This window comes from Dictyobacter aurantiacus, from assembly GCF_003967515.1.
GTDB lineage: Bacteria > Chloroflexota > Ktedonobacteria > Ktedonobacterales > Ktedonobacteraceae > Dictyobacter > Dictyobacter aurantiacus.
In genome coordinates this window covers 749728-980413 of record NZ_BIFQ01000002.1, presented here as the reverse complement: position 1 = coordinate 980413, position 230686 = coordinate 749728, and the positions used below count along the sequence as shown (strand labels likewise).

The window sequence follows — 230686 nt, the reverse complement described above, 5'->3', positions numbered from 1 at the left end:
GCCCTGTCTATGTGGAGTGGCATGTATCTGTCGGTCTTTCTGCTCGTCTTAATTGATCACAATTTTGTCTGGAATTTCTATATGGTCTTTGGCCTGTGCTTTGGCCTGTTTAGTTCTCGCCGCTTGCTCTTGATGGTGAGCCTGATTGCCCTTACCATCTTTGCGTTTCAAGGATTATTGACATGGCCTGTAAATGCGGTCGGTTTTTTCAATATCATCAGTCAGACACTGGCTATTTATAGTCTTACCTGTATGAGTATGTTGTTCCAGAAACTGATCGCGGAACGTTTTACCCGTGAAAGACTCTTTCAAGAGCTTCAACATGCCAATACCCGGCTAGAGGAGGCCAACCGGCGCCTGGAACAATCGGTGGTGCAGGAGCAAGAACTGGCGGTTTTGCGTGAGCGAACGAGGTTGGCGCGCGAGATGCATGATACGCTGGGCCACGCGCTGGTGTTAATCTCTGTTAAGCTGGAGGCGGCGCAGCGCCTGCGTGCGCGTGATCCTGAGCGCTGTGATCAGGAGTTGGAATCTACCAAAGCTATTGCGCGTGAGAGTATGGCGGGCCTGCGCGCCAGTATTGCTGATCTGCGCTCACCGGTGTTGGAGCGCGAACGCTTTCAGCAGGCCCTTGAGCGTTCAGTGAGCGAATTGAGGCGGCGTGCCGGTCTGCACGTTACTTACACCTTGCAAGTAGATATGACCAGTTTGTCCGCGCCGCTGGAAGAGGTATTGTGGAAGGTGAGCCAGGAGGCACTGACAAATATTGAGAAGCATGCCCATGCTACCCACGTCGATCTGCGTATCGGTCAGCGAGCCGATCAACTGACGCTGCTGATTCGGGATGATGGGATTGGCCTGCCGGGCGCTTACTACACATATCATGAGGATGGTCACCTCGTCTGCCTGAGTGCGGAGGGGCATTATGGGTTACGGGGTATGCTGGAGCGCGTTGAGCACGCTGGTGGGCGGTTCGCTGTGCGTTCGGCACCGGGTGAGGGCACGACCATAGAGGCCACATTGCCGCTCAGAGCTATAGAGAAGCAAGTTGACGACAAAAAAGCACAGGAGGCGCAGCTATAAGCTGGTCATGTGCTTTTTTATGATTGTCTTGTATCCATATTCTATGAGAGGTGTAGTAGTTCCTTCTGCGTTTGTGCATTGATGGCTATATTGGTGTGATGGCTTGAGCAATGTACGCAATAGGAATGGAGCACCGAACTGTGATTGCGTTTGATTGAGCAGGCGTGACGGCTGCAGATAACCTTGCCACAATCCATACAGGACTGGCTATTCCACCATTTTAATGGCGCATTGCAAAGGGCGCATGTATGTCCACTACGTAATTGCTTCATCGTTCTCTTCTCCCTCGAACGAGCGCTGTCAACTTATACTTTTAAGTATAGCGATGTGTAAAAGCGTTCTTCTATCTATCAGAATATCGAGTGATTATTATTGCTGTTGCCTGTTGGCCACTTTGTGAAAAATGTTAGCACATGCTAATATCCGATGGATCTACTAAGATATTAGCATGTGCTAACACCGAAGTCAATATTAATTGTAACGAAAAGTTGCTATAACCTGCAATGATATTGTCTCAATTGGTGAGATCTTTATTGAAGCGCAGATAGGTATGGCCATCTCTTACCGCGTTGCCCGCCGCCGCGAAGCCTGCTCGCGTAACTACTCCGATGGATTGAGCGTTGTCTGGTGCCACCATGGCGTATAGTCGTCGAAAGCCGGCGCTCCTGGCGCTCTCGCAGAGCGCTATCACCGCGTTGGTCATGATGCCACGGCTCTTGCTGCTGGCCCAGTAACCTATCTCTGCTTCATCGGCATTGTTGGATTTAATATCGATGGCGGCGGCGACATGGTCCAGGGGATCAAGGATGAGGAAGACGAACCAGCCATGGTTGCGCCAGCCGTCCCTGGCCCAGCTGAGGAAGTAGCGGGCGTTCTCTATGCTGTATGGCTGCCCTTGCAGCCGTTCGCGAAAGAGCCGGTTATAGAGTAATGGCTCGTTGCAGATGGCGATGATCTCCTGTTGAAGCTCGGGAGTTTCGAGCAAGCTGTCATCGATGGAGCGCAGGCCATAGGGCTGGTTATCTGGAAAATGTAAGACGATGCGTCTGAATGGGGCAAAAAAGTTTGCGGTTGTCATCGAACGGTCCCTTCTCATTGTGGTTGAGTATCTGACTATTCTACTCTTCCGTACCACATATGAAAAGTCTTTTTATCCTGGAGTGCCGTTCGATGAAAAAATCTAAACAACTGGAACAATATACACCTTTAGTTGGTGAAGATATCCTGAATGTTATTTACGAGAAAGCATCAAAGCTGCGTGGATTGCATATACTGCATATCAATACCACTGCGAAGGGTGGCGGCGTGGCGGAGATCCTGGAAGGTTTGGACCCGATCGCGCACGAGTTTGAATTGACCCAGAGCAGAAAAGTTATTCAGCTGGATGAGAGCATCAGCCATTTTACCTCCCACCTGGTGGATATGCTGCAGGGCAATGAGCCAGGAGAGATTTCAGCCGGGGAGCGTGAGCGGTTTTTAGATTGGCTCGGTCAGTCAAGGCTGTCCGAACACGACGATCACGCCGATATCTACGTAGTACACGACTACCAGCTGGTTCCGCTGGCCCAGATCTATTCGTGGCTACGACCAGCTATCTGGTTCTGCCATGTTGATACCGCCCAACCCAATCCACACGCGAAAAGCTACCTACAGGACTTTTTGGACGCCTATGAGCTCTGCGTTTTTAATAGCGAGCCATCGGTTTTTCCTGAGATCCGGCCAGAGCTGGCCCACGTGATGACGCTCGGGATCGATCCATTCCGACGCAAGAATGCTCCCCTGGATCAGAACCGTGGATTACAGCTCTTACAAAAATGCGGTATCGATGTTCGGCGTCCACTGATTACTCAGGTGGCGCGCTACGATCGCTGGAAAGATCCCTGGCAGGCGGTTGATGTGTATCGTCCTGTGAAACAGCAGATGCCAGAGGTCCAGCTCGCCTTTGTGGGCGCGATGGAGGCGACCGATGATAAGGGGGCGGTCAAGGTGCTGCATGACCTGCAGCGCTATGTGGGCGATGATAAAGATGTTCACCTGTTATCCGACCCTGCCGTTATCGGCGATGATGAGGTCAATGCCTTCCAGCGCTATTCCAGTGTGATTCTGCAGCGCTCAACTCGCGAGGGCTTTGGCCTGACGGCAACGGAGGCGATGTGGAAAAATCAGCCAGTCATAGGTACATCGGCTACTGGCCTGAGGATTCAACTGGTCGATGGCGAGAATGGCTATATCGTGGATGATACGCAGTCCTGCGCTGAACGTACGCTGGAACTTCTGCGGGACCGTGATCGCTGGCAGCAGTTGGGACGCAATGCGCACGAGCATGTACGCAAACACTATCTTCTCCCTATGATGGTGCTTAGCTATCTGGATGCCCTGGAAAAAGTGCATCTGCGCTCACTTCAACCATCAGGTAGCCAGCAGTCTTCCAGGTCGGATGGCAGTACGGCCGCTGATTAGCTATTACCTCTGCCGGGGCCGTTTTGCAGCAGAGAACAATATTTTGCCGGAAACCCTCGCATCGAGGCTGTTTCCGGCAATAATAGTGGATATGGATAGCTGCTCTAATAGCGGCGATCTCGGGAATCACATTCACAGTAGGTGAATGTATTGGAACAGGATGGGCAGTAGTACTGCAGGTTGCCGTCGTCATCCGTCTCGGGTATCACCTCTTCAAGGTCAGTGAGTAAGATGCCTTCTTCTTGATCATAGGGACATGTCTGATACTTAATGCGCTCTAGATTCATGACGTTCTCCCTTGTTGATGTTGCTTGCCTCGCCACAATGTAAGCTTCCGCGAGGTGATATTCTTCAACCACTCCAGCGTGAAATCCTGTTTCATCGCTTTCAATGGTGACTTTATATGATGTTTTTCATATCCTCAATTTTTGGTACCCATTTGTCCACGAAGTACTATTTTCTATTCGCGAAATCATAAATACGGAAAATTGTATCTCTTATTGGCTGAACTTCCGTATCCCCTATTAGAATGTGGAATAAGTGTTCTATATAGAAATGTATCTGACACTATCATGGTTGACATAAAGAATTGACCACTGTAGCCCAGTTTTATATTTGAAACCATATAGTGTGTTTTTGTTTAGAGAAAGTGGAACATGGTGAACCGGCCTATATCGGCCCCTAAATAGTACATTCTACTCATAAATGAGTAGTAAAAGATAAAAAAGTCCGCAAAAATGTTAGAGTAATATTAATGAAATGATAATAAGTGGCCCGTATTGCCTCCTGATGTATAGCTGCTTTCGTATTACTCTCTACATAGTAGTGATGTTTGATATGTAGAAAGACGCAATATTGGTTTATCGGGTTTGGGATATGAAATATTGGTAGGGCTGTTCCGCGAGTACATGTTGAACGGACGTGGTCCTGATGGTGAATATGCTGAACAATTACATGGGGAATGCAGATGATGCGTGTATTGATGGGTCGGCTGTTGTTGCTTAGCAGGAAAGAGGTGGGACGATGACAAAGCATTTACAGAATCCGGTGCCGCTGAAGATGGTTAGTGCCTGCCTGGCGGGCGTGCAGTGTCGTTATAATGGTCAGGCGAAAACGGTTCCGCTGCTGAAAGATATGGTGCAGCGGGGTGATGCCATCACCCTGTGTCCTGAACGGCTGGCCGGGCTGGCTACTCCACGGCGGCCAGCCGAAATAGTGGGCGGAGATGGCTATGCGGTTCTGGATGGCAAGGCACGTGTGTACAACGATTGCGGCGAGGATCTAACTGGCGCCTTCATTATAGCCGCGTATAAAACTTTACATATATTACAGGCGGCTGGTATCGGCGAGGTGGTGTTGAAGGAGGGGAGCCCTTCCTGTGGTAGCCGGGAAATTTATGATGGGACCTTTTCAGGCACCAAAAGAGATGGCGTCGGCGTCACGGCCGCGCTCCTGCTGCGCTCGGGTATCCGGGTCTACTCTGAACAGACGCTACTGGGCGATTCTCAACCTGAGCCGGTTTTAAGCAAGATGTAGCTCTTGACCTGTTTGACAATCAGCGGCAATAGCAGCGATGCATAGATGCGGTCATCCGGCCTGCTCTCGCTCTTTGCCGCTGGCGCTCTCCTCAATGTCCTGACGAGCCCCCCATTGATAGAATGGGTGTTACTCCCGTCACTCTGAGGCGCGTGAGTCCCCTCGCACGCGCATCCGCTGCGCGTCCGCATTGTTATGGTGTGTTGGTAGAATGGGCCTTACTCTCACGATCATCACTCTGAGCACGCTTGAGTTTTCGCACCTGCGGTGCTCAGGAGTCCTTTGTATGGTTGGTGCAACAGGGGCGCATCCGCGCCCCTGTTGCACCAACCATACAAAACTAGCGCGTCTGCTGGCGGAGGCGCGTGTGGGGGGCTCACATACGGGAGTAAGACAGCTCTTATATTCCAGGTGTGATGGAATCGTGACGCCCACATAGGTACGCGCTATGATATTTGTGTTATAAAGGAATGTATCTGGGGCCAGAAACATGTGGCTTCAAGGCGGCCCCTGGTAAGTAGCTGTCTGTAAGGGGACTGATTTTGATTGTCCTTTTAGATATTTGGAGGCTGGTTGTATCTATGGCTCAAACAAAAGTATATGCGTTAGCTACGGAAACGAAAGAGGACGAGGTCAGGCATCTGACTGAAAAACTGGGGACGCTGGTAAATCTGCACGCCATTGGTGGTACGCTCGACGAGGTACCTCAGGAGGACCTGCGCGATGTAGAGGTTCTGCTGCCTTTTATCCATTCCAAAGTTGGTCCGACCGAGCTCGATGCGATGCCCGGTTTGAAGATCATTGCTACGCGATCGACGGGTTTTGATCATATCGATTTGAATGCAACCGAGGAGCGTGGCATCACGGTTTGTAATGTGCCAGGTTATGGCGAGACCGCGGTGGCCGAGTATACGTTTGCCCTCCTGCTAAATATTTCACGTAAGGTTCACCTGGCCGATTCGCGTACCAAGCGTGGCGACTATACCCTTGAGGGGTTGCGAGGCTTTGATCTCTATGGGCGCACGATTGGTGTAATCGGTGCGGGCGCCATTGGACTGCGCGTAATCCGTATCGCGACCGGTTTTGGGATGCGTGTGCTGGTCTATGACGAAGTTCAGCGTAAGCGCAATCGCCTGCTGGCCGAGGTGCTGGGCTTTAATTTTGTGCAACTGGATGAACTGCTGAGGGAGGCTGACGTGGTGACCTTGCATGCGCCGAGCTTGCCCAATACGTATCACATGATTAATCGTGAGACTCTATCGAAGATGAAGCGTGGCTCGTACCTGGTCAATACTGCCCGTGGCACGCTGGTGGATACCCACGCGGTCGCCTGGGCCCTGGATACAGGTATTCTGGCGGGCGTAGGCCTGGATACCTTTGAGGGCGAGGAATTTCTGCAGCGCGAGGAAGAACTGCTGGGAGAGAGCGGTGCTGAGGAGAAGTTGCGCATGCTGGTACAAAATAATATGCTGCAGCGCCGTCCTAACGTTATTATCACCCCCCATATGGCCTTTAACTCCAATGAGGCGTTGTTACGCATTCTAGATACCACCATTGAAAACGTGCAGGCCTTTCTGGCCGGTGATCCGCAGAACGTGGTTCGGCCTCGCGGATAAATAACAATTTAGCAGATGGTATAACGTAGTGAGCAGGTGCATCCACACCTGCTCACTACGTTATACCATCTGCTAAATTATGTGTAGCCCATAAGTACATGGAGAAATGATTTTCTGCAACTTTCTCCGTTTATCAGGCTATAAAGATAATGAGAATAAATAGGGTGAACAGGATGGGATTATATTGCATCTCGTGTTTTTTTGAATACTCGCTCTGTCTGGTTATTCTTTCCCTGCTGAAAGGAGCAAAGGATTGCTCAAAATGTATTTATTACTACGGCGATTAAAACGATTGCCCCTTGATGTAGCGTGGCGTCTATGTGCTTTGAGCTCTTTATTATGCCTGATTGTTTTGATGTCGGGCCTGTTAGTGCCATTTCATCAAATCGTAATATCTTTACTGCTTATTTCTGTGGCGTCTCTGGCCTGGCGCTTTCAGCTTCTTTTTCCTTATCTCTGTGTTGGTGGCGTTATCTGTGCACTGTTCTTATTTCTGATCTGGATGCTGACCCTGTTCTGGCCCCGGCTACTACCACTAAACATGCTGCTTGAAGTCACATCGCTTTTTACGGCAGCGTTTGTGGTGAGCTGCATCCGTACTGCTTTCAACGCAGTCCAACTCGCGCACCACAAAACCGAGCTGGCGGAACAGCAACTGGCATTGGTGGCTGCCCGCCAACAGCATCTTAACGATCTCAAAGATCAATTTTTGCTGAATGTAAGCCACGAGTTGCGCACCCCACTTACAGAAGTCAAGGGTTACCTGGAGCTTTTGCGCGAAAACTATGTGCAGCTCGATGCTGATAGTGCCGCCAACTTTCTGGATCATGCGTGCCATGGATGCGGCGAGCTAGAGTCACTGATCGATAATATCCTTGAAGCTACGCAACTGGACATCAGCATATCTTCTACTGATATAGCCATTGTTCCACTGGCCGAAATTGTTCAAGGGATGATTAATCGGCTGGATAGTCAGCAGCATGAGATACAACTGGACATTCCTGAGGACCTGGCCGCGCGTGCCAGCCGACAACAATTGGAGCGCGTACTACATAACTTGCTATCGAATGCGATCAAATATTCTCCGGCCGATACCAGGATAACGGTGAGTGCTACCTTGATCTCTAACCGGCTATCTGCCTGCCCTGATATCTGTATCCGGGTACAGGACATGGGGGAGGGGGTCCCGGCGGCCGATATGCCGATGCTTTTTCAGAAAGTAATGCGCTTGAGGCGTGATATGACCGGTTCGGTCCGTGGTACCGGCCTGGGCCTGTTCATCTGCAAACACCTGGTAGAAACAATGGGTGGGCGCATATGGGTAGAAAGTACTGGTATACCGGGACAGGGTAGCTGCTTCTGCTTCACCCTTCCGGGTGTCCCCATCACCCTCCTCCCCCTAACCCTGAACTGACCACCCGGTGAGCCTCAAGCTGGGGCAATCCCAGGTTGAGGATGCCCTGGCATCCTCGCCTACAATTCTCGTCTCCAGTGTCACTAGCTTGAATGTATTGGGGGCAAGCCAACAGTGGCCAAGCACCAAACCTCCAATTTGTTGATGGATCGGGGCGCATCCGTGCGGGGACAGGCACCAAACCACCAATTCGTTGATGGATCGGGGCGCATCCGTGCGGGGACAGGCACCAAACCTCCAATTTGTTGATGGATCGGGGGCGCATCTGCGCCCCCGATCCATCAACCCCAAAATAGCGCGGCCGCGTAGGCGGCCGCCCGTGCGGGGGCGCCCAAGCTCCCACCAACATAAGTGTTCCACAAAAAACCAGAAGGCAGGCCCCTCAAAGAGGGAACCTGCCTTCTATAGCATAGCGTCATAAAATGAAGAACTGATATGTACTTATTTTAGACACCATTCATATGTATTGAGAAGTTCCTAGAGCTGTCTAGTAGCCCCACTTCCAGCCTCGCATGGTATCCTCGGCGACTGTTCTCCACCCACGGGCGGACGCCTCGGACTTGAGGCCGGCCTGTTCGGCTAACTCGGCATCACTGATATTTGGGTTCTTCTTCAGAATTTGAATAATCTTGTCTGTAACTTTGTGCGTTGATGTTGATTTTTGTTCGGATGTGTTCACTACCAAACCTCCCTTACAATGCGGAATACCTTAAGAATAACAACGCTCTACAGGGATGTAACCGTACCACGTACGCTTTCTTTCCTTCCTGTCCGATGGCGGCTGGTGCGTATATTTAAAAGCACCTATGTAATCTTGCATAGGGGCATGTAATTTTTTCGTGGTACCCTTATTGTACAACTTTTGATGGCTGCTAGCTACTCTTTTCTCGCTTTTATAAAATTGGTTGAAAAATTGGTATGCTGGCGCGACTCAACGACCTGGGGCGGCCGCGCAGCGGCCGCCCCAGGTTGTTAAGGTGAGGGATCGGGGGCGCGGATGCGCCCCCGATCCCTCACCTTAACAACAAGCCTTGAAACACCTACGGTGCACACAAGTCTTTTGTGAGTGAATGCAAACAGGGGCGCATTTGTGCCCCTGATCCCCCATCCTGACAACAAGCCTTGAAGCCCCTACGATGCACACAAGTCTTTTGTGAGTGAATGCAAACATGGCGTATCCGCGCGCCTGATCCCCTATCCTAATAACAAGCCTTGAAGCCCCTACGGTGCGCACAAGTCTTTTGTGGGTGGGTGCAACAGGGGCGCATTTGTGCCCCTGATCCCCCATCCTGACAACAAGCCTTGAAACACCTACGGTGCACACAAGTCTTTTGTGAGTGAATGCAAACATGGCGTATCCGCGCCCCTGATCCCCCCATCCTAATAACAAGCCTTGAAGCCCCTACGGTGCACACAAGTCTTTTGTGGGTGGGTGCAAACAGGGGCGCATCCGCGCCCCTGTTTGCACCCACTCACAAAACCAGCGCGTCCGCGTAGCGGACGCCTGTGCGAGGGCGCTCACATTCGCCAATGCGATAGAAGTAAGACCCATTCTAAAAAAATGTGTCTTTTAGTGACCAGAGACGATGGTAGTTCGTCCAAATATATGGGATAGATGATATGGAAGATCTATCCTGCTTGTTTTGAAGCTATGCCCTCGTTTTATCCACGTAGAATTGGGCCGGAATGAGCCGGCAAGGAAGTGGGGAAGCATCAATATATGGTTATAAAAAATATTCTGGTTCGCCAAGGTAATAGATCAACGTAGTTCTTGCAGCAGTGTGGTTACTTGGTGTGCCCTTTTTGAAAAAAGAAGGAATCATCATGAACCTGTTCGGATTTTGGAAACGTCAATCTTTCGGAGCACCCGTAGAAGTTATTCAAGCCGCTTGTGATTTTTATGGCACCTCACCGGAACGTGTCCCGGCTGTAAAAGCTGAAAAGCTGAAGGCCCTTTCTGATAACGTCTGGGTAGTAAAATTGAACGATAAGGCAAGTGCCGTAGTTGCTTATACACCCAGGGAAAAAGAGCATACCATCACCGCTCCCTGGTATGGTGAGTAAGTAATCAAGGTACTTCGTAAAATAAAGCGACTCTCGCCTGGTCATTGGAACGATCCGATGGTCCAGGTTTTTTAATATGGGTTAAAGGATGGTGGTCAGATTGCGCGATCGCGCAATCTGACCACCATCCTTTAACCCATATTGGCTTTTTTCCGCTCTGTTTAAGACGATATGTATTGTAATAGCAGGCTCAATATATAGACATCTGCGTGCCGATAGGGGGAAGCTGGTATGGCAAAGGGTTTTAAGCAGGGTTTCTTTATTTTATGTCTCCTTTTTGTGCTAACTGCATGCCGGGGTCCGGCTTTTTTGCCCGGATCTGGTACTAATAGCGATGGCAGGATTACGATGACGCTCTGGTACTGGAATCGGGCTCTCGATGATCGGCTGCTGGCCCAGGTGGAGCGGCGCTTCCCTCATGTACGCTTTCAGGTGCTGAAGATCGGCGGCGGCTATGACGCGAAGCTGCGCACGTCTCTGGCCGGCCATGCGAATATACCCGATATCGTGGCCATTAACGCCAATATCGCTACCTATTTCCCCGATGCAGATCAATTCGCTGACCTGCGTTTGTTGGGCGCGGGCCGGATCAGTCAGGCGTACCTGGATTGGAAGTGGCAGCAGGGGATCGCCCCCGGCGGACGCGTGATCGCGCTGCCGATGGATACAGGACCGACCGCTCTGTTCTATCGCGCCGATCTTTTCAAACGGGCCGGCCTACCGTCCGATCCCGTTGCTGTGGCCGCGCGGCTGAAGACATGGGATGACTATCTCCAGGCGGGTGTGCGGATGCGGCAAGCTACCGGTGGCAGGGTGCATATGTTTGATAATATCAACAACGTCTTCACACAGATCATGGGTCAGAGCAGGCAGCAGTACTTTGACGCGGCCAATCATTATATAGGCGATCGGGCGGAGGTCAGGCGGGCGTGGAATTACGCGGCCAGGGTTCACCAGCTGGATCTGAGCGCGAAGGCGACTTCATATTCGACTGATTGGAGCGCCGCTATCAGTACTAGCTCGATTGCATCCTTCGTGGGCGCGGTCTGGATGAAGCATCGCCTGAAGGATGCCGGCCCTGAGACGGCCGGTCTGTGGCGCGTTGTCCCGGCCCCCGGTGGACCCGGCAGTGCTGGCGGTTCATTCCTGGCCGTGACGGCGGCCTCACCACATCCACAACTGGCCTTTGCTATCGCCAGCTGGTTGATGTCGGCCCACAATCAACTCACGGCCTATCTGGATACCGGACTCTATCCCTCCACGCGGGCCAGTCTGGATAGCCCTCAACTGCAGCGCCCTGAAGCATTTTTCGGGGGACAGGTGACTACGAAGATCTTTAGCCAGGTCGCGGCCAACATTCAACCGGTGCCGAATAGTCCCGATGCCGATGTGGTGCAAAACGTGCTGCAGCGTGAGCTGACCCTGATTGAGATGCAGAATATGAATGCGCAGACGGCCTGGAGCGTGGCCCAGCAGCAGATACAGCGAGAGCTCTCTCATTAGTCTTGTGAGCAGAAGGGAGTGCCTGTTTATGAGTGTGATGAGTCGTCCACCAGTTATGGCGTCGCCTCCGGTGCCCATTCCCGTGTCCACCTCGCGCTGGAAGAGCAAGCTGAGTCGTAGCTTGCCTCTGTACCTGTCGGTGGCACCGTTCTTTGTGCTGTTCGCCATCTTTGGCCTGTTTCCGCTGGCCTTCTCCCTCTATCTCTCCTTCCAGAAATGGGATGGTATCGGGCCGATGCGCTTCGTGGGCTGGAATCAGTTCGCCTACCTGCTGACGGATAGCTATTTCTGGCAGGCGATCATCAATACGCTGGAGATCTGGCTGCTGGCGACCATTCCCATGATCTGCGTCTCGGTGGTGCTGGCCTTTTTGCTGGCCTCGCCGCTCGTCAAGGCCAGGGGCTTGTACCAGATCGCTTTTTTTCTGCCCCACATTACCTCGATCGTGGCCATCGCGCTCGTCTTTGGCTCATTGTTCAGCAATCAGTTTGGCCTGCTCAACGCGTTGCTGACCGCGTTGGGACTGGGACGCGTGGCCTGGTTGAGCCAGCCATGGGGCATGAAGTGCGCGATCGCCGCGATGATCCTGTGGCGCACGCTTGGCTATCACACGCTGATCTTTCTGGCCGGCATCCAGAGCATTCCCACCACCCTGTATGAGGCAGCCCGCATCGATGGCGCAGGTTCACGACAGATCTTCTCGCGCATCACGCTCCCGCTGCTGCGCCCCGTGATGCTGTTTACCGTGATCACCTCGACCATCAGCGGCATGCAGGTCTTCACCGAGCCCCAGGTGCTGCTGGGCAACGATGGTGGACCCGGCCGCGAAGGCATGACAATCGTACTCTACCTCTACCAGCAGGCCTTCGGCAGTTATCATTTCGGCTATGGAGCCGCTATCGGCTGGGGACTCTTCGTCCTGATCGCCCTGTTCTCCCTCCTCAACTGGCTCCTCCTCCAGAGATCCTGGATAGTAAATTGATGTATCGTCTGTAGGTGCTGGGCTTGCCTCAGCTTTTACTGGGCTTACCCCAGCTTACCCCTTCGGGAGAAAGGAATGCAAAACAGCATGCTTGGATCATGGGTCAAACACAAATACATTCTTAAAAGAAGAGCACCGCGCACGCGGACAAAGCAGCTCTCGCTGCATCTCGTATTGCTGCTGGTCACAGCCATCTCATTCTTCCCATTTTACTGGCTGCTGGCTATGGCCACCAACAAGACCAGCGACATCTTCGCCTACCCGCCCAGGCTAGCCTTTGGCTCGCACCTGTTCGAGAATATCAGCAATGTGCTCAAGAGCATCGATTTCTTCGGGGCCTTCGCCAATACCGTGTTCGTGGCCGGTGTAGAGACCATGCTGGTCCTCTTCTTCTGCTCCCTGGCTGGCTTCACCTTCGCCAAATTTAGCTTTCGCGGTCGTAAGCTGCTATTCGTGCTATTGCTGGGTACCATGATGATCCCTTCGCAGCTCTCGGCGGTGCCGTCGTTCGTGCTGATGGCGAGGCTGGGCTGGGTTGGCAGCTTTAAGGCGTTGATTGTGCCGGGCATGGTGAGCGCGTTCGGCGTGTTCTGGATGCGGCAGTACGCGGAATCAGCGGTGCCGGGCGAGCTGGTGGATGCTGCCCGTATTGATGGCTGCGGCCACCCGCGTCTCTACTGGCACGTGGCGCTGCCGATCTTGCGGCCCGCCCTGGCCTTTTTGGGCATCTTCACCTTTATTCGCGTCTGGAACGATTATATGTGGCCCCTGATCATCCTCAATGATCCGGCCAGATATACCCTGCAGGTTGCGCTCTCGCAGCTTGACAACGTCTATGGCTCCGATTATGGTATGGTCATGGCCGGAACGCTGATGGCGACGGTACCGCTGCTGGTGGTTTTCTTAATTGGCAGCCGCCACTTCATCGCTAATATCGCCGTCGGCGCCTTGAAAGAGTAACGCAATCAGCTATTGTCAGGAGGAATCTTCACAGCATGGAAGCATCTTTACTGGTCAGGCTGGCGCGGCCCGAGGAAGTCTCGTATATCGTTGATCTGATCGATCGTGTGCAGCAGAAGCTTATCGACATGGGTAGCTTGCAGGTGATCGGCCCTATTGCGCAAGAGCGCGTCTCTGCATACGTCGCTACGCAAACGGCCTTTGTGCTCGAAGAAACTGGTAGCGGCAAACTGCTGGGCAGCGTGTTTGTCAGCCCCGTAACGGTCGAGGATTGTCCCTGGCTGGTGAAGTGGCAACTGGCGGATACATTAGAGCAGCCCTGGTTTTTGCGCACGCTGGCGCTGGAACCAGAGCTGCAGGGACGGGGACTCGGTCTGCAATTCCTGGCTGGCCTGAAGAGCCTGCTTGCCCTGTCGAATCCCCAGGCCATGATCTTCCTGGATTGCTGGGCGGGCAATGCCACTCTGCGCGCATTCTATACCCGCGTCGGCTTCAATCTCCACGGCGTCTTCCCCGAGCGCGACTATAGCGTGGCTGTCTTTACCTCTTCCGTTGTATGAGCAAGGTTATCACAATGTTGTCCTCGTTTGTTGTTGGTGTGCTCGACAACCGCGTTGCATTGGCAGCGAAATATTTAGCATCATAGTATTTTTGCCGCTACATTTTATATCACAGGTGAGTTATTCGTCTTTAAGAATAGAGTTCGATGGCATGTATTGTGTTCGATAGCATTTGATGGTATTCGATGGTGTTTGTCAATGATGTGGGACATTTATGATAGCACCAGATAGTATGTATAGAACAAAAGTTCCAGTAGCGGTTTTGTGTGTGTGGCACAGAAATGAGGACAACTAATGAATGCGTACCCTCCAAAAGAGCATCAATGTAAACATGGCCATGGTAAGGGAGTATTACTGGTAGATATCGAAACCGAGACCAGGCCGGCTCTCGACACCCATGGTCACTGGCAATATTATTGTCTGCATGGGCATCATGTGTTCGCGGTACGGCCGGCCATGGCCGAGAGTTCAGAAGAGGAAAAGCAAAAAGTCATCAGCATGGCTTAACCGATACCTCCTTCCTTCTACTTCGTCAACCCCATAACGTGACTATAGGGCGCTTTGATCCTATAGTTTACATACCTCGTTATGCCTACGATCTACCTTTTTTATTGGCGCATCCAGATATATTGTGATATGCGTATCATATATGAATATATAAAGTATGTGTCTTAAAACCTCATTTTTCGCGCCTGCGGCGCTCAAGTTATTTGTGAAGAGTTGGTGCAACATCAGGGCGGCTACAGCCGCCCTGATGTTGCACCAACTCTTCACAAATAACTTGTTGTGTAGGGATGCACATGTGCCTTGCGCCAATAAAAAACGTATGGGGACTGGAGTTTTAAGCTCGTCAGAAAGATGGAGTAAGACATATTCTCATCTCTAACGTGGAGGTCACAATGCTCAAGCAGGACCCGAATATCTGGCGTTTACGAGTCGAATCAGTCGTATACTTATTGCTTTCTGGTTCTTTTTTATGGAATGTCTTCAATAATCTATATCATGAGCAAAATTTTGCAAATACTACGCTAATTGTTGGCCTCCTCTATTCTGGAGCCCTTTTATATGCGCTTTACTCTGTATTTGTGCGCCGTGAGCGTTATTGGAAACGCCTGAATTGGGTGCGAGAGGATGCGGCCGATCACAAAGAGTCCTATCTGGCGGCAAAGCAACCGGATACTGACGCTTCCTCGTTAGACTTGCCCGCGACAATTACTATACGTCCGGGTAAGCTTTTGTGGGTTCTTTTGAGTGTGCTGGGTATCGGCCCCGCCATCGCGGTGCTGGTCATCGCGATAATCACTATTGTTCAGGGTCAATTGGACGTTGTCTGGTTTATAGCTGGAGTCGTCTGTGTTCTAGCTCTGGCCGTAGGGTGGATACTATTTTATGAACCCTCAAATAACTACTGCCCGAAATTTGTCATCAATGATGAAGGGATAACGGCGCACTATTTGTTGCGCCGGGCTTCGCTGCGCTGGAGTGAGGCCCGGCTCTTTGCCAGTTATTCTACTTACGGCAGAGCTCTTTTTACTTCGTATATTTCCATCAATGAGCTCTCCGGTGAGCCCGCCTTTATTAGCTGGTCATGGAGCGTGCTGAACAACCCCTGGTGGACGGTGCGCGTTAATGGACGGCCCGTTGATGCTGGCTATAGCAAGCTGTTTGTTAAACAGTTCAATCGAACCATAGTTGAACATAGCAAGTTGCCGTTATGTGAGCTTGTTGTTGCCGGTATGAAGAAAACGGGAAGTAACCCGGTGCATTCGTAGGTGCCGGGCTCGCTCCGGCTTTGCCGCAAAGCGGCCCGTTCCCGGGCGCTCACGTTCCCAAACACGTGACCGTTCCCAAAGCATGCTGAACCAATGGATGGGATGCTTTTCGGTTGAAAATATTGGTTCTTGAGCGCCCTCGACAGCTAATCGAACAGACGCGTTAACGATCAATGGGAAAGCCATGGCTGTCGGCCGGGCGCACCAGCAGGACGGGGCAGGGAGCGTGATCGAGAACAAAGCGGGCGATATGCCCGACCGATTTGGGACCGATGGCGGGTGCCAGATGCTGGAAAGAGCGGGTCCCGATCACGATCAGGTCGGCGTTCCAGGCGGCGGCCGTATTGACGATCTCCAACTCTGGCCGCCCCTGCCGCTGTATGGTCTCGGCTTGCGGCAGGTTGAGCTTGCCCTCGTAGAAAATATCCTGGGCCGCCGCCAGTTCCGCCGCCTCAATGCGCTCTGCCTGTGGCATGGGCGATCGTAATGGCCTCAGCAACTGCGAGCGCTTGCGCCCGATCTCGTCGCGTGGGCGTGTATCTATGACATAGATCAACCCGATCACGGCCTCATTGCTATTGACCAATCTGTTAATGGCCTGCTGTATCTGTTCGCTATTTGTTCCATCCAGACAACCGAGAATACGCATCTTATCCCCCTTTGCATTGTTGGATATTACCGCGCTGTATGTATCTGTGTACGGCGTTGTTATTTTGAATACGAATAACCAGCGGATATCGTGCTGTTGCCAACCCTGTTCAGAGCAAGAGCCAGATGGCCAGAGCACCTACGATGAGCAGAAGCGGTGTTGTAATAATGCCGACTTTAAAGTAATCCCAGCTGGAAACGTCCAGGTTGCGCTGACGCAGGATGAGCAGCCAGAGGACGGTGGCCAGCGAGCCCACCGTCGTCAGGTTGGGTCCCAGATCGCAGCCGAAGATGGTGGCGGCCACGAAGCCATGCTGGACAGCTAGCGAGGAGTGCTGCACGCTCTGCAGTGATGACGTGAGTACGACGGCCATCGGCACGTTGTTGATCAGGTTGGTGCCCAGCGCCGATCCCAGCGTTCCCACCATTACCGCTCCAAAGGGCGTGTTGCCCGACAGGTGAAGCAGGAGTTGCCCAAACTGCGTCGTCAGACCGGTGTTTTCCAGCGCCTGTACAACTATGAACATGCCAGCGATAAATCCAAAGATGCTCCAGGAGAGCTGTTGGCCCAGCTTCGGAATGGTGATCTGTTTCCAGCCGAGCGCACCAATGAGCAGCAGCAGGGCTCCACCCAGCGTGACGAGCGAGAGGGGGAACTGGATGGCGGATGCCACGATATAGGCGACGCCAACGCAGATCAGGACCCCGCAGGTATAGCGGAAGTAGGTTTTGTGTCCGATGGTCTCTTCTAAATCAGGGAGACGCTTGAGATCGAAGTGCCCGCTTAGCTGCCTGCGATAGAGGACGAAGAAGATGCCGATGTTGAGGCCGATCACCAGCAGCGATGGCAGCAAGAGCAGACGCAGAAAGGTCCACAGGTCCAGCGGGAAGCGGGATGTGACGATGATGTTGATCGGATTGCTGACCGGTAAGAGGAAGGATGCGGTGTCGGCAATGAATGTGCAGGCAAAGAGAAAGGGCAGGATCGGTAGCCTGAGCCGGGTTACCAGCGTGTAGACGATCGGTGTCAGGATCAGGGCGGTGGCGTCGTTTGAGAGAAACATCGAGATCAGGCTGCCCAGTAAGAAGGTATTAAAGAAGAGGCGCCGGGCGCTGTTGTGCGAGAGCCGGGCCGCCTGGAAGGCCAGCCAGTCGAATAAACCCGCCACCTCGGCCAGCGCGGAAAGGCTCATCATGCCGAGAAAGAAAAAGAAGGTATTCCAGTCACCGACCAGCGTGACCAGCGCCCTTTGTGGCGTAATCAATCCCAGTAGCAATAAAAGAGTGGCCCCCAGCAGGGCCACCTGCGCTTCATTCATTTTCCAGGGCCGTAACATAATGCCGAGCAAGGTCACGATTGTAATGATGGCGATAAGTATCGTACGTACCTGGTTCGACAGATGAAAGAGAAGTGCCATGTTTTATTTTCCTTACAGCACAGATTATAGGTTGCGTTTATAACACGTCAAGCTGAGAAAAAAAGTTGGAGTGCCTGACTATTGGAGTTGAGCTTAAGCTGATTCCGGGTACTTTGCCTATCTCATCAATGCTTTTTCGTATCCATAGAGTGTATCTGACTCTCGTCACCCTGGGGGACGTGCGCCCTTGCTGTACCAGCACACCAAAGACTCGTGAGCACCGCCGTCGCGAAAAATCAGCCGGGCTGCAGGCGATGATCATGAGATATAGATAGCGTTTGATTCTCATAAATATCGCCGACAATCTGTATGAGCTTTCGCATTTGCCATGCTCAGAAGTTCGTTGTATGTTGGTGCACGCAGGGCGCATTCGCGCCCTGCGTGCACCAACATACAAAACCGGTGCGGCCGCGTAGGCGGCTGCGCGTGCGGGAGCGCTCATGTGCCCCACAATGGTGAGAATCAAACACCGCCATAGTGCTTACCAGGGGGTGATTTTTCGTGTTTGATAACACAGCTGTTTGAGCGTTGATATAAATAGTGATGAGCTTTGTTTGCTCGGTAATCAATAAGCGCTATTCTCATGAATGGCACTTAAATTAATCATTTTTGCTGCATGTTGTGTCCACACATTTACTGTAGCATTTATTCAGAAAAGCAGAAAGTGCGTCTGAGGCAACAGGAGGTTATGTATGACTGGCATCCGTAACGTGATTTCAACTTTGACTGAAAATGGTGAGGAAATGATGGGGCCAGATATTCTCCTCTGGCACTATCCCCACAATGGGATCATGAATGGCTCGCTGCTGACCGTCGAGAGCAACCACTTTTGCGTCCTCAAGTCACGTGGAGCGATTCTTAATGTCTACGAAACAGGACAATATACCGTCCAGACGCCTGATCGCCCCCTGTTCGGTTCGATGCAACAGGCCTTCTATGGCGGTCAGAGTCCGTGGCAGTATGAGGCGCTCTACATTAACCGTGCCAAGCTTGTGTTAAAAACCGGAGGCATGGCGCTCTCGCGCGAAATGGCCGAGATGGTGTACAGCGTCGACTACTATATTCACGTTGAGACGCGCGAGGCCGCGGTACAGCTTGTCCAGCATATGCCCTACCGGGGGCACGCGTTGACGACGCAAGAGATTAACGCGTACGCTGGACCCGTTATCGAGCAGGCCGTTAACCAGGTCGTGCAGATCACTCCTCTTGAATCTGTCAATGAGAAGATTCACGATCTGTCACAGATTGTATTTCAACACCTGCAACAGTTTCTGTCCATTTATGGGATTGCGCTGAACACGGTGAAGGTCCTGGTGTTCCCCCGAGATGAGCGCATGAAGGCACTTATCTCGTTGAAAGCGTTCGGCTTGAGCGAGATAGATGCGGTACGTTACTATACCGCGATGTTGATGGCGGAGAAGGGGATTGTTTCAGCTCCTAATATGGCGATCGGCCAGCCCTTCAATGTCAGCGGTGTGCAGCCTACTACGAACGCCGATCACTACGTCTCACCCAATTCTGTAAGGGCCCCCGCATCCGCACAGGTATCCGCGCCCAATCCTCCGCGCTAAATCAATCATCGTGATCACAGACAATGGGCAAGTAGTGTGTAGGACACGCTTGCCCATGTATCAGGAGAAAGTAAGATGAGTTCACAGCCATCCGACAACGCGCTCATACAACAGCTCCAATTGTTACTCACCGGATATGGGTATAACTTTTATAATCAGACCAACCAGGCACGCGCGGATGATCTACTGGTGCGTGAGCGTGCCTCATATTTTCTTGCGCAGGCGGTATCTACGCTCGCACAGTTGCGCAGCGACTACCATACCCGCTTTGTCCCTCCTCTGACGCGGGCCAATCCCGATCCACCTCAAGAAGCTATGGCGCAGCTGCGCGCCATCGAGGCTGCCCAGCAGGCGCTGGCGAAAGTCGAATCTGGTATTCGCGGCATGGCGGTCCCTTCTCAGGATCGTATCTGGTGGCGTTTCCGCCAGGAGCAATCCCTCCTGATGCGGCTGCTCAATTTTGATCTGACCCTTGTGCGTGCTAGCGAACAGATCTATCAATACGTCTCGCGTATGACCCCCGAGGACTGGTCTCAGCAGAGCGGCGCGTTACAGCAGATGACGCGGCAACTAGCCCAGACGGTGACTGAGCGTGAGCGCTTCTTACTGTTGCCGCTTTGATCGCGCGGTTTGCTCTGGCTCACGGCCTAAAACCGATTGTATCTGAATCCTCCCCCCATCCGTAATCAAACATAAGATGACCTCACTTATAAGACATCCTTAGCGTAAAAGCCTGGAAGATTAGAATTTTCTCAGGTTCCGTTAAGGATGTTTTTAATTTCCTAAGTTTATGCTTAGACTCCCTTATAGAAGAGCTTATAACCCCCAAAAATGCTTGCATTATGCTCATAAAAAATCTATGCTATGGGGGACGAAAGAAAGTGAGGTTGATGAAATGCAAGTTCGGGAACACACAAAAAATAATATGCAAAATACAGAATATTCTGATGGTACTCTGGTAAAACAAACTCTTGCAGGCGATCAGGCCGCGTTTGAAATGTTAGTCCGTCGCTATAATACACCTATCTTTAACTTTATCTGCCATTTGCTCAATGATTATGATCAGGCATGTGATGTTTCTCAGCAGGTGTTTACACAGCTGTATATTTCGATGCCCACTCTGCGAACAGGTGAGCCTCTGAAAGCCTGGCTGTTCCAGGTAGCCCGCAATCGTTGCCTGGATGAACTGCGTCGCAAACGCGCCATCCACTTTTCCGAGTTAGAGTCCGCGCATGACGACGAGGAACTCTCTCCGTTGGCTATCATTCCTGATGGTGGTCCGTTACCCGATGAACTGGCTGAGCGCAGCGATTTAAAATCTAAATTGCGCGAGGCGATTGATGTACTCCCCCCCAAATTTCGCATGGTGGTGTTGCTGCGCTACACTTCTCAGTTAAGCTTTGCTGAGATTGGCAAGACGCTAAGCATGCCCGAGGCGACCGCGAAGACATACTTCCAGCGTGCTCGTCCATTGCTGCGTGCTTCAATGTCCCAGCACTGGCAGCCCAGGACCGCGCACTCAGCATCTTAATTTTCTCCGACATTTTTAAGTTTTCTAATCTTAAGCTTGGAAATCTGAAACTTCCTTCTTATCTTTATCGTATTAAAACCAGACGATTACAACGATGAGCATAAGAGGGAAGGTTAGTATGAACGACGTTTCTTTAGATTTCTTAAATACCGATGTAGAGTTAAACGACGCCGAGTTAGATGAACTGTTTATCAATGGCTTGCAAGCCAATCCACCTGAAGATATGGTTGCGCGTATTATGAATGCAGTATCTGCCTTGCCGCAGCCCAAACCTTTATCCCAGTGGCAAGGTTTTGACTTCTTCTTCTCGGACGATACCTACGATCAGCTTTCTTAAAAACACAGGTAAACACACCTGTGTTTTTTTATTGCCGTTGATCGTCGGTCCTACCTTAAACCATTTCACCCTGGTATAAAATGAGCTCACCTGATGGGTTGTCATCTCGGATACTTTACGGAAGCACCGCGTGTCGTTCATATAGTTCTTATCTTCCGCTATACCCCTCAAAGCTAATAGTCTTCTATACATGCTAATTTGAGAGAGTTGGTGCCCTGTCACGCGTGACAGGGCACCAACTCTCTCAAATTAGCATGTTTGTCTTCTATCAGTCTTTTTATAAGAGGACCTTAGAGCTATATCTTTGCGTGCTTTCCCGAAACAATATATAAATTTATGGACGTATGGCGTTCTTGTTTTTGAGAGTGCGGTATTTCTCCATATCTGGTTTTGATAGCTTTTTCAGAAACTTTCTGATCACCATAATTAATGAAGAAGAGAAGGATTTAAAATATGAAGGCGCAAATCATTACTGATCGCCAGCAATGGAATGACTTTGTGGCGGCGTCGGAGTTATGTAATCTTACCCAGACGTATGAGTGGGGTGAGCTGATGAGTAAGCGCCATGCCGATTCGTTGCATGTCGGGGTGGTGAATGAAGATGGTTCGCTCTGCGCTGCTATGCTGGTGCTTGTATCTACCGTTCCCGGTCTGCATGTCCCTTATTTTTACGCTCCCCGTGGTCCCATTATCGACAATCCCGCGTCGCCAGCTATGACGATTCTGCTTAATTTTGTCAAGGCGGAGGCGCATAAGCGGGGCGCCTGTATGCTGAAGATAGAGCCGGGTGTGCCCGATGGGGATAAGACCTGGCTGAACGCGTTGCGCCACTACGGTTTCCGCTCCATCCCCTATGCCCATCATTTGCGCCACGAGTGGGTGACCGATATCCGTGGTGATGAGCAGGAATTGATGTCCAAAATGCATAAGAAGACGCGCCAGTATATCCGTACATCGGCACGTACCAGTACGGTTATTCGCGAGAGTCATGAGCAGTCCGCCATCGATGCCTTTTACCGTATCTATTGTGAGACCGGCGAGCGCAGCGAATTTATGGTGCTCAACAAAGAATATTATGAGAATTTCTTGCGCCTGTACAAAGACAACGCCGCTCTGCTGATCGCGGAATACGACAACCGCATCATCGCCGCCGCCATCGTGGTACGCCTGGGACGTTGGAGCTGGAATATGTACGAGGCGGCCTCCGATGAATCCCGCGAAATGCGTGTCAACTACTTGCTGCAGTGGCAGCGTATCCTCTGGGCTAAATCTCATGGTTGCTGGTATTTCAATTCACGCGGTATCCCCGATGTATTGGAAGAAGGCAACGAGCTCTATGGGGTCTATAACTTCAAACGCGGCTTCGGTGGCTACGCCATGCGCTCCCTGGAGACGCAAGATCTCGTCTACCGTCCTCTTGTCTATCAAGCCTATCGCAAGTTGCTGGACGGCAAGCACTGGTACGATAGCCAGCAGGCCGCGAAGAGAAAAGCCAAAGAATTGAAGGAGGCCGAGGAGAAAAAAGCCGCTCGCGAAGCCGCCCAGAAAACCGCTGCCGCATCCTCTCCTGTTGCTGGTACGGAGGTTGCCCCTGAGGCACCTAAAACACCGACGAAATCAGCCAAAGCCACGAAGACGGCCCCCGCAGTACCTAAAACACCAGCCATCGGTGCCGACTTTGCCGCCGAGGTACCCAAAACACCAGCTATCGGCGCCGACTTTGCCACCGGTGTCCCCAAAACGCCGCCCATTGGCGCGGACCTTGATGTCGATGCCCCCACAGCACCACTCCCGGCAATCAAAAAGTCCAAAAAACAGAAAAAGGTGGCTGAGCAACCCGAAATATAACTCCTCGCAGAGGGGTATCGCGTATCTCCCGCGATACCCCTCTGCTTTTTTGGTTCCAGACCTGGACAACGCTTTTAGTGGGCCAGCGCATGCTCTTGATACATGTGGCGGATGCGTTCAGGATTCGTGACATCCGCCAGGCTAACGGGATGCAGGGCCTGGAAACCGGTCCGAGGTAGGATGAAGAGCCAGGCGCTCAGTACGAAGGGGGCCGTCAATGCGGGCATGCCAAGCGGCGAGAGCAGGACGCTGATCGCGGCCATCGCAATCGTTGAGATCAAGGCACATAACAGGGCATAAATCGCTGATTGCCAGGTCAGAACATAGAAGACGCCACCGATGGCGATCGCGCTTAGAACTGCGTTAAAACCATACAAACCATGATAGATCCAGTGTCCGTTGCCACCCAGCAGGAAGAGCGCAGTCAGCATTCCCACCAGCGAGCCTAGCGCGGCAAAGAGTGCTGAGATGCGTGAGTTGATGAGGATGGCGACCAGAAATATGATGCCTGTAAGGAGATTGTCCTGAAAGAAGACCTCACCGATGCCGCGGAAAAAGGCCTCCACGAGATTGAGCGGTGTCAGTCCCGCGCCTATCAGTGACCCCGGCAGCGGCCGGAGGTCGGTCTGTACCGCTGCGCTGGGCTTGAGCAAGGCGGGTTGTATCGCCTGCGTCGGCTGCAGGTGGTTAAATAGAAAGACGGCGAACAGGAAGATCCAGGTTGTAAGCACGAAGGGGGCGGTCAGCGCTGGCACATCGCGTGGCCCCAGCATATTGACCAGCGCCATCATTACGATACTGCTGAGGATGCTGGCCAGAATGATATACACCGGCAAGGTGAGATTCCACTTGAGGAAGAAGGCGAGCCCGATGCCCGTCAGGATACCATTGTAGCCAAAGAGGCCCGCGCGAACGGCACCACGGTCCGCATTGAGCACCACCGCCGTTAAGGTACTCACCACCACCCCGATGATCCCGGCCAGTCCCAGCAGCGCTGAATTAACAAAGATTCCAACCAAAAATAAGAGGCCGGTGAGAGGATTGTTCTGGAACATCACCTGTCCGCAACCACGCAGGAGCGAATCTATAAAGCGGAGTAGCCAGTTCTCATTCGTCATTCGCTCCCAGGGAGTGGTCAGGCGCTCCATGGATATTGCGCGTTCCATCTTTATTACCTCTATATGGCCCGGATGCTGCTACCGACAGCATCCGGGCTGGAGAAAAGCATGACCACAGGGCATCTCGTGTTTAGCTGGTGACTGCAACCTGCCTTTTCTGGGAGACCGAGTGCTTCATTGGCTCAACATCGCGCTCGAAAATCTCGGTTGGTAGGTAGAGCGAGCAGCAGGCATTCGGAATATCCACAATGCCGCTGATGCGACCCTCGATTGGCGCGGCGCCCAGGATGATGTAGGCCTGTTCGCCGGTATAGCCACATTTTTCGAGGTAGCCAATCGCGTTCAGACATGCATTCCGATAGGCGATATGGGCATCCATGTAATGCTGTTTGCCTGCCTCATCAACCGATATACCCTCGAAGACCAGGAAATTGGAGTAGCGGGGTTCCAGTGGACTACTCCTGAAAATGGGGCTCAGCATGTTGTAGGTGTTGACGCCGTTTTTAATCAGGCCCACCTGCAAATCGATATAGCCGGCCATCTCGATCGCTCCGCAGAAAGTGATCTCACCGTCTCCCTGCGAGAAGTGGAGATCACCCAGCGACAGATTGGCACCTTTGATATAGACCGGGAAGTAGACGCGCGAGCCACGGGTCAGGTTTTTTATGTCGCAGTTGCCGCCATGTTCGCGTGGCGGCACGGTGCGCGCCGCTTCGCGTGCCGCATTCTGCATGTCGCTTCCCTTAAGCGAGCCCATCACCGCGTTCTTTTCCTCCGGTGGGAGGGCCAGTGGCGGGACGCGATTGGGATCGGTCGCGATCAGATCAGCCTCGCGCCTGTTCCAGGCGTTGAGGAGGTCGTGAGATGGGGCACAGCCGATCAGACCGGGATGCGGAATGCCTACAAAACGCACATCAGGAACGTGCCGTGAGGTGGCTACCACCCCATTGAGATCCCAGATAGCTTTGTGTGCATCGGGAAAATGGTCCGTCAGGAAGCCACCACCATTTTCATGGGAGAAGATGCCGGTGAAGCCCCAGGAAGTCGCTTTACCCGGGAATGGAGCTACGTCGAGAATGTCGACGACAAGCACGTCTCCAGGCTCCGCGCCCTCAACAGCGACCGGGCCACTAAGCACGTGGGGGATTGAAAGATCAATATCGCGTACATCGTTCGCACTATCGTTGTTCTTAATCTGTCCATCCGTCCAGTCCTTACATTCCATCCTGAAGATGGTTCCTGGCTTTACCGAAGCTATCGCGGGAATGTCTGGATGCCAGCGGTTATGGCCAACTATCTGTTGCTGACTCATGGGTTTATCCAGATCTACGCCAAATAGCACTTCGGGTCTCATCGTTGTGGTCGTCATCATGATCGCCTTCCTTTACATATGCGATTGAATAACGCAGAAAGGTGTATCGATCTAAAGCTTGACGTACTCTATACGATTGAACTATTACGTGACACTATCACCCTATGTGTAGTTATACCGAACGAGGAAACTGACCAGGCGGGTACCTGAGCATAGATGACGCCTATGTTTACACTGCCTTTATCCTTCATGTACGCTAATACGGTAGTCTAAAAAAATCTCTATGTCAAGCTAAAGTAAGTGGGATTTAACCTTAAGTAGAATAAGGCTTTGCAAATGATCAATGAATTTAATATATTACCTTTATATGTCTGGCTGATGTAGCTAAGAAGAGTATGCAGCGTGGAGAATGAGTATGCCAAGATATGAATTTCGCTGTGAGCAATGTGGTTCATTCGAGTGCTGGCGTTCACTGACCGATGCAGCCACCCCCATGTACTGTCCTGTCTGCCAGCGGGAGGTCAAGCGGATATACACCGCTCCTGGACTGGTGCGTACGCCGCCAGCCATGGCCCGGGCACGTTATCGTGCCGAGAAGAGCGCTTTCGAGCCAGAAGTTGTGCGCAAAGAGGCAGCAAAGCAGCGTGAGCTATCCGCTCCTCCCATCATTCACCGCTCGCATGGACGTCCCTGGATGCTTGAGTAACTATGCGCCTGGGGAACGCCTTGCTGATCCTGGTACAAGTACACCCAAAAACAGAGCTGCCCTCTATGCTACATGTAGCATGGAGGGCAGCTCTGTTTTTGGGTAGGTTAAAAGCGAAGTTGTCTATAACTGAATTAAAAACAACAAATTATTCAATTCTATCCCAGTGCGCTATGCTATTGGCACGTCCATTCACGCCAGCTATAGCCGTCACGCACGAATATCTCGTGGGCGGCAATGATGTTAGCCCGGGCGTTATATGGAGAGGCACCAGCCTGTGAGGTGGTGTACCATGTGCTTGGGTACAGGATCTGGAAGAGACCCGCGGCGTGACTTCCACCAACCGAATAGGAATTGGTGGCGCCGGGATTCATGCCTGACTCACACATGGCAATGTGTTTGGCACCCGCAGCATAGGGCCCAAATATTTCATCAATCATGCCATTGATGTCGCCGCTCTGCGTAGTCACGGGAGCTGGCGCGACGGGCGCGGGCGCAGGTGCGACGGGAGCTGGCGCGGGCGCCTGCTGTACCGGTGCGGGAGCTGGCGTTGGGGCCGGAGCCTGCTGTACTGGTGCGGGAGCTGGCGCGGGCGCACTCTGAGGAGCGGCCGGAGCGCTCTTCGCTACCTTACTGACCGCCGTATGGTCAATACAAATTCTTTGATCTACAAAAATGAGATTTGGATTGGCAAGGCTATTGACGGCCGCCAGGGCTAACCAGCTGACCGAGTAACGTTGACCAATCTGACTCAATGTGTCACCAGCTACCACTGTATAGACGTTGGAGCAGGCAGGAACTGCCTGGGTCGTGCTAACTGTAGCTGTGTGTGCTGTACTTGTTGCCGCGTGTGCCACATTAGGAGCTACTGCATTTACTCCCAGGGTAGCACCGAGCAAACCTGCTGTTCCCATAACCGCAATAAAATGACTTTTTTTCGACTGCTTTGACTTTTCCGAACGTAAGAAATTCCTAAGGGTCTGATATACCTGCAATGTTTCCTCATTTCAAGTAGACAACTTCCACTACCGCTCGCTTACGCGGTGTTCCTCATCCACATAACCAATGGATATAACCAGTAGCCTGTTGTTCAGGCGTTGTGGGAACATTGCTAGAATACCATGAAATGCCGTGGTACACATAGAAATACAATGTAAAATAGCCTTAATTACCTAGTTAGGTAGTTAATAATCTGTAAAAGGACTGTAAATAGCATTTTCGATAAGCGCCTTACTGGCGTCCGCGTACGCGGATACACCGGTTTTGTGTGTGATAGTGCCACAGGAGCGAAGATGCGCTCCTGTGGCACTATCACACTATAGATTGTTGCGCACCGTAGGTGCGTAGCTACCATCATAAAAGGTGAAATATTACCCTGGCGTACTGTTAACAAATTAGCTCTTCAATCGATAGTGGTATTGGATGCATCTTATAAAAAATTTTTTGTTATTAGACGGGAGCCTGTGCATGGAACGCCGTGTTTTCTCCATTGTTATAGTGGTTATTCTTTTGCTCTTTGGATCTACCTGCTATATCTTTACATTTACGCCTGTGAATGGCCAGATTATGGATGCGTTGGGTGCTTTAAATCCGACGCCGACGCCAACCCCAACGCCAACCCCGGAGCCAACTCCGACGCCGGAACCAACCCCGACGCCTATCCCCACTCCAACCCCGACTCCTCGCGGTATGATGCCCCAACCTCAGGCCGATGCTGTCTATATGGTGGATGGCAATACGAATACTGTGCTGTCCAACGTAAACGGAACCAAAATGATGCCGATAGCCAGCACGACCAAGATCATGACCGCCATTCTGACTATTGAGAGCGTGAATTTAGATACCAAAATTACCGTTTCGCAAGATGCCGTTGATCGTACCGCCGACGGCACCGCCAGTACCGCGCAGCTCCACCTGGGTGATGTTATCAAGGTCAGGGATCTCTTATATGGCGCCTTGCTGCCCTCCGGTGCTGATGCTGCGACCGCCTTGGCCGATTATGTTGGTGGTTCAACGCCGAATTTTGTGGCGATGATGAACAATAAGGCGGCCAACCTGGGGTTGACACAAACGCATTTTGTGGATCCCGATGGCCTGACGATTGATGGCGCTGTCAGTATGAGTAGCGCGGCTGATCTGACAAAACTGGCTGAATATGCCATGACGAATCAGACCTTTGCCAGCATTGTTGCGCAGCCGTCTTATAGTCTGGCGCCGACGATGTATCATCGTAAATATGACTGGACGAACACCAATGGCCTGCTTTCGACGTATCCCGGCATGCTGGGCGTGAAAACCGGCCACTCCAGTATCGCTGGCTATTGCCTGGCCTTTGCCGCCGCACGCGATGGACACTACATTGTCGGTGCCATCTTAAATAGCCCTGATGAGGCGGGACGCAATACCTATGTCTCAAATCTCCTGGACTGGGGATTCTTGAAACTGGAGGGCAAACTGTAGCCGGGCTGATGGTACCACCGGATAAGGTGGAAGATAGAAAAAAGTAGCGTGATAGCTGACAATATATCCCAATGTTTCTTCTCGGACAGGTTTAGATACTATATAGCTGCCGTTGATGCTATTCGTATGGACCACAAATTGCGCTGTGGCTGATTGTGGTTTATTATGATATATGTATTGATCGGTTGTGTTCGCATGTCAAAGTATGCGCATTTTGTGTGTTCTGCTGAGTATTATGGGGGTATATTTTCAATCAAATCTCTCTCCTGCCTCTTGTCTCAGCGCCTGGTTCTCTCTATCTACGTTGCGAAAAGCGAGGTTTTAAGCTATGCCTGTCCGTATCCTGGTTATTAATGATGACGAATCGATCCTTGACTTATTTCGTATGTTACTTGAAGGCGAAGGATACGAGGTTGTGGCCTCTGTGGAAACGATGGAGAATATTGGAGACGTTGAGCGTATCAAACCTGATCTCGTTATTCTCGATTTAAAAATGGGGGTACAGCAGGAAGGCTGGACCATGATGCAGAAGCTGCGCATGTATCCTCCCACCAAGGCGATCCCTATCATTCTGTGTACCGCTGCCCTCAATGAGGTGCGCGAACAGGAATCTGTGTTGGAAGATAAAGGTATTCCGGTGGTCTACAAGCCCTTCGATGTTGATGAGATTCTTCATGCGATTCACAGCGTACTGCCCGACTCTGACAAAAAAGCATCTTCAAAGAAGAAAGCATAGGTGTTTGCATACATAAAATGGGAGATTGCGTGGATGTGCCATCCACGCAATCTCCCATTTTATGTATGCAAACACTCCTAAAATTTCAGGGCGCCGGCCGAGATGTTGGCGATGAATTGGCGCGCACCGATGAAGAAGATGATGATCAGGGGGACCGTTGACATAAGGGTGCCAGCCATGACCATGCTGTAGTCCGTGCTATAGACGCCATTTAATTGCGCCAGAGCGATCTGCAGCGTATATGTCTTGGGATCGTTGAGCACGATGAGGGGCCAGAGATAGTCGTTCCAGGCGTTGATGAAGGTGATAACACCCAGGAAGCCCAAAGCGGGTCTGAGGGTTGGCAGGGCCACGTTCCAGTAGAGGCGCAGATGACTGCAGCCATCGAGGCGGCCCGCGTCGATCAGATCGCTCTGGATCGCTGAGAGCGAGTATTGGCGCATCCAGAAGATGCCGAAGGCGGTCACCATGCTGGGAATGATCAGGGGCAGGAAGGTGCCAATCCAGCCCAGGTCGGCCATGATGACAAACGAGGCCACCAGTGATCCGGCCGAGGGGATGATCATGGTGACCAGCAGGATGACGAATAGCACCTTTTTGCCGGGAAACTCGAACTTGGCGAATGTAAAGCCCGCCAGTGAGCAGAAGAAGAGGACCAGCACCGTGACGCTGACCGCGATCAGCAGGGTATTGCCAAAGTTGGTGATGAAGTTAATATTCTGCAGCACATGCGAAATGTTGATCCATAGTTGATCACCAAAGATGACTTTCGGTGGGATGCGGTAGATGTCGCTGGTTGTGTTGGTCGACATCACGATCATCCAGTAAAATGGGAAGATGGACGCGACCAGGAATACTAACAGGATGATATGGGTGATGATACGTTGGGTACGTGTGCCATAATCTTTCATTGCATCGACTCCTCTGTCTGCTTAGTTATCGCCGCGCTGCACGATCTTCCAGTTGATAAAGGTAAAGGCCAGCAAGATGAAGAACATGATCCAGCTGACGGCCGCGCCATATCCATAATGGTAGGTGGAGAAGGACTGCCAGTACTGATACAGCGACATGGTCAGGCCCTGGTTGCCGACGCCTCCGTTATCCCCGTAAAGAATCTTTGGCTCGGTAAAGAGGGTCAGACCTCCCAGGGTGGAAGAGATGACGGTAAAGAGAATGACCGGTCTGAGCAGCGGAACCGTGATGCGGGTGAAGATGTTGATAGTATTGGCTCCATCCATGCGGGCGGCCTCGTAGAAGTCGCTGGGAATGCTTTGCAGGCCGGCCATGTAGACCAGGGCGTTATAGCCGACCCAGCGCCAGATGACGAGGATGGCGATGGCCCACTTCATGGCCCAGAAGTCGCTGAGCCACTGTACTGCTGGCAGGTGCAGGGCGGTCAGGACCGTGTTGAAGAGTCCGAACTGGGCCCCAAAGAACGAGTTGAAGATCAGCGTAATCGCCACGATCGAGGTGATGTTGGGCAGAAAGTAGGCGATCTGATAGGCGAACTTGGAACGGGTCCGCTGATTGAGCAGGAAGGCCATAATCAATGCCAGGAAGAGCATGGGGATGGTTGACATGAACCAGATCTCAAAGGTATTGAGGATAGCAATGCCGAACTTGGGATCGTTGAAGGCAAAGGTAAAGTTGTTGAAGCCGATAAAGGTCATCTGCCCGATGCCGTCCCATTTCTGGAAGGCCAGGTATAGCGAGAAGATAGTGGGTATGATGCTGAATGCCAGGAAGATGATAAAGTATGGCGCGATCGATAGGTACATGGGCAGGTATTTACGAAATGTGCTTTTCGGTTTCACCACAGTATCTGGCCGGGCCTGACGTTGAGGGATCGCGATAGGGCTGACACTACTCATGTGTCTCTTCTCCTTCTTTCTCTGGATAACAGGGATAACAGCAGATATTCTCGCTATCGTAACAGTTGCCTCTGAATTTCTGTCTGGGCGTCGTTCCAGGCCTGGTCTGATTTCTTGCCTTGCAGCGCGATCAGGCTAAGCTGGTCGCTGTAGGCTCCGCCAACGATATCGCTATATTCATTGAAGTAGAAGCGGGGAATGTCTTTGGCGGCTACCGAAAAGATCTGGTTGGTGTCCTGTCCGCCGTAAAAGTCTTCTTTCGCGCTCATTCCGGGTTGATCGAGCGTGCTGATGGTCGAGGGGAAGAGCTGGAGTGACTTGTACGCGGTCAGCTGGTTAGCGGGATTTTCAAGCCATTTGACCACCTCAAAGGCCTCTTTGGGATGGGCGCTGGCTTTGGTGACGGCCAGGAAAGATCCGCCGGAGTTTCCGTCTCCACCAGGATTGCGGGCGATGCGCCACTTGCCTTTGGTGTTGGGGGCGGCATCCTGCAATACCTGCTTCATCCATACGGCCCCCACAAATGAGGCGATGGTGCCGTTGCTGACGCCCGCGTTCCATTCAGTGGTCCAGTTACTGATGTTGGCGCTGATGCCAGCCTGATTTACCTTATTGGCCAGCGTCCACGCTTGCTTAACGCTATCCTGGGTACCGATGTATTTGTTGGAACGGTCAAAATATTGTAGCGCGTGTTGACCAACCGCCTGGCTGAAGACGTTGTTGATGTTGTCAAACATAAACACTTTGCCGTTGGTGGCCTGCTTCATTTTTACGCCCGCCTGGATATAGTCATCCCAGGTTTTAAGCTGGTCGGTGACCTGCTGAGGATCGGTTGGCAGTCCGGCTTTGGCGAAGAGATCCTCGCGATAGAAGAGGGCGGTCGGCCCCGTGTCCATCGGCAGAGCAATTAGCTTGCCGCCGGGCGCCACGCCCAGATTCCATTTCCAGTCCAGGTATTGTGATTTGATGGAATCGGCACCCAGGGTGCGCAGATCGACAAACTGGTCCTCATCGGGAAAATAGGTGGAGATATTGGAGTTGATGCCCAGGATGTCAGGGACTCCATGATGTCCCGCCATGGACGTTCTGACTTTGCTATCGTAATCGGTGATCTTTTCAGCTTGCAGATCGATATTGGGAAATACCTTGCCTACCTGCTGGATGAGCGAGTCATCGATTGAGCGGTTCCAATACCATAGGGTGAGCTGGATCTTTGGATTGGAGCCTGGACCAGCGCAGGCACTTAGCATGACCGCAAAGAGTGATAATAAGCATACGATGCTTGCTGTCGAGATCGCGACCTTGCGCGGAGAACGATTCATAGTGTGCTTCATGCAGAACCTCACTTTCGTGAAACTTGAACCCGTTTATTCTTGATAACGGCAGAAAGCGCTTTCTCCTGGCCTATGTTTCCTCCTTTCACAAAAGTCATTTCAAAAGGCATTTATAGAAGATGTGGACCCGTTGAGGCGCCTTCAAGGAGCGTGGCGGGTAACACGATCGACTGCGAGGATGAGGGGTGATCGATGTGGTGCAGCAAAAGGTTGATTGCCTCCGTCGCCAGCATCTCTATATCAATTTTGATAGTGGTGAGTGGTGGGGTCGTGTAGCGCCCAATAGAGATGCTGTCAAAGCCAATGACTGACAGGTCGCGCGGAATCTGAATATTCAGCTCCCAGGCGGCCGCCATCAGACCGATAGCCATCATGTCGTTGGTGGCGAAGACGGCGCTTGGACGGTCGGGCTGTGTCAGGAGTTCATAGCCCGCGCTCTTGCCTGCCTCTACATCGGATCGTCCGTTTTTGATCAGGCGACTATCAAGCGTCAAATTGTAAGCTGCCAGCGCCGCCTGCAATCCTTTGACACGAGCTATGTGGCAGTATTGTCCTTGATCACCAATGTCGGTCAGCAGACCAATATGCCGATGTCCTGATGATAGAAGGTGCTCTCCAGCTAATTTGCCACCCTGGAAGAAGTCATAGAAAAGAGTTGGAAATGGACAGGGCTGCATCTCTTCTTCCAGACAATAGATGATGGGTAGATGCGGCAAGGATAGTGACTGAATAATTTCGAGGGAGATGGCGGCCGAGAAGATAATCACGCCGTCTACACGTCGTAAGGCCAGATCTTTAAGCATCTTCTGCCCGGTCTGGTCGCCATTAGAGAACGTCGAGACAAAAATACGGAAGCCAGCCTGGTATGCCAGCCGCTCCATCGCCGCTGTGATTTCCGCGTAGAAAGGGTTATCGATCGATGGGAATACCAGTCCCAGTACTCCTGTTCTTCCTTTGATCAGGCTGCGCGCAACCAGATTCGGACTGTACTTCAGTTCTTCCGCGCATTGCATCACCCTTGCCCGCGTGGCCGAACTGACCGAACCTTTGCCCGACAATACATTGGAAACGGTTGTCGCCGTTACACCTGCGGCCCGGGCAATATCATAAATAGTTGTCATGGAGCTCCTTCATCCTTGTAGAAGCCAAACGCAAGTTAATCGATAAACGTAATGTTAAATTGTAATTAACATATTTTTTCTGCCAAGTCAATACTTAACCCCTCCGGAATCATTTGAGGAGAGGCACAAGAGGTGCGCATCCGCGCACCTCTTGTGCCTCTCCTCAAAAAAGAGAATGGGGACGCCGGCGTTCCCCACGTCCACACGCATAGACAAATCCATCATTGTTGGGTACAATTGTTAACTGAAGTTTACATTCATAATATCGCCTTAATATGTTTTGCCCCTGCGATTCATGCATATAAAAGCTATATGTTAAACAGGATTTTAAAGGAGTTATAATGTTACGCATGCCTGCCCTGATTTCACGCATAGAAGATCTGCCGCGCGCCCAGGTCTACCTGGTTGCCGGGCCAGCCGCTTCAGGTAAGACCACCTTTTCGACACAACTGGCACAGTACTTTGATGCCGCGGTACTTTCAATGGATCACTATTTCGTGGATGAGGCCGATATTACGATTGAGCATGATGAGATCTATGGGGCCGCTCCCCAGTGGGAGAGTCCGGAAGCCTACGACATGCGCACATTGGGACGTAACATTAAAGAGCTCTTGCAGCAGGGGCAGACATTGATTCCTCAGTATAGCTTTGTAGCGAACCGCCGTGTCGGCTATCAGCCGATGCACCTGCGACCACAGCAAAAGCTGGTCATCGAGGGACTGTATACGATTCGCAGCGAACAGTTTTTTCGCGATTACGCGCACTCCATCGTCAAGATTTTTGTGGTGGCCGACCTGGAGATCCGACGCGCCCGGGCGCGCGTACGCGATGTGGAAGAGCGTGGCAAGCCGATCGAAGTCTTTGATGCCCGCCGCCACTTTGTAGAGCTCGGCGAGCGTCGCTGGATCCTCCAGCAGGAGCGCGACGCCGATTTCATGCTCGAAATCCACGATACCTTCTCCTACGATACCTTCTTCAATCGCGACGCATAATACCTTATGCTCCAATCCCTCCATACCTTTCAAACATAAATCATCGTATAATATAACAATAAACACGAACCTACGACGAATACCTTCTTTTGATATTTGAACCCTTTTTGTGCGTAATTTTACGATAGAAAGACGGTTTATGAATATCTCTACACGGAAGCGTATCCACATTTTTCAAGCCTTAAGGTCGCGCCGCTTTTTGTTTTTCTGGCTTGGTCAGACGATTTCCGCGATGGGCAATGATGCGTTTGCGATCGCTCTGGCCTGGGAAGTGTTGATCATTACCGGTTCGGCGGAGCAGATGGCCCTGGTGCGCATCATTGAGGAACTGCCACGCATCATCTTTTTGTTGCTGGGTGGGGTGGCTGCTGATCGACTGCCGAAGCAGCGCGTGATTCTGTTATCGGATTGCGGTCGAGGATTGCTGGTGGTGCTGATCACGGTGCTGGCCTGGCTTCATCTGCTGCTGCTCTGGCACGTTGTCGTGGTTGCCCTGATTTTCGGCATGGTGCGCGGCTTCTTTGGTCCCGCCTATCGCTCGCTTTTGCCGCAGCTGGTTGAATCTAAGGAGCTCTTGCCCTCCGTGAATGCCATGAATGGCCTGAGCAAGCAGGGGAGTCAGTTGATCGGACCCAGCCTGGGAGCTACATTGTTTGCAGCCTTTGGACCCATCAGTGCCTTTTTGTTTGATGCCCTGACATTTATTTTTTCGGCTATCTGCACCCTCATCATGGGACCTGCTCGTCCGCGTCAGCCGATGGAGAAAGAGCGCCCGCTCGATACGCCGACCCCCAAAAAGCCCCTTTTCCAGCATGTCGGGTCAGAAATCATTGATGGGCTACGCTATGTGTGCAGCGTCCCCTGGATCTGGTTATCGATCGTGCTGGTGAGCCTGGCCGGTGCTAGCCTGGCGGGACTGGATCAGGTGGCGCTTCCTAAATTGTTGCAGGAAAGCCAGCTGCACCTGAATGGTATCCTGATCTTTGGGGGTGTCGGCTCGGCTATGGCCCTCGGAGCGCTGCTCTCTACCCTGGTGATTGGCCAGTTTCCTTTTCGTCGGCGCGGTATCGTCGCTTATAGCGGCTTGATCCTGGTTGGTCTGGCCTTTTTGCTCTTTGCGTTACCCCTGTTTTCCCTGTGGACCGCTTTCATTTTCCTTGGGGCGGGCGTACTGGTTGGCCTGGGTGAAGGCTTGTTCGAGATTATGTGGGATATGCAGCTTCAGACGCATGTGGCTGAAGAAAAGCTCGGGCGCGTCTATAGCGTTTATCTGCTGGGTATTAACGGTCTGGTCCCATTGGGTCTATGGCAGGCCGGCTTCATCAGTGACCATTTCGGAGCGGCCTGGGCCTTTATCGGTGGCGGCATCCTGAGCATCATACTGGCCCTGATCGGTCTCTCTCAACGTTCTATTCGCTATTCATGATCATGTTTTTCAACATAAAAGAACACGATATCTTATTTCAACATAAAAGAGGATCCGTAGGTGCTGGGCTTGCCCCAGTTTGGAGCGTCGCGCCCCCGTACCCGGGCGACTATGTTTCTGGAGAAATGGCATTTTTTGGGAAACATGACCGCCCGGGTACGGGGGCGCGACGCTCCAAAGTCGGGGCAAGCCCGACACCTACGTTGAGCTTCTTTGCAGGGTTGGCAATTGTCCTGCGGGCACCTCTTTGTAGTCTGGCGCCGTCTCCAGGACTCGTTCGGCTCCGGCTGGATTATACAGGGCGATCAGGCGCAATGGCTCCCAGCCTGTGTTCAGGGTGGAGTGATAGACGCCGAGGGAGACATAGATGGTGTCACCAGCCTTAATCGGGAACGGCTCTTCATCGTTTATCATCTGCTCTCCCTCGCCCGAGAGCACATACAGGATCTCCTCTGACTCGGGATGATTATGGCGGGCGTGGCCCTTGCCTGGCAGCAGGATGACCTCACCAAAGGTCAGGCCTGTGCCCAGAGTATATTCAGGCTTGACCAACCATTTAATAATCCCCCAGTCGAATGTCTGTGTGGGGACGCTGTGGGGATCGATAGGCTTTTCCATGCTGTTCTATTCTCCTCTCTGAATGGCTTTAAAGCGGCGGGTGTTCTCGGTGATGGCTATCTCTGTGGGGAGGCGCTCCATACTGGATGCGCCGAAGAAGCCGGCAACGCCGCTGGTACGCTGAAGGACATATGCGGCATCCTCCGGTTCGGCGATGGGACCTCCATGGCAGAGGACCAGCACCTCGGGATTGACTTTCTTGGCCGCGTCATGCATAGCCTGGATGCGCGTGACTGCGTCGTCAAGCGTAACGGCGGTCTGCGCGCCGATCGAGCCTTTGGTGGTCAGTCCCATGTGGGGCACCAGGATATCGGCGCCCGCCTCGGCCATGGCGCGTGCCTCATCGGGATTAAAGACATAGGGGGCGGTCAGCAGATCCAGTTCGTGCGCGGCATGGATCATATCGACCTCCAGCCCAAAGCCCATACCGGTCTCTTCCAGATTCTGGCGGAACGTACCATCAAACAGCCCTACGGTGGGAAAGTTCTGCACGCCGGCGAAGCCCATCTCTTTCAGCTGGCGCAAGAAATAGGGTATCATGCGAAAAGGATCGGTGCCGCAGACGCCAGCCAGTACGGGAGTGTTTTTGACGATGGGCAAGACCTCGTTGGCCATCTCGACCACGATGGCATTGGCGTCCCCGTAGGGCAGTAATCCCGCCAGAGAGCCGCGACCGGCCATGCGGTAGCGGCCCGAATTATAAATGATGATCAGATCGACTCCCCCCGCCTCCACACACCTGGCGGAGAGCCCGGTTCCAGCTCCTGCTCCCACAATCACGCCACCCTGCTTGATTGTCTGTTGAAGTCGCCTCAGTGCCTCTGCTCTCTGCACAATTCTTCTCTTTCTTTTATCACTCTGCCCATCATGATGCGCTGCTCACATGTCCGGGCTGCTTGAGCCGGGTCTGGACATATTCATCCAGGCGGCTGGCCATGGCGCGGGCAAAGCGCGGATCGTTGATGTCCATATCAAGCTTATGCACCTCTATCTCCGGCTTGAGATTGGTGGTGAGGTTTTCGATCAGTGCCTGGTCCGCCTGTGGATCATGGAAGGGGCCGCCCTCAACGTCGATCAGCGAGACGCCGCGCAGGGGAATAAAGACCACGACCGGTCCGCTGGCTTGATTGAGTTTGCGCGCTATGATGCCTCCCAGTTCGGCATTCTCTTCAACCGTGGTGCGCATCAGCGTGACGGTTTCATTATGCTTGTAGAGGTTGCGCTGCTTGAACTTTTCGGGCACGCTATCCATCGGTCCAAAGTTGACCATGTCCAGCGCGCCGAGGGAGACAACCTGGGGTATACCCTGGGCGCCGGCGGCCTCCAGACGATGTGGGCCGGCGCTCAGGACGCCGCCGACCAGTTCATCGGCCAACTCGGTAGTGGTGCAATCCAGCACGCCCGCCAGGAAGCCATCTTTGACCAGTGTCTCCATCGATTGGCCTCCGGTACCCGTGGCGTGAAAGACCAGCACTTCGTAGCCGCGTGCCTCCAGGTACTTGCGTGCCTCATCCACACATGGCGTGGTGACCCCGAACATGGTGGCACCGATCAACGGCTTGCCGCTACTGGCTGCCTTAAAGCTCTCATAGGCATGGGCCATGCCACTGATGCCGGCGGCCGCGTTGGTCAGGATGCGCTCCGAGATGCGATTGATGCCCGCGATATCCACCACCGAATACATCATCGTGATATCGGCCGACCCCACATAGGGACGTGTATCGCCGGCGGCCATCGTTGAGACGACCAGCTTGGGTACGCCGATCGGCAGCGCGCGCATCACCTGTGACACGATAGCGGAGCCGCCGGAGCCACCCAGACCAAATATGCCATGCACCCGACCCTGCTTGAACAGATCCAGCACAATCTGCGTCGCGCCACGCGCCATCGCTGCCACCGCCGCGCCCCGATCACCCTGCGCCGCCAGCTGCGCCACATCAACCCCCGCCGCCTGCGCTACCTGCTCATGTGGGATATCGGGCTGCACCTGGGGTGACCCCTTGACGCCCGCATCGATCAAAATAACTTCACAGCCCAGCTGCTGCACACGCTGGCGCAGGTAATCATATTCCACACCTTTAGTATCCAACGTTCCCAGAAGTATAACAGTAGCCATGATACCCATCCTTTAATCTTGCTACAAGCAAACACATCTTTGTATCGGGAATATCATGCCCATAGTATAACGTATAAACATGAGCAATGAACCCACCACCATAGGTGCCGGGCTCGCCCCGGCTTGTCGCCAAAGGCGACCCGTACCCGATCCACCACGTTCCACCACTGGCGCACCTGTGAGAGGAAGACGGGATCGTTGGTGCGACGTGCGCACCTGGGGACGGGGCCGCTTCGCAGCCAAGCCGGGGCGGGCCCGGCACCCTACTTACCCTTTTTGTTTGTGGACGTCGTCTTATCTGATTGGACACAAACTGGTATACTTGCTATACCTTTCCAATGAGATATCTGACGAGGCATATGGGCCATGGAGCAAACTACATCACAACCCTTTCCACACATCGATCCACCAGATAAGCATATACATTTTCCGCTTGAGACACCACCGGATGATGCGCATCTTGTGGCCGACAACCTGGTTGAGCAGCAGGCTACCATGGTAAGTGAGCTTGAAACCGTGCTGGAAGCGATTCCAGATGCTATTTTTCAACTGGACCTGCAGGGTGCTATCGAGTCCTACAATATGGCGGCGCAGTCTTTTTGCGCACACATCCTGCCGGCGTTCCCACGGCATTTCTCCGAGGTGATGGATGTTTGTCGTCAGGATGAGGATGGAGGGTCGGGGGAACTCTTTGCGTCCGATAGTATGCCGCTGGCACGTTTGCTGCGGGGTGAGACTCTGCTGGGCTCGGTTGCTCCCACGATGCGTGCACAGGGTCTGGATGGACAGGAGATGTATTTGCAGATCAGTGGTAAGCCGTTGCAGGATGAGCAGGGGAGATTGAGCAGCATCCTGGCCGTGGTACGCGATGTGACGGCTCCTCATCAACTGCGGCGCGACCTTGAACAGACGCTGGAGCGGCGTTTGCTGGAGCAGCGCCACATGCAGGAGCGCCAGCAGCGGGTGCTACATCTTTCCAGCTCCCTGGCCGAGTATGCCTATGTGTGTCAGATCGCCCCCGATGGCCAGTTGCGCCGCGAGTGGGTCTCAGATACCTTGTTGAACCTGCTTGAATACAGCGGGGAAGAGCTGGATGCCATGGGATGGAATATCGTTCAATTATGCCATCCCGATGATCTGTCGAAGGCCGCCGCGCGCATCGCCGCCATGCATGCGGGCCTGGCTGATGAGCAGGAGTGGCGCATTATCTCTAAATCTGGTGGCATGTACTGGTTGCATGATATCTGTTACTGCGTGAAGGACGAGGCGGCCGGCTTTACCATGGTCTACGCGGTAGCGAACAATATTACCGAGCGTAAAGAGGCGGAACAGCAGGTGTGGCAGCTACGCCAGCAGCTCGATATCACCTTTGAGGCAATCGCGGATGGCATTATCGTCATGGGCTCCGCGGGCGAAATTATACGCATCAATTCGGCGGCCCGCGAACTGATATACCTGGTTTCGCGGGATGTTGATTTTTTTAGCTATCCTCTTGAGAAGCGCCTGTCAATATTGCGCATGCGGGATGCGCATGGGCAGCCTTTATCTCCGGAACAGACGCCGCATTATCGTGTCTTTCATGGTGAAGTGTTGGAAAAAGAGGGTACTGAAGATATACATATGACGACTCTGGATGGGCATGATCTGACCGTCAATATTGGTGGCTCACCTATTTATGCCGCCGATGGCCAGCTCCTTGGCGCGGTCCTGATCTTGCGCGACGTTTCTTTCCGTTATCAGCAGGCGCGCCGCAAGCGCGAAGCATTGCTCACCCTGTTACACATGGCCGAGTCCCTGGCCCGCTTTCCCGATCAAGGTGATTTTGCCGGGGACGAGAGGAGTTATAGCGATAGCCGCGAAATAGCCATCGAGATGTTGACATTGACTCGCGATCTCTTTGAGAGCCAGCTTGGTTGCATCGTGACGATTGACGCGCATAGTGGACGCTTCCAGCCGCAGGCGGTCAGTGGGAGGAGCGCGATTGAGCGCGTGAATATGTACGAGCGCCTCTCCGACTATCACCTGGCTACGTTTTTCGAGTCCGAGCAACTGGCAGGTTTACAGGCGGGTGAGGCTATGGCATTAGAGGTTGAGCGGTCTCCGGCCCTGACCGCCATTCTGGCGTCCTGTAGCGTCAAAACAGTTATGGTCGCCCCGCTGTATGTCAGTGGAGGCTATCCCGGCCTGATCTGTATCGATGGGAGCAACATCGAGGAGATGTATCCTCTGCATGAGGCCCTGGCGCTGTTAAAGGCGGTCGGCAAGCTGATTGCTTTGTTGATTGAGCGCGAGCGGCTCATGCGCGAACGAACGGCGGCCGAGGCCCGTGCCGTGGCTGAGGACGAGGTGAGCCGGCAGCAAGATGAATTTATTAGCCTGGCCAGACATGAATTGCGATCTCCACTGGCGACCATCAAGGCCAGCATCCAGATCACGCGACGCCGCATCAAGCGCCTCAAAGAGGCGGTATCGATCAAAGATAACGAGCAGGCCATACTGCTGATGGGCCAGGTTATTGATATGCTGGAGCGTGGTGAGCGGCAGGTGACGCTGGAGCATCGCCTCATCGACGATATTCTGGATGCATCCTATATTCAGGGGCAGTGCCTGGATCTGCATCCCGCGCTCTTTAATCTAATCGATCTTGTCAAACGTATACTAACTTTAGTGGCGGCTGAAGATGATGCACACCCCATCATTCTGCACTCGTCCAGCAGCGAACGGCCGCTTTTTGTTGTCGCCGATGAAAAGCGGATCGAGCAGGTTCTATTGAACTATATCAATAACGCCAGTAAATACAGTCCCGCAGATGCGCCGATTGGAATACACGTCTGTGTCACGGAGGACCTGGTACAGATAGCGGTGCAGGACCAGGGACCTGGCGTGCCGCTGCAAGAGCAGACTCGCATCTGGGAACGCTTTTACCAGATACCCAGGCGGATTATCTATCATGGCTCACCCGGTATGGGACTGGGGCTCTATATCTGCCGCGGCATCATCTTGCAACACCACGGCCAGGTCGGGGTGGATAGCACCCCACCATCAGGGTCAACATTCTGGTTCACGCTACCATTAGCGCACAAACCATAGGCAGGCTTCTGTGAGTTGGTGCGGTCGCGCAGGCGGACGCCTGTGTGGGGGCGCTAACATGCCCCTATACGACGAGAGTCCGCACTCTCGCAGACACTCTCAGAGAGATAAAAATGATACAATGATTAAAAAACTAGAAAAGAGCATTTTATGAATATAGGCTCCGAAGCCCCTATCTTGCTGGTGGAAGATAGCGATGAAGACGTGGAATTAATCAAATGGGCCTTCAGAAAACTGGATATTCTCGTACCTATGATACGTTGCGCCGATGGCAATGAGGCATTAGATTATCTCTATCACCGTGAAGAATTTAGCGACCCCCGCTCTTTTCCACTCCCTTCCCTCATTTTGTTGGACCTGGACCTGGTCTCTGTGGATGGCTTTGAGGTTCTGCAAGAGATTAAGAAGAGCGAGGATCTCTGTACGATCCCGATCGTGATCTGGACTACGTTCGCCAATGCCCAGTATGTCAATGAAACTATGTTGCAGGGAGCCAGTAGCTACATTTTGAAGCCCATGAATATTAATCGTCTGCTGGTTGTGGTTCAGTTGTTGAAGCGTTACTGGTTTGATTGTGGTATCCTGCCCAAAACGCTGCCCGGTTACCTGTGACATCACATCCATTTTTATGTTATACTACTATATGGAACTATGAGTTAACATCGTTTTGCCTCATATGCCAGTGCTACGCTGTCCTTTGGTAGCATCCGCGTTTCCAGAGCATTTATTTTTCAGCGCCGAAAACTCCTGCTGCTTTTATCCATCAATGTCCTGATGCCTCTTCCACTGCACGGTATGCATTGCCTTTGTGTATGCAATGCTTTTTTATGCGCACAATTTTATTATTATTTGGCCTGGGGAAATAAATGAAGTATTCTCTTTGTAAGAAGTTATCTAACGCATTGCTTACGTATATTACAACGAACTTACGCCTTGACCGTCCGGCTGTCATTAGTGGCATACGTGTTACCGCGATTACTGTTATCCCGCTTCTACTGGGAATGGTGCTGCATAAAGCCGAGTTGGGGATGATGTGCTTCTTGAGCGGACTGTATGTGGTGCTGGCCGATGTGGGTGGGCTCTATCGGACGCGCGCGTTTGCGATGGGGGCGGCCACCCTGGGTGTGACTTTGGCCGCCTTTGTGGCGACGCTATCTGGTGGCATCTTCTGGCTGGCCGTTCCCCTGATGTTTCTCTGCGCCTTTGGCTTTAGCATGCTGGGCATCTTCGGCAATATGGGCTCGAAGGTCGGCTTTGTCGTGATCGGTATCTTTATCCTTCTGCTGGGGCAGCCGGGCTCGCTGGCGGCGGCCGGTGAACGATTGCTGGCGTTCCTGGGTGGTGGCCTGTGGGCTATGCTTCTGACCCTGTGTTTGTGGCCCCTGCAACCCCATCAGCCGGTCAGGCAGGCTATCTTTAACTACTACCAGGCCCTGAGTACCTTCCTGACCGGGGCCTGTGTGCTGCCGGATGAGCAGGAGCAGGCAACGTTCGCACGTTGGAACCAGCGCGTCGCGCGTGAGCGGGGGCTGGTGCTGGCCGCGCACGATGTCGCGCACTCAACCATTATCACATTCCGCGCGGCGCGCCAGGGATCCAGTCCGATTGGCCAGCGCTTCTTCTTGTTGATCCTGACCGCTGACCGCTTATTTAACGCATCGATCGCACTGGCCGAGGGGATCGAGATCGCCAACAATCAGACGCGTGTTGCCCAGGTGCGAATGGCCCTGGATGAGTGTAGCCGCTATGTAGCCGCGATGCTGGCCCGGTTTGCCGTTATGATCAGGGCAGGCCACTCTCTGGATGCCGCCGATCTGCAGCACGATCTGCAGTGGCTGGAGGAACGTGAAGCCCTGCTGCGCGATACCCTGCCACGTTTCATCGATGACTATGCCGCCCTGGTAAGCGTGCGCAACGTGTTACGTCTGCTGCAGGCCGTGATCGAAGAGGTTCGCGTCGCGGGTGGCCATCTGTGCCAGTTAAATGACGGACGCTTGAGCGATGCCATCGGTGAGGATACCTCTCCGACATTCAGTGTGCGGATACAGAGGATGCTGGTCGCGACCAGGAGCTCATGGGAACTGCTGAAAGACAATCTGACAGCGCAATCGCTGGTCTACCGGCACGCGCTACGCCTGGCCCTCTCCAGCGCGCTGGCCGTGGCCATCTATATGCTGTTCAATATCCCCCATGGCTTCTGGATACCCCTGACCATCCTGTTTATCCTCAAGCCAGACTTTGGCGGGACACGTAAGCGCGCCCACCAGCGCGTCTTTGGTACGGTCTTTGGGGGCATGGTGGCGATCCTGCTGGCGGCCGCGATCCAGAACGAACTACTTCTCGTTGTTCTTCTGATATTGATGGGTTTTTATGCCTTCGCGCTCCTGAACGGTAACTATGGGGCCTTCGTCGCTTTCCTGACCCTGTTTGTGGTGTTGCTGCTGGACCTGTCGATGCCGGGAAACTGGCAGATCGCCTGCATACGTATCTTGAATACCATTCTAGGCGGCTTGATCGCGCTCGCGGCTGGCTATCTGATCACTCCCCTGTGGGAACGTGAGCGCCTCCCGGTGCAACTGGCCCGCACGATCGCGGCCAACCGCGTCTACTTCCAGCATGTGCTGGCCGCTTACCTGGGCCAGGCTGGGATGGATGAGCAGATCCGCCAGGCCAGCAAAAAAGCGCACCTGGAAAACGCGAATGCGGCAGCGGCCTTCCAGCGCATGCTGGGCGAGCCCAAAACCAAGCAGGGCGATGTCGAACGCTTCTACGCCCTGGTCACCTACAACCAGCATTTCAGTGATCGCATTACCACGCTGGCCACCTATCTTCACTCCCTGAGCGGCAAGCATCGTTTGCCAGGACTCGATAACTTCACCCGGCAGACCGAGCAGGCGCTACAAGCCATCGAGGAAGCGGTCCTCTCCGGTCACCATCTCAGCCAGTTCGACTCACTGGAAGAGAGCCTGAAGACGGTGCAGGCATCCCTGCAAACCCTGTTACAGCAGCGCAGCCGTGAACTGGCCGAGCAGAAGATCGACACACCCAACCGCGAAGCCGTACGCGACTTTATCCTGGTCGGCTCACAACTCGATCGCCTGACCAACGACATCTCCGCCATGTCCCGCTTGTAAAACAAAGAATCAGAGCAACTAGAAACGGTAGACGTGGGCGGGCCTATACAAGCCCGCCCACGTCTACCGTTTCTAGTTGCTCAAAAAACCTTCTTATTGGAAAATAATGGGGATTAACTCTTTGAGGATCAGCGCGTTATCCACATCGGCCGTAAGCGCCTCGAACCAGGGATGATCATGATCCTCTTTGCTATAGACGCGTGTATAGGTTTCGCCTACCTCGATCGATTCCACCTCGTCCCACGGAAGCTGTTCTTCTTCGTCGCTGTTGGGGCGCACATGGCTGATCTCTTCCCGATTGAGGATCAGATCACCAAACTCCAGATCCTCACCCAGGCGATAGAGCTCAAGCATTCCTGGATAGCGATAATCGGTGTAGGCGCGCTCAATCGTATCGCAGAGTTCGGAGCGCTGCTGTACCTTTGGCTCCAGGAGTAGCTGGACATCCTTATCGGTGATGAACGAGAGGGTATCGCTGATGACGTGACTGGGATGTTTGGGATCGAGGGCACCGCGCATGAGGCTTTCGATGTCGTCCCAGCGTAACACATGGCTCTGCTGCCGCCCCTGCAGGAAGACAAAGCCATCCTCAAATATATGCACCTGCTCACGGTGGCGATAGCGATACTCGCGCAGGTTGCGCCATCCCTGCAAAAAGCAGCCAAGGATGAGAATCAGACTGATTACCCCGATGGCGCCGATGGAGCGCAGGGTAGGGGGATCGGCCAGTGTCTGGCTGAGCGTGATCTTGCGCACAGCATCGATCAGAAAGAAGAGACCAATGACACTGATGACGAACCAGACAATGGCGTTAATGAGTAAGCGCGCGCCATTAATTGTGGATTGAGTGTAGGATGAACGCCTCTCTCCCAACGCATAGGCGGTTGCCAGTCGTTGTACCTCGGCGTAGTATGGTGATGATAACTCATTATCAATATTTTGTGTATCTTGTTGTGACTTCACGCTTTTGTCTGGCCTCCGTTCAATGTCCTTTGCTTTTCGTATTATACATTATATATCCCACCTCTGAGTATGCATATACATGCGCTGGGTGGCGTCCATATGTGTGTGCGCCAGATACAATCGGATTTTTCAAACACAGAAAGAATTAGTACTGTGGGGTTCTCAGGGGTGGCCAGCCCCTGAGAACCCCACAGTACTAATTCTTTCTGTTCCCTTTTAGCTATTGCCTGGTCGTCTGACTTACCTTGCCTGGATTGGTGGCGAACTGATAGCCGATGCCGATCTTGGTCAGGATATAGTTGGGATGGCTGGGGTCAGGCTCAATCTTGCGGCGCAGGCGGTTGACGTTGACCTGTAGCATATGGCTCTCACCGATGTATTCATTGCCCCAGACGTGCTCAAGGAGCAGGTCCTGTGTGATTACGCGCCCGGCGTTCTGTGTCAGATAGGCCAGAATGCGGTATTCGGTCGGAGTCAGGATGATCTCTTTTTCACCCATCATTACTTTTCGTTGCGCGTAATCGATGCTCATCTCGCCAATCTGGGTGATCGTGCGGACAGCGTGGGTCTGCTCTTGCGACATAAACTGTGTACGCCGCAGGACAGCGCGGACCCGGGCCAGCAGTTCCTCGATACTAAATGGTTTGGTCAGATAATCGTCGGCCCCCAGATCGAGCCCTTTTACTTTATCATTGTCCTGTCCGCGCGCCGTAACGATGATGATCGGCACCGCTGAAAACTCACGCACATGCTGGCAGACGGTCAAACCATCCATGCGCGGCATCATCACATCGAGCAGAATCAGATCGGGATGATGCGCCTCGATTAGCTCCAGTGCTTCCTGTCCGTCACGGGCGGTGATCACCTCGTAGCCATCAAACTCCAGGTTGCGCGAGACGAGTCGAAGTAACTGTGGATCATCGTCGGCCGTCAGGATTCTGGTCTTTTTTGAAGTCATAGGGTCCAATCCTTTTAATGAATACTGTGTGCATGTATAGGGAATAAAGGCTTTACGCTATTGAACTGCTCGTGGGCAAAAGAATATGCATGGTGGTTCCAAACCCTACCTTGCTTTCCGCCCAGATACTACCCTGGTGAAGCTCGATCAGATGCTTGCTGATCGTTAATCCCAGGCCCAACCCATTGACCTGACGTGTCAGCCCCAGGTCAACGCGCTGGAAGCGGCCAAAGATCTGCTCGAGCTTATCTGCCGGGATGCCCATGCCGTAATCGCGTATAATAACGGCGATCATCTGGCTGGCATCCACACCCTTGTACGCTGTAAGGTGTTCTTTTTCCTCATCTGTACATACAGGCGAAAGCGTAACCTCTACCACGCTATCCGAATATTTGAGCGCGTTATCAAGAATGTTTTCGAAGGCGATCAATAGACGAGAGTGATCCGCCTGAAGTAGTATATCATGTTCGAAGGGTGAAAAGTCACAAGAAATTTGCGAGAAGCGAAATTGACGCCCTGGAACAGTACGTTCAAATTTTGTGATGGCTGTACGGAGAAGATGAGGCAGGCTGATAGTCGTGGGGTGAAGCGCGATGGCGTCGCTTTCCATCTGCGCCAGTTCCATTAACTGATCGATACTAGTGGCCAGGCGATCGCTCCCCTCGTCGATGGCTTTGAGGAAATCAGTGCGTTCAGCCGGGTCAAGCATGTGATCGTAGCGTAAAAGCGTAGTGACATAGCCTTTAATAATAGCCAGCGGACCGCGTAATTCATGGCTCAGTGTCGCAAGTACTTCCGCCTGTAAGAATTGTTCCGGATAATGCTGGTCTAAATAGATCTCAGACTGTTTATTTCCTATGTGCTCATCGGTCATAAAGACTAAATTCCTTGCCGCTTTTGCTATCAAATCCAGATCTTTACCTGGCATGAAGCCTCTATTATTTCCACCCTTATGTATTGACTGCCTTAGTCCGTTTTGTGGTGGTGTATGGGGTGGGGTGCGCATCCGCGCACCCCACCCCATACACCACCACAACAAAACCAGTGAAGCCGCGCAGCGGACGCCCGTGTGGGGGCTTAAGCATATACCCAGCATGCTCGCCTACACCCTGGCAGGGTTCTCCCTGCATCCCTTAAGTTGGTGTGAATGGGGGGCGCGGATGCGCCCCCCATTCACACCAACTTAAAACCCAGTGCGGCCGCGTAGCGGACGCCCGTGTGGAGGCTATCATGTGCCCCACGGCGACGAGAGTCACCCACATTCCCCCCAAAACCCTTGTCAGTAGTAAGCCTGTGCTTTACTATAGATTATAGATTGGAATGCTCTAAAGCGAAAGAGTAGGATGCCCACTGGCATCACAATGAAGTCACAATGTACGTGGCCGGTGCGTGATAATATATATGTTCATGTGGAAAAGGGCGATGTCATGGAACAATTTCAGAAGAAGGTCCTCTCTGAAGTAGAGCGTTTTGATGCTCTCAGTCGGGTAAGTGTAGCCCTGATGAGTGAAAAGAACGAGTCACGCCTTCTTCACCTTATTGCCCAGACGGCGACTGATCTGACCGGGGCAGCCTATGCGGCCTTTACGCTGCGTCCTGTGAATGAGCAGGGTGTGGCGTTGGTACCTTCTGAGGGGAATCTTTTCTACCTGGCGGCCGTAATCGGGGTGAGCAAAGAGCAAGAAGAGTTTTTTCGCAAGATTCATCTGGGTGGTGAAGGATTGCTGGCCCCCATTTTTCGCTATGGGGTGCCCGTGCGCGTAGGCGATGCGATGAAGATGGCGTCCGCGCATACTGATCGTCCTACCTACTCGCATGAAGAGGCGCGCGAGGCGGCTTTACGCTTCGCTCATGGCAATATGCCCGTCGATGAACTGCGCCAGGTAGGTGTGCCATCGATGCATCCTGTGATCTGCAGCTTCCTTGGCGTGCCTCTACTCGATAGCAATAACGAGGTACGCGGTGGCCTGCTGCTGGGACATCCAGAGCCCGATCGCTTTAGCGCGGACGACGAGCGGCTCCTGCAGGGTCTGGCCGCCCAGGCGGCGGTCGCCCTGGAGAATGCGCGCCTCTACCAGGCCATGCAGATGCGCGCCCGTGAGATGGACGCGCTCTTTCAGAGCATCGCCGATGGGGTGATCCTGCTTGATCAGCAAGGCAACATTATACGTGAGAATGAGCGTGCCCGCGATCTGCGCCAGCAGTTGCTGCAATTGCCCGATGGAAAACGGATCATGGAGCAGATGCTCTATCAGCCGGCGGCCACTGTCCTGAGCAGACAGGTTAAGGAACAGACTACGGTTACCATGATCGATGGGTTCCATGAGCAGCACGATTACGTGATCAATGCGGCACCTCTCTCCTTGAGTGAGCTGTATAAAAATTCCGCCCCGCTGGGCGATGCCAATCATGGCGCGAAACAGGATGCCCATTCCGAGGCGGTCGTGGTCTGGCATGATGCGACCGAGGCGCAGCGATTACTGCGTGAGCGCCAGGTCCATGCCGATACCGAGGCCAGGCGTTCCCTGCTGCAGATGATTCTGGATGAACTGCCCACCAGCGTCTACCTGGTACGCGGCAAAGATGCCCGGCTTGTGATGTCTAATTATGCCTCGCGCACAGTCTTTGGTGCGGAATGGAAGCCGGGGCAGTCGATGCTCGAATTTCTGGGTGAGCACCAGATCCGCATCTTTATGAACGATGGCCGCATCCTACCCAATGAGCAACTGGCCACCCTGCGCGCCGTTCAGAAGGGCGAGACGGTTTACCAGCACCAGGAGGTTATCCGCCACGCTGATGGCACCACGCTGCCCGTGCTGGTCAACGCGATCGCGCTCCCACCGAATAAGTTTCGGGTTCCGTCGCTGGTCGCCTCAGGAGTACAGGAGCCAGAGCTATCCGCGATCGTGGTTCACCAGGATGTGACCGCGCTCAAAGAGGCGGAATATCTAAAGGATGAGTTTATCGGGATCGCGGCTCATGAACTGCGCACCCCCCTGGCCGTTCTACATGGCTGCGCGCAGACGTTAATTGTGCAGACCGCGCGCGGCAATGGCTCGACCCTTGCGGATTGGCAGATGGAATCTATCCAGGATATCGATCAGGCCACCAGGCGCCTGGTAGAACTGACGGAAGACCTGCTGGATGTGTCGCGCCTGCATGCCGGTCACCTGGAACTACAGATTGAGGCCATCGACATGGTCGCCCTGGCACGGCGCGTCATCAAACGCACGCAACTGACGACGGAGCAGCATCAGTTGAAGGCAACGTACGGAGCCGAATACCTCGTCGTGAATGCCGATAGCCGGCGCCTGGAGCAGGTCCTGACCAATGTACTCAATAACGCCATCAAATATTCTCCCGCCGGTGGTGCCATTGAAATCACCCTGGCAAAATCCCCCGATCAGCAACACTGTTTGCTTGCCGTCAAAGATTTGGGCATAGGTATTCCCGTTCAGCAGCAGGCCCGCATCTTTGGCCGCTTTATGCGCGCCGATAACGTGCGCGGCATCAGTGGCACTGGACTTGGCCTCTATCTCTGCCGAGAGCTGGTTGAGCGCCACAATGGTCGCATCTGGTTCGAGTCCATCGAAAATGTCGGCACCACATTTTATATATCATTGCCCCTTGTCGATGATATACATATGGCGTAGGTTTGGCCCTCGCGACCGATTTTGCCTGGCCCATCTTCCAGGCCGGTAGCACGACTATAAATCAACGATCAGCTTGACTGGAAATCGCTTATAGGGTACTAATTAAGCTGTAATCATAAATCTTTAGTGCAAGAGCTTTAGAGGGATAGCGTTTTTGTATGGGTGTAATCCTGCAGCAAGTTGAATAAGGGCACGGGAGCAATTTCTATGTGCGCATGTTGAGCGGGGTGGATCTGGCACGGTGCATAGATAATCTGGCTTCTGTGTTTTTGTCATATGACTGCTCTCAATGTGGCGGGGTAATCAACAAACCTATGATGCAACAGAAAAAACGACCTCTTTTCCGGGAGCATGCGTTACAGCATTATATGCGCAGGCGCGAAGAAGATATTTTACCGCGCATCGTCTCACCACCGATCTTCCTCTTTGTCTGGGTGTTGTTTCTGCTAGTACTGGGAAGTGGGATTATTGCCTGGATGGAACGTATCCCTGTCTATGTCAATGGCGCGGGCATTGTCCAGCAAAACTCGCATAGCATCAATGCGCAGCAAAGCGAGGTTGATGTCCTGGTCTTTGTGCCCGTCTATTCCAGCGACCATGTTCGTCCTGGTATTAACGGGCAGGCACAGTTCGCCTCGGGGGCGCGCTATTATGATAGCCGGGTAACCAGCCTGGAGCCCCTGGTGCTTACTCCAGAGGCGATCCAGACGCACTATCAACTCAGTTGTAGTGCCGCGCAGATCGTCACGGCCCCTTCGGTGGCGGTACATATGAAGGTAATAGTGCCGGCGCAGTACCACGTCTTTAGTGGCACACTGTTGCAGGCGCGTATCCAGACCGGTACGCAACGGGTACTGTCGCTCATGCCTGGTTTTGATAGGCTGATGGGAGGTTCCTAAATGCAACGGACACAAAATGATGTTCAGCCAGATCCTCAATCACAACCCGAACGCCCTTTCATACCTCCTCCAGCCCCGTGGGCGCCGCCAACCTTTCTACCGCTCTGGCTGCAGCATGTCCTGCTTTTTCTGTATGGTATGCGGCGGAAAAAGGTGCCCGTTATCCTCCAGATGAACGCTGTAGAGTGTGGCGCCGCCTGCCTTGCCATGCTCCTGACGTACTACGGACGCAAAACGAATGTGGCCGACATCCGGAATCTTTATAATATCGGACGCGACGGTCTCTCGGCGCGCAGCATCGTGCAGGCGGCACGCAACTATGGGCTGCGCGTGCGTGCGATCTCGATGCAGAGCACCGATTTTCGCTTTGTGAGCTTGCCCGCCATCGTACACTGGGAATTTAACCACTTTATCGTGGTTGAGCGCTGGACGCCGCAGCATGTCGACGTGGTTGATCCGTCGATTGGCCGCAAACGCCTCACCGCCGCCCAGTTCAACGACGGCTTTACCGGCATCGTGCTGATGATGGAGCCCAGCCCCACGTTCTCGCGCGCATCCGAGCCGCGCGTGCTGACGCTGAGAAGCTATGCACGCCAGTACCTGAAGCGCGCGCCGATGGTCTTCTTTCAGATCCTGCTGGCCTCAATCGTGCTGCAGGTCTTTGGACTGATTGTTCCGTTGCTCACCAAAGTCATTATCGACCAGATCCTGCCCCTGCGCCTGACCAGCGTCATGCCCATCATCGGCATCGGTATGCTGGTGTTAATTCTCACTGAAAGCCTGATCACGTTGCTGCGCTCTTTTCTGCTGGTCTATCTGCAGAACCGCATCGACACCAAGGTCTTTCCCGATTTCTTCGAGCATATGCTACACCTGCCATTGAGCTTTTTCCAGCAGCGTTCCAGCGGCGATATTATGACGCGTATCTCAAGTAACGCTGTGGTGCGTCAGACCGTTAGCTCGCAACTGGTCTCTAGCTTGCTGGATGGCGGCCTGGTCATCGTCTATATGTTCATCCTCTTCGGACTCTCCTGGGCCTTTGGCGTGCTGGTGCTGGTCATTGGTGGCCTGGAGATACTCATTATGCTGGCCTCTAACAAGACCAATATGCAGTTCACCACCCAGGAACTGGAGGCAACCGCTAAGTCTCAGGGCTACGTTACAGAACTGCTGACCAGTATGGAGACCGTTAAATCGGCTGGCTACGAAATGCAGGCTTTCCACCAATGGCTCAACTACTTCTATAATCAGTTGAATATCTCCAATCGGCACAACATCTATACGTCCATCATCAGTAGCTTCGTATCTCTACTGGAGATCGCGGCGCCTCTCTTCTTACTCTGGTTAGGTACCGTGCAGGTGCTGAACGGACAGCTGGAGCTGGGCACCATGCTGGCCCTGAATTCGCTGGCCGCCACCTTCCTGTCCCCCCTGACCTCGCTGGTGAGCAGCGCCATGCAATTGCAGGTGGTGCGCTCGCATATTAACCGTATCAGCGACGTCTATAGCGCGGGCGTTGAGCAAAATGTCTACGAGGTTGAGCCCCCACCGGTCCTGACGGGACATATTGTGGTGGACAACGTGAGCTTCCGCTATGATCCCCAGCTACCAGATGTGCTCACAGACATCTCCCTCACCATCGAGCCGGGGCAGAGGATTGCCCTGGTGGGTCAGACAGGTTCGGGCAAGAGTACGCTGGGCAAGCTGATGCTCGGCCTGTATCCTCCGACCAGTGGTGACATCCTCTACGATGGTATCTCGTTGCAGACGATGAATTATCAGGCCGTGCGTGAACAGCTTGGCGTTGTTATTCAGGAGTCGGGCGTCTTCAGCGGCTCAATTCGTCAGAACATCTCCTTCGCCCATCCGGATGTCGATATGGAGCAGATCATTGATGCCTCAAAGAAGGCCTGCCTGCACGAAGAGATCTCGATGATGCCGATGCGCTACGAGACCTATGTGGCCGAAGGCGGCAACGCCCTGTCGGGTGGACAACGGCAACGCCTGGCCCTGGCGCGTGCCCTGGTGCATCAACCGCGTATCCTGCTGCTGGACGAAGCCACCAGTTCGCTGGACGTGGTCACCGAGCGCGAGGTCGAAAAAAATCTGTCTGAACTTGCCTGCACCCAGATCATCATCGCCCACCGCCTGAGCACGATCCGTAACGCGGACATCATCATCGTACTCGACGCCGGACATATCGTAGAGCGCGGCACCCACGAGGACCTGCTCAAACTGAACGGCTACTACGCCCATCTGGTACACAACCAGATCGAAGAAGAGTTGTCCTTCTAAGCCCGCCCTGACACCACGCGCCAGCCTGTACAGCGCATGGTACAATCTACTACAAAACCCCATAAGTTCGGACCTCGCGTCCGATTAAAATGCATCGGCGAGAACCATCTCCCGATGATAACAAAGTCGGACCTGGCGTCCGATTATATCAGGAAAGGGACAAGGATGATCTCCTTTTATAGCGTGCGAGAGGAGCCATATGGCTGCTTCTCCAATTTTTCCGGGCATGGCTTCAAGATTGATGGTGTCTGGTGGTCGACCAGCGAACACTACTTTCAGGCCCAGAAGTTCGCGGGCACCCCGCATGAAGAGGCGGTGCGCCGGGCCCATAGTCCCAAGCTGGCGGCCGAAATGGGACGCGATCGCAAGCGTCCCCTGCGTTCCGATTGGGAGAGCGTGAAGGATGACATCATGCGGCGTGCCGTGCTGCATAAGTTTGAGGCCCATGCTGAACTGCGGGACCTGCTATTGTCTACCGGCAATGAAGAGATCGTTGAGAATGCCCCCGGCGACTACTACTGGGGTATCGGGCGCGATGGCAGTGGCCGCAACATGCTCGGCCAGATCTTGATGGAGGTACGCTCGATATTACGGGAGCGCGCCCAATAACGTAGGTTCGACCCTCGCGGTCGATTACCTCATCACGCACGAAACGGCACAATCCGTAGGTTCGATTTACCTCGTGAAAATAAGGAAGACCACATTGGTTGAAATGACCAATGTGGCCTGCCTTATTGTTGTTACGTTTAAACCGCGGGTACGGGTTCTTCGGCTGTGGCTTGTTCTTCGATCGTTTGCGTGGGTGTGGCTCCTCCGGAGCGGCCACGAATGCTCTCGACGATGACGTACAGCGTTGGGACCAGTAGCAGGGTGAGGATGGTGGAGGTGGTCAGTCCTCCGATGACGACGATGGCCAGTGGCTGCGAGATGAAGCCGCCGGAACCACCAAAGCCGAGCGCCATCGGCAGCAGGGCCAGGATGGTGGCGATGGCTGTCATTAGGATGGGGCGCAGGCGATGACGTCCACCCTCGACGACCGCCGATTGCGCGTCCATGCCTTGCGTGCGGTACTGCCGCACCAGGTCAAGCAGGACGATGGCGTTGGTGACGACAATACCAACCAGCATCAGGAAGCCGATCAGGGCGGCCGCGCCCAGTGGGGTCCTGGTGAGCAGCAGCAGGATGAACGATCCGGTCGCCGCGAACGGGATCGAGATCAGCAGGATGACCGGCTGCAGCAGGCTGCGGAAGGTGGCCACCATGATACAGTAGACCAGCATGATGGCGACGGCCATAGCCAGCAACAGGTTTCTGAAGGTGTCGGACTGCTGCGAGGTGACGCCGCCCAGCGAGTAGGTGGCACCGTTCGGCAGGCTCAGTTTGGACAGGTGCTGCTGCACCGTGCTACTGACGGCGCCCACGTTGGGATCGGTGATGGTGGCGGTAACCGAAGCGGTACGATTGCCGTCGATATGGGTGATCTGCGTGGGACCATTGGCGCTCTGCACGGTTGCCAGGTCGCCGACTTTGGCGCTGCCCAGCGTGGTCGGGATGGTCAGATTGCGGATCTGATCGACCGTGTTGACCGGGGTACCGTAGTAGAGGTTGACGTCGAGTTGGGTACCATTGATCGCCAGTTTGGTCACGCCAGGAGTACCACTATAGATCGCGCGCAGATTCTGGGCCACCTGGGCGGCCGTCATGCCGTATTTCAGCGCCTTCTGCGGATCAACGTTAATTTCGATCTGCGGTACGGCGTCGGACAGATTGCTGGAGACATCGGTGAGACCCGAGACCTTTGCTACCTCATCTTTAACCTGCTGTGAAGCCGCGCGCAGGGTAGCGTCGTCGGATGCCTTGACATCGACCTCCAGATTGGAGCCGTTGAAGCCGCCACCACCCCCCGACGAGACCGTCAGGGCGCCAACATTTTTGATGCCATTGATGCGATTGCGCAGATCCTTCTCAAACGCCGCCTGGTCCGCGTTCTCGTCGGTGGACAGCGCGAAGGTCGCTGTGTTGGTGCCACCGCCACCAAAGAAGCTGGAGAGACCACCATTCGAGCCAACCACGGTCTGCCGGGTCACGACGTGTGGCAGTCCCTGCAGGGTCTGCTCCACCTGCTTCGCCGCTTCATCGGTCTTCTGCAGGCTGGTAGCTGGAGGCATGGTCAGGGTAACCGAATAGGTGTTCTGCCCGGACGAGCCGAACAGGTTGGTCTGCAGGCGACCGATCAGGCTAAAGGTGCCGACCAGAATGGCCAGGGCCAGGATCAGTGTGAGCGCACGCTGCCAGGCGCGACCCGTGACCCAGCGTACCAGGGCGGTATAGCCCCGCTCCAGCCACGAAACCTTTTCTGCTTTGTGCTCCTTGCCCGGTTTGGGTGATTTGAGGAACCAGTAGGCCAGCACCGGGATAATGGTCAGGGCCACGAACAGCGAGGCCAGCAGGGCGATGGTGACCGCGACCGAGAATGAGCGGAACAACTCTCCCACGATGCCGCCGGTAAAGGCGATGGGTAGGAAGACAGCCACCGTGGTCAGCGTTGAAGCGGTTACGGCACCAGCCACCTCGCGAACCGCCGCGGGAATGGCCACGTCTTTCTTCTCCCCCTGTTGCAGGTGGCGATAGATGTTTTCAAGGACCACAATCGAGTCATCGACCACGCGACCGATGGCGATGGTCAGGCCGCCCAGCGTTAAGATGTTCAGCGTATAGTTGCCAACGTAGATACCGATCAATGCGATCACGATTGACAGCGGGATAGAGATCGCCGTTACCAGGGTCGAGCGGACCGACAGCAGGAAGATCAGGATAACAATGATGGCGAAGACGGCGCCGATCAGACCCTCGCGCGTCAGATCCTGGATGGATTTGCTGATCGACGGCGCCTGATCAGAGACGATCGAGATGCTGGCATTGTGCCCCAGATTGTTCTGCAGCGTCTTGATCTGGTCGCGGACCGCGTTGGAGATGGAGACGGTATTGCCATTGGGTGATTTGACGATGGAGAGTCCCAGGCTGGGTTTGCCATTGGTGCGCGTCAATGAGGTCGAAGGAGCAAGCACCTCTTCGACGGTCGCGACATCTTTCAACTTGACCAGCGTAACCCGGGGAACGGCCGCCCCTGCGGTTGGCGTAGCAGCGCCAAAGCCCGTGCTGCCAGCACCCTGATAGCTGCTGCTCCCACCGGCACCGCCGGCGCCACCAGCACCAGGAAAGCTCCCACTGGCACCGCCAGCGCCACCGGCGCCACCGGCGCCAGGAAAACTACCGCCAGCACCGGGATAGCCGCTGATTCCACCGGCGCCAGGGGTACCAGTGACACCTGTGGTATGCGTGCCCACGACCAGATTTTTCAGATCATCCAGCGAATTGAGCGTATTGCCGACTTTGATGGGGACCGTTTTGTCATTGGCGGTCACATCACCGGCCGGGATGCTCAGGTTGTTGGCCTGCAGCGCCCCCGAAACCTGGGTGGAACTGATGCCATTTGCCTTCATTTTGGCGGGATCAAGCGTAATGCTGACGATCTGGTTGCGCACACCGGTTACATTGACGGTTCCAACACCATCGATGCGCTCCAGGCCGGGCACCACGTTCTGCTTTAACTGCGTCGCCAGGGTCTGGGCGTCAGCATCGGAGGTCACGGCCAGCTGCATAATGGGCAGGTCGGCGATGCTAAACGACTGCACCTGGGGCGTTGTGTTGCTGGGTAGACTCGACTGCGCCTGCGAGATACGCTGTGAGAGCGTCTGGCGCGCCTTATCGATATCGGTTCCATAATCGAATGAAACGGAGATAATCGATGTCCCCTCGTTTGAGTACGAGGTTATCGTCTGCACGCCCGCGATCCCTTGAAAGTTCTGTTCAAGCGGATTGGTGACATCGTGCTCAACGATCGACGGCGTGGCACCTTGGTAGACGGTGACCACCGAGACCGTGGGAAATGAAATGGACGGGAATAGCTCTTGCTTAATTGAAGGGATGGTTAAGCCACCAAAGATCAAGATCGCAATGGTGACCAGCGCGACTATACTTTTATTGGCAAGGCTAATCCTTGATAAAAAGGACATTACCGTTGCTCCTTTCGGATGATCTGGTTATCGCTGAATAGCTGTGCTTATTAAACGTTTATTAAGTTCGCATTATAATAGACGGGTTTATCGGGTTAGCAGGGTATATAGCTAACGATCAGTTTATCAATCTGATTTTTTGCTGATACCATCCAGGAGACAGTTGACCACCATTTCCGCCATGAAGGGAACATCAACTGGTGACTCATCCTCATGATCGACGTTAAAGTGCCGTTTGAATTGTATACCCATCATAATGCCTTCGAACATAGAGATATATGTCTTGGCTGGCACATCGGCTCTCAGTTCTCCACTATCGATTCCCTGCTGGAAGATATCCTGGAGGTACTGGCGGTCCTGACGATTTTTTCTGAATAGCTCTCTTTTCCCTGGGTTATCCCCACAAAACTCTTCAACATCTCTGATGAGCGCGAAAAAGTTGCTGAATTGACGCGAGAAAAAGGCTTCCGCTACCCTGGTAAGTTTGGCGCGCGTGCCTTCAACATGAGAAACAGCCTCAAAGGTCTGCCGGGTCCAGTTATTGATCCATTGCTGAACCATACTGATGAATAGTTCCTGTTTGCCGCCGGGAAAGTAATAGTAGAGCGCGGCGGCCGTGACCTGGACTTCATCGGCGATGTCTTTCATCGATACGCCCTTAAAGCCCTTGGCGAGGAAGAGTCGTTCGGCGACTGCCAGAATGCGGCGCTGCGTTTCCGGGTCTCGCTCCGTATGGCGTTTGTCCCCATTGGCGCTTCTTCGATCAAAAATCATGCGTATTTACCAATAGCTGAGTCACTTAATGAACATTAAATAAGTGCTACACAGAATATACCTGCGGCAGAGAAAAAATGTCAAGGGGGATAATGATAGGTTCTAAATTTCCTATTCCGTATCTATTTTGAAACAAAACCGCCAGCTTCTTTATCTCAAGAGTGATGTCTTTTTACGAATATACATCTGAGTGTTTAGATATGCTGTTGTAAGAAATAGCAGTTACTAAATCAGATGTTATAAAAAAACATCAGTTGATTCGACACATGATATTGATTTCAATATCACAAGTTTATTATGCATTTTGTGTATTAAGGAAGCCGTGAATGAAGAAGACTGCATTGCTCACCTTACCTGGCAATGACACCGCTCTAGAACAGTATACCTCTGAAACCTCTAACCGTGACTTTGCTGAGTTAAAGCGCATCGTGAAAAGACGCGGTCTGTTAGCTAAGCAGCCAGTTTACTATACGTATCGCGTATTGTTGCTGATCGGCTTACTGGCACTCAGTATTGTCTTTCTCCTTGTTGTTCATTCTTTCTGGCTACAACTCGTCAACGCCATTTTTATGGCCTTTGTCTTCGCTCAAATCGGTTTACTCAGCCACGAGGCTGGTCATCGTCAGATGTTTCAGCGCTCCTGGAAGCATGATCTGATCGGGCTGATCGGCGGAAATTTATGTATCGGCATGAGTTATGCCTGGTGGCTTGATAAGCACAACAGTCACCATAGCCATCCTAATCAGGTTGATATGGACCCGGATATCGAAATTCCTTTTCTTGAATTTACCGGGAAAGAGGATCTGGCACAGGTTGGCAAATTCAGGCAATTTCTGGTGAAGCACCAGGCTTTTATATTTTTGCCAGCATTAATGACAGTGTCGGTGGGCTTGCAACGTAGCAGTGTCGTCTTTCTGCTGCGCAACAAGACCAGGTTTTATACTTTTGAATGGGCCACGATGCTTGCTCATTTTATTTTATATTTCGCAGCTGTCTTTTATAGCATGAATGTCTGGCAGGCAATCATCTTTATTGTTTTGAACCAGGCAGTTGCTGGTTTTTATCTTGGTTCCATCTTCGCGCCCAATCATAAGGGCATGCCAGTTTTGGATAAAGAGAGCCAGATGGGTTTTCTGCATCGCCAGGTGTTGACCTCGCGCAACATCTATGGCAATCCCGTGATCGATTTTATTTATGGCGGCTTAAATTACCAGATCGAGCATCATCTCTTCCCCAGTATGCCCCGCAACAAGTTAAAAGAGGCGCGTAGTGTGGTGAAGCTCTTCTGTGAAGAGCGCGAGATCCCCTATCACGAAACCCATGTCTTGCAGTCCCTTAAAGAGATTCTTCAGCACCTGCATCAGATAGGCGCGCCTCTGCGCCGCATCTCTTAGAGAGTGTGGGCATCCGTCATTGTGGTGACACGTGAGCGCGTCCGCACTGATTTTGTCTGGTGGTACAACCGGGGCGCATTTGCGCCCCGGTTGTACCACCAGGCTATGGGAGATTGGGCACTGCAGGTGCTCATGTGCCAGTTTTGTGTTGGCACATCGGTGCGCGAATGCGCCCCGGTTGCACCACCAGGCTATGGGAGATTGGGCACTGCAGGTGCTCATGTGCCAGTTTTGTGTTGGCGCATCGGTGCGCGAATGCGCCCCGGTTGTACCACCAGGCTATGGGAGATTGGGCATTGCAGATGCTCATGCGCCAACACAAAAAACGCGTGCGGGGGCGCCCCCGTCCCCCAGGGGTGATGGACGCATGCACCATAGACAACTACAGGTCGGTATGATCTATCTCTTGCAGAGCTTGCTGAACGAAATCATACCTATCTTTCAAAATACTGTTGAGTTCCTGCAATTTTTCCAGGGTGTGGCTATCAAATGTGTCGCTGATCCACTGTTCTACCTGGTTAAGCTGGCTCTGCTGCTCAAGAATCCAGAAACGGATGCGCTGTAAGACAAAGGGGAGATCGCTATTGTGGGTCGGGATATAGCCGATAAATAGTTCATCTGCAGCATTGTGTTCAAGCGAGATCTGCAGCATTTCTAGAGGCGGCTGCTCCGCTGGCATCTTCACCTCACGCACATGGAATTTCCCATATTGCTTGATAGTAACACCCGTTTTGGGTAAAGTTTGCATAAAACCCTCCCTGACTGATCCCGATCTTCTATTTCCATTATATCTGTAGCCTTAAATGCTATTTTGAGATGCTTATATATGCCTTATCTTGCCGCGAACACCAACAGTAAGAGCGTGTCTGACTCTCATGATGATGGCCTGCGGCCTGCATGGGGTTTCGCACCTGCGGCGCTCAGAATTCCATTGTGTGTTCGTGCATGGGGTGCGCTAATGCGCACCCCATGCACGAACACACAAAAACAGTGTGGCCGCGTAGCGGACGCCCCCAACATGACGGAAGTCAGACACGCTCTCGAGCGTGCCTGATTCCCATGATCATCGCTTGCAGCACGTCTGAGCTTTCGCACCTACGGGGCTCACAAGTCCATGGTGTGTTGGTGCAGCAGGGGCGCATCCGCGCCCCTGCTGCACCAACACACAAAAACAATGCGTCTGCGTAGCGGACGCGCGTGCGGGGGCGGCCACGCGCCCCCCGGGTGACGGAAGTCAGACACTCTTTTCAGTAGTTTCAGTCATCTTTTGGGAAGATAGAGCGTCAATAATAGAGAAGGGATAAAACGTTTCCTTTTTTGGCGCTTGTTAGCAGTTAGTAGTTTAGATGTTACTTAAAATGGTGTTCTAGCGTATGAATAAATATCTCCCTGCTTTCTGTCTCGCTGGTTTTTCTATGCTCGGGAGCTGAAACCGGGAGCTGAAACGAGAATGCTATACATACCTGATTGCATACAAAACCTGTTCATCATAAATACGTTTATGCTTGAGGAATAATATATGATGCAACCTTCGGAACAAACTTCTTTTTCCCATACTAACGCCTTGCCTTCTGATTTGACCTCTCAATATCAGGTTGAGGATGATGATATTTTTGTGGGGGCGGACAAGCATGAGAAGACGTTGACATTTATTAAGTATGCTCTGCAATTGGAAGCCATTGATGAAGGCTGGTTGTATGAGCAGCAGGGCTGGATGTTTAATCAGCTCCAGCGCTACCGCGAAGCGTTGGAGGCTTTTGACCGGGCGCGCCACCTGGGCTATGGCAACGATGGCTGGCTCTACAAGCAGAAATCCTATGCCCTGACCCGCCTGGACCGGGCGGAGGAGGCGTTGGAGGCCGGAGAACGGGCGCGCAAATTAGGTTATCTGAACGAGGAGTAGTTCGCCTGTCCCACATACTTGATCGCATGTTTGAGGTGGCAGGCATTTTTGCGCCTTCTGGCTAAGCGATACGTTTTTGCCGACGTAAGTACTGGTTCGAGCCCGAAATGACCGACAATGGCTGCGCAAGTTTTATACTAAAGGGCGGTATGTTCTCAATTTTGTGTGATAGGGTGAGCTGAGCTATGAATTCTGCGTGGGCGGTAATAGAGTTTCTGGTAGCGAACCATTTGACCTTGCTACCTGGTGGCGTTGCGGCATTTATATTAACCTATGTAGCGACGTATGCTGTGCTGGCACTGTGCCGTAAGATGAACTGGTTTGAGCCGGTGGTAGCCCATAAGATACATAAGAAGGCACTTCCGCGCCTGGGGGGACTGGCTATTTTCGCGGCTTTTCTGCTGGCTTCCTGGCTTTTCTATCTGCCTACGCTGGCGGTGCAACCGGGTGCATCCGAAACGATCTTTGGTCACCTGGTCTCAAAAGAACTGGTCATCTATAGTCTGTTCCTGGTGTCATCGCTGTTGATCGTGCTGGTACATGCCTATGACGATGTCAAAGGTATGAAGCCGTTGCCGAAGATGCTGGCGCAGACGGTGGCCGTATTGATCTTGATGGGTCCTGGTCTGCATAGCTTCCATGGTGTCCTCTTCTTTGGCTTCCACAATCCCTTTGTCCACCAGCCGCCCGTGGCGGGCGCGGCTGCCCCCTGGTACCAGCAGAACGAGCTGACGTTATTTATTCACGAGCCCGTTGTATCCTGGCTGGCCATACCGGCGATTCTATTCACCTGGTTCTGGTTCGTTGGGATGATGAATGCCGTCAACTTTATGGATGGTCTGGATGGGCTGGCGGCCGGCATTGTTGCTATCGCGGGCCTGTTTATTACAGTTATCAGCCTGCAGCTCTCCCAATATACCATCGCCACCCTGGCCGCTATCTTTACCGGTGCTGTCGCCGGCTTTCTGCCGCATAACTGGCATCCCTCGCGCATCATTATGGGTGATAGCGGCTCCCAGTTTTTAGGGATCACGCTGGCTATGTTATCGATTATGGGTGGCGCCAAGTTTGCCCTGATTCTGATGATCCTGGGCATCCCCATCCTGGATATTGCCTGGGTCGCGGTGAATCGCCTGCGTCGTGGACAGAATCCGATGCAGCGCGATCTGTTGCCGCAGTATGCCCATAAGACCCACCTCCACTACCGCTTGGCATTTGGGGGGCTCAGTGCCCGCCAGATCTGCTACGTTTTTTATGGGATTACCGCCCTCTTTGGTCTAAGCGCGCTCTTTTTGACCGGCATCTTTAAACTCCTTGGCTTCGGACTGGTTGGCATGATCGTATGTGTGCTGTTCTGGATTAGCATCTACCTGCAATACAAGACGGCGCGCGCCAGGCAGCATCAGGCCTGATTATTGGTGCTCCTGGTTGATATGACTTTTGTGTGCGCAAAATGATATAGCTTGACAAACAAATGAATGCTTACTACACTTTGAACTAACTAGAAATTATTTAACCGGTAATTAGACAGTCTGATTATTGATTTTAATAGGGGTGCTCGTTGGAGGATCGACAAGAAAATTCTCGTGTACGCGAATCTCGTGCACTCATATGGGACGTAGCCCGCAAATCGGGTGTTTCTATCTCAACGGTATCAAGGGTATTGAATGGTCGCCCGGATGTATCGGTGGCGACTCGCGATAAGGTGCTGGCGCATGTCCGGGACCTGGGATATAACTCTCATCGCCATACCCATACCATTGTGCGCGCCCCTCTGCAACGGGTCGGGGTCAGTATTCCTAACGAAGAGCATTTTATGGGCATGCTCCACGGCATTACCGATGCCCTCAACAAGCAAAAAGCTCAGTTGTCGTTTTGCTCACGCTCATCTTGCGGGCCCGAGCGGACCTTGCTGGAGCGGTTGCAGGCCGATGGTGCGGATGCCGCCTTGCTGGTCTTGCCAAAAGAATCGGATGAAGAGTTGCTGGAACTATGCCATGCCGGATTCCCTTTTGTCGTCATTGATCCTCGCACCCCTTTGAGCGATGATATTCCTACGGTTACGGCGGCCAATATTGGGGGGGCCCGCGCGGCCACCAAACACCTGCTGTCACTGGGACACCGCCGTATCGGTCTGCTGGTCGGAGATGCGCGCTGGTGCATGAGCATCGATCGGCTGGCCGGTTATCAGGCCGTCATGTTTGCCACCGGACTACCCCATGATCCAGCGTTGATCCGCGAGAGCGATTTTACCCTGGAAGGTGGTTACCAGGCCGCAATGGAACTGCTCAGCCTGCCCGAGCGGCCGACCGCCATCTTTGCCTTTAGCGATGATATGGCTGTGGGCGTGCTGCACGCCGCGCTTGAACTGGGCCTGTCGGTTCCACGTGATCTCTCGGTGGTTGGTTTCGACGATGCGCGCTTTGCCTCATTTGTCACCCCCGCTCTCACCACCGTCCATCAGCCGCGCTACGAGCTTGGCTATACCGGCGTCGATGTTCTCTTCCGCAACCGCGCCGAAGCGCGCCTGGATGCGATCCACACCTCCCTCTCCACCCGCCTCGTCGTACGCCACTCCACCGGTCCCTGTCCCGAATCTTTTTAAATTCCTGTGCCGGGAACTTGTAACAACCCTGTGACGTCTACTCCTGTAGAGTAAGTGTGGTGTATGTTCAGCACATGTAATAGCGAACAGTACTATTAAAGATACTTGATGATTGTTTTGCTTACCCCGAACAATACATATCCTCTATAAGGAGCAGGTCTATGCTGCGCATATGGGTATCTCATCAAAAATTGTGGTTGTCAGGTTGTGCACTGTTACTGACTATCTGGCTGGTCGCTTGCAGCTCAGGTGTCGCAAGTAATAGCACTTCCGCGTCGACTCCAGCTCGAAATCCTTCTGTTCACCAGGCGCCCGATACTACCGGAGGCAATGGTGCTAGCAATTCTGGCTCTTCTCCTGCGACGGCTCCCAATCAAAAGAACACGGCGGGAAGCTCTACGCCTTCTAGTGTGGATGCGGGTCCTCAATATCTGATTAAGACGTTGAACGTGACCATGCAGGTAAAGGATACACGCAAAGTCGCCAGCGATATCCAGGCCTGGATCACGGCTACCGATCCGCGTTCCAGCTCAGCTGGCGCCGATTATACCCAGGTTAGCGACAAATACTATAATGTCTCACTCACCTTTTCGGTCCAGGCTACCATGTATCCACAGATCTATAACTATCTGCGCGACTATAATGTGCAGGGATCAACCGGAGGGAAGCTGGTTGGCTTTAAAGAGACGGTGCAGGATGTATCAAATGACTATGTCGATACGCAGTCGCGCATCAAGAACTACAAGGGAGAACAGACGCGCCTGCTGACCCTGTTAAGTCACGCCCAGGCGGTTGGCGATATTGTGACCATCGATCAAAAGTTGACCGAGGTGGAGAGCAATATCGAGACGTCCGAGGCGCACCTGAAATTGCTCTCCAGCCAGGTGACCTTCTATACCGTTAACCTTTACCTGCAGCCGATCATCCCCGATGTGCCTGTCCCGGCTCCACAGACCGATACTGGCTGGTCGTTTAGCAGCGCTTTCGGCGCGGCATTCTCGGCTTCTCTCAACTTCGGGCGCGCCCTGCTGACGTTCCTGATCTGGTTGCTGGCGTTCAGCATCTATGTGGTTCCGGTCGTGATCATCGCCTGGTTGATCAGGAGGTATCGCGTAACGATCGGGCGTTTGGTCTCGCCGCTGCTGGCTACTTCCAGACCCACGCCGCCCCCCCAGTCACATTCATAAGCGATTCTATTGCTGCAACAGGGGCGCATTCGCGCCCCGATCAGTTACTCATCATCGGAGCAGCGGAGCACCGCGGCAAGCTGGTCTGGTGTGATGCTTTCGTAATCTGGATGAAGCTTGAACGTGATCGCGTGGATATTTTTTGTGCGCCGGGAATATTCGGTACCCGATAGGCGCGAAAGGGATGCCAGTAACTGGTCGATATGTTCGGGCGTTCCCTGATTCTGCTGATCCAGCAGGATGACAGCCCGTGGATCGATGTTAGTATCTTTAATCAGCAGACTGAGCGTGATATTGTGCCGCAAGCGGGCTTCCCTGAATGTCGTATGTATTTGATTCATCTGTATCATTCTCCCTTACCATCTTTCCTTATTGCGAGAAGAGCGGTACGTTCCATATAGTTTTATGCGCATCCGCCTTCATTTATTTAGACGATTTGAACGCCTGAATAAACGCTAAGCCAGCAAGAATGAACCAAAAATACTTTACGAGCGTAGCTGATAGGCTGTGGGGACCAGGCGGCCTCCGCAGCTGCCGCAGAAGGTGTCGCTTAAGTGGAGTGGACCATGGCAGGTGGGACAGAGGTAGTCGGGATCATCGATGGTGTTGTAGCTGTCTGTATTATATCTGACCGGCGGCGATGCTAGCATGGGAACGTGAACGACTGGTGGTCTGCTGATAGGTGGCCGGCTGGCGGCAGGCCATGTGGCGGGTGGTCGATAGGCGGTGGACGTTGAAGGCAGCGCCTGTCGCATGCTGGTCGCTGGTGGACCACTGTAGGCGGTCGGCGGAGCGGGCGTCAAAGTTGCGTGGGTCGCGGTTCCGCAATAGTGGCAGTAATTATCGCTGCGACGCAAGCGTTTTAAACAGACAGAACACTGCTTGCTCCCGATCCATTGGAATATGATCAGCGTGAGCAGAAAAACTACCAGCCCGCACAGGAACAGGGCGATATAGATAAGGCTGATTGATACCAGCGTAATGGTTGCTTCTGTCAGATAAGGCGCTTGAGCCAACTTGTACCTCCAGATCAGGCCAGCCTGTAGAGCCAGGGGCTCGCGTATATGCTTTTTACCGCTGCTCATACGAGTGATAGGCACTTTATGCTGTTGATGAATATATTACATGCAAAATGCCTGCTGGTCAATACGACAGACGTATAATGTGAACTTCTTCACAATTTAGCCCGAGAAGGCAGAGATGGCTACTATCAGTTCTAAAGCCAGTTTAGTGCAATACAACGTGTATATGAGGAAAAAATAAATTCTCCTCAGGATTGGGGTGTAGATGCCTTGTTTTGAGTTTGATCACAGTAAGCCTGTAGAATCTGGGCATTCTGTAAAAAGTTCTCTCGCTTGGTGGGCTTGATCATATAGCTATTCGCACCCTGCTGGAAGCAGTCGCTGATCCTGTCGTCATTGCCAGAAGATGTCCAGATAATGACGGGGATATGTTTCAAATGCTCATCAGACTTGACCGCGTGCAGGATCTCCTGTCCGTCCATATCTTGTAGTGTCAGATCAAGCAGGATAACGGCTGGCGTCTCAAACTGTTCTGGCTGGCTGCTAATGGAATGTAGAAAGTCCAGAGCCTGTGTACCATTCTTGAAGTGTTGCAGGGGTGTTTGATTGCCCGATTTAGTGAATGCCCACTGCAAAATTTCAAAGTCGTATGTATTATCTTCAATGACCATGACGGCAGCCTTGTTTGCGCTGTGCATCTGTGTTTCCTTTCCGGCTACTGAAGCAAGAAAAGCTCTTTTCATTTTCACACCGATACCGTGGTGTGTGCTTTATGCTGTTACTGATCGAGAAGTCGATCAACAGTATCCAATAACTCGTCGAGATCGAATGGTTTGGCGACCCCGGTCACCTTGAGATGTGCAAACGCGCCGTGCGGCAGATTCGCACTCATCAGTATAATGGGGGTCTCGCAGAAATCCTGTTGCATGCGTAGTTCATGACAGAGCTGCAAGCCATCCATTTCAGGAAGTTGATAGTCCAGGATGAACAGATCCGGCTTGACGGATTCAATGACCTTCAGCGCCCGTTCGGCTGTGGGGACGAGAATTGATCGATAAGGCGTCTCCTCCGAAAAGGCCAGGGTCAGGAATAAGCCAATCGAATTATCATCCTCGACAATGACTATCGTTGTTTGCGTATGTTTTGTGTCTTCGGTTTTCTGTAACTCAAGATGAGGCACAAATCTCCTCCCGGATGCGCTTCAGTTCATAAATTAAAAAAGCTCCTGCTTCGCCGGCAATGTATAAGGGTACCGGGAAAGGGGTCTGCTGGGTTTGTGGCTCAGGACGTCCTGATAGGGGAGATCGTGAGCAACTTTTTTACCACCCTTAAGAGATCCTCGACATCGAATGGTTTGAAAACGATATCGATGGTAGGCGTTTTTAGCGCGTCAATCTTATCTCTCAATTCATGTTCCGCCGCCGTGCATAGCAGGAGCGGAATGGAGGCGGTCCGGGCGTCTTTTTGCAGTGATTCTAAGAATTCCCATCCTTCTTGCTTGAACCCGATCATTAAATCTAGCATAATTAAGTGCGGTTGAATATGTTCTACTTCAGTAAGATCTTTATAGATGGTGTCGGTTGCATATAGTTCATACCCTTCGCCCTCAAGGAGTAAGCGGTAGAGCTCTAAAATATCTGGTTCGTCTTCGATGATAAGAATGCGTGCGGTCACGTTTATACCTCATTATTTGAATGCGTACAATGTTATCATAAATAAGCTCATTGTGCACAGTGAAAAGGCTAAGAGCGTGTCAGACTCCTGTCACTCTGGGGGCATGTGAGCGCCCCCGCACGGGCGGCCGCAACGGTTTTGTGTGTTGGTACATCGGGTGCGCATCCGCGCACCCGATGCACCAACACACAATGGACTCCTGAGCACCGAAAGTGCGAAAACCCATGCAGGCTGCAGGCCATCATCATGAGAGTCAGAAACATTCTAAGATAACTTATTATAATATCAGGAGGTAGTGCAATACAACGGGGGCATGTATGCTTCGTTGTGTGGTACTACCTCCTGATAGGTATAAAATTGGCATCTTCTATGTACATAGCAGAGTATTTATGTTATGGTTGTGACGTCCGGTACCTTTTTTGCATAAAGCGGTTACCTCTGTAATACTTTATCGTATTAGAGAAGTGTAGCGTTTATGCAACCTGAATTGCGAGCATCTGAAAATGCAGACATATTGAGTGTAGAATAATTTATGAGTAAAACAATAGAAACAGGGCGATCAACACCTGATCAGTTCGCGGATCAAAAAAATGCTCGGCCATGGCTTATAATTTTTTGTGTTCTGGCTTTCGTCGTGTGCATTTTGTTAACCACCACGCCTATCGCTCGCCTGAAGAATGTCGGTTATACTGGTTTAACTGAGGATATCGCGACTCCGCGTAATTTTATGCCGCCCGCGATGCCGTTTTTGACCGGGTGGGGCCGTTGGCTGCCGATGCATTTTTCTCACGCGGATAATGTGGCGATCTACCTGACGGGCAACCTTGAGGTATTGGTGTTGCTGGGGCTGGCCTTTGCCATTTATACGCTGGCTGCTTATTTTATTGCCCGACGCTTCAGTGAAGGGCAGATGCGGACCGTGCGCCGCTGGATGTGGATCGGCACGATTATCGCGGGCGTGATTTTTGTGCTGACGCCGGGTATGGCTTCTAAAGATCTTTTTGTGTATGCCGACTACGGCAATCTGGTGGGGGCGCATGGAGCTAATCCTTATTTTTCTACCCCCAGGCAGGTTGCCTACAACGATCTGCTGACGCATATCGACGGCTGGAGTAATGCTCCATCGGCTTATGGGCCCGTGTGGGTCTATCTTGCTGGCCTGCTCTCGCTTATCTTTGGTGATAATCCCCTGCCGTACTTTTATATTTATCGCGGCCTGGGACTGGTCTGCCATGTGCTGAATGTGTTGCTGATCGGGCGTATCCTGCGGATGAATGGCCGTTCGGAGCGTACCGTGACGCTGGGCATGTTCCTCTATGCTTTAAATCCTTTGATGCTGTTCGAGGGTCCGCTGGGGGCCCATAACGATGTTTTTATGAGTACGCTGCTGCTGTATGGCTTCTCCCTTTGCTTTCGCGCCAATCAGCTCGGCTTTACGCGCCTGAAGAACTATTGGCCGGCACTGGTGATGTTGACGCTGGCGGTGCTGGTCAAGTTTACCTCAATCCCGGCGATCATCTTTTTCCTGTTCGTGCTGGCGGCGCAGACATTGGGCGCGCCACGCAAGCTAACGCGGGATTTGCCCTGGGGGGCCGCCCTCAAAAATGTCGCCATCGCGGGGGGACTCTTCGTGGCGATTACGCTGGTGGCATATTTACCGTTCTGGATCGGTCATGGACCGGGTGAGATCGTGCGTAGCTTTGGTACGCCACCGTCCTCCAGTGGCGCGCAAAACTCTTTAATGCGCGTGGCGATGAACTGGCTGTATGTCCACCCGCATACCTCGATTCCGGTGGTGACCTTTGTCGCTCACGCGCTGGCTAACCGTGGTTTCTGGAGTAAAGTTGATATCCTGGCGATGGGCCTGGCTGTACTGGTGGGGGCCTGGTATACCTGGCGTTCACCCTCGATGCGCACGCTGGTGGTCGGTAGCCTGACAACTATGACCGTTATCCTGGTGGTTACTCCCTGGTTCTATTCGTGGTACGTGGTCTGGTTGGTCGCGCTAGCTCCCATCATGCTGGCCTTTTCAACGGGCCGCTTTACGCGCGCGCTGGTGGCTTTCTGCCTGGTTTTCTCGGCCAGTGCTGTTTTCACGTATATGAACCTGGCCTTCTTCCACATCGTTGGCTACCAGCTGGCGATCCGCTATGTGTTGATGATGGCGCCGCCAATTATCGCCGCGCTGATCGTTTACTTTTATGTCCGGGCGCGTCAGAAGCAGGCCCCTCAGGCGGAAGAGCTTTCCTCGCCCGCGGGATCTGAAGACGCCAGCGTCATGCCCAGATAAATATCCACATTCACGCACAAAACAAGCGGCATTGCCTCCAATGCCGCTTGTTTTGTGCGCGTAAATCCGTAGGTGCCGGACTTGCCCTGGCTTGTTTTGCGCGCGTACATCGGTCCCGAGAGGTTTTCTTTATCGTTATTGGCATGATAGACTCTTGATGGTGAACAAAAATATTATGTAAAGGTTACCTGTAGTTATGAAAATCTGTACCTGTGGAAATTGTGAAGAATGTCATGTGCGCGCGGCCCTGCTGGAATTTGCACGTCAGCGTGAGTATGCTCCCTTTGAATGGTTGCCCAGTTCGACTATCGTGGGCGGTGAAAAGGGATGGCATGCGTTCGCGCGTACGCATACGGTACGCGAGCTGTTCTGGGTCCTGCACGTCGCTAAGGAGTCCGAAGGCTATATCGCCGCGCTCGAGTTCACAGCCCAATAAACGAATACCCCTATATCGCCGCACGTAGCTGACCGCATATCTGGAAAGGATTATCCGTGATGTCCGTATTCTATCAATCTACTCCGCGCGTGCCTGTGACGTATGAAAATTACCTCCATCTGCGCTATCCCTCCGATCCTGTGATCTCTCCCGATGGGAAGCAGGCGGCTTTTGTGGTGATGATGCGCGAGCCCGACTCCACCAAATGGCGCCGCCGTATCTGGCTGACGAGTACGTCAGATGGGGAGCCGTGTCAGTGGACGCGTGAGGAGCGCAATGAGCGGGAGCCGCGCTGGTCGCCTGATGGGACGCAGCTGGCTTTTGTGGGGGAGGAGAATGGGAAGTTCCAGCTGTTTGTTCGTTCGCTGGATAGTGAACACTCCAGGCGCGTCTGTACGTTGCCTGGCGGCGTGAGCGATATCTCGTGGTCGCCCGATGGGAAGCGGCTGGCCTTTATCTCTCCCGATCAGCAGGAGAAGACCAGCGATCCGATCGTACTGGGTCCTGGACCTGTGCGCCGCCTGTGGACGGTTCAGGTGGAGAGCGACCAGCCCGCTCCGGTCACGCCCGATGGTGTTAGCGTGTGGGAATATCGCTGGTCGCCCGCGGGCCAGTCGTTCGCGCTGTATTTTTCGTATGGCTCGGATGAGACCGATTGGTATAATGGCCAGGTCGGTATTGTGTCGACGCTGGGCGGCATGGTCGGGCAGATTACGCAGTTGACGCGGCAGGCGAGCTCGCTTGCCTGGTCGCCCGATAGCCAGCAGATCGCCTATATCTCTGGCGAATGGAGCGATCCCGATCAGGGCGGTGGCGATATCTATGTGGTGCCTGCCGTGGGTGGTGAGCCGCGCAACCTCACGCCGGGCATCGATGCCAGCCCCAACTGGTGTCGCTGGCTGCCCGATGGCGAGCGCCTGCTCTTCCTGGCCATCCATGGCGTGACCTGTCAGCTAGGGATTGTGCATACACTTGACGGAACAGTTGACATACTGGATCAGGATTTTACGGTCGATGTCTATAGTGCCCGACTCGCGGTCTCGGACGATCTGCGTCAGTGTGTGACGGTGCACTCGACCTCTCAGCAGCCGCCAGATGTGTGGCATGGTGAACTGATAAACGGCGAGGCCCATAACAAGGAGATCCGCTGGCGGCGGCTCTCCCGCTTAAATACGCTGGCGGAAGAGACGTTCGCGCTTTCACCCAATCGGCGCCTGCGCTATCCCGGCGCGGATGCCTGGCTGATCGATGCCCTGTTTACACCTCCTCTCAATTATCAGGGTGAAGGTCTGCCTCCTCTGTATGTCGATGTGCATGGCGGACCCTCGGGCGCCTCGCTGGATAGCTGGTATCCTTCGGCCCAGATTCTTGCCTCAGCTGGTTACGCGGTGCTGCGGCCGAATATGCGTGGTAGCTGGGGCCATGGCGTCGCTTTTGCCGACGCGGTGTTAGGGGACATGGGGGGCAAAGATTTCCAGGATATTATCCATGGTATCGATTTCCTGATCGAACAGGGCCTGGTGGATGCCGGCAGGATCGCCATTGGAGGATGGAGCAATGGCGGCTTCCTGTCCGCCTGGGCCATCACCCAGACGGGACGCTTTAAGGCCGCTATGGTTGGAGCGGGTATCACCGACTGGCACAATATGCACGCGCAGACCAACATCGCCAACGCCGACGTGCGCCTGCTCAAGGCCAATCCACTGGAGAATCCTGACGCTTATCGGCGTTGCTCGCCCCTGACCTACGCTGGCAATGTGACGACTCCCACCCTGATTGTGCATGGTGAGAACGATCCTGCCGTACCTGTTGCCCAGGCCTACGCGTTCTATCGCGCCTTGCGTGAGGTCGAGGTCCCGGTTGAGTGCGTCATCTATCCCCGCGAAGGCCACGGCCTGAGCGAGCCCGAGCATAATCGCGACTACTATAAACGCCTGCTGGCGTGGCTCGACCGGTACGTATAACGGGAGAGAGAAATCGGACGCGAGGTCCGAACCTATGCGCGCCATGACCTTCCATAGGTTCGGACCTCGCGTCCGATTTACATCTGGGGGCGGAGGGTGAGCTGTTCGGCGGGGGAGAAGATGGTTGTGCGCAGCAGCAGCCCGCAGAGGAGTCCTGTGAGGGTGCTGGCGGCAAAGAGCATGGCGATGGCGGCGAACTGGTATTCGGCGGCATAGATCGGGTTGGCGCCCGCCAGGAGCATGCCGCTGGCCAGTCCAGGGATGAAGACGATGCCCAGCGAGCGCATGGTGTCGACCGCCGGGATGATGCTAGCATAGACGGTGTTGTTCATGTAGCTCTCGATGACTATGTTCGGCGGCGCGCCCAGGGAGAGTCCCGCTTCGATCTGGCCGGTGTGCGCCTCGATCTCGGCGCGAAAGCGGTTGAGGGCCAGCGAGTTGGTGCGCATCGAGCTGGAGATGATCATACTGCCAACGGGGATGAGGGTGGCAATCCTGGGTTCGATCACCCCTACCAGCGCCATGATCACGACGGTAATGCCGGAGCCTATGCCGATGGAGAGCAGCGAGATCTTGAACGCGCCCGGCAGACCTTTGGCGCGTCGCTGTGAGAGGACGGCAGCGAAGACGATCATCATGGCCAGCACCAGGTAGCCGAAGATGATCGATGCGTTAATGATCAGGACCAGGATGATGCCGACGATCAGAATCTGGATGAGACCGCGCACCATCGAGGTGATGGTCTCTGTGGCGAGCTTGACCTTATTAAACTGGGCTATTACTACCACCACCAGGACCAGCACGGTGGCGGCGGCTATCTGGAGCAAGCCGTTGATGACCTGGGGCGTGGTCAGCGATGTGAGCATGTTATGCAATAGGTTCATTGAGCACCTCTTCTACCGTCCCGATGCGTTTGAGTTGGGCCGCCTGGATGACGGCGATGCGATCGGCCATGCGCGTGGCCTGGGCCATATCATGGGTTACGATGATGTTGGTCAGGCCCTGGCTGTGCATGATCGTGTTGATGAGCTCTTCGACTCCCGCGCGCGTGGTCTCGTCCAGGGCTGAGGTCGGCTCGTCCAGCAGCAGCACCTGGGGATCGTTGACCAGCGTGCGCGCCAGCGAGACGCGCTGCGCCTCACCGCCGGAGAGTCCGCTGATGTCGCGCTGCTGATAGCCCGCCAGCTGCACATGTTCAAGCAACTCTTCGATCCGTTCGCTGGAGACCTGCTCCCCGCGCGAGCGTGGTCCGAAGCTGATATTTTCGGCCACCGTGCCCGGGAATAGGTAGGCCGACTGCATGACCATCCCGACCTGGCGGCGCAGGGTGCGAGGGGGGATGGTGGTGTAGTCAACTCCATTCAGCAAAACGGTGCCGCTGGTCGGTTCGTCCAGCCTGTTGAGCAGGCGCAGGAACGACGATTTGCCCGATCCGGATGGTCCGACGATCGCCAGTGTCTCACCCTTGCGTACCGCCAGTGAGATATCGTTGACGATAACCTTATCCTTATCCACCACGCGCCTTAAATTTCTGGTCTCCAGTACAATTCCTGCTTGATCCAAGGATGTAGCTTTATTCATACAAGTGACAATCCCTGTTCTGTGTGAATTTGAATGTCGGGTCAGCTATCTTATTACGCAAATCAGGCGATCATTCCCTTGTTTTTCAGGGAATCCATCACTATCTGTAACACGTTTGAGCAGCGATTCCGCTCCTGATAGCTTAGCCAGGTTACCTCCTCGATCTCGTTAGCGGCCTGTAACTGACCCGTGTAGTCAGCCTGGTAGCAGGTAGAGATGACGACCGTCCCGGCGGCTTTCCCATGGGCCTGTGCTGTGAAGGTATCAAAGTAGCTGACGGTCTCAGGCTCTAATGCCACGCTCAATTCCTCCTGTACCTCACGCACCAGCGCTGCCCGATCGGTTTCTCCTGGCTCGCGCTTGCCACCTGGCAAATAGAACAGGTCCTTCCCCCTCGAACGTGTCGCCAGCAGACGCTTATCGGTAATTTGTATCCAGGCCAATTTATCAATGGTATTTGTCATAAAATTGTATCTATCCTATCCGTGCTTATATTATCTGTTCGTAAGCATACAGCTATCTATTGTATCCATCTGATATCATATGGTCAAATCGAACTCATCACCGAGCAAACAAGAATGTGGGCGTGACACGATTTCGTTCGCCCATACGGGAATGTGGGCGTGACACGATTTCGTCTCTGTAGGCGGCATAGGCCTGCGGCCTGTATGATACGCCCGCCTATGAGCAAGCAGCAGGCCAGCCTTGTGCATGCCGCCCTCTCGGCGTACGATCCGTTCGCTAATCACGTCAAACGCCGACATCGGTGAAAACCGATACTCCATGCCGAGCATTTCGTACGTGAACAGGGCGGCATGCACAAGGCCGGCCTGCTGCTTGTTCGTTAATTAAGCATGTTTAATGGGCCGCAGGCCTATGCCGCCTACAGGGATACGCGATCGTGTGGGGGAAACGTGTCGCATACCTATGAAGAGCGTTGATCTTTAATTGCTTTAATCACGTCACGCACCCCCTGCACAATCGATACCAGTGCGCTATCTTGATCTCTCCAGGCTGAGACCGGCTTGTGATTGGCGGGCAATTCCGCAAGTTTTCCGAATAACTCGTCATTTTGCCATTCGGCCGTTTCCCTGACCAGGACCGGGATGACCCATGTCAGCCCTTGTTGGCGTCTATGTATAGCGGGTGTGAGCTCATTATTATACAGGCTGTCTGAAGCCAGAAAATCGGGACTGATTAAAAGTAAAACGATATCAGCTGCATTGAGATATTCAACCAGTTTATCCTCGCTGACCTCACCTCTTAACGTGCTCTTTACTGTTGTGATGGTAATCGTTTTATTCCTTCTCAGCACACTGAACTGCTTCTCTAATTCTTGCCTGAACTTATCATCCTCTGGCGCATAAGAGATAAATATCGATATTGGTCTATCTTTTCTGTTTGAAAAAAGCAATTCTCTCCATGTGGTGGTACTGGCATTAACTCCCGGGCGGGTAAAAAGATGAGGAATATATTCAGCGGGGATGTCCTTTATTTGGAGTTGGGTAAGGCCCTGTTCAAATGAATTTTGGATGGAATTGCCAAAGCCTAATGCTTGATAGAAGGCCGAAATAAAACTTATAGCTGCTTTGTCTCCAATCGGAGCGTCCATACCAATGACGAAATCTATTTCTTTGGCGATCATTTCCGCCTGTATAGATGAGTTACAGGCATTTAATATGACGAGCCTGACATCATCTTTGAACCTTTGCATGAGAGATTGTAATGCTTCACCTGGCACTGGCCTGATTGAGCGATTCTCCCCTTCCAGTATGAACTCTCCTGTGCTGGTGCCATGACCACTAAAATGCACAATATTAGGATGATGATAATTCATAAAATAAAGCAGGTTATCATCTTCGACCGCCCACTCGTTCTCTATCTTAAAATTCTCGCGGTACGTAGAGCGGTGAATAAATTCTTTGATGGTTCGATTCTCAAGGTCTAATTGTAATCGTTTTGTTTCTTTTGGGGAGGCAGCCAGGAAGAGTATTTTAACAATGTCATTGTTGCCCACAAGCATTTTCCTCTCAAAGACTATGATGCTGAATTTGCAGCATTATTGTAGGTCACGGAGAATATGAAGTCAAGAATTGGAATGTATCAATTTAATGGTGTGTAATCCAGAGGAGCAAGGTTAGAGGTGGAAAAGCTACTTTTTCATAGATGACTACACTATTACGCATGAATATAAAAAGAGTGATAGAAAAAGCTCTAACACTCTTCCGTTTATGATTCGAGAAGCGCGCGTTCTTTAACGGGTTTTGACAACCACTGTGTGAGCAACTTTGTCACCCAGGCGCTGTTTCTGTGAAGAGGTCGCGATGATGATGGCGCCTACGATATAGGCAAAAGGCAACGCGTCGATAATGCGCAGCAAGTTGCGAATGATCGACTCGGTCCAGCTGATAGGCGCTCCATCTTCGCGCACTACCTTCAAACCAAGCGCTTTCTTTCCAAGCGTGGAGCCGCTGGTGGCTTCCATAATGATGTAGTAGAGGAAGAAGATCAGTCCTCCAAAGCTACTACTAAGTACGGGCTGTCCTCTAAAAATAAAATTGAGAATGCCTGTAATAATGCCGATAATGATCCCATCAATAATGACGGCGACCAGGCGCAATCCAATGCCAACGCGCTCCTGAGAGATAGCCTGGGGTGCATATGGTGCTTGCATCGAAGACCTCCAATGTTTTCCTGTTGAAAAACTGAAAAGGATAAAAAAGCTCTTCTTTTAGAATACATTAATATAACTATAATTGTCAATAATATTAGTTGCGTCATGTTATGTCATTAATGTTTTGTATGCATTAATATTTAGTTAAGGTAAATTTTATTTAGAGTGTGTCTTAAACTGATTGGTTCGTCGATAGAATAAAAGAAAGGAGCTCAACACGCAGCAAGAAAGGATCGAAGCCGATGTCTCGCTCATTGCACCGTAAACGCTATGCAACCGATCTGACAGATGATCAATGGGAATTGTTAGCCCCCTTGATCCCAGCAGTGTCGCCAAAGGCGACGTTCGAGGTCATTCCCCGGCGCGAAATCGTCAATGGGATTCTCTACGTCGTGCGCACCGGATGTTCCTGGCGATTGGTGCCCCACGATTTGCCCAACGGAAAAACCCTGTACCATTATTTCCGTCAATGGAAGCTCAATGGGGTCTGGGAACAAGCCATGACGACTTTACGCCGGCAGGTACGAACGTCCATTGACCGTGACCCGGAACCCAGTGCCGTCATCATTGACAGCCAATCCATCAAAACCAGTGCAGTCCGAGGCATCGAGCGTGGCTACGATGGCGGAAAAAAAAATATGGGGTCGCAAACGTCATCTGCTCGTTGATACCCAAGGTTTTCTGATCGCCGTCATCGTTCATTCTGCTGGCCTGGTTGATCGCACAGCTGCACCGTTGTTGCTGCAACGGGTGACTGGCCGGCTTCCACGAGTCCGTCACCTGTTTGCCGACCATGGCTACACGGGACCATTGAAGGACTGGGTCAAAGAACACCTGGGGTGGAGCACCGAAATTGTGCCTCATGAGCACAACACCTCGCATATCACCTGGGTGCTTGAAAAAGACGTTCCCGTCAAAGTCGTCAAACCAAAAGGAGGCTTTCAGGTGCAACGCAAACGCTGGGTCGTTGAACGTACCTTCGCGTGGTTGACGCGATACCGTCGCTTGGCTCGCGACTATGAAGGGTTGCCTTCTAGCAGTGAGGCCTTCATCCAGATTGCTTCGATCCGTCTCTTTTTGACGCGTTTGGCTCCTTTCTAGCTCTCATGGCTCACTTTACGACACACTCTTATAGGCAAGCTGTTTTGGCTGAAAATATATGTAATGATTTTTACACATAGTTATTATAAATGCTCTAGACTCGATTTTTATACTTGAGAAAGCATAGAGGTAATGGTTGAGATTGTGGTAGTGGGCTACTACATATATGCGGGCTGATTCGTGTAAGATAACATAGCGCCCCATGAATATGGGATGACTATCTTCTATGTAGAAATAGTATTTCAAGCGAAGGAGTGCGAGCTATGCAGATTAAGCGTCTTGGTGGTACGGGTCTGAAGGTGAGCGAGGTTTGCCTGGGTACGATGACATTTGGCAACCAGGCAGACGAGGCGACGGCGTTTGAGATTATGGATACGGCAGAGCAGGGTGGTATCAATTTCTTTGATACGGCCGATGTCTATCCCGGTGGCGAGAAGGCGTTGACGGGCGTGACCGAGGAGATCGTGGGAAACTGGCTGCGTGAGCGCAACGCGCGCGATCGCATCGTGCTGGCGACCAAGTGTTTTGGTAAGATGGGGTCGAATCCCAATGATCAGGGGTTGAGCCGCCGCCATATTATCGCGGCCTGCGAGGCCAGCTTGAAGCGACTGAAGACCGACTATATCGATCTCTATCAGATGCACCAGTTCGACGCGCAGACGCCGATCGAGGAGTCTCTGCGCGCCATGGACGACCTGGTGCGCGCCGGTAAGGTGCGTTACGTGGGCTGCTCCAATTTCCCCGCCTGGCGCCTGGCTGACGCTCTATGGACCAGCAAGGTCAATGGACTTGAGCGCATCGTCTGCGTGCAGCCGCGCTACAATATAGCCTTCCGCATGATCGAGGATGAACTGCTGCCGCTGTGTCAGGAGCACGGCGTGGGCGTCATCGTCTACAATCCTCTGGCCGCCGGAGTCCTGACCGGTCGCTATGTGGAAAAACCAGAGGCGGAGTCGGGGACACGCTTCAAATCCCAGAATCCTAACGACCTGTATCGCCGCCGCTACTGGAACGAGACGCTGCACGACCAGGTGCGGCAGCTCGCCGAATTCATGAAGGGACGCAACAAGCCGCTGACCCACGTGGCCGTGGCCTGGGTACTGTCCCAGCCAGCCGTCACCTCCGCCATCCTCGGTGCCAGTCGTCCTGATCAGCTCAAAGACAGTCTGGGCGGAGTTGGTCTGACCCTGGATGAAGATGAGCTGCGCGCCTGCGACGACGTCTGGTATAACCTGCCGCGCATCCGCGACAAAGAGATCGCCCGGCGCTAACCCCAGATTGTGTCTGACTCTCGTCATGGTGGTGGCCCTTGCGCGCCCCCGCACTCGCGTCCGCTACGCGGTCGCATTGTTTTTGTGTGTTGGTGCAACAGGGGCGCATTTGCGCCCCTGTTGCACCAACACACCATGGACTCGTGTGCACCGCAGGCTCGAAATTCCACACGCGCGTCCGCTGCGCACCCGAAGCACCAACACATGGACTGACATATGTTATAGCCGGCCTGGAGATCGACGTTCTAGAGAGAATTTCAGGGATACCTCATCTAATGTATCCAAACTTCTCTGTGGAACGTCTTATTTATGGGTTCCACATGGTGTATGCGGGCTATTTCGAGAGAAAGCGCCGCGAAAGGAAGATCAGCCAGTATGAATATTCATAGCTGTGTTATCAGTCCGCGCCTTAAGAGTGCATTGTCACCCCATGCTCAATCGGTTGAAGGTACCCAGAGTAAATATGGCCGTTTGTTCCCTCATCTTTCACCTTTGACTATAGATGAGGCCCTATTACTGAAGTTGGGACGAGCTGGTTCTACCATGGATCTCGCTGCCCACCCATCTGACGATCGCGATACACTGACCGATAATCCTCGCATCCCGGCCGGTTTTACGTTTCTTGGTCAATTTATTGCCCACGATATTACCGCTGATCGTAGCCTGTTGCTGCATCATGCCCGTTTGAATGAATTGCGCAATTTCCGTCAACCAAGATTGGACCTGGAATGTGTCTATGGCGCTGGTCCATCGGGTGATCCCTTTCTCTATGATCTGGAAGATCCCGATAAATTCTTGTTGGGCATCAACGACGCTGGCAATCCCGATGATGTCCCACGTAACCACCAGGGGCGCGCATTGGTGGCGGATCCGCGCAATGACGTACATCTGTTTATTTCACAACTGCACCTGGCTTTACTCAAGTTCCATAATCGTGTCGTGGATCATCTGCGTCAGCAGGGAACGCCAGCGGCCTCTGTGTTTGAGGAGGCCAGGCGCCTGGTGCGCTGGCACTATCAGTGGCTGATTGTACATGAATTTCTTCCCCTGACGGTTGGCGAAGAACTGGTTGAAGAGATACTGCAGGAGGGGCCGCGTTTCTTCGCTGCTGAAGAGCAGCAGCAGGTTTACATCCCTGTCGAGTTCGCGGATGCGGCCTATCGTTTTGGGCATAGCCAGATTCGTCCTCGTTACGTGCTTAATAGCCGGGGAGCGAGCGGACAGGTCTTCCCTGACTGTGCCGGTACCTGCCCGGTTGAAGCTGCGCGCACCCTTGAGTGGTCCTACTACTTTGCTATTCCTGGCTGCTCCGCTCCACAGGCCAGTAAGCGTATCGATAGCTGGATGGCGCATCCTTTGCTGGATCTGCCGGTGCGCGTAGTGGGCGAGACGGATATCCCTGAGCAGAAGTCGCTGGCTTATCGCGACCTTGAACGTGGCGAGGCCCTGGAACTGCCATCAGGTGAGGCGGTCGCCAGATTGATGAATGTACGCCCATTGACACCCAAGGAAGCAGGATTGAGTGAACTGGGTTGGCAGGGCGAGACCCCACTCTGGTATTATCTGCTGAAAGAGGCAGAAGTGTATCGTCAAGGTCAGTATATGGGCCCGGTTGGAGGACGTATCATCGCCGAAGTTCTGCTAGGCCTGCTGCTCTACGATCCTACATCGTATTGGCAGGCTCCCGACGAATGGACCCCAACCCTGCCGTCCGCCGAACCACAACAATTTACTATGGCCGACCTGTTGCTTTTTGCTGGTGTCGCATAGCACTTTTTGAGAGGTAACCATATCATGAAATGGATGATTGATATCACTTTTAAAGAGGGCTCGCAGGCTGAATTGGGACAGCTAGTGCAGCAGGAGCGCCAGCATGTAGCTGAAGGCAAAGCGCAGGGGCTGATAGATGGCCTCTACATCAGCGCGCCCGATGTCGCACGTCCCCAGGTCTGGATAATTGTCAACGGCGACACAGAAGAACAGGTGAGGCAATACCTGTCCACCTTTCCGATGTTCCCGTACATGACGCCAACCATCATAAAATTGGTGTAATCACAACACGTTGGTGTCGTGACCTCTTTATTTACGACAACGACCAAAAGCAATGTGTGGCTCATGTGGCGCTAGCGCCACATGAGCCACACATTGCTTTTGGTCGTTGTGTTTTTAATCCTTCAGGCCACCGGCAAGACCGGCGACGATCTGGCGTTGGAAGATGACGAAGACGATGACGGCGGGCAGGCCACCCAGGATGGCGGAGGCCATGATCTGGGCGTAGCGAATGCCATAGGAGGTCTGGACGGTGGCCAGGCCAACGGGCACGGTCATCATGTCAGTTCCGGTGACGACCAGGAAGGGCCAGATGAAGTTGTTCCAGGCGGCCACAAAGGTTGAGATGGCGATGGTGGCGATGGCCGGACGCGCCAGCGGCATCCAGATCTGCCAGTAGATGCGCCAGGGACTGGCACCGTCCATGCGCGCCGCCTCCTCGTATTCGTGCGGGATACCATCAAAGAATTGTTTGAAGATAAAGACCGCGAACGGTGAGAAGATCTGCGGCAGGATAATGCCCCAGTAGGTGTCGATCATCTGGAACGACTGCATGAGCGAGAACAGCGGGACCAGCAGGACCTGTCCCGGAATCATCAGGCCGCAGAGGATGAGCCAGAAGACAACCGAGCGTCCCTTGAAGGGGATGCGCGAGATGGAGAAGGAGGCCATGCTGGCCAGCAGCACGACGGCCGCCGAGATGATGACCGAGGTAAAGACGCTATTGAAATACCAGCGCGGCAGATCGCTGGACGAGAGCACGCTGATATAGGCCTGGATGTTGAAGGCTGACGAGAGCCATGTCAGCGGTAGAATTGTTGTCTCACCCTCCGGCTTGAACGAGGTGTCCAGTACCCAGGCGATCGGCAGTAGCCAGATAACCGCGAAGATGAGCAGGATGGCAAAGGCGCCCCATTTGCCGACCTGGCGCGGCAGATTCAGCGGGCGCCTGGTCGTTGTCACGTTGGTGTTTTGGATGCTCTGTGTGGCCATTATGCCCTCCTCTGTGGACGCTGGAAAAAGACGAACTGCATGATGGTGATGATCAGCATCAGGAAAAAGAGAATATAGGATGCCGCCGAGGCGAAGCCCATGCGGAAGGATGAGAATCCGGTCTCATACATGTACTCCACCACTGAGCGTGTGGCGAAGTTGGGTCCGCCACCGGTGAGCAGGTACATCTGACCGAAGACCTGCAGGGAGGCGATGACCTGTAAAATCACCACCAGCATGGTGATGCGGCTCAACTGTGGCAGGGTAATCGAGATGGTTTTAGCCCATGAGCCGGCGCCATCGATGGCGGCCGCTTCATAGAGCTCGGCCGGCACCTGTTGCAGACCCGCCAGGTAGAGCAGGAAATTGCTACCCACCGTCCACCAGACGGTCATAATGACGATCGAGATCATGGCGACATGGGCGTCGTTAAGCCAGTCCACCGGCCCCAGGCCAATGCCGGCCAGCATGTTATTGATCAGGCCAAAGCCAGGCTGATAGAGCCAGTTCCAGATGATTGCGGTTACCGCGATCGGCAAGGCCACCGGGATAAAGAATGCTGTGCGGAAAATCCAGCGGCCCGGCATCTGCCGATTGGCCAGCAATGCCAGAAAGAAGGCCAGAATCACCAGGATCGGCGTGCTCAGAACTGTAAAATAGATGGTGTGCCAGAGCGAGTTCCAGAAATCGGCATCGCCCATCAATTCCTGGTAGTTGCCCAATCCCAGAAAACGCGCCACGCCGTTGAGGCTCCAGTTGTAGAAGCTCATACGGAAGCCGAGGATGACCGGCCAGAGCGTGAAGATAGCATAGCCAATCAGGAAGGGGAGCACAAAGCTCCAGCCCGTCAACTGGGTGCGCCAGTTGACGTTCCCCTGCGGGACGGTACGAACTTGCCTGGCAGATTGAGCCGCCTCTTGTTGAATAAGCATTTCAGACATAAATATGCCTTTCTTTGAGTAAAGAAACTTGCTTGCGCATCAGATTGGCGATGGTGTATCAATGAGCTTTTGGATGGCCTTCTTGAATTGCTGGACGCCCTGCTGTGGTGTCAGTTGGCCCAGCAGCACTGTCTGGAAGGCTCCATCAGCCTGGGTTTCAAAGTCGGAGCCCGCGCCACTAAACCAGGCTGCCGGATCGGCCACGACATCAGCAGCTGCGTTGGCATAGTTCGATTGTGGCTTGAGCTGCTTGTATGCCTCGCTGGTAGCGACTGGTAGATAAGCGGGGATATGCCCGCCTTCAGCCCAGATCTGACCTTCTTTGAGCATGCTGGCCATAAATTCATAGGTGGCGCGCTGGCGACCTTTGTCGGGATAAGCCTGGTGGGGCAAGATAAAGGAGTGCGAGTCACCCCAGACTTTTGTATTGCCGAAGACATTGGGGAAGGGGATCATGTTAAAGGGTGTCTTCTGGGTGATAAAGGTGGTGACCTCCCATTCACCGTTCCACAGGAAGCCTGATTTGCCGCTGCCGAAGACGGCCACCGAGTCGATGTTGGCCGGCATCACCTTCGCTTTCTGCGTCAGGTTGGCCATGAAGTCCAGTGCCTGCTCGGCCTTGGCGTCGTCCAGCACGATCTCTTTGGCATCCGGCGACAGGATCTTGCCTCCCAGCTGGCCATACAGTGAATCAAAGAGGCGCCAGGCATCCAGGAAGGCGATGCCGGTAAAGCCGGTGACCTTCTGCGCCGCCTGAAAGGCGCTGATCAGCTGATCGGGTCCCTGTAGTGGTTTCAGGTTGCCATTGTCATCCAGCAGGTCAGCTTTTTTGCAGACGTCGGTATTGTAGTACATCACGTAAGGATGCGTATCCAGGGGCAGGGCGTAGAGCTTGCCATTGTAGGTCGCGCGCTGCCAGACCTCTGGCAGGAAGTTGTCCTGGGTGATGCCTACCTGCGATAGCAGATCAAGGTCGAATGGGTCCAGAAACTTCATGGCGGCGAATGTAGAGAGTCGTGAGAGGTGGCAGATGCCCACATCCGGTGCCCGACCTCCGGCCGCCGACATGGCGACTTTGGTGTAGTAGGGTTGCCCCCACGATAGGGTTACAGCCTTTAATGGGATGTCGGGATGGTTCTTGGTGAACAGATCTTGCATCTGAATCATGCGCGCGCCATCGCCGCCACCAAAGAGGTTCCAATAGGTCACACCGGATGCGGCACTGGCCGAGGTGCCGCAGGCGCTCAACAGTGAGAGCGCGGCGCTACCACCAACGCCGAGCGCCAGAGATTTTTCGAGGAAGGCGCGCCGATTTAGGCGCCCCCCGGATCTTCCCTCTGACTCCGTACCTGGCTCATACGTCATTGTCGATTCCTTTCCTGAGGTAAATGAGCGTCTACGATTGTTGATTAAGACCACAGATTTATATACAACCTCATCATGTTGACTGTTCGTCCGATAAACATTACACCCCTAACAGATAGCATCGCTTAAAGGTGCAAACTGGTAAGCATTAACGTTTATCGCAGGCAACACGAAAGCTTGTCAGCAATAGAAAAGAAGTGGATAAGGAACAACTATATGGAGGAGAGGCCTGGGTGCGTATCCATATGGTAGATGTCATCATCGACGTGTAGGATACCTGGCTCAAAGTTTGCAAATTTTGCATATGACACCCCTTAAGACGACTGTGACCATTGCAAGAATGGCACTATGATTGGCTGAAATTTCATTGCTTCTCTTTACACACTCAGGGATAAAGAGAAGCCACCCAGCATTCATGAGTGTTTACCGCCGCTCCCGAGCGGAGTTATCCACAGGTAAACATTTCTTTATGTTTATATCCATCAGGAGCGCTTTCGTCTGTCGAGCTAATTGTAACATAATTATTTAAAAATTTCGATACAACGTTGTATTTATTTTTGGATTGCTCCAAACATTGCAAATATTCATAAATATTCCCGAGGGGTGGGGAACGCAGGCGTCCCCATCCTCTTGTTTTAGTTTTGTTGCAACAGATGAGTATTCGCTCATCTGTTGCAACAAAACTAAAACGCACTTCTGAAAAGAAGAAAATTGCGTGAATAAGAATATAGGTATGTTATATTGATAAATACTAAGGCTAAAACGTTGTCATATAGAGCTAGTCAGGAGCTGTCGCGTGCAATCACAGAACATTGTCTTCACGGGAAAAAATCAGGTTGAGGTGTATGATGAAGATGTGCCTGAGTTGGGGCCGGATGAATTTTTGCTGCAGGCTACAAAGTCTTTGATCAGTACGGGGACTGAGGGTATCTGTCTGGGACGGCTGTTCGATCCCGGTACGCACTGGGATCAGTGGGTGAAGTATCCATTTCATACCGGTTATAGTCTGGTGGGGCGGGTGGCCGCGGTGGGCAGGGATGTGCGGCGGGTGCGTGAGGGTGATCGCGTCGCTATCAGACAGAGCCATAGCCAGTATAAGGTGGTGCCAGCGCGCGAACCGGTGTATCGTATTCCCGATGCCGTGTCCGACGAGGATGCTACCTGGTTTCACCTGGCGACGATTGTGCAGAATGGTGTGCGCCGGGCGCAGCATCAATTAGGTGACACGGTGGCGGTGATTGGTCTGGGTCTGTTGGGACAACTGGTTGTGCAGTATACGCGGCTGCTGGGTGCGCAGCAGGTGCTCGCCATCGACGTGGCCGAGATGCGGCTGGAGATGGCTCGTAGCCACGGCGCGACCACTATTTTGAAGATGGGGGCGGACGAGGCGCGTGAGCATGTGCTGGGACTGACTGAGGGACAGGGCGTCAACGTGGTCTACGATGTTACGGGCGCGGCGCCTGTATTTCCGCTGGCCCTGGGCCTGGCGCGTCCCCTGGGTCGAGTGGTGTTGCTGGGCGATACCGGCACGCCGGCGGCTCAGCAACTTACCGGTGATGTGATCAGGAAGGGGCTGACCATCGTGGGCGCTCACGATAACAATCCTCCTTCCACTTCGACCGATCATGCCTACTGGTCGCATCTGCGCATGGGTGAGTTATTTTTTGACTATGTCGAACGTGGTGATATGCGTGTCAATGATTTAGTGACCCATCGCTACGCTCCCACCGATGCCGTTGAGGCGTATCGCATGTTACGCGAGGAACGAGCGACCGCGATGGGCGTCATCTTTGACTGGACCCGTTTGTAGTAATTCAAGCGACGCGCGGGCCGGCCAGTTTTTATGGGACGGCCCGCATGAGGAGTTGATGATGATTACCCGTATCGCCGTTGCGCAGCTGGCTTCACAGGCTGATCCCGAGCAGAATCTGGCCCGGGCCAGCGTGGCCATCAGGCAGGCAGCTGATGCTGGTGCGCAGCTGATCATTTTGCCAGAAATATTTATGGCCCTGCTGGCGAAAGAGAATTTCAATGCCGTCTATGCGCGCGGCGTCTCGCAGCCGTTGGATGGTTCCTATGTCTCTGGTCTGCGCCAGGCGGCCGCGCAGGCAAACATCTGGGTGGTCAGTGGGATGCTGGAAACGGCGCACAGGGTCGCCAATCGCACCTATAATACCACTGTCGTTATTGATAGTTCTGGTAGCCTGCTCGCTTTTTATCGCAAGACGCATCTCTACGATGCGTTTGGCTTTCGCGAGTCGGAGGTGTTCGCGGCCGGTGAGCAGCTCTTTACGCCGCTGGAAACACCATTCGGACGTATGGGACTGTTTGTGTGCTATGAGCTGCGCTTCCCCGAGATCGCGCGCTACCAGGCCGAGCAGGGGGTGGACTTTTTTGTGATGCCCTCGGCCTGGGTGGTGGGCACCTTGAAGGAGATGCACTGGCAGCACCTGGTAAAGGCGCGGGCCATCGAAAATACCGCCTATATGTTCGCCTGCGACCAGGTTGGACATAACTACCTGGGCCGCTCCCTGCTAATCGATCCTCTTGGCGTGGTGCTGGCGGAAGGCACCGAGGACGAATGCATGCTCTATGCCGATCTTGATCCACGGCGCCTGGATATCGCTCGTCAGACGTTGCCCGCGCTTACGCATCGGCGGCCGGATCTGTTTGCGCGTTCGTGATTTTTCGATCATTTTCGTGCGTGAAGAGGAAATCGGATGCGAGGCCCGAACGTATGGCGGTGAGGGTGAAGGTTTTGGGGATGCCGATGTCGTCGATTTTGGTGTTGGGTTCTTCGTCGAGGCGCTGAATGACCAGGCCGCTGGTCGCGAAGGCGGTGACGATCTCTCCTAAATTCCAGTAGCGCTGGTAGACGCGTCCGGTTTCGGTCGTTGCGTCTTTTTCGGCCAGGTGTTTGCTGAAGGCTACGTCGGTGACGTGCAGGCTCTTATCGAAATAGTTGCCGCTCACCCGGTGCTTCTTGCCTTTTGAGCTGATCAGCTTGGTCGAGACGGGATGGAAGTCCTGCAGGATCAGCAGACCGCCGGGACGCAGGAGCTGCCGCACGATGCGAGCCAGGGGCGCGAGGTCTACAAAGTAGTGCAGGATACCCATCTCCATAAAGACGAGGTCATAGCTGCCATCCAGTTCCTGGGGAGATAGCTGGAGGACGTCTGTGACGAGGTAGCGTAGCGGGACCCCCACGGCGGCGGCGACTTCACGCGCGTAGTGCGCGTTTTCCTGCGATATGTCAACGATAGTGACCCGCGCTCCCAGCAGGGCCAGCGCGATCGCTTTGCTGCCATGCGACCCGAGTAGATTCATGACTTTCGCGCCTTCGACGGGCGGTAGATATTTGTTAAGCGAGGCCAGCCGCGCCCGTGGATCTTGTTGGATGCGTGCCGCGTGCGTCGCGGGTTCTCCATGGCGCTGCACCCAGGCACCGTAAGCCGCCTGATTCCATGCTCGCTGATTGAGCTCGCTGTTGTGCTGCTGCAGCCGCTGAAAATAGCTCTGTACGGCGCGGGTCACCGCATGTTCCCGCGGATAGGCGTGCAGATAATAATCCAGCGCTTTAACCCAGACTGCTCTGCCCATGTGTTCTATCCGCAGGCGATCTGGATCGGTTACCACTACCGTATTGAAATAAATATAGAATGTGAGCTTGAGTCCCTGATAGGAAAGATCGAGACGTTCATTGCTGTGGTGCCGTCCTGGCGTCTCGCGCACTCCGAATGTGTCGGCGACCCGCTGCGCCAGGTCCCATTGAATCGAAAGCTCCAGGTGGTCGGGGGCCTCGTTTAGCGCCTGTTCCGACTCAGTTCCCGCTACAACTCCCTGCGCGAACAGGGCTGAAGATTCCACCAGTGTATAGTCGACATCGATGTCCTCCAGGGTCGAGAGTGTAGAAAAAAGGGTTGCCCACCAGGTCTCAGTAGATACCAAAACATTCACCTCACTATGTAATGGCTACCATTTTATCCCATCTCATCAGGAATAGAAAGGTGAGAATTATTAGCGTTAACAACGTTTAGTCTATTGTAATAAGATGCAATGACTATGTGTACTATGACTCGTAATGTGCTTGTATTCATTGCTACATTCAGTTATACTACGATTTGATTGAAACATGGCAATGTATAGTTGCGCCATTCAATGGTCATGTTGCTTTGTTATTATTGGAGAGGATTATAACCTTCTTATGAACCAGAATCCCGAGCAGCCGCAGCAGCAGAATAACTATACTCAGTATCCATATGATCCAACGCAAGCTGCGCCACCCCCATATGATCCCACTCAGTTGGCCTCACCGCCATATCAGGGAAATCAGGGATATTCTTCGCCGTCTTATCCGACTCCTTCGACGGCGGGGAATAGCGCACCTGATTATTTACAGCAGTCACCGTATGCTCCCCAGTCACCCTATCCCACGCCGAATGCACAGCCAAATCAGGGAGGGTATCCCGCACCGGGTAATTTCGCGCCTCCTCCAGGTGCGCCGCAGTATCCCGGTTATTCGCCCGCTCCCAAGAAGAATCGCACCTGGCTGTGGGTTACCCTGGGTATCGTTGGTGTCCTGCTGGTAGCTCTGATCGCATCCTGCGCGATCTTCTCGAATACGATCAGCCATATCGCTCAATCGACGGCTACCACGACCTCCACGGCCTCTACGCCAACGACGACTACGGATGCCACGCCTACCACCACGGATTCCAATAATGGCGGTTCTACTTCTGTAAGTGGTGGGGATTCCGGCAAGACGCTTACTTTACAGGGCGTGAATTGCACGATGTCGCAGGTGCGTATCATTCCGGGCGACGATTATGCGCAGCCCAAGGCTGGCAACCAGTTCGTGCAGCTGCATGTCAAAATTGTCAATAACACCAATGCGAAGCAGCACTATAATCCCCTTGACTTCAAGGTATTGACCTCGGATGGCCGGTCGCTGACCCACTCATATATCGTGCCAACGGATTACGATAACCAGTTGAGCTTTGGCGATCTCGCCGCTGGCAAATCTGTGGAGGGCAACCTGATTTTTGAGTTACCAACCAATGATCATCACCTGGTCCTCAGCTGGGATCCCACGTTTAACATGTTTGCCGACAATCCCGGTGAAGCCAAGTGGAATCTGGGCTTGTAACTCCGCGTTGATAGATATAGAGTTGATAAAAAAAGGACCGGCAGGAGCCACAGCACCCGCCGATCCTTTTTGCGTTGGATGCTATGGTTAGGCGTGGATCGACATGCGCGTCAGGGCGTTTTCGAAGGAGACGTCGATGTTGTCGTCCCCGGTGACGTAGCGCCAGAGTTTGGCGCGCTGCATATGTTCGAGCCGCGCCTCGTTGCCCTGCCATGCCTGGGAGCCTTTTCTGATGATCTGCTCTACATCGGGACTGGTATAGTTGTCGGTGTTGAACAGTCCACGCTGCACCTGTCCTGGCCGTAGGCGTAGCTTGAAGACATAACGGGTCTGGTCGGTGTGGTTGGGCTGCGCGCAGTGCCAGATGCCATGGTGCATAAAGACGATGGTGCCGCCCTTCGCTTCGAGCTGGCGCTGCCCGATGATGTTTTTGTAGCGATCGATGCTGGCCGTGTTGGTTTTGCGCAGGTGCGAGCCCGGCAGGACCAGTGTGGGCCCCATCTCGGCGGGCGCGTCGTGGGCGAAGTAGAAGGCCTGCACATCAAACGCGTATGGGCGCACATCGATGATTGAGTCCGCGTGCCACCCCTGGGCCTTGAGGTGGTGCGCCTTCACGATATGCAGGAATGAATGGTCATAGACCGGGTTGACGCCTACAAAGCTCTGGATGGCTCCCTTGACCTGCGGCTCCTCAAAGACCTGGCGCAGCACCTCGGTCTGATGCCAGAAATTATACCCTGGCCCATCCCAGCTTCGCTCGGCTTCCAGGACTGCCGCGTTCAGATCCTGGGGAACGATATTCTCAACGATGAGAAAGCCGTCGGTTACAAAGCGGGCCATTTGTTCCGCTGTCAGTAGATGATGTCGTTCTACGTTACCCATTGATGGCCACCTTTCGTTCCAGAACGTATTCGTACGGGAGATAGCTGCTTTCATGTTCATGGTCGGGGATGATCTGTGGTAGCGTGGCTAGCTGGATTACGTTCCAGCCCGCGCGCATCGCGGCCACGACCGAGTTATAGGGCGGCTCCTTCTCATCACCGGATTGCATGGGTAGCGCGTCTTCCGCGCTGGCTCCGTCATAGAGCGCCCAGGCAACGGTCCTGGATGCCAGGTCGGACGATGCCAGATGGAGTATGAGTATCTGTTGTCGCAACTCACTCATCTTCGAGATCTCCTCATCATATTGACTTTTACTCTGCTAATCTGTATCAAATACCGCGCGGCTTCATCTGCTTTTAAGATACCTGTTCCTGCCGCGAAATCCTATCCTGAGATCCGAACTTTTTGTGTCTCATCCCGACTTTCTGTGTTTTCGGCCCGCTTGACCCCCTATTTGCCTGTATACTTTTAATGATACCTATCAATTATTCAGGAGGGGGCGTAGATCGCGAGATGGCTGATACGATTCATATTCGTTTACTTAATTACCAGGTGTTGATGTTGAAACCGGCCCGATGGCGGTTGCCACGTGTGCAGAGCCACTTCTGGCGCTTTTACATGAATGATCGCGATGGTGCGCAGCTCGATTTTCAGGGGACGCCCTATCCTCTGTTGGGTGAGCAGTTGTATGTGATACCGGCGGAGGTGCGCTTTAGCACCCAGCTGGCCCATACGCTCAGGCATTTCTTTGTCCACTTCGACGTGCTGGGCCTCTCGCCGATCATCTATCGTGAAATTTTTGCCACCCCGATCTGCCTGCCCGCTTCTCTGCCGTTAAAGCAGATGGTACATAGCTGTATCGAGGAGATGAGGACGGGGCAGCCGGAAGAATTGGTGCTGGAGTTCCGTTTGAAGGCGATCCTCTATACCGGGCTGACGCAATATCTGCAGCAGATAGAGCCGGCGACCTTGCGGCGCTATTTCCAGCTGACCAGCGCCCTGGAGCCGGTGCGGCCCGCCATTGAATACGTTGATGCGCACCTATCTGAGCCGCTATTGTGCAAAGACCTGGCCTCGCTCTGCCACATGAATGTGGATTATTTCAGTCGCCGCTTTCGCGAATGCGTGGGTCAGACACCAAATGCCTATATTCAGTTGCAGCGCATCAAGCGGGCGGAGCAGCAGCTCCTGCTAACCGATGATAGCATCGAGCAGATCGCGGCTCACCAGGGCTTTGGGAGCCGGCATTATTTTTCCCGCATCTTCGCCCGCCACACCGGCGTCTCCCCCGCCGCCTACCGCAAAGGATTGTTGGGGAGTTAAAAAAGGAGAATAAAAACGCATAGGGAGCGTTTTTATTCTCCTTTTTTAACTTGCGTTTGAATTGTGGGAGATTCGCGCCTTCGGCCCCTGAGTCTACGCGCCTACGGCGCTCAGATGGTTTTTTTAACATGAGACATCCCGAATTTTAAGGTCGGGCTTGTAAAAAGACACCTCCTGAGCGAGACTGAAGAAAGCAACCAACCATCATTCAGTCAATCCAGGAGGTGTTGTTCATGTCATCCCAGTATCTCACACGGCTTGAGGAGCCACAAGTTCCACCATATCCCCCTGCCGAGATGGCTCAGGGATTGTACACCGCTCTCGCTCGGTTTCTAGCTCCGTTGCTCATGGAAGCTGATACCCGCATGGACAAACGACTGGTGCGCACGATGTTGCACACGGTCGCAGTGATCTTGACCTTTCGTGATCGCGTCAATGGCTTGCTCCTCTCGGAAATGGGCGGCTATCTCGAAACGCCTGACAAAGCCCCGGCAGGCACCAAGCGCCTGTCTCGGCTGCTGCATTGTCGCAAATGGTCCGCTGAGCTGATCCGCTCGTATCTGTGGCATCGAGCCAGCCAGCGCCTCACAAGGTGGAAACAGATGGGAAGGGATGTGCTGGCGCTGTGGGATGAGAGCGCCTGGGAGAAACCAGAAAGTATCGCCTCCGATGATCTTGCCCCGGTGCGCTCAAGTAAAGCGGCGCGACTCACCCATATCAAAAAGGGCTACTACACCCCACCGCGTGGCCCCATTTTTGTGCCGGGCCTCCATTGGCTGGCCGTGGTCCTGGTCGGTAGCGAGCAGCAAGACGACCCGCCTGAACTAGCCAGCATGCGGTGGTGGACCAGCCGTGGGGCGCGCGCCTCCTTCAAACGCGATGAGCAAGCCAAACTGTTGCTGCAAGGCGTTCTGCTCTGGGGACGCGAGGTGATGCATGTCTTTGATCAAGGCTTCGCCAGCAGTTTCTGGCTGGGTCTGTTGCTGGCGTTCTCGTTGCGCTTTGTGCTGCGCTGGAACAAAGACTATCAGCTCGTGGATGCCCAGGGTCAGCGACGTGCAGCCTGGAAAATCACCCGCGGCAAACGAGGATGGCAAGAACGCTGGGTGTGGGATTGCCGTCGTCACCAGTGGGTCATGGGCAGCATTCTTGCCTTTCCGGTGACGCACCCCGACCATCCTGAGCAGCCCTTGTGGTTGGTCGTAGCTCGGCGCAAAGGTGGCTTGCCCTGGTATCTGCTCACCGCCGAGTCCATCACCACCGCGGAAGATGCCTGGCGGATCATGTTTGCCTATGCGCGTCGCTGGCAGATCGAACTGACCTGGAAAGAAAACAAGAGCGAATTGGGCTTCCAAAGCCCGCGGCTCTGGGAGTGGGAGCCGCGAGAAAAACTGCTGCTGTTGGCGGCGCTGGCCTACGCCTTTCTGCTGAGCCTGCTGGCGCCGTTTTACGAACTCTTACGCCGCTGGCTGTTGCGGCACTACTGTCATCGCACAGGCCGTCATGCCCGGCAAGCACACCAGCCGTTTGCACGGCTGCGCCTGGCCTTGAGTCGGTTGTGGCAACGGATCCCTGCGCGCTGGGAGGAGGTAGCTGGCCGGCCCCGGCCCCAGCCTCGCGTCCAGATCATCATGCTCTGAGGTGGTGTGGAGGTTCCCCACGTGACGAGAGACGCTCTGGTCGGCATCGGCTGACCATGTGGGCGTGTGTCCGGTGTTCATCGGGTACAACGCGTCTTGCCAACAGAGGATGCGAATGCGTGCGAAAAGAGCATACCCCTAGGCCCTGTGGAAGCCGCTGGGATGCTTTGGGAGTGGAAAGTCGATTGACCAGCTCCTTTCTCTTTTTCCGTTTTTTGGCACAGTGGTGCTTTTCAGCGAGCCAAACGGGGAAAGCACGTTGTTCTGCAAGAGAAGAGAAGCGAGCAGTTCTCCTTCAAAAATGGAGAACTGCTCGCTTCTTTCACAAGTTCATCCCTAAAATTTGGGATGTCTCATGTTAAAAAGATGAAGGAGTTGAGGCTTGCTTTAATCAAGAATTGGTTCAACATAAGGGTGGATACATCCGCACCCACTCATGACATTGCCCCGGCTCTTAAAAAGATGAAGGAGTTGAGGCTTGCTTTAAAATCAGAGTTGGTGCAATCCGCTGGCGGCATTCGCCGCCAGCGGATTGCACCAACTCTGATTAACTCTTCTTCTTTGCTGGGTGTGCAGAGTGGGGGGAGATATAGTATACTTCAGGCGTTGTAGGGGGCGGGCTTTGGGCCGCCAGGTTGTATCGATAGATTTGAGAGGAATGTATTTGTATGATGCGTGTCCGATCCTCACGCTTATCTCTGGAACCTTTGACCGCGTCGCTGATCAGGAGTTTTTTTCGTGATCGTCGAGAGATGGCTGCGGCCCTGAATGCGAGAGTTCCCGCCGATTGGCCGGAGTCCGATTTTGAGGCGGTGCTGCCATTGTTGCTTGATGGTTTTGAGCGCGAACCCGATCATGACTCCTGGGATGGTGTCATCATATTGGAAGGTGAGGAGCGCGTGGTGATTGGCGCTATGGGGCTGAAGGGCGGTCCCGATGAAGAGGGGACGGTAGATATCGGCTATAATATCCTGCCCGCTTACCAGAATCAGGGCTACGCGAGCGAGATGGCGCGCGCCCTGGTGGCCTGGGCCTTTGAGCGCGGCGATGTACAGAAGGTGATCGCTGATTGCCTTTACTATAATCAGGGCTCGATTCGCGTGCTGGAAAAAGTGGGGATGAAGCGCCTGTACCAGGACGGTGATATGCTACGGTGGAGCCTTACCCGCGAGGAATGGCAGGCTGTTCAGCACCAGTCGTGACGCCGCTTCCGGCTTTTTTCCTATTCCTGGAAATGACCCCCTTTCTCTGTGCTAGAATCTGTATATTGCAATATATGCATTATGCAGTAATGTGTATATCGGTATGTGCATGTGTACCAGCAGAAGTCTTTTTAATGTAAGGAATATATATGGCTAAACAGAAACAGTCCTCGTCAGCCTCTAAACGTCGTGAGCAGATGCGCCAGCAGCGGACATCGCAATCTCGCTCGGCCCAGCAGTTGCGCGGCCGCAATCAGCAGAAATCGAATCGATCAAGCTGGTGGCTGGTTGGCGGCATCATCGCCATGGTAGTTGTGATCGTGGGTGCCTTTATCTTTATCGCCAACTATGAGGCGCAGCAATCAAAAGTGGGTAGCGATACGGCTTTGAAGACTATTTCCAGTATCAAGCCAGATGTTTTCGCGCGTGTGGATAAGGGAACCTTTAATGGTCAGATGAATGCGGTCAAGAATACACCTGTGTTGAAGGGACCCGGCGGCAAGCCCGAGGTTTTTTATGTGGGCGGCGAATATTGTCCTTATTGCGCGGCTCAACGCTGGGCGATTATTTCATCACTCAGCCGCTTTGGCTCGTTTAGCCCGCTGACACCGATCCTATCGGCGGAAGGTCAGGTTCCAACCTTTTCTTTCTATAAGTCAACCTACCATAGTGACTACATCGATTTTGTCTCAAAAGAGACCGCGGATAACAACTCTCCTAATCCGGGTCCGTTGGAGTCGTTAACACCAGCCGAACAGCAGATAGTCAACCAGTATGAGAGGCCTCCCTATGCACAGCAGCAGGGTATTCCATTTATGTCGATTGGAAATCAATATGTTTCAGTCGGGCCATACTATTCGAACAATGTTCTGACCGGCAAATCATACGAGGATATCGCCAGATCGGTCACCGACCCCAACAGCGACATCTCGCGTGGCATCGTGGGCGCGGCCAACATGCTCACGGCGGCCGTCTGTAAGACGACCAATAACCAGCCCGCCAATGTATGTACCGCGGACCCTATTCCGTCGCTGCAGACGTCGTTGCCCAAACCCACCGCGTCGACAGCCAGTCCGACCCAACTAGCTCAGGCCTGGCAGATGCCTGAGTGGGATGTGCGGCGGCGTAACTAATCTTAAGGCGTTAGTGCTGTGTGGTGGCGGGGTGCGCGTTCGCACACCCCGCCACCACACAGCAAACCAGTACGGCCGCGCAGCGGCCGCCCGTGCAGGGACGCTCACATATCACTGCAATGACGAGAGTATCAATGCCAAAATTACGCTTTCAAACCATCATCCAGCGCCAACCTGATGCTATTTACCAGGTGTTGCTGGATCTGCCAGGCTATCGATCCTGGCTGCCTTCCTCGGATCTGTACGCGGAAACCACGCTGACGTCTGATATTCCTGTCCGCATGGGCAGCACCTACGTTGATCGCGGCCGCTCCAGCGTGATGCAGGGCGAAGTGCTTGAACTGGAACCTGCCAGGAGCCTCGTGTTTCGCCAGCTTACCAATCCTCGGCGTGGCGGCGGACTGGAGATCACCATTCGCTATACCCTGCAGCCGGTCGAGCAGGGGACACGCGTCACGCGTGAGCTTATCCTGCGTGCCCGCGGCCTCTTTTTTGTGCTGCAACCAATCCTGCTCCGTCTGATTCGTTCCGAGAACGAGCGCATCCTGGCCGCCCTCAAAAATTATATGGATGCCCGCGTGGCATGAAATCGGACGCGAGGTCCAAATCGGACGCGAGGTCCGAACCTATGGTTCGATGGGGGATGCGGATTGTTCGGTGTTTTCGGGTATGATGGTGGCGGGCTGCGCGTTTTCCATGATTTTTTTGAGTCGCGAGACCATGATGTAATCTACAATGGCGTAGATGACGGCGAGCAGCCAGCCACTGGAGAGAAGCATGAGCAGCGCTACCCAGGCCCAGGTGACGATGTTGCCCTGGCGCGCGAAGATCACGGCCAGCAGGCTGGTGATGATGGGATAGATCAACAAACCGGTGCCGAGACCGATCAGAATTCCTCTGGGGCGCGTTGGTTTACGTGGACTCAGGATGGCGAATAACCAGAGAAATGTATGGAGCATGGTGGCGATGATGGCTCCCGCAAAGGTGCTGACATTGATCAGAAGACTGTGGAAACTGCGGTTGGAAACATACAGCGCGATCAGGGTTGTGACAATCGCCAGGATAACCAGGATCAGTGAATAGAGTGCTCCGCTCAGGTTGGCCCGTACTTTTGTTGACATCTGTAAAATGACCTTCCTTTAGTATTTGCTCAATTATATCAATTATTATCTATATATTGAAAAAATGGAAGGTTTTGAATTGGCTGTTGTTGATATCACGGTTTGGCTGTTGTATCGTGGTGTAGCGTTCTCTATAGTTGATGTGTAAGCTTTTTTTATATTGATGCAACCCCGCTATCAAAGAATGTGTCATATTCTCATGATCATCGGCTGCTGCACGCCTGAGCTTTCGCACCTCTGGTGCTCACGAGTCCGCTGTATGTTGGTGCAGTGCGTGCGCAGATGCGCACGCACTGCACCAACATACAAAAACAATGTGGCCGCGTAGCGGACGCGCGTGCGGGGGCGCGCACGTGCCCCCATGATGGCGGGAATCAAACACATTCAAAAAGGATGTTTGTTCATGTATAGGTTTTCCTGGCGGACAGTTTTTTGCTGGCAGTATCTGGTGCGCTTCGTGGTGCTGGTAGTTGGCCTGTTTTTTTATTCGACCGGTATTGTGTTTCTGTACCGCTCCGACTTTGGCCTGGATCCCTGGGATGTGTTTCACCAGGGCATTAGCTTTCACGCGCCCATTTCCTTTGGGACGGCCAGTATTGTGGTTGGAGCCGCTATTATCATCCTGGGACTGTGTCTGAAGGTAATCCCTGGCGTCGGTACAGTGCTTAATATGCTCTTGATCGGTGCATTTGTGGATTTGAATATCTGGCTTGGCTGGCTGCCGGACCTGGGGCATGCGTCCTGGATGGTACGGGTTGCGGCGAATGTGCTGGGGGTGGCTATCATTGGTATGGGGACCGCGCTCTATATCGCTCCTCGCATGGGGGCCGGTCCACGCGATGGATTGATGTTGCGCTTGCAGGTCCTGACGAAGCTACGCGTCTCTATTGTGCGTACCGCCATCGAATGTACCGTGTTGCTGATCGGCTTTTTATTGGGCGGCACCGTGGGTCTGGGAACATTGATCTTCGCTCTGGGCATCGGCCCCGCCTTTGAGATGAGCCAGACGTTGCTCAAGAGGTTACATATTAGCGCCTGGTTGGAAAAACTGGCAGCCATCCCTACAACCACCGAGACGTTGCGTCCAGCTGACGACAGCTTGTTGCAGCCCATGCCGGAAAATGTTAAATAGTTCAAAAAATACGTAAATATAGGTATACGCTGTTTATGAATTTGCTTTATAGTTATCTGCATGGGGCGACACCGTATCCATTAGCTGCTCTGCTGAACCAGGTATCGTGTTGCTGCATTCCCTCAAGTTCTGCCAGTCCGTTCAAAGAAGAAACTGGCAGAACTGGTTTTGTTCTCCACTTTTTTTGATTTTTCTCGGAGGGGTTGACAGAAGGGCTTTTTTTATGTCATTCTATGTGTACACGTGTACATGTACACGTGTACACGGTCTGGGGAGTAGGGAAAATGGTTACAAGTGAGCAGGTTGCCCGGCTGGCTGGAGTATCGCGGGCCACGGTTTCGCGGGCGCTCAACGGGTCGCCACGTGTGAGTGCGGAAGCGCGCAAGCGTATTGAGGAGGCGATTGTTTCGCTCGGCTATGAGCCCGATGTGGTGGCTCAGAGCCTGGTGCGACAGCGTTCGCGGACGATCGCGTTAGGTTTGTTTTATGGCGATCAGAAGTCAACGGTGCTCTCCAGCATCAGCAAGACGCAGCACTATTTCTATCTGGATCTGCTGCGTGATGTCGAACAGGAGATAGCCGCTGCTCAATATGATCTGCTGCTCCCTTCTATATCTTATGCCCAGAAAAACTATATCCGTAGTTTGCAGATGCGCCACGTGGCTGGTACCCTGGCTATCGCCATGCATCCCGCCGACGAGCGCGTGAGAGCGCTGCTGGAGGCAGAGATCCCGACCGTGTTTATCGATAGCCTCAACCAGGGGAAGAGCTCAACCTATGTGACCTCTGACAACCAGGACGGGGCAAGGCAGGCGACCGAGCACCTGATACAACTTGGACATCGGCGCATTGTGACGTTGATGTCTGGAACAGCGGGCCGCATTGGACCTTTACGCCAGGCCGGTTATCGCCAGGCTTTGCAGCGGGTGGGCCTGCCGATTGATGAGGACCTGATGTATACCTCGGGTTGGAATACCGAGGAGGCGTACCAGGCGACGTTGCTCCTGCTGCAAGAGCGGCGGCCACGGGACTTCACCGCGATCGTGGTGGGTAGCGACTTGATGGCCATCGGTGTGTTGCGTGCTTTACACCAGCATGGATTACACGTACCCGGCGACGTGTCTGTGGTTGGCTTCGACGATGTGGACCTGTGCCGCTACACTGAGCCACCCCTGACAACCATACGCCAGGATCGTTCCGCGATGGTGCAGGGAGCCGTTCAACGGCTTATTCGCATGATCGAATCCGATGGCGAGTACGACGAATCCATGCTAGCACCAATTATCATCCCTACCCGGCTGATCACGCGCGCGTCCACCGGACCCGTACCAGAGTCCAGCTAACGCTGATCACCGGAGGGCAGGGGGTGCAGGAGGACAGCAGTCCCTTACAGGTATAAGTTGTTTCCAGGCAAGCAGGGATGCAAGGGGCGGCTAGCCCCTTGACTGGGGGATTGGGGGCTGTGCCCCCAACGCCTCTCCCTCCCCTCGCCGTCCGTAGGGCGGCAAAAAGGGAAATTAGTGATCTTAGCTCCGAGGGGAGCAAGGAGTTTTTCAACGATGACAAAAATTACTTTTATGGGGGCGGGCAGCACAGTCTTCGCACGCCAGTTGATGACCGATATTTTATGCATCGACGGCCTGCAGGAAGGGACGTTTGCCCTGGTAGATATCGATGCTGAACGCCTGGAACTGGCGCATAAGATCGCGGAGAAGCTGGTTGCCCATAGCGGCCTCAACTGGAAGGTTGAATCTTCGACGCAGCGGCGCGAGGTACTGCCCGGCACAGACTTCCTCATCAACACGATCGAGGTCGCGGGCATGGCTAATGTGCGCCACGACTTCGATATTCCCATGAAGTACGGTGTTGACCAGTGTATCGGCGATACCATTGGACCAGGTGGTATCTTCAAGGCGTTACGCACCGGTCCCGCGTGGTTGGAGATCCTGCATGATGCCGAGGAGCTGTGCCCCAAAGCCCTGGTGCTGAACTACACCAATCCCATGTCGATCCTGACCTATGCTGCCCTCACCGGCACCACCATGAAGACTGTCGGCCTGTGTCATAGCGTGCAGGGAACCTCCAAGCAACTGGCTACCTACCTGGATGTGCCATACGAGGAGCTGGAATGGCGCTGCGCGGGCATCAACCACAACGCCTGGTTCACCGTTTTGCGCCACAATGGCGAAGATATGTATCCCCGCCTGCGCGAGCGCATGAACGATCCCGAGGTCTACGAAAAAGATCCTGTGCGCCTGGAGATTATGAAGTACCTGGGCGCCTTCGTGACCGAGAGTAGCGGCCACTTTTCGGAGTATGTGCCCTATTTCCGCAAGCGCCCCGAGCTGATCGAGAAGTATTGCCGCCCTGGCTACCTGGGTGAGACCGGCTTCTATGCCAACAACTGGCCCACCTGGCGCGCCAAAAACGAGCAGTACATCAAAGATCTGCTCGATGGCACCAAGGAGTTGCCTTTCAAGCGCAGCCACGAATATGGATCGGACATCATCGAGGCGGTAACCCAGCATCGTACCAAGGTCATTTATGGCAACGTGCGCAACGAAGGCCTGATCGATAACCTGCCCGATGGCTGTGTCGAAGTTGCCTGCCTGGTCGATCGCAACGGCATCCAGCCCACCCACTTTGGCAAGCTGCCCGAGCAACTGGCAGCCCTGAATAAGGCCCACATGAGTGTTCATTCGCTGGTCACCGAAGCCCTATTCACCCACGACAAAGAGGCGGCTCGTTACGCCCTGATGATCGATCCCCTGACGGCGGCCGTTTGTTCGCCCGCCGAGATCAGCTCCCTCTTCGATGAGCTCTGGGAGGCGCAGCGCGAATACCTGCAGCCATTCGCCTAGCCTCAACAATTCTCTTGCTAAAGAAAAAGCAGTAGGTGGGGTTAGCGTATCCAAAGATGAAAACTGTACGCCAACGTTTGGATACGTGGACCCCTACTACCAGCAGAGAAAGAAAAAAACTTCTTCTATCTTGCACACATCCTCTATATCAGTAAGTTTCCACCATCGACGGTGAGGTAGGCGCCAGTAACAAAGGTAGCCTGGTTGGAGGCAAGGTATGCGATAGCGGCGGCAACATCTTCAGGTTTGCCGTTTCGCCGCATGGGCGTTGCCTGCGCCATCTGTTCGCGTACCTCCTGGGGTGTACCCGCGTTGAGATCGGTGACGATATGCCCTGCGCCCACCGCATTGACGCGAATGCCATAAGGGCCTAACTCTTGCGCCATGCTCTTGACCATGCTTTCGACGCTGGCTTTGCCAATCGCGATTGTCATGCCGCCTCCGCCGGGTACAGGTCGCCGGGCTGTCGTGGCGCTGACGAAGACGATGCTGCCTCTCTGCTGCTTGATCATGCCTGGTACGACAGCGTGGCTGGGATAGAACGCGGAGCGCAATTGTCCCTGCACAAAGGATTCCAGAACCTCCCACTTGCTTCCTGTGAAGGGAGCGAGTACAGCCTGAAGCTGTTCGCTTGCCGAAAGTCTGGTGCTAGCGGAGGAACTGCTAAAGGCTGGCGCATTGAGGATCAGGGTATCAATGGGGCCAAGTGCCTTTTCAATTGAAGCGACCATAGTTGTGACCTGCTCCTCGTTGGCAACGTCGGCCTGGACCGCGATGGCTTTTCCTCCGGCTTGCTCAATGGCGGAAATAACCCTCTGGGCCGCCGTCTCATTCTGGCGATAGTTGACGGCTACGCTGGCTCCATACTCTCCCAATAGCAGCGCGGTGGCGGCCCCGATGCCCCGGCTTCCCCCGGTTACTAAGGCGACGCGGCCCTTAAGGGGGTGATGGATATCCGCGCTGGTTGGCATTCCTGCGATCATGTGGTGATGTTCTCCTCTTCTGTGTTTCATTTGCGGTATATGGTTTATCTGGTCGCATTGTCGCAGGAATGCGTGCTGTGGTCATGGAGCGATTGACCAGTATTCCCCTGTCCCAATGGACAGAAGAGGAGAAAGCAGCGGAGGTCGCGCCTGGAGAGTAGTACCAGGGTTCGGTGAGGGTGTAGGCACGCCTGGGACCCCTTTAGCGAGAAAAGAGTTTTTTGAAGATGAAGTTGAGGCTGCCTAGGACGATGGCTCCGATGACAAAGACTTTGAACAGGGTGCCTTTAAAGAGGACCGCGATGAGCAGGACCAGCAGGATCAGCAGCAGGGGATTGCGGTACCAGAGCTGGGAGGCGCGCCTGGTCATAAAATAGAGTCCGACCAGCAGGGCCAGGTAGAGTGGAAGCAGAAATACAATGGGGATGTGGAAGAGCACTACCGGGCTGACGAAGACGACGGCCAATGGGAGAAGATTCCAGGCGTTGCTGTGCCATGGCGCGCTCCCTCTTTTGTTGTAAGCGATCCAGCAGGCGCCGATGAAGCCAGCCAGCAAGGCGACGGCGGAAACGATCAGGCGCGCCGATCCATCCCAGAGGGCCGTCTGGCTGGTAGCGGCTGATAGGATGAGCAGACCTGTAGTGTTATACATAGAGTTTTCCTTTGAAGCGCATGTATTCTGTTGCTATACTATACAGGCTCTTCAAAGGAAAAAGCAAGACCCCTGGAAAACTCAACGTGTGCCCGTATCCAGGGTACGGAAATGCTTGATCACCTCTACAATTGGTGGCGTGCCCTGCTCGATCTCTTCTTCCTGTAGTTCAAACATCAAGGTAGTGCTCTGTCCTGCTACGCCCAGGGTTATCCTGCATTCGAAGGTGGCCGTATCCCAGTCCTGTTTGCGCGGCTGCTCGATGAGCTGTGGTACGGTCGCGCTGGTCAGCGTAAAGAGCACATGGCACATATCAGGCTCGATTTTCTGCAGTGTGACGTGGCGCGCCAGTTGTTGACGCCGATCCTCGCGCTCAAGCCTGGCGTAACCATCGCCGGAGAGCGCATACTTTTCATCGACCCATTTCTCTGGATTGCCACCACGAAAGAGCTGGATGCCCAGTTCGAGCATGCCATCCATCTGGACCGCCTCGATCCGCTGGCGAAAGCGTGTTATCACGAATGTTCGTCGGCGCTGGGCCGCGTTGGCGCCCGCCTCAAAGGCGGCATGCGCCTCCTCAAAGCGATCCAGGTCGCGCAGCACATTGTTGCGCATATAATAGGGATCTGGCTCGTCTGGATCGAGTTGGATGGCCTGCTCAAATGCTTCCAGAGCCTCGCTCTCACGATACAGTTCCGCCAGACTGAGCCCTTTATAATAATGCGCCCTGGCATCTTCTGAATCATGCTGAATGGCCTGCTCGGCGGCGGCCAGCGCCTCTGGATGCAGCTTGAGCTGCCAGAGCGCGTGGCTCTTGTCCCTCCATGTATTGGCGCTGTCCGGCTGCAGCTGTAGCGCCATCTCAAATGCCGCTAATGCCCCGACCGGATTATCAAAATGCCGGGCCAGCAGATCCCCTTTCATCTGATAGAGTTGAGCATTGTCCGGTTCTAGCTGTAATGCTTGCTTACAGGCCGCCAGGGCCTCTTCATAATGCTTCTGCTGGATCAATGTGGATAAAAAGGCGAGGTTTTCTGGAAGTGTTGATCGATCATTGGCATATCTATCATCTGTCATTGTCTAGCCTCTCCTGGAATACAAGAGCAGAGACGTCATCAAAGACGCTAAATAGATCATAGCACCCGTCTACAAAGTCATCAATATTTATATACATGATATAATGATTTATCCCCCCACGTAGGTTCGACCCTTGCGGTCGATTTCCCTCGCCCCACGATTCCGTTCCCCCTATTCAACATCACGCGATGGTTTGGATGTACGTTTTCGTGCGTGAAGAGGAAATCGACCGCAAGGGTCGAACCTACGAAATGTACGTTTTCGTGAGCGAGGATAAATCGACCGCGAGGGCCGAAATTACGTTTCGGGTTGGCCAGCGTGGGGCTCCTCGCTTGTTTGTTGTGGATTGTGGATCACGCGATAGAAGTGGACCGGTGGCTTGCGCCGGATGAAGCGCGTGATCTGGTTGCTCTTTTGAATGGTTACGGTGGTGCCGTCCTGTACGGCGCAGTTCCATTGGCCGTCGGCGGAGAAGACGCCGTCCTGGTTATTGGTTGAGATCTGGAAGCGGATGGTTGACTGCAGCGGGATGACCAGGGCGCGATTGGATGAGAGGTGGGGCGCGATGGGATTGAGGATGCAGGCCTCGATTTTGGGATACATAATCGGGCCTCCGACGGATAGATTGTAGGCCGTGGAGCCGGTGGCCGTTGAGAGGATAATTCCATCGCCATAGAAGGTATCAAGGAATTGATCGTCGATCCAGGTCTTGACATAGACGCCACGGGGCCAGGTGCCACGCGCAATCATCATGTCGTTGAGCGCAATAAACTCCTGCTGTTCCTCTCCTTGCTGGAGGGTAGCTTGCAGCATGGTGCGTTCGTCTATCCAGATCGATTTGTCGCCATTGAGATAATACGGCAGCTCGTGCGCCAGTTCATCGGGTTCCAGTTCGGTCAGATAGCCGACGCGACCAAAGTTGACGCCCAGGATCGGCGTATGCTGCGCGGAGCAGAGGTGGGCGGTGTGCAGGATCGAGCCATCACCACCCAGTACGATCAGCATCTGGCAGTTCTGCAACGCGGGATCGGAACATTCCAGCCCTTCCTGATTGAGATTGACGATCTCGGTTTCATAGTTATGCTTTTGCAGGATCGCTGTCAACTCGGGTATAAACTGCAGCGTCTCGGGCTGGGACTCTTCATAAAGCAGGGCAATCTTCTTCATCGGGATTTCCTTTGCACTCTCAAGTTTTTATCTACTGGTAAGTATAATCCTTTCCCCCAATGTTTCCCAGGGACGTGCTTCTAATACGGGTTGGTGCAGCCTACCAGCTTCGGTCATCAACCACTGACTATACAGCCATTTGGCTTCGGCCTCCGTTTGAAGTTCTTCAGGAGAAATGTGTGCCGTTCCTCGTGCGCGCGCCTCGATATTGGTTCGCAGCCTGTCCGCGTCGCTTTCTCTCAGAAAGACCGTGCGCAACTGCCCACGCTCCACATAGGGCCGCAGCCGCGAGCGCTCTATGAGTTCGGGGAGGATGTTATCGCCCTCTATAATCAGTGGCGCGTCAGTATCGATGTGGTTGGCGATTATAATCTCAAGCGCGGGCAGCAGCGCCCGGCTGCTGGCGATCAATCCAGCGCGCAACGCCTCCGCGCCCTGACGCCAGACGTGGGTGGTCTCGGCGAAGAAGTACAGATCGCGCGTCGCCTGTGGATCCGGCAGCGCCACCTGACTATGCTGGAACGCCAGCCGTAGATCATCGACCTGCAGCCATGGCATGCCCAGGCGCAATCCCACCGCGCGCGCCACCTCGGTCTTGCCCGAGCCAGAAGCGCCGCCGATCAACAATACCTTCCAGTTCATTATCTCGTTCAAATCAGCGACAGGCCGCCGAAGAGGCGGGCGTGCTCGACTTTGATACATCTATTCTCTACGTGACGACTCCCCACGGCTAAAGCCGGGGGCTTCTCAGAGGCGCGTCCTCTGATGGCTCCGTCCGAGCCTGGGTTTTCTTCTTTGTTGTTTTAGGTGTTGGACGTAGGTTGAGGCCATTCCACACAGCAAGAATGTTCATGGCGGCGTTGATATCTCTATCCAACACCAAACCACAGTTCTCACAGGTATGGACTCGCTCACTGAGATCTTTGTGCGGCCCTTCATGCAAACATCCACTGCATACCTGACTGGTTTTATAGGGATCTACTTTTTTCACCTGGACAACACCGGCACATGCTGCCTTGTATTCACACAGGTTCATAAACGTAGACCAACCCGCATCCAAGATCGACGTATTCAAACCAGCTTTTTTGCTGGCACCATTCGGGAGAGAGGCCCCAGTTTCTTTTTCTTGTTTGGGTTTGGGTGCCTTGCTCATCTTTGATGGTGCCAGATCTTCAAACACAATCGTCTCATAGGTATTGACCAAACAACGTGACCACTGATGGAGAAAGTCCTGTCGCTGGTTACGCACCTTGCGATAGGCTTTACTCAATCGCTTGACCGTCTTCTTCCGACGTTTGGATCCGCGTTTCTTGCGTGCGAGTTCCTGCTGCATGCCTGTAATCTTCTTTTCAGCCTGACGGAAGAAGCGCGGATTTTCTATGATGTCACCTGTTGAGAGAGCTACAAAGTGACAGAGTCCCAGATCGATACCAACGGCTTCATCTGTGTAGGGTGTGTGCTTTTCTTGGCTCGCTTCGATTTCACCAGAGAAACACACATACCAACAATCACCTTCTCGCTTGATCGTACACGTTTTGATGGTCCCTTGCACTGGACGGTGCACCTTGATCTTGAGATGCCCAATCTTCGAGAGAACCAACCGATTCCCTTCAAGTGAGAAACCAGATTGTGGATAGCAGAACGAATGATACCGATCTCGTCCCTGATACCTGGGATACCCTGCCTTCTCTCCATTCTGCACACGTCGGAAGAAGGCTTTGTACGCTTTATCAACCCGCTTCAAGGTCTCCTGCAACACCTGAGAATAGATATCGTTGTACTCGTCCCTGACCTCCTTCACTTCCGGGAGTTGGTTGATTTGACCGTAGCAACTCCTACCATGATCCTTTATGGCTTGTTTGCGCCACTCCTCATCATAGAAGTTCGGGTGGTGCTTGATGATTGCCCAGGTATCACGGCGCTCTTGGAGCGCTGCGTTGTACAGTTCACGGGTCCGATCGAGCGTCCATTGCAACGTCTCTTGCTGTTTGCGAGTCGGATAGAGTCGGTATTTGTAGGTACGCATCCTGCTATTTCCCTTTCTGACTCTCAACATAGCGTTTGACGACTTCCAAGGTGACACCGCCGGTTGTTCCCACGTAATAGCTGTTATTCCACAGCGAGGGGAGCTTTTTCTTGAGATCAGGAAACTCCTGCCTTAATTGATGACTGGTGAACCCTTTGATCAACCGAATGAGCTTATGAATGCCAAATTGGGGATCACATCCCACCAGCAAATGCACATGATCGGGCATGACCTCCACTTCGACACATTCCTGTTTCCATTTCTGGATCGTTTCGATGATGAGCTCTTTCAGACGCACATCAATTGGATTGAGCAGGACTTTCCGTCGATATTTCGGGACCCAGACCACGTGATAGTGGCAATTATAAACCACATTTGAGTTCCTTTTAATTTCTGTATCCATGCTCAAATTATAGCAAAAAAGAGTAATTATGCCACTATCTAGTTACTCTTTGGTGATATGTGCGACTCATATGCCCATACATGCATGGGGGAGTTATGCTGCTTTTGGCTCCCCATCTCGCCCCATAAGGACTCGCTTATATCCCCATAGCTAAAGCAAGGGGTTTTACGCTCGATATGATAAAGGAGCCCGGCGGCCTGTGCGCGCCGCTTTGTCTCCTCGTTGGCGATGCCCAACTGGAGCCAGAGTGCCTTTGCTCCTACACCGGCGGCCTCATCGGCAAAAGGAGGGGTCTGCTCGGGACGGCGAAAGACGTTGACAATCTCGATCTGTTCTCCTGCGGCGGCCGCATCCGCCAGCGTCGCGTAGACGCGCTGACCCAGAATCTGCTGCCCCGCGTAGAGCGGATTGATCGGGATAATATCGTAGCCCGCCTCCTGCATATATGCCGACACGTCGCGGCTGGGCCGGTGCGGCTTCGCCGATAGACCGACTACCGCGATATGACGATAGTCTCCCAGAATCTTGATCAGCACATCTGGCGTCATATCTTTGCCCTCGTTAAACATAATCCCTCCTCACTAACATCTGCAAGCTTTGCATAATCTTCAAAGCTTGCGCGAAAGAATCACTCCGGTGTTCAGTCCGATGGTGTGCAGACCACCAAAGAAACGGGCATGCTCCATCTTGACACAGCGGTCCTGAACAAAGATCAGCCCCGCCTCGCGGGCCAGCCCGCTGGTCTCGTCGTTGCGCACGCCCAGCTGGAGCCAGAGCACTTTCGCGCCGATCTCAACGGCCTCCGCCACAAACTGTGGCGTATCCTCGGCCTTGCGGAAGATATCGACGATCTCGATCTGCTCGCCAGCCGCTCTGGCCTCTTTGAGAGAGGCATAGACACGCTTGCCCAGAATGGTCTTTCCGGCGTAGCGTGGGTTGATGGGGATGATGTCGTAGCCTTCGGCCTGCAGGTAGATGGCTACAAAATGGCTGGGTCGATAGGGATCGGCGGAGAGCCCCACGATGGCGACGTGCCGATACTGCTTGAGTAGCTTTAATCGCTCGTACATGTCGGGCGTGGCTGAATACGCTGTGCTGCCGGCCATTATTCTGCCCCTTTCTCTGTTGCTTGCGTCCCTGCCTGTACGCTGGCCGTTGCTTTAGCCAGCGCCTGGTCCAGGTCCCAGAGGATGTCTTCGATGTTCTCCAGGCCGATTGAGAGGCGGATCAGGTCGGGCGTCACGCCGCCAGCGAGGAGATGTTCTTCTGAAAGCTGTTGATGCGTGGTGCTGGCTGGATGGATGATCAGGCTACGCGCATCTCCAACGTTGGCCAGGTGGGCGAAGAGCCGGACGTTGTTGATGACGGCCTTGCCCGCCTCGTAGCCACCTTTGACGCCAAAGGTAAAGATGGCGCCGCCGCCACGGGGCAGGTAGCGTTGCGCCAGTTCATGCGAGCGGTCCTCGGGAAGACCCGAATAGCGCACCCAGCTGACGGCTGGATGCTCCTGCAGGAATCTAGCTACCTGCAGTGCATTCTGACAGTGCCGATCCATGCGCAGCGAAAGCGTCTCCAGGCCCTGCAGCAGGAGGAACGAATTGAACGGGCTCAGACTGGGACCGGTATCGCGCACCGTCTCCACGCGCGCCTTCATCACGAAGCAGAAGTCCCCGAAGGTTTCGTAGAAGCGCACACCGTGATAGCCCGGCGAGGGATCGACGATATGGGCGAACTTCCCGTTGTCCCAGGGGAACTTGCCGTTTTCGATCAGGACGCCGCCGATAGAGGTGCCATGACCGCCGATGAACTTGGTGGCGGAATGCACCACGATATCCGCGCCATGCTCAAAGGGACGGCACAGGTACGGCGTGGCGAAGGTATTATCTATGATTAGAGGCACGCCCGCTTCGTGCGCAATATCGGCCACGGCCCGCATATCCAGCACATCCCCGCCGGGATTGCCGATGGTCTCGCCGTAGAAGGCGCGTGTCTTCGGCGTGAGCGCGCGCCGGAAGTTCTCGGGATCGGTGCTATCGACAAAAATAGTGTTGATGCCCCACGTGCGCAGTGTAAGATCGAACTGCGTATGGGTGCCGCCATAGAGATTGCTGGCCGCTACCAGTTCATCGCCCGGCCGCAGTAGCGTCATCATTACAGCCATCTGGGCCGCCATGCCGGAGGCCGTGGCGACTGCGCCCGTACCGCCTTCGAGGGCGGCGATGCGCTCCTCAAACGCGGCCGTGGTCGGATTCATAATGCGCGTATAAATATTGCCAAAGCGCTGCAGCGCGAAGAGGTGAGCCGCGTGATCGGTATCGTCAAAGATATACGAGGTTGTCTGGTAGATAGGGACCGCCTGAGCCCCGGTCGTTGGATCGGGCCGCTGGCCCGCATGCAGGGCCAGCGTATCAAACCCAAATACGTGATCGCCATCGATTTCTGGCATCGTTTTATGTTCTCCTGCCGAATGTATAGATATCTTCTCTTCATAGCATATGAGTTCTGGCAGTTAAATAGCAAGTCTGCTCCAGGCCGCCATTTGATAGGTGTGTCATAATGCATCGATCAATTGCTGCTCGCAGGTGATGATCACGAGTATCAGACACATCCGAAGTACTTCCACCTCTTACCACGCCATCATAACATAAAAAAATCTAATTTTTCAATACTTTAAATGTTTAAATACAGTATTAAAGCAAATAAAATTATTGAGAATATTTGAAAATTTTTGGGGCAAAAAATCTCCCTCCTTCCTGTGAAAGGAAGGAGGGAGACGTATACCTGAAATTAGAAGTCGCGCTTGCCGCTCTGGGCTTTGTCAGCTGAGCCAGAATTGAGAACTTTGCAGACCTCGCTGGAGGAATTGTACTGCTGCTGTGCATTCAGCTGGCGCAGCGCACTGCAAACCTGCTCGTCGGCGCCCTGCTGGCGGACATGAGCGATGATTTCGTCGCGCCTGGCCGGCCAATGCATATTCTTCAAATGCTTCTCAATATTGAGTGATTCTGCTGTAGCCATGTAATTTCTCCTTAAAACGTTCGTAAAGATACGAACACAACTTACGAAATACACCAAACTTGTAATGCTACAAATTTGGATAACTTCTGTTATTAGACTACCCCCACCTAGAAGCTACACATGTTCATCTGTAGATATTTTTACGATCTTGTCTATGACAATGATATATTCCCGAAGGCGCGTGCGAACACCCGCTCTCAGGCGTCCGCATGCGCGGCCGCACTGGTTTTTTTCTGGTGGTGCAGCAGAGGCGCGGATCCGCGCCTCTGCTGCACCACCAGAAAAAAGACTCTGAGCACCGCGGGTGCGAAAGCTCAGGCATGTGGTGGTGATGATCTTGTGAAGCAGAGTTATGGTTTAAAAAACACGAACGATGGAAGGCAGACCAGGGAAGGAGTGGGATGATGTGACACTTTTGACATCCATGTCATGTCTCTTTGGGCGGAGGTTAACTCGAATTCGAGTTCGAGTATCTACTTTAAGATAAATTTTAAAATAAATATATAACTCGAATTCGAAATTCGAGTCGCGAGGCAAAAAAATATTCATTGCCATTCATGTCATTTTCATGTCACAAATGCCATTTCTGAGCTTAACCGTATTGCTGCGATGCTATCGCATGAATTTATTGTAACTATACTGTAATGAGATTGTAATTTTTGGTCATGTCAGGCATATATTCTGGACATATCCGTCATGTCGGTCGCGACATTTCTGTGTCATCTCTGACATCCATGCCAGCGTTGCCATAACAGGCTTTCTGCCGTTTCTGACAGCTTTATCCTTTGTACTATAGACCCATACACGAGCTTTGGTGGCGACCAGCGCGATATCGCCGTTTCTCTTCTATGCTTTTATGCATGCTGCATAGAAAATTTTCTTTTCATCATAGCGGACTCCAACTGATGCGACAAGCCCCGAACTAAGTATTTGTGCTCGAATTTATACGTACAAATGTGTATTGTGAAGTGTTCTGTTTGCTTGTATAGTATGCTCGAAGAGCCAGGGAAACGCATATTTATTATGTCGAAGGCTTCCAGGAGTATAACTGGCCTCTTGTAGCGGGAGCATTTATGCGGTGCTTCCCCTCCTCCAGGTAATTGCATATTCCATTTTGTACCTGCCGGATGGCGAGGACAGGTTTGTCAGGGAAAGATGTTTTGTAGACAGATGTGTCGTGGCAGAGTTGAATACTATAGGACGGTTGTGTCAGACAGCGATGTCATGAAGATGATTGTGATAGAGGTGGCAGGACATGATTGTCTGATTATCAGATCTGCCCAATTGTGGATTATGACACGGATGTCCGTGGCGAGAATAAAATGTGGGACTGCGTTGTTGTGATAGATAGATATAAGGAGGAGGAAGAAATGAAAGTAGAGATCTGGTCCGATGTGGCCTGTCCCTGGTGTTATATAGGTAAACGTCGTTTTGAGGCGGCCCTGGCCGACTTTAAGCATAAAGACCAGGTCGAGGTGATCTGGCGCAGCTATCAGCTTGATCCATCGGCGCCACGTACGTCTGAGACAAAAATGACCGAGGTGCTGGCACAGAAATATGGCGTGAGCCCGCAGCAGGCCGAGGCCATGAATGAGCGCGTGAGCAAGCTGGCCGCCGAAGTAGGACTCGACTATCACATGGGTGATATCCGTCATAGCAACACCTTTGATGCCCACCGTCTGATTCACCTGGCGGCGCACCATAATCTGCAGGATGCCGCCAAAGAGCGTCTATTGAAGGCCTATTTTACCGAAGGCGCTTCAGTCGGCGACACAGAGACGCTGGTGAGATTGGCGTCCGAAGTGGGCATCGACGCCGAAGAGGCACGTTCGATGCTGGCCGGCAACGCATATACTGACGAGGTAAGGGCCGACATCGAGCGCGCCCGCATGTTCGGCATCGAAGGTGTCCCCTTCTTCGCCATCGACGAAAAGTACGGCATCTCCGGCGCCCAGCCCACCGAAGTCTTCAAGCAGGTCCTCGACCAGGCCTGGGCCGAATCCCACCCCCTCATCAAGATTGGCGCCGACAACACCGACAGCGGCTACTGCGAAGGCGACAACTGCATCATCCCCCAGCAATAAAAAAAATTTTCATACAGCAATCGGGTAAATAGGGGGGAGGTGCAGGAGGGGCGTCAAGCCCCTCCTGCCGGGGTTTGGGCGAGCATGCTGGGGGCATGATCAAGTCCCCAATTTCCCCCTTAATACAGCAATCGGGTAAACAGGGAGGAAGACCAGCGCTCAGCGCTGGTCTTCCTCCCTGTTTACCCGATTGCTGTATTTTTCTTATCCTTTGACGCCTGTGAGGGTGATGCCCTGGATAAAGGTTTTCTGTGCGAAGAAGAAAAGAATGATCACAGGGATCAACATGACGGTACTGGCCGCCATCAAGGCGCCGAACTCGGTGCTATACTGTCCCTGGAAGAACGAGAGGCCCAGGGAGACGGTGTAGCGCTGCGAGTCGCTGAGATAGATCAGGGGTCCCAGGAAGTCGCTCCACGATCCCAGGAACTGGAAGAGCGCCACAGTGGCGAGGGCCGGTTTGGCGAGCGGCAGGATCACCCGCCAGTAGATGGCCAGTTCGTTGGCCCCATCGATGCGCGCCGCTTCGGACAATTCTTTGGGAATAGTCATGAAGAACTGGCGTAGCAGGAAGATGTAGATGGGGACGCCACAGTACGTCGGGATGATCAACGGCAGATAGGTGTTGACCCAGCCCCAGGTTTTAAAGAGCGTAAAGAGGGGCACCATCGTGACATAAAAGGGGATCATGGTGGTGGCCAGGATAATGATAAACAGCGGTGTACGCAGCGGCCAGTCGATGCGTGCCAGTCCATAAGCCACGAACGAGCAGGAGAAGACCGCTCCGATGACGGCGAACAGGCAGATCGTCAGCGTATTTAGCACATACAGCCCAAAGGGGACCGCCTGCAGCCCATAGATATAGTGCTCCAGCGTAATGGGGTCAGGGAACCAGACGATCGGGAAGGCGCTTAACTGTGTATTGATCTTGAGTGACCCGGTGACCATCCAGAAAAACGGGATGATAAAAAGGATGCTCAATACGACCAGAGCGATATGCGCCAGGACCTGGGTGCGCGGTTTGGCCGTGATGTTCGTTTCATCGCGTTGCGTGGTGCCCGGTCGGATGATTTCCAGGTCTTGAGGGTAAAGGTTTTCTTGAATGGCCATGATTTATGCTCCTCCATAATAAACGCGCCTGGCAACTATGCGGAAGGTAAGTGCGGTACACAGTAAGATGATGATGAAGAGGACCCAGGCCATCGCGTTGGCGTAGCCGACCTTGAAGTAGCGGAAGGCGTTCTGATAGAGGTACAGCGCCGCGATGAGGGTGGAGCCCGCCGGGTCACCATTGCCGTTGGTGAGCACGAAGACCGGGGAGAAGTATTGGAATCCGGCGATCAGACCGGTGATCAACGCGAAGAACAGATGCGGACTCAGGAAGGGTAGCGTGACATGGCGGAAGCGATTCCACGCGGTGGCACCGTCAACCTGGGCGGCATCCTGCAGGTCGCGTGGCACGTCTTGCAATCCTGCCAGCAGGATGATCATCAGGTTTCCCACACCCCACAGACTGAGAATGATCAGAGTCGGCTTCGCCCAGTCAGGACTGGACAGCCAGCCGGGTCCCGTAATGCCGAAGATCTGCAGGATGTTGTTGAGGATCCCATACTGTGGATTAAAGACATAGCCGAACACGACGGCCGAGGCCACGATCGGCACGATGCTTGGCAGGTAAAAAATGGTGCGGTAAACGGCGATGCCTTTCGTTTTGACATTCAGCAGCAGCGCCAGCATCAGCGCAACAATGATGCCCAGTGGCACCGAAAAAATGAGGATGTACACGGTGTTGTAGAGCGAACTCCACCAGTTGTCATCTCCAAATAGATCGATATAGTTGGTCAGGCCGATAAACTTGAAGGGCCCGAACATCGAATACGAGGTGAAGCTATAGTAGAAGGACATGATTAACGGGTACGCGGTAAATAAGAGGAGGCCGATAATGGCCGGTGAGGTGAAGAAGAGGCCCCACAGAAAATTGCGGCGCTGCAGGGAGCTCCATTTTCGTTTGTGGACACTTTGCACTCGTATTGTAGACACCAGAACCTCCTTGTTGTGCTATAGCGGTGCATTGTCAGGAGTTACAGGCCATGCTCACGATTGAAATCATCCCACTCTTTGGTTGTGCGTCTTTTAACCTCTTTGAGGGCTTCCAGGGGAGTCATCTTGCCGTAGACGGCTGACCCGACCAGGTCATTCAAGATTCCGGCGTAGAACGAGCCGACCGGAATCGAGGGCCGCGAATGTTTGGCGTTGATCAGTGTGGTATAGAATGGGGCCATCACTGGATCATTTTTAATCTTTTGCAGTACGGGGGCTTTGCTATAGCCAGGTGGGAAACCGACCGTGTCCCACTGGGCCTGCGTGCCCTCATCGCTGATGCTGACCCACTTGATGAATTCCCAGGCCGCATCAGGATTTTTCGCGCCCGTGGGGATAAAGAGGCTCCAGCCGCCCAGCCAGCCTCCCGCGCCTGGCTGCGTGGCTCCGGGTCCCTGCGAGGGCAGCAGCCCGGCTCCGATCTTCATCTTTGGCAGGGCCGTCACGATATCGCGATAGTTGGTAGCTACCAGGGGAGCCATCCCCACGTTGCCGGTTGAAAATACATGCAATTGCAGATTAGGGGGCGTGACGGCCACGCGGTCCGCGCCACCGACACTTTTGGCATATTGCACGATCCATTCCAACGCCTTCACAACGTACTCGTTGTCGGGCGTCACCACCTGCTTCTCGCGATCGTAGAACTCGCCACCAAAGGCCCAGCCCCAGGTAAAGATGGAATTACTGGCTCCATAGGTGTCCCAGGGGATCATGCCGATGCGCGAAACATTGCCATTGGTGGTCTTGTTGATCTTCTTTGAGAACTCATTGACCTCATCAATGGTCTGCGGACCCTTGTTGGGATCGAGCCCCACATCTTCAAAGACCTGTTTGTTCCAGAAGAAAGGAAAGTTAGCGTCGGCATCCCACTGCACCTGCCAGACCTTCCCGTTCCAGTTCATATCGTTCCAGACGGCGGGCCAGAAGTCATCTCCCGTTACTCCTGACGCCTTGATATAAGGGGTCAGGTCGGTCATGATGCCCTGCGCGGCCCATTGGGGGGTACTGAACGGAGTAATTTGTGCCAGGTCGGGTGGATTGCCGCCGGCGATAGCGGTCAGCAACTTGGGATTATCACCACCGCCACCGCCACCGGCGGGCGCGTAGGTAATCTTGATGCCGATCTCGGATTGAGATTCTTCGAACTTGCGGGCCAGGTTGACCCAGTGGTCATTATCCGCGCCACCGAACACATTATAGAGCTCGATGACGGTCTTGCGTCCCTGCGCAGCCTCTTTACCTTGCGCAGATAGCGTGGGCGAGGGCGAGCCCATAATGACGCCACAGCCGGAAAGGCCAAGCGCCGTTGTCCCTAACCCTATGGTTTTTAAGGCCGTTCGGCGACTGAGCCGACGTGCCACAGTGCGCTGAAGATTGTTGGTCAATGCCTTCTCCTTTGAGGTGATAGACAAACTCTCTTAGCCAGGCAACCGGGTTACATATATATGACGATCATGAGCGTATGCTTTTAACATATTTCTTAACCAATTTCTTTATCTTTAATAAAATTTCATTTTACAGTTGTTTGTATTTTACTTACCTCTGCAAATGTAATATAAAAATAATCATTGAAAATCATACGAAACCATGTGGAACAGAGAAGGGATTGGCATGGCCCCTTGACAGGGAAACTGGTTATCATATATGTTATGCCTGTGGCGTGAAAAGTTATCTGAAAGTTTCCTGTACAGCTTTTTTCTTTTTTGTCGCTGATGAGATAACCATGATAAATGGGAGGTTTCAGGACCATGTCAGAGCAAGAGCGCCCTCAAGACGTGAATGCACAGCCGCAGAATCCCGAGCAGTTTCAGGCTGCTCGTGAAGCGGCCGAGCAAAAGATACGCCAGGCGATCGAGCAGTATGCTTCTAAGATTCCCGGTGGGGAACAGTTTGCCAGCCAGGCTAAAGATGCCGCGACAAACGTGCTGAATACGCTGGAGAAGGAGGCGGGGAATCGGTTGGGTGGCATTGTGAGTGGCGCGGGAGGTATCCTCGAAGGGTTGTTTGGGAAGCGCAAGAAGGAGGATGAGCCTCCGCCCAGTTAGTTGCAGGCACTGTACTGTGCGAACTGTCGTCGTGCGCAGTGGCATTCCGGTGGTCGGGCACCTCGTATGTGCTCGCTACTGGAATGCCAGTTTTTTAGGCCTGCCTTCACCTCTGTCAGGATTCCAGGCTGGCCAGGACCAGCAGGAGTTGTCTGACGGCCTCTGCGTTTTCGCTGGCCCGTTGATCTCCAGTGCCAATGCCAAATTCGCCACAGGCCTCGCTGAGATCGTGTAGCTTATATTCCCGCTCCGAGATCTTTTCACCGGCATAGAGCGCGTATTTGGTCATCATACAATGCGAGACGATGGCCGGCAGCGCCAGTTGATAGCGGGCCGCTTCCTGGCGCAGGCTACGCAGATAGAAGGCTGCGTTGTAGATGATTAATTCATTCTGGATCAGCAATGGATAGATCTGCGGCCAGATCTCTGGAAAGCTCGGAGCCTGTGCCAGCTGATTGGTGGGGATCCCCTGTAGGTCCCCCTCGGTTACTGTGAGAGGTTGATCTGGCCTGATAAGGGAATTAAAGACGATTTGCCCATAGATGTCGACGATGGCCAGCTCAATGATCTCTTCGTTGCCCGCGATGGTAAGCGTCTTGCTAGCGAGGATCAAAGGGCGGCGCCTGACGATCTGTTGGGCCCAGCGGAGTACGGCCAGCCGTTCGGTGGTGAGATTAACGGACTGCGCGGGAGGAGGCGTCACAGGTAGCTGCGCTTTCCGATTGTGGATTGCCTGCATGGCCTTTTCTGGCGTGGTCGTTTTCCCCTGTGGATCCTTTAAGATCCACTGACTATTCTCCTTGGCCCAACGATAGCCATGGCGTTTGAGCGTCGCATTCTGTTGGGCTCTCTCCTCATTATCCAGCGCCATCTTACTCGCTCTCCTCTCAAGCAATCGAAGATCTAGGTGCAATATACCATACTCTTCTTTTGAGGGCAATAAACAGAGGAATTTTATGAAAACGCTATTTGTTCTCATCAAGCGCTTTATCTATGCGTGTGCAACACGTCTATTATCAATTAAGAATGTATCTATCTAGCGTTGTTATGCAACAGTAGATAGAGCATAGCTGCAATGCCGCCGCGCCCAAAGACTCCTGGCCTTTTTGAGAGGCATTTACAATCTACTTGGTACTAGGACTAATGGTTCATTCAAGTGTTGATCTGGCCTCTCTATAAGTTGTTATATGTAGATGGGGCAGTGCTTGTATCTTTGCTCATATATAGCATACCCCTGCTTCGAGCTTATTTTGAACGCTATTATATATTTCTTATAGAAAGGTTTTATCCACATATGAAATCAACCAAGCTGATGTTGATGGGCATTTTATTGATGTTGCTGGCCGTATGCCTGGCTACCAGCATCTCGCAGGCGCTCTTTAACATGTCCGCCAGTAATCCTCCCTTTATCCTGAAGCTATTTCCCGGTATCGAGGCCTTTCTGGTCGTGATTGGCTTTGTGATGGGGGTGGTGGGATATTTCCAAAGAGAGAACAAGCCCTTGTAGGTGCCAGGCTTGCCCTGGCTTGCCGCGCAGCGGCCCCGTACCCGGACGCTTAAGTTCCACCAAGGATGATCTCTTTCTCAGCGTTCTCTGGGAATGATCACGTTGTGATGGAACATGTGCGCCCGAGTACGGGGCCGCTGCGCGGCAAGCGCTCGCACAGGGCGTTGAGGATGCTCCCAGCATCCTCGCCTACGATATATGTGTGCCGCTTAATATGGGACCACGGGCATCTCGGTCTGTTGCAAGGCGTCGAGGGCCAGACCCATGGCTTCGGTTGTGAAGTAGTTCTCCTGCTGCGGCTGCCCACTGGCATCGTTTGAGACGTAGATCTGAAAATCTGGCGTTACCCGGTAGAAGTAGCCGTGATATATCGGCTCATAAAATCTGGTGGCCAGCAACGAGATCAACTGCTGCTGCTTGTCCAGAAACACCTGCGGCCTGCCGATGGCGCGCATCACCTGGTTAAAGCGGTAGAGGCCGATCAGGGCATGTGCCTGCGCCCGCGTCTCCTTATATTTTTGTTCCAGCCTGCCGCTATTCAAGTCCAGGGCGAAGTAGAGCCCCCCATTGCTTTGATCCCACAGCCCACTGTTGACCAGCAGGCTCTGCAATACCTGGCTGGCGACGTTCAGATACTGTTGATCGCGGGTTAGCATATAAGCCTCCATGAGGGCCTCGACGACGCTCCCCTGGGTACTGGCCTTCGCCTGGTCGTTGGTGACAACCTCGGTCCCGTTGCTGTTCACCATCATATTGTTATAAAAAAGGTGCGACTGTAGGTTGTACGAAGCCGCCAGTACGGTCGCCAGGGTGGACCTGCCCGCCTGGACCCAGGCCGGCTGGTGCCAGCGCGTGCCGGCGTCTATCAACGCGGCTCCGGCGGTAATGGAATGCTCAACGCTGTAGACGCCGGGCGTATGCGACTTGTTATAGAGTAGGTTCAGTTTTGGATCGAACCAGTGGGTGTAGTAGTTGCTGGCCGCCATGCTGGCTTCCTGGGTCAGCACCGGATCGTTCAGGAAAAAGCCATCACGCAACAGATAGAAATAAACCCATCCCTTTGGCAGATTATAGTTGAAGAACTCATAGTGGACGATGGGGGTCATCTTCTGGATATCCAGGTCGTAGCGTGTATCCCCGTGGTGAAGAAATTTGTATTCCGCCAGCGCGTTGAGATAGAAGAGATCCGTCTGTATGTCATGACTGGTAGGCGGATCGTCGTTGGTATTGGGATTAACCTTGTTGACCTGGGTAGGATTGTTCATCATCCAGTTGACGTAGAGCCCACCGGTTGTAAGCGATTTGGTCTTCGCGTTTGGATTAAAGCCGTTGACACTGATATTGAGCAGGACCTGCCGGGTCACCTGATCGATGACCTGGTTCAGCCCACCGCTTTTGAGCTTGCCATGGGCCGCTCGGGCCTGCATCCCGGTCAGCAGCATACTACTTACGCTATATAACAGCACAAATAGAACAACCAGAGATACTTTATACCTTTTCTGCATCAGCCACCTCCCACTTCTCTATCTATGGTTTTGATACCTACTTGTATTGTAAGGGATGCCATGAAATCTATGAACAACCATAGGTTTCATGGCATCCCGTTATCATTAATTTAAAAGGGGAGTAGGAGATACACCTATCCCTTGCCGATAATAATTCTCGTAGGTGCCGGGCTTGCCCTGGCTTTCTGCCTCCAATGCTTTCAACATAACACGTGTTGGTGCATCGGGTGCGCATCAGCGCCTCCAATGCACCAACACAAAAAATGAGTGCGTCTGCGTAGCGGACGCGCGTGTGGGGACGCTCACCCTGAGGAGGGGTGACGCGAGTAAGACCCGCGCTCAAAGATATAAAGAAGAAGAAAAGGACAATGTTTATGACTCACGTTCAGCGGTCTTTTGCGCCTCCGTCAACTCAGCCTTCGCTGATTGAGCCGTTATTGTTCGAAGTAAAGCGTTTGATTGTGGGACAGGATCATCTTTTGGAGCGTCTGCTGGTGGCGCTGCTGGCACGCGGCCATGTGCTGCTGGAGGGGGTGCCAGGACTGGCAAAGACGGCGACCATTAAGGCGCTGGCCCAGGTTGTGGGTGGCAGCTTTGGGCGTGTGCAGTTTACCCCCGACCTGGTGCCGGCTGACCTGGTGGGAACGCGTATCTATAACGCCAGAAGCGCCGAATTTGTGACTGAACTGGGTCCTATTTTTGTCAACCTTCTGCTGGCCGATGAGATCAACCGCGCGCCAGCTAAAGTTCAATCGGCCCTGCTCGAAGTAATGCAGGAGCGCCAGGTCACAATCGGCAAGCAGACCCACTTTGTACCCGATCCATTTTTAGTGCTGGCCACTCAAAATCCAATCGAATCGGATGGCACCTATCCTCTTCCTGAGGCGCAGCTGGATCGCTTTATGTTTAAGGTGCTGGTCAACTATCCCTCCTATGAGGATGAAATTGTGATTGTCGAGCGTGTGACGGGTACGAATATCACGCTCAAGACCCTGTTGACCCCGGAGCATCTGCGGGCCTTTCAGCAGCAGGTGGATCAGATCTATGTAGATCCGCATGTGGTGTTTTACGCGGCAACTCTGGTGCACGCGACGCGCGAGCCGGCGCAGCATGGGTTACACCACCTGCAACAGATGCTGCTCTATGGCGCGAGTCCCCGCGCCTCTATTAACCTGGTCGCGGGCGCGCGGGCGTTGGCCTTTATGCGCGGTCGGCCGTATGCGCTGCCCAGGGATGTCGCGGACCTGGCGCTGGATGTGCTGCGCCACCGTCTCGTGCTGAGCTATGAGGCGGTGGCCGATGGGGTCTCGCCCGACACCATTGTGGGTGACCTGTTGCGGCGTTTCCCCCCTCCACATATTGATCTGGGAGACCGCTATGTGGCCTGACCATTTCCTCATTAAGCTCTGCAAGTCCTTGCGAGCTCGCGAAGAGCCGGAGGTCCGGCCACCACAGAGCCGGTCCGCGCCGCCTGCCCACGTGTTGCGGCGTCTGGACTGGCATCTGATGCGTCCACTGGCCAGCTCGCTAGGTGGTAGCGAGCGCTCGCCGTTCCTGGGGCCGGGCGTTGAGTTTTCAGAGATCCGCGCTTACCAGCCGGGCGACGATATTCGCTTTATCGATTGGAACATCTCGGCGCGTTCCGAGCAGCCGATGCTGCGCGAGGCCTACGTTGAGCGCGCGGCCGATGTCTGGTTTTTGCTGGACCTGAGCGCCTCAACCCGCTGGGGAACGGCCGATTGCCTCAAGCTGGACCGCGCCCTTGAGTTTGTGACCCTGGCCGGTCAGCTCTTGAATCGAGCGGGCAATCGCCTGGGGGCACTGTTATTTGCCGCGCGACCGCTGGCCGTCATTCCACCCTCTGTGGGACAGCTGCACCTGCAGCAGCTGTTGGTTCGTGCGCGCCAGGTACAGTCAGGCGAGGACGCGGGACCCACCGATCTGTCGGCGGCCCTCACAAAGGTTCAGGCGGTAATGCGTCGGCGCGCCCTGGTGATCATTGTTTCCGATTTTCTGGTGATGGCCGGATGGCAGGGTGCGCTCAGCAAATTAGCACGACGCCACGAGGTGATCGCCGTGCGTCTGTCGGACCCACGCGAAGGCCATCTTCCGGATATAGGACTGGTGACGCTAGAGGATCCAGAAACGGGCCGGCAGTTGTTTGTAGATACGGCTGATGCCCGCGTGCGTGAGCGTTTTACACAGGTGGCTCAACAGCAGAGCGAACAGCTGCGGGCCGACCTGCTGAAGTGTGGAGCCGAACTCCTTCAGATCAGTACCGATGAAGATGCCTTGAGCAGCCTGGTGCGCTTTTTACGCACCAGGCGTGCGCGTAGCCTGCATAAACCTCGGACACAGGCGGCGCTGGCCGCGACTCGTGGGAAAGGGGATGTGTGATATGACTTTTCAATGGCCCCTCTGTCTTATAGCCTTGATAATCGTGCCGGTGCTCACCTGGTTCTATGTGGCCGCACAGAAGCGGCGCCGTACCTATGCTGTTCGTTTTACCAATCTATCCCTGCTTGAGCGCGTGGTCGGGAAGGGACCTGGTATGCGACGCCATATCCCACCCATCATTTTCGCACTGGCCCTGATCGCCCTGATAGCAGGGATGGCGCGTCCGATGGCCGTGATCGCGTTGCCGCGCGATCGCGCCAATGTGATGCTGGTGTTCGATGTGTCCGGTTCTATGGGCTCGACGGATATGACGCCCAGCCGCATCATGGCGGCGCGGCAGGCGGCCCATCTGTTCGTCAATGCTCTGCCGGCCAGCGTGCAGGTTGGCGTGATCAGCTTTAATAATGTGGCCGTGGTGCGGGCTCCGCTCACCGCTGACCACAGCCTGATTCAGCGCTCAATCGATACCCTGTTACCCGGTGGAGGGACCGCCATTGGCGATGGTCTGAATGCGGCCCTGGACCAGTTGCGACAGCAGGCGAAAGATAATAACGGTAATACGATTCCATCCACCATTGTGCTGCTCTCCGATGGCGCTAGCAATTCAGGCTCCGATCCGATGGAGGCTGCCCGGCGTGCCCATCAGCAACATATCAAAGTCAACACGGTTGGCGTGGGAGCGCGCAACTCGGTGTCGGTTGGGGAGGGTCATCTGTCGTCTGGCCTGGATGAGGCGGCCCTGAAAGCGATCGCCGACCAGACCGGTGGCCGCTACTTCTACGCCGGCGCCACGAAGACCCTGCGCCAGGTCTATACCGATCTCAGTACGCAGATTAGCTGGGTGACCGAGACCACCGAGATTTCGGCCCTGCTCAGTGCCCTCGGCGTCGTTCTTTTTCTGCTCGCCGGTTGCCTTAGCCTGCGCTGGTTTCAGCATTTCCCCTAGTCCTATTCCTGGTATAGTAGAAAACGTATTCTTTTCTACTACTTCTATGGCTTTCTTGATGCCTGTAAATGTATAATAGAACATATGCCGCTATTGTTTGTGTAGCTGGCAACCATCATCGTATAGTGTCTTGTAACTTCGACTCATAGCAGAGAGAAAGCAGGCAAACAGAAGATGGCCAACCTGATGCAACATTCAACCTTCCAGACCACCGGTAGTGTGGGGCTACGCCATGATACCCTCCCGATGCGCCTCTACCATAAAGCCAAGAAGCTAGGTACCTGGGATCCGCGCAGCCTCGATTTCACACAGGATGTCCTGGACTGGCAGCGCTGCAGTCCCGAGGAGCAGGAGACGCTGCTGACGTTGACCTCCCTCTTTCAGGCGGGCGAAGAGAGCGTAACACTAGACCTGCTGCCCCTGATTACCGCCGTGGCCCAGCAGGGGCAGTTAGAAGAGGAGATGTTCCTGACCACATTCCTGTTTGAAGAGGCCAAGCACACAGAATTCTTCCGGCGCTTTCTGGATGATGTGGCAGGCGTCAAAAAAGACCTGCATATGTATCATTCCGCCAGCTATCGCAAAATATTTTACGAGGAACTTCCTCAGACGATGTCAGCCTTGCTGACCGATACCTCTCCAGCCGCCCAGGTGCGCGCCTCCGTGACCTACAACATGATCGTTGAGGGAGTGCTGGCCGAGACAGGTTACCAGGCTTATTTTGATATGCTGGAGCGCAACCAGATCATGCCTGGACTCAAACAGGGCCTCACCTATGTCAAGCGCGACGAGTCCCGCCACATCGCCTATGGCATCTTCCTGATCTCACGCCTGGTCCTGCAGCAGCCGGACCTATGGGATATGATCGAGGTGCGCATGAATGAGCTGCTACCCTACGCCCTGGGTGTCATCCAGGAAGCAGACTCCTCTTTGCCCGCCGGTGAAGAGAATCGTTTCGGCCTTCGATTGACCGACTACGTCGGCTTTGCTATGGACCAGTTCAATAAGCGCATGAACAAGATCGCGAAGGCGCGCCAGCAGACCTTCGATCAGCTCTTCCATGAGCAGGACGATCTCTCCTAGCCGTCTCCTAATACCTCGCATCCCGGCACCTCATGCATGATACCCGCGTTCCCCCCGTAGGTGCCGGGCTCACCACGGCTTATAGTACTTTCGCCCCTTGTTTCTTATAGTGAAGAAGCAGCAGCAGCCCTTCATGGTAAAATGATAGTGCTCATGTAACTTGTAAGGATAAGAGGAGACGGCGCGATGGCCTACGATGTCAGTAAGAAGCTTGGGAATTATCGGTTGCTGGAGGTGCTCGGGCAGGGCGGCTTCGCCGATGTATACCTGGGTGAACATGTATATTTGAAGACATCGGCGGCCATTAAAGTGTTGCGTTTGCAGTTGAGCCAGGATGCGCTGGCGCGCTTTCTGGGTGAAGCGCGAACGATCGCGCGCCTGGGCCACCCACACATCGTGCCGGTGCACGATTTCGGTATCGAGAATGATGTCCCCTTCCTGGTGATGGGCTATGCTCCATATGGTTCCCTGCGCCGCCTGCATCCCATCAATAGTATTGTGCCCCTGTCGACGGTGGTTGGATATGTGAATCAGATGGCCCAGGCCCTGCAATATGCGCACGAGCGCAAGATTATTCATCGCGACGTGAAGCCGGAAAATATGTTGCTGGGCGAGCAACAGCGGCTGATGTTGAGCGATTTTGGGATCGCCGTGACCACGCAGAGCATGCCCAGTAATCCAATGCTGCCAAAGGCGGATCATGGTCAGGCCATCGGCACGACCACTTATATGGCTCCGGAACTATTTACCTCCGAGGCCGTGTTCGCCAGCGATCAATACTCGCTGGGCGTGGCGATCTACGAGTGGCTGTGCGGCGCGCCACCCTTCAGCGGTTCTGATATGGAGATCGCCCTGCAGCACGTCCATATTACTCCGCCCGCGTTGATCGATAAGGTAGCTATCCCGGCCGAGGTTGAGCAGGTAGTTATGAAGGCATTGGCCAAGCGGCCTGAAGATCGGTATCCATCAATGCTGGATTTCGCGGGCGCCTTTGAACAGGCCGCGATGGGTTCTGCTCCCCAGGCCTCCCCCGCGATTGTCTCTTCGGTCCTGTTGTCATCTGTCGTCGAGCAGACCCCTCCTGCCGCATCTCCTCCATTGACACCACCGATAGAACCTTATAAGGGATCTGAGGAGGGGGTGAGGTCACCGGATGAAATACCTGTGGAGGCGCCGCCCGCTCCGTCTGTTGGTCCTACAAAAAAGACCGAGATAGTGCGGCCATCGCTGGCCCTGCCGCATTCCGCCAGGCCAAAGGCTCTGCAGTTGCCAGCCAAAGAGGCCAGCCCGGCGACACCGGCAAAAAAACTTCCGCTGGTCTCTTTAAAGTTGCCGGCACATAGTTCGGGTGTATCCAGACGGCTTACCGATTATAGCGCCTCTCCCCAGGAACCCGTTACCGATGGTACCTCTGACGAGCGACCATTGCGCCTCTCGTCCTTTGCCCCGGCCGGAGAGCGTTCGGCCGACGATGCGACAGTTGTTGATGCCTCGGCGTCTTCTGCTGATCATGATCAATCGGTGCTCGCCTCTTTAATGCAGCGCTGGCCTGAGCAGGCGGCTCCGGCGCTCAAGCATCTATGGATGGAGAAGATGGTGCCGGCGGCGCGCTCCTTCTGGTCGGATAAGGCGGCGCCCGCGGCTAAGAAGGTGCTTGCTATTCCGTTGGTATCTCCTGATCCACAGCCAGAGGCTTTGCCGCCACCTTATGCGCGCGTTAATAGTCAGCGTTTGCCACTGCCTCCAACGACCCGGTCGGTTCCGGCGATACATAAAAAGGTGCAGACGCAGCCGGTGCCTGCGATTCCCTCTTCTATGCAGCGGCCTCCACGGGGAGTCTCACGTCGTGTGGTGCTTGGCACTCTGGGTGGGGTAGTGGTAGCCAGTGTCGCGGGCGGCGTGGCTATGATCAGCTGGCAGCAGGCTTTTCAGGGGAAGCATACTTCATCCTCAGCGCCACTGCCCGTCCATCATTCCACCCCAACTGTACAGTCCGCACCCACTCAGCAGGTGCCTTCACCGACGGCGCCGCCGCAGAACGCTGTGGTACTGGGATCAACGCGACCGGCCATCGTATCCTGGGGTCCCAACCAGCTGGACCTGTTTGTACGCGGGACCGATAATGGCTTGTGGCAGCGCCACTACGATGGCATCTGGCATGATTGGACGCGCGTGCTCGATGGCCTGGCCTTTGATCCTACTGTAGCCGCGTGGAGTCCCGGTCGCTTCGATGTTTTTGCCCGTGGTCTTGACGGTACCTTGCAGCATGCGTGGTACGATGGCAGCTGGCATCCATGGGAATCGCTTGGCGGCTCGCTCACCTCGGACCCATCTGCTGTCTCGTGGGGACCCAATCGGCTGGATGTGTTTGCGCGCAGTGTCGATAACGCCCTCTGGCATAAAGGGTTTGATGGCAGCTGGCATGATTGGGACCGCCTCGACGGCGTTCTGCTCGCCAGTCCTTCGGCGACCACCTGGGGCCCCAATCGGCTGGACGTTTTTGCGCGCGGCGCTGATAGCGCGCTCTGGCATCGTGGCTATGATGGTAACTGGCACGACTGGGAAGCACTTGGCGGTTCCTTTGAGTCAGATCCGGCCGCCGTCTCGATCGCTCCCAATCACCTGGATGTCTTTGTGCGCGGAGCCGGAAACGTCCTGCAGCAGCGCAGCTTCGATGGTGCCTGGCACGACTGGCAGACCCTGACCGGTGTGTTGACCACCAGCCCCTCCACCACTACCTGGGGCAATGGTCGCATCGACGTCTTTTCCCGTACCGCCAACAACGTCCTGCAGGAGACCTGGTATCAAAACGGCGCCTGGCAACCCTGGATCTCCTTGAGCTAAGATTGGGCTTGTTCTGCAGTAGATGAACGCTTTGGATATTTGTGGGTCAGGGCAGTATAAGTACACCCTCGGGGGTAGAGAGCCCGACGCGATGGATGCCCGGTTCCCCATCAACAATGTGCAATGGTACCTCAGCTGCGCCCAGCCACTTTTTTAGCTTCAACGGGTCGCCGGGCGTGATCTCAAGCCAGGCGATACCCTGTGGTGCAGCGGCATGGTGAACCCGGATGTTGCCGGGATAGTAGGTGGGATCATCCCACTGCATAAAGAAAGGCAGCCAGCCATCTAGCAACGAGAGGGATAGGCCGGCGGCCTTCCATGTCAGCAGTGTGTTGTCGGGACGTCGCCTTGAGCGACTCTCAGGTGCGAGTCCCCGTTCTCTGGCTACCTCCTCAATGGTATCTGTGCGCAGGGACCAGCGTACCAGCCGGTCCCCTTGTCGTATCTTCTGGAACAGCGCCATTCCATACGGGTTGCTCAGAGCCTTTTGCTGATCAACGATGCCCAGGATCTCAAAGTAGGCGTCTCCCAATGGGACGATGCGATTGGCCGTTCCCAGGCCGGGATGATGTCCACCATCGACTACGGTAAGCCCTCGCGACTCTATGCGCCGTGTGGCCACCTCCAGGTCCCGCACTCCATAAATTACCTGCGAAAGGGCTAACATAATGACTCTTGCTGTTGTGAGCTGTCTCCATTTTGGATGATTATGCTCCCGATTATAAATGGAAGGAGGTGTATTTGCCTATACATTTTAATTGGGGTTGCTGGAGAAAAAAGGAGGCCAGGCTCCGCACCATAGGAATAGGAGCGGAGACGCTGGCCTGAAGTGGGCAGAGATGTTTTATGCCTGATAATGGTAGATCTGATTGATGTCGTTGGCTGGTATCGGGTGCGTGGGTATCTGAATGATGACGGGTTGGTTGAATTGATTGCAGTTGAAGGTCAGCGTCTGCTGCATAGTCACCGTCGGCATGGCGTCTTTCTCGGTTGTCTTATAGACAACGGTGCTACTGGCGCGATAGACGTAGTCGGTGGCGGGATCGATCCAGAAGTCGCTGCTGCCGCTGGTATTCTGCGTCTGGATCGAGGCGAAGAACGAACTATAGTTCTCTACATCGATGGCGCGCAGGGCCGTGCGGTCTTCCTCAGCGAAGGTAGCGTGGATGTGGCGTAGCAGACTGCCGTTCATTTTCTCCAATCCCTTATTGCTCACCTTTCCTGCCTGCATGGTCAGTTGAAGCAGGGCTTTGACCTGTGACATACCCGAGAGCGCGTAGATCTGCGTGGCGGGCTGTTCAACCAGCGTTCGCGTACTAATCATATACCACTTCTGGTTGACGATTGGTTCTCCGAGCAGGTAGGTGTTATCATTGCCCTGTTGATGCTGATCCATGGTGAAAGTATAGCCAGAGTGGGGCTGGAACAGGGGCGGATCTGTTTGCTCCTTCAGGTGTATCTGCGAGCCATTGGTGCCTGCATCATCACCGGACCCCTCTTTCCAGTTATTATATGCAGCCGCACCGGGCAGCGGCTGCAGGGTCTGCAAAGTCTGTAGGATGTTGCCAGATGGATTGGGTGTTGTGCTGTCCGGTGTGATGTTCTGACGTTTGGCATCTAGCGTAAAGTGCACTCCCGTCAGACTATTCATCGCATTACTGCTTTTCTGTAGGATCTGCAGTGGAGTGAGCGCCTCTGGCGTCGGCTTCTTCTTTTGCTGATCCAGCGTCCGAGTCTGCGCCTGTACATTATGAGTAGTTGTGGGGGACATGACATTGCTGCAGGCGCTCACCAGTAAGAGGAGCAGCAGCGCGACACAGCAGCTGAGACCGATACGCATACCTTTTCGCATATGTTTTTGTTCCTTCTTCATCCATTCATTTTTTTAGATTATCAACATAGAGAAGTGTTATCGTGTCTTTAGTATGGGCTGCTGCGGCCTCTCATTCCACCTCATCTTCACCTCATCTGCTTATCGTTTCCTCATCATCTATCTTTGGCGGATAAAGAAAAGAGCTGCTTCTCTGTCAATGGCAGGGAAGCGGCTCTTTTGATATTGCTAATGGAAGGATGCGCGTTTTTCAGGCGGCGATCTCTTCAGAGCTGAGCATGGCCAGGGCTTTGACCCACTGGTAGTTGCCCGGCAGGGTCTCACCCTCCAGCATGCTTGTGGCCAGGTAGAGCCAGCAGAGGGCGTTCGGAATGGTCAGGTAGTCGCGGTTGGCCAGAGCCGCGGCGGCCGAGCTCATGCTGGTATAGAGCATGTCATCTGTCAGCAGGTTGTAGAGATGCTGCGCAACCTGGTTGGTGTCGCCGGTCTCTACCAGGTAGCCGTTGACATTATCATGGATCTGCAGTGGGATGCCACCGACTCGGTACGCTACGACTGGCTTGCCTTTGAGCAGGGCCTCGGTTACCTTGACCTCAAAGCCCTCTTTGATTGAGAGCTGTAGGACGACCGCGCTCCTGCGTAGCAGCGTGTTCAGAACCTGGTCGCGGTGAGGCAGGCGCGCCACCTTGACATCATGGGCGAAGCCGATGTATGGCTCGGTCTGCAGGATGCGTTTGATCAGGCTATAGACCGGCACACCATCGGGATCATCGATTGAGCCATTACCGGCGATAACGAGCTGTGGCACAGGCCGCTGCTGCTCTTCCAGCATCTGGCGCAACTGCCGGTACGCATCCAGTACGTCAGGAATACCCTTAGACGGATCAAAGCGCGCGATCTGAACGATGTATGGACGCTGGCTATCCAATGGGGTCTGACCCTCCTGGATCAAGATCTTGTTGAATAGCTTGATATATGTGTCCATTTGCTGCTCGCTCAGCGGCTTGTTCAGACCATCGACCGGATCGGTGGTGGCGGGCATGTACAGCACTTTTTCGTCCGGCACGTTCGAGGGTACGAACATCTTCATAGGATGGCTGATAAAGTAGTCCGCCTGCCGGATGAAGTTCCACAGGAAGCTCCATGTGGTATGCTGGGGCGTGCCCTCCTGGGTAGCCAGGTCCGCTACGATCTGAATGTGTGAGCGATACAGGATCTTGCAGTCTGGATTGGCCTCTTTGATATAGGGAATCAGGCCAGCCGGTTGTGGATCGTCAATGACGATGACATCGGCCTGCTTGAATACAGGATCCAGCACCATGGCGTTCTCCTGCGTCCAATCCAGGTAGACCTGTTTGTCGTCTTCCGTCAGTTCGGTCGAAGGGCTGGCCACGTTCTGCAATACGTTATGAACTTTGGTTTTGGTAATGTCAAAAACTTCTTTTTTGGGGAGTAGAATATGCCAGTGGGCATCTACACCCAGCAGTCTGAGCAGGCGAATCAGAGCATGGCGCATCAGGGCGACACCACCACCCTGTGGGGTAGCGTTAATAAAGACCAGGCGTTTCCCCTCAAATTTGTGTGCCAGCTGCTGGACCATTTCGAAGTCCTCGGCCGTTACTGTGGAACGATACTCTTCGAGGGTGGTCAACTCACTGACAACCACCTCGCGATCGGCCGTCAGAGGCACTATCGCCAGGTCATTCTGATCGAATTGAAGACGTGCGTAGCGAACCAGGTCCTCGGCCGTCATCGGCTGATCTGCCCGGCGCTCGGCGCGCAGCGGTACGATATCTTCCTGCATCCACAACCGGGCTCCCAGCTCTGGAGTAAAGTCCCCCTCGCGGAAAGTGGCAGCAATAAATTGCTGGTTGTGCTTTTCCGCCGTCTGTTTGAGCCAGTTCAGGGCATCCTCGCCAGCATCTGTATCAGTGACAGCCTTTTCAAATGACATACTATTAAGGTTACTGTCTGATTCAGCTATTTGTAAATTGCCGTCCTGTAATTGTAGACTGGCATAGGTTGCGGCAGGGATCGCAAGCTGCTCGATTTGCGTGGCCCGCGACTGCTGCTCCTCTGATGCATTATTTCCAGAGGATGTAGCAGGCATGTCTTCTATAAGTGTTCTGGTTGGTTTGCTATAAGACGAATAAGACAATTCATTTACCTCAAGGAATGATATTAGTGCTAACACTTACAGGTGTATCAAATAGTTCCCTATCAGACATGAGACCCTGTTACCTATGATAACAATACTCCACCACATTCTATTTCGGCTTTTGACCTCTGTTTAGACGTAACATTGGTTAGACAAACAGGTCCGGTGTCTGATACACTGTGAAACCTCGCTACTGGATTAAAACACATTCTACGCTTGACATATAGGCTGAACTAGAAGGGTTACGTCTGTTTTCTACTATCTACTATGGGTATTATACATCCCCTCAGGGTAGGATTTCTGTGCCGTCTGCCACACAATTAGCATCGATAGATATGTGACTAAGCCCACAATTCAAGCTCGTTCACATCCATTACCGCCTTCTATTTTTCTATAATCAGGAAGCATTTCTGTTATTCGACGGGTAGTACAAATTTGCTACATAAATTTCACATTAGGTGGCGACAAATAACATATATTTATTCTTTATCTTTCAGCGGTTTCCAGGTCTTTCTAACTATGAATTAAGCCCGGCAAATGATAGTATTTCTACGTTTTCTATTAAGTCAGCCATTCAACCAATAGTAAAATACTATATTCAATCTTATGATAGCGCCAGGTGTTGTTTACGCATGGCCTGCTATATGGAGGTAATGAGCGCCCCACAGCGCGCCCACACGTACTGTGGTCGTTTCTCGTTTTGCACGATCTTAAATTGAAAGTATTGGCATTCGCGCCTCCCGCTGTACCAACTTACCATAGGTGTAACTCCGGGGTACGTGAGCGCTCACGCATGAGCAGCCAGCCGCATTGATATGCTGTGTATCGCAGGTGAGCAGCAGTCAACATGAGTTGGTGCATGCGGCGCGCATCCGCGCGCCGCATGCACCAACTCAAAAAAAACCAGCGCGTTCGCGCAGCGGACACGCGTACGGGAGCGCTTACGCTCGCTAACATCACGCTCCAGAAAATGTGGTAAATTACAGGAAAGTTCCTCCTGTTTCAGGACACGGAAGTTCTTTATTTAAACTATATCGCACAGATGCTAGTAATACATGTTATGTACTGGCTTGAAGGGATTTGAGATGCAGAAGTTTGTGGATAATCATCAACTGGCCTCTTTGCTGCCGAAGGATTTTGTGTTTGGGGCGGCGACCGCTTCATACCAGATCGAGGGCGCCACGCATGAAGATGGGCGTGGCACCTCGATCTGGGATACCTTCGCGGCCACCCCCGGCAAAGTGTTTGGCGGACACACCGGGGATGTCGCCGATGATCATTATCATCGCATGCCCCAGGACGTGGAGCTGATGTCGCAGCTGGGCCTGGATGCCTATCGTTTTTCGATCGCCTGGCCGCGCATCTTGCCACAGGGTCGAGGGGATGTCAATCAGCCGGGACTGGATTTTTATGATCGCCTGGTCGATACGCTGCTGACCAAAGGTATTACGCCTTTCGCTACCCTCTATCACTGGGATATGCCCCAGAAGCTGGAAGATGCTGGTGGTTGGACCAAGCGCGAGACCGCCTATGCCTTCGCGGACTATGCTGAGGTCGTGGCGCGACGTCTGGGAGATCGCGTGGCCGGTTGGATTACCCTCAATGAGCCCTGGTGTTCAGCGTATCTTGGCTATGGCATTGGCGTGCATGCGCCGGGTGTGCGGAATCGACAGGCCGCGCTTGACGCCGCCCACCATCTCCTGCTGGCCCATGGCCTGGCCGTGCCACGCATCCGCGCCGCTGTTGCCCCTGATAAGCAGGTTGGCATTACCCTCAACGTCTATCCTGTCTATGGCGAAGACGAGCGCCTTGAGACGCTGCGCGACATGGCCCTGTTGGATTCCTTCTCCAATCGCTGGTTTCTTGATCCTCTCTTCCGAGGCCGCTATCCCGAGACCTTTTTTGCCGATATGGGGCTGAACCCTCCTCCCATCCAGGGAGATGATCTGGCGACGATCAACGTGCCAGTCGATTTCCTGGGCATCAATCTTTATTCCCGCAACCTGGTACGCGGCACGGCAGGCCAGGCGCCGCTGGCCGACGCGGTCGCGACGGTCTCCCCTGTCCCCGAAGCCTGCTACACCGATATGGCCTGGGAGATCTATCCCGACGCCCTGAAGGATATGCTGCTGCGCTTGCATCATGATTATAACGTCAAGGCGCTGTATGTGACCGAGAATGGAGCCGCCTTCAGCGATAAGTGGGATGGTAAGAGCGAGGTGGTCAGCGATCCGCGCCGCGTATCCTTCTTGCAGGAATATATTACCGCCGCCGCCGAGGCCGCTCACGAGGGAGCGCCCCTGAAGGGCTACTTCGTCTGGTCCTTGATGGATAATTACGAATGGGCCGAAGGCTATCGCAAGCGCTTCGGAGTCGTCTACGTTGATTATGAGACCCAGCGGCGCATCCCCAAAGAGAGCGTGCTCTGGTATTCCTCGCTGATCAAAGATTACCACGCCGCCCGCTAAGTGCTTTGTCAAACTTCGTTTGATGGGGTTTGCCCGCTACGCAGGCGAGATGAGGGGGGAGATTCCGGGGGCGCAGCCCCCGCTCCCCGTAGCTGCTGGGCTTGCCCCAGCCTGGGGCTGGCCGCCCCTTGCATCCCCGCTTCCCCATCAATTGCAATTTGTGTATAGGGGAGCGTAGTCGGTGGCGCGGCCTGTGGACCTTCGATCAACTTGATGATGCTGGGAACACCCGGTACGGTCTTGCCCGCAAGGAGTGTGCTGGCCAGTGTCTTTAATTCTTTGGGCCACAGGGGTAGTTGAGGAACGCTGGAGAGTGGTACCCAGGCTGGTAGGGGAAAATCGGGTCCCTCCTGCTGCAGTGGCTGATCGGGGCTGATAGGATGAGCGTAGATATGCACCTCCAGCGTGTAGCCGTACTGCATACGTTTGCGGGGACAGGGAGCATAGGTAGGATAAACCCATTCTCCCAGGAAGGCGATACTGGTAGCTTCAACCTCAAGACCGGTCTCCTCATAGACCTCGCGCGCGGCGCATTCTAGTAAGCTTTCATATGGTTCCAGCCCTCCTCCCGGCAACCTCCACGCACCCTCATCGTTTAACAATAATAGCTGATTCTCCTGCAGGACGATCACCCGCGTGCGGATATTGTCATAGACATTCTGGCTCATCCCCACTCCTTTCTCTGGCCAAATTTAAGGACGGCATGCACTGCTGCTAGTTGTACCATACCAGCGCCTGAAACGCTAGAGATAGGCCGTGGATGGATTGACCTCGCCCACCGGCCCGCTGGAAAGAGACAGGCGGGCGAGGCGAGGCCGTGAACGTGTTATGCGCTTTCCTGCTGACCGCTTTGCGGTAAGGGGCGCTTCATGGATTTGCCGGTGATGATGCGTTGTTGCGAGATGAAGATGCCGACCAGGATCAATATCACACCCATCCATTGCGTCAGGGTGACCTGTTCGTGCAGCACCAGCGTTGAGCAGGTAATCACTACCGGGAGCTCGATTGAGCCAAGAATAGAGGCCATGGCGGAACCAACCACCGGGATGCCGCGCGCGTACAGATAGAGCGGGATCACCGCGCCAAAGAGGCCTAGCAAGGCGGCGAAGATCCACAGATTCACACCGGGGAATCCATGCGCCAGAAAGAAGGGCGGCAGGGCGATAAAAGTGATGATGACCGAACCGCTCACCATCAGGGCACTGCGCAGAATGGAGGGGACCTGCGGCTCAACCCGCCCATTGACAGTCAGATTGAGGGTATAGCTGGCCGCCGCCAGTAATCCCAGGATGATACCGACCAGGCTGACATGCTCGAAGCGTAGTGCCTCGTAGCCTGCCGCCAGCACCGTCCCGATCAGGACAACTATGATGGCGATCCACTGATTGGTCGTCGGTCGTCGTCTGTCGATCAGCCAGTCCACCACAAAGCCCATCCAGACAAATTGAAAGAGCAGGATTACGCCAAAGGAGGCCGATAGCGACTGCAGGGCCAGGTAGTAGAAGACCCCGACCAGTCCACCGAAAATACCACTGGCAAGCAACTTGCCAATGCTGGCAAATGAGAGGGTGCGCAAATATTTCAATGAAGGAATGCTGCAGAGCCAGAGGCAGAGGCAGCCGAACAGGATCTGGCTATCCGTAATCTCGGCCGTTGAAAAGCCCTGGCTATAGCTGATCTTCACAATCGTCGATAGAATGCCGAAGGACGCTGCGCCTGCCAGAACCAGCAAGCTAGCGGTTAATCTCTTCAAAACGAACTTCCTCCTGTCTACAAATTCTGAAACAGGTAGAGCCGGCAGCAGCCATAACATCCCACCCATGCCCACGCGGGCACAAAAAAACAGCCCTACCCTCATAACATAGATTCAATCTAGCCAGAGTGAGCCGATACTGCCGGTCAGGAAACCCGTATTTGTTATATAAAGCACCAGAGCCATGCGTCGAATGTGTGCATGCCTGCGCTTCTCTACTCAATCCGCAACTTTAAGCGGTCCGATTATACCATCCCCACCAAATGCATGTCAACGCTACCATTCCATTCCACAACCACACGATGTTGCCGCATTATTGGGTACCAGATTTATCGTGTTTTGCCTTCCACAGGCCAGCTTTTCACAACAGTTCGAGATGAGATTACAGGTGCAGGCGCAAAAAATGCCGCCGCGAGCTTGACAATATCTTTTCTGCAGAGTATGATACTCCTATAGATTAATTAACTAAGTTGATTATCAACCTGGTAATTAATATTTTCGGTAGATGATAGATTACATTTTTTTATGAGCATGTGTCTGACTCTCACAATCATCGCCTGCGGCCTGCCTGAGGTTTCGCACCTGCGGTGCTCAGGAGCCCTTTGTATGTTGGTGTATCGGGGGCGCATCCGCGCCCCCGATACACCAACATACAAGAATGGGTTTGCGTAGCTGCGGTGCTCAACAACCAAAACCGTTGCGGCCGCATAGCGGACGCCTGTACGGGGGCGCGCAAGTGCCCCCAACATGACGGAAGTCAGACACATTTTGAATGCAAAAGGGTTACTATGATGTTGAAACAGATTACTATTATCGGCGCTGGTCTGGGCGGTCTCACCCTTGCTAGCATACTGCACAAACATGGGATCGAGACTGCCATTTACGACCTTGAAACATCACCGGATGTTCGCCACCAGGGAAGCGTCCTGGATATGCATGAGGAGTCGGGTCAGCTTGCTTTACGGAGAGCGGGGCTGTTTGAAGCTTTTCGGCAGAAGGTTGTCCCGTCGGGTGACGATATGCTTATTCTCGACAAGAATGCGACTGTTCGCTGGGAAGACCACGGGAACGGCACGCGACCAGAGATTGATCGTGGTTCGCTCCGCGACATCTTGCTCCAATCGTTGCCAACTGAGTGTATTCATTGGGGCAGCAAAGTGGCTGGTGTCGTCAAACTGGAAGCGGGAGGATATGAGGTACGATTGGCGAGTGGAGCAACGTTCACCACGGAGCTATTGATTGGCGCGGATGGTGCCTGGTCGAAAGTGCGGCCACTGCTGTCGGACGCGCAACCCACTTACCTGGGCGTCTCATTCTTTGAAACATACCTCTCTGACGCCGCTACGCGTCATCCTGTGGTTGCCGATCTGATTGGCCGGGGCTCGATGTTTGCGCTCTCTGACGAAAAGGGCCTGCTGACCCACGGCGATGGTGATGGACGGTTCACCATTTATGTCGCGCTAAAGGTGCCCGCGGACTGGATGGCCACCCATGGCATTGACGCGAACGATACCGAGGCGATCAGAGAGCAACTGCTCGGCCAATTTTCTGATTGGGACGAGCGTTTACGCGCTCTCATTGCTGAAAGTGATGCGGAATTTATTCATCGCGGCATCTATGCCTTGCCGGTTGGACATCGCTGGGGACGCATACCAGGGGTCACATTGCTTGGCGATGCCGCCCACTTGATGTCGCCGTTCGCTGGCGAGGGTGCCAATCTAGCTCTACTGGATGCCGCCGAATTGGCGGATGCTCTGCTGGCCCATCCAGATGATGTGGAAGCGGCCCTCTCGGAGTATGAAACCGCCATGTTCGCGCGGAGCGAAATCTCCGCCATCGAATCCGCCACCAACCTTGTTGACTGCTTCCGTCCCGATGCTCCTCAAAGTATGGTTGACCAGATGATGCGCTATGCTGCGCAGGAACAAACAGAAAGCACCCTTGGATGATAGAAGAAAGGCCCTAAGATGAGTAAGGAACTGCCCTTGCCCGCTCTGATCCTTCATCTCTCGCGCGATCAAGCGCGTCTCTATGAGAGGCATGTTGGGATGAGTCAATCTCGTCAGATGCTCTTGCTTGAACTGAAGCAGAACGGCGAACTAAGCCAGGCCGAACTGGTGCAGCGTCTGGGAATGGAAGGGACGCTGGTAACGCGCTTCGTTAAGCAGATGGAAGGTTCAGGATTGCTGACCCGCCGGAGCGATCCTCACGATAATCGCTTTACCCTGGTCACTCTCACCCCTGCGGGAGAGCAGATTGCCCGGCAGATGGCGGATTTCACCCATATGCTAGAGGCCCAAATTCTGGAGGGTCTCGATGAGGAGATGAGAGTAACCATCAGGCAGGGACTCGAACAGATCTATGAGAAATACGAGCAGCTGACGGCTGCTGATCCCACTGCCTAAAGATATCATGCCTGGAAGGCGTGTCTTTCCCGTACAGAAAAGCGCTATGCACGCTATGAATCTGCCAGTGTGGCTTTCCCGGTGGCCGCTGGCTGTTCTTGCATACGGATGACCAGGAGCGGCAGGTGCGTCTCTCCCAGCATGTGTTCGCTCACGTGAGAGCCAAACCAGTAGCTCAGGCCATGATTGCAGTGCGTCACCAGGGCGATGGCGCTATACCCCAGGCTGGAGTCGTCTGGTGTGCTCAATCCCTGTTCCGCCGTCTGGATAATGGTCTCAGGTACGTTGATGTCCAGCACCACCGAGGAGGTAATCTCTACCGGGATCTTCCCGCTGAGCCGCTGCTGGATGCCAGCCTTTATCTTTCTGAGATACTCCAAACTCTCGTCGATCTTGCGTTGATTGACCTCATTGGTAAGGAGCGGCTCCTGTTTATTGCCAGCATGGCGTGGTTTGACGATATGCAGCAGGTGCAGCCTGCTCACACCATCTGTTGAGAATGCCGCGCTGATCCGAGCGGCCGGGAGCAGTGCTTCTTCTGCCCCGGGGGAGCCATCCAGGGCCACCAGGATGCGGAACTGCTGTTCAGATGGCCTGCTAAATGCGGCCATATCGGCGCAGCCTTCGCGCAGGATAAAGACGGGGACTGTACTATGGCGAATTAATTCCTGTGCCAGGCTACCCAGCACCAGGCGCTTGATGCCGGTGGCGCCCCGGCTGCACATCACGATCATGTCGATGTGTTTTCTGCGCGCCAGCGATGGCAGGATCTGATTCGGCAGTCCCACCAGCAGTTCATTCTGGATCGCGATGCCGCGCAGCGTCTCTGAATAAATCACTTTCTCCAGATAGTCGGTCGCCTCGCGTACCTCCTGGTAGTAGCATTCTTCCATGGCCGGATAGCCCTCTACCAATGAGTATGGATACTCCTGAGTCGGGGCGAGTATGCGCACGACTGTGATGGTTGCTCCGTTGGCACGCGCCAACCTGGCGGCCACTGGTAGAGCCTCTTCCGCACAGGTTGATCCATCCAATGGCACAAGTATATGCTGCAGCATAGTTATTTCCCCTTAGTCTCCTGATGGTACCTTGTATGTGTTTTTAGCATAGAGGGGTGGCCTCACAAGGAGGTCTCCACTTCTTCTCCATAGGTCACATTCCCATCACAATGAACTTGTGCATTTGCGCCTTCGGCCCCTGACTCTACGCGCCTACGGCGCTCAGCCATATTTAATGAGGAGGAGTTGGTGCAACACAGTGGGTGGCGCGTCCGCGCCACCCACTGTGTTGCACCAACTCCTCCTCATTAAAAAAGAGAGTGGTGTACCAACTCCTCATAAAGTATGGAAAATCCACATTCAATACATTATTGATGCCATTACGGCATCGGATTTTTCCAAATTTGGTATTAGACATATCACCACGTGGATCCTATACTCTTTGTATGGGGTCATATGGCGGCGATGCCTTTCAATAGAGAGGAGAAAAGAGGAAACGGACCCTCAAAAGAGACGAGAGCACCGTAGGTTCGGCCCTTGCGGCCGATTTCCCGCTGGTGTACGTCCATGTCGGTCGTAGGTTCGGCCCTTGCGGCCGATTTTCTCTCCTTAAGGATACAGGCGGGTAATTAAAAATGGGAGAGTCACAAACCACAATAGGAAGAGGTATATAGGTATGACACAGCATTCGACCAATGGGGATGGATCTCAGTTGGAGGGGCAGGAGAAGAACCAGTTGATTCGGCAGCGCTTTGGGGCGGTAGCTGGCGCCTATGTTGGTAGCACGGTCCACGCGCAGGGACCCGACCTGCCGTGGCTGGTGGAGGCGGCGGCTTTAGATGGGAGCGAGACGGTGGTAGATCTGGCAACAGGGGCCGGACACGCCGCTTACGCCCTGGCCCCGTTCGCGCGCGAGGTGATCGCGCTCGATTTTACCGTGCCCATGTTGGAGGCATCTGAGAAGCGGGCCCAGGAACTGAACCTCAACAATATCCATTTTGTCGAGGGCGACGCTCATGCCTTGCCCCTGATGAACCAGAGTGTGGAGGTGCTGGTCTGTCGACTGGCCGCCCATCACTTCACCGATGTGGCCCTGGCTGTACGCGAATGGGCGCGTGTCCTCAAGCCGGGCGGCAAACTGCTCTTGATCGATTCCATCGGCGCCGAAGATCCGGTCGTGGATGAATACGTGAATGAGATTGAAGTTCTGCGCGATCCTTCGCATGTGCGCAATCATAGCGTTTCCGCCTGGCTGGATCTGCTCAAACAGGCTGGCATCGAAGGTCGCCACCAGCGTACCTGGGGTATCCACATGGATGTGCCCACGTGGACGCAGCGCCAACGTACGCCTGCTCCCAATGTCGAGCGCATCCTCCATCTCTTCGCTACGGCAACCCCCGAGGCGCGCTCCTACCTCAACATCGAACAGGATAATGACGGCGTCTACACCTTCGATCTGCCCGCCGCCCTTATCACTGGTATTCGGGTTTAAGCGCAGACATTACTTTTTGTGCTTTCAGGCGTTGGTAGAGCAAGGCATCCAGGGACCAGCTACCGGCGCCTGAAATGATCAGGGCCACGACCAGGCCAGCGGCGAGGATGAAGTACTCGATTCCTTCGCCTCGCTGCTGGCCTGTCCAGTTCATAAAAAAGCCATTGCGCAGATGAACGGTAGCAACGGCCACCACGAATATACATGCCAGTCCCAGGGCCGCCAGGCGTGTCAGCAGTCCTACCAGCAGGGCTAGCGGCGCCAGAAACTCGGTAAAAATGGCCAGCAGCGCCAGCGCAAGGGGAATATGCAACCCATGCGTGAATCCGTTCAGCGTGGCTGGAAAACCATAACCACCGAACCATCCCAATACTTTTTGCGATCCATGCACGATAAAGACGGTGAACAATGCCAGGCGCACTACCAGCAGGCTGGCCGCTACCATCGGACTCGTGGGTGGACTAAACAATCTCATCCCCGGCTCCCTTCTTCTCATCTCTAATCGGAAGCCTCCCTGCTCATCAACCACCTTCCCTGAACGGCGCCAAAAGAACCTATCGACGCCTTGCCACTATTTGATGCTTTACCATACATTATAATCGCTTATTTGATCTTTCCAAATTACAAATAAAAGCGGCGAAAACCCGTAGGTTCGGCCCTTGCGGCCGATTTTGCCCCCCCGGCCGATTTTACCCCTTTTGTGCGACGTCAACGTGGCGTTAATAAGAATTGGATCAGGAAGAGGACGGCGAAAATGTAGACCAGCGGATGTACTTCGCGCCAGCGACCACTGACCAGCTTGGGGAGTGGATAGAAGATGAAGCCCAGCGCGATACCGTCGGCGATACTTGAGGTCAGGGGCATGATCAGGATGGTGATGAAGGCCGGGAATGCCTCTTCGAATTTGTCCCACTGGATGTATTGTACCTGTCCCACCATCAACGAGCCGACGATGACCAGCGCGGGTCCCGTAATGGCGGCGACCCCTGAAATGGCGCTGACCAGCGGGCTAAAAAAGGCTGTGAGGATAAACAGGATCGAGACGATTAAGGTGGTCAAGCCGGTGCGCCCGCCCACAGCGACGCCGGCGGCCGACTCGATATAGGCGGAGGTCGGACTGGTACCGAAGATCGAGCCGATCAGGGTCGCGATCGAGTCCGAGACGAAGGCGCGATCGGCACGCGGCAGCGTATTTCCCTCCATCAGTCCCGCCTGCCGGCTTACACCGAGCACGGTGCCAGTCGTGTCAAAGATGGTTACCAGCACAAACGAAAAGATGGCCCCATAGAGTCCATAGTGGATCGTGTCGGCCACGGCGTTGACGGGATTGTAGGCCAGCAGTCCCTCTGGCAGCGTGGGGAGCGCGACTACCCCATGGAAGGCCAGCTGTCCGGTGATGAGTGAGATGATGGTGATGAAGACGATACCGATGAAGATCGCTCCCGGCACATTGAGGAACATCAGGATCACGGTGAATACCAGCCCCAGCAATGCCAGCAGTACCTTACCCGAGTGCAGATCACCCAGAGCCACCAGGTCGGTGGGATCGGCCTGTACGATGCCGGTCAGGCGCAGGCCGATGAAGGCGATAAAGAGGCCGATACCCGCTGTGATCGCGTGCTTGAGATTTTCGGGAATCGCCTCGATCAGGCGTGAACGCAGAGGGGTCAGGGAGAGCAATACAAAGATGATGGCCGCCAGGAAAACGGCCGAGAAGGCCACATGATAATTGATTCCCTGATGGCCCCGCGTCACCGAATAGGCGAAATAGGCATTCATCCCCATTCCGGGCGCGATCGCGATCGGGTAGTTGGCGTAGAGCGCCATCAAGAGCGTTCCTACCACCGTCGCGATGATCGTCGCCGTAAACGCCTGCTGAAACGGCACTCCCGCCGCCCCCAGTACAATCGGATTGACCACGGAGATATACGCCATCGTAACGAACGTCGTTACCCCGGCCAGCACCTCTCGCTGCACAAAGGTCCTGGTAATTTTTGCACCGAACATGAAAAACCCCTGATAAACACAAACATCTGTCAACCTGCCAGATGGAACCGGAAAGAAAATTTGCAGCTTGATTGTATGCCATCTTAGAACGAGACGGCAAGGACATGCATTAGCTTTTCTTAGTTTTGTAGGCGTTGATGCGACACGGGGAAGGGATGCATCCCTTCCCCGTGTCGCATCAACGCCTACAAAACTATTTATTATAAATTTATAATCGATAAAGAGACAGATTCTATTTTTGATGGTTATTATAATAAATTCTAAGGCTTATCTGGCCGAGGTCGTGATTGGTTACGCACTGACGAGAGCAATACAACGCTGTTGTTGTATTGGACCCCGTTCTTCTGCGATGGTGTGGGGAGGGGAAGATGATCCTAATCTTGCACGTTACCCTGGCTTTGGGAAAATTTTGGACGGGGGTGGTGCTCGTGCTTTATGGAGTACGGCTGATCACCGAGGCGGTACAACATCTAGCGGATACCCATGTGCGTAAAAGACTAACCTCTCTGATGCGCTATCCCGTTATCGCTCTGGTCCTGGGGATGATGGCGACCACGTTGATGCAGAGCTCCAATGCCATGTCCTCCTTGCTGGTAGGATTTGTGAGTGCGGATCTCCTTTCGCTTTCGGAGGCCATCGCGGTGCTGCTGGGGTCAAATATCGGCTCCACGCTGGCCGTGCAATGTATCTCTCTGCATCTCACGGACCATGTATTTATATTTATCGGTATCGCTGCTACGCTTGCGCTCTGGACCCATCGCACCCCCTATCGTTATCTGGGACGCCTCTGTTTCGCCTTTGGGTTGATCATGTTCGGTTTATCGGAACTGGTAACGGCGAGCGCCCCCCTTATCACCTATCCGGTCATCATTATGATATTGCAGGCTCTGGCGTCCGTGCCGATCGTGCTTTTTGTCTGCGGTGCGCTTCTCACTATATTACTAAATTCCAGTACGGCGTTCATTGGGCTGGTGATCATGCTGGCTACGACCGGGGCTATCCCCACCTCCGCTGCCCTGGCCCTGATGCTGGGGGCGAACGTTGGAACTACCGTGATGGCCCTACTCCTGGCGATGCATGAAGGAACCATAACGGGACGCCGCCTGGCTGTGGTCCATTTCGGCACCAAACTTGCTGGTGCGCTGATGGCCTTGATCTGGCTCATTCCGCTGACCGACATGCTCTCGCGTCTCTGGACCAACGGCGGCACCCGTGTGGCCATGGCCCACCTTGGCCTCAACATCCTGATCGCGCTCTTCTTCTTTCCCCTGATCTGCACGATAGAACGCCTGATGCAGCGCTGGATGCCTGAACCTCCCGCGCTAAAAGACACGCCGCTGGTTCAACCTAAAGTATTACCAACATAAAAGAGCTCTAAGCATGAGTCTTACTCCCTCATAGTGGGGTACGTGAGCGCCCTCGCACAGGCATCCGCGTGCACGGCCGCACTGGTTGTGTGTAGGTGCAGCAGGGGCGCTTCCGCACCCCTGCTGCACCTATACAACGCTGAATCATCTGAATCGTCTGAATGGGATGATATCCTCTATTGGCTACTTCTTGTTGCCGTGCGAACCCCTGGGACCGTTCTGTGCTTTATGCGTTGCTGGTGTCTGGATTGATTGTGCTTGCGATACCGCTGTGGCCGTCTGATGCATGGATGAACTGGCGGTCGCGGTTGGTCGCGTGTTATGTCCCGGTTGCTTAGGGCCAGCGTTATGGGATGAGGCGTGAGTCAAGAGCAAAATGAGGATCACGATGGCGACCAGAGCCGCCCCGGCGATCCAGATCAGACGCGATCCCTTCAATGCATTAGACTTTTGTGCTGGCGCCGTGGAAGCTGGCATCACCTGGATCGTGGGGAGGTTTTGCAGTGAACTGTGCTGCACGTTCGCTACCGGTTCAGGCGCGGCATTCACCTGGTACGCCTGGCGGAAGGCGTTGGCAAGCGCCTTTGGCGTGCGAAAGCGACGCATGGGATCTTTCTCTAGCGTCTGCAGGATGACGCGCTCAACGTCAGGCGTAATGGCCTGATTTAGTTGTGAGGGAGGCGATGGTTGCTCGCGGAGATGCTTCATGACGATGTTGACCGGATTGGTTCCCCTGAACGGGACGCTCCCGGTGACCATCTGATATAGCAGCACCCCCAGGGCATAGATATCGCTGGCCGGCGTAGCCGACGCTTCGACCAGTTCGGGCGCCATATACTCCGGCGTCCCGATCAGGAAGCCGGAACGCGTCAGGCTATAGTTGTCCTCGATGCTCTTCACCAGGCCAAAATCTGTCAGGTAGGCATAATTTCCATCGCGCAACAGGACATTTGAGGCCTTGATATCGCGATGCAGCATGCCATGCTCATGGGCGAATTGCAGGGCACTGGCCACCTGGAACAGGATATTGCTCGCCTCCGCCAGCGGCAGGGGACCCTCGGCCACGCGGCGGCTGAGCGTCCCATACTCAATATAGGGGGAGACCATATAAGCCCACTGTTCGTATTCGCCATGATCAAGGACTGGCAGGATGTGCGGATGGTGCAACTGCACCATCGCGCGCGCCTCGCGTCGGAAGCGTTCATAATATTCGCCGGCGCTGCGCCTGACCATCTTCATAGCCACTATGTCCTGGTTACGCTGATCTCGTGCCAGATAAACCTCTGACATCCCCCCTTTGGCGAGACCGCGTTCTATATAATAATTGCCGATCGTTTTATGTACAAGCTCTTGCATGAGCATTATAGACTCCTTGCATTCCTGCGTAAGTGAGAGATGAATTATAGAAGGTATACGTATATATCGTGGTTTTTGGTCGCATTTGTCTGGTTCAATGAGTAGTGTATGAGAATATAGTAACCATGGATGAATAGCTTTGACCGTTATTTAGGCCAGATACGTCTGAATCATAGCGATGAGAGAAATAGAGGGTATGTAATCCCTCAGTGGTATCTGGCAGAATAATGTATCCTTATCATATCCCCCGGCAGCCGGGTTTCGCAAGCATATATGACCGCCCTTTTTCATTTTCGCCCATAATGATGAAGGCTGAAAAGAAGCATGAAGGACACACACAACGTTCGTCAATGCTCCATATATCTCACCAGGAGGCAAGCTCATTGCAGTTGTGATTAAGTATGGTTATACTTGATCATAATGATATAAGTTTGCACATCCTTTTGTAGAGGTAGCGCTGCCAGACAGAGAGCCTATGCCTACACAACCAACTGGGGCACTGTGGCCCCATACATCGCAGGATATATAGGGAGTCAAGAGACGCGATTTGATCTCCTTTTGTCGTCGCTGCTGGAAAATCTGATTTCTTCCATCCATACCTTGTAGGTTCGGCCTGCGCGGCCGAGAGTATTTTTTTCAAGCGACACACTGACATGTTGCCACAGCAATATCTCCGGTTGCTGGCGCGGCGTGGCTAAGAAGCTCTGTCTGGCTGTTTAGATATCCGGTACAAGGAACTATTTTATATATTATGAATGTAGAACAGCCGTTCCCTGAAGAACCAAAGCGCAAGATTTTCGCATTCGGTCGCGTGTTCTCCGCGTGCTTGCAGACTAGCGTTTTGTATAAAAAGATGGAGAAGTATCTGCGCAGGCAGCTACGTTCTCAGACGTTTGCACCCGCCTTTTTGCCTGCCAGCCTGCAAAAACCGATCGCGGGCTATCTGATAGCCCTCATCAGCCAGTCGCTGGTGGTGGTGGGGATGACATCGGTGATGCAGCGTTTCGGCAACTTCCGCTTTCTGGAGGCGCCGACTCTGCTGGTGGGCCTGCTGATTACTCTGGGATGGGGGGTGTTGCCGGGTCTGCTGGCGATCCTGATCGGTACTGGTTGGACCGTCTACCTGGCCTTGCCGGCCTTCTTCCCTTTCTTACGCGCCTACACTGAGGATATTACCAGTGCCATCTTCTATCTGGCGGTGGGCGCCACTCTCTGTGTCGTTGCCAGTCAGACGCAGCGTGCGCGTCTGCGGGCCGAGCAACTGGCTAATCGTCTGCGTACCTCTGAGCAGGACGCGGCCGAGCGGGCTGGACAACTGGAGGCGGTGTATGAAGCGATGGTCGATGGCGTCATCCTCTATGATAGCGTTGGACATATCGTGCGCATGAACGCGGCCTATCGACGTATGCTGGCGCTGGATCTTGATTCCTCCCATGTGTTGCTGACGCCCGAGCAACGGGGCCAGTCGCTGCATATTCGTGATGAAAAGGGGCAGCTATTGCGCGCGGATCAGATGCCGGTGCAGCGTGCCCTGGGGGGCGAAGTGTTTACCTCCACGAATTCCATGGATATTCGGGTTCACGCCCTGGATGGACGCGATGTGCAGCTAAACATTACGGGCTCGCCTCTCTATGATCATATGGGTAATCTGACGGGTGGTGTATTGATCTTTCGTGATGTCACTGAACGCCGTTCCCTGGAACGTAAGACGCAGCAAGCCCTGACTTCGCTCCTGTCGCTGGCCGAGGAGCTGGTGCAGACGCCAGTGTCTGACTCCTCTTTGAGCTCCAGTCGTCCCTCTGCCTCTACGACGATCGCTTACCGCCTGCTCGAACATATCGGTTTGATCACCGGCAGTACGCGCAGTGGTCTGACCCTGGTCGATCAGGCGACCAGCACGGTTTTTCCGGTGGCGGCCATCGGCCTGTCCGCAGATATGCAGCAGAAATGGTTGGAGCAGCGCCAGGATTATTCAGTGGAGCAGTTGTTGCAAAATCCGGTCATCGGATCCATCCTGCGCACGCGTGATATCGGTATATTAGATTATACGCAGCCGCCGTTGAGCAGTGCCGTCAATACCTTTGGCATTTCACAGGCCGCGGTGGCCCCGATGTATATTGAGGACCGACTGGTGGGTTTTCTCTTTGCCGATCATGGCGGCGAACCCCATACATATGCTAAATCTGAGCTGGCTTTACTCAAGGCTGTATCTGAATTGACCGTTCTGGTGCTGGAGCGCGAGCGGCTGGTGGCTGATCAGGCGGAGGCGCAGGCCAACATATTGGCGGCACGCGAGGCCAATGCGATGATGGAGGAGTTCCTGGGCATCGCGGGCCACGAACTGCGCACGCCGCTGACTACGATCAAGGCCAGCGTCCAGCTGGCGCAGCGGCAGACGCTGCGCCTGGCGAGCCGGTCCCGGTCGCTCGATCCTCAACTTTTACAGGGTATCAATGCCGTGCGTGACCTGCTGAATCGGACCGAGAGGCAGATTGGTACGCAGAGCCGTCTGATCAATGATCTACTGGACGTGTCGCGTATTCAGATCGGCCACCTGGATTTGCAGCCTGATCTGCAGGACCTGGCCCTTCTCGTGCGGCAGGTGGTTGAGGACCAGCGCCTGCTGAATCCAGACCGTCGCATTGAGCTGGACCTGCCCGCGACCAGAGAGCTACTGGCGATCGTGGATACTGATCGTATCCGCCAGGTCGTCAGCAATTATCTATCAAACGCTCTCAAGTATTCCGAGGCTGATCAGCCCGTGTCTGTACAGGTAACCCATGATATACCTTCAAAAATTGTGCGTGTGGCTGTTAGCGATTCTGGCCCCGGCTTGACTGAAGCCCAACAACAGCGTATCTGGGAACGCTTCTATCGCGTTCCCGGCATTGATGTGCGCACTGGCTCAGGCGTCGGCCTGGGGCTGGGCCTGCATATTAGCAAAATGATCATTGAGCGCCTGGATGGTTCGGTCGGCATCGATAGCGCTCCCGGCCAGGGTTCCACCTTCTGGTTCACCCTGCCACTGGAGGCCGTGCTGGACAAATAACACGAATATCTTTTTTCATCCACAATTTGCTATAGTAGATTGTGAGAAATATACACATCCTTACGTATATATCTATTGGAAATGGCGAATCTCCCGATCTGTGTTCACAACCGCCGTCGGACGCATGCACTACATATGTGTTGCGCCGAGCATGGTGGCTGGTGGTAGAATATGGTCATTACCGGGTGACTAGCCTTATTCCTGCAGGGCAGACATATAGCGCAGCACAATTGTATGTCTGATCTGTTATCGGCTGTTAGGATTTATAAAGTAACAGAAACACCTCTTTTGCCGGCTAGCGTGTTCGGCATGGTATGGTAAAGAGCGTTTGTTTTCATCTCTTTATAGAGACAACGTACGGGCGTTGCTGGCGCGTTGTACGTATATATGACATTATTTTTTTTCGCAATCTCTTTGGAGAGCAAAGAAAGGATCCTACCTCTATGAGAAGGTCTGGCATTCCGAGCCTGCTTGTCTCGCTACTCGTTTTATGCGGCATCATGCTATCCGCCTGTGGTGGTAGCTCGCCCTCTACCTCAACCGGTGGCGGCAACTCTACTTCGTCCGCCCCGAAGTCTGTGACTCTGGTTACCGACATTGGCGGTCTTAATGATCAGAGCTTCAACCAGTCAGCTTATGTTGGTTACACCAAAGCGATGGGTGAGCTGAAGTTCCGCCGCCAGGTCATCGAATCAAAGTCTCAGAACGACTATGTTGGTAACCTGACTCGTGCCGCCCAGACTTCTGATCTGGTGATCGGTGTTGGTTTCTTGATGGCTACCGCCATGGACCAGGTCGCGAAGGCCAACCCGACCAAATCCTTTGCTCTGATCGATGCCTGTCCTTCAGATGCCAAGGGAAACTGCGATCCTTTGAAAAATGTTGCTCCCCTGTACTTTAAAGAGCAGCAGGCCGGCTGTCTGGCTGGCGTGGTTGCCGGTGAGATGGAGACGCTGGGCAAGAGCAAGGCCAGCAAACTGCTGGGTAACAACACCATTGGCGCCGTTGGCGGTCAGTCCATTCCTCCTGTCGATCACTATATCGCTGGCTATCAGTTCTGTGCCAAGAAGGTTGACCCCAAAGTTACCGTCAAGGTAAACTACTCGAATTCCTTCGACAATACCGCTGCGTGTCAGGATATCGCCAATAACCAGATCGGCGCCTCTAAAGCTGACATCATCTTCCAGGTGGCCGGTGGTTGTGGTGTTGGTGCCCTGCAGGCTGCCAAGGCTAAAGGCGTTTACAGCATCGGTGTGGACAGCGACCAGTCTCATGTGAACGATAGCGTGATCACCAGCGCCGTTAAGCGCGTCGATCAGGCCGTCTACATCACCATCAAAAATTTCGAGTCTGGCAAATTCAGCAACAATCCTGCTCCTTTCGACCTCACCAATGACGGCGTTGGCTATGCTCCCCTGAGTAGCCAGGTTCCTGCCGAAGTGAAACCAGTCGTCGACAAGTACATCCAGGATATCAAATCGGGTGCCCTGCAGGTACCAGACACCGTCCAGAAGTAGGCCAGGCATCTGAAATCACCGTAGAAGTGGCATGGCTGGCGCTGACTTTTTCTCCCTATCCACGGCTAGAAATGTTGGCGCTCCATCCTTCTGCGGTGATGTTTTGTTTGATGGGAAAGCGGGCGGCGAGCCCCTCCTGCCGGAGGATTGGAGGTGTCCCCTCTTCTCCCCTCTACGGTTGCAAGCTGGAGGTGCAGGAGGGCGGCGAGCCCTCCTGCCGGGGGTCTGGGGGTGTCCCCCAACTCCCCCTCTCCCTCCCGCCGCAGGCGGGAGCACATGAGGTATAATTTCTTCACTACCATTTATCTTTTTTTGTATTGCGCGCAGGAGGAGCCATATGGCAACGCCAACAGTGCAGCGCAGGACTTCGGCTCCTGCGTCACGGTTAGCCAGGTGGATGCGAGCGTTCAGGGCCGCGCTGGGGCGGCCGCTGATCGCGATTCTGGTCGCCTTTGTGCTGGGTGGGATCATCGTGATGATTACCACGCCGGGCCCACTGGATAACCGTTTTATTACAGCCGTTTCAAGCTACTATTATCTTGTATTGGGATCCTTTGGGAGCATTCAAAGTATCTCTTTTACCCTGGCCAAGGCGACCCCGCTGATCTTCGCGGGCCTGGCGGTGGCTATCGCCTTTCGCGCGGGACTCTTTAATATCGGCGCGGCCGGCCAGTTAACGGTTGGTTCGATGGCCGCTGGCGCGATTGCTCTGCGTATGCCGAACATGCCCGGCTGGGTGCTGGTGCCGCTGATGCTGCTGGCCAGTATCGTGGCCGGTGGTATCTGGGGCGGAATCGTCGGAGTGTTGAAGGCCTGGCGCGGCGCACACGAGGTGGTAACCTCGATCATGTTGAACTGGGTGGCGTTCTATTTTTGTGCTTACCTGGTTGAGGGTCCTTTCCAGGCTCCCAAGCTGTCGCAGCAGACGCTGCCGCTGCCCGCCCAGGCAACCATCCCATCGCTGGCCGTATTCTATAACCAGACATTGGGGAGCTTTCTGCCGCAGATCCCTGAGCCTGCCCAGTATACCGTTGATGTCGGCCTGCTCTTTGCCTTTATCGCCCTGGTCTTCTACTGGTTCATCACGGCGCGTACCACCTTTGGTTATGAACTGCGCGTGATCGGTCAGAATCCGAAGGCCGCTCGCTACGCGGGCATCTCGGTCAAGAAGAACATTATTATGGCTATGGTGCTGGCGGGCGCCTTCGCCGGTCTGGCCGGCTCGGTGCGCTTGATGGGCCAGGCTCCCTACCAGTTGATCAGTTCGGCCTTCGCCACTGATTCGACCGGCTTTGATGCCATCGGTGTCGCTCTGCTGGGGCGCACGACCTCAATAGGTGTCTTGCTGGCCTCGCTGCTCTTCGGCGGTCTGCAGGAGGCGGGCCCCTATTTACAGGGATATGTTAATGTGCCCGGCGATATCATTACGATTATGCAGTCGCTGGTCCTGTTTAGTATCGCGGTCGAGTACCTGCCTTCATTCCAGCGTTTCATCCCCAATTTCCTGTCCAGAAGCTCCAAACCTGCCCTGGTTCCAGGGGTGATTGATGTGAAAACACCAGATATGCCCGCAGACGGCACTGTTACGTCCGGATCGGGGTCAGCGGATACGAGTGGTAATGAAGCAACAGGCGCGGGTGCCGAAACGGCGGGTTCAGCTCGCGCACCCCTGGGTCAGGAGGAATAGCGTGTTTTTCCAGATATTAATGAGGGTTTTACTATCGTCCGATTTCTGGCAGGCGGCCCTGCAATTTGGGGCCTTGCTCCTGCTTCCGGCCCTGGGTGGCCTGATATCGGAGCGCAGCGGCGTCATCAATATCGCCCTGGAAGGGTTGATGCTGATCGGTGCCTATGTTGGTGTAATGATGGCGATCGCCACCAACAATGTCTGGCTGGGTTTGCTGGGCGCGATGATCGCTGGTGGCTTGTTGGCCCTGGTACACGCCATCGTCTCGATCCACTTTATGGCTAATCAGACCGTCAGCGGCATCGCCATCAATCTGGCGGCGCTGGGTTTAACGAATTTCCTGCTTCCCATTCAGACGCAGGGACAGGGTGTGAAGGCACTGGGTGATGCGCTGCGCCTGCCTCAGCTGCACTGGGGGCCGCTGGCGAACATCCCCTTTATCGGTCCGGTGCTTTTCCAGCAAAATATCATCTTTTACCTGGCCCTGCTTATCCTGGTTGGCATCCATTTCCTGCTCTTCCGCACCAACATCGGACTGCGCATCCGGGCCGTCGGTGAGCATCCGCATGCAGCTGATACCGCCGGCGTCAATGTGCGCCTGATCCGCTACCTGTGCGTCGTGAGCAGCGGCCTGCTCTCAGGTATTGCTGGAGCATTCCTGTCGCTGGGTATCGCCGGTATCTTCAACCAGAATATGACCGCCGGACAGGGCTATATCGCCCTGGCGGCTATGATCTTCGGTAAGTATACGCCGTTCGGTGCCGCCGGAGCGTGTCTGATCTTCGGCATCGGAGAAGCTTTGAGCTCACGCCTGCAGGATACCGGAGTCTCGGCCAATCTGCTCAGCATCTTGCCGTATGTGTTGACCCTGATCGCCCTGGTGGGCCTGGTTGGCCGCACGATAGCGCCCGCCGCCGATGGCATACCTTACGAGCCAGCATCAGAGTAGAAGGGATAGATCCATGCAAGAGAGTACTGTAGCTGATCGCCGCGAGGAGGTTTCGACCCCCTACGCGGTGGAGATGCGCGATATCTATAAAGCCTGGCCAGGTGTGGTGGCGAGCAACCACGTTAACCTGCTGGTGAAGAAGGGCGAGATCCACGCTTTAGTGGGCGAGAATGGCGCCGGTAAGTCGACGCTGATGAATATCCTCTATGGCATCGTCAAGCCTGATAGCGGCGAGGTGCGCATCAACGGCCAGCCGGTCCAGATCTCGGGACCACGTGACGCGATCCGCCTGGGCATCGGTATGGTGCACCAGCACTTTATGCTGATCCCGCCCTTAACCGTGGCCGAGAATATCGTGCTGGGACACGAACCCGGCGGTCTGCGCGCGACCTATGATCGCCAGCGTGCGCGCAAAGAAATTAAGAATCTGAGTGCGCAGTATGGCCTGCCCATCGACCCGGATCTGCGCATTGAGCAGCTTTCCGTGGGACAGCAGCAGCGCGTCGAGATCCTTAAGATGCTCTATCGCGGCGCCGACATCCTGGTGATGGATGAGCCCACGGGCGTCTTGACCCCGCAGGAGACCGATGAGCTGTTCGTGGTGCTGCGCGACCTGGTCAAGCAGGGGAAGACGATCATCTTTATCACCCACAAGCTGCGCGAGGTGCTGTCCGTGACGGACTCGATTACCGTCCTGCGCCGTGGACAAAACGTGGGAGAACTGGTGACGAAGGAGACCAATCAGCGCGAGATTGCCCGCGCCATGGTGGGACGTGACGTGCTGCTGCGCGTCGAGAAGTCACCCGCCAATCCAGGTCCCGTGGTTTTGCATGTGCAGGATCTTGAGGCGAAATCGGACCGTGGTCTGCCGATTCTGCGCGACGTGAGCTTCGATGTGCGCGCCGGTGAGATCCTGGGCATCGCTGGCGTCGAGGGCAACGGCCAGACCGAACTGGTGGAGGTACTGACGGGTATGCGTAAGCCGTCGAGTGGCCTGGTTACCATGACCCCCGTCGTCGATGGTAAGCCCGGTCGGGCGCGCGATATCACCGAGATGGGCGCGCGCGGCGTACGTATCGCCGGCATGTGCCACATCCCCGAAGATCGACGCGAGAGCGGCCTGGTGATCACCGAGTCCATCGAGGATAACTCTATTCTGGGTCGCCATCGCTGGAGGCAGTTCGCCTGGCGCGGCATGGTGCTGCAGCTTAAGAACATTGCTAGCTGGGCCGAGAAGCTGATCAAAGAGTTCGATGTACGCACCCCCTCGGCCACGGCTGCCATGCGTACACTCTCCGGAGGTAACCAGCAGAAGCTGATCATCGCCCGCGAGCTGAGCACCGATCCCATCGTGCTGGTCGCCTCGCAGCCCACGCGCGGTGTCGACATCGGCGCCATCGAGTTCATCCACCGCCAATTGATCGAGCAGCGTGACGCCGGCAAAGCTGTCCTGCTCGTCTCGGCCGAACTCGACGAGATCCGCTCCCTCTCTGACCGCATCGCCGTTATGTACGAGGGCCAGATCGTCGATATCGTCTCATCAGACGCTACCGAAGAGGAGCTCGGTATCCTCATGACCGGCGGCCATCACGAAGTTTAGGGAGTGTCAGACACACTTTTTACGGGGAGCGTGATAGCCCCTGTACGGGCGGCCGCTTGCGCGGCCGCACCGGTTTGATGAGTTGGTGCATCGAGCGCGTAAGACGCGCTCGATGCACCAACTCATCAAATGATGTTAATTTTATATTGGAGGAGGCTGCGGCTCATTGTTGCGTGCTGATAGGCACGCCTTGGATATAGATGCGTCGTAGCCCTTCCAGGATCTGTTCTGAAGTGTAGCCGCGCCGCTGGCGTTGAAAGAGATAGAGGGCGGGATCGGAGGTGGCGATGATCGCATCAGCGGTATAGATGGTGTCCAGTGGTTCCAACTCCCCCTGGGCAATGGCCTCCTCAAGCAGATGCGCGATGAGGCTATGCGAGGCACGGTAGTACGGTGTGCTAAACTTCATCTCACGCCTCTCGGCCGACGAGGTATCCATCATTGCCGCCAGAAATATGCCCTCCTCCTCGATGAAGGCCAGGGATCTGCGGAGGACGCTATCCAGTCGCCCTAAGGCTGACCGCGTTTCTTTATCTTCGGCATAGGCCTGAATCTCCTCTACGAAGCGCCGGGCGCTCTCATTCAGCAGATCCAGGATCAATTCGCCCTTGTGGGCGTAGCGGCGATAGAGCGTTCCCTGCCCGATGCCTGCCTCCTGGGCAATCTGATGCATGCTGACCTCTTCAATGCCCCGCTCGGCGAACAACCTCCGGGCCACCCGTAGGATGCGCTGGTCAAAATCGGCTGCCTGACGTCGCTCCGGCCTTCTGCGCGCCCCTGCTTCTCTGGTACTACTATGCTCTGTCGTAGCGACCTGTTCCTGCGGTCTCTCTATGTCCATAGACCCCTCTTTATTTATATGAAGGTGCCCATCAAAATGGTGCAAAAAGGCAACGTGACAAGAAACACGAAAATGCCTTTCTCTTTGCACCAAATTGGCACCTTTAAGCAATCTGCACTTGACAAGGGGACAATTGTCCTTTAAACTGCACTTTACTTATGGGGACAGTTGTCCTTATATGGAGTATATGGCTTGCCGCGATCCTCGTCAAGCCAGGTGAAGATTGCAGTATGCTACAAAATAGCGCCCGTATTTGTCCCGCAGGTTGGGGGCTATGAATGATGAAAGGAAGAATACATTGACAACCAGACACCTTGTTGATCCTGAGCTTGTTGCTCTCCTGGATCTGATCCCTGCCACGGCACCCAGCGCGGAAAACCTGGGGCAGATACGCGCCATGAGTCCGCGACCACCTGTGAACCTGGCCCAATCCTCTACCCTGTCTGTGAGCGAGCGTTTTATCCCCGGTCCGGCAGGGGCGCCCGATGTACGGGTGCTGTTCTACCGGCCGATATCGGCGCAGGGACCGCTTCCCGCCCTGCTCTGGATCCATGGTGGTGGATATATTATGGGTTCAGCCGACGCGGAAGATTCCCTGGTCACCAGTATGGTGTCAGCTATCGGGTGTGCGGCCGTTTCGGTGGACTACCGCCTGGCTCCTGAGACACCCTATCCTGGTCCGGTCGAGGATTGTTACGCGGCCTTGAAATGGCTCTCTACTCATGGCGATGAGCTGGGCATCGATTCAAAGCGGATCGCCGTTGGCGGCAGCAGCGCGGGCGGGGGACTGGCCGCCGCGCTAGCGCTCCTGGCTCGCGACCGTGGAGAGGTCTCCCTGTTGTTCCAACTCTTGATGGCTCCCATGATTGATGATCGCACGTCTACCCTGGCGGAACCGCATCCATACACGGGGGAGTTTATCTGGACGCGGCAGGCCAATCGCTTTGGCTGGACCTCGTTGCTGGGACAGGAACCCGGAGGACCCGATGTTTCGCCCTATGCCGCGGCGGCACGTGCGGAGAACCTGGAGGGCTTGCCAGCCACCTTTATCAACGTGGGCTCCATCGACCTGTTTGTGGACGAAGATGTTGAGTATGCTCGTCGCTTGATGCGCGCGGGCGTGCCGGTGGAGCTTCACGTCTATCCCGGCGCCTACCACGGCTTCCGCATGGTTGCCAGCGCCCAGGTGACCGAGACGTCCGCGCGAGATCAATTAGCCGCCTTAAAACGCGCGTTTGATCGATCTGTTTGACTTGTATCAAGGAAGGCTCGGACACCCATGTCGCATCGAAGGCTTGACCACAGGTGAGAAAGCAGGTATTCTTTGATAGAGATACACTAGAAGCGCATCAACCTTTTAATCACATAAAGGATTTAATGGAATAGTATGGTGAGTATCCAGTTCATGCTGAACCCCTCTCTGAGCATGAATTATCGTGGGCGCTATAATCCTCGAACGCTGGCCCACAGCCGTACTATGCCCTTTTTCAGGTACGCGTATCGTAGAAGTGTAGCGAACCTGTAGATACAAACTGCCGAGCAGGCAGCGGGCCGTGGGTGATACAGCATTGATCACCCACGGCCTTTTTTTCTCCCTTTTTGATATATGATGGAAGGAGACCACAACGTTGATCTCTCTCTTGCGCGCTTTTACCAATCGTTCTTTCGCCCTGCTGTGGAGTGGGCAGATCATTTCCAGGTTGGGGGATAGCTTTTTTACCATTGCCCTGGCCTGGTGGGTACTACAAAAAACGGGTTCCGCCACCGCCATGGGTCTGGTGCTGATCTGCTCAACCGTCCCGTTGCTGGTATTTCTCCTGCTTGGAGGAGTAGTGGGGGACCGCTGGCCGCGCGTGCGCGTGATGCTAGGGTCGGATCTCATTCGCGGCGGCGTGGTGCTGCTGATTGCCGCGCTGGCCTTTCTGCAGTGGCTGCAACTGTGGGAGGTCTTTGTGATGAGCGCCATCTTTGGGACCGTCGAGGCTTTCTTCGATCCCGCCTACGCGGCGCTTATCCCTGACATGGTGCCCGCCGAACTGCTGACCAGCGCCAACGCGTTGCGACGCATCAGTATGGAAGGCGCGCAGCTGGCGGGTCCGGCCATTGCCGCGATAATCATCGCTTCTGGTGGTACCTCGCTGGCCTTTGCCCTGGACGGGATCTCGTTTTTCGCTTCGGCGCTCTGTGTGCTGGCGCTGCCGCGTGTAGAGGTCCTGCGCCAGCCAGCCGAAATGGAAACAGGCATCCTGCAGGACCTGCACAAAGGTATCGTGACCGTGCTAGCCTCACCCTGGCTCTGGTTGACGCTCCTGATCGCCTGCGTCAGTACCATCTTTCTGGTGGGACCAGCGGAGGCGGCGCTGCCCTTGCTGATCAAGCAGCGCTTCGGGGTACAGGTAGGCTACTACGCGCTGCTGACGACGCTCTCCGCGCTGGGCTCGTTGCTGGCGGCCATCTGGCTCGGACGCTTCACGCGCCTGCGCCACCGTGGCCCCATGACCTACGGTGCCTGGCTGCTGGCTAGCCTGATGCTAATGGTGATGGGCTTTCATATTCCTATAGTTTTGATGTCTCTGGCGTTCTTTGTCCAGGGAGCGGCCTTCGCCTGCCTGGGATTGGCCTGGACCAATTCGCTACAGGAGTTTGTGCCGTCGGACCTGCTGGGGCGCGTCTCCAGTATCGATATCCTGGTCTCTTCGGGCCTGTTGCCCATCGGCTATGGGCTGGCCGGCATCGCCGCCGATCATCTCGGCGCCGCGCCGGTCTTTCTGCTGGGTGGAGCTATCGCCGCCGTCATCATCGCTGTGGGATTGCTCCACCCGGCCATTCGTGCCGTGGACTAATACGCCCGCCTGGTGATATGTGACCGATCTTGAATAGACCGGTTATATATCACCATAGATACCCGGCAGGCCATAGCTGCCCAGGGCCAGGGAGAGCTCACCGCCGTGGTGGATCTCGTGCTCGAAGGTGTGCCAGATGATCCACTGTCGTGAGAACGAGGGCCAGTTCGCACGCTCCTCTTCTCCCAATGCGGACGGGGGCTGGAAGACCTGCTCCAGGTCGGCGGCGGTCCAGCGTCCCAGGGCGTCGGCGATCATGTTCCAGGTGGACTCCAGCCCGGCCACCAGTTCAGCCGCGTTACGTGGGGCGACCTCCACTTTATCCGATGGATCCCAGTGGGCGATAGGAGCCAGATCCAGGTTGCCTTCACCCATCCATACCTGAAACCACCACACGCGGTTGCCTACCATATGCTGGGCTATCTGCCCGATCGTCCATTGATGTCCCGGTGCCGGTGCAGCCAGCTGCTCAACGGTAAGGGGGGCGATCATCTCGATCAGCCCGCGCTGGTAGGACTTCCAACCGTTATAGAACGTAATCAGTGGCAGTGCTTGCTCTGTCATGCATGTAACTCCTTCTATGTACTCTCATAAGCGGTAGCTTGCTTATTTTAACATAGGGAAGAGCTAAGAAACTTCTTCTATCTTGCTTTTTTTTAGTTCTACCCGGTGGCTGAGTGCCTGAGCAAGGCGGTTCCCCGGTGTTTTTTCCTTGATGGTGGCAGTGATCAATGCCCCGGTGATGCTCGCTTCTCGTTGTATGAGATCCAGCCAGAGATGGTGGGGGTAGCGGCTCGCATCGGCCGTTCCGATGTCTCCCACCATGGTGCCTGTGAAGGATTGGTCCTTGAGCACGAGTTCGTTGACAAGGGCCTTCAATTGCGTGCCGAGCTGAGCATGTACGTCGCCGTCCTCTTTGAACCAGAGTGTGAATGGAATATCACCCTCATAGGTATGCACATGCCCGCTCCACTGTCCCAGCAGGTGCGGATCGGGCCTGAATTCTGCTTCGGGCTCGTCCTTTTGCTCCTGCTGCTGCTGGTTTATTCCCTGGGCGCGTTTCTGGGCGTAGTCGGGGAGTAGGACCGAGAAGATATCTGCGATAACCTGTTCCTGAAGATCTTTGTTGCCATTAGTGTTGGTCAGCGTAGCCACAGCCACTCCCGCCGCTGGAACTATCCGTAGCAGCGTGCTGACCCCGTCCATGCCGCCGCTGTGCCCGATGATGTAGTGATCTTTAACGTCATCATAGATGCGCCAGCCGATTCCATAGCGCATGAACTCGCTCTGGCGGGAACTGGGAGCATGCATCTCGTCCAGCGCCTCATCCGAGAGGATCTTCTTTTGGTCGGGGAGAGGCTGTTTGTAATGAAACATGCTGAAGCGCATCAGATCATGCGCGCTACAGTAGACCTCACCAGCCCCGGGATGATTGCTTTCATAGAGGGGATAGGGCATTCCGTTGGACCCGTAGCGTTGGGCCTGGTATGGCTCCAGGCCCGGCCCAACGTTGATGGAAGCGCGTAGCATGCCCAGTGGCAGAAAGACCTCTTCACGCATGAAGGCGGCGTAACTTTTTCCGGAGAGCCGCTCGATGACCTCGTTTATCAGACCGTATCCCAGGTTGGAGTACATAAAGCGCTCGCCAGGAGGCGTTACCAGGTGGCCGTAGCGTTGAATCGTCTCGTCCATCGATGGTAACTGGTACGCTGGTTCGTCCCGATAGAAAAACTGATAGTGAAGTGGCAGGCCCGAGGTATGGTCGGCGACGCGCCGCACGGTAGCCTCCCCGGCATCTCCTGACCATGCATGCAGCTTGCTGTCTCCCAGGTAATCGTTGATGGGGCTATCCAGGTCGAGTAGTTCTCGCTCTTTGAGGACCAGCAGCGCCGTGGCGGTAATCGGCTTTGAAATGGAGGCCAACGAATAGAGCGTATGCGGGGTCGCAGCAATCCTGCGCTCCCGATCGGCCCAGCCGAATCCCTCCTCCCAGAGGATCTCATTTCCTTGCGCGACCGCGATGGTGATGGATGGGATGCCTCGTTCGATCATCTCTCGCTGGATGCGCTCGCGCGCCTGGTGGAAGAGCTCGCGTCCCTGTTGCGTTTCTGCCATGATGCATCTCCTCTATAGCGTCGTAATATACATGTTTATGTTGTTGACAACTCTTGTTGACGGGTTACGACAATGTACATGATACTATATAAATAGCTCAGGCTAGAGGCGTGAGACGCATGGATTATTATAGAGAGCATGGATGAGGTGAACATGATGAATCCAACTGATCAGGTTATAAGGACCGAGCAGAACATTTCCTGGTTGCCGCAACCCAATGAGAGCCGGCACGTTCTTTCCTCTGTATTGCCACCGAGGGAGGCAATTACCACTGCTTTTATCTTTGCCTTTGAGGGTGAGCAACTGGTGATGAGCCACCTGGTCAGGCGGGGCTGGGATATTCCAGGTGGGCACATCGAGCCCGGTGAGACGCCCGAGGAGGCGGCGCGCCGTGAAATATATGAGGAGACCGGGACACGCGTGGGAGCACTGCGGTTCTTCGGCTATCAGCATCTGCATGTGTCAGGACCTATGCCCGACGGCTATGGCTATCCCTATCCCGATAGTTACCAGGTCTTTTATCTCGCCCGTGTAACCGCGCTGGATGCTTTCTCAAGCACGTTTGAATCGTATGGGCGCGGCCTCTTCGCTCCCAACGAGGCGCGCCAGCTCTCCTGGATCCGCAAAAATCTTGATTTTTATGAGGCTGCCCTACAGGCCATTTAGTAACCATGTTGGCGTGTACGTATACGTATACGTACACGCGTAATCTTTTTGTGAGAGAATATCAGGTTCCGTCTGTTTGGTTATCTGCCTGCTATTACAACTTTAAATAGACGTAATCGGTGAGGTTGAATAGCTGCTCGGTTTTGGTACCGGTGGAAGGATCGGTGTAGCTGACGAATACGTCGTCGCTATCCTGGCGTACCCCCAGGACGCGCACCTCTTGCTGCATGATAATAATCACGTTATCGCGTGCCACCGACCGCACATTTCTCCAGGTGTAGGTTGTCTGCTGGCGCGCAAACAGGAGCTGCTGCTGTTGCTCCTGACGCTGTCGTGAGCTTCTCTTCTCGACCATTCATCTGCGCTTTCTGGCTGAAATACGGTACAGATTTTTACTTCTTATATATTATAGTTCTGTCACGACTAGCGAATCCTGACCGGTGCCAGGATTTTCACGTGAGCAGATTTGTGAGGGAACGACATCCTCACGGGATGGACTACCGGCAGATGGATCCTGCACTCCCCATCCGCTACTCCCTCCGCCTCGAAGGCATTAGGAGCTGCTTTTCTGATAATATTGTACGATCCATTGCAATCAGCGTTGATACATTGGCCATCTTTGGCCCGATAGAGACCCCGTGCGATACGTTTTCCGCTGAACACGGGCCGCTTCTCCTGACCGGCCTGATAGGTGGGCAAGGGATCACGATCCAGGAAACTGGCTTTGCTGGTGTATGCTTCTTCCGTGGGTAGAACCCGTATGCCTTTGAGCTCCGCTTTATAGGTGAGCATATGGATCAAGCGTGCGTGGGGAAGCTGAACAAAGTGCTGATTGTTGCGTGCGCCCAGGTTGATCTCCTGCTTCCAGCCTGCGTTGCGACCGATCACCAGGGTACCAATGCCCTCGGCGACGAGCAAATCCACTACAAAGCGGGAGATCGTATGCAGATCATGCTCGATGCGCCGATTGCGCCAGATGGTCAGGCGCTGCATGCGTCGAGTCACGCCAGGGTGGCCGAGGGCCTGTTGCAGATCGGCCATTGTCTTGTTGTAGAACTGGTTGGTACTTTTGAGACCGCGCCCGTTAACGACGACCGGGACAAAGCCCGGCTTGTTTGAAGTTAACGCGATCACATTGTCGACACCAGCATCGATGCCCGCAATGAGTGAAGGGTCAACGGCAGATCCAGCAGGTTCCTGATTATAAATGATCTCCACCACGGCAAAGCCATGTTTGGGAACCACCCGGACCTGCGCAATCGCCTCGGGGTCTTGCCGGGTTTTGATCTGAATGCCCAATCCCGAAGGCGCAATGATGCGTCGTCCCAGAGTTCGTTTGCTGCGACTGATGGCTTGTATAGTATAGATCAGCACGTTGCGGCCGGTTGTTTTGTGTTTGTACCTGGGCAGTTGGGGACGGCAACGAAACTTCGAGGGATCGGCTTTGTAGGCTTTGAGCGCCTCAAAGAACGATTTCCAGTTGCGTTCGAGCAGCAGGAGCACCTGTTGGGCCACTTTGGCCGGCAGGGCTTTGTAGGCTTCATGCGACTGCATGCGCCGATCCATTTCCTGGTAGTTGAGATATTTCCCTTCCAAGAGAAATGCCTGACGGATTTCATACAGTGCCGTATTGTAGAGATTTTTAGAAGCGAAGCAGGCTGCGTCAAGCGTGGCATAGCGTGGATCACTCCGGCCAATGACGTGCTTTTCAACCAGCTGCATGATCAGCCTCCTATTCTTGCACAAGACGCTCTGCTTTGTGTTTGGCATGCCATTGTCCATAAAGTCTGGCACAAAAAGAGTACACGGTGTTGGTGAGATTTGCGACCAGGTTTTCTGTACTATTATATTATACCAGTTTTTTCAATAAATTACCCTATCCCCTTGCTATTATCTTCCTTCTGTCTGCTGCTTCCGATACTGTATAGTAATTGCTCTTGTCCTGGTGTTTCTTCCTCGATTGGTGTCTGGGCGAGGTGATGCTCAAGATTCTCGATGCGCAGGAGCAGTTGTCCCTGGTGGCGTAGCGTATGCAGCAGCAACCAACCTTCACCGGTCAGCAGCGCAAGGGCTATGATTGCGACTATGAATGTGACCTGTTGACCGGGAGACCATGCCATGAACCAGTTTATTGCGCTCAGACTGCTGCTCTGACCTTTACAGTAGATGACTGTGGTGGCAAGCAGGGCCAGCAAGATATTGCGGACGATAGTTGAAACCCCAATTGTAGCGGAATGCAGCCGGCCGAAGCAATGGCAGGCGGGCCTGTGTCCCCGGATGAGTTGGACGCTGATGCCCGCGATAAAAACGAGCAGGAGCCCCAGCGTTACCGCAGCAGCCCACCAGGCTGAGGCTCGCAGGATAAGCGCAACGGCGAGTACTATCTCGCTAATGGGCAGGGCTCTTCCTATTAGCCTGACAAGTCCTTGAGGGATGCCGAAATCACTGAGCGCTTTCTGTGTGCCGAGCCAATCGGTCAGCTTGGCTATGCCGGCGATCAGCAAGACAACAGCCAGCAGAAGTCGTGCGAACAGCAGAGCAAGAGCCATGTATTCTTTCGCCTTTCGGGAGGTATGAAAAGAGACGTTATTGCCACCCCTTAAACATCAGCAATTTTCATTGAGCAGTCGCTCACCCGCACCGATACTGTTTGGCAAATAAGGGTTCTGGCTCTGCGGTACAAAATCCTCGCTGTTGATAACATAGAACTGATTACCTGTGCTCGATACCTGGGCCAGGGCCAGTGTCTGGTACTGCATGTCACTGGAAGGCCGGCGTTGAGCTCTGATGATGTTGTTGTATAAGAGTTGGAAGAGATTCTGTCCCAGATACATAAGTCCGGGCCCAAGGTTCAGGCGGATCACGCGAAAGTTAGCCTGCGTTCGTCCAGTAGCGGTTGGCAAGATAGGTAGCGTCACTACGGCGTTAGCACTTGTCCAGGCACTCGGAGTGGTTGGGATATTTGTCGAGTTCCGCAATGTGTTCAACACATCCAGGCGGATACAGGACATATGGATATGCAATTGATTGGCGGTGCGTGTTCTCACAGAATTAATTGCCATCCCTAAAATGCCCTGGTTAATCTGTGCTCTCAAATTGTATTGTGGTCGGCTCGGGTTGTTGTTAGCAACGTTCCATGCCAGTGTCCACCAATCTGGGGTTGTCTGTGTCCAGATATAATGGCACTCGATGCCTCGCGCACGCTTACCTGCAAAGAATGTATAGTGATGGAGCTGCGGATTTAGCCCCAATACCCAAGGATTGCTACGGGAGCGACTGTAGCCTCCAGCAAAACACTGTGCGGTAATACCTCTGTAAAGGCAGTTATAGATTTGTTGCCAGATTCCACCATCGCTATTATTTCCGCAGTCGGGCGAGGCGAGTATCAAATCTCGGGTGGATTGGTCTATACTATCTGCGTGGGCGGTGCCCATGCTGCCCACGCCAAGAGCACTTGCTAAAAGCACTTTGCACGTTTGTCGGCGCGATGTGCTCACCGCCAGGGCTTTCGTTAACTCATCAAAACGATTGAAATCCATGACAATTCCCCCTTTATCGAGAGCTTTACCTTTCCCGTGGTATGTATTGATCTTTGATAATCAGCACGTACAGCGCTGATTAATGAAAAGCCAGAGATAAACACATTGAAAATATCTATGAATAGTATAAAAAGAGGAGGGAATCGAGGTGCGTGTATGTATTTTTAGACGGTACAGCCATGCAATATCGCATGCCGGATCTTTCCACGCCGTCAGCGTTTCTCGAAGGCGGCCGAGGCTTTTCTACCATTATTGTGATGGTTGCTCTTTGGGGAGCAGGGCCGCCTCGTTGGTGGGGCGCGCGATGAGCTCTTCGTAGACGTTGCCCATTAGCTCGATGGGATATGGCATGTTGTGGTCCAGCCACCATTCGATCAGGGCGATAGAGGAGGCTACAATATGATAAGAGGCGATCTCAAGCGGCACGATGCTACCGGGTCGTGGTCCCGTCTCGTTGAGGGTGGTGGCCGTGGCCGCTTTGAGGATCTGCTGGCGCACATTATAGGTGCCCAGGAGCGCGCGGATCACTTCATGATGCTCCTGCACATAGCGGAATATCAGCACGCCTGTGCTATCAGGAGCACTGGCGGGCCGGGCGGAGCGCAGCAGTTCAACCAGTTCGATCAGGACCACATCCAGTATGTCTTTGAGGAGTTCGTGTTTATCTTTGTAGTGCCGGAAGAAGGTCGCGTAACCGACGTCGGCCCGTTCGGTAATATCCCGGATCGTTACAGCATCAAATCCTTTTTCCAGCGTTAACTCGATTAATGCTGAGGCCAGGCGACGTTGGGTTCGTTTCACGCGGCGATCCTGCATGCTCATGTCGTTCCCCATCCCATTGTATGTTTGTGCTTATTTAGCATACCACATTCATGCATAAAGAGAATAATCTGACAAGAAGAAAAGACTGTTGCCTGTTTTTGCGTAATTACGCAAAAACAGGCAACAGTCTTTTCTTCTTGTCAGATTAGCGGCTGGCCCAGAGCATGCCGCGCTGCATAATGGTGAGCGCTTCGGGGACGTCGAAGTCGGTGCGTACGTGTCCCAGGGAGGAGTAGAAGACGCGGCCTTTGCCCCAGCGTTTCTTCCAGACGACGGGGACAACGCTGCCTTCAATCCAGTCGGCGTACTGGCCGCTAAAGGTGGTGGTGGCCAGGACCTCAATCTGGGGATCGATGTGCATGTAGTACTGTTCGGAATGCATCTTGAAGTCGGAGAGACCGGCGGTAATGGGATCTTCGTGGTTGGTGATGTTGACGGTATAGTCGATGATATTGCCGGGATGGGCCACCCACTGACCCCCGACCATAAATTGATATTCTGTATTGTTGCGGAAAGAGTCTGCCATGCAACCATGCCAGCCAGCGATGCCGGTTCCATTTTTAACCGCTGTGAGCAATCCCTGCTCTTGTTCGCGCGTGATGGTTCCCATGGTCCAGATCGGCACAATTAAATCCAAGGCCTGCATCTTTGCCTCATCCTGGTAAACGTCCAGGTTGGTGGCTACTTCTACTTCGTAGCCCTGCTCACGCAAGAAAGGCGCGAAGAGATTCGCCCCTTTCTCTGGCTCGTGTCCTTCCCATCCTCCCCAGACAATCAGTGCTGATTTCATTTGCTCTTTTCCTGTTCTATCAAGTTTTTTCGTTGAACTTGAAATATAGCTTCTTGTTAAAAAGTATAGGTTTTCTTTTGCCTGTTTGTCAACGCGAGGACCGCGAGGATCAGCGTTTGCTGGTGTGGATCAGGATAAGCAATCCCTGCTGGATGGTGACGCTGGCTCGTTCCCGCACGAGTTCGTTGCTGATGCCACGTGGGGTGCCGAGCCGCAGACTTTCGCCGCGCAGTGGATAGAGCAGGTTGGTGGTGGTGATGGTCGTTACCTCGGGCGTGATGGGGAAGAGAGAGAGAAAGTCGCCCGGTTCGCCCACAATCTCGCTCTGACCAGGACCTTGCAGCAGCCAGCAGATGGTGGGGCCGTCGATGATGCGAATGGAGAGCTCGGGAAAGCCTGTGAGCAGGAAGGTGTTAGCCAGGGTATGCTCGAAGCGCTGCCCTCCCAGCGCGCCAAGCAGGGTAATAGTGCGGGCGCCGCGCTTTTTGGCCTCCAGGAGCGCCAGCTCGGTGTCTGTTTCGTCCTTCTGGCTGGAGACACGTACGATCTGGCTTCCCAACTGCTGGAGCTGCGCCAGTGGCTCGCTGGTCAGTGAGTCAAAATCACCCAGGATCATGGTGGGGACGCAGCCGTACTCCAATGCGGTGGCCGCCCCGCTATCAGCGGCCAGAATCAGATCGGCGCTCTCAATGGCCTGGCGAACCGCTCCACTCGCACGCACCGTGCCGCCCGCGAAAATAACAATATGCATCTCTTCTCCCTGCATTGGCTCTGATATTTTTCTCAAGAATGTAGCACAGGATCGACGCCGCTGTCCAGTATGGATTGGTGGGAGATAAAAAGCTGAGCCAGACGTTTAATTTAACGATAGGATTCGTGCGACGAGCACGCCTCTGGAATTATTTTTTAGCTAGAAAGGATGCAGGCATGGATACAGTTTCAAATCAAACCAGGGCAGGATCTTCAACTACCAGGCAGGAGCAGCCGCTTCGCTCTCCTTTTCCTCATCTCGATGTTGCGCAGTGGCACTTCCCTAAATTTGCGCATAAGCATGCTCAGATTATTAACGTCAATGAAGCGCACGACGAAAAATTGTCCCGGGGCGCTAAAATCGCCGATGCGGTCGCCTCGACCGTTGGCAGCTGGCCCTTTATTATCATACAGTCGCTCGTCTTGTTGAGCTGGATTATTCTAAATGTGGTTGGTTGGATCAAAGCCTGGGACCCTTATCCCTTTATTTTGTTGAACCTGGCACTGTCGTTTCAGGCGGCTTACGCGGCCCCTTTTGTGATGATGAGCCAGAATCGGCAGGCGCAGAAGGATCGCCTGACGGCGGAGAACGATTATCTGACCGATTGCAAAGGCGAAGAAGAGCTGCGCAATGTGATGGAGCACCTGGATCATCAGGATCATATGATTATCCAGTTGTTGGAGCATATCGAAGCCCAGCACGAGCGCATTGAAGCCCTGCACCAGCTCATTTTGCAGCGCCTGGAGCAGGCGCCCGCCGAAGTTGTCAAATCCGCGCTAACGATAGACGCTCCCTCTTCCCATCTCGCTGCGGATCAACAGCAGTGATCTGACCTATCTGCTCTGGTTGTTTCTTATTTGTTCACGCTCTTTATACTGAATGTGGATTGCCCTGTTCACTCTTTGGGTTGTGGCGGATATTAAAGGTAGAAAGAAAGAGTAGTGTAATGAAGCAACCAGAGCATGTAACATGTAAATCACGTGGCAGGCGTCCCCTGTCATTTATACTTTTACTTATTTGTGTCGTATGTCTTTTATCGTTAGGAAGCCAGTTACTGGCCGGTAATGGCCTGATACCCCAGGCCGCGAACGCGCGCGGGATAACCAGGCAGACCCATATTCGGCATGTGATCAAGATTCCTGGGCACGCCCATCCCCTTGCAAAGAAGGGGTCGCGGCTGGTTAAGCATGCGGCTAAACCGGGAGCCCGGCATGGGGAGACAAAAAAGCAGGCGAAGATGGGCGTGCCAACGGCGACCGCGACCGCCACCAGGACACCATCGGGACCCACTCCCAATCTGTATATTCGCCAGCTGCGCATGGGCAGCGCCCACCTGGACGTGGGTAAGAAGCTGACGTATGTGCTGTTTTCTGGCAATAACGAGGGTGCGGCCAGTGTGAAGAAACACGATTCTATTGTGATCATGGATGTGGTACCGCTGGGCCTGAAAGACTTGAAGGTACAGGCAAAACACTGGAAAATCACCCTCAGCGACACGGTCAGTCCAGCTGTTTTGACGGCCACGTACGATGGCTCCTATCCAGTCAAGGCCGGTGCCGTGTTGTCGCCGATTTTCCTCACCGGGATCGTGACGGAGGATGCCGCTCCCTCTATTACGACAACCGCCACGGTCGATGCGCCAAATAATACCAACCCACTCGATAGCATGGTCTCGGACACCGTTTATGTGGGATCGGATGCTTCGTCACCCTACGCGCCGGTCTCCGATACACTGGCTGGCACCCCGGCTTTAGCCACACCATCAGCGGTGCCATCAGCGACGGCTATGGCAACCGCTTTCCCATCAGCGGCGGCTATGGCAACTGCTTTGCCGTCAGTGGTGCCATCAGCGACCGCTCTACCTACGCTGACGGCGACGGTTGCCCCTTCACCTTCCCCCACCCCTTCAGCGACGGTGATGGCGACGGTTGCCCCTTCACCTTCCCCCACTCCTTCAGCGACGGTGAGGGCGACAGTTACGCCCACACCTGTGGTGACTGCCACGGCCAATCCGGCGCTAACGGCGACGGCGATGCCGAGCCCTACGCCGACTGCGACATCTACCGTGATGGCGGGCCCTACGCCTCGCGTATCCTCGACACCCATTACGGCACCACTGGCCGCGGGGACCGCGACATCTACCACCATCGCTACCCCGTCTATGGGACCTCGCCTGTCTATCTCGATCAGTAGAGCGGGCGCCCCGACTGGTGATACCTATGCCGCTGGTCAGCAAGTGAGCTATGTGTTACAGGTCACAAACGCCCAGGCGAATGAGAATCAGATTGTGTCGGTGTTCGATATCGCCGCGGTCGGCATCAGCAATGTCACCTTTACGGCTCCTGGATGGACGCTCGGAGCCTCGAATACGGTCGGACCGGTCGCCCTATCAGGCACCTTCAATGGACCCTATCCTATTGCGGCTGGCGCGAGTCTGCCCCCGATCACCATCAGCGGCACGCTGACCAGTACCGCGGGACCCCTGTTCTCCAATGCCGCCGCTGTGACATCCAGCGACAATCCCGATTCGACGAGCAATATGTGTGTTGACTCGATCTCGGTACAGGCTGCTGCCGCCCCCACAATGACGGCGACCGCGCCATCTATGGGGACCACGACTCCCACCGCTGTGAGCGGCACGACCCCCACCGCTGTGAGCGGCACGACCCCCACCGCTGTGAGCGGTACGACTCCCACCGCCGTAGGGGTTGCGACTCCAACGGCCGGAAGGAGCGTGCCTCCAACCTTTGTGACTGAACCGACAGCAACCGCGACGGCACCCGCCACCGGATCAACCGCGACGGTGATGCCAGCTACAACACCGGCAGCGACGAGCAGTGCTGTGACGGCCCCCGGCACCTCCAACCAGGGATTGGCCGCCAGACCCTTCTTAACTCGACGGTCTGGACTCGCCCTGGCTATCGTCAATTCCAATCTGTATGGAAGCCATGGCTCGGTACAGGGTCGAGTGAAGCTGGCCCTGGTGGTGGCGAATACGAGCTCGGCCAGAGCGGTCGCCGCCCCTGGCACCATCACTGTTGATGAGGTCATTCCACTGGGATTGAGCCAGATCGAGGCGCAGGGTAAAGACTGGCGCATCTCCCTCAGCGATACCGTCAGTCCCGCGATCGTCCATGCTCAATACATTGGAAAGACCACGCTGGGACCAGATATGGCCCTGCCTCCCATCTCTATCACCGGCGTGCTGAACCGGGATGCCGTGCCCATCCTGACCTCGACCGCGGCGGTCAGCCTGGCTGGTACCAGCGATGGTGACAACGCGATCACCGCTTCAGATACCCTGCTGGTGCGCGACTCCTGGCAGCAGCTTCGCTAAACATTCTTGATATCCGCGCCCCTGCTAAAAACTGGTGCCCTCCACGCTTTACACAAAGCGTGGAGGGCACCAGTGGTGTTCCAGGAACATATGTTGAGTTGGTGCGACGGGCGCATTCGCGCCCGTCGCACCAACTCAAAAAAACGGGCGGCCGCGCATGCGGACGCCCGTGTAGGGGCGCTCAATCCCACCAGCAAGAAGAAGCCACCTTCTTATTTTATGTTTTCTGCCACTCGCGAATATAATTATCCATGTAGGCGGCAAACTTATTCAGCAGGTCAAGATCAAAATCACGTTCGCTAGAACGGCCGCGATAGATGTCCAGTGCATGCGTGATCAGGCTGATGAACTCTGCCGGTAGCGTGGTCAGGCCATAGACGCCCCCCTCATCTTTTGAATAAATATGGCTGTCCTGCAGATAGGCATAGACCCGGCAGGCATTGAGTATAAAATAGACGCTATGGCTGTTTTTCTCTGCGCGCGCTCCCTGGTAGTCCTCAATGATAGCGTCAATATAATACCTGACCGGTATCTCGGGGAAGGTCAGGGGAATCTCCTGTCCATCAAGGGTGATGCCACGCTGGCGCAGGATGGTGATGTGCGCGTCCAGGTCGATATCGTGAGCCTGCCTGTCATTCCAGTGTTGCCAGTTTCCATTTTCTAGCTCGGTCTGCATCTTCTCGCGCCACATCTCGCTATAGTGTAGATCAAATGGGAGTGGGTGTTGATAAGGATTGATCTGATCGGCGACCAGGAAGCTGATCTCAATGGGATGGGGTTGCCCTGAGGATTGCAGGAGCTGGAGCATGAGCTGGCGCTTCACGAAGACACTCAGAGGCTGGTGGGTTACTACCAGTATATCGACGTCGCTGAGAGTTGGATTAAAGCATCCCATCGCTAGCGAGCCTTGGAGATAGATCCCGAGCAACTGGGTGTCAAGGATGGTGCGCAGATTTTCGCATAACGTATTCACCTGCACACGGGTAGAGGTCGGGCAGTTTGCCCAGCTATATTGAGCCAAAACGGTACGCCGGTCCTTTCATCTTTGGTTTTTTAAGCGTTGCCAACGCGTATATGTACACTATAAGCTATCTATTAGCATCCTGTAAATGCTGGTGACATAAGAGTAATATACAGATTTGTGTTGTGTGGGGTGCGGTCCGCACCCCACACAACACAAATCGATATGAGAATATCAGCAAAGATATATAAAAAATTTATAAGATACTTTGGACCCAGGATGTGCTATAATAGTCCCCAATATCAGGCAATACTGATGGTTTCTATCAGAAAGAGTAGCTTGCCGTAAAAAGCATACTATGAATTTGAATATATTAAAAGTGGTTTCGTAGGGGGGACAATATGGTGAATGGAAGTTCAGACGATTTCTCAATCAACGGCCAGAAAGAAGGTGAACTGGCCCAATCGATACAGCATAATCCGCAATCTTCGATCTCAAAAACGTTGCCCGATCTCTCTCAGGCGCAGGTGCGCGCGGCGACTGGCCGACTCCATCCCGCTTTTTCATCGACGGCCAATCAAGAGGCGCAGCTATATGACCCGATGCTTATGCGCAGTCCATGGTTGGAGCAATATGCGGGAAAAATAGTGGCGACCCTGGCGCTTCTCTTTTGCGCTACCTGGCTGCTTCTCTTTATCTCTCTTCCGCTGCCGGCTAACAGTCCGCTGATTATCTATGTAGAATGCGCCTTACAGGGGATTGGTGGTGGGATCGCGCTGTTATTTCTGCTGCGCATGCTGGTGTTAAAGCATGGGCTCAGGCGTAAAGTACGCCACTTGCTGGTGGAGACAATGCTGCCGGAGGAGACCGCGCTCGCGTTGCACGTTGAGGCGCAGTCTTTACGCGCGGCGAACATGATATGGACCCTGTTTGCGTTCGGCATGCTGCTATCTCTGGGTGGTCAACTGCTCTGGCTGGGTACGGTACGGGGATTGATCCCTTTTCCTGATAGCTATCGCGCTCCGTTGATCCTGATGTACTTCGTTTTTTATGCCGCCATCGTGCTGCTGGCGCGCAGGCACGCGACGCTACTAGGGCATTTTCGTGTCTTGTTGGATCTATTGCTGATGGGCGGCGCGGCCCTGGCTCTTGCCTGGTTCTTTGTCCTGAACCAGTTGTTTGGGTCGCCGCAGGATACGTTGTTGGCCCGCGCGTGGCTGGCCTGCTTGCCGGTAAATGACATTGTGTTGGTGACGCTGAGCTCCTTTTGTCTCTGCAGCCTTACGGTCTCAGAGGAGATGGAGCGGGTGTTCGTGCGGCTCTTCTGGGGAATGTGCCTGTTGGCGTTTAGCGATAGTCTCTGGACTTATGAGGTTTTGCGCCATGATGCCCACCTGGAAGTGATTCGCGCCATCAGCAATCCGCTGGGCCTGCTCTTGATCGCGCTGGCGGCGGTCAAGCATCCACAAATGATACTGGAGGAGCGTCTGCGCTTGCAGCAGCGTGTGCGTAGCTATGGGCGATCGCTGGCATTTTCTCTGCGCGCGATTTCTCCTTCCCTGTTGATCCTGATGACCTGTGCCCTGTTGAATACCGTGATTGCCGCGCGTGGTGGTCAGACCCTGTTATTGGCCATCGGGAGTGCGTTTGTGTTGATGATGGGTCTGGTGACGCGCCAGTCTCTGAGCCTGCTGGAACATGGCCGGATGATACGGCAGTTGCAGCAGGCCTTGTTGCTTACACAGCAGGAGCTCAATGAGTCGAGACATGTCATCGACCAGGTCTCGCGGGAGGCCCGGGAGAAGCGGGCTGTTGAAGAGGCGATCGGCATTCTGCGCAACGCCCATGCCCTGCTGGCCCGTGGCGACTTTTCCGCCCGCGCGATCGTTACCTCCGGTCCCCTGCTGCCTATCGCCATGAGCTTTAATCTTATGGTCGAACGCCTGAGCACGCTGAAGCAGCAGACGGAGGCTTATGAGCACCTGCGCAACGAATGCCAGATGTTGCGTGGCGTGGTTGAGCATCTCTCTATGGGTGGACCCCTGGCGCCCATGCAAAAGATCAGCCAGAAGTCACCAGAGTTGCGGCCAATCTTTCTGACCCTTGTTTACTTTCAGCGCCAGCAGCAGCAGCAGTGGCATGCCCAGATGCAGACGCTGGAGATGATCAAGGCGCAGCTGCAATATCTCTCTGAGGGCATTGGGGCTCTGGACAATTATTCATTTACCTCCGCGACCGACCGGTTGGCCTTTGGTCGCTTGAAAGGCTCGTTTGAGCAGCTTAAGCATCCACTGGAACAGTTGAAGCAGCGCTTAGAGTATCTGCATATGCAGCTGGTCTCGCGCGATCTGCGCTCGGCCGCTGTGTGTGCGACCCCGACAGAGGTTGACATTCAGCCCGATGCCGCCAATCAATAACGCAAACTCTCTACAGCTAGCCGTCAGATTCGAAGCTTGCCGCGCGTCTCTTCGCGCAGGATGCGCAGAAATTCATTGGCGGCCATGGAGAGGGTGCCGGTCCGTTGATGCTGGATGACGACGCTCTCTCTATGCAGGTCTGGATTGGGCTGAAGCGCGAGCTCTACCAGGGCGCCCGTTTTGAGCCCATAGCGCGCGAATGAGCGCGTCATAAAGGCTACCCCGATCCCGTTGAGCAGCAGATCATAGGCGGTCTGTGGTGGAACCTCGACGACCGCCTGTTGCGTCGCCAGGTTATGCGCCTGCCAGTAGCGCGATGCCAGGCTCCAATCGATGGCCAGGAACGGATCGCTGCGGGCCGCCAGTTCGGCGATGCTTACCTGCTGCTGCCTGGCCAGGGGATGGGTGCGGTGAGCCATGGCAATCAATGGCTCATGTACCTGAAAGATGGTCTGCATCTCAGGCGAGAAAAAGGGCCCGGTGACCAGCCCGAACTGGATAAAGCCCTCGTGGAGCATCTCGACAATCTGCTGGTTGTGGCCCGTATGTACCGCGATATCCAGAGCGGGCTGCTCCTTATGTAGACGTGCCAGGGCGGTGGCGAAGAAGCCCGTGGTCTGCGTGGGGGACAGTCCTAGCATCAGCTGGCCTTTTTTGCCCTGTAGCGTATGCTGGGCGCTCTCCAGACCGGCGGCCATCGCCTGCAACGCCTGCCGCGCGTGCGGCGCGAAATTCTTGCCCAGCTCAGTCAACTGGAGACGCTGACCTCCACGAATGAAGAGCGCGCCTCCTACCTCCTGCTCCAACGCCTGGATGCGCAGACTGATCGACGGCTGTGAAATATTCAGGCGTCGCGCCGCCTTGCTAAAGCTCCCCTGCAACAAGATCTGGTCGAACGCCTGCAACTGATTTAGATCCAATGTTCCGGCCTCACATAAGTTTTTTCGGCTCCACCCGGCTGCGGCTGGTCAGGCGGGCTGCATGATGTGGTGGGCGGTGACCTTGTGGGTAGCTTTTTTGTGCATGAGGATGCGAGCTCCACAGAAGATGTTGCGGCGCGTGAAGGGGGCAGGGGTCTCGCGCTCGTAGCGCTCACGGACCACCGGATTGTGCAGCGCGGTCGGCACAAAGAACCAGGGCTCATCCAGCGGGGTGGCGTATCGAGGATCATGCACCCAGTCGGGACAATCCAGTTCATATTGCTGGCACAGGTATTCTATCGCCGCCACGCAGAAGAGGGCCCAGCGCCAGTGCTCCGGCTGTGGCTGCTCCTCGGCACTAATGGGATCAGCGATCAGGGCCTGGCGCGCTTCCGTGTGATAGTCAAAGAAGTCGTTGAGAAAAGTACCCACAGCGTAGCGGGGATCATCCCCTTGCGTGATCCCCTGATAGATGTTTTTAATCGTATGCAGTTCATCTGTAAATGTGAGTACCATATTCATTGTGGCATATCCCCTGTGCTTATAAAATGCTTTCATTGGTAGTATACCATTACTGCCTTGTTGCGTTGGTTATTTATATTGGTGCATGGCTGCGCATCCGCGCAGCCATGCACCAATATAAATAACCAACGCAACATATTATCCAAAGAGGTCCATCAGGGTTTCATCGACCAGGTTTTCTTGTTGCCAGGAGGCGGGGACGTAGCGATCAAGGATGGCCTGCGCTTCTTCGGCGGTCGTAACGTTGAGGGCCTGACATAGATGAAGCGTATCATCCAGGTCCTGCAGGGGACGGAACGCGGTCAGTTTGAGGGCCAGCATACAGGCGAGCTCGGGCAGCCAGATCTCAAGCATCTGGAAGGTCTTCCAGTGGACCAGCTCACCTTTTTGGATAATCTCTTCGACAAAGAGCGCGCCGTCGTCGTTGATCCAGTTGCGTGGCAGGCCATGGCGCGATGCCACGGCATTGCTGGCCTGCCTGAAGATCTTACGCCGCTTTTCCTCTTGCCGGGGATCAGTACCCGTAGCCAGTGGAACGATATCTACGTCATGGGTCGAGAGACGATTGCCGATCTGCATCAGCATATAGACGCCGCCAAATACGATGATCTGAACCGGCGAATCGATGCCACGAGCCGCCAGTTCAGCCCCTAACTCTTCCAACAAGGCCATAACCTCGTCCCGTTGCAGCCTGACATCCGGCATCGCGGCGCCTCCCTCCTCATAAGTAATAATAGTAATTGATTGTACCACATGTCGGGAGACATTTTGCCTGCTCGCTCTATAAAAGTTATCTCCGCTTTTTTAGAATCTGCTAGAGCATCGATGGAGAAAAGCTGGTAAAATAATTGACAGGCTCTTTCTGTTAGAGATATTTTTATAATCCCGTTGCAAACGTGGATTGGGAAAAGACAAGAGGAAAAGCATGGTTCAAAGAGTCCAGGGCAAAGTGGCTATCGTTACTGGCGCGGCTCAGGGTATTGGGCGCGCATGCGCCCAGATGCTGGCCCTCGAGGGCGCGCGCGTGGTGATTGGAGATATCCAGGAGGCTGCGGGACAGGCCGCGGCAGCCGCTATTCGTGAAGTTGGAGGCGAAGCGATCTTCCAGAAAGTGGATGTGACGGAGGAGAAGGATTGTAGCGAGTTAATAGAGGCGGCTGTGCGAAGCTACGGGCGGCTCGATGTGCTGGTCAATAACGCTGGCTGGTACCCCCGCGCTACGCTGGAAGAGACCTCATCCGATCTGTGGGACCGCATCCTGGCTATCAATTTGCGGGGTCCTTTCTTCTGCTGTAAGTATGCTGTACCTCGCATGCGTGAAATGGGGGGTGGCAGTATTATCAATATTGGCTCGATCCACGGCATTCAAGGACAGGCGAATCTCGTCGCCTATGCCTCGGCTAAAGGGGGCCTCCTTACGCTGACAAAAACATTGGCAGGAGCATATGCAGCAGACATGGTTCGTGTCAACTACATTATTCCTGGATGGGTGCTGAGCGAGGGAGAGCTGGCCTTGCGGAAAAGTCAGGGAACCAGCGAAGAGGATCTCGCGCAGATTGGCAAAAACCTGCCTTTTGGGCGCCACCAGACGCCTGAAGATACGGCCTATGCGGTCATATATCTCGCTTCCGACGAGTCCTCACAGATTACTGGTAGTACCTTTCATATTGATGGCGGCGCATCTATTTTGCCCATTCGGCCCAGAATGAACCAGCCCACATAATGATGAAAAGATACACCCCCGAAAAAGAGTGAGATAGCAGGATCGATGCGGGAAGTCAGTCGCTCATAATCCTTCGCTTCCCGCATTAATGATCAATGTACGATGACGGTCAGATTCATGCCGCTGTGGATAGTGCAGTAGAGCTTGAACGTGCCCGCTGTATTGAAGGGCCCGATCTCCCCGGAGCTATTGCCGCCGATGGCTATGTTATCAACTCTGGGCGCTCCCGGTTCCTGCGCTGGTTGACTGGCTCCGTCTTTCCAGGTGCCGTTGGCGATGGTATGCCCGATCAGCGTATCCGACACCAGCGTGATGCTCTCACCCTTTTTGATGGTAACGGACGATTGCACAAAACTGGTATTGTCCATATGCACCTGGTTGGGACCCGTACTGGCGGCTCCCCCCAGACTACAGGCGGTCAGCACCAATGTCAGCAGCACGGCGCAGACCACGATCATACTTACTCGTTTTAATATCATGATCTACCTATCTATCTTTTATGTATTAGCGTGCGATCTGAGATCTGGCCGTGGCGCCGTTGCTGCCCATCCGTTTAAGCGCCAGTGAACGCGTAATGAGATTGCCGGCCAGCGCGATGGCGCCAAGTCCAACCAGCAGGTGTGCCGTCTGAATCAGCCAGTGCAGGTTGCCTGGCAGAATGTTGAACTGCGTGATGCCGAAGACTGGTACAATCAGGGCGTATATAATACCCACGATGCCCCAGATCCTTAACTCCCGCGTCGTCACGGCCAGGATGCCGCCGACCAGCAGTGTCAGCGCCACGATCAATCCACATAGCATATGGATCGCGTACACGTTCATGCCCGTCGTCCAGATCAATATCCCCAACGCGAGCGCGCCCAGACCGGCGATACCCAGAATAATCTGCAAAATCCGTGTTGCCATATCTTTCCTCTTTTCTCCTATTTCATATATCTTTTTGCATACCGGTTCGTACCCGCGATTCCTGACGCAAGGCGCCCGCGGCGCCTTCATATGTATGGTGTGGTGAAAACCGTGCGCACCGCGCACGGTTTTCACCACACCATACATAAACATCGCGGGTGCGTACGCACCCGCCCGTGCGGAGGCGCTTAACTTCCATACACCAGAAGTGTAGGGATTTCACATGACGAAAGCGTGAAAAACTCTCCTCTTTTTTGTCATCAATCTGTCATCTTGTTGTGCGATAATCGTTGTAATGTGAGAGTTCCAAATGGAGAGCTGCGCGTAAAGCCGGGGCCAGCCCGGCACTTACGTATACATGACATGGGGGGTGGTTCTATGCGTATCCTGGTTGTTGAAGATAATCATCGCTTGAATAGCTCATTGCAAATGAATCTGACCCATGAGGGATATAGTGTCGATACCGCTTATGATGGGCAGGAGGGGCAGGACCTGGCAGAACTGACGCCGTATGATCTGATTATCCTGGATATTTTGTTGCCCGAGAAAAATGGTCTGGAGGTGTGCCGGGACCTGCGCCGCAGACGTATTCATACTCCGATCCTGCTGTTGACCGCGCGCGATAGCGTCAATGATCGCGTGCAGGGCCTGGACTACGGCGCGGACGATTACCTGGTTAAGCCCTTCGCGATGCGCGAACTGCTGGCCCGCCTGCGTGCTTTGCTGCGTCGCAACCATCCCTATACCAGCGGCCGCCTGGAATTTGGTGGCCTGATTGTCGATCCGGTTACCCATATCGTGGAGCGTGACCGGCGCACCATCGATCTGACGCCAAAAGAGTTCGCCCTGCTGGAATACTTTATGTATCATCCCGACCAGGTGGTGACGCGCGAGATGATTGAGCAGCATATCTGGAACTATGATTTTGAGTGTAGCTCGAATGTGATCGATGTTTATGTGCGTCGTCTACGCCGCAAGATCGATGATCCATTTGAGGTTAAGCTGCTGACGACTATTCGTGGCATCGGCTATCGGCTGGCCCAGCCACAACGGGAGCGTGTATGAAACGACGAGGTTTTTTACATGTGTTCCTGGCCTTCTGGTCGAGCGTTCGGGTGCGTCTGATGTTGAGCTACCTGGTGGTGATGGCCATTATCATGGTAATTTTTGGGGGCAGCCTCTATGCGTCCCAGGTCCTGTTTAATCCCGCGACTGCCGAGAGCAACCTGGAGATGCAGATCTATCAGGAGGCGCAACAGCTCAGCGCGGGTTATCGCCAGATGTTGTCACTGCATCAGTCTCCTGCCACCCTCGATAAAAAGCTGAACTCCGACGAAATTGTATTGTTGCTCGACTCCAGCAACGCGATCCTCGATAAACATGGGACGTTGCCCGCTGTCAGCATTCAGCAATTACAGGATAAAGTTCGGCAGGGTCAGGCGATTAGTGATCTGACCATTCCACAAAGCCAGGGGCAGGACCAGCACTGGGGTAACTGGGGCTATAACGTCAACAATAACTATCGCGTCGTAATTACCCCGGTCCTGGATCAAAATAAGCGTATTGCGACCCTGGTGGTCGGCCTGCCTCGGAAGGCGGTGATGCCGCTCTTTGTGATCTGGCTATTCCATGGCATTCTAGGGCTGCTGGCGGCGGCTATCGGTGGTTACTGGTTGGCTGGCAGGGCGCTGCGCCCCGTTAAGATGATTACGCGCATGGCCAACGAGATCAATGCTACGGATCTGCGCCGCCGCCTGAATCTGAATCTCAGGGACGAGTTTGGCGAGCTGGCGGCGACCTTTGATCAGATGCTCGGTCGCCTGGACGCAGCCTTCCGGCGGCAGACGCAGTTTACCGCGGACGCTAGCCACGAGTTGCGCACTCCGCTGACCATCATCGATCTGGAGCTGAATCGCGCCCTGACGCAGCCGCATAACTGCGAGGAACACAGGCAGATCCTGGAGCTGGTGCAGTCCGAGAATGTACACATGACAAATATCGTCAATAGCCTGTTGCTGCTAGCGCGGGCTGATACCGGACAGCTCACCCTGCAGCGGCAGCAGGTGGACCTGAGCGATCTCGCCCTGGAATGCGTCGAGCGCCTGCTGCCGCTTGCGCGCGAGCACGATATTATCCTGGCTACCGGAGACCTGCCAGAGCTGCTCGTCAACGGCGATCCCCACTACCTGACCCGCATGATGCTCAACCTGATCGAGAACGCCATCAAATATACCCACGGCAGCGGCCAGCGCGTTCACGTAGAGCTGACCGCTGCATCTGACAAATGGGGAATGCTGCGCGTGCAAGACGATGGACCGGGTATCTCCGATGAGCACCTGCCCTATCTCTTCGACCGTTTCTACCGCGTCGACCGCGCGCGTTCACACAATCCCTCCACATCTAGTGGTGCGCAGAAAGAAGTAGGAGGCACTGGTCTGGGACTCTCTATCGTCCAATGGATCGTGCAGGCCCATGGCGGCGACGTCCATGTCGAAAGCCAGCCAGGAAAAGGCACCCTCTTCGAGGTGCGCCTGCCGCTATTACATATCCCGGCCAGCCAGGAGGCGCTCGCTACCTCCACGCATAAATTCAGTTAGCCGGCTCTCGCGCTCCTTCGGAGCGCATAAAGAATTTTACATGCAAGTGATGCTAAAAATGCGCTTAAGCGCATTTTTAGCATCACTTGCATGTAAAATTTAGAGAATGGGGGCGTCAGCGCCCCCAGGCAGGCTATAGATGGATCAAACGCTTTGCGTTTCCCTCTCATTTGTGCTCAAATGCGGGCTGGCGCTTTTCCAGGAAAGCGCGCATCCCTTCGCTGGCATCGAGTATCTGTGAGGCCGAGGCCATGATCCCCTGCGCATAGTCATAGGCCTGAGATTGTGGTAGGTCGATCTGGTTATAGAAGGCGTGCTTTCCGATGCTGCGGGCATTGAAGCTGTTGCAACTGGCGGCCTTGAGCAGGCGTAGCGCCTCCTCTCGTAGCTGTTCGGCCGACACGACGCGGTTCACCAGTCCCCAGTCGGAGGCCGTGCGGGCGTCGATCGGATCACCGGTGAGCAGCATCTCCATGGCGCGCTTGCGCCCGATGTTGCGGCTCAGGGCGATCATCGGCGTGGTGCAGAACCAGCCGATCTTGACGCCAGGGGTGGCGAAGCTGGCGTTTTCCGCCGCCACCGCCAGGTCGCAGGTGGCGACCAGCTGGCAGCCGGCGGCCGTCGCCACTCCCTGCACACAGGCCAGCACCGGCTGCGGGATCTCCTGGATCGCGTTCATCAGCGTTGTACAGGTCTCCAGCAGGTTGGTCATGAATGGCAGATCCTGGTCCACCATCTCGGACAGGTCATGGCCCGAGCAGAAGACCGCTCCGTTGGCCGCCAGCATGACCCCGCTGGCCTGGCTGGCTCCCACCTCGCGAAAGGCGCTGATCAGCTCCCGCATATGCGCCAGCGACAGGGCGTTGCGGCGCTTGACGTTGTTCATGGTAATGGTAGCTATATCCTGCTCATAGCTTAGCTCGATCAATTGATATGACATGGAGATCTCCTCCCTTCTATTTTACCAGCGCGGCTGGCTAGTGTATGTATTTCTGCTGGCCGGCCCAGGCCTTGTCACGCAAGACATACTTCTGGATCTTGCCGGTCGAGGTCTTGGGCAAGGGACCAAACTCGACGGCGACCGGGCACTTGAAGTGGGCCAGCCGTTCCCGACAGAAGCTGATCAACTCGGCCTCGCTCAGATTTTGATCAGGCTTCAATGTCACAAAGGCTTTGGGCCGCTCGCCCCATGTCTCATCCGGAATGGCTATGACCGCGCTCTCCAGGACGGCCGGGTGCTGCACGATGGTCTGCTCGACCTCGATGGTCGAGATATTTTCACCACCCGAAATGATGATGTCTTTGGCGCGGTCGCGCAGTTCGATATAACTATCAGGATACCAGACCCCGATATCGCCGGAATGAAACCAGCCGCCCTCAAAAGCCCGGCTGGTAGCGGCCTCATTTGCATAGTAGCCCCTGGCGATGGTATTGCCGCGCATCATTACCTCTCCCATCGTCTGCCCGTCCTGTGGCACCTCCTGCAGCGCCGGACCCAGAACCCGCGTCTGGCTCGCCGTGACGTGCACCTGTCCCTGGCGCGCCTTTAGCCGTGCCTGTTCCTCCTCCGAGAGCGCGTCCCACTCGGGATGCCACTCACAGACGGTATTGGGGCCATAGGTCTCGGTCAGGCCATAGAGGTGGATGGGATGGATGTTGTACTGCCGCATCTGTGCCAGCAGCGTGGGCGATGGTGGCGCGCCCCCAATGGCGACGGTGGCGGGCTGCTCCAATCGGTGCGCTTTGGCGTGGTTGACCAGGAAGATATGCACGGTCGGCGCTCCATTGTAATGGGTCACGTGCTCGCGATCCAGAATATCCCAGACCATGCCTGGATCTAGCTGGCGCAGGCAGATATGCGTGCCGCCAACAGCAGTGATGGCCCAGGTAAAGCACCAGCCGTTGCAGTGAAACATCGGCAACGTCCACAGGTAGACGCTCTGGCTGGTCAGCTGCGTCTCAATGACCACGCCCAGGGAGTTGAGGTAGGCGCCACGATAGGTATACATGACGCCCTTGGGATTGCCGGTGGTCCCGGAGGTGTAGTTGATCGAGATCGTCTCCTCCTCGTCCTCCAGCCAGCTCTCCAGCGACTCGGGCGAACCCTCTGCCAGAAACTGCTCGTAGGGATCGTCGGCCTGGCCGGTGTCCTGAATGTGGATGGTCTGGATGCCGGATAGATCCGCCGCGCTGACCAGGTGGGCCAGCTCATGATCCACAAACAGGAACGAGCAGCCCGCGTGGTGAAGGATAAAATCGACTTCGGAGCTATTCAGTCGTGTGTTGATGGCGACCAGGATGCCGCCGGCGGTCGGGACGGCGTAGTGCGCCTCCAGCAGGGCAGGCGTATTGGGGCAGAGGAACGCCACGCGATCGTGCTTCTTCAATCCTAGCGCCCTCAGACGCGAGGCCAGCCGATTGACGCGCTCGGCGAACTCGCGATAAGTATAGCGCCGCTCCCCGTGGATGATGGCTGTCTTCTCCGGGAAGACCAGGGCGCTGCGCTCTAGAAAACTAATGGGTGACAACTCGGTACGATAGACTTTTTGCATCATTGCACTGCCTTTCACCGCTGTATTGTGCTGTTCTCTTCCTTTGAGATTAATTGATCCGTTTCTCGCGTCCCGCCCAGACTTTGTCGCGCAGGACATACTTCTGGACCTTACCGGTCGAGGTCTTGGGCAAGGGACCAAACTCGACGGCGACTGGGCACTTGAAGTGGGCCAGCCGCTGCTTGCAGAAGTCGATGATCTCCTGCTCCGTCGCTGCCTGGTCCGGCTTCAGCGTCACAAAGGCTTTGGGCCGCTCTCCCCAGACCTCGTCGGGGATAGCCACGACGGCGCATTCCAGGACCGCTGGATGCTTGACGATGGTCTGTTCCACCTCGATGGTCGAGATATTCTCGCCGCCCGAGATAATCACGTCCTTGGCTCGGTCGCGCAGCTCGATATAGCTGTCAGGATGCCAGACGCCGATGTCGCCGGAATGGAACCAGCCGCCCGCGAAGGATCGCTCGGTCGCCTCTGGATTGTCAAAATAGCCCTTGGCCACGTTATTGCCACGCATGAGCACCTCGCCCATCGTCTGCCCATCCCACGGCACATCTTCCATGTTGGGATTGACGACACGCGCCCGTTCGGCGGTCACGTAGCCCTGTCCCTGGCGCGCCAGCAAGCGGGCCTGCTCCTCTTCTGGTAGCTCACCCCACTCCTCATGCCATTCACAGACCGTGTAGGGACCATAGGTCTCGGTCAGGCCATAGACGTGGATAGGCCGCATATTGAGCTTCCTGAGCTGCGCCAGCAGGGTAGGTGATGGCGGGGCGCCCGCGATGGTCACGGTGATCTGCTGCTCCAGGCGATGGGCCTTGGGATGATGGGCCAGGAAGATATGCACGGTCGGCGCCCCGTTGTAGTGGGTTACCTTCTCGCTCTCGAACAGGTCCCAGACGCGCGCCGGATCGACCTTGCGCAGACAGACGTGGGTGGCGCCGACGGCGGTGACGGCCCAGGTAAAGCACCAGCCGTTGCAGTGGAACATCGGCAGCGTCCACAGATAGATGCTCTGGCTGGTCAGACCGCTCTCGATCACTTCCGACAAAGCATTGAGGTAGGCGCCGCGATAGGTGTACATGACGCCCTTGGGATTGCCAGTGGTCCCGGAGGTATAGTTGATCGAGATCGTCTCCTCCTCATCCTCCAGCCAGCTCTCCAGCGGCTCGGGTGAACCCTCCGCCAGGAACTGTTCATAGGGATCATCAGGTGAGCCGCTGTCGGCGATACGGATAATCTGTAGTGGCTGTTCCAACTGCAAGGATTCTACCAGCGGAAAAAATTCGTCATCAACGAACAGGTAGTGGCTGCCTGAATGCTGCAAGATAAAGCCGATCTCGTTGCTGCTCAACCGATTGTTGATGGCGACCAGGATGCCACCGGCGGCCGGGACCGCGTAGTGTGCCTCCAGCAGGGCGGGGATATTGGGACACAGGAACGCTACGCGCTCGTGCTTTTGCAGTCCCAGACCGCGTAGGCGCGAGGCCAGACGATTGACGCGTTCGGCGAACTCGCGATAGCTATAGCTCCTCTCTTCATGAATGATGGCCGTCTTCTCCGGAAAAATCAGGGCACTGCGCTCCAAAAAACTCAGTGGGGTAAGTTCGGTACGATAGACTTTTTGCTCCATCTTTGTTACCTTTCACCGGGAGAACCGAAATCAATCAGCGCTGTATCAATATTATACGATATGCGCCACTGCCTTTTTTACCAGCAATCGAGGATCATATTCTTGTGATGCCGCCTGTACCCACGCCAGCGCATTGGGGCGTCTTGTGGTCGATCGCCTATTTATGCTAGCGTTGTCAATTAAAGAAACAAGCAATCGCTATTGCTCTGCCTATATATGAAGATTGAAGAGGAGTGTCATACTTATGACCATATTAGATAATAACGTTCAGGACCCCTTCGCCTTTTTAGCGCCCCATGAGTTTCTTGTGCTAACTACCTATCGCAGGGATGGTCGTGCTGTCCCCACCACCGTCTGGTTCGCATACGAGCAGGGGAAAGTCTATGTTACAACCTCTCAGACCACCGGCAAGATCAAGCGCATTCGCGCCACCGGCCGCGTCAGCATGTCCCCCTCTGATCGCATCGGCAACCTGAAGGGCGAGCCAACTGTTGACGGCGTCGGCCGCGATGCCAGCCCCGAAGAGCGACCAGCCGCCCGTGCCGCCCTGGCTAATAAATACGGCGCGGCCTTCCAGCGCATCGTCGGTGAAGATACCCCCAATCGCGTCTACATCGTCATCGAACCCACTACCCGCTAAATGCGTGAGAAACGAAGAGGATGGGCTCAACCGCCAAGGCTGAGCCCATCCTCTTCGTTTCTCGCTATAGGCTAACTAACCCTCTTTGCCTGATATTGATGGCGTAGATGCCGAGCGCGAGGCGCCGATGGCAATGATAGCGATCAGCCAGTCGGATGCCTGTTTTCTCTTGAGCCTTATACTGTGAGCGAATCGAAAGGTAGAGCGAACGGTTACTCCTGGGTGGCCGAAATCATGGGTGGTGGACTCTGCCTGGCGTGCTCGTGTCGCAGGCGGAGCGACCGCCGGATCAGGAGTATGCCGATCACGATACTACTGATGCAGATGATAAATGGTACCGAGAGCACAATCGTCGTTAACGAAACGGACAGGAAGCCGGCTATGGGCACGATCAGAAACAGCAGGATGATGCCAACGATGGTGCTCAGCACGCCGACGCCGATGTCGTCCCACTCTTTTGCGCGACTACCATGGACGATCTCGCTGACACCGTAGATGATGCCCAGGATCGATCCCAACAGAAAGACGGCGGGCGGTAGCACGCTCAGGCTCCAGATGCGGAAGATCATCAGCAGCAGACCGGCGATGATGCCCAGGCAGGCGACGATGATCTTGAACTTTGGATACGACCTGGCGCGTATCATGTTGAAGAATAGGAGGATGCCAGAGATAAAAAGATAGGCTCCCAGCAAGCGAACCAGCAGAGTGGACAGCTTAAAGGGTGCTAGCAAGACCAGCAGACCAAGGATGATGGCGATAATTCCCTGGATCATGACAACCCACCAGGTGGTGGTGGTGCGAACCCTGTGAACCAGATGCTGCATATGCTTTCTCCTCGTGAACCGGCGATCTTCACCTCGATGTCTAACCCGGTCAGAGTGAATATAGCACGCGCCCCGCTGCGGGACATCCTCCAAAGGGATGAAATAGTGTACGGGATTCTATGGTGGTGCTACAGGGGCGTGTCCACGCCCCTGTAGCACCACCATAGAATCCCGTACGACCTTGTTAGTGGTAGCGTTGGAAGATCAGGCTGGTGTTGTGGCCGCCGAAGCCCATCGAGTTTGAGAGGGCGGCGTCGACTTTGCCGGGTCGCGCCTGGTTTGGGATGTAATCCAGGTCACATGCGGGATCGGGCTGGTGCAGGTTGATGGTGGGCGGCATCAGGTTGTGCACGATGCTGAGCACCGAGATGGCGGCCTCAATGGCTCCGGCAGCCCCAAAGGTGTGGCCGATCATGGATTTGGTTGAGCTGATGGCGACCTTGTAGGCGTGCTCCCCAAAGCAGGTCTTGATAGCTTCGGTCTCTCGGGCATCATTGAGAACGGTCGAGGTGCCATGCGCGTTGATATAGTCGATCTGCTCGGGCCGCATATCCGCGACCTGCAGGGCTCGTTGCATGGCCATTACCAGGCCCGATCCGCCGGGGGCCGGTTCGGTGATGTGATAGGCATCGGCGGTTGAGCCGTAGCCGACCAGTTCGGCCAGGATGGTCGCGCCCCGCGCCTGGGCCAGCTCCAGGTCTTCGAGCAGTAGCACGCCGGCACCCTCGCCCATCACAAAGCCATCGCGCGTGGCATCGAATGGGCGGCTGGCCCCCTGGGGATCCTCGTTGCGCCGCGAGAGGGCCTGCATCTTCGCGAATGAGGCCATGCCCAGCGGGGTAACAGCCTTCTCGGATCCACCCGCTAGCATGGCGCGTGCCGTGCCGCGCCGGATGGTTTCCCAGGCCTCACCGATGGCATTGCCGCTGGTCGCGCAGGCCGAGACCGCCGCCCAGGATGGTCCACGCGCTCCCACTATCTGCGAAACGATGCCGGGGGCCGCGTTGATCATCATCATGGGTATCAAGAAAGGGCTGACGCGGTCCGGTCCCTTTTCATGCAGGACCTTGAACTGGTCGTGCAGGGTGATCAGGCCCCCTACGCCGCTGCCGATACATACCCCGACCTCTGGTGACAGCTCTTTGCTGATCTCCAGTCCCGCCTGGTCCAGCGCATGGCGCGCAGCAGCCACCGCCAGATGCGTAAAAGGATCACTGCGGCGGATCTCCTTGCGATCCATATACGGGCTGGCATCAAAATTCTTGACCTCACCGGCGAATCGCACCGGGTAATCGCTGGCATCAAAATTGCTGATCGGACTGATGCCCGAGCGGCCCTGGCTCAGTCCTTCCCATGTCTTCTCCACCGTATGTCCCAGCGACGTCACCAATCCAATGCCTGTAACAACGACACGCTTCATGATACGATGCTCCTTCTTATATTCTTCTTCTTCTTATTTATCCATTCAATGAAAGATCAGCCTTTTCTTGATAGTGCATTAATGCCAGTACACCTGGACGCAAGGTGGTGATCAGCGCGGGATTGTTCTGTCCCTTGGCCAGCAGCAGCACGCCCTCAAAATACGCCAGCAGCGCCTGGGCGGTGGTGGCTGTATCGATATCTGATGGTATGAGCCGCTCGGCCCTGGCATCATCCAATGCCTGCTCAAAATAGGCGAGCCATTGCTGAAAAAGCTGCTGCAGGCGGACGCGGATCGGCTCATTCTGCGTGCTGAGCTCCAGCGTCAGGTTGCCCGCCGGGCAGCCGCGCATCTGCCCGTGCCGCTGTTGTAGCTCCATCTGCTGCTGTAGCGTCAGCTCAAAGAAGCGCAAGAAGCGCTCTGGAGGGGGGATATGAGCAGCAAAGGTCTGCTTGAGGGTAGCGTCCAACGATTGCCATTGTACTTCGATGGATGCCAGCACCAGTTCCTGCTTGGAGGCAAAAAAATGATAGAAGCTGCTCTTGTGGACGCCCGCCGCCGCGCATAGTTCATCAATGCTAACGCTCTCATAGCTATGTGTAAAAATAACCGCGCGCGCCGCCTCTATCAGCCGCTCTCTGGCATCGCTGGGCCTGCCCATAAACACTTTCCCTTCTCTCCATTATTGTGTACTATACAGTACACAATACCATAGCATCTTCAACACCGTCAACCGATCTATCCCCCAAAATTACAACGCCCCAACCCATAACACACCTCCCAATCCGCAATGCCCCAAAAAACGACCCCGCGCATATGAAACGCTTTCTCCAAAGAGAAACGCCCCTGTAGCGGCGCCCCTCGCGGGCAATACATTCAACTTTAGCGAAAAAGGGAAGCATTTGGGCACCCGAAACGTCAGAGAAACGCATGTGAGCGGTCCCCTCACACGATCATGTCCCCGTAGGCGGCATAGGATTGCGGCTTTCTCGAGACGTTGGTGTGCCGTTCAGACAGCAATCCGGCCTTGTGCATGCCGCACCGGTTCACGTACGATATCGTTCCTAAAAAGCGAGAAAAGCGCTCCTGCTCCGTGCAGAAGCCGACATATCGTACGTCAACGGAGCGGCATGCACAAGGCCGGATTGCTGCTTTTCAGAAAAAATACCGCATCGAAGAGGCCGCAATCCTATGCCGCCTACGGGGACATGACCGGGTCGAGGGATGTTCCATATTCCGCTGGCGATGTGTCGTTTTTCTTGTTGCTCGCTCTAAAGGTTGGATGACGGCCGAGGCGCAGCTCTTATGCCACCTTGGCTACGAGCCAACAGCCAGAGATCAGCACGATATGCGCCTGCTGAGCGAAGCTTTCCATCTCTCGTTGCCAGAACAATTTCAGGCATAATCCTGTTGCGAACGTTTGAGAGGCAGGTCCATTCAGGGGATAGATCTGCCTCTCAATGGTGTTATTGGACGATGCGTGGATAGAGCGCGGCGCCGATCGTGACCAGTACGACGGTGACGACCAGTAGGATGCCAAAGTCTCGGCCGACGCTGGCCATATCAACGGCCGTATTGGCCAGCATCAGAGAGCGCAGCCCGTCCACGACATAGGTTAGTGGATTGATGTGGGCGATGGCCTGCAGCCAGCCGGGCATGATGGCGATGGGATAGATGGCGTTACTGGCGAAGAACATAGGCATCGTCAAGACCTGTCCAATACCCATCACGCGATCGCGCGTCTTGAGCAGGCAGGCGATGATCAAGGAGAAGGTGGAGAAGCAGCCCGCTCCCATGACGACAAAGACCAGCACGCCGAGCAGGGCCAGTGGATTAAAGTTCATCTTGACGCCCAGGATCAGGGCGAGCAGGTAGATTACGATGGCCTGCGGCAGGGCGCGGATGCCCGAGGAGAGCGCCTTACCCAGCACCAGCGAACCACGCGGCGTTGGGCTGGCCAGGAACTTATGAATGACGCCCAGGTCGCGCTCCCAGATAATGGCGATGCCGGCGAAGATCGAGATGAAGAGCACGCTCTGGGCCAGGATGCCGGGAGCCATAAATTCCAGATAGCTTACGTTTTTGCTGCCTGTGGGGATGGCGCGGATGCGCGTGAAGACCTCGCCAAAGACCAGGATCCACAGCGCGGGCTGTACCGCACGCGTAATCAGGTCCGTGAAGTCGTGACGGATCTTGCGTGCCTCCCATTCAGCGATCGTCAGGGTCTTGCCGAAGAAGTTGGTCAGCAAGGCCAGTGGTGATCTGGGTGCCTGATATGGCTGGGACTGGGCATTGACTTTAGCCAAGTCTTCGTGCTGTACGTCGTGCTCGTGAAGCGTCACGGTAGGTTCCTCCTGACTCAAGGGCATCGCCCGCGAAATGAACAAATACATCGTTCAGGGTTACGTTCTCGCCACCTACGGCCGCCTTGAGCTCCTCTGGCGTGCCGATGGCGGCGATCTTGCCTCGATGCATGATGCCGATACGCGTGCACAGGCTATCGGCCTCCTCCATCGAGTGGGTCGTCAAAAAGACCGTCATGTTTGACTCTTCTCGCAACTGCATCAGGTGCTCCCAGATCGCCTGCCGGGCGATGGGATCGAGTCCCACCGTCGGCTCGTCCAGGAAGAGGACGTGCGGTTGGTGGAGCAGCGCCTGAGCAACCTCCAGGCGACGAATCATGCCGCCCGAATACTGGCGCACCAGCTGTGATCCCGCATCGCTCAGCCCTACAAACGACAGCACCTCTTTTACGCGGGCATCGCGCATGCTGTGTGGCAGATCATAGAGCTTGGCGAAGATCAGCAGATTCTCGTAGCCGGTCAGATTTCCGTCGGCCGACAGGGCCTGCGGCACATAACCCAGACTGTGGCGGACCGCCGTTGTCTGGTGGACGATATCGAAGCCGTCGACGCTGGCTCGTCCTGATGTAGGGCTGAGCAGCGTTGTGAGCATCTTGATGGTCGTACTTTTACCGGCGCCATTTGGTCCCAGCAGACCAAACACCTCGCCCTTTTCCACCTCAAAGCTCACATCATTGACGGCCGCGTAGTCTCCAAATTTTTTCACAAGATGAGATACTTCAATGATGGGTGTCATTTTTTTTCCATTTCTCCAAATCCCTGAGCTTCCGCTGCGTCCAACAGACGCTCGATCAGCCGCTGCAGCTCCTGCTGTTCCGGCTCATCAAGTACCTGCAATAAATGGGTTAACGATTTGCGCCTCTGCTGGAGGACCTCATCAATCTGTGCGCGCCCCGACTCGGTTAACGAGACCTGTACTACCCGCTCATCCTCGGCCTGCCGTTCGCGCGTGATCAGTCCCGCTTTTTCCAGGCGCTTGCAGGCCACCGTCGCCGAACCGGTGGTGATCCCCAGCGCCTGCGCCAGCTCCCCGATGTTTTGCGGACCAGCGTAGCGCAGATGGCGTAGCAGCCAGTATTGCTGCGGCGTCATATCCGTGTGCCGTGAAGGCCGTAGCAGACGCACCAGTAGTAGTAAGTCCTCCGTCAATCGTTCCGTTGCCATACATGATCCTTTGATGATGAATTGTTTTGATGTTCAAAATAATTATACATCAAAATATGATATTTTATCAATCTTGTCTCAGGGGCGTGGGGAACGCAGGCGTCCCCATACTCTTTTTTTATTGGTGAAACAGAGAGGGGTTGTGTTGGTGCGCCAACACAACCCCTCTCTGTTTCACCAATAGATTATTTTATTTGATCTGGAAGGTGCCGGTGACCTGTTGAGTGGTGTTGAGGAGGGCGTTGGGTAAGAAGATGAAGGTAAAATCGGTTGAGTCGGCGGGCATGATAAACGCGCACGCGCCCTTCGAGTTGGTCTGGCCAGGGGCGATGCTCGATTCCAGGGTGTTTGAGTCGGGCTTGTTGACGGTATTGCCCGATTGGAGCCGCATCACGTCCGAAGGGGAGGGGTAGACGGTCTTATCTGAATTGTTGTCGATCTTGAGGTCTACCACTACAAAGACGTTGCCCTTATCGGCCTGCTTGCCGCCATAACTGGTTTGTCTGGTGGCTTTAGTAATGGTCCAGTTGGCGCCCGCGTATTGCAGGATCTTGTTGGGCGTGCTGCTCACCGGCTGATACTTGGAGACGTCGGCCCCGCTCTTGAGCGGAATATCCATCTGCGATTCATTGGCTGTACCGATGCGCAGGGTTAGCTGGTCAGGTTTGATACTGGTGGAAACGGGAAAATCAATCCAGTTGGTGCGCTTGACTGATGTATCAGGCGCCGAGTAGTACTGCTCTTTGTTCGGATGAACGCTTGTACTATCTGGTAATAATAAGAGCATTGAATCAGAGTACGAGTAGAAGATCGAGTTCGTGGATGTGTTTTCTTCGCTGAGCGTGATACGCAGGACGCCTGAAGTGTTGTTATCATCATCTGTAAAGTTGCTCGCCTGCTGAACATTCTGAATGGTGAACTTTACACTGGAATAGGTGATCGGCTGAATGTTCAGGGTCGTAACTACCGGGGTCGAGACAGTTTTCGTGTCGGTGGTGTTCGTGTTGCCGCTGGTGTAGGTGTTGGTTGTGTGCTGGCTGCTGGCTTGCTGGACTGCGCCCGATACCTGGTGATAGACAAAGTAGCCGGCACCTCCGCAGAGTCCCAGGATAAGCAAGGCGACCACTAGAAAGCCGCATCCCACCTGTCGTAAGACGCTGCGTGATGAGTCCTTTGTTGGTTTGGCATAGGTAGGAACCTGACTCTGAGCCATCGGTGGTGGTCCATCTGGACGATAGCCGACCTGTGGCTGATAGACAGGAGTATTTGATTGATAATTCTGTGCCTGATAACCTGCTCGCTGCCCACCTTCATAAGAAGTTGGAGGCGGCGGAGGCGTTTGTGGCTGCAGGCCTGGGAGAGCGGTATCCTCTGCGTCGACTGAGCGCTCTGTTGGTTGGTTGATATTGCCCTCCGTTGTTCGCCCACAGTTTGAGCAAAAACGCTGTCCTGCCTGCACAGGAGTTCCGCAATATCGGCATACGGGTGTTTGTGGGTCCTGCATGTTCCTCTCCTTTAATCTGGAGCTGAAAAAGTGTCTCTGCCTGATCGGTTGAATAACCGAACGCTTGTCAGCTTTTCGCTATCTAATGAACGACAAACACAGCCAATTCTTTGGTATTAAATTAGACGCCTGTCAATGGAGGGATAGATATAACGGACAACGCAAGGCCACATTCATGCGGGCACGTCCCCCTGGATCTGCCCGCTCTATCTGAGCATCCACACCTGTGGTGCTCACCAATCCAATTTATGGTTAATGCGGCAGGCGTGCAAACGAGCACCTGTGGTATCGACAATAAAAATCGGTGCGGATCCCTGTGCGGGGGCGTTAAAGCGTGCAAAAGTAGTGTATGTAGGAGATAAACGATATGTTTCCAATGAGTGCCGCATCCTGTGTCAAAATGCGCCAGACCCTGGTGGGGATAATGAAAAAGGTGGAGGTTGTGGAATTATATTATTTCTGGGAGCCTCCACCTGCTGCCTGTTTCAGGACGCGATAAGAGCTTGCATCATGGCGTTCACATGTGCGATCTCATCGTCGTTGACGGTGTGGCCCATGCGGGGATAGATGCGTTTGGTGACTGTTGCCCCCATGCGCTGCAGCACGTCGGCTGATAGGTCAACACGTTCCTTCGGGATGTGGGGATCGTGATCGCTACAGCCAAGGAAGGCGGCTGTATCCGCGAGCGAGCCTGGATAGTCGCGCGGGAGCGTATTGGGTCCGATCAGTCCGCCGCTGAGGGCCGCGATTCCACCATAGCGGCGGGCGTTGCGGGCCGCGAACTCAAGCGAGAGGCAGGCGCCCTGCGAGAAACCTAGCAGGATCGTGCGCTCGGGCGTGATGCCCGCCTCGCTCAGGCTCTCCAATAGCTGTCCGATCACCGATAGGGCCGAGGTGAGATCCGGTTCATTACTGCTGAGCGCGGCCAGGAAGCTGGTGGGATACCATGTGCTGCCAGCCGCCTGCGGGGCGATATAGACAAAGCCTGGCTGCTGTAATTCAGTGGTTAAGCTGAGAATATCACGCGCGGAGGCGCCGCGTCCATGCATCATAATCATGGCTGCCCGCGCCTGCTCCAGTTGTTCCCCGGCCATTAGCACGGGTTGACCACGGTGTACGCCGATAATCTTATTAACAGGTGGGTTGTCCAATCTTTTTTCTCCCTGGGTTGAAGGCTCTGACGCCTCCAGATAAACATGCGGTGAATAGCATCAGCATGTATATAAGAGTATAACGCCTATGGTGTTGAATGTCATGGTAGTGTTCGCTGGCCTATCGGTGCCTGTGCGATGAAGGCACGTCGATTTTTTGTAGGTATAATGCATGATAGCAGTGGTTGTTCCATTCCCATCCCCATCCTCTATGAATGTGTCTGACTCTCACGATCATCGCTCTGAGCATACTTACGTTTTCGCACCTGCGGTGCTCAGGAGTCCATTGTGTGTTGGTGCATCGGGCGCACGGATGCGCGCCCGATGCACCAACACACAAAACCGGTGTGGCCGCGTAGCGGACGCGCGTGCGGGGGGCGCACGTGTCTCCATGATGACGGTAATCAAACACATTTTATGTCTGAAATACGCAGGTCGCCAGATCCAGGGATCGCTTAATATTCCATATTCTATGTTGATATGGAATCAAATACTAAATAGTACGATACAGCATCTTAAATTATTCCTGGCGTGCGTTACCCATTATAATTTTTATAATCTTATCTGTCAATGTTAGCCTCACCTGTGACCTGGATCGCAGAATTTCCCAGCTCATTAAATATTTGACACTGCTTGAAAAAATGTGACTTAATAAGAAGAGAAAAAATTATGTACTGAATTTTTCCTCTCAGGGGTTTATGCCGAATTTTGGTCCTCCCTGTACAACTCAATCGTATCCTGGGATGCTACGACTCTTCCGATACCACAGGAGTGCGCGGAAGTTGTTGTTGCGTTTATCTACATCATATATATTCCAATAAGCTATTATAAAGAGCATGTCGACGCCACTCGATCGCAATTAACTCTGTCTTACGGCGCAGTCGTTGTGCTAGCGTCACACGACCAGCCATTTTCTCAGGTGGCTGCGCTCATATAGTTTAAGTGGTATACCTGTCTGTCTGCTTGTCTGCTGCTGAGGCTAATTGAAAGCGGTTCACCAGGCAGAATGGTATATCTGCCGTAGAGGAGCCTGAACATCATGACCTACACACGCCGAAATCTGGTTGAGGAAAAACAAGAGGCCTGCCAGAAAATTAAGCAACTCGCTGCTATCTGTGAGCAGCTTCACTTCCACCTGGATCCTATCGACTGGGAACAACATGGAATGCGAGCTATAGTATACATCAACGGGATTGAGATCGCTCCTCTGGTCGAGTTTAATCAGTTCGAGGTTGATTATGTCTTGCGGCGGGTGCGCATTAATCTGCTGGCTCATGCGGCCCTGCAAAGTGTGCATGGCGATGCGGACCTCAAAGTGCTGATGTGGAGTCCCGTGGATGTGACGAAGCCGGAAGAATTTTTGAGTCTGTGGATCGTTACCCTGGAGACGGATGAGCGCATCGCGATCGCTGAGCGCATCAAGGATGGACAACGCGTCTATGAGCCCTATCCGTTTAATGGTAGCGATAGAGAGCAGTGCGTCCGGCTCTTCGGACCGCCCAGTGAGGGTGATTATCAGCCCGGTGAGACGGTAACCCTGAAAGAGCGCGAACGCGAATTTACAGGTGAGATCCTGTATAGTATCCCTCCCGGTAAGGTGGTCACCAGTCGCAAACCCAATTCCAGAGGCTATCATGCCTCCGCCGGAGCATCCTCAGCCAGCACTATCGCCGCCCGCTATATTGTGGATTGTAAAGATGGCTTCCCCCATATTGTCAATCAGACCCAGGTGAGCCGCCAGGCCTCTTGATTACATACACCCTGCGCAAAAGATATGTTTATGCTGGTGCCACAGGGGCGCAACCGCGCCCCTGTGGCACCAGCATAAAAAGAATCCTCCCCAACGGTAGTCCTACCTTTTCTATCGCTCTTCCCGCCCATTAAGATATACGTGCTTCTGCGTCTTTCTGTAATAAATAGGCATAGAAGGAATAAATAGAGAAGTTTGCGGCGTTCTAACTAAGGCAACATCTGAATCTTCAATTCATACGTGAAACGTATAGATAAACTGCAGCGGACAGAGGGGATCGTCTGTCCGACATTGCTCCCTGGATAGGTATGTGGGCCACCATTATGGTTGTGCTATAATTGAAAATTTTCTCAGGGTATCGTGTTTCAACGTATCTGTAACAGAAAGCGAGTACTTATTTATGTCTGCATGGCGGAGCAAACTTCCGCGTTCACTTTCCTTGCTCTTGCTGACGGCCTTTGTCTTGCTGCTCAGCGCCTGTGGTGGAGCGACCAGCACCCCCTCTAAGAGCAATAATTCCACCCCTGCCGCCAATCAGGTGCTGCGTTTCCCCAATGTGGGAACCGCCGATATCGGTAAACTTGATCCCGCCAGTGGTCCCGATGCCAATTCCAATCAGGCTGTTAACATGATTTTCAGCGGGCTGGTGCGCGCGGATCAGAATTTGAAGGCACAGCCTGACCAGGCGACCTCCTGGGATGTGTCGAAAGATAATCGGGTCTATACCTTTCATCTACGCAATGATATTACCTTTTCTGACGGTACCCCGATTACGGCGCAGTCTTATGTCTACACGTGGACGCGCGCCCTGTTGCCAGAGGTGAAGTCGCCGGTCGGTCCCGTGCTGGAAGAAGCCATCCAGGGCTCCAGCGATGTTATTAATGGGAAGACTAAAACCCTGACCGGCGTGAAGGCGCTGGATGATCATACCCTGCAGGTCACCCTGGTTCGCCCCACCTCCTACTTTCTGCAACTGCTGACGGTCTCCATGTTCCGGCCTCTGAACCAGAAGGTGATCGAGCAGTACGGGCAGACGGATTGGGTAAACCACGTCGCGGGTAGCGCCATTGGCTCCGGCCCGTTCATGGTCAAATCGTGGCAGCATGGGGTGCAGATGGTTTTTGTCCCCAATCCACACTATTATGGCAAGAAGACGCAGCTCAAAGAGGTACAGATGTCCTTTGTGAACGACGCGTCGACCGCGTTCAAGGCCTATCAGGCCGGCCAGTACGACCTGGTGTGGGGATTGACCACCAATGACCAGCTGCAGGCGCAGAGCATGCCTGGTTTTGTGCGCAAGCCGATCCTGGAGAGCGATCTACTGTTCTTTAACAATAAGATGGCCCCCTTCGATAAGACGGCGGTGCGGCAGGCGTTCGCCGCCGCCATCAATAAGCAGGCACTGGCCAAAACTATCTTTCATAATACGGTAACCCCGGCCAGCACCATCATCCCGCCCGGCATGCCGGGGTCGCAGGCCGACTATCCCGGCATTCCGTTTAATCCAGACAAAGCGAAATCTCTGCTCAAGAGCGCTTATCCAGATGTGAGCAAGATACCTCCGATTACCTTCTCCTACCCATCGTCCCAGGTCACACCTGAGCTGGCTGAAGCCTTGCAGCAGATGTGGCAGGATAATCTGGGTGTAAAGGTAAAGCTCAATTCGGTGGAGTTGACCAGCTATAACGCGGAGACCACCAAGCGTACTGTCCAGTTTGGCTTTACACAATGGGGTGTCTACTTCCCGGATCCCTATGAGTGGCTGGATCTCAGCCTGCTCTCGAACTCCGCTAATAACAACGGCAACTGGAGCAATCCAGAGTTCGATAAGACCGTGGCCCAGGCTGAGCAGACCTCCGGCGATGCGCGCCTGGCCCTGTACGCCAAAGCTGAACGGATCGCTATCGATAACGTTGGCTGGCTACCGATCGACCACCAGTCAGCGGCGGCTATCATCCCGCCCAAAATCCATGGTGTTACCATGAACAGCAACGGACTCTACTTCGGTGACTGGTCCGATGTCTATCTGACTAAATAACCCGTAGAAACATTCCGAAACCCCGGCTACCCAATCTGAGTAGCCGGGGGTTTTTTTGTGTGGTTGCGTGGGGGCGCATTCGCGCCCCCACGCAACCACACAAAACTGACTCCTGAGCACCGCAGGTGCGAAAACTCTCGCAGGCACGCTTGAAGGCTACTGTAAAAAAATGTTAAGCTTATGCACAAACGAGGCAACTGGCTAGAAAAGAGGAGTTATGCCAAGCATCACCATCAGGGATGTGCGTGTCATCCTGACCATGCCAGACACCAGTCGTCTGGTAATCGTTAAAGTTGAGACAAGCGAACCGGGGCTCTATGGCGTTGGCTGCGCGACCTTCACGCAGCGTCCATTGACGGTACGCTCCGCTGTTGTGGATTATCTCAAGCCCTTTCTGCTGGGCAAAGACGTGATGAGGATTGAAGACCTCTGGCAGACGATGTATCAGAATTCGTACTGGCGCAATGGTCCGACCCTCAATAATGCTATTTCCGGGGTGGATATGGCGCTGTGGGATATCAAGGGGAAGCTGGCGAATATGCCGGTCTATGAACTGCTGGGTGGTAAGTGCCGTGAGGGTGCCGCCGTCTATCGCCACGCCGATGGACGTGATGAGGCGGAGGTGCTGGAAAGCGTGCAGGCGTACATGGAGCAGGGCTATCAGCATATTCGCTGTCAGTGGGGTGGCTATGGTGGACGCACCGAGCTTAAGGTTCCACCCGAGCAGGCACTGCCGGGTGTCTATTATGATCCCGAGGCCTATGCGCGTAGCGTGCCGCGTCTGTTTGATTATCTGCGCGGCCACCTGGGATACGCCATCGAGCTCCTGCACGACGTGCACGAGCGCCTGCCGCCCATCGAGGCCATCCGACTGGCTAAACAGCTTGAGCCCTATCGGCTCTTCTTCCTGGAGGATCCTTTGCCGCCTGAGCAGAACGGCTATTTTTCCATGCTGCGCCAGCAATGCGCCACGCCGATCGCCATGGGTGAGCTGTTTAACAATCCCCACGAATGGATACCTCTGATCACCAATCGCTGGATCGATTTTATCCGTGTGCATATCAGCCAGATTGGTGGTCTGACGCCCGCCAAGAAGCTGGCCACGCTCTGCGAAGCCTTTGGGGTGCGTACCGCCTGGCATGGCCCCGGCGATACCTCACCCGTGGGACACGCTGCCAACCTGCACCTTGATCTCAGCAGCCACAACTTCGGTATTCAGGAAGGCCACGCCTTCAGCGAGCAGGAGCAAGAGGTCTTCCCCGGCTGTCCCGAACTGCGCGGCGGTTATCTCTACGCCAACGACCGGCCCGGCCTGGGCATCGACATCGACGAACAGCAGGCCGCCCGCTATCCCTGCACCGATGGGCCACCGGAATGGACCCTGGCTCGTTCCTGGGACGGCACCGCCGCCCGACCGTAATCCCACGGTGATCTATCAGGAAAAGCGATCACGCCCGCGTGGTTGCTTTTCCTGGATCGAGTCATGAGTCACGAGCACCGAGTTACAAAGTCATTTCACAGATCCGGGTGCTACTGCCTGGTTTGCAGGCGTGCGAAAGACGATGGAGTTGTACCGGCTCGAAGATATTGCCGAGGTTATAGCCTTTCCAGCAGAAGCACATCCCAGCATCGCCGCTGCCAGAATCACTCCGAAAAAGAGTTTTCGGTGGGGAAAGAGGTCTACAATGGTGACAGATAGCTATCCGAATGTCCGACGGTTTTCGGCAGAAAGATGTTACCCACAACAGCCCCGAAAGCCAGCAAAGGAACGGCCGCAGCAACAACGGTCCGTAGCGCTGCGGAAAAACAGAGGGAGACCAGGATGAGCCGGCCTCCTACTTTGCTTGAGTTCATCTCGTTGCCTCAGCCTGTGGATCTTTGATTACACCACATCAGGGAACTAGCAGCACTTTTCCCTTCGTATGCCCTTCTGCCAGGTAGGCCATCGCAGCACCCGTTTCAACAAGGGGAAACTTCCGATCTATGATAACCTGAAGTGATCCTGCTTCGCATAAGCCTGCAATCAAATGAAGCCGGGTGCCAACTGTTTCATGGAAAACATAGCTGGCCGTGACGTCATGGGCTTTTGCGAGAGCTTTATTTGGTGGTGAAACGATACTTGCGAGAAACCCACCGGGACGAAGCACCGCAAATGACTTTTGCTGGGTGTCTCCGCCAACCGTATCCAAAACGACATCGACATCTTGAAGCCTGTCTGAAAAATCTTCCACCTGGTAGTTGATGACATGATCGGCCCCTAATTGCCGGACGAGATCAATCCCGGAGGATGAAGCCGTGGCAATGACGCGCGCACCAGCGATACGTGCCAACTGGACAGCTATGCTCCCTACCCCGCCTGCACCAGCATGAATGAGGACAGTTTGTCCGCTCCTCAGGTTCGCTACCTCCATCAGGGCCTGCCAGGCAGTTCCGGCTACGGTGGGTAAGGCCGAAGCCTCCTCCAGCGTCAGATTGGCAGGTGCGGAAGCAATATGCGTTGCCGGAACCACGGCGTATTCGGCAAATGCGCCACCTTGTACCGGGTTGGCGCGGGCAATTACCTGATCACCGGGATGCCAGCGCGTCGCAAGGGGACCAGACCGCTCGACAATCCCCGCGAAATCTGTTCCTAAGGTGTAGGGAAAAGATAAAGGGAAAAAGTCATCCAAGATCCCCTGGACCAGTTTTCTGTCGAGTGGATTAACGCTTACGGAAACGACGCGTATAAGCACCTCGTCTGGTCCCGGTTCCGGTTTCTCAATATTTTCGATCTCAATATCGGCGAGATCACCGTACGCATGCAATCGGGCGGCTTTCATTACGTTCTCCTTCCAAAATAAATGGATGTTCCACGATGATTTGTGATGCCAGCAAGAGGAACACACAACCACTTCTGCGTATGCGTTCTATCGTTCACGCAGAGTATACTGGAAGTGAGAGGGGATGGTCTTGGATGTTCGGCAGAAAATTTGGACATTTCAACGATTTTAACGATCTTTTAGAGCAGTAGAACGATGCCTCGTATAAACTCAAGAGAGATGTTCTCGGATGTAGGTTGGGGTGACTCCCATGACGCGTCGCATCTGGCGAACCAGATGGCTGTGATCATAAAATCCTACCATCGTGGCAATCTCGCTGATAGAGAGTTTCGTTGATGTGAGTAAATGCTGGGCGCGTTCTAGCCGACGTTGCACAATATAGTGATGTGGAGAGAGACCGGTTGTCTGGCGAAACAGGTTTGCGAAATGTGATGGGCTCAGGTTAGCTTCGGAGGCCAGTTCAGTAAGACTCAGGTCCTCGTCGAGGCGATCTTCAATCAGAGAAGTAATGCGCCGGAAGAGGAATGCGGGCAATTGCTTGTTTTTCTGAGGGTGAGGGCGAGGAGTACTCGTGTAGGTCTGGACCAGGTGGGCCGCTAAAGCAGTCGCCAGGCCCTCCACGTAGAGACGACCCGTGGTTCCTCCCTCAAGGACCTCCAGCAGCAAAGCAGAACTAATATACTCAACCCGGCGATCCTGAGGTTTAAAGTGGGTAAGAAGTTCGACATGATGCTGATGGTAATCTTCCGCGACCTGCTGGAGCAATGCTGGAGCCAGGTAGAGATGGAGCAATTGAACTCCACTGTCATGCCGCCAGGTGTTTTCTGTTCCAGCAGGAACAATCTGTAAGCTTCCGCGACTCATGATATTGGTAAGAGATTGCTTGTCGTGAATGTGCTCGACAAGGGTGGGCGTCCCCTGATGCAGACAAATCAGATGAGAAGATAAACGGGGGAAGGTGTATTCTCCCGCGGCGAGATAGCTCTGTTTGAGAACGATTCCTCCCCAGCCAAGCAATTCACTGGAATGGAGGATTCCCGTCTGAGGAGAAGAAAGAAAAACGTCCCTCTGTTGCGGTTGGACGTCTGTCTGCATTCTTATTGGTCCTCCCTTTCAAGATATGTGGTATTGCGCTCTGAAGAGTTGCACATTTCTTATACTATCCCTCTTTTGATGACGCGTCAAGTTGTCCTGGGATGATTTCTTTTTTCTTTTTTTTGGCGCTTGACTTTTGGGTGGTGCCCCCGTATACTGATCAGGTAACCTCGATTTCTAGAAAGGGATTTTATGCAAGTCCTCTCATTTACATTTGTGGCGGGTGCGCGCTAATTACAACTGTACGCTTTTTCTGTACAGCGTTCTTTTTGCATGGTGGCTCTGTGTAACATATCGATGACAGGCCACGGCACGCGTAGTTCTTACACTTAATTAAACCCTCCACAAATCTCTCCACACCTTTTCCTTGATCTCTCATTCTCTGTGCACTTTTTTTGGTATGCATGCGCCCGGGCATCTTTATGTCCTCATGGAACACGTGCGCGTGCATGGGTGCGCAGCATCTCCACTGTTGAATTTGCCGTCGGACTCTGAATCCGCCAGGCATTAGAAGGGAAGCTATTCATGGGTATCAGTATGTTAACAATACGTCTTGTCCTCTCTCCGTTTTTTTGCGCCACCATACAGACTGCATCGCGGGCAGTGGTGGCGCCATGGCGTTCAAACAACCTTTTTGTTGACAGAAAAGATGAGGACAACCATTGCGTACAACACGTAGACATACCGCCCATAACGATTACCGGGAATATTCGACCCATAAGCCTACCCGCCAGCATCGGCACAACCGATCCACGAACGATGTCTTTAAATGCAGGAACTGCCGCCGTTTTATTGGTCCCTTGCCCTATGGCGGCCACCATCGGAACCACTGTCCATTCTGCCTGTACTCGCGGCACGTTGATGAGAGCAAGGGGGACCGTCTGAACGAATGCGGCTCAAAGATGGCTCCGATTGGCTACTTTCAGCGGCCAAATGGCGAGTATGTGCTGGTTCATCGCTGCCTGGGTTGTGACTTTGAACGTTTCAACCGCATCGCGGGCGATGATAATTTCGACCTGGTGCTTACCCTACCAGAATTGCCACCGCGCACCGGGCGGGATGTGAAGCTGCAACGCATGTTGCAGCAACTGGAAGTTTCAGATCTGGCTGAGACCGAGTAGCTCGTCTGGTTCTCGTAATGGCTCCCTATTTCTGAAATAGGGAGCCATCATCTTCTTTAGCGCAGGCCTTCCTCTCTTCATACCTGGGTACGTGGGCGCCCCCGCACGGGCGGCCGCTACGCGGCCGCACTATTTTTTTATATTGATGGGGAGCGCTTTCGCGCTCCCCATCAATATAGAACTGATGCATGGGAGAGTGCTTGATTCTCATGAGCATCGCCTGCAGCCCGCTGAGTTTGCGCACCAGCGGTGCTCACGAGTCCATGGTATGGTGGTGCAGCAGGGGCGCGAAAGCGCCCCTGCTGCACCACCATACCAAAACAGTGCGGCCGCGTAGCGGACGCCTGTGCGGAGGTCATGAGCTTTTGATTTTTGCGAGATCACCATCTTTCCATATGTTGGTGCATCGGGCGCGCATCCGCGCGCCCGATGCACCAACATATAAAACCAGCGCGGCCGCGCAGCGGCCGCCCGTGCAGGGGCGCCCACGTGCCCCCAGGGTGATGAGAGTCAGGCATACTCTGAGCACCGTAGGTGCGAAAACTCATGACGAAAAATTTTGTAGTGAGAAGCGATGGACGAGACAAAACAGGCATGAAGGATGTATAATACTCGAAAGTCATGTGTAACAAAACACATAGCGGAAGGTCTGTAGGATGTTTAAGAGGGATCATTTTTTAATCCTGTTTATTTTGTTGGGTGCGATGTTCGTCATGTATACGCTCTTGAATACTCATCTGCTCTACATCACGCGCTACATCGTGGCTGTCGAATCGGTCTTATTTATCGTCATCTTTTTTGTAAAGAGCTGGAAGAGCAGCGTCTCCTGGCGCTTGAAAGGCCAGATGATTCTCTGCCTCGTCCCTTTGATTGGCCTTTTGATTGTCCTCTTCCCTTTTTTAGGGAGTGGGAGCGCCTACGCGCAGGGTCCTTCCCAGGATCCAACGGTAAAGGTTCTGGATGCGATCAGCAACTACTGGGAGGCCGGTGGAGGCTGCATACTGCTCTGCTGCGTGACGATTTTTGCGCTTAAGGTGCAAAAATTCTATCGCGAATTGGGGCGTGCCAGAGTCGCTGATATACCGCAGCCCGTGCCTCAGGAGCCGCGCCGGCGACGCGTCTATTTCGCTGAGGATACCCCATATAGCGCCGAAGAATATTGAATAGTTTCCCCTTATAGATGCACTGCTTGAAAGCCGTAGAATGCGTATCTGCGGCCCCTGGTAATTATCTGCTTATAAAGTGGGTGGGGCAACACAACGGGTGGATACATCCATCCGTTGTGTTGCCCCACCCACTTTATAACGGCGTGATCCATACGGAAGTATAGGGATTCAACCAGATCACATATTTATGATGTAAACTATAATAGGAGATATAATGAATTTTAGTTGTCAGCAATGTGCTTATGGTTGACAACGCTCCTGGAAGTATTTCTTGTATAGTTGTTCAGGCGGCTTTCTGTCATGTTTTGATCGTATAGTTCGTGTAAAAATAAGAGGCAGATTTAGTCGTACTGAAGGAGTGGGGGATTGATGTCTACAGCAACCAGAAAGAAACCTCAGACTGACAAAGGTCAATTATCTATAGATGCTGACCGTCTTATTATTGCCACTAATCGTGGTCCCGTGGAGTATTTCAAGACGAAGGAAGGTCAGATCAAGTCGCGCCATGGATCGGGTGGTGTGGTTACAGCGCTGACGAGTACTGTCAGTAAGGTCAACTCTACGTGGGTTGCTCTGGCGATGAGCGATGCTGATCGTGAGGCTCTCAAGTCGGCGCAAGATGGCATCATGCCATCACCGATCAAGGATATCGATGTGCGCCTGCGCTATGTGACGGTCCCAAAGACTATGTATCGCAAGCACTATGATATGGTCAGCAATCGTGTGCTCTGGTTTACGCAGCATTACTTGCTGGAACAGGCGACGGATATCATTCCGTTTAAGCAGTTGCAAGATATCTGGAATAATGGTTACTATAAGGTAAATAAGGCCATCGCGGATGCCGTGAACGCGGAGATCGCCAGCCAGGATTCCAAAGCGCTGGTAATGCTGCATGATTACCATCTGTACCTGGTCTCGGGCATGATTCGCGAGCAGCACCCTTCGGTGGCGATGCAGCAATTTATTCATATTCCCTGGCCCGAGCATCGCTACTGGGCCTCTTCGTTGCCGACTGAGATCACCAGCGATATTTTCCGTGGCCTGCTGGGCAACGATATCCTGGGTTTTCAGACGCGAGGAGATGCGCATAACTTCCTGGATGGTGTGCGTGCCTTCGTTGAGGATGCCGAGGTCAGTTTTGATGAGCGCCATGTGACTCTCAACGGCCATCAGACTTATGTGCGCGATTATCCAATCTCTATCTCGGTCTCCGATGAGCTCCGCCTGGTGAAGAGCAACGCGGGCAAACGGGCCGCCGAGAAGATCAAGCCGCTGCTGAATAAATATAACCTGATGCGCGTCGATCGCATCGAGCCGACCAAGAACATTGTGCAGGGCTTCCTGGCATACGAAACCTTGCTAGAGCAGCATCCAGAGCTACACGGGCAAACCGCCTTCCTGGCCTTCCTGATCCCTTCCCGCCAATCTCTTCCTCTCTATCGAGAATACTATGAAGAGACCATGAAAGTGATCGAGCAGATCAATCAGAAATACGGCAATGAGGATTGGGAGCCTATTCATACCTTTGTGCAGAACGATCGCACCACCGCGCTGGCCGCGCTACAATTCTATGATGTCTTGCTCGTGAACTCGCTGATCGATGGGATGAACCTGGTGGCGAAAGAGGGCGCGGCCGTCAATCGCAATGATGGCGTGCTGGTGTTGTCCCGCAGTAGCGGTGCTTTCCAGCAGTTAGAAAACGCCTCGATCCCTATCTCGCCGGCGGGACGCAACGAGACCGCCGAGGCGCTCTATAAAGCGCTGACTCTCCCTAAAGAGGAGCGGCATGAACTCTCCGAGCGCGCTCGCCATGAGGTAGAGACTAATGATCTGCGTACCTGGATGACCCAGCAGATCAACGATATCAATGAACTGCTCAAGACCCGTGACTAAGCAGTTTTAAGCGCACGAAAAATAAAGAGCTAGCCAGGCCCCGGGGCCTGGCTAGCTCTTTATTTTTCGTGCGCTTACCCCTTGTAATTCTGACTCGTTTAGCTTATTATATATATGGCATATATATATATGGCATATATAAGGAGCGCGTAAATGAGTAAGGCGAACAAGAGCAAATATGCTCTGCTGGGTATGCTCAGTCTCTCACCGATGTCCGGATACACGATCAAGAAGACTATTTCCAGGAGCCTCGGCCACTTCTGGCATGAGAGCTATCCACAGATCTATCCCACGCTCAAGCAGCTTGAGGCGGAGGGTTTGACGACGAGTACCATGGATAAGCAGGAAGGTCGCCCGGATAGCCTTGTCTATAGTCTGACCGAGCGGGGATGGGAGGAGCTGCAGCGCTGGCTGGAGCGGCCTTTTGAGTACCAGGTGGAGCGCCACGAACTGCTGCTCAAGCTGTTCTTCGCGGGTATCGCTCCTGCCTCGCTCAGCATTGAACATGTGCGGCGGCATCGCGCGGTGCAGGCCCAGGCCTTGCAAACATACGGGCAGATTGAGGCAGAGTTAAAGACTATGCAGCCACAACATGCCAATCTTCCCTACTGGCTTATGACGCTTAGCTATGGAAAGCATATAATGCGCGCCCAGCTGGCCTGGTGCGATGAAACACTGGCAGCCCTGGAACACATTGCCGCTGAAGAGGCTAAAAAATAATCATGCTTAGTATGCAAAAATGACATAGGGGAACATATAAGAAAGGATTCCATGATGTCCAATATGTTCAATCAGGCAGAAAATAAGAACCCCGTCATCAAAAGTCTTCTTATCAGTCTCGTGATGAACGTAGGGGTGCCACTGCTGATCCTGTACCTGCTGACGAAGTATACCGGACTTTCTGAACTCATGGCGCTGATCATCGCTTCACTGGTGCCGATCGTGACTGGCATTGTGGAACTGGTGCACAACCGTCGCCTCGATCTTGTCGCCGTTCTCTTCTTGCTGGGTGTGTTGACCAATATCATCGCGATCTTTCTGGGCGGGGACGCGCGGATCCTGATTATTCGCGAGTCGTTTTATACGGGCGCGCTCGGCCTCTTCTGCTTCGTTTCTCTCCTCTTGATGCCCAGGCCGCTGATGTTCTACGTGGGCAGGCAGATGATGGTGGGTAACGATCCGGTCAGGATAAGCACCTATAATGCTGGCTGGCAGCAGCCACGCGTGCGCGCGGTACATCGCCTGATTACGACGGTCTGGGGATGCGCGCTGCTGGGCGAGTTTATTGTGCGTGTCATTATCGCCTTGACGTTGCCGCTGTTTGTCGCCTATGGCCTGGGTACCACCATCTTTGTGCTTACGATGACCTCGACATTTGCCTGGACCTTTGCGTATATTCGCCGGGTGAGACGCGGCGGTGAACTGGTGCCTCAGCAATCATAGCAGACAATGAACGCCCGGAGATGTATATTGATATATATATTACTGAGTGGTGACCCTGATGATTAGGAGGAAGGCGATATGGAACACGGCGCAACAATCGGTTATGTTTCTTTAAATGAAGAGGTTACCCTGGACCAGCTTCCAGTCCGGGGCACCATTCCTGCCTGGCTCAGCGGTTCTCTCGTGCGCAATGGACCCGCGAAGTTCGAGGTGGGCACAGAGTCATTTCAGCACTGGTTTGATGGCTTTGCTATGCTGCATCGCTTTAGCTTTGAGCGGGGCCGGGTCTCGTATGCCAACAAGTTTTTGCAGAGCGATAGCTACCGGCAGTCGATGGAGCAGGGGCATATCGTTGGCGCGTCCTTCGGCACCGATCCCTGCAAGGCGGTCTTTAAGCCGTCGATGACGGAGGTGGTCAACGCCAACGTCAGCATTAATCATGTGGCGGGCGCGTATGTGGCGATGACCGAGGCACCGCTGCCGGTAGTATTCGATCCGCGTACGTTGGAAACACTGGGCGTATTGGAGTTTGATGACCGCTTAACCGGTCATCATGGCTCAGCCCATCCGCACCATGATGCGAACAATCACAGGACGATCAGCTATCTGACCGAGTTCGGTATGGAGAGCCAGTTCAAGGTCTTTGCCATCAAAGAGGACCGGCCGGAACATACGCTGATAGGGTCCTATCCCGTCACGATGCCTTCCTATATCCATAGCTTTAGCATCAGCGAACAGTATGTGATCATCGCCGAGTACCCGTATCGCGTCAACCCTATGGAGCTGTTGATGCGCAACAGACCCTTTATTGAGAATTTTAAGTGGTATCCCGAGCAGGGCACGCAGTTGATCGTGATGGATAAGGGCGATGGCTCGATTGTGGCCAGGTTCAGTACCGACGCCTTCTTCTCCTTCCACCACATCAACGCTTTTGAGCGAGATGGCGATGTCTTCGTTGATCTGTCGGCGTATCCCGATGCCTCAATCGTCACTAACCTCTACCTGGAGCAACTGCGCCATAACAGGGCGCGCGTTGATAGTACAAGCAAAAGTGAGTTCAGGCGCTACCGCCTCCCGCTCAGCCATGCTGCTGATGCTGTCACCTACGAGGTGTTGTCACGGCAGGGGATCGAACTGCCAACCATCAATTACCGCCGCAGCAACGGGCGTGCATATGGGGTTGCCTACGGGGTAAGCGTGGACAAGCAGCGTCCCGAGGCGGTCTCTAATGAATTGGTGAGGGCCGATGTCAATACGCGCACCACAACGATCTGGTCCGAGCAGGATTGTTATCCGGGCGAGCCGATCCTGGTTGAGTCACCCGATGCGCGGGCTGAGGATGACGGCGTCGTGCTCTCCGTGGTCTTAAACGCTCACAAGGGCAACTCGTTCCTGCTGGTGCTGGATGCTCACACCTTCGCCGAGACAGGGCGCGCCGAGGTGCCGCATCATGTGCCGTTCGGCTTTCACGGTTGGTTCTTCCCTGACATAGGTGCCGGGCTTGATCCCAATCCTTTCAATGTAAAGGAATGAGAGAGAAAATGAAAGCCCCAAAGAAATAATCCCCGTAGGTTCGGCCCTCGCGGCCGATTCCCTCTTCACGCACAACCATGCACACCAAACGTGGGAACCAGGAAAACTCATGCGGCGAGGAGAAATCGGCCGCGAGGGCCGAACCTACCATGCCGCCTCCAGAGGGGAATGGCTGGTTTAATGCAGGGTGTCGAAGATGGCGCTGGCCACCAGCTCATTTGTCCAGTAGCTATTGTGTGCGTTGCCGCCAAAGAGGGCGATCTCGGCGACCTCCCCCGCAAGGTGCGTGTTGAGCAGGGGATCTAACAGACCCGGTTCCTGCGTCAGCATGTCATTGATCTCCAGCAGCTGTTGCTGGGGATCGATCATGCTATAGAGCAGGTCTTCCAGGGGGTACGCCAGGGGATCATCGGGATGGATGTAGTTGCGCCATGGGAGCTTGCGCCCCAGGATCGTGTACAAGGCGGTCAGCATCTGCTGCAGTCGTGGGGTGATGTCATGGGTATTCGGCATGCTCTCCATAATGCCGTTGCCGTTTTTGATCATGATCAGACTGAAGATGCTAAGGGGTGAGCCCAGGGTATGGATGCTGCAGAGGGGCAATCCCTGTCCTGGCTGTGCGCCCAGGCCGAAGATGGCCTCGCGGATCTGCTCAACCCCCTGGTAGTCGGAGGTCTTGGCGGGATCCCAGCGGGCACTGAAGAGAGCGTCGAACAGGATGATCGTCCCCATACTATGCGTGACCAGGTGCAGACGATCGCCCGGACGCGGACCGGTCCCGCCCTGCTGCTGTAGACCTTCTATGGCTTGCAGGCGCAGGCGTTCAATCACTTTAATGCCGTCAAAGCGGCTGATGTAGAGGGCCAGGTCACCGGTAAACTGTAGGAGCTGGTTGCCACGAACGCCGGTGAAATTCATCTTTTTCCACAGGGGCGACCGCTGGTAGCTCTGCAGCAGCGCCGCCTCGTCCGCTTTGCCCACATCCCCCCAGTAGAGCGGGACCATATTCAGATCCAGGGGATTGTCCAGTGCTTCGTTTTTGCGGTACAGTTGTTTAATCAAGTCGTCGGCATAGGTTGGCGCAACCCCGGTCTCGCGAGTGTTAACGCCGTGGATAAAGATGATATGATCCGTCATGGCCGCGTTCCCTTTAATATAGCTTTCGCGCTGCTCCGAACAGGGGGGTAAGGTGTAAATTCTGCCAGAATGTACCGCTACATACATACCTATGAAATAGACGTAAAACGGGCCGCTTTTTAGGCCATTGGTCTGCACTTTTTAGCGGCCAAGCATCCCCGGTTGTTTATGTAACTTGCGATGTTCTATGATAGATAATAACAGATCGTGTGTGTGAAGTTGTGCGCACTTGAGCATTCGAATGGTGAGGGACGCAATGACCACAGTTGCTAACGATACTGAAACGAAGACGATGCCAGCGCTGCCACCGGGACCACGGCCGTGGCCGATGATCGGCAATATGCTGGCCTTCCGACAGGATCCGCTGGGCTACCTGCAGCAGTTGCAGCGTACCTATGGCGATATGGCGACCGTATACCTGGGCCGCATACCGCTGGTATTCCTTTTTAAGCCCGAGTATGTGCGCTACGTTTTGGTTGAGCACCCGCGCGACTTTACCTCGCGTGAGGTGTCGCAGCCGGATGAGACGACCGCCAGCGAGGGTCTGCTGACCATCGATGGTGAGAAGCATCGGCAGCAGCGCCGAGCTGTGCAGCCCGCCTTCCACAAGAAGCAGGTTGAAGGCTACGCCTCCGTGATTATGCAATATACTGAGGAGGCTCTGGCGCAGTGGCATATCGGGGATACCGTTGATCTCAATCACGACATGCAGGAGTTGACGCTGCGCATCATCGGCAAGTGCCTGTTCGATATCGATTTCGCGTCCCAGCTCGACGCCCTCGGCAGAACTTTTGATGAGATGATCGGCAGTCAGGCCGGTATCCTGGATACTCTCTTTAATCTGCGCGTCGATAATCCTGTGACGGCCTATGGCAAGCGCCTCGCTGCCATGCGTAAGATGAATATGTCGATCTATACCTTGATCGCGCAGCGGCGTGGTGATACGAGCGAGCACAACGATGTTCTATCCATGCTGCTCAATGCCCAGGACGGTAGTACGCCGGGCAAGCCTCTGACCGACAAGCAGATCCACGACCACATCCTGACCTTTATCGCCGCCGGTCATGAAACGACGGCCATCGCTCTGGCCTGGAGCTTCTATCTACTCTCGCAACATCCCCATGTGCGTGAAAAGTTGCAGGATGAGTTGCGCAGGGTCCTGGCGGGCCGCGCGCCGACGCTCGAAGATCTTCCTAAGCTCACCTATACCGACTGGGTGCTCAGCGAGTCGATGCGCCTCTATCCGCCTGCCTGGATTCAGGGACGCTTCGCCGCCACCAATTTCGAACTGGACGGCGTGCGCTTTCAGGCCGGGACCCGCATCATGCTGAGTCAGTGGGTCATGCATCGCCTGCCGGAGATCTGGGGCGATCCACTGGTCTTCCGTCCTGAGCGCTGGGATTCTGAGCACGGACAGCAGGTGCCGTCGGGGGCCTATTTTCCGTTCGGAGGTGGTCCGCGCACCTGTATCGGTATGCCGCTGGCGCAGTTAGAGGCCCGTCTGATCCTGGCTACCGTCATGCAGCGCTTTCAGCCAGAGGTCCCCGCCAGCTATCAGCCGGGTTTCAATCCCGTCATCACGCTGCGACCGAAGCATAATGTCAAAGCGCGCCTGATGCCCGTGTCCCCTAAAGAGGAGGGGCGCGGCGGAGAACGGCGCGTCGTGGTATCACCCTCGATTCTCTCACTCAATGAGCGCCGTGGCTGCCGCACAGCCCTGCTGGACTGGCTCAGTTTCTTCCGCCTCTAAGCCTGGATCTCAATCTACTGATGTGCCGATCTGGCTTCCAGCGAGGTTGCGATGGAGGCCGTGATGATCAGCAGCATGGCCAGCAGATCGCGCACGGTGATGACCTCATGCAGAAAAAGGAAGCCGATCGTGGCGGCCATGGCTGGCTCTACGCTCATGAAGATGCCAAAGACCCTGGATGGCAGGCGGCGCAACGCTTCCAGTTCCAGCGTAAATGGGATAATGGTTGAAAGCGCGGAGACGGCCAGGCCGATCAATAAGATATGGGGCTCAAAGACCATTGGGCCGCCTGAGACAATACCTATAGGCGCGATCAGGATGGCTGAGACCAGCATCGAGAGCGCCAGCCCGCGCCCACCGGTGAAGGCACGTCCGAGCTGTACGTTGAAGATAATATAGACGCCCCAGAAGATGCCTGCGATGAGCGCGAAGACGACTCCGAGCAGATCGACATTGGATGCCGCGCCCAGTGGGGCCAGCAGGACAATGCCCGCTGCGGCCAGCGCCGCCCACAGCAGATCCTTCAGCCGCCGCGACTGCAAGAGCGCCACTCCCAGTGGTCCCACGAACTCTAGCGTCACCGCGATCCCCAGGGGGATGCGATTGATGGCGACATAAAAGGCGCCATTCATGAGGGCGGTGGCGGCCCCAAAGATAATCACCACCCCGATCTGCCGCCGTGTAAGGTGGCGCACATCGGGACGCCAGAAGAGCAGCAGCAGCATGGCCGCGAACCCCAGCCGCAAAAAGGTCGTCCCCAGCGGTCCAATGCTCTGAAATAAACTTTTTCCCACCGCCGCCCCGGATTGAACCGAGACCATCGCCAGCAGCGCAAAGACCTGCGGTGGTACCTTCCTCATAAAAGTGCCGGCCTGTTGCGGCTGTAAATGCGTAACCTCATCATTTATGGAGGGAAGGTTATAGACTGGTTCCTGCTGCATGCTATCCTCGGTTTCTGCGGTGGAAAAAAGTTTTGTGCATATCCATGGAAAGAGCCGCCCATTCGCGGCTCTTAAACTCATATTTTTATCTCATTCTTTATTATTATGCCATATCCGGCAGCCGTGATAACACCCCCTCTATCTTTCGCAACTTCGGTGTTCAAATATTTTTATGAAGTGGGGTCAGGCCATGGGTGGGTGCATTCGCACCCACCCATGGCCTGACCCCACTTCATAAAAATATTGACAGATCACCTTATGACTTCTATGATGGTAGAAACTATATTTATGCACATCAACTTCAGGTGTAGGATACGCCTGTCGGACTATTATTTGTCTGTTGCGGGGGAGAAAATCTATGTTTGGACCGTTGCGCTTCAATAAACTACTGAAAGCTGTTCCAGGTTTGAGCCATCTGAGCCTGACGCCACAGGCTGCCCACCATGCGAAGTCACGTGTCTATGAGCACGTGAAGGAAGAGATCGAGGTCGACAAGATTCAGCGTTCGGGCCATGGTAAGAAAGAGACGCACATTCGCGAGGACGTAGTCAAGAAGGTTGCCGTCGAGCCGCGCAAGGGCGGTCATGGGTCCGCCGACCAGAAAAAGATCACGACCGATATCAAGGTTAAGAAGATCGAGCGGGGTGATGGTGAAACGACGGAGACGCTGACCCACGTTCATGCTACCGTCTTTGGTGTGGCCGAGATCGAGATGACGCCCCCGCATCCACCACGAGAAGAGACGCCCCTGTATATCCAGACCCATAACCGCCTGGTCAATAAACTGGATACCCCCTGCGCCATTTGTGGCGTGCGCAAATCAACTTTGAAAGATCCACGCGAGAATCCTTTCGGGGCCAGCGCTATCGAAACGCATCACTATCCTATCGAGCGCAGCCTGCTCAACGCCTGCGATCCCAATAAGCTCCATATCACCTTCCCCCAGATCAAAAACTACACGACCCTGGAAGAGTTTATCGACTCGGAAGATAATATCATGGTGCTCTGCGACATCCATCATCGCCATCCGCACTACGGCATCCACCATCTGCTGGCCCAGGACTTCTTTATCCAGCCTTATCTCTATAGCGGTTATCAAGTCGTGGCGGAAACCGAAGAACAGCAGAAAATAATGGCGGCCAATGAACGTGTAATTAAAAGACATATCACAAAAAAGTAACCTGTCGCTTTCATGGTGAAACATATATGGCCGTTGATTCGTGCTGCTGAAGGACAGAAAATTCTATTGTAGTTACCAGTACCTATTCACGGCCAGGCACGCGGTTGGTTATAGTGACGTTCAGCGTGTATATGGCGGTGACAGGACAACCGTACAATAGCGCGGCTGCAGTCGCATAAAGGAGTCATCGATCCCTATGTTTCCATATAATAATCAGATCCTTCCGTTAATGTTTGTTCGTATCCTGGTCCAGGAGCCTGAGCAGGAACGACGTTTATCAGACAGACAATTCTCCTGGCAGCGAGCTGCTAGAAAGGCTGTAAGAAGGCTGGGCATCACTTTGATGCGCGTCGGAGGCAAAATGGTTTATTGGGGTACCGGAGAACCGGAGATTGAGTTCGAAGTATCCAACGTAAGCGAATAAGAGAGCAATCATCCCCCGGGAAGCGCGTAGGTGCTGGGCTTGCCCCAGCTTCCTTGCTTCCTATCACCTTTCCACATCTACTCCGCATCTACAACGATGAGATTACCGTCCCTGGCTCAATGGCTGTCCTTTTTTCCTATGCCGCTGCGGTTGAGCTAATGAGCAGCGCGGCCATCGATACCGGGGTCATGTTGACGCAGGCCTTGCCGCTCGCAGACTTTTCGGAGGCGTTGGAAAAGGTCAGACGGGGCGAAGGCGTCAAGGCCCGGATCCTCCCAAATGGAGACATTTGAGCCAGTTCCCTTTATAATAAGTTACATTTCGAAGCCATTGAGGCTCTTTTCGGCGTATCATATATGTACCCTGCGAGATTCAGCAATGAGATATTCTCCAGCCCGGTGGTTATTATCTTCTGTATCAGTGATTATTGTCTTCCTGTATGAGAATATGTCTTTTTTGAAGCAAGCGGTGTAACCAGAAATCATTTTATTGTGTTTTCTCCTAAGAGAAGCAAGAACACACTGGAGTGTTATGGATGTGAGCGGTGAGAAGAGCCTGGCTCAGTTTGCTAATGAGATCGATGCCTATTACGAGCATCTGGTAGCGCTCTACTGGCAGCCATTGAAAGCATTTGTAACGGCGCGTCTGGGCAATCCTCAGGATGCCGAGGATATCGTTCAAGAAGTATTTATCCGAGCTTACGTAGCGTTAGAACGGTACTCGGTTCGGCAGCGGCAGGAACTCAAGGCGCGCGCCTGGCTCTATAAAATTACCTGGAACCTTTATTATAATTTTGTCAGTCGTTCACCTGAGCAGCAAGGTTTATCTGTCGCCCTGGAAGAGAGGCAAGAGCACATATGGTCTGAGTCCGATGAGGAGAACGGTGTTAATCCAGAAGAGGTTTTTGAACAGCTGGAGCGCCGGCAGGAGTTAGAGGCATTGGTAGCCTCGCTTCCGCAACATTACCAGGCCGTTGTCAGCCTATATTATTTTGAAGAGCTGAGCCTGCAAGAGGTGGCTGAAGTGCTTAATCAGCCATTGGGCACTGTCAAGGTGTATGTGCGTCGTGGTATTCAGCAATTGAGGAAGATATTGCAGATGCAGGTGAACATGGTAGGATAAGTTCAAATGGCCAGAGACGAGAGCGATCACCAGAGATTTGCAGAGGGCGAAAATGCCTCTGGACAAGGGCGCCGTGGCAAGAGTGACGATGCGCCCGGGTTGTCGCTTCCACCCTTAACTTATTTTGGTCTGGGCAAGAGCGAAGCCGATGACGCGCGCTCAGATGAGCAACTGCTGGCTGATTTGCAGCATCCCGATTGGCCCGTACGTGTCAGCACCTTGAAGCAGCTGGGACGGCGGGAGGGACGATTGCCTCTGGATACGCTACTGACCTCTTTACAGGATGAACATAAAGCTGTGCGGGCCGCCGCCGCGCGCATACTGGGTACATTGAAAGAAGATATTCCCCTGACGCCTCTCCTGACTGCCCTCTATGACACTGACTGGCATGTGCGCTCTTGTGTCGTGCACGCGCTGGCACAACACGTCCAGCGCGTGCCATTGGATGCGCTGGTATATACCCTGGGAGATCAGGACGAGACGGTTCGCGCCGCCGCGGTGACCGCCCTGGGTAAGATGGGAGAGCGTGCTCCCCTGGACGCTTTAAGCGCCTGTTTGCATGACCCTTCCTGGATGGTGCGTGAGGCTGCGGTACTGGCGCTAGGTGACCTGGGGGAGCGTGTTCCTCGCCCACTGCTGCTGCGTGCGCTGGCGGATAGCGATACCAATGTGCAGCGCGCGGCTGAAGATGTGCTGGGCGATCTGTCTGGCGCAGCCCTGCAACGTTGGGCAAGTCAGCAGCAGAGCGCGAAGGATACGTTTTTGCTCCCAAGCGAAGCAAACGTTTTCCAGGCCCATGAAGAACAGACGGCGACCAGTTTGAGCGATGCGGATGGTTCTCAGTCGTTCCATCTTTTGTCCAGACTGTCCGTGTTCATCCGAGCCGTACGGCCTATGGGCCTGAGTATCTTGATCGGTATGCTATTGATCTGTGTGTTTGCGATTTTGCCCCCGCCGTTGATGGCTCCCGCGGAGAGCAACCACATCATTGAATATGCCCATTATCACGATATCGGTGGCAAAAGTTCGGGCATCACCTGGCTGGACAAAGGGCAGTTTGCCTGGGCGGACGGACGAGGGGCCGTGCAGATCGCCAGTGCCGTCGCGCCCCAGTCGATGACCATGTATAACACCTCGTCCACCATCCTTGACCTGACGCGTATAGGTCATTCATTTTATACCGCTGAGCTGCAGCAAGGAATTCTCAGGCTGCGCAAAGATAACCAGCGGACCATTCTGTCCATTCCGACCAGCTCACAGATTGCGATCGCGTCGTTTTCTCCTGACGGTCATTACGTTGCCCTGGCTCTCAACGATGTCAGCGCCGTCACGACTATCTCCATTTGGGACACCGCTACAGGGCATTATCTGAGCAGCTATACCGCTCAACAGGGAACGATTACAGCTATTGCCTGGCCACCGAGAGGGAATGTACTGGCATCGGTGGGCGTGTCCACCGATCACGATGGCCAGCAGAACTGGAAGATTGAAATGTGGGATGTACGTACGGGCCATTCGACCCTGACGCAAGAGTTTATACCATACCTGAGCCTATCCCAGGCCGTTATCGGACTATCCTGGTCGCCTGACGGGATGCGCCTGGCCTATACCCTGGCCGATGGCGTGATCCATATCCATGATCGGGTGACCTTGATCGATGGCACTTATAACGCTGGTAGCCTTACCAAAGGCGACTGGCGTGGCGCGATTGCCTGGTCGCCTGATGGTCGTTACCTGGCCTCAACCAATCAGAATGGTGAAGTGCAGGTCTGGAATGTCTCGGGTGATAGCAACGATGGTCAGCTAGTCTGTATATATATGCGTCACAAAACGCTGGTAGATGCCATCTCCTGGGCCCCCAATGATAGCGTGGATCGCATTCTCTCAACCGACATCAGTGGCAACCTCTTTGTGTGGGATGTAAAAGAGCACTGATGACTGAACTATATGTGTGCCCTCTGGAGATCCCAGAGACTGTTTGATACACGGGAGAATACTTCTTTGCTCGTTCCCCTTATCTGGCCGTCACTTTGCTGTCTGAAGCCTATATTTGAAGGTCACTTTTTGATCCGTCTATCGATAGCCCTCTTTTCTAGTCTCTACAATACTATTTATGGAAGAGTCTTTTGTGCTAACCCACTTTTTTTCTTATACCCATGGTCTCTAACGGCCCAAATTAGCATGTTTAAATGTATTTTATGCTATTTTAATTGTTAGCAGAAGAAAATCAATCAATAGGAATTCTAGTTCTGGCTGCCTTTCTTTTAACAGATTTGCCCCTCATATGGACCTGTTAAAAAGGTCATCATCACCTATTGTCTGGCTTTTGATGCTAGGCTTTCGCTTCTGCTTATCATGAATTCCTATATATCGATCCTGATTCCATACGCATAAGCAACGATAGATTAACTTATTATTAAATTTGCTGAATTCGTAAATTATAGCAGGCTTGACATATAAATCACTATAGGGTACATATGAAGTGGCACATAGCCAACTGGAATTTTTCCAGTGAGACTTCCTGATACTTGATGAAAGGATGAATCTGATGTTTGACAGCAAAAAAGATCAGCATGTGGATGTTCAGTCATATCCAGCGTTTCTGGTAAATGTAGATGCAGAGGAATTGTCTGATGGGCAGTTGCAGAGCGTCTACGGCGGTTGCTGTGGTTGCGGTGGCTATGGTGGTTACGGTGCCTTCGGTTGGGGAGGTTGGGGAGGTTGGGGCGGCCCAGGTTGGGGTGGCTGGGGCTGCGGTGGTTGGGGTGGCTACGGCGGTTGGGGTGGCTGGGGTGGCCCAGGTTGGGGCAGCTGGGGCTTCAGCAGCTTTGGTGGCTACGGCGGTAACGGCGGGCATCACCACGGTGGACACCACCACGGCGGACACCACCACTAGTCTTTCATACGGTCATACAGCCGACAGTATGACCAGGTATCAATTATCGCTCTGTTGGTTGCGCAGAAGTCTGAAACCTTCTGCGCAGCCCGCAGCAGGAGTATAGGATCTGTACTTTCTATGCCTCGCATTATGAAAGGTCACACATCCTATACTCAACTATTTATGAATAAGCTCCTCTGCCGCAAGCATAAACGCGCGATCATTAAAACGCATCACCTCATACTGATTAGCAATAAAGGAAGTTGCATCGGTAAGAGTTTTATTTCTGGTTGCTTTCTTTCTTCTCTTTTTGACCTCTCATCCGGCCTGCCACCATCCTTCTATACATCCATCAGTGAGCTTCTCACCCTGGAAAATCCCTTTATACAAGTGGTAGATTCCTGCACATCGCTTTTAGATTAACGTGCGATGACAACGATAGATTAACTTATTATTAAATTTATCGAATTCGCAAATAATAGTAGACTTGACATATAAATCACTATAGGGTACATATGAAGTGGCACATGGCCACCTGGAATTTTCCAGTGAGACTTCCTGATACTTTACGAAAGGATGAACGTGATGTTTGATAACAAAAAAGATCAGCGCGTAGATGTCCTGAGTGAGACCGCTTATCCAGCATTTCTGGCCAATGTAGACACCCATGAATTGTCTGACACAGAGTTGCAGATAGTTGATGGCGGTTGTGGTGGCTGGGGAGGTTGGGGAGGCTGCGGTGGCTATGGTGGCTGGGGAGGCTGGGGTTGGGGTGGTCCTGGCTGGGGCTGGGGCGGCTACGGCGGCTGCGGTTGTGGCGGTTATGGTGGCTGGGGTGGTTGGGGTGGTTGGGGTGGTTGGGGTGGTTGGGGTGGTTGGGGTGGTCGTGGTCATCGCCACGGTCATCGCCATGGCCATCACGGAGGTCACCACCACCATTAATAATTTGTATGTTCAAAAGTATGAGCATACAACAGTACATACGTTTGAGTGGAGAGCAGCGCCTTTTCAGGTCGCTGCTCTTTTATTTGTATATAAAACAAGAAGATTGTCCTCTCAGAAGTTTAATCTTTTTACCGACGTGGTTAGATCCTCTTTCTCTCCTCCTGCACCTTTAAGATAGCCTCGACAACCCACCAGGTCGCGCTTTCATTCACGACGCTTATTATACAGGCACCAGCCTCTGGTATATTTTTTACGAGTTTAAATATAGCCTCAACCTATAATGATTAATATGAAATTAAATTATAATGAATGAGATATTTATAGTAGACTTGACATAGAAAATATAATCGAGTACATATGAAGTGGCACACGGCCATCCGTAGTTTTTCTGGTAGAACTTCTTGATACTTGATGAAAGGACAAACCCGATGTTTAGCAACAAAAAAGATCAGCGCGTAGATGTCCTGGCCGAACAGACATATCCCGCGTTTCTAGACAAGGTAGAAGCCAGGGAACTGTCTGATATGGATTTGCAGGCCGTGAATGGTACCTGGGGAGGCTGGGGAGGTTGGGGTTGGGGCGGTCCAGGTTGGGGCTGGGGCGGAGGCTGCGGCTGCGGTGGTTATGGTGCTTATGGTGGTTATGGCTGGGGCTGGGGTGGCCCAGGTTGGGGCTGGGGAGGCTGGGGTTGGGGCCGTCGTGGCTGGGGCTGGGGCCATCGTAGATGGGGCTGGGGCCATCGTAGGTGGCGCCATTAGCTGTTCGCACGCGAATGTCCTTAGCAGCATGGTAGACCATGCGGTTGACTGGAGGCAGCAAGCGGAAGACTTGCTGCCTCTATTGTGCCATGGAACAGGCTCGTATTAGAGAGGGACGCAATTAACATGATACATGCATTTGCATTATCATGGGTTTTATTTTTTGGTCTAATTTTTTGTATCTTTCTTCCTTCTCTTTGATCCTCTAAAAAGCTCATACGTGGCCTTCAGGCAGCATTTTTTGACCATTGATACCTGCTTTGCAGTTATCAAGCTCTGGTATATTCTATATAAATGACCTCTTCTCAATAAATAGAGATTAATTTATGATTAAATTACGTGAAAAATGAAAATTATAGTAGACTTGACATAGAAAACATAATCGAATATATATGAAGTGGCACATGGCTACCCGGAGTTTTATCCGGTGGGACTTCCTGGTACTTTACGAAAGGATGAACGTGATGTTTAGTGACAAAAAAGATCAGCGCGTAGATGTCCTGAGTGAGACCGCTTATCCAGCATTTCTGGATAAGATGGATGCACAGGAATTGTCTGACGGGGATCTGCAAGCAGTGAATGGCACCTGGGGAGGTTGGGGAGGTTGGGGATGGGGAGGCTACGGATATGGTGGTTGTGGTTGTGGATATGGTGGCTTTGGTTATGGTTGGGGTGGTCCTGGTTGGGGTTGGGGTGGTCCTGGTTGGGGTTGGGGTGGCTGGGGGCATCGTCGCTTCTTCCATCGCCGCTTCTTCCATCGTCGCCGCTGGTGGTAGGCTCGGATGGCCATACGTCAACCAGACGTATGGCCGTTCCTTTATGTATGTAGAACATCGAGTGTTTGCGGGCTGGTCTTTATACAGAAACAATGACTTACTTTTTTAATCTGGCAGCAGCCACCGCGATCTGCCCCAGACTCAGCCCTCCATCATTGGTAGGTACCTTCTGATTAAGATAGACTTTATAAGAGCATTGCAGCAATCGTGGTAGAAGTTCCTCTAGCAATACTTGATTTTGAAACACTCCTCCTCCCAGCACCACATTGCGTAGTCCATGCTGATAGCGTACCTCGTCACAGGCCGCGACGAGCAGCCGGGCAATGGTGTTATGAAAGCGGCGCGCGATGGTAGCTGCCGCCACACCTTGTTCAATGTCTCTGGCCATGGTGCGGATCATAGGGAGCACGTCCAGCTCTCCTGTTGAACAGGAGATATGATAGGGATAGCATGGCTGGTTGGCCGGGGAAGCCATGGCCAGTTGCTCTAACTCGATGGCGGCCTGCCCTTCGTATTGCACCTGTGACTGGATACCCAGCAACGCGGCTACCGCGTCAAATAGCCTGCCCATGCTGGAGGTGGCCGGGCAATTCAGGCCGCGTTCGATCATCTGCTCTAATGTCTTCCAGTTCCGGGCAGGTAGTTGCCGGGTAAAGGGAATGTCTAGCCTCTGAAAATCTGTGCCATAGGCCGCGTAGAGATAGACGGCGGCCATGCGCCAGGGCTGCCGAATAGCCTGTTCGCCGCCTGGCAATGGCAGGTATGCCAGGTGGAAGCAGCGCTCAAAATTATTCAGGTCCGCTCGCAATACCTCTCCACCCCAGATAGCGTTATCGGGACCGTATCCCGAACCGTCGAGGGCGATACCAATCACGGGTTCGGTTAATCCATGCTCGATCATGACGCTGGCGATATGGGCGTGATGATGCTGCACGCCGATTGTCGGTAGATCCAGTTCCAATGCGTAACGGGTGGCGAGATAGTCAGGATGGAGGTCATGCGCGACCACCGCGGGCTGAATATCAAAAAGTTGCTCGAAGTGATTGATGCCTTCTTTAAATGAGAGCAGGGTCTCAAGGTTTTCCAGGTCACCAATATGATGGCTGATGAAAGCCTGTTTTTCTTTGGCCAGGCAGAAGGTATTTTTAAGGTGGGCGCCGCAGGCCAGAATCGGTGCTGGCACCGGCTGGGGGAGCGCGAGGGGCTCTGGCGCATAGCCGCGCGAGCGACGGACGAACTGCTGTCCCACTCTGGTAACGCGCACGACCGAGTCGTCGCAGCGTATGAAGATGCCTCGATTGTGTGCCAGGATGCCGTCGCTGATGGCGGTCAGACGCGTACGGGCGTCTTCGTCGCGGTAAGCGATCGGCTCGTCGCTGACATTACCGCTGGTCATGACCAGTACAACGGGCCGATCAGATCTGAAATATTTCTGACAGGCGGCCAGGAGCAGGTGGTGGAGAGGCGTGTATGGGAGCATCAGTCCCAGGGTATGTTGTCCGGGCGCCACGGAGGACGCGACCTGTTGCTGCTCCCGTTGTCCCAATAGTACGATAGGGCGTCGATGGGACTCCAATAAAGTCTCCTCTTCGGCGCTGATGTGGCAGAGCTGACGCGCGTGATCCGTGCTGGCAACCATCAAGGCGAAGGGCCTGGCCTCTCGCTGCTTGCGCTGGCGTAGACGTTGGACCGCCTGCTCATTGAAGGCATCGCAGGCCAGGTGGTAGCCCCCAAGACCCTTTATCGCCAGGATCATACCTGTGGCCAGGCTGTCGGCCGCCCGCTCGATTGCGGTGGTGCCCCCCTCCAGCAGCTCCCTTTCATCGCCCGCGTGCATCGTAAAGCGCACCTGCGGGCCACAAAGCGCGCAGGCATCCGGTTGCGCATGGAAACGCCGGTTTAGCGGATCGTCATATTCCTGCTGACACCGGGGACACATCTGGAAGGCACGCATAGTTGTGTTGGCGCGGTCATAGGGGACATCCTGTATAATGGTGAAGCGGGGACCGCAATTGGTGCAGTTGATGAATGGATAGTGATAGCGCCGATCCTGCTCGTCAAATAGTTCGCGCAAGCAATCATCACAGGTGGCGCTATCAGGTGAGATCAAGGCATGTTTGGTGTCCTGGCTCCGGCTTTCAATGATCGCAAAAGAGGCATCCCCCTGTGCCTCCATCCGCGTAATCTGGACCTCATCGATCCGCGCCAGCGGCGGCAGCTCCGTGCGCAGGGCCTGCTCAAATGCTCGCAGCGCCGTGGAGGGTCCCTCAACCTCGATCTGCACCCCCAGGCTGTTATTCAGCACAAAGCCGCCCAACCGCCAGCGCTGAGCCAATCCATACACAAATGGACGAAAACCCACCCCCTGCACAAATCCCTGTACCAGCAGACGCCTTCGCTCTCTCTCCATCCTCACAACCTCTATGTTCAAACCATACCCACAACACTTATCTTGCGCTTACACCTTCCATCACGTCTCCCCAACCCCATTCGTAACTGCCACCTCCTATCATCGCTGGATCCCACCATAAACGTCCGCGCCCGGTACGGGGCCGCTTCGCGGCAAGCCAGGGCAAGCCTCAATACGTTCAACATACCACGCTGGCGCCCCTTTGAGAGGGGAGATGGGATCGTTGGTGCGACGTGGTAGCCCGGGTACGGGGCCGCTGCGCAGCCAAGCCGGGGCAAGCCCGGCACCTACGATCTCCGTTTCCGATACCGTTATATTGAAGGCGTTGGGCGTAGGCCCGGCACCTACGATGGCATTATTAAATTGATGGAATGGCTTCCCCCTCCATTAAATTGATGGAATGGCTTCCCCCTCTATTAAATTGATGGAATGGCTTCCTCCTCCATTAAATTGATGGAATGGCTTCCCCCTCCATTAAATTGATGAAATGGCTTCCCCCTCCATTAAATTGATGAAATGGCTTCCCCCTCCATTAAATTGATGAAATGGCTTCCCCCTCCATTAAATTGATGAAATGGCTTCCCCCTCCATTAAATTGATGAAATGGCTTCCCCTCCATTAAATTGATGGAATGGCTTCCCCCTCCATTAAATTGATGGAATGGCTTCCCCCTCCATTAAATTGATGGAATGGCTTCCCCCTCCATTAAATAATGTGGAGGTTGGGTGCGTGCAAGCGCACCCAACCTCCACATTATTTAATTTTGTGAGCGCCGTAGGCGCGTAGAGTCAAGGGCCGGAGGCACACCCCTCCCCCAAAACAAACAAAAAAAGAGGCCATTGCAGAAACCCTGCAATGGCCCCCTTTCGAACTCTTAGTCAAGATAGTCCTGTAGATGATGGGTGGTGCTCAGCTGGCGCAGCTTGCGCAACGCCTTCGCCTCGATCTGGCGAATGCGCTCGCGGGTAACGTTAAACGTCTTCCCCACTTCTTCCAGCGAATGGCTCTGGCCATCTACAAAGCCAAAGCGAATCTGGATGATCTTGCGCTCGCGTTCAGAGAGATTTGAGAGCACCTGGTTGATCTGCTCTTTGAGCAATTGACGGTCCGCGCCCTCGGTCGGTGTAGCGGTCGTCTCGTCTTCGACATAGTCGCCAAGGTTGCGATCGCTATCCTCGCCAATTGGCGTCTCCAGACTCACCGGCTTCTGATTGACATGGATGATCTCAAGCACCTTCTCCGTTGAGATGCCCATTCTTTCGGCGATCTCCGCGGGCGATGGCTCGCGACCCAGTTCCTGGACGAGCGCGCGGCTGACACGGCCCATGCGGTTGATGGTCTCGGCCAGATGCACTGGCAGGCGAATCGTACGTGCCTGATTGGCGATCGAGCGGCTAACCGCCTGGCGGATCCACCAGGTGGCATAGGTGCTGAACTTGTAGCCCTTGGTATAGTCGAATTTATCAACGGCCCCGATCAGACCGGTGTTGCCTTCCTGGATCAGATCCTGCAAGGACATACCACGACCGGTGTATTTTTTGGCGACGCTGACAACCAGGCGTAGATTGGCTTCGATCAGGTGACGATGGGCTTCGTTGGCGCGTTCAATGATCGCACGATCGGGCGCGACATGGAGCCGCTCGGCTCGCATGCGCTCGAGCTTGCCTCGCTCAATCGCTTGAGCCAGGCGTACCTCCGCCTCTGCGGTCAGCAAAGGGGCGCGACCAATTTCACGCAGATACATGGCCACAGAATCATCGACCTCGCTGGTGCCAGAGGCCAGCAGGCTTTGTCCTCGCAGAGGAGTATCGAGATGAGTATCTTCTTCCTCTATCTCCTCTTCCTCTTCCAGGAATACTTCTCGATCTATTTCATGCTCATGAATATCACTTATTGCATCGAAATCGGGATCCACCTGCATATCGTCAATCTCAAATGGCAGAGATGTCGAGGTTCCTTCTTTATCTTGTTCTTTCAGCATAGTCGCCATCTAGAAATCTCCATTGTATAGAATAAGTACCGCGTATAAAATGGGTGTTGATGTGATATTCGAGCCAGCTTTAACAGCTGCACTCCCTGGTACAGGCGTTAATAATGATAAACGACCGACTTGGAAAAAATTTCAAAGCCTGCTTGTGAAGTATTCAGCGTGACCGTGTCTGCGGTTTAGCTGAATAAAGGTCTACAGGGCAACTGTAACCTGTTTTTGAGCAGCTTGACTCGTTTGACTGCACTGGCATTACGGTTAATCGTATAAATGAACGAGCGTTGTCGGAGAAATCCAGGAGTGTGTTCAATACCTACATCAAGCACATGCAGTATCATATATCATTTTATCTCTGTCTATGATAACACAATTGTGTGCTTTTTTCTTCCCATTTCGTACCCCTATTTATCAAATCTGGTTCCGTGGGTGCGTCCGCCATGCCATCTGAACGGGTGGTCTTGCCTGTTCATCCATAGCATTGTGAGCACGGAATTCCAGATTTTGTGCTCGCTTTAACTTTACTACGTATCGCCTGCGTACAAGGTGACAAAAAAATAATTCTTGAAAAAAGATAATGCCATATCTCTGTCTGGGATTAGCCCCTTCCAATGTACGCAGATATGCCCGCTGCTCACTATCCATCATGGATCCAAGCATCTTATTCTGGAGTAAGAGGAGCGGGTCATATGCCATGCTGTCAGATAGATAGAATTTACAGTTATGGATAGCGAGGGCTGATTCAGGATTACCTTGCGCTCACATAATGTTTCTCTATCAACCAAAAGGCATAGAAAAAGTATAATAGCAAATTATCTGTCGATCTATCATTGCCGAGCGCGTTTTATTTACCCGCTCGGGCTGGCGTTGAATGTGACAAATTCTCTTGCGAGTATACCATACCGAGTCTCACGGCGAGGGCGAGTTCTGATCTTATTAGTACCATCAGGCTAGCCTGACCGTGCGCATCGTGATTTTCGCTGCTTTTTTGCATGGATTTATGTATTTGACCATATCTGGTTGACTTTGCGTACCCTACCTTTATATTTTATACTGAATGGATAAGCGCCATTTATATTATAAACGGGAAGGCAAAGCATAACGTTCTAGAGTACAACAGGGAGGAATATATATGCCTGATAATAGCCGGCCTCGCCGCTTTAGCGCGGATGTACCCGATCTTCATGGTACCCAGATTAATCGCCTGCATAGCAAGTTCGCTACCCAACCGTTTCGCCCCCTTCCTCGACCAACGGGAAATCCCCCCTACCATGTTGAACTATCCCAGATCCTGCCTGCCGATGCGATGCAGAGTATGATCGATGCTAGAAAGATGGTTTTCCATACTGTTGGTGATACGGGAGGCGTGAAGAATCCGGTCGACCAGCAACTGGTGGTGAACCATATGGAGAACGATTTCCAGGCTACCGATCCGGTTGATCGTCCCGCTTTCTTTTATAATCTAGGCGATGTCGTGTATTTCTATGGGGAGGAGAGTGAGTATTACGCGCAGTTTTATGAGCCGAACTCACATTATCCCGCACCCATCTTCGCTATCCCTGGCAACCACGATGGCGATATCCAGGATCAGTCGGTGCCATCGCTGCAGGCCTTCGTAACCAATTTCTGCGCGCCCGAGGCGCGTATCGCGCCCGCTTCGGGCGATGCGCCGCGCGATACGATGACGCAGCCAAATGTCTATTGGACGCTGGATACGCCGTTCGCGACCTTTATCGGTCTGTATACTAATGTGCCCGAAGGTGGCGCGCTCGACGCGACCCAGATTAACTGGTTCCATAGCGAACTGTCCCAGGCGCCAACAGATAAGGCCTTGATCGTGGCGACGCACCATCCCATCTATTCGGGCGACTCATACCACTCGGGGAGCCAGTATATGGATGGAATTCTGGACGCTGCGATGCAGGCGACCGGGCGCGTTCCTCACCTGGTATTGACGGGGCACGTGCATAACTATCAACGTTTTACGCGTCAGTACAACGATAAGCCGATCACCTACCTGGTGGCGGGCTCCGGCGGCTACTGGAATCTGCACAGCATGCTCCCGGCCATCAAACATCCTCCTACCCCGATTGAATTTCCCTATCCTATGCCCGACCGGCCCGATGTCAGCTTAAACATGTTCAGCGACGATCGGCATGGATACCTGAAGATGACCGTCACGCCAGACGCCATCCAGGGCGAATACTATACCGTTCCTCGTTCCCAGGAGTCATGGAGCGCCCCCGCGTCCCTCCTTGACCAGTTCAGCATCCTCCTTCATTAGCTGGCGGACGCTCATCAGCCATCTCAAGCAATGCTGTTTGACCGTGAGATGGCTGATGAGCTATAAACCTGTGTCTAACAGGTAGACCTGTCGGGATCTGTTCTGATGACACCGGTGGTAGCGTCCAGGCTGGTATTGCTGTATCATCGCCAACCGATAATGCTTCCCCCGACGTTGGCTTGATTTAGGTAGAGCCTGCCATCTAATCCTTGCGCATACACAAACATGTACTTGCCATCATCTACCAACGCGACAGCGGGAGCAACCTTCGTTCTCACATCGTCTCCCATAGGAACCCATCCATGTGGTCCGCCTCCTAGATCCCACCAATCGTAGAAGATAGCTCCGCTAGGATCGACTGCCACGATAACGGTGCGATTGTTTGCCGCCGCCATCGCGGGAGGCAAGTTACTATCGAATGACGCGGAGTTCCAGCCAACGAGTTGATCCGGAGTATAAGGGTTGCCCTGGTTGATTATGATACGACTATTAGCGCTCTCAAAATTGATAGCTGTAACGGCGAGGAACATGTAGCGGCCCTGATCAACGATGGTTAAGGCGGGTGCCATCGTTGTAAACAATGATGGGGTGACTGCTTTCCAATATCCGGGTGGAGGAGGTGAAATGGGTTGGTCAACAAGATCTACATTGATATACGTAGAATCATCAGGTGGAGCTGCGACGATGGCCATGATCGGGTAGCCCACTGCAAGATTTCCATCGCTTACCGCTGGTGATACATTCGTAGACACTCCCGGGATAAGGGTCCAGGCTCCAAAGTTCCCGCCAGGCTGTTGCAGCGTTTCGTAGATCTGGTTGTTTCCTGAGTCTTTGATAGCCAGCCACACCGACGTACCGCCTTCCGTAGTTCGGAAAGACACAGCTGGCGCAACATTAGTAGCTCTGCTCGGCCCGTTGATGTTCACATCGGTCCATGTGCCTGATGAACCAAGCTCCCAGGATGTCCAGACCAACCTGCCGTCTGGCGTGGTAGTCACGGCCACCGTCCTGTTGCCGGATGCCGCCATGGCTGGAAGCCCCTTCAGTGTAGCCGCGAAGCTGAGTTGGACGGTCGCTATTTTGTTATTCTCATCGATTTTCAGCACCTCAACGCGAGGAGCTCCATTCACGGCGGGAGCAAAGATGTCGCCCTCAACCAGGTCCTGATTGCCGTTGGTGCCAGACATAATATAAGAGTGCGGCCAGCCATCGTTATCTTCAGTAGCCGAAAGGAATCGGTGCACAAAAACAGCAGATCGGGGGATACCGGCGTCCCATGCCTCCTTGAGGCGAAACTCTATGAGGTATCGGCCATGACCGCCATCGCCATCATTGGGCAGCAGTTCCGCTGCCAGCCAGCCAGAAAGATCACGTTGATGAAGAGGACGCAACTCAACAACTTGATCGAAGACAAGGCTTTGCGGTTTCCAGACGCGCGATTCATCAAGCCAGCCACGCCCCCGCATATTCCAGGCGTTTAGACCAGGGCCTCGTGCGCAATAATCGGGGTCTGGCACCGAGTTGGCTCTATCCGTGCTCATGATGTCCCAGGGATCCTGATAGTCGTTGGTTGTGCCGTCACGACGTGAGTGCCCCAGACCGTAACGATGCCCCATTTCCTGGCCGAAGATTTCGGTGCCATTACCTCCACCAATGGCGCGAGGTCCAAGGCTGCCATCAAAATTACGTCCGTCGACACGACGCCAATCAGCAAAAACACCTGTTGGTCCACCCTGGGCCCAGCCAGTAGCAACGTTCATAATAAGTACAATTCCAAAGAACGTGTCCAGTGCAATGCCCGCATTTATAGCCGCCTGTTTCGCCAGTACCATCATATCGCTCTGGCTCTTCGTTGGTGTCCAGCCAGGCGGGGGCGGATCAGTTGGAGGCACGACATCATTTACATTCACATCCAAAGTGAACCACCCAAAGACCATTGAGCCGCTAAGATCAACACTCCTATGAGACATATCCGAAAAGAATCGTACCGCATTGAAGCTACCATCTGCCCTTGTAAAAAACCTCTCACAAACTTCCTGATAGTTGGGCACTGGAGTCTCTGACTGGTCGTCCTTGAACTTGCAGAGAAGTACTGCCCATGAGGTTTGCTGTTGATTACCACCCATAGGTATCATCTCCTTATATTAGCTGAGGCTACGTACTCTCTGGAAACCAGCAAGGCCTATAAAGGCCTGTATAGGAAGGAGACGCGTGGACTGTATCTTTTTAGCAGCCAGATTTTTCTTTTCAAGAGTTGGATGGGATATTGCTCTCTATGCTCAATGAGGAGGCATGATCTTCTGATGTAGCTGACGCTTTCGCCTGCATCGATGGGGGCAGGTGTGCCAGTGTTTCGCTGTTATAGGCGAAGTAGTCGATGACGAACTGGCGGAACTGGCGTGCGGCCAGCGAGAGATAGCGTTCTTGTGACCAGGCCAGTCCGATGGTGCGCTGGCAGATCGGCCTATCGATGCGTAGAACGCTGAACAAGGGATCCGGCTGCTGAATGATGGTTTGCCAGCTGACGGCCGAGGTAAAGGTGATGCCCAGGCCCGCGCGTACCAGTCCTCGGATGGCGGCGGGTTCGTCGCCCTCAAAGATGATCTTCGGCGTAAAGCCGGCCTGCTGGCAGTATCGGTCGGTGATGTCGCGCAGCCCATAGCCTGGCTTGACGCTCACGAAGGCGTCGTTGGCCACCTCACTCAGATCAATGCTTTCCCGGTCAGCCAGCCGATGGTTGCCGGGAACGATCAAAAAGATCTCTTCGGTCATCAGGGCGATCCAGCCGATGCCCGCGCGCTCGACAGGGGGTGAGGCGAGACAGATATCGATCTCGCCGTGCTCCAACTGCTCGACCATAGCCAGATTGGGCTGTTGAAAGAGGCGGAAGCTGATCGCGGGATAGCGGGCACAGAAGACGCTCAAGATCTCAGCCAGCAGATTGACGTTGGCCGTACCAATGCCGATCGAGCCATGTTCGAGCCCCGCCATATCCTGCAGCTCGCGCTTCCCCTCATCCAGCTCAAAAAAGGCGCGCTCCACCCGCCGCAGAAAGATCTGGCCGAACTTATTCAGGCGTATCTGCCGCCCCTGCCGATCGAATAGCGGCACCCCCAGCTCCTTCTCCAGGTGCGCGATCATCTTACTTAGCGACGGTTGCGCGATCGTCAATTCCTCCGCTGCCCTCGTCATATGCTCATGCCGCGCCACCGTCTGAAAGTAGCGCAATTGTAATAAATCCATGGTGTGACTTCCTGGTGCATCTTATATGGGTGGAGCGTATGCGTCCTGGGGACGGGGTCGCTTCGCTCCAAAGTCGGGGCAAGCCCGACACCTACGATGGGGTTTCACGTTGGTGAAACATCACCTCATTCGTTGGTGAAACATCCTCACATTGGTGGTGTGGCGGGCGCGAACAGCGCCCGCCACACCACCAATAAAAAACCTTTGCGGCCGCGTAGCGGCCGCCCGTGCGGAGGCGCTCAACTTCCCATCGCCATGGGACGCTTACCTCTCTCATAGCCAAAAAGGAATGAATATATAGAAAATTATATATTGGAAATTATCAATATTCAAGGGTACACTATAAGTATGCAAAAAGCGCGCGCCACCATATATTCTTCTCGGCGCGACGTCAATCAGGCTCACAGCCAAAAAGCAGCATATCGAACGTTATTATTCCCTTCTGAAAATGAAATGTGGAGGAGACACGCTGTGGTGTGGGTGATACAGAGTGGTATGGAGTAAAAAGGATACAATATGTCTCAAACAACGGTCCCAAGGTCTGCTCGTCCGATAGGTCCAAATTACAAATGGATTGCGTTGTCCAACACAACGCTTGGTATGTTGATGGCCACCATCAACTCTAGTATTGTTCTGATTTCGTTGCCTGCTATCTTTACAGGTGTCGGCGTCAATCCCC

The 230686-nt window shown here is 54.2% G+C and carries 200 protein-coding genes and 1 pseudogene (2 of these 201 running past the window's edge); 101 read left to right on the top strand and 100 right to left on the bottom strand.

The window, feature by feature from the left end:
* Nucleotides 1-1083 carry the 3' portion of a sensor histidine kinase gene (locus KTT_RS28985; RefSeq protein ID WP_126601181.1) on the top strand. The gene continues 255 nt to the left of window position 1, outside the view, so 1083 of the gene's 1338 nt are visible here — the last part of the coding sequence; its start codon lies off the left edge, out of view; it ends in the stop codon at nucleotides 1081-1083.
* Nucleotides 1084-1597: 514 nt separating this feature from the next.
* On the opposite strand, the gene KTT_RS28980 is transcribed toward KTT_RS28985, so the two are convergent.
* Nucleotides 1598-2161 carry a GNAT family N-acetyltransferase gene (locus KTT_RS28980; protein WP_160146202.1) on the bottom strand — a complete coding sequence of 188 codons (564 nt, stop codon included), beginning with the start codon at nucleotides 2159-2161 and terminating at the stop codon, nucleotides 1598-1600.
* A 92-nt stretch (nucleotides 2162-2253) separates the two neighbouring features.
* Here KTT_RS28980 and KTT_RS28975 point away from each other — a divergent pair, with 92 nt between their 5' ends.
* Entirely contained in the window at nucleotides 2254-3543 is a 1290-nt protein-coding gene (locus KTT_RS28975) for a glycosyltransferase (protein ID WP_160146201.1), read from the top strand.
* 104 nt (nucleotides 3544-3647) lie between these two features.
* On the opposite strand, the gene KTT_RS28970 is transcribed toward KTT_RS28975, so the two are convergent.
* Nucleotides 3648-3830, bottom strand: coding sequence for a hypothetical protein (locus KTT_RS28970; RefSeq protein ID WP_126601178.1), 183 nt, complete (start codon nucleotides 3828-3830; stop codon nucleotides 3648-3650).
* Nucleotides 3831-4596: 766 nt separating this feature from the next.
* On the opposite strand from KTT_RS28970, the gene KTT_RS28965 reads away from it, so the two are divergent.
* The 3 genes from KTT_RS28965 to KTT_RS28955 all read left to right on the top strand — a co-directional run bounded on the left by KTT_RS28965 (nucleotide 4597) and on the right by KTT_RS28955 (nucleotide 8109).
* The gene (locus tag KTT_RS28965) at nucleotides 4597-5079 is read left to right on the top strand and encodes a 2-thiouracil desulfurase family protein (protein ID WP_126603218.1); all 483 of its coding nucleotides are present in this window, start codon (nucleotides 4597-4599) and stop codon (nucleotides 5077-5079) included.
* Between the two features lie 581 nt (nucleotides 5080-5660).
* Entirely contained in the window at nucleotides 5661-6695 is a 1035-nt protein-coding gene (locus KTT_RS28960; RefSeq protein WP_126601177.1) for an NAD(P)-dependent oxidoreductase, read from the top strand.
* Between the two features lie 262 nt (nucleotides 6696-6957).
* A complete protein-coding gene (locus KTT_RS28955) occupies nucleotides 6958-8109 on the top strand; it encodes a sensor histidine kinase (protein ID WP_126601176.1) in 1152 nt (383 codons plus the stop codon).
* Nucleotides 8110-8596: 487 nt separating this feature from the next.
* Here the strand turns inward: KTT_RS28955 and KTT_RS28950 are convergent, their stop codons facing one another.
* Nucleotides 8597-8788 carry an Lrp/AsnC family transcriptional regulator gene (locus tag KTT_RS28950; RefSeq protein ID WP_126601175.1) on the bottom strand — a complete coding sequence of 64 codons (192 nt, stop codon included), beginning with the start codon at nucleotides 8786-8788 and terminating at the stop codon, nucleotides 8597-8599.
* 1145 nt (nucleotides 8789-9933) lie between these two features.
* On the opposite strand from KTT_RS28950, the gene KTT_RS28945 reads away from it, so the two are divergent.
* From KTT_RS28945 to KTT_RS28915, 7 genes are all read left to right on the top strand, one after another.
* Nucleotides 9934-10173: a hypothetical protein gene (locus tag KTT_RS28945; protein ID WP_126601174.1), complete on the top strand. Its 240-nt coding sequence runs from the start codon at nucleotides 9934-9936 to the stop codon at nucleotides 10171-10173.
* A 231-nt stretch (nucleotides 10174-10404) separates the two neighbouring features.
* The gene (locus KTT_RS28940; protein WP_126601173.1) at nucleotides 10405-11676 is read left to right on the top strand and encodes an ABC transporter substrate-binding protein; all 1272 of its coding nucleotides are present in this window, start codon (nucleotides 10405-10407) and stop codon (nucleotides 11674-11676) included.
* A 37-nt stretch (nucleotides 11677-11713) separates the two neighbouring features.
* The gene (locus KTT_RS28935) at nucleotides 11714-12658 is read left to right on the top strand and encodes a carbohydrate ABC transporter permease (protein WP_218031097.1); all 945 of its coding nucleotides are present in this window, start codon (nucleotides 11714-11716) and stop codon (nucleotides 12656-12658) included.
* A gap of 87 nt (nucleotides 12659-12745) precedes the next feature.
* Nucleotides 12746-13618, top strand: a complete 873-nt coding sequence (locus tag KTT_RS28930) for a carbohydrate ABC transporter permease (RefSeq protein WP_126601171.1) — start codon at nucleotides 12746-12748, stop codon at nucleotides 13616-13618.
* A 35-nt stretch (nucleotides 13619-13653) separates the two neighbouring features.
* Nucleotides 13654-14178, top strand: a complete 525-nt coding sequence (locus KTT_RS28925; RefSeq protein WP_126601170.1) for a GNAT family N-acetyltransferase — start codon at nucleotides 13654-13656, stop codon at nucleotides 14176-14178.
* 294 nt (nucleotides 14179-14472) lie between these two features.
* Nucleotides 14473-14685, top strand: a complete 213-nt coding sequence (locus KTT_RS28920; RefSeq protein WP_126601169.1) for a hypothetical protein — start codon at nucleotides 14473-14475, stop codon at nucleotides 14683-14685.
* A gap of 392 nt (nucleotides 14686-15077) precedes the next feature.
* Complete coding sequence (locus KTT_RS28915; protein ID WP_126601168.1) at nucleotides 15078-15950, top strand: hypothetical protein; 873 nt, start codon at nucleotides 15078-15080, stop codon at nucleotides 15948-15950.
* Nucleotides 15951-16113: 163 nt separating this feature from the next.
* Here KTT_RS28915 and KTT_RS28910 read toward each other — a convergent pair whose 3' ends face one another.
* A complete protein-coding gene (locus KTT_RS28910; protein WP_126601167.1) occupies nucleotides 16114-16599 on the bottom strand; it encodes a universal stress protein in 486 nt (161 codons plus the stop codon).
* Between the two features lie 109 nt (nucleotides 16600-16708).
* Entirely contained in the window at nucleotides 16709-18016 is a 1308-nt protein-coding gene (locus tag KTT_RS28905) for an ArsB/NhaD family transporter (protein WP_126601166.1), read from the bottom strand.
* Nucleotides 18017-18708: 692 nt separating this feature from the next.
* On the opposite strand from KTT_RS28905, the gene KTT_RS28900 reads away from it, so the two are divergent.
* From KTT_RS28900 to KTT_RS28880, 5 genes are all read left to right on the top strand, one after another.
* Entirely contained in the window at nucleotides 18709-19587 is an 879-nt protein-coding gene (locus KTT_RS28900) for an SPFH domain-containing protein (protein ID WP_235845906.1), read from the top strand.
* 75 nt (nucleotides 19588-19662) lie between these two features.
* Nucleotides 19663-20208, top strand: a complete 546-nt coding sequence (locus KTT_RS28895) for a hypothetical protein (protein WP_126601165.1) — start codon at nucleotides 19663-19665, stop codon at nucleotides 20206-20208.
* 304 nt (nucleotides 20209-20512) lie between these two features.
* On the top strand, nucleotides 20513-21118 hold the full coding sequence (locus KTT_RS28890) for an RNA polymerase sigma factor (protein ID WP_235845905.1): 606 nt from the start codon (nucleotides 20513-20515) through the stop codon (nucleotides 21116-21118).
* A gap of 118 nt (nucleotides 21119-21236) precedes the next feature.
* Nucleotides 21237-21455, top strand: coding sequence for a hypothetical protein (locus KTT_RS28885; RefSeq protein WP_126601163.1), 219 nt, complete (start codon nucleotides 21237-21239; stop codon nucleotides 21453-21455).
* Nucleotides 21456-21908: 453 nt separating this feature from the next.
* A complete protein-coding gene (locus KTT_RS28880; RefSeq protein ID WP_126601162.1) occupies nucleotides 21909-23303 on the top strand; it encodes a lipid II:glycine glycyltransferase FemX in 1395 nt (464 codons plus the stop codon).
* A gap of 74 nt (nucleotides 23304-23377) precedes the next feature.
* On the opposite strand, the gene yut is transcribed toward KTT_RS28880, so the two are convergent.
* Nucleotides 23378-24469 (bottom strand): urea transporter, encoded by a 1092-nt coding sequence (yut, locus tag KTT_RS28875; protein WP_126601161.1) that lies wholly within the window; start codon nucleotides 24467-24469, stop codon nucleotides 23378-23380.
* An 82-nt stretch (nucleotides 24470-24551) separates the two neighbouring features.
* Entirely contained in the window at nucleotides 24552-25793 is a 1242-nt protein-coding gene (fmdA, locus tag KTT_RS28870) for a formamidase (RefSeq protein ID WP_218031035.1), read from the bottom strand.
* Nucleotides 25794-26148: 355 nt separating this feature from the next.
* Between fmdA and KTT_RS28865 the strand changes: the two genes are divergently transcribed.
* Nucleotides 26149-26439, top strand: coding sequence for an FmdB family zinc ribbon protein (locus KTT_RS28865; protein WP_160146200.1), 291 nt, complete (start codon nucleotides 26149-26151; stop codon nucleotides 26437-26439).
* Nucleotides 26440-26615: 176 nt separating this feature from the next.
* On the opposite strand, the gene KTT_RS28860 is transcribed toward KTT_RS28865, so the two are convergent.
* The gene (locus KTT_RS28860; protein ID WP_126601159.1) at nucleotides 26616-27353 is read right to left on the bottom strand and encodes a LysM peptidoglycan-binding domain-containing protein; all 738 of its coding nucleotides are present in this window, start codon (nucleotides 27351-27353) and stop codon (nucleotides 26616-26618) included.
* 553 nt (nucleotides 27354-27906) lie between these two features.
* On the opposite strand from KTT_RS28860, the gene KTT_RS28855 reads away from it, so the two are divergent.
* A complete protein-coding gene (locus tag KTT_RS28855; RefSeq protein WP_174844810.1) occupies nucleotides 27907-28899 on the top strand; it encodes a D-alanyl-D-alanine carboxypeptidase family protein in 993 nt (330 codons plus the stop codon).
* Nucleotides 28900-29227: 328 nt separating this feature from the next.
* On the top strand, nucleotides 29228-29635 hold the full coding sequence (locus KTT_RS28850; RefSeq protein WP_126601157.1) for a response regulator: 408 nt from the start codon (nucleotides 29228-29230) through the stop codon (nucleotides 29633-29635).
* Nucleotides 29636-29712: 77 nt separating this feature from the next.
* Here KTT_RS28850 and KTT_RS28845 read toward each other — a convergent pair whose 3' ends face one another.
* The 4 genes from KTT_RS28845 to KTT_RS28830 all read right to left on the bottom strand — a co-directional run bounded on the left by KTT_RS28845 (nucleotide 29713) and on the right by KTT_RS28830 (nucleotide 33961).
* A complete protein-coding gene (locus tag KTT_RS28845) occupies nucleotides 29713-30546 on the bottom strand; it encodes a carbohydrate ABC transporter permease (RefSeq protein ID WP_126601156.1) in 834 nt (277 codons plus the stop codon).
* Nucleotides 30547-30567: 21 nt separating this feature from the next.
* Nucleotides 30568-31506, bottom strand: a complete 939-nt coding sequence (locus KTT_RS28840; protein ID WP_126601155.1) for a carbohydrate ABC transporter permease — start codon at nucleotides 31504-31506, stop codon at nucleotides 30568-30570.
* Nucleotides 31507-31559: 53 nt separating this feature from the next.
* Nucleotides 31560-32828: an ABC transporter substrate-binding protein gene (locus tag KTT_RS28835; protein ID WP_235845904.1), complete on the bottom strand. Its 1269-nt coding sequence runs from the start codon at nucleotides 32826-32828 to the stop codon at nucleotides 31560-31562.
* 122 nt (nucleotides 32829-32950) lie between these two features.
* The gene (locus KTT_RS28830) at nucleotides 32951-33961 is read right to left on the bottom strand and encodes a LacI family DNA-binding transcriptional regulator (protein ID WP_126601153.1); all 1011 of its coding nucleotides are present in this window, start codon (nucleotides 33959-33961) and stop codon (nucleotides 32951-32953) included.
* A gap of 341 nt (nucleotides 33962-34302) precedes the next feature.
* On the opposite strand from KTT_RS28830, the gene KTT_RS28825 reads away from it, so the two are divergent.
* Entirely contained in the window at nucleotides 34303-34953 is a 651-nt protein-coding gene (locus KTT_RS28825; RefSeq protein WP_126601152.1) for a uridine kinase family protein, read from the top strand.
* Nucleotides 34954-35092: 139 nt separating this feature from the next.
* On the top strand, nucleotides 35093-36379 hold the full coding sequence (locus tag KTT_RS28820; RefSeq protein WP_126601151.1) for an MFS transporter: 1287 nt from the start codon (nucleotides 35093-35095) through the stop codon (nucleotides 36377-36379).
* A gap of 198 nt (nucleotides 36380-36577) precedes the next feature.
* Here the strand turns inward: KTT_RS28820 and KTT_RS28815 are convergent, their stop codons facing one another.
* Genes KTT_RS28815 through KTT_RS28805 form a run of 3 tightly spaced genes read right to left on the bottom strand, consistent with a single transcriptional unit; the run spans nucleotide 36578 to nucleotide 39113 of the window.
* The gene (locus KTT_RS28815) at nucleotides 36578-36997 is read right to left on the bottom strand and encodes a cupin domain-containing protein (RefSeq protein WP_126601150.1); all 420 of its coding nucleotides are present in this window, start codon (nucleotides 36995-36997) and stop codon (nucleotides 36578-36580) included.
* 6 nt (nucleotides 36998-37003) lie between these two features.
* Nucleotides 37004-37834, bottom strand: a complete 831-nt coding sequence (locus KTT_RS28810) for a phosphoenolpyruvate hydrolase family protein (protein WP_126601149.1) — start codon at nucleotides 37832-37834, stop codon at nucleotides 37004-37006.
* A 28-nt stretch (nucleotides 37835-37862) separates the two neighbouring features.
* On the bottom strand, nucleotides 37863-39113 hold the full coding sequence (locus KTT_RS28805) for a Tm-1-like ATP-binding domain-containing protein (protein ID WP_126601148.1): 1251 nt from the start codon (nucleotides 39111-39113) through the stop codon (nucleotides 37863-37865).
* A gap of 366 nt (nucleotides 39114-39479) precedes the next feature.
* Between KTT_RS28805 and KTT_RS28800 the strand changes: the two genes are divergently transcribed.
* The 3 genes from KTT_RS28800 (at nucleotide 39480) to KTT_RS28790 (ending at nucleotide 45337) form a co-directional block, all read left to right on the top strand.
* A complete protein-coding gene (locus KTT_RS28800) occupies nucleotides 39480-42203 on the top strand; it encodes a PAS domain-containing sensor histidine kinase (RefSeq protein WP_126601147.1) in 2724 nt (907 codons plus the stop codon).
* 150 nt (nucleotides 42204-42353) lie between these two features.
* On the top strand, nucleotides 42354-42815 hold the full coding sequence (locus KTT_RS28795; RefSeq protein WP_126601146.1) for a response regulator: 462 nt from the start codon (nucleotides 42354-42356) through the stop codon (nucleotides 42813-42815).
* Nucleotides 42816-43105: 290 nt separating this feature from the next.
* Nucleotides 43106-45337, top strand: a complete 2232-nt coding sequence (locus KTT_RS28790; RefSeq protein WP_160146199.1) for an FUSC family protein — start codon at nucleotides 43106-43108, stop codon at nucleotides 45335-45337.
* 93 nt (nucleotides 45338-45430) lie between these two features.
* Here the strand turns inward: KTT_RS28790 and KTT_RS28785 are convergent, their stop codons facing one another.
* The 3 genes from KTT_RS28785 to KTT_RS28775 all read right to left on the bottom strand — a co-directional run bounded on the left by KTT_RS28785 (nucleotide 45431) and on the right by KTT_RS28775 (nucleotide 48132).
* Nucleotides 45431-46300, bottom strand: a complete 870-nt coding sequence (locus tag KTT_RS28785; RefSeq protein ID WP_126601144.1) for a DUF6585 family protein — start codon at nucleotides 46298-46300, stop codon at nucleotides 45431-45433.
* A gap of 220 nt (nucleotides 46301-46520) precedes the next feature.
* Nucleotides 46521-47258, bottom strand: a complete 738-nt coding sequence (locus KTT_RS28780) for a response regulator transcription factor (protein WP_126601143.1) — start codon at nucleotides 47256-47258, stop codon at nucleotides 46521-46523.
* A 52-nt stretch (nucleotides 47259-47310) separates the two neighbouring features.
* Nucleotides 47311-48132: a sensor histidine kinase gene (locus KTT_RS28775; protein ID WP_160146198.1), complete on the bottom strand. Its 822-nt coding sequence runs from the start codon at nucleotides 48130-48132 to the stop codon at nucleotides 47311-47313.
* Nucleotides 48133-48685: 553 nt separating this feature from the next.
* Here KTT_RS28775 and KTT_RS28770 point away from each other — a divergent pair.
* The 4 genes from KTT_RS28770 to ybiA all read left to right on the top strand — a co-directional run bounded on the left by KTT_RS28770 (nucleotide 48686) and on the right by ybiA (nucleotide 54714).
* Nucleotides 48686-50911 carry a sensor histidine kinase gene (locus KTT_RS28770; protein ID WP_160146197.1) on the top strand — a complete coding sequence of 742 codons (2226 nt, stop codon included), beginning with the start codon at nucleotides 48686-48688 and terminating at the stop codon, nucleotides 50909-50911.
* A gap of 314 nt (nucleotides 50912-51225) precedes the next feature.
* Nucleotides 51226-51810 (top strand): hypothetical protein, encoded by a 585-nt coding sequence (locus KTT_RS28765; RefSeq protein ID WP_126601140.1) that lies wholly within the window; start codon nucleotides 51226-51228, stop codon nucleotides 51808-51810.
* The gene (locus tag KTT_RS28760) at nucleotides 51811-54105 is read left to right on the top strand and encodes a peptidase domain-containing ABC transporter (RefSeq protein ID WP_126601139.1); all 2295 of its coding nucleotides are present in this window, start codon (nucleotides 51811-51813) and stop codon (nucleotides 54103-54105) included. It abuts the gene before it with no gap.
* A gap of 165 nt (nucleotides 54106-54270) precedes the next feature.
* Nucleotides 54271-54714 (top strand): riboflavin biosynthesis intermediates N-glycosidase, encoded by a 444-nt coding sequence (gene ybiA / locus KTT_RS28755; RefSeq protein ID WP_126601138.1) that lies wholly within the window; start codon nucleotides 54271-54273, stop codon nucleotides 54712-54714.
* 137 nt (nucleotides 54715-54851) lie between these two features.
* Here the strand turns inward: ybiA and KTT_RS28750 are convergent, their stop codons facing one another.
* Nucleotides 54852-58181, bottom strand: coding sequence for an efflux RND transporter permease subunit (locus KTT_RS28750; protein ID WP_126601137.1), 3330 nt, complete (start codon nucleotides 58179-58181; stop codon nucleotides 54852-54854).
* Nucleotides 58182-58307: 126 nt separating this feature from the next.
* The gene (locus KTT_RS28745) at nucleotides 58308-58955 is read right to left on the bottom strand and encodes a TetR/AcrR family transcriptional regulator (protein ID WP_126601136.1); all 648 of its coding nucleotides are present in this window, start codon (nucleotides 58953-58955) and stop codon (nucleotides 58308-58310) included.
* A gap of 326 nt (nucleotides 58956-59281) precedes the next feature.
* Between KTT_RS28745 and KTT_RS28740 the strand changes: the two genes are divergently transcribed.
* Nucleotides 59282-60349 (top strand): fatty acid desaturase family protein, encoded by a 1068-nt coding sequence (locus KTT_RS28740; RefSeq protein WP_126601135.1) that lies wholly within the window; start codon nucleotides 59282-59284, stop codon nucleotides 60347-60349.
* 382 nt (nucleotides 60350-60731) lie between these two features.
* Here the strand turns inward: KTT_RS28740 and KTT_RS28735 are convergent, their stop codons facing one another.
* Nucleotides 60732-61097 (bottom strand): hypothetical protein, encoded by a 366-nt coding sequence (locus KTT_RS28735; RefSeq protein WP_126601134.1) that lies wholly within the window; start codon nucleotides 61095-61097, stop codon nucleotides 60732-60734.
* 771 nt (nucleotides 61098-61868) lie between these two features.
* Between KTT_RS28735 and KTT_RS28730 the strand changes: the two genes are divergently transcribed.
* The 4 genes from KTT_RS28730 (at nucleotide 61869) to KTT_RS28715 (ending at nucleotide 66044) form a co-directional block, all read left to right on the top strand.
* Nucleotides 61869-62252 (top strand): tetratricopeptide repeat protein, encoded by a 384-nt coding sequence (locus KTT_RS28730; protein ID WP_126601133.1) that lies wholly within the window; start codon nucleotides 61869-61871, stop codon nucleotides 62250-62252.
* Between the two features lie 185 nt (nucleotides 62253-62437).
* On the top strand, nucleotides 62438-63664 hold the full coding sequence (locus tag KTT_RS28725; RefSeq protein WP_126601132.1) for a glycosyltransferase family 4 protein: 1227 nt from the start codon (nucleotides 62438-62440) through the stop codon (nucleotides 63662-63664).
* A 149-nt stretch (nucleotides 63665-63813) separates the two neighbouring features.
* Nucleotides 63814-64857, top strand: a complete 1044-nt coding sequence (locus tag KTT_RS28720; protein ID WP_126601131.1) for a LacI family DNA-binding transcriptional regulator — start codon at nucleotides 63814-63816, stop codon at nucleotides 64855-64857.
* A gap of 161 nt (nucleotides 64858-65018) precedes the next feature.
* Nucleotides 65019-66044 (top strand): DUF4349 domain-containing protein, encoded by a 1026-nt coding sequence (locus tag KTT_RS28715; protein WP_126601130.1) that lies wholly within the window; start codon nucleotides 65019-65021, stop codon nucleotides 66042-66044.
* A 44-nt stretch (nucleotides 66045-66088) separates the two neighbouring features.
* Here KTT_RS28715 and KTT_RS28710 read toward each other — a convergent pair whose 3' ends face one another.
* From KTT_RS28710 to KTT_RS28690, 5 genes are all read right to left on the bottom strand, one after another.
* Entirely contained in the window at nucleotides 66089-66385 is a 297-nt protein-coding gene (locus KTT_RS28710) for a hypothetical protein (RefSeq protein WP_126601129.1), read from the bottom strand.
* Nucleotides 66386-66529: 144 nt separating this feature from the next.
* Nucleotides 66530-67129: a zinc ribbon domain-containing protein gene (locus KTT_RS28705; protein ID WP_126601128.1), complete on the bottom strand. Its 600-nt coding sequence runs from the start codon at nucleotides 67127-67129 to the stop codon at nucleotides 66530-66532.
* A gap of 185 nt (nucleotides 67130-67314) precedes the next feature.
* Nucleotides 67315-67764 (bottom strand): response regulator, encoded by a 450-nt coding sequence (locus KTT_RS28700; protein WP_160146196.1) that lies wholly within the window; start codon nucleotides 67762-67764, stop codon nucleotides 67315-67317.
* Between the two features lie 80 nt (nucleotides 67765-67844).
* The gene (locus tag KTT_RS28695) at nucleotides 67845-68246 is read right to left on the bottom strand and encodes a response regulator (protein ID WP_126601126.1); all 402 of its coding nucleotides are present in this window, start codon (nucleotides 68244-68246) and stop codon (nucleotides 67845-67847) included.
* 101 nt (nucleotides 68247-68347) lie between these two features.
* On the bottom strand, nucleotides 68348-68740 hold the full coding sequence (locus KTT_RS28690; protein WP_160146195.1) for a response regulator: 393 nt from the start codon (nucleotides 68738-68740) through the stop codon (nucleotides 68348-68350).
* A gap of 532 nt (nucleotides 68741-69272) precedes the next feature.
* Between KTT_RS28690 and KTT_RS28685 the strand changes: the two genes are divergently transcribed.
* The 3 genes from KTT_RS28685 (at nucleotide 69273) to KTT_RS28675 (ending at nucleotide 73430) form a co-directional block, all read left to right on the top strand.
* Nucleotides 69273-71030, top strand: coding sequence for an MptA/MptB family glycosyltransferase (locus tag KTT_RS28685; RefSeq protein WP_126601124.1), 1758 nt, complete (start codon nucleotides 69273-69275; stop codon nucleotides 71028-71030).
* A 196-nt stretch (nucleotides 71031-71226) separates the two neighbouring features.
* Nucleotides 71227-71466, top strand: a complete 240-nt coding sequence (locus tag KTT_RS28680; RefSeq protein ID WP_126601123.1) for a hypothetical protein — start codon at nucleotides 71227-71229, stop codon at nucleotides 71464-71466.
* 59 nt (nucleotides 71467-71525) lie between these two features.
* Nucleotides 71526-73430, top strand: a complete 1905-nt coding sequence (locus KTT_RS28675; RefSeq protein ID WP_126601122.1) for a S9 family peptidase — start codon at nucleotides 71526-71528, stop codon at nucleotides 73428-73430.
* A gap of 77 nt (nucleotides 73431-73507) precedes the next feature.
* Here the strand turns inward: KTT_RS28675 and KTT_RS28670 are convergent, their stop codons facing one another.
* The 5 genes from KTT_RS28670 to KTT_RS28650 all read right to left on the bottom strand — a co-directional run bounded on the left by KTT_RS28670 (nucleotide 73508) and on the right by KTT_RS28650 (nucleotide 77685).
* A complete protein-coding gene (locus KTT_RS28670) occupies nucleotides 73508-74314 on the bottom strand; it encodes an ABC transporter permease (RefSeq protein WP_126601121.1) in 807 nt (268 codons plus the stop codon).
* Entirely contained in the window at nucleotides 74298-75011 is a 714-nt protein-coding gene (locus tag KTT_RS28665) for an ABC transporter ATP-binding protein (RefSeq protein ID WP_126601120.1), read from the bottom strand. The genes KTT_RS28670 and KTT_RS28665 overlap by 17 nt, the downstream gene beginning before the upstream one ends.
* Before the next feature lie 62 nt (nucleotides 75012-75073).
* On the bottom strand, nucleotides 75074-75475 hold the full coding sequence (locus KTT_RS28660; protein WP_126601119.1) for an NUDIX hydrolase: 402 nt from the start codon (nucleotides 75473-75475) through the stop codon (nucleotides 75074-75076).
* A 461-nt stretch (nucleotides 75476-75936) separates the two neighbouring features.
* Nucleotides 75937-77028 (bottom strand): CHAT domain-containing protein, encoded by a 1092-nt coding sequence (locus tag KTT_RS28655; RefSeq protein ID WP_160146194.1) that lies wholly within the window; start codon nucleotides 77026-77028, stop codon nucleotides 75937-75939.
* Nucleotides 77029-77265: 237 nt separating this feature from the next.
* Complete coding sequence (locus KTT_RS28650; RefSeq protein ID WP_126601117.1) at nucleotides 77266-77685, bottom strand: RDD family protein; 420 nt, start codon at nucleotides 77683-77685, stop codon at nucleotides 77266-77268.
* A gap of 242 nt (nucleotides 77686-77927) precedes the next feature.
* On the opposite strand from KTT_RS28650, the gene KTT_RS37815 reads away from it, so the two are divergent.
* The 4 genes from KTT_RS37815 to KTT_RS28630 all read left to right on the top strand — a co-directional run bounded on the left by KTT_RS37815 (nucleotide 77928) and on the right by KTT_RS28630 (nucleotide 82109).
* Nucleotides 77928-78786 (top strand): IS5 family transposase gene (locus tag KTT_RS37815; RefSeq protein ID WP_371864851.1). Its coding sequence is split into 2 segments (ribosomal slippage): nucleotides 77928-78314 and nucleotides 78316-78786, totalling 858 coding nucleotides; the frame shifts between segments, so codons are not numbered across the junction.
* A gap of 263 nt (nucleotides 78787-79049) precedes the next feature.
* Nucleotides 79050-80057, top strand: a complete 1008-nt coding sequence (locus tag KTT_RS28640) for an aldo/keto reductase (protein WP_126601116.1) — start codon at nucleotides 79050-79052, stop codon at nucleotides 80055-80057.
* Nucleotides 80058-80432: 375 nt separating this feature from the next.
* Nucleotides 80433-81827, top strand: coding sequence for a peroxidase family protein (locus KTT_RS28635; RefSeq protein ID WP_160146193.1), 1395 nt, complete (start codon nucleotides 80433-80435; stop codon nucleotides 81825-81827).
* Nucleotides 81828-81851: 24 nt separating this feature from the next.
* On the top strand, nucleotides 81852-82109 hold the full coding sequence (locus tag KTT_RS28630) for a muconolactone Delta-isomerase family protein (RefSeq protein WP_126601114.1): 258 nt from the start codon (nucleotides 81852-81854) through the stop codon (nucleotides 82107-82109).
* 114 nt (nucleotides 82110-82223) lie between these two features.
* On the opposite strand, the gene KTT_RS28625 is transcribed toward KTT_RS28630, so the two are convergent.
* The 3 genes from KTT_RS28625 to KTT_RS28615 are packed head-to-tail and all read right to left on the bottom strand — an operon-like array spanning nucleotide 82224 to nucleotide 85405.
* Entirely contained in the window at nucleotides 82224-83099 is an 876-nt protein-coding gene (locus KTT_RS28625; protein ID WP_126601113.1) for a carbohydrate ABC transporter permease, read from the bottom strand.
* Nucleotides 83099-84040, bottom strand: coding sequence for a carbohydrate ABC transporter permease (locus KTT_RS28620; protein WP_126601112.1), 942 nt, complete (start codon nucleotides 84038-84040; stop codon nucleotides 83099-83101). Before KTT_RS28620 ends, KTT_RS28625 begins: the two co-directional genes overlap by 1 nt.
* 39 nt (nucleotides 84041-84079) lie before the next feature.
* The gene (locus tag KTT_RS28615; protein WP_126601111.1) at nucleotides 84080-85405 is read right to left on the bottom strand and encodes an extracellular solute-binding protein; all 1326 of its coding nucleotides are present in this window, start codon (nucleotides 85403-85405) and stop codon (nucleotides 84080-84082) included.
* A 796-nt stretch (nucleotides 85406-86201) separates the two neighbouring features.
* On the opposite strand from KTT_RS28615, the gene KTT_RS28610 reads away from it, so the two are divergent.
* Together KTT_RS28610 and KTT_RS28605 are read left to right on the top strand one after the other, a co-directional pair.
* On the top strand, nucleotides 86202-87215 hold the full coding sequence (locus tag KTT_RS28610) for a zinc-dependent alcohol dehydrogenase (RefSeq protein WP_126601110.1): 1014 nt from the start codon (nucleotides 86202-86204) through the stop codon (nucleotides 87213-87215).
* A gap of 58 nt (nucleotides 87216-87273) precedes the next feature.
* Nucleotides 87274-88089 (top strand): carbon-nitrogen hydrolase family protein, encoded by an 816-nt coding sequence (locus KTT_RS28605; RefSeq protein WP_160146192.1) that lies wholly within the window; start codon nucleotides 87274-87276, stop codon nucleotides 88087-88089.
* Here KTT_RS28605 and KTT_RS28600 read toward each other — a convergent pair.
* Nucleotides 88052-89353 carry a class I SAM-dependent methyltransferase gene (locus tag KTT_RS28600; RefSeq protein ID WP_126601108.1) on the bottom strand — a complete coding sequence of 434 codons (1302 nt, stop codon included), beginning with the start codon at nucleotides 89351-89353 and terminating at the stop codon, nucleotides 88052-88054. The two genes, KTT_RS28605 and KTT_RS28600, sit on opposite strands and share 38 nt — an antisense overlap.
* Before the next feature lie 256 nt (nucleotides 89354-89609).
* Between KTT_RS28600 and KTT_RS28595 the strand changes: the two genes are divergently transcribed.
* Nucleotides 89610-90551: a DUF4352 domain-containing protein gene (locus KTT_RS28595; protein WP_160146191.1), complete on the top strand. Its 942-nt coding sequence runs from the start codon at nucleotides 89610-89612 to the stop codon at nucleotides 90549-90551.
* 87 nt (nucleotides 90552-90638) lie between these two features.
* Here the strand turns inward: KTT_RS28595 and KTT_RS28590 are convergent, their stop codons facing one another.
* Nucleotides 90639-91433: a phytanoyl-CoA dioxygenase family protein gene (locus tag KTT_RS28590; RefSeq protein ID WP_160146190.1), complete on the bottom strand. Its 795-nt coding sequence runs from the start codon at nucleotides 91431-91433 to the stop codon at nucleotides 90639-90641.
* The gene (locus tag KTT_RS28585; protein WP_126601105.1) at nucleotides 91426-91716 is read right to left on the bottom strand and encodes a hypothetical protein; all 291 of its coding nucleotides are present in this window, start codon (nucleotides 91714-91716) and stop codon (nucleotides 91426-91428) included. Before KTT_RS28585 ends, KTT_RS28590 begins: the two co-directional genes overlap by 8 nt.
* A gap of 230 nt (nucleotides 91717-91946) precedes the next feature.
* Here KTT_RS28585 and KTT_RS28580 point away from each other — a divergent pair, with 230 nt between their 5' ends.
* The 5 genes from KTT_RS28580 (at nucleotide 91947) to KTT_RS28560 (ending at nucleotide 97318) form a co-directional block, all read left to right on the top strand.
* Nucleotides 91947-92756: an AraC family transcriptional regulator gene (locus KTT_RS28580; protein ID WP_160146189.1), complete on the top strand. Its 810-nt coding sequence runs from the start codon at nucleotides 91947-91949 to the stop codon at nucleotides 92754-92756.
* 233 nt (nucleotides 92757-92989) lie between these two features.
* Nucleotides 92990-94396 carry a hypothetical protein gene (locus tag KTT_RS28575; RefSeq protein ID WP_126594945.1) on the top strand — a complete coding sequence of 469 codons (1407 nt, stop codon included), beginning with the start codon at nucleotides 92990-92992 and terminating at the stop codon, nucleotides 94394-94396.
* A gap of 668 nt (nucleotides 94397-95064) precedes the next feature.
* Nucleotides 95065-95598 carry a GNAT family N-acetyltransferase gene (locus tag KTT_RS28570; protein WP_126601103.1) on the top strand — a complete coding sequence of 178 codons (534 nt, stop codon included), beginning with the start codon at nucleotides 95065-95067 and terminating at the stop codon, nucleotides 95596-95598.
* A 149-nt stretch (nucleotides 95599-95747) separates the two neighbouring features.
* Nucleotides 95748-96731 (top strand): DUF929 family protein, encoded by a 984-nt coding sequence (locus KTT_RS28565; protein ID WP_126601102.1) that lies wholly within the window; start codon nucleotides 95748-95750, stop codon nucleotides 96729-96731.
* A 134-nt stretch (nucleotides 96732-96865) separates the two neighbouring features.
* Complete coding sequence (locus KTT_RS28560) at nucleotides 96866-97318, top strand: SRPBCC family protein (protein ID WP_160146188.1); 453 nt, start codon at nucleotides 96866-96868, stop codon at nucleotides 97316-97318.
* Nucleotides 97319-97357: 39 nt separating this feature from the next.
* Here the strand turns inward: KTT_RS28560 and KTT_RS28555 are convergent, their stop codons facing one another.
* Nucleotides 97358-97852 (bottom strand): hypothetical protein, encoded by a 495-nt coding sequence (locus tag KTT_RS28555; protein ID WP_126601100.1) that lies wholly within the window; start codon nucleotides 97850-97852, stop codon nucleotides 97358-97360.
* A gap of 403 nt (nucleotides 97853-98255) precedes the next feature.
* On the opposite strand from KTT_RS28555, the gene KTT_RS28550 reads away from it, so the two are divergent.
* From KTT_RS28550 to melA, 3 genes are all read left to right on the top strand, one after another.
* Complete coding sequence (locus KTT_RS28550) at nucleotides 98256-98984, top strand: YczE/YyaS/YitT family protein (protein ID WP_126601099.1); 729 nt, start codon at nucleotides 98256-98258, stop codon at nucleotides 98982-98984.
* 284 nt (nucleotides 98985-99268) lie between these two features.
* On the top strand, nucleotides 99269-100327 hold the full coding sequence (locus KTT_RS28545) for a LacI family DNA-binding transcriptional regulator (RefSeq protein ID WP_126601098.1): 1059 nt from the start codon (nucleotides 99269-99271) through the stop codon (nucleotides 100325-100327).
* Between the two features lie 216 nt (nucleotides 100328-100543).
* Nucleotides 100544-101845, top strand: a complete 1302-nt coding sequence (gene melA, locus KTT_RS28540) for an alpha-galactosidase (protein WP_126601097.1) — start codon at nucleotides 100544-100546, stop codon at nucleotides 101843-101845.
* A 143-nt stretch (nucleotides 101846-101988) separates the two neighbouring features.
* Here the strand turns inward: melA and KTT_RS28535 are convergent, their stop codons facing one another.
* From KTT_RS28535 to KTT_RS28485, 11 genes are all read right to left on the bottom strand, one after another.
* The gene (locus KTT_RS28535) at nucleotides 101989-102828 is read right to left on the bottom strand and encodes an SDR family NAD(P)-dependent oxidoreductase (RefSeq protein WP_160146187.1); all 840 of its coding nucleotides are present in this window, start codon (nucleotides 102826-102828) and stop codon (nucleotides 101989-101991) included.
* A 202-nt stretch (nucleotides 102829-103030) separates the two neighbouring features.
* Complete coding sequence (locus KTT_RS28530; protein ID WP_126601095.1) at nucleotides 103031-103480, bottom strand: hypothetical protein; 450 nt, start codon at nucleotides 103478-103480, stop codon at nucleotides 103031-103033.
* A gap of 81 nt (nucleotides 103481-103561) precedes the next feature.
* Entirely contained in the window at nucleotides 103562-104557 is a 996-nt protein-coding gene (locus KTT_RS28525) for a tetratricopeptide repeat protein (protein ID WP_126601094.1), read from the bottom strand.
* 297 nt (nucleotides 104558-104854) lie between these two features.
* On the bottom strand, nucleotides 104855-105724 hold the full coding sequence (locus KTT_RS28520; RefSeq protein ID WP_126601093.1) for an NAD(+)/NADH kinase: 870 nt from the start codon (nucleotides 105722-105724) through the stop codon (nucleotides 104855-104857).
* 27 nt (nucleotides 105725-105751) lie between these two features.
* A complete protein-coding gene (locus KTT_RS28515) occupies nucleotides 105752-106426 on the bottom strand; it encodes a hypothetical protein (protein WP_235845903.1) in 675 nt (224 codons plus the stop codon).
* Between the two features lie 28 nt (nucleotides 106427-106454).
* Nucleotides 106455-107750 carry an RNA-guided endonuclease InsQ/TnpB family protein gene (locus KTT_RS28510; RefSeq protein ID WP_235845902.1) on the bottom strand — a complete coding sequence of 432 codons (1296 nt, stop codon included), beginning with the start codon at nucleotides 107748-107750 and terminating at the stop codon, nucleotides 106455-106457.
* Between the two features lie 4 nt (nucleotides 107751-107754).
* Entirely contained in the window at nucleotides 107755-108153 is a 399-nt protein-coding gene (tnpA, locus tag KTT_RS28505; protein ID WP_126601091.1) for an IS200/IS605 family transposase, read from the bottom strand.
* Nucleotides 108154-108191: 38 nt separating this feature from the next.
* Nucleotides 108192-108722 carry a CoA-binding protein gene (locus tag KTT_RS28500; protein ID WP_218031033.1) on the bottom strand — a complete coding sequence of 177 codons (531 nt, stop codon included), beginning with the start codon at nucleotides 108720-108722 and terminating at the stop codon, nucleotides 108192-108194.
* A gap of 39 nt (nucleotides 108723-108761) precedes the next feature.
* Complete coding sequence (locus KTT_RS28495; RefSeq protein ID WP_174844808.1) at nucleotides 108762-109259, bottom strand: CoA-binding protein; 498 nt, start codon at nucleotides 109257-109259, stop codon at nucleotides 108762-108764.
* A complete protein-coding gene (locus KTT_RS28490; protein WP_126601090.1) occupies nucleotides 109259-110599 on the bottom strand; it encodes an O-acetylhomoserine aminocarboxypropyltransferase/cysteine synthase family protein in 1341 nt (446 codons plus the stop codon). Before KTT_RS28490 ends, KTT_RS28495 begins: the two co-directional genes overlap by 1 nt.
* Before the next feature lie 341 nt (nucleotides 110600-110940).
* Nucleotides 110941-111171, bottom strand: a complete 231-nt coding sequence (locus KTT_RS28485; RefSeq protein WP_126601089.1) for a DUF2795 domain-containing protein — start codon at nucleotides 111169-111171, stop codon at nucleotides 110941-110943.
* A 1370-nt stretch (nucleotides 111172-112541) separates the two neighbouring features.
* Here KTT_RS28485 and KTT_RS28480 point away from each other — a divergent pair.
* Nucleotides 112542-113255 (top strand): DsbA family oxidoreductase, encoded by a 714-nt coding sequence (locus tag KTT_RS28480; protein WP_126601088.1) that lies wholly within the window; start codon nucleotides 112542-112544, stop codon nucleotides 113253-113255.
* Between the two features lie 204 nt (nucleotides 113256-113459).
* On the opposite strand, the gene KTT_RS28475 is transcribed toward KTT_RS28480, so the two are convergent.
* From KTT_RS28475 to KTT_RS28465, 3 genes are read right to left on the bottom strand one after another with little or no spacing between them, the layout of a single operon-like run.
* Nucleotides 113460-114365 (bottom strand): carbohydrate ABC transporter permease, encoded by a 906-nt coding sequence (locus tag KTT_RS28475; RefSeq protein WP_126601087.1) that lies wholly within the window; start codon nucleotides 114363-114365, stop codon nucleotides 113460-113462.
* A 3-nt stretch (nucleotides 114366-114368) separates the two neighbouring features.
* The gene (locus KTT_RS28470) at nucleotides 114369-115295 is read right to left on the bottom strand and encodes a carbohydrate ABC transporter permease (RefSeq protein WP_235845901.1); all 927 of its coding nucleotides are present in this window, start codon (nucleotides 115293-115295) and stop codon (nucleotides 114369-114371) included.
* Nucleotides 115296-115336: 41 nt separating this feature from the next.
* Nucleotides 115337-116740 carry an ABC transporter substrate-binding protein gene (locus KTT_RS28465; protein ID WP_235845900.1) on the bottom strand — a complete coding sequence of 468 codons (1404 nt, stop codon included), beginning with the start codon at nucleotides 116738-116740 and terminating at the stop codon, nucleotides 115337-115339.
* 363 nt (nucleotides 116741-117103) lie between these two features.
* Between KTT_RS28465 and KTT_RS28460 the strand changes: the two genes are divergently transcribed.
* Nucleotides 117104-117400 (top strand): hypothetical protein, encoded by a 297-nt coding sequence (locus tag KTT_RS28460; RefSeq protein WP_126601086.1) that lies wholly within the window; start codon nucleotides 117104-117106, stop codon nucleotides 117398-117400.
* Nucleotides 117401-117515: 115 nt separating this feature from the next.
* Here the strand turns inward: KTT_RS28460 and KTT_RS28455 are convergent, their stop codons facing one another.
* Complete coding sequence (locus KTT_RS28455) at nucleotides 117516-118271, bottom strand: 3'-5' exonuclease (protein WP_160146186.1); 756 nt, start codon at nucleotides 118269-118271, stop codon at nucleotides 117516-117518.
* 423 nt (nucleotides 118272-118694) lie between these two features.
* Here KTT_RS28455 and KTT_RS28450 point away from each other — a divergent pair, with 423 nt between their 5' ends.
* Nucleotides 118695-118907 carry a hypothetical protein gene (locus KTT_RS28450; RefSeq protein WP_126601084.1) on the top strand — a complete coding sequence of 71 codons (213 nt, stop codon included), beginning with the start codon at nucleotides 118695-118697 and terminating at the stop codon, nucleotides 118905-118907.
* A 209-nt stretch (nucleotides 118908-119116) separates the two neighbouring features.
* Here KTT_RS28450 and KTT_RS28445 read toward each other — a convergent pair whose 3' ends face one another.
* A complete protein-coding gene (locus KTT_RS28445; RefSeq protein WP_126601083.1) occupies nucleotides 119117-120412 on the bottom strand; it encodes a D-glucuronyl C5-epimerase family protein in 1296 nt (431 codons plus the stop codon).
* 368 nt (nucleotides 120413-120780) lie between these two features.
* Between KTT_RS28445 and KTT_RS28440 the strand changes: the two genes are divergently transcribed.
* The 5 genes from KTT_RS28440 to KTT_RS28420 all read left to right on the top strand — a co-directional run bounded on the left by KTT_RS28440 (nucleotide 120781) and on the right by KTT_RS28420 (nucleotide 127682).
* Nucleotides 120781-121800 (top strand): AAA family ATPase, encoded by a 1020-nt coding sequence (locus tag KTT_RS28440; RefSeq protein WP_371864918.1) that lies wholly within the window; start codon nucleotides 120781-120783, stop codon nucleotides 121798-121800.
* On the top strand, nucleotides 121790-122809 hold the full coding sequence (locus KTT_RS28435) for a DUF58 domain-containing protein (RefSeq protein ID WP_160146185.1): 1020 nt from the start codon (nucleotides 121790-121792) through the stop codon (nucleotides 122807-122809). Before KTT_RS28440 ends, KTT_RS28435 begins: the two co-directional genes overlap by 11 nt.
* Nucleotide 122810: 1 nt before the next feature.
* Nucleotides 122811-123755 carry a VWA domain-containing protein gene (locus tag KTT_RS28430; RefSeq protein WP_160146184.1) on the top strand — a complete coding sequence of 315 codons (945 nt, stop codon included), beginning with the start codon at nucleotides 122811-122813 and terminating at the stop codon, nucleotides 123753-123755.
* A gap of 174 nt (nucleotides 123756-123929) precedes the next feature.
* On the top strand, nucleotides 123930-124838 hold the full coding sequence (locus KTT_RS28425) for a R2-like ligand-binding oxidase (protein ID WP_218031032.1): 909 nt from the start codon (nucleotides 123930-123932) through the stop codon (nucleotides 124836-124838).
* A gap of 186 nt (nucleotides 124839-125024) precedes the next feature.
* Nucleotides 125025-127682, top strand: a complete 2658-nt coding sequence (locus tag KTT_RS28420; protein WP_126601078.1) for a DUF8189 domain-containing protein — start codon at nucleotides 125025-125027, stop codon at nucleotides 127680-127682.
* A gap of 46 nt (nucleotides 127683-127728) precedes the next feature.
* On the opposite strand, the gene KTT_RS28415 is transcribed toward KTT_RS28420, so the two are convergent.
* The 3 genes from KTT_RS28415 to KTT_RS28405 form a co-directional block, all read right to left on the bottom strand.
* Nucleotides 127729-128349 (bottom strand): VOC family protein, encoded by a 621-nt coding sequence (locus KTT_RS28415; RefSeq protein ID WP_126601077.1) that lies wholly within the window; start codon nucleotides 128347-128349, stop codon nucleotides 127729-127731.
* A 177-nt stretch (nucleotides 128350-128526) separates the two neighbouring features.
* Nucleotides 128527-129534 carry a hypothetical protein gene (locus KTT_RS28410; protein WP_126601076.1) on the bottom strand — a complete coding sequence of 336 codons (1008 nt, stop codon included), beginning with the start codon at nucleotides 129532-129534 and terminating at the stop codon, nucleotides 128527-128529.
* Nucleotides 129535-129763: 229 nt separating this feature from the next.
* The gene (locus KTT_RS28405; protein ID WP_126601075.1) at nucleotides 129764-131623 is read right to left on the bottom strand and encodes a glycosyltransferase; all 1860 of its coding nucleotides are present in this window, start codon (nucleotides 131621-131623) and stop codon (nucleotides 129764-129766) included.
* Nucleotides 131624-132756: 1133 nt separating this feature from the next.
* Between KTT_RS28405 and KTT_RS28400 the strand changes: the two genes are divergently transcribed.
* Nucleotides 132757-134139, top strand: coding sequence for a GH1 family beta-glucosidase (locus tag KTT_RS28400; RefSeq protein ID WP_126601074.1), 1383 nt, complete (start codon nucleotides 132757-132759; stop codon nucleotides 134137-134139).
* A gap of 8 nt (nucleotides 134140-134147) precedes the next feature.
* On the opposite strand, the gene KTT_RS28395 is transcribed toward KTT_RS28400, so the two are convergent.
* Both KTT_RS28395 and KTT_RS28390 read right to left on the bottom strand, forming a co-directional pair.
* On the bottom strand, nucleotides 134148-134807 hold the full coding sequence (locus KTT_RS28395; RefSeq protein ID WP_126601073.1) for an NUDIX hydrolase: 660 nt from the start codon (nucleotides 134805-134807) through the stop codon (nucleotides 134148-134150).
* A 158-nt stretch (nucleotides 134808-134965) separates the two neighbouring features.
* Nucleotides 134966-135892, bottom strand: coding sequence for an EamA family transporter (locus KTT_RS28390; RefSeq protein WP_218031031.1), 927 nt, complete (start codon nucleotides 135890-135892; stop codon nucleotides 134966-134968).
* Between the two features lie 791 nt (nucleotides 135893-136683).
* Between KTT_RS28390 and KTT_RS28385 the strand changes: the two genes are divergently transcribed.
* Both KTT_RS28385 and KTT_RS28380 read left to right on the top strand, forming a co-directional pair.
* Entirely contained in the window at nucleotides 136684-137841 is a 1158-nt protein-coding gene (locus tag KTT_RS28385; protein WP_126603203.1) for an FAD-dependent oxidoreductase, read from the top strand.
* Between the two features lie 18 nt (nucleotides 137842-137859).
* Nucleotides 137860-138297 (top strand): MarR family winged helix-turn-helix transcriptional regulator, encoded by a 438-nt coding sequence (locus KTT_RS28380; protein WP_126601072.1) that lies wholly within the window; start codon nucleotides 137860-137862, stop codon nucleotides 138295-138297.
* Between the two features lie 53 nt (nucleotides 138298-138350).
* Here the strand turns inward: KTT_RS28380 and KTT_RS28375 are convergent, their stop codons facing one another.
* The gene (locus KTT_RS28375; protein WP_126601071.1) at nucleotides 138351-139355 is read right to left on the bottom strand and encodes a universal stress protein; all 1005 of its coding nucleotides are present in this window, start codon (nucleotides 139353-139355) and stop codon (nucleotides 138351-138353) included.
* Between the two features lie 616 nt (nucleotides 139356-139971).
* Between KTT_RS28375 and KTT_RS28370 the strand changes: the two genes are divergently transcribed.
* Entirely contained in the window at nucleotides 139972-140787 is an 816-nt protein-coding gene (locus KTT_RS28370) for a class I SAM-dependent methyltransferase (RefSeq protein ID WP_126601070.1), read from the top strand.
* Here KTT_RS28370 and KTT_RS28365 read toward each other — a convergent pair.
* Complete coding sequence (locus KTT_RS28365; RefSeq protein WP_218031030.1) at nucleotides 140768-141262, bottom strand: DoxX family protein; 495 nt, start codon at nucleotides 141260-141262, stop codon at nucleotides 140768-140770. The genes KTT_RS28370 and KTT_RS28365 overlap by 20 nt on opposite strands.
* A 233-nt stretch (nucleotides 141263-141495) precedes the next feature.
* Nucleotides 141496-142794: an NCS2 family permease gene (locus KTT_RS28360; protein WP_126601069.1), complete on the bottom strand. Its 1299-nt coding sequence runs from the start codon at nucleotides 142792-142794 to the stop codon at nucleotides 141496-141498.
* 368 nt (nucleotides 142795-143162) lie between these two features.
* Between KTT_RS28360 and KTT_RS28355 the strand changes: the two genes are divergently transcribed.
* Entirely contained in the window at nucleotides 143163-144161 is a 999-nt protein-coding gene (locus KTT_RS28355; RefSeq protein WP_126601068.1) for a Na/Pi cotransporter family protein, read from the top strand.
* Nucleotides 144162-144344: 183 nt separating this feature from the next.
* Here the strand turns inward: KTT_RS28355 and KTT_RS28350 are convergent, their stop codons facing one another.
* Complete coding sequence (locus KTT_RS28350) at nucleotides 144345-145517, bottom strand: serine/threonine protein kinase (RefSeq protein ID WP_160146183.1); 1173 nt, start codon at nucleotides 145515-145517, stop codon at nucleotides 144345-144347.
* Nucleotides 145518-146268: 751 nt separating this feature from the next.
* Between KTT_RS28350 and KTT_RS28345 the strand changes: the two genes are divergently transcribed.
* From KTT_RS28345 to KTT_RS28325, 5 genes are all read left to right on the top strand, one after another.
* On the top strand, nucleotides 146269-148566 hold the full coding sequence (locus KTT_RS28345) for an ATP-binding protein (protein ID WP_126601066.1): 2298 nt from the start codon (nucleotides 146269-146271) through the stop codon (nucleotides 148564-148566).
* Nucleotides 148567-149009: 443 nt separating this feature from the next.
* Nucleotides 149010-150083 (top strand): BMP family lipoprotein, encoded by a 1074-nt coding sequence (locus KTT_RS28340; RefSeq protein ID WP_126601065.1) that lies wholly within the window; start codon nucleotides 149010-149012, stop codon nucleotides 150081-150083.
* Nucleotides 150084-150420: 337 nt separating this feature from the next.
* Nucleotides 150421-151770 (top strand): ABC transporter permease, encoded by a 1350-nt coding sequence (locus KTT_RS28335; protein ID WP_126601064.1) that lies wholly within the window; start codon nucleotides 150421-150423, stop codon nucleotides 151768-151770.
* 1 nt (nucleotide 151771) lies between these two features.
* Nucleotides 151772-152719: an ABC transporter permease gene (locus tag KTT_RS28330; protein WP_235845898.1), complete on the top strand. Its 948-nt coding sequence runs from the start codon at nucleotides 151772-151774 to the stop codon at nucleotides 152717-152719.
* 13 nt (nucleotides 152720-152732) lie between these two features.
* Complete coding sequence (locus KTT_RS28325; protein WP_126601063.1) at nucleotides 152733-154319, top strand: ABC transporter ATP-binding protein; 1587 nt, start codon at nucleotides 152733-152735, stop codon at nucleotides 154317-154319.
* A 163-nt stretch (nucleotides 154320-154482) separates the two neighbouring features.
* On the opposite strand, the gene KTT_RS28320 is transcribed toward KTT_RS28325, so the two are convergent.
* Nucleotides 154483-155160, bottom strand: coding sequence for a TetR/AcrR family transcriptional regulator (locus KTT_RS28320; RefSeq protein WP_126601062.1), 678 nt, complete (start codon nucleotides 155158-155160; stop codon nucleotides 154483-154485).
* A 298-nt stretch (nucleotides 155161-155458) separates the two neighbouring features.
* On the opposite strand from KTT_RS28320, the gene KTT_RS28315 reads away from it, so the two are divergent.
* On the top strand, nucleotides 155459-156412 hold the full coding sequence (locus KTT_RS28315; protein ID WP_126601061.1) for an alpha/beta hydrolase: 954 nt from the start codon (nucleotides 155459-155461) through the stop codon (nucleotides 156410-156412).
* A 376-nt stretch (nucleotides 156413-156788) separates the two neighbouring features.
* A complete protein-coding gene (locus KTT_RS28310; RefSeq protein WP_126601060.1) occupies nucleotides 156789-158003 on the top strand; it encodes an MFS transporter in 1215 nt (404 codons plus the stop codon).
* A gap of 42 nt (nucleotides 158004-158045) precedes the next feature.
* Here the strand turns inward: KTT_RS28310 and KTT_RS28305 are convergent, their stop codons facing one another.
* Both KTT_RS28305 and KTT_RS28300 read right to left on the bottom strand, forming a co-directional pair.
* Nucleotides 158046-158567 carry a DinB family protein gene (locus tag KTT_RS28305; protein WP_126601059.1) on the bottom strand — a complete coding sequence of 174 codons (522 nt, stop codon included), beginning with the start codon at nucleotides 158565-158567 and terminating at the stop codon, nucleotides 158046-158048.
* 63 nt (nucleotides 158568-158630) lie between these two features.
* The gene (locus KTT_RS28300) at nucleotides 158631-160118 is read right to left on the bottom strand and encodes a serine hydrolase domain-containing protein (RefSeq protein WP_126601058.1); all 1488 of its coding nucleotides are present in this window, start codon (nucleotides 160116-160118) and stop codon (nucleotides 158631-158633) included.
* Nucleotides 160119-160271: 153 nt separating this feature from the next.
* On the opposite strand from KTT_RS28300, the gene KTT_RS28295 reads away from it, so the two are divergent.
* Nucleotides 160272-160784 (top strand): NUDIX domain-containing protein, encoded by a 513-nt coding sequence (locus KTT_RS28295; protein WP_160146182.1) that lies wholly within the window; start codon nucleotides 160272-160274, stop codon nucleotides 160782-160784.
* Between the two features lie 94 nt (nucleotides 160785-160878).
* On the opposite strand, the gene KTT_RS28290 is transcribed toward KTT_RS28295, so the two are convergent.
* The 7 genes from KTT_RS28290 to KTT_RS28260 all read right to left on the bottom strand — a co-directional run bounded on the left by KTT_RS28290 (nucleotide 160879) and on the right by KTT_RS28260 (nucleotide 166686).
* On the bottom strand, nucleotides 160879-161139 hold the full coding sequence (locus KTT_RS28290; RefSeq protein WP_126601056.1) for a hypothetical protein: 261 nt from the start codon (nucleotides 161137-161139) through the stop codon (nucleotides 160879-160881).
* Between the two features lie 68 nt (nucleotides 161140-161207).
* Nucleotides 161208-162506: an RNA-guided endonuclease InsQ/TnpB family protein gene (locus tag KTT_RS28285; RefSeq protein ID WP_126601055.1), complete on the bottom strand. Its 1299-nt coding sequence runs from the start codon at nucleotides 162504-162506 to the stop codon at nucleotides 161208-161210.
* Between the two features lie 149 nt (nucleotides 162507-162655).
* Nucleotides 162656-163333, bottom strand: coding sequence for a MauE/DoxX family redox-associated membrane protein (locus tag KTT_RS28280; RefSeq protein ID WP_126601054.1), 678 nt, complete (start codon nucleotides 163331-163333; stop codon nucleotides 162656-162658).
* Nucleotides 163334-163390: 57 nt separating this feature from the next.
* Nucleotides 163391-164323, bottom strand: a complete 933-nt coding sequence (locus KTT_RS28275) for a CDP-diacylglycerol diphosphatase (RefSeq protein WP_126601053.1) — start codon at nucleotides 164321-164323, stop codon at nucleotides 163391-163393.
* 249 nt (nucleotides 164324-164572) lie between these two features.
* Entirely contained in the window at nucleotides 164573-165145 is a 573-nt protein-coding gene (locus KTT_RS28270) for a TetR/AcrR family transcriptional regulator (protein WP_160146181.1), read from the bottom strand.
* A gap of 145 nt (nucleotides 165146-165290) precedes the next feature.
* Nucleotides 165291-165935 carry a ThuA domain-containing protein gene (locus tag KTT_RS28265; protein ID WP_126601051.1) on the bottom strand — a complete coding sequence of 215 codons (645 nt, stop codon included), beginning with the start codon at nucleotides 165933-165935 and terminating at the stop codon, nucleotides 165291-165293.
* 109 nt (nucleotides 165936-166044) lie between these two features.
* Entirely contained in the window at nucleotides 166045-166686 is a 642-nt protein-coding gene (locus tag KTT_RS28260; RefSeq protein ID WP_160146180.1) for a thiamine diphosphokinase, read from the bottom strand.
* A gap of 176 nt (nucleotides 166687-166862) precedes the next feature.
* Here KTT_RS28260 and KTT_RS28255 point away from each other — a divergent pair, with 176 nt between their 5' ends.
* Both KTT_RS28255 and KTT_RS28250 read left to right on the top strand, forming a co-directional pair.
* Complete coding sequence (locus KTT_RS28255; RefSeq protein WP_126601049.1) at nucleotides 166863-167513, top strand: DUF1003 domain-containing protein; 651 nt, start codon at nucleotides 166863-166865, stop codon at nucleotides 167511-167513.
* Nucleotides 167514-167632: 119 nt separating this feature from the next.
* Entirely contained in the window at nucleotides 167633-170023 is a 2391-nt protein-coding gene (locus tag KTT_RS28250) for a hypothetical protein (protein ID WP_126601048.1), read from the top strand.
* A 217-nt stretch (nucleotides 170024-170240) separates the two neighbouring features.
* Here KTT_RS28250 and KTT_RS28245 read toward each other — a convergent pair whose 3' ends face one another.
* Nucleotides 170241-171044 carry an aminoglycoside adenylyltransferase domain-containing protein gene (locus tag KTT_RS28245; protein ID WP_126601047.1) on the bottom strand — a complete coding sequence of 268 codons (804 nt, stop codon included), beginning with the start codon at nucleotides 171042-171044 and terminating at the stop codon, nucleotides 170241-170243.
* Nucleotides 171045-171385: 341 nt separating this feature from the next.
* Between KTT_RS28245 and KTT_RS28240 the strand changes: the two genes are divergently transcribed.
* On the top strand, nucleotides 171386-173401 hold the full coding sequence (locus tag KTT_RS28240) for a hypothetical protein (protein ID WP_126601046.1): 2016 nt from the start codon (nucleotides 171386-171388) through the stop codon (nucleotides 173399-173401).
* Nucleotides 173402-173424: 23 nt separating this feature from the next.
* On the opposite strand, the gene KTT_RS28235 is transcribed toward KTT_RS28240, so the two are convergent.
* The 3 genes from KTT_RS28235 to KTT_RS28225 form a co-directional block, all read right to left on the bottom strand.
* On the bottom strand, nucleotides 173425-174321 hold the full coding sequence (locus KTT_RS28235; protein ID WP_126601045.1) for a LysR family transcriptional regulator: 897 nt from the start codon (nucleotides 174319-174321) through the stop codon (nucleotides 173425-173427).
* Between the two features lie 48 nt (nucleotides 174322-174369).
* Complete coding sequence (locus KTT_RS28230) at nucleotides 174370-174843, bottom strand: hypothetical protein (protein WP_126601044.1); 474 nt, start codon at nucleotides 174841-174843, stop codon at nucleotides 174370-174372.
* Between the two features lie 138 nt (nucleotides 174844-174981).
* Nucleotides 174982-175548 (bottom strand): hypothetical protein, encoded by a 567-nt coding sequence (locus tag KTT_RS28225; RefSeq protein ID WP_126601043.1) that lies wholly within the window; start codon nucleotides 175546-175548, stop codon nucleotides 174982-174984.
* A gap of 220 nt (nucleotides 175549-175768) precedes the next feature.
* Here KTT_RS28225 and KTT_RS28220 point away from each other — a divergent pair, with 220 nt between their 5' ends.
* Nucleotides 175769-176566: an SDR family NAD(P)-dependent oxidoreductase gene (locus tag KTT_RS28220; protein ID WP_126601042.1), complete on the top strand. Its 798-nt coding sequence runs from the start codon at nucleotides 175769-175771 to the stop codon at nucleotides 176564-176566.
* Nucleotides 176567-176658: 92 nt separating this feature from the next.
* On the opposite strand, the gene KTT_RS28215 is transcribed toward KTT_RS28220, so the two are convergent.
* Both KTT_RS28215 and KTT_RS28210 read right to left on the bottom strand, forming a co-directional pair.
* Nucleotides 176659-177045, bottom strand: a complete 387-nt coding sequence (locus KTT_RS28215; RefSeq protein ID WP_126601041.1) for a cupredoxin domain-containing protein — start codon at nucleotides 177043-177045, stop codon at nucleotides 176659-176661.
* 25 nt (nucleotides 177046-177070) lie between these two features.
* On the bottom strand, nucleotides 177071-177472 hold the full coding sequence (locus KTT_RS28210; RefSeq protein ID WP_126601040.1) for a hypothetical protein: 402 nt from the start codon (nucleotides 177470-177472) through the stop codon (nucleotides 177071-177073).
* A 378-nt stretch (nucleotides 177473-177850) separates the two neighbouring features.
* On the opposite strand from KTT_RS28210, the gene KTT_RS28205 reads away from it, so the two are divergent.
* On the top strand, nucleotides 177851-178537 hold the full coding sequence (locus tag KTT_RS28205) for a response regulator transcription factor (RefSeq protein ID WP_126601039.1): 687 nt from the start codon (nucleotides 177851-177853) through the stop codon (nucleotides 178535-178537).
* Nucleotides 178534-180069, top strand: a complete 1536-nt coding sequence (locus KTT_RS28200) for a sensor histidine kinase (RefSeq protein WP_126601038.1) — start codon at nucleotides 178534-178536, stop codon at nucleotides 180067-180069. The genes KTT_RS28205 and KTT_RS28200 overlap by 4 nt, the downstream gene beginning before the upstream one ends.
* A 166-nt stretch (nucleotides 180070-180235) precedes the next feature.
* On the opposite strand, the gene KTT_RS28195 is transcribed toward KTT_RS28200, so the two are convergent.
* From KTT_RS28195 to KTT_RS28185, 3 genes are read right to left on the bottom strand one after another with little or no spacing between them, the layout of a single operon-like run.
* Nucleotides 180236-181009: an enoyl-CoA hydratase gene (locus KTT_RS28195; protein WP_126601037.1), complete on the bottom strand. Its 774-nt coding sequence runs from the start codon at nucleotides 181007-181009 to the stop codon at nucleotides 180236-180238.
* A gap of 37 nt (nucleotides 181010-181046) precedes the next feature.
* Nucleotides 181047-182624 (bottom strand): acyl--CoA ligase family protein, encoded by a 1578-nt coding sequence (locus KTT_RS28190; protein WP_126601036.1) that lies wholly within the window; start codon nucleotides 182622-182624, stop codon nucleotides 181047-181049.
* 46 nt (nucleotides 182625-182670) lie between these two features.
* Nucleotides 182671-184251: an acyl--CoA ligase family protein gene (locus KTT_RS28185; protein WP_126601035.1), complete on the bottom strand. Its 1581-nt coding sequence runs from the start codon at nucleotides 184249-184251 to the stop codon at nucleotides 182671-182673.
* Nucleotides 184252-184495: 244 nt separating this feature from the next.
* Here KTT_RS28185 and KTT_RS28180 point away from each other — a divergent pair, with 244 nt between their 5' ends.
* Nucleotides 184496-184891 carry a PPOX class F420-dependent oxidoreductase gene (locus tag KTT_RS28180; protein ID WP_126601034.1) on the top strand — a complete coding sequence of 132 codons (396 nt, stop codon included), beginning with the start codon at nucleotides 184496-184498 and terminating at the stop codon, nucleotides 184889-184891.
* A gap of 212 nt (nucleotides 184892-185103) precedes the next feature.
* On the opposite strand, the gene KTT_RS28175 is transcribed toward KTT_RS28180, so the two are convergent.
* The 3 genes from KTT_RS28175 to KTT_RS28165 form a co-directional block, all read right to left on the bottom strand.
* Nucleotides 185104-185715, bottom strand: coding sequence for a DUF308 domain-containing protein (locus KTT_RS28175; RefSeq protein ID WP_126601033.1), 612 nt, complete (start codon nucleotides 185713-185715; stop codon nucleotides 185104-185106).
* A gap of 184 nt (nucleotides 185716-185899) precedes the next feature.
* Nucleotides 185900-187135 (bottom strand): beta-ketoacyl-ACP synthase II, encoded by a 1236-nt coding sequence (fabF, locus tag KTT_RS28170; protein ID WP_126601032.1) that lies wholly within the window; start codon nucleotides 187133-187135, stop codon nucleotides 185900-185902.
* 37 nt (nucleotides 187136-187172) lie between these two features.
* Entirely contained in the window at nucleotides 187173-187796 is a 624-nt protein-coding gene (locus KTT_RS28165) for a TetR/AcrR family transcriptional regulator (protein WP_126601031.1), read from the bottom strand.
* A 432-nt stretch (nucleotides 187797-188228) separates the two neighbouring features.
* On the opposite strand from KTT_RS28165, the gene KTT_RS28160 reads away from it, so the two are divergent.
* Entirely contained in the window at nucleotides 188229-188540 is a 312-nt protein-coding gene (locus KTT_RS28160) for a hypothetical protein (protein WP_126601030.1), read from the top strand.
* A gap of 61 nt (nucleotides 188541-188601) precedes the next feature.
* Here KTT_RS28160 and KTT_RS28155 read toward each other — a convergent pair whose 3' ends face one another.
* The 5 genes from KTT_RS28155 to KTT_RS28135 form a co-directional block, all read right to left on the bottom strand.
* Nucleotides 188602-189477: an ABC transporter permease gene (locus tag KTT_RS28155; protein ID WP_235845897.1), complete on the bottom strand. Its 876-nt coding sequence runs from the start codon at nucleotides 189475-189477 to the stop codon at nucleotides 188602-188604.
* On the bottom strand, nucleotides 189434-190204 hold the full coding sequence (locus KTT_RS28150) for an ABC transporter ATP-binding protein (RefSeq protein WP_235845896.1): 771 nt from the start codon (nucleotides 190202-190204) through the stop codon (nucleotides 189434-189436). The genes KTT_RS28155 and KTT_RS28150 overlap by 44 nt, the downstream gene beginning before the upstream one ends.
* 26 nt (nucleotides 190205-190230) lie before the next feature.
* Complete coding sequence (locus KTT_RS28145) at nucleotides 190231-190662, bottom strand: MarR family winged helix-turn-helix transcriptional regulator (protein WP_126601028.1); 432 nt, start codon at nucleotides 190660-190662, stop codon at nucleotides 190231-190233.
* 190 nt (nucleotides 190663-190852) lie between these two features.
* Entirely contained in the window at nucleotides 190853-192166 is a 1314-nt protein-coding gene (locus KTT_RS28140) for a DUF4352 domain-containing protein (RefSeq protein WP_126601027.1), read from the bottom strand.
* Nucleotides 192167-192651: 485 nt separating this feature from the next.
* On the bottom strand, nucleotides 192652-193317 hold the full coding sequence (locus tag KTT_RS28135) for an alpha/beta hydrolase (protein ID WP_235845895.1): 666 nt from the start codon (nucleotides 193315-193317) through the stop codon (nucleotides 192652-192654).
* 1039 nt (nucleotides 193318-194356) lie between these two features.
* On the opposite strand from KTT_RS28135, the gene KTT_RS28130 reads away from it, so the two are divergent.
* The 3 genes from KTT_RS28130 to KTT_RS28120 all read left to right on the top strand — a co-directional run bounded on the left by KTT_RS28130 (nucleotide 194357) and on the right by KTT_RS28120 (nucleotide 198525).
* Complete coding sequence (locus KTT_RS28130; RefSeq protein WP_126601026.1) at nucleotides 194357-195067, top strand: hypothetical protein; 711 nt, start codon at nucleotides 194357-194359, stop codon at nucleotides 195065-195067.
* Between the two features lie 400 nt (nucleotides 195068-195467).
* Nucleotides 195468-197105 (top strand): peptide ABC transporter substrate-binding protein, encoded by a 1638-nt coding sequence (locus KTT_RS28125; RefSeq protein ID WP_126601025.1) that lies wholly within the window; start codon nucleotides 195468-195470, stop codon nucleotides 197103-197105.
* Between the two features lie 217 nt (nucleotides 197106-197322).
* Nucleotides 197323-198525 (top strand): enolase C-terminal domain-like protein, encoded by a 1203-nt coding sequence (locus tag KTT_RS28120; protein WP_126601024.1) that lies wholly within the window; start codon nucleotides 197323-197325, stop codon nucleotides 198523-198525.
* A 260-nt stretch (nucleotides 198526-198785) separates the two neighbouring features.
* On the opposite strand, the gene KTT_RS36310 is transcribed toward KTT_RS28120, so the two are convergent.
* From KTT_RS36310 to KTT_RS28110, 3 genes are all read right to left on the bottom strand, one after another.
* Nucleotides 198786-198959 (bottom strand): hypothetical protein, encoded by a 174-nt coding sequence (locus KTT_RS36310; RefSeq protein ID WP_160146179.1) that lies wholly within the window; start codon nucleotides 198957-198959, stop codon nucleotides 198786-198788.
* A 38-nt stretch (nucleotides 198960-198997) separates the two neighbouring features.
* The gene (locus KTT_RS28115; RefSeq protein WP_126601023.1) at nucleotides 198998-199924 is read right to left on the bottom strand and encodes an NADP-dependent oxidoreductase; all 927 of its coding nucleotides are present in this window, start codon (nucleotides 199922-199924) and stop codon (nucleotides 198998-199000) included.
* 210 nt (nucleotides 199925-200134) lie between these two features.
* A complete protein-coding gene (locus KTT_RS28110; protein ID WP_126601022.1) occupies nucleotides 200135-201019 on the bottom strand; it encodes a helix-turn-helix domain-containing protein in 885 nt (294 codons plus the stop codon).
* A 662-nt stretch (nucleotides 201020-201681) separates the two neighbouring features.
* On the opposite strand from KTT_RS28110, the gene KTT_RS28105 reads away from it, so the two are divergent.
* The 6 genes from KTT_RS28105 to KTT_RS28080 all read left to right on the top strand — a co-directional run bounded on the left by KTT_RS28105 (nucleotide 201682) and on the right by KTT_RS28080 (nucleotide 208175).
* Nucleotides 201682-202140, top strand: a complete 459-nt coding sequence (locus KTT_RS28105) for an RNHCP domain-containing protein (protein WP_126601021.1) — start codon at nucleotides 201682-201684, stop codon at nucleotides 202138-202140.
* Nucleotides 202141-202796: 656 nt separating this feature from the next.
* Nucleotides 202797-203303, top strand: coding sequence for a hypothetical protein (locus tag KTT_RS28100; protein WP_126601020.1), 507 nt, complete (start codon nucleotides 202797-202799; stop codon nucleotides 203301-203303).
* Nucleotides 203304-203675: 372 nt separating this feature from the next.
* The gene (locus KTT_RS28095; RefSeq protein ID WP_126601019.1) at nucleotides 203676-205199 is read left to right on the top strand and encodes an alpha,alpha-trehalose-phosphate synthase (UDP-forming); all 1524 of its coding nucleotides are present in this window, start codon (nucleotides 203676-203678) and stop codon (nucleotides 205197-205199) included.
* A 153-nt stretch (nucleotides 205200-205352) separates the two neighbouring features.
* The gene (locus KTT_RS28090) at nucleotides 205353-205919 is read left to right on the top strand and encodes a PadR family transcriptional regulator (protein ID WP_126601018.1); all 567 of its coding nucleotides are present in this window, start codon (nucleotides 205353-205355) and stop codon (nucleotides 205917-205919) included.
* A gap of 51 nt (nucleotides 205920-205970) precedes the next feature.
* A complete protein-coding gene (locus KTT_RS28085; RefSeq protein ID WP_126601017.1) occupies nucleotides 205971-206642 on the top strand; it encodes a VC0807 family protein in 672 nt (223 codons plus the stop codon).
* A 78-nt stretch (nucleotides 206643-206720) separates the two neighbouring features.
* Complete coding sequence (locus tag KTT_RS28080; protein WP_126601016.1) at nucleotides 206721-208175, top strand: carotenoid oxygenase family protein; 1455 nt, start codon at nucleotides 206721-206723, stop codon at nucleotides 208173-208175.
* Between the two features lie 177 nt (nucleotides 208176-208352).
* On the opposite strand, the gene KTT_RS28075 is transcribed toward KTT_RS28080, so the two are convergent.
* A complete protein-coding gene (locus KTT_RS28075; protein WP_126601015.1) occupies nucleotides 208353-209312 on the bottom strand; it encodes a hypothetical protein in 960 nt (319 codons plus the stop codon).
* A 256-nt stretch (nucleotides 209313-209568) separates the two neighbouring features.
* On the opposite strand from KTT_RS28075, the gene KTT_RS28070 reads away from it, so the two are divergent.
* Nucleotides 209569-211062 carry a cytochrome P450 gene (locus KTT_RS28070; protein WP_160146178.1) on the top strand — a complete coding sequence of 498 codons (1494 nt, stop codon included), beginning with the start codon at nucleotides 209569-209571 and terminating at the stop codon, nucleotides 211060-211062.
* A 14-nt stretch (nucleotides 211063-211076) separates the two neighbouring features.
* On the opposite strand, the gene KTT_RS28065 is transcribed toward KTT_RS28070, so the two are convergent.
* On the bottom strand, nucleotides 211077-212003 hold the full coding sequence (locus KTT_RS28065) for an EamA family transporter (protein ID WP_126601013.1): 927 nt from the start codon (nucleotides 212001-212003) through the stop codon (nucleotides 211077-211079).
* Nucleotides 212004-212361: 358 nt separating this feature from the next.
* Between KTT_RS28065 and KTT_RS28060 the strand changes: the two genes are divergently transcribed.
* Both KTT_RS28060 and KTT_RS28055 read left to right on the top strand, forming a co-directional pair.
* On the top strand, nucleotides 212362-213183 hold the full coding sequence (locus KTT_RS28060) for a hypothetical protein (protein ID WP_126601012.1): 822 nt from the start codon (nucleotides 212362-212364) through the stop codon (nucleotides 213181-213183).
* A gap of 196 nt (nucleotides 213184-213379) precedes the next feature.
* A complete protein-coding gene (locus KTT_RS28055) occupies nucleotides 213380-213607 on the top strand; it encodes a hypothetical protein (RefSeq protein WP_126601011.1) in 228 nt (75 codons plus the stop codon).
* Nucleotides 213608-213743: 136 nt separating this feature from the next.
* Here the strand turns inward: KTT_RS28055 and KTT_RS37465 are convergent, their stop codons facing one another.
* Nucleotides 213744-213869, bottom strand: a complete 126-nt coding sequence (locus KTT_RS37465) for a hypothetical protein (protein WP_268904546.1) — start codon at nucleotides 213867-213869, stop codon at nucleotides 213744-213746.
* A gap of 269 nt (nucleotides 213870-214138) precedes the next feature.
* Here KTT_RS37465 and KTT_RS28050 point away from each other — a divergent pair, with 269 nt between their 5' ends.
* The 6 genes from KTT_RS28050 (at nucleotide 214139) to KTT_RS28035 (ending at nucleotide 220086) form a co-directional block, all read left to right on the top strand.
* The gene (locus tag KTT_RS28050; RefSeq protein WP_126601010.1) at nucleotides 214139-214729 is read left to right on the top strand and encodes an RNA polymerase sigma factor; all 591 of its coding nucleotides are present in this window, start codon (nucleotides 214139-214141) and stop codon (nucleotides 214727-214729) included.
* Between the two features lie 6 nt (nucleotides 214730-214735).
* Entirely contained in the window at nucleotides 214736-216664 is a 1929-nt protein-coding gene (locus KTT_RS28045; RefSeq protein WP_126601009.1) for a HEAT repeat domain-containing protein, read from the top strand.
* A 613-nt stretch (nucleotides 216665-217277) separates the two neighbouring features.
* Entirely contained in the window at nucleotides 217278-217625 is a 348-nt protein-coding gene (locus KTT_RS36440) for a hypothetical protein (protein ID WP_162511823.1), read from the top strand.
* 567 nt (nucleotides 217626-218192) lie between these two features.
* Nucleotides 218193-218549 (top strand): hypothetical protein, encoded by a 357-nt coding sequence (locus KTT_RS36435; protein WP_162511822.1) that lies wholly within the window; start codon nucleotides 218193-218195, stop codon nucleotides 218547-218549.
* Nucleotides 218550-218980: 431 nt separating this feature from the next.
* Nucleotides 218981-219310, top strand: coding sequence for a hypothetical protein (locus KTT_RS37460; protein ID WP_174844807.1), 330 nt, complete (start codon nucleotides 218981-218983; stop codon nucleotides 219308-219310).
* 464 nt (nucleotides 219311-219774) lie between these two features.
* On the top strand, nucleotides 219775-220086 hold the full coding sequence (locus KTT_RS28035) for a hypothetical protein (RefSeq protein ID WP_162511821.1): 312 nt from the start codon (nucleotides 219775-219777) through the stop codon (nucleotides 220084-220086).
* Between the two features lie 97 nt (nucleotides 220087-220183).
* Here the strand turns inward: KTT_RS28035 and hypF are convergent, their stop codons facing one another.
* Both hypF and rpoD read right to left on the bottom strand, forming a co-directional pair.
* Nucleotides 220184-222496 (bottom strand): carbamoyltransferase HypF, encoded by a 2313-nt coding sequence (hypF, locus tag KTT_RS28030; protein WP_126601008.1) that lies wholly within the window; start codon nucleotides 222494-222496, stop codon nucleotides 220184-220186.
* Between the two features lie 874 nt (nucleotides 222497-223370).
* Complete coding sequence (gene rpoD / locus KTT_RS28025) at nucleotides 223371-224486, bottom strand: RNA polymerase sigma factor RpoD (RefSeq protein ID WP_126601007.1); 1116 nt, start codon at nucleotides 224484-224486, stop codon at nucleotides 223371-223373.
* A 1126-nt stretch (nucleotides 224487-225612) separates the two neighbouring features.
* On the opposite strand from rpoD, the gene KTT_RS28020 reads away from it, so the two are divergent.
* Complete coding sequence (locus KTT_RS28020; protein WP_126601006.1) at nucleotides 225613-226764, top strand: metallophosphoesterase family protein; 1152 nt, start codon at nucleotides 225613-225615, stop codon at nucleotides 226762-226764.
* 143 nt (nucleotides 226765-226907) lie between these two features.
* Here the strand turns inward: KTT_RS28020 and KTT_RS28015 are convergent, their stop codons facing one another.
* Complete coding sequence (locus KTT_RS28015; RefSeq protein WP_126601005.1) at nucleotides 226908-228674, bottom strand: PLL family lectin; 1767 nt, start codon at nucleotides 228672-228674, stop codon at nucleotides 226908-226910.
* A 454-nt stretch (nucleotides 228675-229128) separates the two neighbouring features.
* Nucleotides 229129-230007: pseudogene (locus tag KTT_RS28010) on the bottom strand (LysR family transcriptional regulator); the annotation flags it as partial.
* 516 nt (nucleotides 230008-230523) lie between these two features.
* Between KTT_RS28010 and KTT_RS28005 the strand changes: the two are divergent.
* Nucleotides 230524-230686, top strand: partial view of an MFS transporter gene (locus KTT_RS28005; protein ID WP_126601003.1) — the start only. 1604 nt of this gene lie beyond the right edge of the window; the window shows 163 of its 1767 coding nt (coding positions 1-163); the start codon lies at nucleotides 230524-230526; its stop codon lies off the right edge, out of view.

Bases quoted from the DNA above. Each gene is read 5' to 3' on its own strand.
- KTT_RS28560 (WP_160146188.1), top strand. From the start codon at position 96,866: ATGCCAAAATTACGCTTTCAAACCATCATCCAGCGCCAACCTGATGCT.
- KTT_RS28900 (WP_235845906.1), top strand. From the start codon at position 18,709: ATGACTGGCATCCGTAACGTGATTTCAACTTTGACTGAAAATGGTGAG.
- KTT_RS28955 (WP_126601176.1), top strand. From the start codon at position 6,958: ATGTATTTATTACTACGGCGATTAAAACGATTGCCCCTTGATGTAGCG.
- KTT_RS28210 (WP_126601040.1), bottom strand. From the start codon at position 177,472: ATGGCAACACGGATTTTGCAGATTATTCTGGGTATCGCCGGTCTGGGC.
- KTT_RS28335 (WP_126601064.1), top strand. From the start codon at position 150,421: ATGGCAACGCCAACAGTGCAGCGCAGGACTTCGGCTCCTGCGTCACGG.
- KTT_RS28495 (WP_174844808.1), bottom strand. From the start codon at position 109,259: ATGGCCGGCAGCACAGCGTATTCAGCCACGCCCGACATGTACGAGCGA.
- KTT_RS28075 (WP_126601015.1), bottom strand. From the start codon at position 209,312: ATGACGGATCATATCATCTTTATCCACGGCGTTAACACTCGCGAGACC.
- KTT_RS28295 (WP_160146182.1), top strand. From the start codon at position 160,272: ATGATGAATCCAACTGATCAGGTTATAAGGACCGAGCAGAACATTTCC.
- KTT_RS28845 (WP_126601156.1), bottom strand. From the start codon at position 30,546: ATGAAAGATTATGGCACACGTACCCAACGTATCATCACCCATATCATC.
- KTT_RS28060 (WP_126601012.1), top strand. From the start codon at position 212,362: ATGTTTGGACCGTTGCGCTTCAATAAACTACTGAAAGCTGTTCCAGGT.
- KTT_RS28825 (WP_126601152.1), top strand. From the start codon at position 34,303: ATGTTACGCATGCCTGCCCTGATTTCACGCATAGAAGATCTGCCGCGC.
- KTT_RS28250 (WP_126601048.1), top strand. From the start codon at position 167,633: ATGAAGCAACCAGAGCATGTAACATGTAAATCACGTGGCAGGCGTCCC.
- KTT_RS28410 (WP_126601076.1), bottom strand. From the start codon at position 129,534: ATGCGAAAAGGTATGCGTATCGGTCTCAGCTGCTGTGTCGCGCTGCTG.
- KTT_RS28500 (WP_218031033.1), bottom strand. From the start codon at position 108,722: ATGTTTAACGAGGGCAAAGATATGACGCCAGATGTGCTGATCAAGATT.
- KTT_RS28095 (WP_126601019.1), top strand. From the start codon at position 203,676: ATGTCTACAGCAACCAGAAAGAAACCTCAGACTGACAAAGGTCAATTA.
- KTT_RS28745 (WP_126601136.1), bottom strand. From the start codon at position 58,955: ATGATTTTTGATCGAAGAAGCGCCAATGGGGACAAACGCCATACGGAG.
- KTT_RS28775 (WP_160146198.1), bottom strand. From the start codon at position 48,132: ATGACCGATGAGCACATAGGAAATAAACAGTCTGAGATCTATTTAGAC.
- KTT_RS28680 (WP_126601123.1), top strand. From the start codon at position 71,227: ATGAAAATCTGTACCTGTGGAAATTGTGAAGAATGTCATGTGCGCGCG.
- KTT_RS28260 (WP_160146180.1), bottom strand. From the start codon at position 166,686: ATGCATATTGTTATTTTCGCGGGCGGCACGGTGCGTGCGAGTGGAGCG.
- KTT_RS28395 (WP_126601073.1), bottom strand. From the start codon at position 134,807: ATGAGCCAGAATGTCTATGACAATATCCGCACGCGGGTGATCGTCCTG.
- KTT_RS28220 (WP_126601042.1), top strand. From the start codon at position 175,769: ATGGTTCAAAGAGTCCAGGGCAAAGTGGCTATCGTTACTGGCGCGGCT.
- KTT_RS28800 (WP_126601147.1), top strand. From the start codon at position 39,480: ATGGAGCAAACTACATCACAACCCTTTCCACACATCGATCCACCAGAT.
- KTT_RS28240 (WP_126601046.1), top strand. From the start codon at position 171,386: ATGGTGAATGGAAGTTCAGACGATTTCTCAATCAACGGCCAGAAAGAA.
- KTT_RS28675 (WP_126601122.1), top strand. From the start codon at position 71,526: ATGTCCGTATTCTATCAATCTACTCCGCGCGTGCCTGTGACGTATGAA.
- KTT_RS28215 (WP_126601041.1), bottom strand. From the start codon at position 177,045: ATGATATTAAAACGAGTAAGTATGATCGTGGTCTGCGCCGTGCTGCTG.
- KTT_RS28080 (WP_126601016.1), top strand. From the start codon at position 206,721: ATGGAACACGGCGCAACAATCGGTTATGTTTCTTTAAATGAAGAGGTT.
- KTT_RS28460 (WP_126601086.1), top strand. From the start codon at position 117,104: ATGTCAGAGCAAGAGCGCCCTCAAGACGTGAATGCACAGCCGCAGAAT.
- KTT_RS28650 (WP_126601117.1), bottom strand. From the start codon at position 77,685: ATGCAAGCACCATATGCACCCCAGGCTATCTCTCAGGAGCGCGTTGGC.
- KTT_RS28750 (WP_126601137.1), bottom strand. From the start codon at position 58,181: ATGTCCTTTTTATCAAGGATTAGCCTTGCCAATAAAAGTATAGTCGCG.
- KTT_RS28725 (WP_126601132.1), top strand. From the start codon at position 62,438: ATGAATTCTGCGTGGGCGGTAATAGAGTTTCTGGTAGCGAACCATTTG.
- ybiA (WP_126601138.1), top strand. From the start codon at position 54,271: ATGATCTCCTTTTATAGCGTGCGAGAGGAGCCATATGGCTGCTTCTCC.
- KTT_RS28795 (WP_126601146.1), top strand. From the start codon at position 42,354: ATGAATATAGGCTCCGAAGCCCCTATCTTGCTGGTGGAAGATAGCGAT.
- KTT_RS28290 (WP_126601056.1), bottom strand. From the start codon at position 161,139: ATGGTCGAGAAGAGAAGCTCACGACAGCGTCAGGAGCAACAGCAGCAG.
- KTT_RS28555 (WP_126601100.1), bottom strand. From the start codon at position 97,852: ATGTCAACAAAAGTACGGGCCAACCTGAGCGGAGCACTCTATTCACTG.
- KTT_RS28325 (WP_126601063.1), top strand. From the start codon at position 152,733: ATGCAAGAGAGTACTGTAGCTGATCGCCGCGAGGAGGTTTCGACCCCC.
- KTT_RS28815 (WP_126601150.1), bottom strand. From the start codon at position 36,997: ATGGAAAAGCCTATCGATCCCCACAGCGTCCCCACACAGACATTCGAC.
- KTT_RS28425 (WP_218031032.1), top strand. From the start codon at position 123,930: ATGGCCAACCTGATGCAACATTCAACCTTCCAGACCACCGGTAGTGTG.
- KTT_RS28975 (WP_160146201.1), top strand. From the start codon at position 2,254: ATGAAAAAATCTAAACAACTGGAACAATATACACCTTTAGTTGGTGAA.
- KTT_RS28920 (WP_126601169.1), top strand. From the start codon at position 14,473: ATGAATGCGTACCCTCCAAAAGAGCATCAATGTAAACATGGCCATGGT.
- KTT_RS28585 (WP_126601105.1), bottom strand. From the start codon at position 91,716: ATGAGTGAGTTGCGACAACAGATACTCATACTCCATCTGGCATCGTCC.
- KTT_RS28945 (WP_126601174.1), top strand. From the start codon at position 9,934: ATGAACCTGTTCGGATTTTGGAAACGTCAATCTTTCGGAGCACCCGTA.
- KTT_RS28905 (WP_126601166.1), bottom strand. From the start codon at position 18,016: ATGGCACTTCTCTTTCATCTGTCGAACCAGGTACGTACGATACTTATC.
- KTT_RS28710 (WP_126601129.1), bottom strand. From the start codon at position 66,385: ATGAATCAAATACATACGACATTCAGGGAAGCCCGCTTGCGGCACAAT.
- tnpA (WP_126601091.1), bottom strand. From the start codon at position 108,153: ATGGATACAGAAATTAAAAGGAACTCAAATGTGGTTTATAATTGCCAC.
- KTT_RS28605 (WP_160146192.1), top strand. From the start codon at position 87,274: ATGATGATTACCCGTATCGCCGTTGCGCAGCTGGCTTCACAGGCTGAT.
- KTT_RS28865 (WP_160146200.1), top strand. From the start codon at position 26,149: ATGCCAAGATATGAATTTCGCTGTGAGCAATGTGGTTCATTCGAGTGC.
- KTT_RS28685 (WP_126601124.1), top strand. From the start codon at position 69,273: ATGAGTAAAACAATAGAAACAGGGCGATCAACACCTGATCAGTTCGCG.
- KTT_RS28545 (WP_126601098.1), top strand. From the start codon at position 99,269: ATGGTTACAAGTGAGCAGGTTGCCCGGCTGGCTGGAGTATCGCGGGCC.
- KTT_RS28440 (WP_371864918.1), top strand. From the start codon at position 120,781: ATGTTTATGACTCACGTTCAGCGGTCTTTTGCGCCTCCGTCAACTCAG.
- KTT_RS28880 (WP_126601162.1), top strand. From the start codon at position 21,909: ATGAAGGCGCAAATCATTACTGATCGCCAGCAATGGAATGACTTTGTG.
- fabF (WP_126601032.1), bottom strand. From the start codon at position 187,135: ATGAAGCGTGTCGTTGTTACAGGCATTGGATTGGTGACGTCGCTGGGA.
- KTT_RS28145 (WP_126601028.1), bottom strand. From the start codon at position 190,662: ATGGCAACGGAACGATTGACGGAGGACTTACTACTACTGGTGCGTCTG.
- KTT_RS28050 (WP_126601010.1), top strand. From the start codon at position 214,139: ATGGATGTGAGCGGTGAGAAGAGCCTGGCTCAGTTTGCTAATGAGATC.
- KTT_RS28205 (WP_126601039.1), top strand. From the start codon at position 177,851: ATGCGTATCCTGGTTGTTGAAGATAATCATCGCTTGAATAGCTCATTG.
- KTT_RS28765 (WP_126601140.1), top strand. From the start codon at position 51,226: ATGATGCAACAGAAAAAACGACCTCTTTTCCGGGAGCATGCGTTACAG.
- KTT_RS28515 (WP_235845903.1), bottom strand. From the start codon at position 106,426: ATGTATCAAAGTCGAGCACGCCCGCCTCTTCGGCGGCCTGTCGCTGAT.
- fmdA (WP_218031035.1), bottom strand. From the start codon at position 25,793: ATGATGACGACCACAACGATGAGACCCGAAGTGCTATTTGGCGTAGAT.
- KTT_RS28535 (WP_160146187.1), bottom strand. From the start codon at position 102,828: ATGATCGCAGGAATGCCAACCAGCGCGGATATCCATCACCCCCTTAAG.
- KTT_RS28065 (WP_126601013.1), bottom strand. From the start codon at position 212,003: ATGCAGCAGGAACCAGTCTATAACCTTCCCTCCATAAATGATGAGGTT.
- KTT_RS28625 (WP_126601113.1), bottom strand. From the start codon at position 83,099: ATGGCCACACAGAGCATCCAAAACACCAACGTGACAACGACCAGGCGC.
- KTT_RS28510 (WP_235845902.1), bottom strand. From the start codon at position 107,750: ATGCGTACCTACAAATACCGACTCTATCCGACTCGCAAACAGCAAGAG.
- KTT_RS28415 (WP_126601077.1), bottom strand. From the start codon at position 128,349: ATGTTAGCCCTTTCGCAGGTAATTTATGGAGTGCGGGACCTGGAGGTG.
- KTT_RS36440 (WP_162511823.1), top strand. From the start codon at position 217,278: ATGTTTGACAGCAAAAAAGATCAGCATGTGGATGTTCAGTCATATCCA.
- KTT_RS28450 (WP_126601084.1), top strand. From the start codon at position 118,695: ATGAAATCAACCAAGCTGATGTTGATGGGCATTTTATTGATGTTGCTG.
- KTT_RS28405 (WP_126601075.1), bottom strand. From the start codon at position 131,623: ATGCCTGCTACATCCTCTGGAAATAATGCATCAGAGGAGCAGCAGTCG.
- KTT_RS28285 (WP_126601055.1), bottom strand. From the start codon at position 162,506: ATGCAGCTGGTTGAAAAGCACGTCATTGGCCGGAGTGATCCACGCTAT.
- KTT_RS36310 (WP_160146179.1), bottom strand. From the start codon at position 198,959: ATGAACTCAAGCAAAGTAGGAGGCCGGCTCATCCTGGTCTCCCTCTGT.
- rpoD (WP_126601007.1), bottom strand. From the start codon at position 224,486: ATGGCGACTATGCTGAAAGAACAAGATAAAGAAGGAACCTCGACATCT.
- KTT_RS28615 (WP_126601111.1), bottom strand. From the start codon at position 85,405: ATGACGTATGAGCCAGGTACGGAGTCAGAGGGAAGATCCGGGGGGCGC.
- KTT_RS28280 (WP_126601054.1), bottom strand. From the start codon at position 163,333: ATGGCTCTTGCTCTGCTGTTCGCACGACTTCTGCTGGCTGTTGTCTTG.
- KTT_RS28705 (WP_126601128.1), bottom strand. From the start codon at position 67,129: ATGAGCAGCGGTAAAAAGCATATACGCGAGCCCCTGGCTCTACAGGCT.
- KTT_RS28125 (WP_126601025.1), top strand. From the start codon at position 195,468: ATGTCTGCATGGCGGAGCAAACTTCCGCGTTCACTTTCCTTGCTCTTG.
- KTT_RS28350 (WP_160146183.1), bottom strand. From the start codon at position 145,517: ATGCAAGAGCTTGTACATAAAACGATCGGCAATTATTATATAGAACGC.
- KTT_RS28430 (WP_160146184.1), top strand. From the start codon at position 122,811: ATGACTTTTCAATGGCCCCTCTGTCTTATAGCCTTGATAATCGTGCCG.
- KTT_RS28320 (WP_126601062.1), bottom strand. From the start codon at position 155,160: ATGGACATAGAGAGACCGCAGGAACAGGTCGCTACGACAGAGCATAGT.
- KTT_RS28180 (WP_126601034.1), top strand. From the start codon at position 184,496: ATGACCATATTAGATAATAACGTTCAGGACCCCTTCGCCTTTTTAGCG.
- KTT_RS28935 (WP_218031097.1), top strand. From the start codon at position 11,714: ATGAGTCGTCCACCAGTTATGGCGTCGCCTCCGGTGCCCATTCCCGTG.
- KTT_RS28085 (WP_126601017.1), top strand. From the start codon at position 205,971: ATGATGTCCAATATGTTCAATCAGGCAGAAAATAAGAACCCCGTCATC.
- KTT_RS28700 (WP_160146196.1), bottom strand. From the start codon at position 67,764: ATGCACAGCGCAAACAAGGCTGCCGTCATGGTCATTGAAGATAATACA.
- KTT_RS28565 (WP_126601102.1), top strand. From the start codon at position 95,748: ATGGCTAAACAGAAACAGTCCTCGTCAGCCTCTAAACGTCGTGAGCAG.
- KTT_RS28130 (WP_126601026.1), top strand. From the start codon at position 194,357: ATGACCTACACACGCCGAAATCTGGTTGAGGAAAAACAAGAGGCCTGC.
- KTT_RS28930 (WP_126601171.1), top strand. From the start codon at position 12,746: ATGCTTGGATCATGGGTCAAACACAAATACATTCTTAAAAGAAGAGCA.
- KTT_RS28140 (WP_126601027.1), bottom strand. From the start codon at position 192,166: ATGCAGGACCCACAAACACCCGTATGCCGATATTGCGGAACTCCTGTG.
- KTT_RS28455 (WP_160146186.1), bottom strand. From the start codon at position 118,271: ATGGCGCTGGATAATGAGGAGAGAGCCCAACAGAATGCGACGCTCAAA.
- KTT_RS28380 (WP_126601072.1), top strand. From the start codon at position 137,860: ATGAGTAAGGAACTGCCCTTGCCCGCTCTGATCCTTCATCTCTCGCGC.
- KTT_RS28740 (WP_126601135.1), top strand. From the start codon at position 59,282: ATGAAGAAGACTGCATTGCTCACCTTACCTGGCAATGACACCGCTCTA.
- KTT_RS28255 (WP_126601049.1), top strand. From the start codon at position 166,863: ATGGATACAGTTTCAAATCAAACCAGGGCAGGATCTTCAACTACCAGG.
- KTT_RS28120 (WP_126601024.1), top strand. From the start codon at position 197,323: ATGCCAAGCATCACCATCAGGGATGTGCGTGTCATCCTGACCATGCCA.
- KTT_RS28200 (WP_126601038.1), top strand. From the start codon at position 178,534: ATGAAACGACGAGGTTTTTTACATGTGTTCCTGGCCTTCTGGTCGAGC.
- KTT_RS28830 (WP_126601153.1), bottom strand. From the start codon at position 33,961: ATGACAACTATTTATGATATTGCCCGGGCCGCAGGTGTAACGGCGACA.
- KTT_RS28620 (WP_126601112.1), bottom strand. From the start codon at position 84,040: ATGTCTGAAATGCTTATTCAACAAGAGGCGGCTCAATCTGCCAGGCAA.
- KTT_RS28770 (WP_160146197.1), top strand. From the start codon at position 48,686: ATGGAACAATTTCAGAAGAAGGTCCTCTCTGAAGTAGAGCGTTTTGAT.
- KTT_RS28070 (WP_160146178.1), top strand. From the start codon at position 209,569: ATGACCACAGTTGCTAACGATACTGAAACGAAGACGATGCCAGCGCTG.
- KTT_RS28230 (WP_126601044.1), bottom strand. From the start codon at position 174,843: ATGAATATGGTACTCACATTTACAGATGAACTGCATACGATTAAAAAC.
- KTT_RS28660 (WP_126601119.1), bottom strand. From the start codon at position 75,475: ATGACAAATACCATTGATAAATTGGCCTGGATACAAATTACCGATAAG.
- KTT_RS28840 (WP_126601155.1), bottom strand. From the start codon at position 31,506: ATGAGTAGTGTCAGCCCTATCGCGATCCCTCAACGTCAGGCCCGGCCA.
- KTT_RS28115 (WP_126601023.1), bottom strand. From the start codon at position 199,924: ATGAAAGCCGCCCGATTGCATGCGTACGGTGATCTCGCCGATATTGAG.
- KTT_RS28475 (WP_126601087.1), bottom strand. From the start codon at position 114,365: ATGGCCATTCAAGAAAACCTTTACCCTCAAGACCTGGAAATCATCCGA.
- KTT_RS28590 (WP_160146190.1), bottom strand. From the start codon at position 91,433: ATGGGTAACGTAGAACGACATCATCTACTGACAGCGGAACAAATGGCC.
- KTT_RS28045 (WP_126601009.1), top strand. From the start codon at position 214,736: ATGGCCAGAGACGAGAGCGATCACCAGAGATTTGCAGAGGGCGAAAAT.
- KTT_RS28300 (WP_126601058.1), bottom strand. From the start codon at position 160,118: ATGGCAGAAACGCAACAGGGACGCGAGCTCTTCCACCAGGCGCGCGAG.
- KTT_RS28980 (WP_160146202.1), bottom strand. From the start codon at position 2,161: ATGACAACCGCAAACTTTTTTGCCCCATTCAGACGCATCGTCTTACAT.
- KTT_RS28435 (WP_160146185.1), top strand. From the start codon at position 121,790: ATGTGGCCTGACCATTTCCTCATTAAGCTCTGCAAGTCCTTGCGAGCT.
- KTT_RS28595 (WP_160146191.1), top strand. From the start codon at position 89,610: ATGAACCAGAATCCCGAGCAGCCGCAGCAGCAGAATAACTATACTCAG.
- KTT_RS28265 (WP_126601051.1), bottom strand. From the start codon at position 165,935: ATGAAATCAGCACTGATTGTCTGGGGAGGATGGGAAGGACACGAGCCA.
- KTT_RS28760 (WP_126601139.1), top strand. From the start codon at position 51,811: ATGCAACGGACACAAAATGATGTTCAGCCAGATCCTCAATCACAACCC.
- KTT_RS28780 (WP_126601143.1), bottom strand. From the start codon at position 47,258: ATGACTTCAAAAAAGACCAGAATCCTGACGGCCGACGATGATCCACAG.
- KTT_RS28055 (WP_126601011.1), top strand. From the start codon at position 213,380: ATGTTTCCATATAATAATCAGATCCTTCCGTTAATGTTTGTTCGTATC.
- KTT_RS28110 (WP_126601022.1), bottom strand. From the start codon at position 201,019: ATGCAGACAGACGTCCAACCGCAACAGAGGGACGTTTTTCTTTCTTCT.
- KTT_RS28805 (WP_126601148.1), bottom strand. From the start codon at position 39,113: ATGGCTACTGTTATACTTCTGGGAACGTTGGATACTAAAGGTGTGGAA.
- KTT_RS28305 (WP_126601059.1), bottom strand. From the start codon at position 158,567: ATGACAGAGCAAGCACTGCCACTGATTACGTTCTATAACGGTTGGAAG.
- KTT_RS28520 (WP_126601093.1), bottom strand. From the start codon at position 105,724: ATGAAGAAGATTGCCCTGCTTTATGAAGAGTCCCAGCCCGAGACGCTG.
- KTT_RS28370 (WP_126601070.1), top strand. From the start codon at position 139,972: ATGACACAGCATTCGACCAATGGGGATGGATCTCAGTTGGAGGGGCAG.
- KTT_RS28820 (WP_126601151.1), top strand. From the start codon at position 35,093: ATGAATATCTCTACACGGAAGCGTATCCACATTTTTCAAGCCTTAAGG.
- KTT_RS28850 (WP_126601157.1), top strand. From the start codon at position 29,228: ATGCCTGTCCGTATCCTGGTTATTAATGATGACGAATCGATCCTTGAC.
- KTT_RS28190 (WP_126601036.1), bottom strand. From the start codon at position 182,624: ATGATGCAAAAAGTCTATCGTACCGAGTTGTCACCCATTAGTTTTCTA.
- KTT_RS28090 (WP_126601018.1), top strand. From the start codon at position 205,353: ATGAGTAAGGCGAACAAGAGCAAATATGCTCTGCTGGGTATGCTCAGT.
- KTT_RS28365 (WP_218031030.1), bottom strand. From the start codon at position 141,262: ATGAGATTGTTTAGTCCACCCACGAGTCCGATGGTAGCGGCCAGCCTG.
- KTT_RS28715 (WP_126601130.1), top strand. From the start codon at position 65,019: ATGCTGCGCATATGGGTATCTCATCAAAAATTGTGGTTGTCAGGTTGT.
- KTT_RS28345 (WP_126601066.1), top strand. From the start codon at position 146,269: ATGAATGTAGAACAGCCGTTCCCTGAAGAACCAAAGCGCAAGATTTTC.
- KTT_RS28035 (WP_162511821.1), top strand. From the start codon at position 219,775: ATGTTTAGTGACAAAAAAGATCAGCGCGTAGATGTCCTGAGTGAGACC.
- KTT_RS28925 (WP_126601170.1), top strand. From the start codon at position 13,654: ATGGAAGCATCTTTACTGGTCAGGCTGGCGCGGCCCGAGGAAGTCTCG.
- KTT_RS28940 (WP_126601173.1), top strand. From the start codon at position 10,405: ATGGCAAAGGGTTTTAAGCAGGGTTTCTTTATTTTATGTCTCCTTTTT.
- KTT_RS28185 (WP_126601035.1), bottom strand. From the start codon at position 184,251: ATGGAGCAAAAAGTCTATCGTACCGAACTTACCCCACTGAGTTTTTTG.
- KTT_RS28375 (WP_126601071.1), bottom strand. From the start codon at position 139,355: ATGCTGCAGCATATACTTGTGCCATTGGATGGATCAACCTGTGCGGAA.
- KTT_RS28360 (WP_126601069.1), bottom strand. From the start codon at position 142,794: ATGTTCGGTGCAAAAATTACCAGGACCTTTGTGCAGCGAGAGGTGCTG.
- KTT_RS28580 (WP_160146189.1), top strand. From the start codon at position 91,947: ATGGCTGATACGATTCATATTCGTTTACTTAATTACCAGGTGTTGATG.
- KTT_RS28340 (WP_126601065.1), top strand. From the start codon at position 149,010: ATGAGAAGGTCTGGCATTCCGAGCCTGCTTGTCTCGCTACTCGTTTTA.
- KTT_RS28020 (WP_126601006.1), top strand. From the start codon at position 225,613: ATGCCTGATAATAGCCGGCCTCGCCGCTTTAGCGCGGATGTACCCGAT.
- KTT_RS28575 (WP_126594945.1), top strand. From the start codon at position 92,990: ATGTCATCCCAGTATCTCACACGGCTTGAGGAGCCACAAGTTCCACCA.
- KTT_RS28420 (WP_126601078.1), top strand. From the start codon at position 125,025: ATGGCCTACGATGTCAGTAAGAAGCTTGGGAATTATCGGTTGCTGGAG.
- KTT_RS28550 (WP_126601099.1), top strand. From the start codon at position 98,256: ATGTATAGGTTTTCCTGGCGGACAGTTTTTTGCTGGCAGTATCTGGTG.
- KTT_RS28490 (WP_126601090.1), bottom strand. From the start codon at position 110,599: ATGCCAGAAATCGATGGCGATCACGTATTTGGGTTTGATACGCTGGCC.
- KTT_RS28225 (WP_126601043.1), bottom strand. From the start codon at position 175,548: ATGCCGGATGTCAGGCTGCAACGGGACGAGGTTATGGCCTTGTTGGAA.
- KTT_RS28100 (WP_126601020.1), top strand. From the start codon at position 202,797: ATGTTTAAGAGGGATCATTTTTTAATCCTGTTTATTTTGTTGGGTGCG.
- KTT_RS28480 (WP_126601088.1), top strand. From the start codon at position 112,542: ATGAAAGTAGAGATCTGGTCCGATGTGGCCTGTCCCTGGTGTTATATA.
- KTT_RS37460 (WP_174844807.1), top strand. From the start codon at position 218,981: ATGTTTAGCAACAAAAAAGATCAGCGCGTAGATGTCCTGGCCGAACAG.
- KTT_RS28735 (WP_126601134.1), bottom strand. From the start codon at position 61,097: ATGCAAACTTTACCCAAAACGGGTGTTACTATCAAGCAATATGGGAAA.
- melA (WP_126601097.1), top strand. From the start codon at position 100,544: ATGACAAAAATTACTTTTATGGGGGCGGGCAGCACAGTCTTCGCACGC.
- KTT_RS28670 (WP_126601121.1), bottom strand. From the start codon at position 74,314: ATGAACCTATTGCATAACATGCTCACATCGCTGACCACGCCCCAGGTC.
- KTT_RS28665 (WP_126601120.1), bottom strand. From the start codon at position 75,011: ATGAATAAAGCTACATCCTTGGATCAAGCAGGAATTGTACTGGAGACC.
- KTT_RS28730 (WP_126601133.1), top strand. From the start codon at position 61,869: ATGATGCAACCTTCGGAACAAACTTCTTTTTCCCATACTAACGCCTTG.
- KTT_RS28970 (WP_126601178.1), bottom strand. From the start codon at position 3,830: ATGAATCTAGAGCGCATTAAGTATCAGACATGTCCCTATGATCAAGAA.
- KTT_RS28855 (WP_174844810.1), top strand. From the start codon at position 27,907: ATGGAACGCCGTGTTTTCTCCATTGTTATAGTGGTTATTCTTTTGCTC.
- KTT_RS28175 (WP_126601033.1), bottom strand. From the start codon at position 185,715: ATGCAGCATCTGGTTCACAGGGTTCGCACCACCACCACCTGGTGGGTT.
- KTT_RS28165 (WP_126601031.1), bottom strand. From the start codon at position 187,796: ATGGGCAGGCCCAGCGATGCCAGAGAGCGGCTGATAGAGGCGGCGCGC.
- KTT_RS28385 (WP_126603203.1), top strand. From the start codon at position 136,684: ATGTTGAAACAGATTACTATTATCGGCGCTGGTCTGGGCGGTCTCACC.
- KTT_RS28400 (WP_126601074.1), top strand. From the start codon at position 132,757: ATGCAGAAGTTTGTGGATAATCATCAACTGGCCTCTTTGCTGCCGAAG.
- KTT_RS28640 (WP_126601116.1), top strand. From the start codon at position 79,050: ATGCAGATTAAGCGTCTTGGTGGTACGGGTCTGAAGGTGAGCGAGGTT.
- yut (WP_126601161.1), bottom strand. From the start codon at position 24,469: ATGGAACGCGCAATATCCATGGAGCGCCTGACCACTCCCTGGGAGCGA.
- KTT_RS28915 (WP_126601168.1), top strand. From the start codon at position 15,078: ATGCTCAAGCAGGACCCGAATATCTGGCGTTTACGAGTCGAATCAGTC.
- KTT_RS28275 (WP_126601053.1), bottom strand. From the start codon at position 164,323: ATGGATTTCAATCGTTTTGATGAGTTAACGAAAGCCCTGGCGGTGAGC.
- KTT_RS28910 (WP_126601167.1), bottom strand. From the start codon at position 16,599: ATGCGTATTCTCGGTTGTCTGGATGGAACAAATAGCGAACAGATACAG.
- KTT_RS28485 (WP_126601089.1), bottom strand. From the start codon at position 111,171: ATGGCTACAGCAGAATCACTCAATATTGAGAAGCATTTGAAGAATATG.
- KTT_RS28195 (WP_126601037.1), bottom strand. From the start codon at position 181,009: ATGTCATATCAATTGATCGAGCTAAGCTATGAGCAGGATATAGCTACC.
- KTT_RS28635 (WP_160146193.1), top strand. From the start codon at position 80,433: ATGAATATTCATAGCTGTGTTATCAGTCCGCGCCTTAAGAGTGCATTG.
- KTT_RS28270 (WP_160146181.1), bottom strand. From the start codon at position 165,145: ATGAGCATGCAGGATCGCCGCGTGAAACGAACCCAACGTCGCCTGGCC.
- KTT_RS28355 (WP_126601068.1), top strand. From the start codon at position 143,163: ATGATCCTAATCTTGCACGTTACCCTGGCTTTGGGAAAATTTTGGACG.
- KTT_RS28860 (WP_126601159.1), bottom strand. From the start codon at position 27,353: ATGGGAACAGCAGGTTTGCTCGGTGCTACCCTGGGAGTAAATGCAGTA.
- KTT_RS28570 (WP_126601103.1), top strand. From the start codon at position 95,065: ATGATGCGTGTCCGATCCTCACGCTTATCTCTGGAACCTTTGACCGCG.
- KTT_RS28630 (WP_126601114.1), top strand. From the start codon at position 81,852: ATGAAATGGATGATTGATATCACTTTTAAAGAGGGCTCGCAGGCTGAA.
- KTT_RS28530 (WP_126601095.1), bottom strand. From the start codon at position 103,480: ATGTATAACACTACAGGTCTGCTCATCCTATCAGCCGCTACCAGCCAG.
- KTT_RS28445 (WP_126601083.1), bottom strand. From the start codon at position 120,412: ATGCAGAAAAGGTATAAAGTATCTCTGGTTGTTCTATTTGTGCTGTTA.
- KTT_RS28885 (WP_126601163.1), top strand. From the start codon at position 21,237: ATGAACGACGTTTCTTTAGATTTCTTAAATACCGATGTAGAGTTAAAC.
- KTT_RS28525 (WP_126601094.1), bottom strand. From the start codon at position 104,557: ATGACAGATGATAGATATGCCAATGATCGATCAACACTTCCAGAAAAC.
- hypF (WP_126601008.1), bottom strand. From the start codon at position 222,496: ATGGAGAGAGAGCGAAGGCGTCTGCTGGTACAGGGATTTGTGCAGGGG.
- KTT_RS28835 (WP_235845904.1), bottom strand. From the start codon at position 32,828: ATGAATCGTTCTCCGCGCAAGGTCGCGATCTCGACAGCAAGCATCGTA.
- KTT_RS28960 (WP_126601177.1), top strand. From the start codon at position 5,661: ATGGCTCAAACAAAAGTATATGCGTTAGCTACGGAAACGAAAGAGGAC.
- KTT_RS36435 (WP_162511822.1), top strand. From the start codon at position 218,193: ATGTTTGATAACAAAAAAGATCAGCGCGTAGATGTCCTGAGTGAGACC.
- KTT_RS28895 (WP_126601165.1), top strand. From the start codon at position 19,663: ATGAGTTCACAGCCATCCGACAACGCGCTCATACAACAGCTCCAATTG.
- KTT_RS28890 (WP_235845905.1), top strand. From the start codon at position 20,513: ATGCAAAATACAGAATATTCTGATGGTACTCTGGTAAAACAAACTCTT.